Annotated in this window: 133 protein-coding genes, 1 tRNA gene, 3 pseudogenes and 1 riboswitch; of the genes and pseudogenes, 59 read left to right on the top strand and 78 right to left on the bottom strand. The window is 62.2% G+C overall.

Going from position 1 to position 166,559, the window contains the following annotated elements; all coding sequences use genetic code 11:
* Position 1: 1 nt before the first annotated feature.
* The 3 genes from Q8X51_RS22115 to Q8X51_RS22105 all read left to right on the top strand — a co-directional run bounded on the left by Q8X51_RS22115 (position 2) and on the right by Q8X51_RS22105 (position 2,825).
* Positions 2-88: transfer RNA gene (locus tag Q8X51_RS22115), tRNA-Leu, on the top strand.
* A gap of 146 nt (positions 89-234) precedes the next feature.
* Positions 235-1,260, top strand: a complete 1,026-nt coding sequence (locus Q8X51_RS22110; RefSeq protein ID WP_065925621.1) for an iron ABC transporter substrate-binding protein — start codon at positions 235-237, stop codon at positions 1,258-1,260.
* Complete coding sequence (locus Q8X51_RS22105) at positions 1,260-2,825, top strand: ABC transporter permease (RefSeq protein ID WP_407693588.1); 1,566 nt, start codon at positions 1,260-1,262, stop codon at positions 2,823-2,825. The genes Q8X51_RS22110 and Q8X51_RS22105 overlap by 1 nt, the downstream gene beginning before the upstream one ends.
* A 46-nt stretch (positions 2,826-2,871) precedes the next feature.
* On the opposite strand, the gene Q8X51_RS22100 is transcribed toward Q8X51_RS22105, so the two are convergent.
* The 12 genes from Q8X51_RS22100 to Q8X51_RS22045 form a co-directional block, all read right to left on the bottom strand.
* Entirely contained in the window at positions 2,872-4,806 is a 1,935-nt protein-coding gene (locus tag Q8X51_RS22100; RefSeq protein ID WP_407693587.1) for a methyl-accepting chemotaxis protein, read from the bottom strand.
* A 139-nt stretch (positions 4,807-4,945) separates the two neighbouring features.
* A complete protein-coding gene (locus Q8X51_RS22095) occupies positions 4,946-6,235 on the bottom strand; it encodes an adenylosuccinate synthase (protein WP_027604896.1) in 1,290 nt (429 codons plus the stop codon).
* Positions 6,236-6,289: 54 nt separating this feature from the next.
* Positions 6,290-7,477, bottom strand: a complete 1,188-nt coding sequence (locus tag Q8X51_RS22090; protein WP_065940876.1) for an ATP phosphoribosyltransferase regulatory subunit — start codon at positions 7,475-7,477, stop codon at positions 6,290-6,292.
* A gap of 293 nt (positions 7,478-7,770) precedes the next feature.
* Positions 7,771-8,637, bottom strand: a complete 867-nt coding sequence (hflC, locus tag Q8X51_RS22085; protein WP_010213607.1) for a protease modulator HflC — start codon at positions 8,635-8,637, stop codon at positions 7,771-7,773.
* Positions 8,637-9,812: an FtsH protease activity modulator HflK gene (hflK, locus tag Q8X51_RS22080; protein ID WP_065925625.1), complete on the bottom strand. Its 1,176-nt coding sequence runs from the start codon at positions 9,810-9,812 to the stop codon at positions 8,637-8,639. Before hflK ends, hflC begins: the two co-directional genes overlap by 1 nt.
* 96 nt (positions 9,813-9,908) lie before the next feature.
* A complete protein-coding gene (gene hflX, locus Q8X51_RS22075) occupies positions 9,909-11,210 on the bottom strand; it encodes a ribosome rescue GTPase HflX (RefSeq protein ID WP_027604899.1) in 1,302 nt (433 codons plus the stop codon).
* 12 nt (positions 11,211-11,222) lie between these two features.
* Positions 11,223-11,483 (bottom strand): RNA chaperone Hfq, encoded by a 261-nt coding sequence (hfq, locus tag Q8X51_RS22070; RefSeq protein ID WP_003171355.1) that lies wholly within the window; start codon positions 11,481-11,483, stop codon positions 11,223-11,225.
* 94 nt (positions 11,484-11,577) lie between these two features.
* The gene (gene miaA / locus Q8X51_RS22065) at positions 11,578-12,549 is read right to left on the bottom strand and encodes a tRNA (adenosine(37)-N6)-dimethylallyltransferase MiaA (RefSeq protein WP_074848585.1); all 972 of its coding nucleotides are present in this window, start codon (positions 12,547-12,549) and stop codon (positions 11,578-11,580) included.
* Positions 12,549-14,462 carry a DNA mismatch repair endonuclease MutL gene (gene mutL, locus Q8X51_RS22060; RefSeq protein ID WP_065925627.1) on the bottom strand — a complete coding sequence of 638 codons (1,914 nt, stop codon included), beginning with the start codon at positions 14,460-14,462 and terminating at the stop codon, positions 12,549-12,551. Before mutL ends, miaA begins: the two co-directional genes overlap by 1 nt.
* The gene (locus Q8X51_RS22055) at positions 14,462-15,883 is read right to left on the bottom strand and encodes an N-acetylmuramoyl-L-alanine amidase (RefSeq protein WP_027604902.1); all 1,422 of its coding nucleotides are present in this window, start codon (positions 15,881-15,883) and stop codon (positions 14,462-14,464) included. Before Q8X51_RS22055 ends, mutL begins: the two co-directional genes overlap by 1 nt.
* Positions 15,884-15,898: 15 nt before the next feature.
* Complete coding sequence (tsaE, locus tag Q8X51_RS22050) at positions 15,899-16,369, bottom strand: tRNA (adenosine(37)-N6)-threonylcarbamoyltransferase complex ATPase subunit type 1 TsaE (protein ID WP_407693586.1); 471 nt, start codon at positions 16,367-16,369, stop codon at positions 15,899-15,901.
* Complete coding sequence (locus Q8X51_RS22045) at positions 16,357-17,217, bottom strand: NAD(P)H-hydrate dehydratase (RefSeq protein WP_065925629.1); 861 nt, start codon at positions 17,215-17,217, stop codon at positions 16,357-16,359. Before Q8X51_RS22045 ends, tsaE begins: the two co-directional genes overlap by 13 nt.
* Positions 17,218-17,280: 63 nt before the next feature.
* On the opposite strand from Q8X51_RS22045, the gene queG reads away from it, so the two are divergent.
* Positions 17,281-18,345, top strand: coding sequence for a tRNA epoxyqueuosine(34) reductase QueG (gene queG / locus Q8X51_RS22040; RefSeq protein WP_065946607.1), 1,065 nt, complete (start codon positions 17,281-17,283; stop codon positions 18,343-18,345).
* Here the strand turns inward: queG and Q8X51_RS22035 are convergent.
* Positions 18,342-18,959 (bottom strand): trimeric intracellular cation channel family protein, encoded by a 618-nt coding sequence (locus Q8X51_RS22035; RefSeq protein ID WP_175403002.1) that lies wholly within the window; start codon positions 18,957-18,959, stop codon positions 18,342-18,344. The genes queG and Q8X51_RS22035 overlap by 4 nt on opposite strands.
* Before the next feature lie 172 nt (positions 18,960-19,131).
* Positions 19,132-19,674, bottom strand: a complete 543-nt coding sequence (gene orn / locus Q8X51_RS22030; RefSeq protein ID WP_010213620.1) for an oligoribonuclease — start codon at positions 19,672-19,674, stop codon at positions 19,132-19,134.
* A gap of 108 nt (positions 19,675-19,782) precedes the next feature.
* Here orn and rsgA point away from each other — a divergent pair, with 108 nt between their 5' ends.
* Positions 19,783-20,814 (top strand): small ribosomal subunit biogenesis GTPase RsgA, encoded by a 1,032-nt coding sequence (gene rsgA, locus Q8X51_RS22025; protein ID WP_065925631.1) that lies wholly within the window; start codon positions 19,783-19,785, stop codon positions 20,812-20,814.
* A 286-nt stretch (positions 20,815-21,100) separates the two neighbouring features.
* Entirely contained in the window at positions 21,101-21,496 is a 396-nt protein-coding gene (locus tag Q8X51_RS22020; protein ID WP_407693585.1) for a type II toxin-antitoxin system PemK/MazF family toxin, read from the top strand.
* Positions 21,497-21,558: 62 nt separating this feature from the next.
* On the opposite strand, the gene motB is transcribed toward Q8X51_RS22020, so the two are convergent.
* Positions 21,559-22,575: a flagellar motor protein MotB gene (motB, locus tag Q8X51_RS22015; RefSeq protein WP_407693584.1), complete on the bottom strand. Its 1,017-nt coding sequence runs from the start codon at positions 22,573-22,575 to the stop codon at positions 21,559-21,561.
* Positions 22,576-22,578: 3 nt separating this feature from the next.
* Positions 22,579-23,430, bottom strand: coding sequence for a flagellar motor stator protein MotA (gene motA, locus Q8X51_RS22010; protein WP_053139364.1), 852 nt, complete (start codon positions 23,428-23,430; stop codon positions 22,579-22,581).
* A 167-nt stretch (positions 23,431-23,597) separates the two neighbouring features.
* On the opposite strand from motA, the gene Q8X51_RS22005 reads away from it, so the two are divergent.
* Genes Q8X51_RS22005 through asd form a run of 3 tightly spaced genes read left to right on the top strand, consistent with a single transcriptional unit; the run spans position 23,598 to position 26,884 of the window.
* Entirely contained in the window at positions 23,598-25,133 is a 1,536-nt protein-coding gene (locus tag Q8X51_RS22005; RefSeq protein WP_407693583.1) for an HDOD domain-containing protein, read from the top strand.
* 58 nt (positions 25,134-25,191) lie between these two features.
* Entirely contained in the window at positions 25,192-26,007 is an 816-nt protein-coding gene (locus Q8X51_RS22000; RefSeq protein WP_065946609.1) for a rhodanese-like domain-containing protein, read from the top strand.
* Positions 26,008-26,023: 16 nt separating this feature from the next.
* Complete coding sequence (gene asd, locus Q8X51_RS21995; protein WP_003171334.1) at positions 26,024-26,884, top strand: archaetidylserine decarboxylase; 861 nt, start codon at positions 26,024-26,026, stop codon at positions 26,882-26,884.
* A 49-nt stretch (positions 26,885-26,933) separates the two neighbouring features.
* Here asd and serB read toward each other — a convergent pair whose 3' ends face one another.
* Positions 26,934-28,148 carry a phosphoserine phosphatase SerB gene (serB, locus tag Q8X51_RS21990; RefSeq protein ID WP_065925636.1) on the bottom strand — a complete coding sequence of 405 codons (1,215 nt, stop codon included), beginning with the start codon at positions 28,146-28,148 and terminating at the stop codon, positions 26,934-26,936.
* 133 nt (positions 28,149-28,281) lie between these two features.
* Between serB and Q8X51_RS21985 the strand changes: the two genes are divergently transcribed.
* A complete protein-coding gene (locus Q8X51_RS21985) occupies positions 28,282-29,814 on the top strand; it encodes an AhpA/YtjB family protein (protein WP_027604913.1) in 1,533 nt (510 codons plus the stop codon).
* A gap of 118 nt (positions 29,815-29,932) precedes the next feature.
* On the opposite strand, the gene Q8X51_RS21980 is transcribed toward Q8X51_RS21985, so the two are convergent.
* The 5 genes from Q8X51_RS21980 to Q8X51_RS21960 form a co-directional block, all read right to left on the bottom strand.
* On the bottom strand, positions 29,933-30,643 hold the full coding sequence (locus Q8X51_RS21980; RefSeq protein ID WP_027604914.1) for a PqiC family protein: 711 nt from the start codon (positions 30,641-30,643) through the stop codon (positions 29,933-29,935).
* A 173-nt stretch (positions 30,644-30,816) separates the two neighbouring features.
* Positions 30,817-33,081 (bottom strand): DNA topoisomerase IV subunit A, encoded by a 2,265-nt coding sequence (gene parC, locus Q8X51_RS21975; protein WP_065925637.1) that lies wholly within the window; start codon positions 33,079-33,081, stop codon positions 30,817-30,819.
* Between the two features lie 73 nt (positions 33,082-33,154).
* A complete protein-coding gene (locus tag Q8X51_RS21970) occupies positions 33,155-34,150 on the bottom strand; it encodes an esterase-like activity of phytase family protein (protein ID WP_407693582.1) in 996 nt (331 codons plus the stop codon).
* Positions 34,150-36,054, bottom strand: coding sequence for a DNA topoisomerase IV subunit B (gene parE / locus Q8X51_RS21965; protein WP_027604917.1), 1,905 nt, complete (start codon positions 36,052-36,054; stop codon positions 34,150-34,152). Before parE ends, Q8X51_RS21970 begins: the two co-directional genes overlap by 1 nt.
* 54 nt (positions 36,055-36,108) lie before the next feature.
* Positions 36,109-36,717, bottom strand: coding sequence for a YqiA/YcfP family alpha/beta fold hydrolase (locus Q8X51_RS21960; RefSeq protein WP_065925639.1), 609 nt, complete (start codon positions 36,715-36,717; stop codon positions 36,109-36,111).
* Positions 36,718-36,871: 154 nt separating this feature from the next.
* On the opposite strand from Q8X51_RS21960, the gene Q8X51_RS21955 reads away from it, so the two are divergent.
* The 3 genes from Q8X51_RS21955 to Q8X51_RS21945 all read left to right on the top strand — a co-directional run bounded on the left by Q8X51_RS21955 (position 36,872) and on the right by Q8X51_RS21945 (position 40,374).
* Positions 36,872-37,780 carry a LysR family transcriptional regulator gene (locus Q8X51_RS21955; RefSeq protein WP_065925844.1) on the top strand — a complete coding sequence of 303 codons (909 nt, stop codon included), beginning with the start codon at positions 36,872-36,874 and terminating at the stop codon, positions 37,778-37,780.
* 218 nt (positions 37,781-37,998) lie between these two features.
* On the top strand, positions 37,999-39,315 hold the full coding sequence (locus tag Q8X51_RS21950; protein ID WP_065946613.1) for an MFS transporter: 1,317 nt from the start codon (positions 37,999-38,001) through the stop codon (positions 39,313-39,315).
* A 75-nt stretch (positions 39,316-39,390) separates the two neighbouring features.
* Positions 39,391-40,374 carry a M14 family metallopeptidase gene (locus tag Q8X51_RS21945; protein WP_407693581.1) on the top strand — a complete coding sequence of 328 codons (984 nt, stop codon included), beginning with the start codon at positions 39,391-39,393 and terminating at the stop codon, positions 40,372-40,374.
* Positions 40,375-40,385: 11 nt separating this feature from the next.
* Here the strand turns inward: Q8X51_RS21945 and cpdA are convergent, their stop codons facing one another.
* From cpdA to Q8X51_RS21930, 3 genes are all read right to left on the bottom strand, one after another.
* Positions 40,386-41,198, bottom strand: a complete 813-nt coding sequence (gene cpdA, locus Q8X51_RS21940) for a 3',5'-cyclic-AMP phosphodiesterase (RefSeq protein WP_065925642.1) — start codon at positions 41,196-41,198, stop codon at positions 40,386-40,388.
* 97 nt (positions 41,199-41,295) lie between these two features.
* Positions 41,296-41,745, bottom strand: coding sequence for a DUF1249 domain-containing protein (locus tag Q8X51_RS21935; protein WP_017526444.1), 450 nt, complete (start codon positions 41,743-41,745; stop codon positions 41,296-41,298).
* A complete protein-coding gene (locus Q8X51_RS21930; protein ID WP_027604920.1) occupies positions 41,736-42,353 on the bottom strand; it encodes an NUDIX domain-containing protein in 618 nt (205 codons plus the stop codon). The genes Q8X51_RS21935 and Q8X51_RS21930 overlap by 10 nt, the downstream gene beginning before the upstream one ends.
* 193 nt (positions 42,354-42,546) lie before the next feature.
* Here Q8X51_RS21930 and Q8X51_RS21925 point away from each other — a divergent pair, with 193 nt between their 5' ends.
* Complete coding sequence (locus tag Q8X51_RS21925) at positions 42,547-43,293, top strand: RsiV family protein (RefSeq protein WP_027604921.1); 747 nt, start codon at positions 42,547-42,549, stop codon at positions 43,291-43,293.
* Here Q8X51_RS21925 and cytX read toward each other — a convergent pair.
* Both cytX and thiC read right to left on the bottom strand, forming a co-directional pair.
* Positions 43,262-44,539: a putative hydroxymethylpyrimidine transporter CytX gene (gene cytX / locus Q8X51_RS21920; protein WP_407693580.1), complete on the bottom strand. Its 1,278-nt coding sequence runs from the start codon at positions 44,537-44,539 to the stop codon at positions 43,262-43,264. The genes Q8X51_RS21925 and cytX overlap by 32 nt on opposite strands.
* 96 nt (positions 44,540-44,635) lie before the next feature.
* A complete protein-coding gene (gene thiC / locus Q8X51_RS21915; RefSeq protein WP_065925644.1) occupies positions 44,636-46,540 on the bottom strand; it encodes a phosphomethylpyrimidine synthase ThiC in 1,905 nt (634 codons plus the stop codon).
* A gap of 149 nt (positions 46,541-46,689) precedes the next feature.
* Positions 46,690-46,795, bottom strand: a riboswitch (TPP riboswitch).
* 196 nt (positions 46,796-46,991) lie between these two features.
* Between thiC and Q8X51_RS21910 the strand changes: the two genes are divergently transcribed.
* Positions 46,992-48,431, top strand: a complete 1,440-nt coding sequence (locus tag Q8X51_RS21910) for a TolC family outer membrane protein (RefSeq protein ID WP_407693579.1) — start codon at positions 46,992-46,994, stop codon at positions 48,429-48,431.
* 61 nt (positions 48,432-48,492) lie between these two features.
* Here Q8X51_RS21910 and waaA read toward each other — a convergent pair whose 3' ends face one another.
* Together waaA and Q8X51_RS21900 are read right to left on the bottom strand one after the other, a co-directional pair.
* Positions 48,493-49,770 (bottom strand): lipid IV(A) 3-deoxy-D-manno-octulosonic acid transferase, encoded by a 1,278-nt coding sequence (gene waaA / locus Q8X51_RS21905; protein WP_065925645.1) that lies wholly within the window; start codon positions 49,768-49,770, stop codon positions 48,493-48,495.
* A 23-nt stretch (positions 49,771-49,793) separates the two neighbouring features.
* Positions 49,794-50,684 carry a LysR family transcriptional regulator gene (locus Q8X51_RS21900; RefSeq protein ID WP_065925646.1) on the bottom strand — a complete coding sequence of 297 codons (891 nt, stop codon included), beginning with the start codon at positions 50,682-50,684 and terminating at the stop codon, positions 49,794-49,796.
* A gap of 102 nt (positions 50,685-50,786) precedes the next feature.
* Here Q8X51_RS21900 and Q8X51_RS21895 point away from each other — a divergent pair, with 102 nt between their 5' ends.
* The 4 genes from Q8X51_RS21895 to Q8X51_RS21880 all read left to right on the top strand — a co-directional run bounded on the left by Q8X51_RS21895 (position 50,787) and on the right by Q8X51_RS21880 (position 54,246).
* Entirely contained in the window at positions 50,787-51,122 is a 336-nt protein-coding gene (locus tag Q8X51_RS21895) for a DMT family transporter (RefSeq protein ID WP_027604927.1), read from the top strand.
* 135 nt (positions 51,123-51,257) lie between these two features.
* The gene (locus Q8X51_RS21890) at positions 51,258-52,427 is read left to right on the top strand and encodes an NAD(P)/FAD-dependent oxidoreductase (protein WP_323145863.1); all 1,170 of its coding nucleotides are present in this window, start codon (positions 51,258-51,260) and stop codon (positions 52,425-52,427) included.
* Positions 52,424-53,236 (top strand): aldo/keto reductase, encoded by an 813-nt coding sequence (locus Q8X51_RS21885; protein ID WP_065946617.1) that lies wholly within the window; start codon positions 52,424-52,426, stop codon positions 53,234-53,236. The genes Q8X51_RS21890 and Q8X51_RS21885 overlap by 4 nt, the downstream gene beginning before the upstream one ends.
* A 41-nt stretch (positions 53,237-53,277) precedes the next feature.
* Positions 53,278-54,246 carry a metal ABC transporter ATPase gene (locus Q8X51_RS21880; protein WP_074848564.1) on the top strand — a complete coding sequence of 323 codons (969 nt, stop codon included), beginning with the start codon at positions 53,278-53,280 and terminating at the stop codon, positions 54,244-54,246.
* Between the two features lie 126 nt (positions 54,247-54,372).
* On the opposite strand, the gene Q8X51_RS21875 is transcribed toward Q8X51_RS21880, so the two are convergent.
* The 6 genes from Q8X51_RS21875 to Q8X51_RS21850 form a co-directional block, all read right to left on the bottom strand.
* Entirely contained in the window at positions 54,373-55,308 is a 936-nt protein-coding gene (locus Q8X51_RS21875) for an NAD-dependent epimerase/dehydratase family protein (RefSeq protein WP_407693578.1), read from the bottom strand.
* Positions 55,301-56,725: a bifunctional D-glycero-beta-D-manno-heptose-7-phosphate kinase/D-glycero-beta-D-manno-heptose 1-phosphate adenylyltransferase HldE gene (gene hldE, locus Q8X51_RS21870; protein WP_065925651.1), complete on the bottom strand. Its 1,425-nt coding sequence runs from the start codon at positions 56,723-56,725 to the stop codon at positions 55,301-55,303. Before hldE ends, Q8X51_RS21875 begins: the two co-directional genes overlap by 8 nt.
* Before the next feature lie 103 nt (positions 56,726-56,828).
* Entirely contained in the window at positions 56,829-57,437 is a 609-nt protein-coding gene (cysC, locus tag Q8X51_RS21865) for an adenylyl-sulfate kinase (RefSeq protein ID WP_074848563.1), read from the bottom strand.
* Positions 57,430-58,134 carry a sulfotransferase family 2 domain-containing protein gene (locus Q8X51_RS21860; protein ID WP_065925653.1) on the bottom strand — a complete coding sequence of 235 codons (705 nt, stop codon included), beginning with the start codon at positions 58,132-58,134 and terminating at the stop codon, positions 57,430-57,432. The genes cysC and Q8X51_RS21860 overlap by 8 nt, the downstream gene beginning before the upstream one ends.
* A 153-nt stretch (positions 58,135-58,287) precedes the next feature.
* The gene (msbA, locus tag Q8X51_RS21855; protein ID WP_065925654.1) at positions 58,288-60,096 is read right to left on the bottom strand and encodes a lipid A export permease/ATP-binding protein MsbA; all 1,809 of its coding nucleotides are present in this window, start codon (positions 60,094-60,096) and stop codon (positions 58,288-58,290) included.
* A gap of 9 nt (positions 60,097-60,105) precedes the next feature.
* Positions 60,106-61,284, bottom strand: a complete 1,179-nt coding sequence (locus tag Q8X51_RS21850) for an O-antigen ligase family protein (protein WP_027604936.1) — start codon at positions 61,282-61,284, stop codon at positions 60,106-60,108.
* A 148-nt stretch (positions 61,285-61,432) separates the two neighbouring features.
* Between Q8X51_RS21850 and Q8X51_RS21845 the strand changes: the two genes are divergently transcribed.
* On the top strand, positions 61,433-61,999 hold the full coding sequence (locus Q8X51_RS21845; RefSeq protein WP_407693577.1) for a toluene tolerance protein: 567 nt from the start codon (positions 61,433-61,435) through the stop codon (positions 61,997-61,999).
* On the opposite strand, the gene Q8X51_RS21840 is transcribed toward Q8X51_RS21845, so the two are convergent.
* Genes Q8X51_RS21840 through Q8X51_RS21810 form a run of 7 tightly spaced genes read right to left on the bottom strand, consistent with a single transcriptional unit; the run spans position 61,988 to position 70,082 of the window.
* Positions 61,988-63,085: a glycosyltransferase gene (locus Q8X51_RS21840; protein WP_065925655.1), complete on the bottom strand. Its 1,098-nt coding sequence runs from the start codon at positions 63,083-63,085 to the stop codon at positions 61,988-61,990. The genes Q8X51_RS21845 and Q8X51_RS21840 overlap by 12 nt on opposite strands.
* Positions 63,086-63,124: 39 nt before the next feature.
* Entirely contained in the window at positions 63,125-63,889 is a 765-nt protein-coding gene (locus tag Q8X51_RS21835) for a glycosyltransferase family 2 protein (protein ID WP_407693576.1), read from the bottom strand.
* Positions 63,890-63,940: 51 nt separating this feature from the next.
* Positions 63,941-64,897 carry a glycosyltransferase family protein gene (locus Q8X51_RS21830; protein WP_065925656.1) on the bottom strand — a complete coding sequence of 319 codons (957 nt, stop codon included), beginning with the start codon at positions 64,895-64,897 and terminating at the stop codon, positions 63,941-63,943.
* Between the two features lie 23 nt (positions 64,898-64,920).
* A complete protein-coding gene (locus Q8X51_RS21825; RefSeq protein WP_407693575.1) occupies positions 64,921-66,318 on the bottom strand; it encodes a PIG-L deacetylase family protein in 1,398 nt (465 codons plus the stop codon).
* Positions 66,315-67,211 carry a GNAT family N-acetyltransferase gene (locus tag Q8X51_RS21820; RefSeq protein WP_065925658.1) on the bottom strand — a complete coding sequence of 299 codons (897 nt, stop codon included), beginning with the start codon at positions 67,209-67,211 and terminating at the stop codon, positions 66,315-66,317. Before Q8X51_RS21820 ends, Q8X51_RS21825 begins: the two co-directional genes overlap by 4 nt.
* Positions 67,211-68,341 (bottom strand): glycosyltransferase, encoded by a 1,131-nt coding sequence (locus Q8X51_RS21815; RefSeq protein WP_074848550.1) that lies wholly within the window; start codon positions 68,339-68,341, stop codon positions 67,211-67,213. The genes Q8X51_RS21820 and Q8X51_RS21815 overlap by 1 nt, the downstream gene beginning before the upstream one ends.
* Positions 68,325-70,082, bottom strand: coding sequence for a carbamoyltransferase family protein (locus Q8X51_RS21810; protein ID WP_027604944.1), 1,758 nt, complete (start codon positions 70,080-70,082; stop codon positions 68,325-68,327). Before Q8X51_RS21810 ends, Q8X51_RS21815 begins: the two co-directional genes overlap by 17 nt.
* Positions 70,083-70,359: 277 nt before the next feature.
* Here Q8X51_RS21810 and Q8X51_RS21805 point away from each other — a divergent pair, with 277 nt between their 5' ends.
* The gene (locus Q8X51_RS21805) at positions 70,360-72,459 is read left to right on the top strand and encodes a TonB-dependent receptor family protein (RefSeq protein WP_315871272.1); all 2,100 of its coding nucleotides are present in this window, start codon (positions 70,360-70,362) and stop codon (positions 72,457-72,459) included.
* Positions 72,460-72,742: 283 nt separating this feature from the next.
* Here Q8X51_RS21805 and Q8X51_RS21800 read toward each other — a convergent pair whose 3' ends face one another.
* The 12 genes from Q8X51_RS21800 to glnE all read right to left on the bottom strand — a co-directional run bounded on the left by Q8X51_RS21800 (position 72,743) and on the right by glnE (position 87,287).
* Positions 72,743-73,669: an ABC transporter permease gene (locus tag Q8X51_RS21800; RefSeq protein WP_330215460.1), complete on the bottom strand. Its 927-nt coding sequence runs from the start codon at positions 73,667-73,669 to the stop codon at positions 72,743-72,745.
* Positions 73,666-74,652, bottom strand: a complete 987-nt coding sequence (locus tag Q8X51_RS21795; RefSeq protein ID WP_407693574.1) for an ABC transporter permease — start codon at positions 74,650-74,652, stop codon at positions 73,666-73,668. The genes Q8X51_RS21800 and Q8X51_RS21795 overlap by 4 nt, the downstream gene beginning before the upstream one ends.
* On the bottom strand, positions 74,645-76,168 hold the full coding sequence (locus Q8X51_RS21790; protein WP_074848542.1) for a sugar ABC transporter ATP-binding protein: 1,524 nt from the start codon (positions 76,166-76,168) through the stop codon (positions 74,645-74,647). The genes Q8X51_RS21795 and Q8X51_RS21790 overlap by 8 nt, the downstream gene beginning before the upstream one ends.
* On the bottom strand, positions 76,168-77,154 hold the full coding sequence (locus tag Q8X51_RS21785; RefSeq protein ID WP_074848540.1) for a sugar ABC transporter substrate-binding protein: 987 nt from the start codon (positions 77,152-77,154) through the stop codon (positions 76,168-76,170). The genes Q8X51_RS21790 and Q8X51_RS21785 overlap by 1 nt, the downstream gene beginning before the upstream one ends.
* A 189-nt stretch (positions 77,155-77,343) precedes the next feature.
* Positions 77,344-78,786 (bottom strand): lipopolysaccharide kinase InaA family protein, encoded by a 1,443-nt coding sequence (locus Q8X51_RS21780; protein WP_407693573.1) that lies wholly within the window; start codon positions 78,784-78,786, stop codon positions 77,344-77,346.
* Positions 78,786-79,538 carry a lipopolysaccharide kinase InaA family protein gene (locus Q8X51_RS21775; RefSeq protein ID WP_065925666.1) on the bottom strand — a complete coding sequence of 251 codons (753 nt, stop codon included), beginning with the start codon at positions 79,536-79,538 and terminating at the stop codon, positions 78,786-78,788. The genes Q8X51_RS21780 and Q8X51_RS21775 overlap by 1 nt, the downstream gene beginning before the upstream one ends.
* Positions 79,535-80,269 carry a lipopolysaccharide kinase InaA family protein gene (locus Q8X51_RS21770; RefSeq protein WP_407693572.1) on the bottom strand — a complete coding sequence of 245 codons (735 nt, stop codon included), beginning with the start codon at positions 80,267-80,269 and terminating at the stop codon, positions 79,535-79,537. The genes Q8X51_RS21775 and Q8X51_RS21770 overlap by 4 nt, the downstream gene beginning before the upstream one ends.
* A complete protein-coding gene (rfaP, locus tag Q8X51_RS21765; protein WP_407693571.1) occupies positions 80,269-81,075 on the bottom strand; it encodes a lipopolysaccharide core heptose(I) kinase RfaP in 807 nt (268 codons plus the stop codon). The genes Q8X51_RS21770 and rfaP overlap by 1 nt, the downstream gene beginning before the upstream one ends.
* A complete protein-coding gene (locus Q8X51_RS21760) occupies positions 81,072-82,196 on the bottom strand; it encodes a glycosyltransferase family 4 protein (RefSeq protein WP_323145873.1) in 1,125 nt (374 codons plus the stop codon). The genes rfaP and Q8X51_RS21760 overlap by 4 nt, the downstream gene beginning before the upstream one ends.
* A complete protein-coding gene (waaC, locus tag Q8X51_RS21755; protein WP_027604955.1) occupies positions 82,196-83,257 on the bottom strand; it encodes a lipopolysaccharide heptosyltransferase I in 1,062 nt (353 codons plus the stop codon). Before waaC ends, Q8X51_RS21760 begins: the two co-directional genes overlap by 1 nt.
* Position 83,258: 1 nt before the next feature.
* On the bottom strand, positions 83,259-84,293 hold the full coding sequence (gene waaF, locus Q8X51_RS21750) for a lipopolysaccharide heptosyltransferase II (protein ID WP_407693570.1): 1,035 nt from the start codon (positions 84,291-84,293) through the stop codon (positions 83,259-83,261).
* Positions 84,294-84,347: 54 nt separating this feature from the next.
* The gene (gene glnE, locus Q8X51_RS21745) at positions 84,348-87,287 is read right to left on the bottom strand and encodes a bifunctional [glutamate--ammonia ligase]-adenylyl-L-tyrosine phosphorylase/[glutamate--ammonia-ligase] adenylyltransferase (RefSeq protein WP_065925671.1); all 2,940 of its coding nucleotides are present in this window, start codon (positions 87,285-87,287) and stop codon (positions 84,348-84,350) included.
* A 383-nt stretch (positions 87,288-87,670) separates the two neighbouring features.
* On the opposite strand from glnE, the gene aceE reads away from it, so the two are divergent.
* The 4 genes from aceE to msrA all read left to right on the top strand — a co-directional run bounded on the left by aceE (position 87,671) and on the right by msrA (position 95,694).
* Positions 87,671-90,316: a pyruvate dehydrogenase (acetyl-transferring), homodimeric type gene (aceE, locus tag Q8X51_RS21740; RefSeq protein ID WP_407693569.1), complete on the top strand. Its 2,646-nt coding sequence runs from the start codon at positions 87,671-87,673 to the stop codon at positions 90,314-90,316.
* Between the two features lie 11 nt (positions 90,317-90,327).
* Entirely contained in the window at positions 90,328-91,977 is a 1,650-nt protein-coding gene (aceF, locus tag Q8X51_RS21735; protein WP_407693568.1) for a dihydrolipoyllysine-residue acetyltransferase, read from the top strand.
* A gap of 303 nt (positions 91,978-92,280) precedes the next feature.
* Positions 92,281-94,974, top strand: coding sequence for a putative bifunctional diguanylate cyclase/phosphodiesterase (locus Q8X51_RS21730; RefSeq protein ID WP_065925674.1), 2,694 nt, complete (start codon positions 92,281-92,283; stop codon positions 94,972-94,974).
* A 72-nt stretch (positions 94,975-95,046) separates the two neighbouring features.
* Complete coding sequence (gene msrA / locus Q8X51_RS21725; RefSeq protein ID WP_065925675.1) at positions 95,047-95,694, top strand: peptide-methionine (S)-S-oxide reductase MsrA; 648 nt, start codon at positions 95,047-95,049, stop codon at positions 95,692-95,694.
* A gap of 90 nt (positions 95,695-95,784) precedes the next feature.
* Here msrA and Q8X51_RS21720 read toward each other — a convergent pair whose 3' ends face one another.
* Complete coding sequence (locus Q8X51_RS21720; RefSeq protein ID WP_074848530.1) at positions 95,785-96,621, bottom strand: 23S rRNA (adenine(2030)-N(6))-methyltransferase RlmJ; 837 nt, start codon at positions 96,619-96,621, stop codon at positions 95,785-95,787.
* A gap of 175 nt (positions 96,622-96,796) precedes the next feature.
* On the opposite strand from Q8X51_RS21720, the gene Q8X51_RS21715 reads away from it, so the two are divergent.
* Positions 96,797-98,074: an O-acetylhomoserine aminocarboxypropyltransferase/cysteine synthase family protein gene (locus Q8X51_RS21715; RefSeq protein WP_330215468.1), complete on the top strand. Its 1,278-nt coding sequence runs from the start codon at positions 96,797-96,799 to the stop codon at positions 98,072-98,074.
* On the opposite strand, the gene Q8X51_RS21710 is transcribed toward Q8X51_RS21715, so the two are convergent.
* The 3 genes from Q8X51_RS21710 to putP all read right to left on the bottom strand — a co-directional run bounded on the left by Q8X51_RS21710 (position 98,060) and on the right by putP (position 102,502).
* A complete protein-coding gene (locus Q8X51_RS21710) occupies positions 98,060-98,785 on the bottom strand; it encodes a DUF4123 domain-containing protein (RefSeq protein WP_407693567.1) in 726 nt (241 codons plus the stop codon). The genes Q8X51_RS21715 and Q8X51_RS21710 overlap by 15 nt on opposite strands.
* Positions 98,760-100,814 carry a type VI secretion system Vgr family protein gene (locus Q8X51_RS21705; RefSeq protein WP_407693566.1) on the bottom strand — a complete coding sequence of 685 codons (2,055 nt, stop codon included), beginning with the start codon at positions 100,812-100,814 and terminating at the stop codon, positions 98,760-98,762. Before Q8X51_RS21705 ends, Q8X51_RS21710 begins: the two co-directional genes overlap by 26 nt.
* A 203-nt stretch (positions 100,815-101,017) precedes the next feature.
* A complete protein-coding gene (putP, locus tag Q8X51_RS21700; protein WP_074848521.1) occupies positions 101,018-102,502 on the bottom strand; it encodes a sodium/proline symporter PutP in 1,485 nt (494 codons plus the stop codon).
* A 460-nt stretch (positions 102,503-102,962) separates the two neighbouring features.
* Here putP and putA point away from each other — a divergent pair, with 460 nt between their 5' ends.
* Both putA and Q8X51_RS21690 read left to right on the top strand, forming a co-directional pair.
* Entirely contained in the window at positions 102,963-106,916 is a 3,954-nt protein-coding gene (putA, locus tag Q8X51_RS21695) for a trifunctional transcriptional regulator/proline dehydrogenase/L-glutamate gamma-semialdehyde dehydrogenase (RefSeq protein ID WP_407693565.1), read from the top strand.
* Positions 106,917-107,068: 152 nt separating this feature from the next.
* Complete coding sequence (locus Q8X51_RS21690) at positions 107,069-108,871, top strand: acyl-CoA dehydrogenase (protein ID WP_065925682.1); 1,803 nt, start codon at positions 107,069-107,071, stop codon at positions 108,869-108,871.
* Here Q8X51_RS21690 and Q8X51_RS21685 read toward each other — a convergent pair.
* Both Q8X51_RS21685 and Q8X51_RS21680 read right to left on the bottom strand, forming a co-directional pair.
* Positions 108,868-109,158 (bottom strand): cell division protein ZapA, encoded by a 291-nt coding sequence (locus tag Q8X51_RS21685; RefSeq protein WP_017526490.1) that lies wholly within the window; start codon positions 109,156-109,158, stop codon positions 108,868-108,870. The genes Q8X51_RS21690 and Q8X51_RS21685 overlap by 4 nt on opposite strands.
* Positions 109,155-109,385: a hypothetical protein gene (locus Q8X51_RS21680; protein ID WP_003187970.1), complete on the bottom strand. Its 231-nt coding sequence runs from the start codon at positions 109,383-109,385 to the stop codon at positions 109,155-109,157. Before Q8X51_RS21680 ends, Q8X51_RS21685 begins: the two co-directional genes overlap by 4 nt.
* 276 nt (positions 109,386-109,661) lie before the next feature.
* Between Q8X51_RS21680 and Q8X51_RS21675 the strand changes: the two are divergent.
* The 5 genes and pseudogenes from Q8X51_RS21675 to selO form a co-directional block, all read left to right on the top strand.
* A pseudogene (locus Q8X51_RS21675) lies at positions 109,662-110,432 on the top strand (MCP four helix bundle domain-containing protein); the annotation flags it as partial.
* Entirely contained in the window at positions 110,415-111,287 is an 873-nt protein-coding gene (locus Q8X51_RS21670; RefSeq protein ID WP_371914633.1) for a methyl-accepting chemotaxis protein, read from the top strand. The pseudogene Q8X51_RS21675 and the gene Q8X51_RS21670, both read left to right, overlap by 18 nt.
* A 335-nt stretch (positions 111,288-111,622) precedes the next feature.
* Positions 111,623-113,365 (top strand): potassium/proton antiporter, encoded by a 1,743-nt coding sequence (locus Q8X51_RS21665; protein WP_027604969.1) that lies wholly within the window; start codon positions 111,623-111,625, stop codon positions 113,363-113,365.
* Positions 113,366-113,417: 52 nt separating this feature from the next.
* Entirely contained in the window at positions 113,418-116,801 is a 3,384-nt protein-coding gene (mscK, locus tag Q8X51_RS21660) for a mechanosensitive channel MscK (protein WP_065925684.1), read from the top strand.
* 48 nt (positions 116,802-116,849) lie between these two features.
* A complete protein-coding gene (gene selO, locus Q8X51_RS21655; RefSeq protein WP_074848513.1) occupies positions 116,850-118,313 on the top strand; it encodes a protein adenylyltransferase SelO in 1,464 nt (487 codons plus the stop codon).
* Between the two features lie 18 nt (positions 118,314-118,331).
* On the opposite strand, the gene Q8X51_RS21650 is transcribed toward selO, so the two are convergent.
* Both Q8X51_RS21650 and Q8X51_RS21645 read right to left on the bottom strand, forming a co-directional pair.
* Positions 118,332-118,733, bottom strand: coding sequence for a helix-turn-helix domain-containing protein (locus tag Q8X51_RS21650; RefSeq protein ID WP_074848511.1), 402 nt, complete (start codon positions 118,731-118,733; stop codon positions 118,332-118,334).
* 7 nt (positions 118,734-118,740) lie between these two features.
* The gene (locus tag Q8X51_RS21645) at positions 118,741-119,028 is read right to left on the bottom strand and encodes a type II toxin-antitoxin system HigB family toxin (RefSeq protein WP_065946640.1); all 288 of its coding nucleotides are present in this window, start codon (positions 119,026-119,028) and stop codon (positions 118,741-118,743) included.
* Between the two features lie 235 nt (positions 119,029-119,263).
* Between Q8X51_RS21645 and trxC the strand changes: the two genes are divergently transcribed.
* Positions 119,264-119,698, top strand: a complete 435-nt coding sequence (trxC, locus tag Q8X51_RS21640) for a thioredoxin TrxC (RefSeq protein WP_065925687.1) — start codon at positions 119,264-119,266, stop codon at positions 119,696-119,698.
* A gap of 58 nt (positions 119,699-119,756) precedes the next feature.
* On the opposite strand, the gene Q8X51_RS21635 is transcribed toward trxC, so the two are convergent.
* Positions 119,757-120,527 (bottom strand): ParA family protein, encoded by a 771-nt coding sequence (locus Q8X51_RS21635; protein ID WP_053139210.1) that lies wholly within the window; start codon positions 120,525-120,527, stop codon positions 119,757-119,759.
* A 337-nt stretch (positions 120,528-120,864) separates the two neighbouring features.
* On the opposite strand from Q8X51_RS21635, the gene Q8X51_RS21630 reads away from it, so the two are divergent.
* The 20 genes from Q8X51_RS21630 (at position 120,865) to Q8X51_RS21535 (ending at position 138,486) form a co-directional block, all read left to right on the top strand.
* Positions 120,865-121,584, top strand: coding sequence for a beta-ketoacyl synthase chain length factor (locus Q8X51_RS21630; RefSeq protein ID WP_065925688.1), 720 nt, complete (start codon positions 120,865-120,867; stop codon positions 121,582-121,584).
* Positions 121,560-122,372 carry a lysophospholipid acyltransferase family protein gene (locus Q8X51_RS21625; protein ID WP_074848508.1) on the top strand — a complete coding sequence of 271 codons (813 nt, stop codon included), beginning with the start codon at positions 121,560-121,562 and terminating at the stop codon, positions 122,370-122,372. Before Q8X51_RS21630 ends, Q8X51_RS21625 begins: the two co-directional genes overlap by 25 nt.
* The gene (locus Q8X51_RS21620; protein ID WP_027604978.1) at positions 122,350-122,619 is read left to right on the top strand and encodes a phosphopantetheine-binding protein; all 270 of its coding nucleotides are present in this window, start codon (positions 122,350-122,352) and stop codon (positions 122,617-122,619) included. Before Q8X51_RS21625 ends, Q8X51_RS21620 begins: the two co-directional genes overlap by 23 nt.
* Before the next feature lie 9 nt (positions 122,620-122,628).
* Positions 122,629-122,883, top strand: a complete 255-nt coding sequence (locus Q8X51_RS21615) for an acyl carrier protein (RefSeq protein ID WP_003187949.1) — start codon at positions 122,629-122,631, stop codon at positions 122,881-122,883.
* A complete protein-coding gene (locus Q8X51_RS21610) occupies positions 122,880-123,425 on the top strand; it encodes a hypothetical protein (protein ID WP_065925689.1) in 546 nt (181 codons plus the stop codon). The genes Q8X51_RS21615 and Q8X51_RS21610 overlap by 4 nt, the downstream gene beginning before the upstream one ends.
* Positions 123,422-125,092, top strand: a complete 1,671-nt coding sequence (locus Q8X51_RS21605; protein WP_407693564.1) for an ApeI family dehydratase — start codon at positions 123,422-123,424, stop codon at positions 125,090-125,092. The genes Q8X51_RS21610 and Q8X51_RS21605 overlap by 4 nt, the downstream gene beginning before the upstream one ends.
* Positions 125,093-125,349: 257 nt before the next feature.
* Positions 125,350-126,084, top strand: coding sequence for a glycosyltransferase family 2 protein (locus Q8X51_RS21600; protein WP_065925691.1), 735 nt, complete (start codon positions 125,350-125,352; stop codon positions 126,082-126,084).
* Positions 126,081-127,016: an LpxL/LpxP family acyltransferase gene (locus Q8X51_RS21595; protein WP_407693563.1), complete on the top strand. Its 936-nt coding sequence runs from the start codon at positions 126,081-126,083 to the stop codon at positions 127,014-127,016. The genes Q8X51_RS21600 and Q8X51_RS21595 overlap by 4 nt, the downstream gene beginning before the upstream one ends.
* A complete protein-coding gene (locus Q8X51_RS21590; RefSeq protein ID WP_065946644.1) occupies positions 127,000-128,541 on the top strand; it encodes an HAL/PAL/TAL family ammonia-lyase in 1,542 nt (513 codons plus the stop codon). Before Q8X51_RS21595 ends, Q8X51_RS21590 begins: the two co-directional genes overlap by 17 nt.
* Positions 128,534-128,962: an acyl-CoA thioesterase gene (locus Q8X51_RS21585; protein WP_065925694.1), complete on the top strand. Its 429-nt coding sequence runs from the start codon at positions 128,534-128,536 to the stop codon at positions 128,960-128,962. Before Q8X51_RS21590 ends, Q8X51_RS21585 begins: the two co-directional genes overlap by 8 nt.
* Positions 128,956-129,648 carry a LolA family protein gene (locus Q8X51_RS21580; RefSeq protein WP_407693562.1) on the top strand — a complete coding sequence of 231 codons (693 nt, stop codon included), beginning with the start codon at positions 128,956-128,958 and terminating at the stop codon, positions 129,646-129,648. Before Q8X51_RS21585 ends, Q8X51_RS21580 begins: the two co-directional genes overlap by 7 nt.
* Positions 129,638-131,950 carry an MMPL family transporter gene (locus tag Q8X51_RS21575; protein WP_407693561.1) on the top strand — a complete coding sequence of 771 codons (2,313 nt, stop codon included), beginning with the start codon at positions 129,638-129,640 and terminating at the stop codon, positions 131,948-131,950. The genes Q8X51_RS21580 and Q8X51_RS21575 overlap by 11 nt, the downstream gene beginning before the upstream one ends.
* 33 nt (positions 131,951-131,983) lie before the next feature.
* Positions 131,984-133,231, top strand: a complete 1,248-nt coding sequence (locus Q8X51_RS21570) for an NAD(P)/FAD-dependent oxidoreductase (protein WP_407693560.1) — start codon at positions 131,984-131,986, stop codon at positions 133,229-133,231.
* Positions 133,228-133,962 carry a class I SAM-dependent methyltransferase gene (locus tag Q8X51_RS21565; RefSeq protein ID WP_065925698.1) on the top strand — a complete coding sequence of 245 codons (735 nt, stop codon included), beginning with the start codon at positions 133,228-133,230 and terminating at the stop codon, positions 133,960-133,962. Before Q8X51_RS21570 ends, Q8X51_RS21565 begins: the two co-directional genes overlap by 4 nt.
* Positions 133,959-134,441, top strand: a complete 483-nt coding sequence (locus tag Q8X51_RS21560; RefSeq protein WP_407693559.1) for a hypothetical protein — start codon at positions 133,959-133,961, stop codon at positions 134,439-134,441. Before Q8X51_RS21565 ends, Q8X51_RS21560 begins: the two co-directional genes overlap by 4 nt.
* Positions 134,438-135,604, top strand: a complete 1,167-nt coding sequence (locus tag Q8X51_RS21555) for a beta-ketoacyl-[acyl-carrier-protein] synthase family protein (protein ID WP_407693558.1) — start codon at positions 134,438-134,440, stop codon at positions 135,602-135,604. The genes Q8X51_RS21560 and Q8X51_RS21555 overlap by 4 nt, the downstream gene beginning before the upstream one ends.
* Positions 135,601-136,062 (top strand): ApeP family dehydratase, encoded by a 462-nt coding sequence (locus tag Q8X51_RS21550; protein WP_065940800.1) that lies wholly within the window; start codon positions 135,601-135,603, stop codon positions 136,060-136,062. Before Q8X51_RS21555 ends, Q8X51_RS21550 begins: the two co-directional genes overlap by 4 nt.
* Positions 136,059-136,787: a 3-oxoacyl-ACP reductase FabG gene (gene fabG, locus Q8X51_RS21545; protein WP_065925701.1), complete on the top strand. Its 729-nt coding sequence runs from the start codon at positions 136,059-136,061 to the stop codon at positions 136,785-136,787. Before Q8X51_RS21550 ends, fabG begins: the two co-directional genes overlap by 4 nt.
* Positions 136,787-138,013, top strand: a complete 1,227-nt coding sequence (locus tag Q8X51_RS21540; RefSeq protein WP_065925702.1) for a beta-ketoacyl-ACP synthase — start codon at positions 136,787-136,789, stop codon at positions 138,011-138,013. The genes fabG and Q8X51_RS21540 overlap by 1 nt, the downstream gene beginning before the upstream one ends.
* A 26-nt stretch (positions 138,014-138,039) precedes the next feature.
* The gene (locus Q8X51_RS21535; protein ID WP_323145888.1) at positions 138,040-138,486 is read left to right on the top strand and encodes a hypothetical protein; all 447 of its coding nucleotides are present in this window, start codon (positions 138,040-138,042) and stop codon (positions 138,484-138,486) included.
* Positions 138,487-138,596: 110 nt separating this feature from the next.
* On the opposite strand, the gene Q8X51_RS21530 is transcribed toward Q8X51_RS21535, so the two are convergent.
* Positions 138,597-139,505, bottom strand: coding sequence for a LysR family transcriptional regulator (locus Q8X51_RS21530; protein ID WP_074848497.1), 909 nt, complete (start codon positions 139,503-139,505; stop codon positions 138,597-138,599).
* A gap of 172 nt (positions 139,506-139,677) precedes the next feature.
* Between Q8X51_RS21530 and Q8X51_RS21525 the strand changes: the two genes are divergently transcribed.
* A complete protein-coding gene (locus Q8X51_RS21525) occupies positions 139,678-140,898 on the top strand; it encodes an MFS transporter (RefSeq protein WP_370671259.1) in 1,221 nt (406 codons plus the stop codon).
* Positions 140,899-140,924: 26 nt separating this feature from the next.
* On the opposite strand, the pseudogene Q8X51_RS21520 reads toward Q8X51_RS21525, so the two are convergent.
* The 11 genes and pseudogenes from Q8X51_RS21520 to pilM all read right to left on the bottom strand — a co-directional run.
* Positions 140,925-141,419 (bottom strand): annotated as a pseudogene (locus Q8X51_RS21520) (cytochrome b/b6 domain-containing protein); the annotation flags it as partial.
* 195 nt (positions 141,420-141,614) lie between these two features.
* Positions 141,615-142,682: a uroporphyrinogen decarboxylase gene (hemE, locus tag Q8X51_RS21515; protein WP_065925707.1), complete on the bottom strand. Its 1,068-nt coding sequence runs from the start codon at positions 142,680-142,682 to the stop codon at positions 141,615-141,617.
* Between the two features lie 242 nt (positions 142,683-142,924).
* Positions 142,925-144,343, bottom strand: a complete 1,419-nt coding sequence (locus tag Q8X51_RS21510) for an FAD-dependent oxidoreductase (protein ID WP_053140574.1) — start codon at positions 144,341-144,343, stop codon at positions 142,925-142,927.
* Between the two features lie 32 nt (positions 144,344-144,375).
* Positions 144,376-148,821 (bottom strand): glutamate synthase large subunit, encoded by a 4,446-nt coding sequence (gene gltB, locus Q8X51_RS21505; protein ID WP_065946654.1) that lies wholly within the window; start codon positions 148,819-148,821, stop codon positions 144,376-144,378.
* Positions 148,822-149,172: 351 nt separating this feature from the next.
* Positions 149,173-150,717: an SPOR domain-containing protein gene (locus tag Q8X51_RS21500; protein ID WP_027605003.1), complete on the bottom strand. Its 1,545-nt coding sequence runs from the start codon at positions 150,715-150,717 to the stop codon at positions 149,173-149,175.
* Between the two features lie 10 nt (positions 150,718-150,727).
* The gene (gene aroB, locus Q8X51_RS21495; protein ID WP_407693557.1) at positions 150,728-151,828 is read right to left on the bottom strand and encodes a 3-dehydroquinate synthase; all 1,101 of its coding nucleotides are present in this window, start codon (positions 151,826-151,828) and stop codon (positions 150,728-150,730) included.
* Between the two features lie 125 nt (positions 151,829-151,953).
* Positions 151,954-152,472, bottom strand: a complete 519-nt coding sequence (gene aroK / locus Q8X51_RS21490; protein WP_003171222.1) for a shikimate kinase AroK — start codon at positions 152,470-152,472, stop codon at positions 151,954-151,956.
* 4 nt (positions 152,473-152,476) lie between these two features.
* Positions 152,477-153,733 (bottom strand): annotated as a pseudogene (locus Q8X51_RS21485) (type IV pilus secretin PilQ); the annotation flags it as partial.
* Between the two features lie 138 nt (positions 153,734-153,871).
* Entirely contained in the window at positions 153,872-154,843 is a 972-nt protein-coding gene (locus tag Q8X51_RS21480; RefSeq protein WP_065925711.1) for a pilus assembly protein PilP, read from the bottom strand.
* Complete coding sequence (locus tag Q8X51_RS21475; protein ID WP_407693556.1) at positions 154,840-155,391, bottom strand: PilN domain-containing protein; 552 nt, start codon at positions 155,389-155,391, stop codon at positions 154,840-154,842. The genes Q8X51_RS21480 and Q8X51_RS21475 overlap by 4 nt, the downstream gene beginning before the upstream one ends.
* Positions 155,388-156,044, bottom strand: coding sequence for a type IV pilus biogenesis protein PilM (gene pilM, locus Q8X51_RS21470; protein ID WP_065925845.1), 657 nt, complete (start codon positions 156,042-156,044; stop codon positions 155,388-155,390). Before pilM ends, Q8X51_RS21475 begins: the two co-directional genes overlap by 4 nt.
* 221 nt (positions 156,045-156,265) lie before the next feature.
* Here pilM and Q8X51_RS21465 point away from each other — a divergent pair, with 221 nt between their 5' ends.
* Entirely contained in the window at positions 156,266-158,725 is a 2,460-nt protein-coding gene (locus tag Q8X51_RS21465) for a penicillin-binding protein 1A (protein WP_370671260.1), read from the top strand.
* A 136-nt stretch (positions 158,726-158,861) separates the two neighbouring features.
* On the opposite strand, the gene Q8X51_RS21460 is transcribed toward Q8X51_RS21465, so the two are convergent.
* The 3 genes from Q8X51_RS21460 to rpmE form a co-directional block, all read right to left on the bottom strand.
* Positions 158,862-160,130 (bottom strand): malic enzyme-like NAD(P)-binding protein, encoded by a 1,269-nt coding sequence (locus Q8X51_RS21460; RefSeq protein ID WP_027605010.1) that lies wholly within the window; start codon positions 160,128-160,130, stop codon positions 158,862-158,864.
* 181 nt (positions 160,131-160,311) lie between these two features.
* Complete coding sequence (locus tag Q8X51_RS21455) at positions 160,312-161,118, bottom strand: thermonuclease family protein (protein ID WP_407693555.1); 807 nt, start codon at positions 161,116-161,118, stop codon at positions 160,312-160,314.
* A 14-nt stretch (positions 161,119-161,132) separates the two neighbouring features.
* Positions 161,133-161,366 carry a 50S ribosomal protein L31 gene (rpmE, locus tag Q8X51_RS21450; RefSeq protein WP_005784030.1) on the bottom strand — a complete coding sequence of 78 codons (234 nt, stop codon included), beginning with the start codon at positions 161,364-161,366 and terminating at the stop codon, positions 161,133-161,135.
* A gap of 230 nt (positions 161,367-161,596) precedes the next feature.
* Between rpmE and Q8X51_RS21445 the strand changes: the two genes are divergently transcribed.
* The 3 genes from Q8X51_RS21445 to Q8X51_RS21435 all read left to right on the top strand — a co-directional run bounded on the left by Q8X51_RS21445 (position 161,597) and on the right by Q8X51_RS21435 (position 166,366).
* The gene (locus Q8X51_RS21445) at positions 161,597-163,816 is read left to right on the top strand and encodes a primosomal protein N' (protein ID WP_407693554.1); all 2,220 of its coding nucleotides are present in this window, start codon (positions 161,597-161,599) and stop codon (positions 163,814-163,816) included.
* A gap of 110 nt (positions 163,817-163,926) precedes the next feature.
* The gene (argS, locus tag Q8X51_RS21440) at positions 163,927-165,663 is read left to right on the top strand and encodes an arginine--tRNA ligase (RefSeq protein ID WP_407693553.1); all 1,737 of its coding nucleotides are present in this window, start codon (positions 163,927-163,929) and stop codon (positions 165,661-165,663) included.
* Between the two features lies 1 nt (position 165,664).
* Positions 165,665-166,366, top strand: coding sequence for an SPOR domain-containing protein (locus Q8X51_RS21435; protein WP_027605014.1), 702 nt, complete (start codon positions 165,665-165,667; stop codon positions 166,364-166,366).
* The last annotated feature ends 193 nt before the right edge of the window (positions 166,367-166,559 follow it).

The raw sequence follows: 166,559 nt of genomic DNA, 5'->3' as shown, positions 1-166,559 counted from the left end.
TGCCCAGGTGGTGAAATTGGTAGACACGCCAGCTTCAGGTGCTGGTGATCGCAAGGTCGTGGAAGTTCGAGTCTTCTCCTGGGCACCAAATTCAGATCAAACCCGCGAAAGCGGGTTTTTTCGTTTCCGGGGTTTGAAAACCTCCACCAGCAATTTCCCCCCTTCGGCGCACTTGAGAAGTTTTATCGTTTATCCTTGCAATGATTTGTTGCACTCAAGTGAGGAAAACCCCGGATGATGATCCGCGATACCCGTCTCAAGACATCCCTTCTGCGTGGCCTGACCATCACTCTGCTCGGCCTGACCCTACTCTCCCCCGCCGCCTATTCCGCCGACAAGGTCTCCCTGACCCTGTACAACGGCCAACACAAAGAAGTCGGCGATGAACTCGCCAAGGCCTTCGAAGCCAGGACCGGTATTCACGTCAACGTACGCAAGGGCAGCAGCAACCAACTGGCCAGCCAAGTCGTGGAGGAAGGCGACCGCTCCCCTGCCGACGTGATCTACACCGAGGAATCGCCGCCACTGAACAAACTTGGCGAGCAAGGCCTGCTGGCCAAGATCGATGCAGGCACGCTCGACGTCCTGCCCAAGGATTACGTGGGCCGTAACGGCGACTGGATGGGCGTGACCGCACGCACCCGCGTCGTAGCCTTCAACCCCAAACTGATTGCCGAGAAAGACCTGCCCAAGTCGGTATTGGATTTCGCCGGCCCCGAGTGGCAAGGCAAGGTCGGTTTCGTACCTACCAGCGGCGCCTTCCAGGAACAGGCCGTGGCGATCATCAAGCTGCACGGCCGTGAAGCCGCCGAAGAATGGCTGACCGGCCTGCGTGCCTTCGGCAAGGTGTACAGCAACAACATGGTCGCCCTGAAGGCCGTGGAAAACGGCGAAGTAGCCACCGTTCTGGTGAACAACTACTACTGGTTTGCCCTGAAGAAAGAAAAAACCAACCTCGACTCCCAACTGCACTACTTCACCGATGGCGATGCCGGCGGCCTGATCACCGTGTCTTCGGCGGCCGCGCTGAAGTCCAGCAAGCATCCCAAAGAAGCCCAGCAACTGCTGGCGTTCATGGCCAGCGAAGAAGGCCAGCGCGTGATTACCACTACCTCGGCCGAGTACCCGCTGCGCAAAGGCATGGAATCCAACCGCGGCCTCAAGCCTTTCAGCGAACTGCAGCCGCCGAAAGTCACGCCTGCCGACCTCGGCAACGCAGAAGAGGCCCTGGACCTGGAACGTGAGGTTGGCTTGAACTGATGAACCCATCGCGACCCACCCCCGCCTTGCGCGGGGGGTTCAGCCCACGCCGCAAGCGCCCTTCGATCTGGCTACTGCTTCCCGTCCTGCTACTGGTTGGCCTGAGCCTGCTGCCGCTGGTGTACGTCGGGCTGAAGGCCTGGCAGGCGGGCTGGGCGCAGGCGGTGCATCTGCTCTGGCGACCCTATGTGTTCGGGCTGCTGCGCAACACCCTGGCGCTGATGGTCGGCGTGACGGTGGCGTGCGGCGTGATCGGCCTGTCCCTGGCCTGGCTGCTGGAACGCAGCAATCTGCCAGGGCGCCGCCTCTGGGGCGTGGTCCTGTGCCTGCCGTTCGCGGTGCCGGCGTTTGTCAGCAGCTTCACCTGGGTATCCCTGAGCGCCCACTTCGAAGGGCTCGGCGGCGCGATCCTGGTGATGACCCTGTCCAAATACCCGCTGGTGTTTTTGCCAGTGGCCGCAACCTTGCGCAACCTGGACCCTTCCCTTGAAGAATCGGCCCGCACCCTGGGGCAGAATCGCTGGGGCGTATTCCTGCGCATCACCCTGCCCTTGCTGTGGCCGTCGCTGCTGGCTGGGGCACTGCTGATTGCCCTGCATATGCTGGTCGAGTTCGGCGCGCTGTCGATCATCGGCCTGCAAACCTTCACCACCGCGATCTACCAGCAATTCGAACTGGAGTTCAGCAATGCCAATGCCGCGATGCTTTCGGCGGTATTGCTGGTGATGTGCCTGACCCTGCTGTGGCTGGAACTGCGCGTGCGCGGCAAGGGCCGGCACGTGCGCATCGGCCAGGGCGCGGCGCGGCATGGGGAGCAGGTGCGACTGGGCAAGTGGGCGCCACTGGGCCAGGTGTATTGCCTGACGCTGGCGATCATCGGCAGCGGCATCCCCTTGGGCATGCTCGGCTATTGGCTGGCGGTAGGTTCATCGGCGGCATTTCCAATGGCCGAGATTGGTGAGGCATTGCTGTCCTCCCTGATGCTATCGCTGGGTGGCGCGGCGCTGTGCCTGGCGCTGGCCGTACCGCTGGGGCTGCTGGTGGTGCGCTACAAGGGCCGACTGGCAATCTGGGCCGAGCGCCTGCCGTACCTGTTGCACGCCCTGCCCGGCCTGGTGATTGCGTTGACACTGGTGTATTTCGCCCTGCATTACGTGCCGGCGCTGTACCAGACGTCGGCGTTGCTGCTGATCGCCTATGGGTTGTTGTTTCTTCCATTGGCCCAGGCGCCGATCCGTACAGCCTTGAACAAGGCGGCGCCGCAGCTGGAAGAGGCTGCGCGCACGCTGGGGGCATCGTCGTTCAGTGCGTTTTGCCGAGTGACACTGCCAATTATTTTTCCGGCATTGGGTGCGGCATTTGCGCTGGTGTTCCTGGACGCCATGAAGGAATTGACGGCGACGTTGCTGCTCAGCCCCACCGGGCTGAATACCTTGGCGACTGCCGTGTGGGCGCACACCTCGAATGTGGAGTTTGCGGCGGCGGCGCCTTATGCAGCGTTGTTGATAGTGGTGTCGGGGTTGCCGGTCTATCTGCTGACAACTCGGATGTACTTGAGCCGCTGAGATCGCTATCGGGGGCAAGTCCCCGATGAGGCCAGAACGGACGACGCTAAGCCCGGAACTGCCCCAGACTCGCCTTCAACTGCACCGCCAACCCATCCAGCACCTTGCCACTGGCGGTAGTCTCCACCACCGCCTGCGCCGCACGCTCGGCCTGGGCATGGATCACCTCGACCCGGCCTCGTACCGCATGGGCGCCCTGGGCCTGGTGCTCGGCGGCGCGGGTAGCCAGGCCAATCGCTGCATGCACCTGCTCCACCGAGGCCTGCACCGTCTGCTGCAAGCGCACGCTGTCGCGCAGCACCAGCAAACCTTCGTTGGCCTGGCGCCCGGCCTTGCCGATGGTTTCCACCGCCTCCCGCGCGCCCTGCTGCAACGCGACGATATGGGCCTGGATATCGCCGGTAGAGCTTTGGGTCTTGCTGGCCAACGCACGCACTTCGTCCGCCACCACCGCAAAGCCCCGCCCGGTCTCGCCCGCACGCGCGGCTTCAATGGCCGCGTTGAGCGCCAACAGGTTGGTCTGCTCGGCGATACCATGGATGACCGTCAGCACCACTTCGATCTGCTCGCTTTGCTGGGCCAGGCGCTCGATGACCTGGGACCCGGCCTGGACTTGCCCCGCCAGTGCCTCGATCAAACTGCCGACTTCGGCCGACGTGCGCGAGTTCTCGTCCGTCGCCTGACGAATATCCACCACCTGCTGCAACGCCGCCTGCATGGCGTGGCTTTCGGCCTGGGCCTCGTCGGCCATTTGCGACAGTGCGCGCAAACTCTCCGCCACCTCATCACGCTGCAAGCCAGCGGCCGCATCGGCGCCGGCATTGCGCAAGGTCATGGCGCCGATTTCCACGCCGGTACGCTGGGCCACATCGCCCGCCTCGCGCACGATGGGTTGCAACTTATCCACAAAGCGATTGACCGCCGAGGCCATGTCGCCGATTTCGTCCTTGCTGTTGATCTGCACGCGCTTGGTGAGGTCGCCCTCGCCTGCTGCCAGGTCATCCATGGCCGCGATAAGCAGTTTCAGGCGATTGACCACACGGCGGCCGAGAACCACGGCGATCAGCAGCAATACGCCGAAACCGACCACCGCCAGCCCCATGCCGATGCGCCAACGCAAGGTGCCGGCAGCCTCCTGCACGGCGTCGGTGGTGTTGACGGTCATCTGGGTCGCAGTGGCTTGTGCCGACTGCAGGCGAGCGCCCATGGCCGCCGCGCTATCCGCCGCGGCACCTTTGAGGCTGTCGCCGACCAACTGATCACCGCTGGCTATCAGTGCGGCAAAACGCTTGTCCAGCGCTTGCAGATCGGCCTCGACCGACGCGGTCGACACCCCCATGAGCACCTTGCCAATCTCCACGCCGTTAGGGCTGATGGACGCCTCGACGTAGAACACCGAAGGATCGTTCTTCGCGGCGTTCAGGACTTTGTCCAGGGCGCGATCGCCCTGGCCTTTTTCCAGCAACGCCTTGTTGATCGGATTTTCGCGATTCAGATAACGAGTCAGGTGCTCACCCGCCGCGTCGTCATAAACCACGAACAGCACGTTGGGATTGCGCTGGGCGCGTCGGGCAAACTCGGACAGCGTTGGCACATCGCTGTCCCACATGGCGCGGGGCGCCACCGAGGCCAGCAGTTGCGCCATATCGTTGGCGGAGTCTTGCAGGTCTTTTTCCAGGGTCGCACGCAACTGTTTCTGCTCTGCCTGCAGGCGCTCGGAAAGCCCGGCGGTCAGGCGCTGACGGGTACTGGTGGACAAGCTGTCCAGGCTCGACGTGACTTCCTTGCCGGCCTGGGCCAGTTCACCGGACAGCTTCTGGCTGTCGACGCCCAGGCGACTGCCCAAATCGGCCTCCAGCGCCGTGACCGTGCTCCGGGTGAGAGCGACCGCCACCAGCACTTGCACCAAAAGAGCGATACCTAGGGTAACGAACACCGGCCGCAACAGACGGCTTTGTAACAATGAGAGAACGGCAGACATCGGGAATCCCTCCACCACGGGTGCCATTAATTTGATAGCACCGCGAAAGAGAGAAACATAGCAAGGGTCGTGCCGCTTGGCATGCAGATACGACAAAGGGCTCCCGAAGGAGCCCTTTGCTTTTTACATCAATAGCTTATTAAGCGAACGGGTGACGCAGAACGATGGTCTCGTTGCGATCCGGGCCCGTCGAAATAATGTCAATCGGCGCACCGATCAGCTCTTCAACGCGCTTGATGTAGGCACGGGCATTGGCTGGCAACTCTTCCAGGGTCTTGGCACCCACGGTCGACTCGCTCCAGCCCGGCACTTCTTCGTACACAGGCTGCAGGCCCACGTAGCTGTCGGCGTCAACCGGGGCAACGTCCTTGCCTTCGGCATCTTTGTAGCCGACGCAGATGTTGATGGTTTCCAGACCGTCGAGTACATCCAGCTTGGTGAAGCAGATGCCCGAGATGCTGTTCACATCGATCGCGCGACGCAGGATAACGGCGTCGAACCAGCCACAGCGACGAGCACGGCCGGTGGTCGCGCCGAATTCGTGACCTTGCTTGGCCAGGTGCGCACCGACTTCGTCGAACAGTTCAGTCGGGAACGGGCCCGAACCTACACGGGTGGTGTAGGCCTTGGTGATGCCGAGGATGTAGTCCAGGAACATAGGACCAACGCCCGAACCGGTAGCGACGCCGCCAGCAGTGGTGTTGGAGCTGGTCACGTACGGGTAGGTACCGTGATCGATGTCCAGCAACGAACCCTGGGCGCCTTCGAACATGATGTCCTTGCCGGCGCGACGCAGGTCGTGCAGCTCGGCGGTCACATCCAGCATCAGCGGCTTGAGCAGCTCAGCGTATTCCTTGCACTCGGCCAGGGTCTTGTCGAATTCGATGGCTGGCTCTTTGTAGTAACCCACCAGCATGAAGTTGTGGTAATCCACCAGTTCACGCAGCTTGTCTTCAAAGCGCGGCATGTTGAGCAGGTCGCCCACACGCAGGCCACGACGCGCGACCTTGTCTTCGTAGGCCGGGCCGATGCCGCGACCGGTGGTGCCGATCTTCAGCTCGCCACGGGCCTTTTCACGGGCCTGGTCCAGCGCAACGTGGAAGGACAGGATCAGCGGGCAGGACGGGCTGATACGCAGGCGCTCGCGCACCGGTACGCCTTTCTCTTCCAGCTTGGTGATCTCGCGCAGCAGGGCATCCGGTGCAACCACGACGCCGTTACCGATCAGGCACTGCACGCCTTCGCGCAGGACGCCCGACGGGATCAGGTGCAAGACGGTTTTTTCGCCGTCGATGACCAGGGTGTGGCCAGCGTTGTGACCGCCTTGGTAGCGCACTACGGCGGCAGCATGTTCGGTCAGCAGATCAACGATCTTGCCTTTGCCCTCATCACCCCATTGGGTGCCCAGGACTACGACATTCTTACCCATAACACTTGTCCTCATTCGCGCAAACTTGGTGCCGGCGATGGCCGGCAGGAAAACTCAAGAAGCCAGTGGCGATACTTGCCAAAGCCCGTTCTGCAGAATCAATTGCCGGTCGCAGTCCGCTTCACGGGCGGCGGCCAATGGCTGCCCAGGCAATGCCTGGACAACACGCTGACCCTCACTGCGCAACTGGCAAACCTGCTGCCAGAGTGCTGCGTCCGTACTGTCGGGCATCCAGATGCCACCAGACGGCAGCTCGACCTCAGCACGCCCCAGGGTCACCAGGGTTTTCAAATCGGTGGAAAAGCCGGTGGCCGGACGCGCACGACCGAAGTCGGCGCCGATGTCGTCGTAACGTCCACCTTGGGCGATGGCCTGGCCAACACCCGGTACAAACACCGCGAACACCACACCGGTGTGGTAGTGGTAACCGCGCAACTCGCCCAGATCAAAATACAGCGGCAACTGCGGGAACCGCGCCGACAACCGCTCAGCAATCGCCAGCACGTCATCCAGTGCAGCCAATACCGGCGCCGGCGCCTTGGCCAGGCGTTCACGTGCAGCCACCAGCACTTCACGGCCACCACACAGGTTGACCAGTGCACGCAGCATCTCGGCCAGATCCGCAGGCACGCCAGCGGTCAAGGCGATGACTTCATCGATCGCCTTGCGCTGCAGGGCATCGAACAGCTGTTGCTCGGCCTCACCGGACAAACCGGCCGCACGGGCCAGGCCACGGTAGATACCCACGTGACCGAGGTCCATGTGGACATCTGGTACATCAGCCAGTTGCAGCATGGCCAGCATCAGGCTGATCACTTCAACGTCGCTGCTCGGGCTGGCATCACCGTACAACTCCGCGCCCAACTGGATCGGGCTGCGGGAAGACGACAAGGCACGCGGTTGAGCATGCAGCACGCTGCCGGCGTAGCACAGGCGGCTCGGGCCTTCGCGGCGCAGGGTGTGCGCATCGATGCGCGCCACTTGCGGCGTGATGTCGGCACGGAACCCCATTTGCCGGCCCGATTGCGGGTCGATGACCTTGAAGGTGCGCAGATCCAGGTCCTGGCCCGCGCCGGTCAGCAGGGATTCCAGGTACTCGATATGGGGGGTCACGACAAACTCGTAACCCCAGCTCTGGAACAGATCCAACACCTGGCGACGCGCTACTTCAATGCGCGCAGCTTCTGGTGGCAGTACTTCTTCGATGCCATCTGGCAGCAGCCAGCGGTCTACCGTTGCCATTACGCCATTCCCCTATGATCCGGGCGGCCAGCCCTCGGCCGAGCCTTGAGTGAAGCAGAAAATACCCGCCCCCTGCATAAACCACGCGCAAGAGCGACGTGACGAACGACCTGTTAACGGCCTCGTCGGGCACTTTCCTCGAAAAACCTGTCACGCCTGCCGAATCAAACATGCAGACGCAAAAAAGCCGGGAATTTCCCGGCTGCCGCATCATACACCCGTTTTCTGAAAGGATCACCCCGCCAGGCGTTTTAGCCGCCCGACGGAGTGCGCCCTACAAAATCACGGGCTGGTTACTTGGACTTTTCCAGGTAGCGGAAGAAGTCGCTGCTTGGGTCCAGCACCATGACGTCGGTTTTGTTCGCGAAGCTTTCACGGTAGGCACGCAGGCTACGGTAGAACGCGTAGAACTCCTGGTCCTGTCCGTAAGCCTTGGCGTAGATCGCCGCGGCTTGAGCATCACCATCACCACGGGCCTCTTCAGACTCGCGATAGGCTTCTGCCAGCAGTACACGGCGCTGACGGTCGGCATCCGCACGGATACCTTCAGCCAGCTCGTTACCCTTGGCACGGTGCTCACGAGCCTCACGCTCACGCTCGGTGCTCATGCGCTCGAACACGCTGCGGTTCACTTCCTTCGGCAAATCGATGGCCTTGACCCGAACATCGACAACTTCGATGCCCAGTTCTTTTTCCGCCATCGTATTCAACGAACGGGTGATATCCGCCATCAGCGCATCACGTTCACCGGACACCACCTCGTGCAGGGTGCGCTTACCAAACTGGTCACGCAGGCCCGACTCCAGACGGCGCGACAAACGCTCGTCGGCAATCTGCTTGAGGCCGGAGGTCGCAGTGTAGAAGCGCTCGGCATCCTTGACGCGCCACTTGGCGTAGGCGTCAACCATCACGGCTTTCTTTTCCAGGGTCAGGAAGCGCTGTGTCGGTGCATCCAGGGTCATCAGGCGGGCGTCGAACTTGCGCACCTGGTTGACGTAAGGGACTTTCACATGCAGGCCCGGCTGGACATCCGCCTGGACCACGCGACCGAATTGCAGCAGCACCGCTCGCTCGGTCTGAGCCACGATGTAGAAGCAGTTCCAGGCAGCGATGACCACGACGACGCCCACAATCAGGGCGGTCAGCGATTTATTGCTCATCAACGACTCTCCCTGGTACGTGTTTGCTGTTGCAGCAAGTCAGCGGCCGCACGGGCGCTCGCTTCATTGGCAGCGGCATTGGAACCGGTGGACGGTGCACTGGAGCTGCTGCGACCACCTTCGATCATCTTGTCCAGCGGCAGGTACAGCAGGTTGTTCTGCCCACCCTTGCTGCCAGTCACGAGGACCTTGCTGGTATTGCTGAAGACTTCCTGCATGGTGTCCAGGTACAGACGCTCACGCGTCACTTCAGGCGCCTTGCGATACTCGGCGACCAGCTTGGTAAAGCGATCCGCTTCACCCTTGGCACGGGAGACCACTTCGTCACGGTAACCGTTGGCATCCTCAAGGATACGCTGGGCCTGGCCACGGGCTTCCGGCACGACGCCGTTGGCGTAGGTTTCAGCCTGGTTGCGCGAACGCTGTTCGTCTTCACGGGCGCGGATCACGTCGTCGAACGCTTCCTGCACTTCACGCGGTGCCGCTGCGCTCTGTACGTTCACCTGGGTGACGGTGATACCGGTGCGATAGGTATCGAGGAACCGTTGCAGGCGCTCCTTGATTTCGCTGGCCATCAGTTCACGGCCTTCGGTCAGCACCTGGTCCATGGCGGTGGAACCCACCACGTGGCGCAGGGCGCTTTCGGTTGCGTGTTGCAGGCTGATTTCCGGCTGATCGACATTCAGCACGAAGTCCTGCAGGTTGCTGATCTTGTACTGCACGGTCAGCGGCACTTCGACGATATTCTCGTCTTCGGTCAGCATCTGGCCCTGCTTGGTGTAGGCACGCTCACGCGTGACGTTCTCCATGTACTTCTTGTCGATCGGCGGGAAATAGATATTCAGGCCAGGACCGACAGTCTCGTAGTACTTGCCGAAGCGCAGCACCACGGCTTGCTCCTGCTCGTCCACGACGTATACGGCGCTGTACAGCCATACGGCCGCCAGCACGACAAGACCCAGGCCCAGCAGGCCGTAGCCGCCGCCCTTGCTGGTGCGACCACCTTCATCACCACCCCGTTTTTTTCCACCACCGAACAACCCATTCAGGCTTTCCTGCAGCTTTCGGAAGGCCTCGTCGAGATCTGGTGGCCCCTTGCGGTCGCCATTATTGCGGCGCTTACCACCCCAAGGATCCTGATTATTCGAGTTGCCACCCGGCTCATTCCAAGCCATAGCGCTCTCCATCTGATAAAGCAAAGACGCACCCACGGCGCGCCGACCAATGCTACAGAATGCCTGCTACTGCGGCACAACCGCTTTCTGAGGCTTTTATTGCAAAGTGTGTTGTTCGATGAACTCTGTCGGTACTACGCCTTCACGGCTGACCAGCCGATTGAGCTCCGAGCGCGGCAATCGAACGGCCAGCAAGCTGACACCTTCTTCGTCGTGTTCTTCTTTCTGTACCGCGCCCAGCTCGAAAAACTGTGCACGCAGTCGAGCAAAACGCTGAGGCAAGCGCAAGGTGCCGACGAACAAATCGCTGCCGAGCAATTCGGCAATGGCTTGTTCAAGCAGCTCCAAACCACTGCCATCGCGCGCCGACAGCCAGACCCGCTGGGGCTTGCCGTTCTCGTCGCGCTGGATTTGTGGCTCAACGCCTTCAAGCAAATCGAGTTTGTTATAGACCTCGAGGATCGGCAAGTCCTGGGCACCAATCTCACCCAGCACGACCATCACCTGTTCAATCTGCAACATGCGATCCGGTTCGGCCGCATCGATCACGTGCAACAACAGGTCGGAATTGCTCGACTCTTCGAGCGTAGACCGAAATGCCTCGACCAGCTTGTGGGGCAGGTGCCGAATGAAACCCACGGTGTCGGCCAGGACAATCGGCCCCAGGTCGTCAATATCCAGACGGCGCAAGGTCGGGTCGAGGGTAGCGAACAGTTGGTCAGCCGCGTACACGTCCGATTTGGTCACGTTGTTGAACAGCGTGGACTTGCCGGCGTTGGTGTAGCCCACCAGCGATACGGTAGGGATATCGGCACGCGAACGGCCACGTCGCGATTGCTCGCGCTGGCTGCGCACCTTCTCCAGTCGGCCCTTGATCTGACGCAGGCGAACCCGCAGCAGGCGTCGGTCGGTTTCCAGCTGGGTTTCACCCGGGCCCCGCATGCCGATACCGCCACCCTGACGCTCAAGGTGAGTCCAACCGCGAACCAGCCGGGTGCTCATGTGGTCAAGCTGGGCCAGTTCTACCTGGAGCTTGCCCTCATGGGTACGGGCGCGCTGGGCGAAAATATCGAGAATCAGGCCGGTGCGGTCGATCACGCGACACTCGAATACACGTTCGAGGTTACGTTCCTGACTGGGCGTGAGGGTGTGATTGAAGATCACCAGATCGGCTTCTTCGGCATGGACCAGGTCGCGCAATTCCTCGACCTTGCCGCTGCCAATCAGGAATTTGGCGGTTGGCCGATGACGCGGCACGTTAAAAAACGCAACGGTCTCGGCGCCGGCCGAATTTGCCAACTCCTGAAACTCCTGCGGATCTTCGCGCGCCTCAGGGTCCTGTCCATCCAAGTGAACGAGGATGACTCGCTCACCACCACCGTGGCGCTCAAAGAACAAAGGAGACTCCTATCAGGCGTTACCTGGCTCAGCGTCAGCTGCATCATCACCGGCGGCGCTAGGCAGACGGATTGGACGAACTGGAACCACTGTCGAGATAGCGTGCTTGTAGACCATCTGGCTGACGGTGTTTTTCAGCAGGATCACGAACTGGTCGAACGACTCGATCGTGCCTTGCAGCTTGATACCGTTGACCAGATAGATGGAAACCCCCACTTTCTCTTTACGTAAAGTATTCAAGTAAGGGTCTTGTAGCGAATGCCCTTTTGACATGTGCCGCACTCCTTTAAGGATCAATAATAAAAAATCGGAAAATAGATAGCTTATGGCCGTCACACCCCCAAGGATAGACGGCAATTGCAAGGACTCAGCTCAATATGGAGACCGTTCCCAAGTATTTCAAGGCGCGTGACAGATTGTCGCTGTCCAGGCTGTCCAACCAGTGCAAATCGCTCCAGCTGCGCAGCCAGGTGAACTGGCGCTTCGCTAATTGGCGCGTGGCAATGATGCCGCGCTCCTGCATTTCGGCTGACGTCAGCTTGCCATCCAGATGATCCCAGACTTGGCGGTAGCCTACAGCACGTATCGAAGGTAACCCTGGATGCAGGTCACCTCTTGACCGCAGTGCTACGACCTCGTCCACAAACCCCTGTTCCAACATAATTGTGAATCTTTGTGCAATTCGTTCATGCAGCACCTGGCGATTTGCCGGAGCGATGGCCAGATTCGCCACAGTATAGGGCAATTGTGACTGTCCAGATGCGCCTGCATCAGCACTTTGCGCAGTTTGTTTCAGCCGCAGTTCAGTCATGGTCTGCCCGCTGACCCGCCAGACTTCCAGAGCGCGGCTGAGGCGCTGGGGATCATTGGGGTGAATACGCGCGGCAGATACCGGATCAACCACTGCCAACTGGTCGTGCAGGGCTTGCCAGCCAAGGCGTGCAGCCTCTTCTTCGAGTTCAGCGCGCACCTGGGCATCGGCGGGCGGCATGTCGGCCAGCCCTTCCTGCAAAGCCTTGTAGTAGAGCATCGTGCCGCCCACCAGCAAGGGGATGTTGCCCCGCGCGGTGATTTGCGCCATGGCGGCCAGGGCGTCAGTGCGGAAATCCGCTGCGGAATAGCTCTCGGCCGGGTCGATGATGTCGATCAACCGGTGCGGATGCTGCGCCAGCAGCGCTTTGGAAGGCTTGGCGGTGCCGATGTCCATGTCCCGGTAAACCAGGGCTGAGTCGACACTGATGAGCTCGCACGGCAGCACCTTGGTGAGCTCGATGGCCAGGTCGGTCTTGCCGGCGGCCGTGGGGCCCATCAGGAAGATTGCGGGGGGCAAGGCACTCATCAACGGCCGCGCAAGAACAGTTTGTCCAGATCGTCCAGGCCCATCTGGGTCCAGGTCGGACGGCCATGGTTGCACTGGCCGCTGCGTTCGGTGTTTTCCATGTCGCGCAGCAGGCCGTTCATTTCCGGCAAGGCCAGGCGGCGATTGGCGCGGATGGCGCCGTGGCAGGCCATGGTGCCGAGCAGTTCGTTGATGTGTGCCTGGATACGGTCACTGGTGCCGTACTCCATCAGGTCAGCCAATACATCGGCCACCAGCCGGTTGGCTTCGGCCTGCTTGAGCAGCGCGGGAATCTGGCGAATCGCCAGGGTCTCAGGGCCCAGGCGCTGCAACTCGAAGCCCAGTTTCTGGAACACACCATGATGTTCTTCAGCGCAATCGGCCTCACGCTGGCTGACGGCCAGGGATTCCGGCACCAGCAACGGCTGGCCACTCAGGCCTTCGCTGGCCATGGCGATCTTCAGGCGCTCGTACATGATCCGCTCGTGAGCGGCATGCATGTCCACCAGCACCAGGCCATGGGCATTTTCCGCGAGGATGTAGATGCCCTTGAGCTGCGCCAACGCGTAGCCCAGGGGTGGGATATCACCGCCACCTTCCGGCAAGGCCACGGCGCCCGGCTCGGCACCTGGCAGCGGCGCAAAGAACTCACGATAGGCAGCCTGCGCTTCGGCGACCGGCACGGCCGATTGCGGACGCGGTGTGTATTGGTACTGATAACCCGCTCCCGAGCCAGAGCCCGGCGCCGTATAGCTCGGCTGGGGTTGCGGCGATTGCAGCAGGTTTGCCGCCAGGCTCATTTCGCCCTGAGGGCCAAACTCGCCCGCTTCGGGGCCGCTCGGCCGCACCACCGCCGTCACGATGGGCGCAGACAACTGGTCATCCGGGCGCACATCGCCCAGGGCACGGTGCAAGGTGCCATAGAGGAAGTCATGCACCATGCGCCCGTCACGGAAGCGCACTTCGTGCTTGGTCGGGTGCACATTGACGTCGACCACTGAAGGGTCGACCTCGAAAAACAGCACAAAGGTCGGATGCCGACCGTTGAACAACACATCGCGATAAGCCTGGCGCACCGCGTGGGCCACCAGCTTGTCGCGTACCGCCCGGCCATTTACAAAGAAATACTGCAAGTCCGCCTGGCTTCGGGAAAACGTCGGCAAACCGACCCAACCCCACAGCCGCAGGCCATTGCGTTCGACTTCAATCGGCAGCGCCTGCTCCAGGAACCCCGCACCGCACACTGCCGCGACACGGCGAGCACGCGCGGCGTCGTCGTTGGCTTCGTGCAGGCTGAGGATGGTCTTGCCGTTGTGGCGCAGGTGAAACGCCACATCGAAACGCGCCAGGGCCAGGCGCTTGATGACTTCTTGCAGGTGATCGAATTCGGTTTTTTCGGCCTTGAGGAATTTGCGCCGCGCCGGGGTGTTGAAGAACAAGTCGCGCACTTCCACAGAGGTGCCCACCGGGTGGGCAGCCGGCTGGACCCGAGGCGCCATGTCGCGGCCTTCGGTCTCCACCTGCCAGGCTTGCTCGGCATCACGGGTGCGCGACGTCAGGGTCAGACGGGCCACGGAACTGATGGAAGCCAATGCCTCACCGCGAAAGCCCAGGCTCATCACCCGCTCCAGGTCTTCCAGGTCGCGGATCTTGCTGGTGGCGTGACGGGCCAGGGCCAGCGGCAGGTCATCGGAGGAGATCCCGCTGCCATCGTCGCGGACACGCAGCAGCTTGACGCCGCCCTGCTCCACATCGACATCGATGCGTCGGGCGCCGGAGTCGATGCTGTTCTCCAGCAATTCCTTGATCACCGATGCCGGCCGCTCAACGACCTCGCCCGCCGCAATCTGGTTGGCGAGGCGCGGGCTGAGCAATTCAATGCGCGACCCGCTGTTCAAGACTGATTCGCTCATTACTGTGCCGCCAATTCAGTGCCGGGGATGGTCAATACCTGGCCGATTTTCAACTCATCGCTCTTCAGGTTGTTGGCGCTGCGCAGGGACGCGGCCGAGACCTGGAAACGCACGGCCAGCATGGCCACGGTGTCGCCGGGCTGCACGCGATGGTCGCGCGGGCCCTGGGCGATTTTGCCGGAGTCGCGCAGCCAGGCAATGTAGGTGCCCGGCGGCGGGTTCTGCTGGAAGAACTGGCGCACGCCAGCACTGATGGAGCGCGCCAAGGCCTGCTGGTGGCTGGCACTGGCCAGCTTCGAGGCTTCGTTGGCGTTGGAGATAAACCCGGTTTCCACCAGGATCGATGGGATGTCCGGCGATTTCAACACCATGAACCCGGCCTGCTCCACGCGCTGCTTATGCAACGAGGTCACCCGGCCGATGTTGCTCAACACCTTCTGGCCGACGTTCAAGCTGGAGGTCAGCGAGGCCGTCATCGACAGGTCAAGCAGTACCCCGGCGAGCATCTTGTCCTTGTCATCGAGGGACACGTTGCCGGCCCCGCCGATCAAGTCGGATCGGTTTTCACTGTCGGCCAGCCAGCGCGCGGTCTCGGACGTGGCGCCGCGATCCGACAGGGCAAACACCGAGGCACCGAAGGCCGCCGTCGAAGGCGCGGCGTCCGCATGGATCGAGACGAACAGGTCGGCGCCCTTCTTACGGGCGATTTCGGTACGGCCGCGCAACGGAATGAAGTAGTCGCCGGTACGGGTCAGTTCGGCGCGGTAGCCTTTCATGCCGTTGACCTGGCGCTGCAGCTCACGGGCGATGGCCAGCACCACGTCTTTCTCATGCTGGCCGCGCGAACCGGAGGCGCCCGGGTCTTCACCGCCGTGGCCGGCATCGATCACCACGATAATGTCGCGCTTGCCGGCCGGCGCTGGCGGCGGCGGTGGCAGCTTGACCTGGGGTTGGGACGGGTTGACCGGTACGGCCGGCACTGTCGCCACGGCCGGGGTTGGCGCCGGCGGCGGCGCGGCATCGGCGGCGTTGTCGAACAGATCGACCACCAGCCGGTTGCCGTATTGGGCGTTTGGCGCCAGGGAGAAGCTTTTCGGGGTCACGACCTTTTTCAGGTCGATTACCACCCGCAGGTCGGTCGGCGTGCGCTGCGCCGAGCGCATGGCGGTAATCGGCGTGTTGGCGGTGGACACGTTCAACGGCGCGGCCAGGGTCGCACCATTGATGTCGATCACCAGGCGATCGGGCGCCGTGAGGGTAAAGACACTGTGCTGGACCGGGCCAGACAGGTCGAACACCAGTCGCGTGTTATCCGGCGCTCGCCACAGGCGAACACTCTTCACCTGTGAAGCAGCCAGAGCATTGACAGTCATTGCCGCAAGCAACACCCCTACGACAGCAACCAACGCGCGAAAGCGCATACCTAACCCCACCAATTATTTGAATTCCAAAGCCAGAGCGGCGCACCACGACTCACCGCGCGCGCCCTGGGGCAACAACTTCAGCTGACGTCCGTGATCATGCGGCGTAATGGTAATGGTCAGGTCCGGCTTTGGCAAAAAGCCTGTGCCTTTATCTGGCCACTCAATCAGGCACAGCGCGGCTTCATCGAAGTAATCACGGATGCCCATGAATTCGAGTTCTTCGGGATCCACCAGGCGGTAGAGGTCGAAATGGAAAGCCCGCACTGCGCCGATCTCGTAGGGTTCAACCAGGGTGAACGTGGGACTCTTGACCGCCCCGGTGTGGCCCAACCCGCGAATGATCCCCCGGGACAGCGTGGTCTTGCCCGCCCCCAGGTCGCCTTCAAGAAAGATCAGCCCTGACCCGGCCGTGACCTGGGCAATACGCTGACCTAACGCCACCGTGGCGTCTTCATCGGCCAGGAAAAGAATTACTTCAGACACGGCGACTGTTCCTCCAGCAATTGACGAATGGCGGGTATCAGGTCGCTGGCGGCCAGCCCGCGACCAAAGCTGCCCTGGCGATCCCCTGCCGTGGCGTGCAACCAGACGGCCAGGCAGCTGGCTTCATAAGCCGGCATGCCCTGGGCCAGCAGCGCACCTACCAGGCCGGCCAAAACGTCACCGAGGCCCGCCGTCGCCATCGCCGGATGGCCTTGGTCACAGCGTGAAACGCGCCCGTCCGGGCTGGCAATCAAACTGCCAGCACCCTTGAGGATAGCCACTGCATTGAATTTCTGGCTCAACGCGCGCGCCACCTTAAGACGATCGGCCTGAACCTCGGCTGTCGAAATACCCAACAAGCGCGCCGCCTCCCCAGGATGCGGAGTGATCACGCAATGGGCCGGCAGGCTCACACTGCCAGTCGCCAGTTGATTGAGTGCATCGGCATCCCAGACCTGCGGCTGCCGTGCATTGGCTGCAACAGACAACAGGCTTTTACCCCAGGCGGCTTCGCCCAGGCCGGGGCCAATGACGATTACCGAGATTTTTTCCAGCAAGCCCATCAACTGGTTGGCCGAACTCACGCCGACGCTCATGACTTCCGGCAAACGGGCCAGCGCGGCCGGCACATGCTCAAGTCGAGTGGCCAGGGACACCATGCCCGCGCCACTGCGCAGGGCACTTTCGGCACTCAACAGCGCGGCACCGCCAAAGCCCCGGTCGCCGCCAATCATCAACAGGTGGCCGAACTGGCCTTTATGGGCGTCCGGGGAACGCGCAGCCAGTTGCGGCAAATGGCCGTGCAACAAAGGCTGAACGTCGGTTATTTCGTGTTTTGTCTGCGGCATGCGTCTTCAAGCTCCGATGTCTGGCAGAATTATACGCATCTAACCTGTGGTTTCCCGTGTCTCATGCCCGCTATTACCTCCGATCTGCCCGCCCTCGCCCAATCGATCAAGGACTGGGGCCGCGAGCTGGGCTTTCAACAAGTCGGCATCAGCGGCCTGGACCTGGCCGAGCATGAACAACATCTGCAACGCTGGCTCGACGCGGGCTACCACGGCGAGATGGACTACATGGGCGCCCATGGCAGCAAACGCTCGCACCCGGACGAACTGGTGCCGGGTACCCTGCGCGTGGTGTCGCTGCGCATGGATTACCTGCCCGGCGATACGCAGATGGCGCAACTGCTGGCAAAACCGGAAAAAGCCTACATCTCGCGCTATGCCCTGGGCCGCGACTACCACAAGCTGATCCGCAAGCGCGTGCAGCAGTTGGCCGACCGCATCCAGGCGCAGATCGGCCCTTTCGGCTTTCGCGCCTTTGTCGACAGCGCGCCCGTGCTGGAAAAGGCCATTGCCGAACAAGCCGGCCTTGGCTGGATCGGTAAAAACACCCTGGTGCTCAATCGCAAGGCCGGCAGTTATTTCTTCCTCAGCGAACTGTTTGTCGATTTGCCGCTGCCCGTGGATCCACCCCACGCCACGGAGCACTGCGGCCGCTGCACCGCCTGCCTGGATATCTGCCCCACCAACGCGTTTGTCGGCCCCTATGTGCTGGACGCCCGGCGCTGCATTTCCTACCTGACCATCGAACTCAAGAGCGCCATCCCTGAAGACCTGCGCCCGCTGATCGGCAATCGGGTATTCGGCTGCGATGACTGTCAGATCGTTTGTCCGTGGAATCGTTTCGCGCGACCCACTGCCGAGAGCGATTTCACGCCACGGCACAACCTGGATAACGCAGAACTGGCGGAGCTGTTCATGTGGGATGAGGATAAATTCCTCAGCAGTACCGAAGGCTCACCGTTGCGCCGTGCCGGTTACGAGCGCTGGCTGCGCAACCTGGCGGTGGGCCTGGGCAATGCGCCGTCGAGCATTCCGGTGCTGGAAGCCTTGAAGGCACGCCGGGATTACCCGTCGGAGCTGGTGCGCGAGCATGTGGAATGGGCGCTGAACCAGCACGCATCGCGCTAGTGCACGTCGTCGTTGTAGACGAACTTGGGCATTTCCCAGTGAAACCGGATCGCCAGCAGGCGCAATAGAAAGCCGCTGAACAGGGTCAGTAGAATCGCCTGCTCGCTGGGCAGTTCCAGGTAGAGGCACAGCAGGTAAAACCAGGCGGCGAGGAATGACACGCTGGCGTACAGTTCACGGCGGAAGATCAGCGGAATGTCGTTGCAGAAGATATCCCGCAGAATGCCGCCGAAGACGCCGGTGATCACCCCGCTGACCGAGGCCACCAGCATGCCGTGGCCCATTTCCAGGGCGGTCATGCAGCCGATCAAGGTGAAAGCAACCAGGCCCACGGCATCCAGCGCGAGGAACAGCGAGCGCAGGCGACGCATCAAGGGTGCGATAAAGATCGTCACCAGCGCCGCGATGGAGGTCAGCACCAGGTATTCCGGATGCTTGACCCACGTCAGCGGGTAGTGGCCGAGCAATACATCACGTACCGAGCCGCCGCCCAACGCCGTCACGCAGGCGATCAGCACCACACCAAACCAGTCCATGCCGCGCCGGCCGGCGGACAACGCGCCGGTCATGGCTTCGGCGGTGATGGCGATGAGGTAGAGCATCAGCAGCATGATGGCGATCCTTGTAGTGAGCGGGCTTGCCCCGCGCTGGGCTGCGCAGCAGCCCCAAATACTTGGCGATGATATCTATAGGGAGAAATGCGGCAACGGCAGTGGGGCCGCTACGCAGCCCAGCGCGGGGCAAGCCCGCTCACCACAGGAAGCCCGGACACGGTAAGAAACCGTTTCAAGCCTTGATGAAATGCTTGCGGTAATGCTGCAGCTCGGCGATCGACTCGCGAATATCATCCAGCGCCAAGTGCGTGCTGCCTTTATGGAAGCTGTCCTTGACCTCCGGCGCCCAGCGCGCAGCCAGTTCCTTGAGCGTGGACACATCCAGGTTGCGGTAGTGGAAGTAGCTTTCCAGCGCTTTCATATGGGTATAAAGGAAGCGACGGTCCTGACAGATGCTGTTGCCGCAGATCGGCGACTTGCCCTTGGGCACCCACTTCTCCAGGAAGGCAATGGTTTCGGCTTCGGCTTCGGCCATGCTGATGCGGCTGTCACGCACACGCTGGGTCAGGCCGGAGTTGCCGTGGGTGCGGGTGTTCCACTCGTCCATGGTGGCAAGCACGGCGTCGCTGTGGTGGATGGCGATCACCGGACCTTCGGCCAAGGTGTTGAGGTTGCTGTCGGTGACAATGGTCGCCATCTCGATGATGACGTCGGTGTCAGGGTTCAGACCGGTCATTTCCAGATCGATCCAAATCAGGTTCTGTGGGTTTTGCATGGCTTGATTCTCTTGGCACCTTGGCGTAGCTGCGCAGTTTAGCAGGCGGGGCCGTGCTAGACTCGCGACCGTTTTACCCAACCTTTGCATTATCGACACGGAACACCAATGGCCAAACGCCAGCTCAATCGTCGCCAAAACTGGCGCATCGAAAAGATTCAAGGTGAACGCGCCGCCCGCGCCGCCAAACGTGAATCCTCCGCCGTGGAAGCGCTCGAGGGCGGCGACCTGGGCCCCGAACAGACGGGCCTGGTAATTGCGCACTTCGGTGTGCAGGTCGAAGTCGAGGCGCTGGAAGGCGAACTCGCGGGCCTGGTGTTCCGCTGCCACTTGCGCGCCAACCTGCCTGCGCTGGTCACCGGCGACAAGGTGGTATGGCGCGCCGGCAACCAGGGCATCGGCGTGATCGTCGCCCAACTGCCGCGCAGCACCGAACTGCGCCGCCCCGACAGCCGTGGCCAGCTCAAGCCGGTAGCGGCCAACGTCGACATGATCGTGATCGTGTTTGCACCACTGCCCGAGCCCCATGCCAACCTGATCGACCGCTACCTGGTGGCAGCCGAGCATGCCGGCATTCGCCCGTTGTTGCTGCTGAACAAATTCGACCTGATCGACGAGCAGAATGCCCCCGCGCTCAACGCGCTGCTGGCGGTCTACCGCACCCTGGGCTACCCGGTGCTGGAAGTCTCGGCCCATCACGGCAATGGCATGGAACAGCTGCAACAGCAGTTGGACGGACGTATCAGCGTCTTTGTCGGCCAGTCGGGCGTGGGCAAATCCTCGCTGGTCAATAGCCTGCTGCCGGAAGTCGATACCCGCGTGGGCCCGCTGTCGGAGCTGTCCGGCCAGGGCACCCACACCACTACCACGGCGCGGCTGTTCCACTTCCCGGGCGGCGGTGAGTTGATCGACTCCCCGGGCATCCGTGAATTCGGCCTCGGCCACGTCAGCCGCAGCGACGTGGAAGCTGGCTTTATCGAATTCAACGACCTGATCGGCACCTGCCGCTTCCGCGATTGCAAACACGATCGCGAGCCGGGCTGCGCCCTGCTCAAGGCCCTGGAAGACGGCCGCGTGCAGCAGCAGCGGATGAACAGCTATCGGTCGATTATTGCGAGCTTGCCGGAAAGCAGTTATTGAGCAGGCATTTCCTGATACATATAAATGGAGACGTAAAGCACCCTGCTCCATTGATTTAGCGGGAGCTGGCATCAAGAATTCGGCACAACTGGGTGGCTCACCGACGCAAGCCAGCTTGAATTCGACATTCCTGATGCCCATAATCGCTCCGTCACCAGCGCAGGCTGGCAGGAGTCTGGATCCTTTTCGGGGTTGATCCAGCGGCGCAGAAGGGGCGATGCAAGCTCCACTGCGTGTCGAATGAAGCCGCCTTCGGGCGGCTTTGCTTTTTGTGGGGAATTGACGATTGACTCTCTACTATCATCCCAAACAAGGCGATGTGCTGCTTTGTGACTTCACCCGCGGCTTTGTGGCCCCGGAGATGCTCAAGATCCGCAAGGTGGTGGTGATATCCCCTACAGCCACCCACAAGCGCAAACTCTGTACCGTTGTACCGATCGCCTCTACCGCGCCGGAGATCCAGTACGACTGGCATCACCTGCTTCGTACAAATCCACTTCAATCCGATGGCTACAAAGAGCTGTGGGTGAAGTGCGACATGATTTATACCGTCAGCTTCGAGCGCCTCGACAAGCTGCATAGAAAGATCCGATCCAAAGGACGAGAATACTTCGTGCCACGCTTGGGCACCGACGACATGCAAGGCGTGATCAGCGGGGTCAAGGCCTATCTACCACTCTGAGTAGAAATGAAAACGCCCCGATCAGTCGGGGCGTTTTCATTGGTAGACACGCTGTATATGGCTTAGGACCCCGTCGCCGGCGCCGTAGGGTCTTTCACGCCGCCATCATCAAACAGGTTCAGCTTCTGCCGCAGCTCATGGGCCGGCAATGGCTCCTGGCCGGGCGGGATGGCATGTGGGGCGGCCGGCACTTCACCCGGCGCACCTGCTCCCGGGGTCGGTTGTGGTGGCGGCTGATCGCCTTCAATCGCACGCTGGGCCTTTTTGGTCAGCACCACGATATCGATGCGGCGGTTGATCGGGTTGAACGGATCCTTCGCATCAAACAGTTGCGAGGACGCAAACCCCACCACCCGCGCCACTTGCGGGTCGGGATAGCTGCCGGCCACCAGCGCACGACGCGCGGCGTTGGCACGGTTGGCGGAAAGCTCCCAATTGCCGAAGTCACCCTGGCCCGCGTAAGGCTTGGCGTCGGTGTGGCCGCTGATGCTGATCTTGTTCGGCACCGCCTTGATAGTGTCGGCCATGGCCAGCAGGATGTCTTCAAAGTACGGTTTCAAGCGTGCGCTGCCAGAGTCGAACATCGGCCGGTTGGCGGCGTCGGTGATCTGGATACGCAAGCCATCCGGGGTGATCTCGAACGAAATCTGATCCTTGAACTTCAGCAGTTGCGGGTTTTCCTCCACCTTGTTCTGCAACTCTTGCAGCAACAGCTCAAGACGTTCCTGCTCGACCTGCTCGGCCATGGCTTCGACGGTATCGCGCTCGATCGGGATTTTTTCCTGCGGTGCTTCGGTCTTGACTTCCGGGTTGATGGTGCGCTCAGGCGCCAATTGCGGCGAACCGCCCAGGTCGATCACAAAGGGCGTGCCGCTTTCCGAGAAGCCAATCGGGTCTTTGAAGTAGCCGGCAATGGCGATCTTCTGTTCGGGCGTGGCGGTGGACATCAGCCACAGCACCAGGAAGAACGCCATCATCGCCGTGGCAAAGTCGGCGAAAGCGATTTTCCAGGCGCCGCCATGGTGCCCCGCAGCGAAGCGCTTGACGCGCTTGATGATTATCGGCTGGTTGTTTTCCATGGCTTAGCGACCGCGAACCGCTTGTTCCAGCTCGGCGAAGCTTGGGCGATGCTTCGGGTACAGCACCTTGCGACCGAACTCCACCGCCAACGAAGGCGGCATGCCGGAAGCGGACGCCACCAGGCTGGCCTTGATCGATTCGTACAGGTTGATTTCTTCCTTGGCATCGTGGGCCAGGGAGGTCGCCAGCGGGCCGAAGAAGCCGTAGGCCGCGAGAATACCGAAGAAGGTACCCACCAGCGCCGCACCTACGTGCATGCCGATAGCCGCCTGGTCACCTTCCCCCAGGGAAGCCATGGTTACCACGATACCCAGTACCGCCGCGACGATACCGAAGCCGGGCATGCCGTCGGCTACACCGGTCACGGCATGGGAAGGATGCTCCAATTCTTCCTTGAGGCTGAACAATTCCATGTCGAACAGGCCCTCAAGCTCATGGGGAGCCATGTTGCCGGAGGACATGATGCGCAGGTAGTCACAGATGTAGGCGGTCATGCGCTCATCTTTGAGCACGGCCGGGTACTTGGCGAAAATCGGGCTGGCCGCGGCGTCCTCGATGTCGGCCTCGATGGCCATCATGCCTTCGCGGCGGCTCTTGTTGAGGATCTCGTAAACCAGGCCCAACACTTCCAGATAGAACGTGTGGGTGAAACGCGAACCGAACATGCCCAGCGACTTCTTGATCACGTGCATGGTCATGTAGCCGGGGTTCGCCTGCAGGAAGGCACCCAGTGCCGCACCACCGATAATCATCACCTCGAAAGGCTGGATCAGTGCCGCAATTTTACCGTGGGACAGGACGTAGCCGCCGAGCACGCTCGCGAAGACGACGATAATGCCGATAATTTTAGCCATAGGAGATGAGTACTTGCGCCGTCGGGTTCATGGACATATTTGGGGGAACTGGAAAACTCTTGTTCTACTTATCGGCAAAACTGCGCCAGACTATAGCCCGTTAAGGCGAAAAGCCAGTTCGGCCCGCTCCGGGTGTGTTGACCGCAAGTGATGATCGCGCCCCAATCATGGCTAATGAAACGACAGTCCCAACTGCAAAACCTGCTTCTCTAGCCGCTTGGATCAAGCGCCTGGACGAAGTGCTGCTGCCTGTTCCACAGGCCAGCCATGACCGCGTGTGCAAAGCCATCCGCGATAGCCGCAGTTCGTTGCGAGATATTGCCGAGCTGATGCAAAACAGCCCGGCCCTCGTACTCAGCGTCATGCGCGAGGCCAACAGCCACACCCATGGCAGCCTGACGGCGCCGGCGGAAAACCTCGAAGTGGCGCTTAACCGCCTGGGCCTCAAACGCGCCGAGGAACTGCTGGCACGCCTGCCGTCAGTGCCGGCCCATGAAATTCCCGTAGCGCTGCGCCAGTTGCTGCTGGTCAGCCAGCACGCCTCGCAACAAGCCAATGGATTGTTCGGCAGTCGCCTGGCGCGGCTGTGGCAGGACATTCATTGGGGCAGCCTGCTGTTTCTTTCACCGCTGTGGCCGATGGCCGTTGCCTACCCCAAGCTCCTGGAAGAATGGGAACTGCGGGTCATCCACAAGGGCGAGTCGGCACGCAAGGTCGAACAGGCATTGTTCGGCGTGCGCCTGCTGGACCTGTGCCTCGGCCTGACCGAGACCTGGCACCTGCCAATCTGGGTGTCCCAGGGGTATACCTTGCTGCGGACCGAGCAGCGCTTGCTGGTCAAGGCCCTGCACATCGCCCGCGAAGACGACCCTCTTCGTCACCAGCAATTGCTCGACGCCGATCCCAACCTGCGCCGCTGGTTGAATCAGCCGGCCAATACGGTACTGCTGGCCAACGGCCTGGCGATGTCGGCCCAGGAGTCCTGGACCTGCCCGCACACCCAGCGCTGGCAATACCTCACCGCGTTGTACCTGCAACAGCCCCTGGGCGAAGTGCAGCAACAGGTCCACCAGCAAGCCGTCACCAGTGCCCGCGACACCTTGATGCCCGATCTCTGGCACCCGGCGCTGTCGCTGATCTGGCCGTGGCATGTACACAAGATTCATCGCGGCCTGTTACCGGCACCACCGCCCACCGCCGAAGCCCTGGCCGTCTGGCGCAAGCGTTGTACCGAACTGCTGGTGGAGCCGAGCCGTTTTGCCAACGCCATGCATTTGACCACGTGCGCCAAGGAAGCCCTGGTGGCCAGCGGCATGCAGCGCGTCCTGTTATTTATGGCCGATCGAGCCCTGAGCACCTTGCGTGTGCATCAGGCCGACGGCCTGCCGAAGGACGCCGCCAACCTGAGCCTGGATGTGGTCAACAGCACGCTGCTGCAGCGCCTGCTGGAAAAGTCCGCCCAGGTGCGCCTCACACCGGAAAACCACGCCCAGTTCTCGGCACTGCTGCCGCCGATCCTGCGCCGCCTGTTCACCGGCGAGCACCTGTTGTTGCGGTCCATGAGCTGCAACGGGCGCGTGGTGATGGTGATGATCGCCGACCAGGGCGGCGGGCCGTTCTCGGAAACCACCGTGCAGGCCTTCGGTAAAACTGCCCAATGCATCGAGAAAGCCCTGCACAGCTTTACCAACCGCAGCGCTTGATGCTTGCGCTACAATCGCCGTCCTTTAATCGCCAACATTTGTGCCCAGGAGACCTCACATGCCTGACTTCTCTGGCTTGCCGCTGGTGATCGAGTCCAGTGACCTGCTCGCTCAACTGGATGCCGAACACCTGATTCTGGTGGACCTCACCAGTGCCGCCCGCTACGCCGAAGGGCACATCCCCGGCGCGCATTTCGTTGACCCCAAGCGCACCCAGCTGGGCCAGGCGCCGGCACCCGGCCTGCTGCCCGGCAAGGCCGAGCTTGAGAAACTGTTCGGCGAACTGGGCCACACGCCCGACGCCACCTACGTGGTCTATGACGACGAAGGCGGTGGCTGGGCCGGGCGTTTCATCTGGATGCTCGATGTGATCGGCCACCAGAAATACCACTACCTGGATGGCGGCCTGCTGGCGTGGCTGGAGGGCAAGCACCCGCTCTCCACCGACGTGCCCGTCCCGGCCGGCGGCCCGGTCAGTCTTACGCTGCACGATGGCCCCACCGCCACCCGCGAATACCTGCAAAGCCGTCTTGGGGCTGCCGACCTGGGCATCTGGGATGCGCGTGGCCCGCTGGAATACTCCGGCGAGAAAGTCCTCGCGGCCAAAGGCGGCCACATCCCCGGCGCGGTGAATTTCGAGTGGACTGCCGGCATGGACAAGGCGCGCAACCTGCGCATTCGCCGCGACATGCCGCAGATCCTCGAAGACCTCGGGCTGACCAAAGACAAAGAAATCATCACCCACTGCCAGACTCATCATCGCTCTGGCTTCACCTACCTGGTGGCCAAGGCGCTCGGTTATCCGCGAGTCAAAGGTTATGCCGGTTCCTGGGGCGAATGGGGCAACCACCCCGACACCCCCGTCGAGATTTAAGGTTTAAGGACAGTCAATGAAAAAGCAGTTGTTTATCCTCAGCCAGTACCTGCTGCCGCACCACCTGCTGTCGCGGTTGGCCGGCTGCATTGCCGAGTGCCGCGTGCGCTGGTTCAAGAATGCCTTCACCACGTGGTTCGCCAAGCGCTATCAAGTGGACATGTCCCAGGCCCTGGTAGAAGACGTGACCGCTTACGAGCACTTCAACGCCTTCTTCACCCGCGCCCTGAAAGACGGTGCTCGCCCACTGGACCAGACCCCTGGCGCAGTATTGAGCCCAGCCGATGGCGCAGTCAGCCAGCTTGGCCCCATCGAGCACGGTCGTGTGTTCCAGGCCAAAGGCCACAGCTTCAGCGTGCTGGAACTGTTGGGCGGCGATGCAGCGGTCGCTGCGCCGTTCATGGGCGGCGATTTCGCCACCATCTACCTGTCGCCGAAGGACTACCACCGGGTGCATATGCCACTGGCCGGCACCCTGCGTGAAATGGTCTACGTGCCTGGGCGGATTTTCTCGGTGAACCAGACCACCGCCGAAAACGTGCCGGAGTTGTTCGCGCGTAACGAGCGTGTTGTCTGCCTGTTCGACACCGAACGCGGCCCGATGGCCGTGGTATTGGTCGGTGCGATGATTGTGGCGTCAATTGAAACCGTATGGGCCGGCCTGGTGACTCCGCCGAAGCGCGAGCTGAAAACCTTCCGCTATGACGAAGCTGCCCGCGCGCCGATTCACCTGGAGAAGGGTGCGGAACTGGGTCGCTTCAAGTTGGGCTCCACTGCGATCGTGCTGTTCGGGCCGGATCAGGTGAAGTGGGCTGAAGAACTGGTGGCGGGTTCGCCGGTGCAGATGGGCCAAGGCATCGCCTTACCTAAAGCCTGACGCCGAACCCAATGTGGGAGGGGGTTTGCCCCCTCCCACATTTAGTCAGTTACAACTGACCGTCGCGGTCGCGAAAACCCAGCAGATACAGCACGCCATCCAACCCCAGGGTAGAAATCGCCTGCTTGGCCGATTGCTTGACCAATGGCTTGGCGCGGAATGCCACACCCAAACCGGCAATTGCCAGCATCGGCAGGTCGTTGGCGCCGTCACCGACCGCAATGGTCTGCTCCAGACGCAAACCTTCCTTGTGGGCCAATTCCTTCAGCAGGTCCGCCTTGCGCTGCGCATCGACAATCGGCTCGACCGCGACGCCGGTCACTTTGCCATCCACCACTTCCAATTCGTTGGCGAACACATAGTCGATGCCCAGCTTGGCCTGCAATTGCTTGGCGAAGTAGGTGAAGCCACCCGACAGGATTGCCGTCTTGTAGCCCAGGCGCTTGAGTTCGGCAAACAGGGTTTCGGCGCCTTCGGTCAGGCGCAGCGACGCGCCGATGGAGTCCAGCACGTTCACGTCCAGGCCCTTGAGCAAAGCCAGGCGCTCCTTGAAGCTGGCGCGGAAATCCAATTCCCCGGCCATGGCGCGCTCGGTGATTTCGGAAACCTGCTCACCCACGCCGGCCGCCTTGGCCAACTCGTCGATAACTTCGGCTTCGATCAGCGTGGAGTCCATGTCGAACACCGCCAGGCGGCGATTGCGACGGAAGAGAGAGTCTTCCTGGAAGGCGATATCGACATTCAGCTCCTGGGCCACGCTGAGGAATTCGGCGCGCAGGGCTTGCGGGTCGGCAGGCTCACCGCGCACGGAGAACTCGATGCAGCCCTTGCCCTTGTCGGCCGGGGTGTCCAATGGCATGCGCCCCGACAGACGGTCGATATGGTCGATGTTCAAACCATACTGCGCGGTAATAGAGCTGACGCGCTGCAGCTGTTCGGCGGTGACCTTGCGGGTCAGCAGCGTCACGATATGGCGCTTCTTGCCCTGGCCGGCCACCCACTGCTGGTAATCCGCTTCGGACACCGGGGTGAAACGCACCTGCTGATCGAGCTTATACGCCGTAAACAGGATGTCCTTGAGCACCGATGAGGCCTGCTCGGTGCTGGGGATTTCCACCAGGATGCCGAACGACAGCGTGTCGTGGATCACCGCCTGGCCGATGTCGAGAATGTTCACACCACCCTGGGCCAGAACGCCGGTAATGGCTGCGGTAAGACCTGGGCGGTCTTCACCAGTGATGTTAATCAGGACAATTTCGCGCAAGGCGCACCCCCAGGCTGGAAAAAAACCGCATTCTACCCACTTTCAGTGACCATCGGGCACAGCCAGCGCTTTGCCGGTCTTGGGCCTGTCGCTATACTGCGCGTCAACTTCACGGACCAAGAGCCGAGCTCAAGTGAACCGGCCCACGCCAGTAAAAACCGACAACTTCTTCCTGCTGATCTTCCGGGCACTGCGCCACCGCCGTGTACCGATCGCATTACGCATCGCCAGCCATAACGTGATCCTGGTCGCATTGGCCCTGGTGATCTACGCCTGCGTGATGGGTTTGCAATTCAAGCAGGCCATGCACGAGCAGGCCGACGCCCTGGGCGAGAGCCTGACCACGCAGACCGCCACTTCGGCGACTGAGCTGCTGGTGTCCAACGACATCCTCAGCCTCAACGTGCTGCTCAACAACCTGACCAAGAACCCGCTGGTGGCCCATGCTGCCATCTACAGCGTGGACAACCGCATCATGGCCGAAGCCGGGCAGCGCCCGAAAAACGGCCTGTTGGGCGAAGCCGAAGGCCTGTACCAGAGCAATATCACGTTTCAGGATGTGAAGGCCGGCCAACTGCGTATCAGCCTCGACATGCAGCAGTTCCAGCAGCCGATGACCATCAGCCTGCAAAGCATGGGCATCCTCAGCGCCATCCTGCTGGCATTGGCCCTGGCCCTGAGCCTGCGCCTGGGGCGGCATATCTCCACGCCGCTCATGCAACTGCGCATCTGGCTGCGGGACATCGACGAGCACACCCCGGCAACCGACCGCCAGGATGAAATCGGCGACCTTGCCCGCCAGCTGCACGCCAGCTTCGCCCCGGAACCGGTGGTGCCCGAGGTCGAGCCAGAGCCTGAATACGACGACACCGATTACGACGAAGAGCCCGAGTTCGAAGTGCGCAACCTGCGTGACCCGGGCTTCGACGAGCGTCCGCCGGTGGCGGGCCTCAAGCCGGCACCGCGCCATGCCTTCAAGGCCGAAGAAGACGAGCTGGACGATGAAGACCCCTTCGCCGACCTGCGCGATACGTCAGCCGACAGCCCCGCAATCGCCCCCAAGGCGGCGCCGGTACGCAGCAGCGAGCCGCAGTACAGCGCTGTGCTCGCCGTGCAATTGGGTGCCCAGGACCAATTGCGTCGCCTGCCCCGCGCACGCCTGACCGAACTGCTGGAGCGCTACCGCGACTGCCTCGACCAGGCCGCCTCGCTGTACCAGAGCGAACTGCACACCCTGAACGACGGCAGCACGCTGATGCTGTTCCACAGCGAAGACAGCGGCGAAGATTACCTGACCAATGCGATTTGCTGCGGTGAGTTGCTGCGCGCCCTGGGCCATGAATTGCAGATCGAAGTCGCCGACAGCGGGATCACCCTGCAACTGCAACTGGGCCTCACCGTGGGCGACGACCTGTTCGGCATGAGCCAGATCGACCTGCTGCTGACTGAAAACGCCCAGGACGCACTGGCCTTGTCCCAACACAGCCGCAACCTGCTGCTGGTGGAGCGCAAGATCAGTGAAGACACGCTGATCCGCCAGCGCGCGCGTATCCGCCCGATTGCCAGCCCTGAGGGGGCAAGCTGCGTGGAGCGGTTGATGGAGCCGTATCCATCGATGCTGGAGCGGCAGTTGGCACGGATGCATGAGACCCGCTCCAAGCCCTGAAGTAATGTGGGAGGGGGTTGCCCCCTCCCATATTTGGATCTCCACAAACCTCAAGTAAATCGCACACAAACAAAAGGCCCGCTGATTCAGCGGGCCTTTTGTTTGTGTGGCATTCAGATCAGAACCTGAACACTTCCATATCCGTACGGATCGGCGTAGCCATCGGCATCTTCGGCTTTTGCGGCTCTGCCGGCTTGGCCTGTACCGGGGCCGACTTACGGGGCGCCTCGGCGATGGGGGGCTGGTTGGCCAGGGGCTTGAGGGCCACCGACAACTGCTGCGCCAATTGCTGCAGCAGCACGCCCTGGGCCTGAACCTGGGACGCGGTGGTGCCGGCATGTTCTTCCTGCAGGTGCACGATGCGGTTATCACGCACCTGGCCGCGACGGTCGATCAAGCGCCATTGCGCATCGAGGATCGCCGGTTGCGATTTACCGGAGTCGAGCCGGGTAATGGTCAGCAAGACCTGCACATCCGGGCTGAAGCCGGTTGGTGCGGGCGCCAGGACCACACGCTGGCTGTCCAACTGACCGGCCACCTGACGCAACATCAACTGGTTGATGTCAGACGATAAACTGCCTGCCCAACGACCATCGGTGGAACCTTGCAGGCTTCCATCGTTCTGACGTTGCAGCAGGGTTTCGCGTTGCAGGTAGTCGGCGACGACCACCGGCCCGAGCAAAACGGCCATGCCAGCGGTCTGGGCTGGCTGAGCTGGACTTCCGCTGTCCAGCTGGTACAGCGACACAGGCTGGTGTGTGCTGCAACCCGCCAACCCCAAAAGGCCAGCGAGCATCAAAAATAGAGGAACGCGTGGAGCAGTCATCATCCCATCCAGGTGGCTGCCACAAGGCGAACCACAATGTAATACTAAAAATAACCTAAACACGCTCGGCCACGCCGGCGCTGGAAAGGCCATATCATCCGTGAATATGCGCCATGACTCCAGCGCCAAAGCGTCGATCTACGCTTTAAATCGTAGATCGAGGGCTCTAATACGCCTTAAACCGGCGTTTCCACCAGCAAAGCATCCACACGCTGGAAGCCGCGAGGCAGTTTATTACCGCGACGACCACGCTCGCCCTTGTAGTGTTCGAGGTCGTCGGGGCGCAATGACAACGTGCGCTTGCCGGCCTGGAGCACCAGGGTGGCACCTTCCGGGATCACCGCGATGTCGGTCACGTACTCTTCGCGACTGGCCACCCGCTCGCCGGGAATACCAATAATCTTGTTGCCCTTGCCTTTGCCCAACTGCGGCAGATCGCTGATCTTGAACACCAGCAAGCGCCCTTCGGTGGTCACCGACGCCAGCCAGTTGCCTTCGCGGTCTTCCACCGGACGCGGCAGGATGACCTTGGCGTTGTTCGGCAGGCTCAACAACGCCTTGCCCGCCTTGTTCTTGGCCTGCAGGTCTTCACCCTTGACCACGAACCCGTAACCCGCGTCGGAAGCGATCACATACAGAGAATCGTCATCCGGCAGCAGCACACATTCAAAATTCGCCCCAGGTGGCGGCGTCAGGCGACCGGTCAACGGCTCGCCCTGCCCCCGCGCCGATGGCAAGGTATGGGCCGGCACCGAATAACTGCGCCCGGTGGAGTCAATAAACACCGCAAACTGGTTGGAGCGCCCGGCGGCGGCAGTCTTGAAGCCATCACCGGCCTTGTACGACAAGCCAGTGGCGTCAATATCATGCCCTTTGGCTGAGCGAACCCAACCCTTTTCCGACAGAACGACGGTAATTTTCTCGTTCGGCAGCAGTTCGGTCTCTGTCAGCGCCTTGGCTTCGGCACGTTGCACGATTGGCGAACGGCGGTCGTCGCCATAGGTTTCGGCGTCCTTGATCAACTCGCTGCGCACCAGCTTCTTCAGCTTGGCTTCGCTGCCCAGCAGGGCTTGCAGCTTGGCTTGCTCCTTGAGCAGCGCGTCCTGTTCGTCGCGCAGCTTCATCTCTTCCAGGCGTGCCAACTGACGCAAGCGGGTGTCGAGGATGTAGTCGGCCTGGATCTCGCTCAGCTCGAAGCGCGCGATCAGCTCAGCTTTCGGGTGCTCCGCGGTACGGATGATGTGGATCACTTCATCCAGGTTGAGGTAGGCAATCAGCAAGCCGTCCAACAGGTGCAGGCGCCGTTCGACCTTGTCGAGGCGGAACTGCAGGCGGCGGCGTACGGTTTGTATCCGGAACTCCAGCCACTCGACCAGCAGGTTGCGCAGGTTTTTCAACTGCGGCTTGCCGTCCAGGCCGATGATATTGACGTTGACCCGGTAGCTGGACTCCAGCTCAGTGCTGGCAAACAGATGCTGCATCAGCACTTCGTGGTCGACCCGGCTGTTGGTCGGGATGATCACAATACGGCATGGGTTTTCGTGGTCGGACTCGTCACGCAAGTCAGCGACCTGGGGCAATTTCGACGGTTTGGCCTGCATCAGCGCGGCAATCTGTTCCAGCACCTTGGCACCGGACACCTGGTGCGGCAGGGCGGTGACGATAATGTCGCCGTCTTCGATGTGATACACGGCGCGCATGCGCACCGAGCCCTTGCCGGTTTCGTACATCTTCAGCAGGTCGGCGCGCGGCGTGATGATTTCCGCTTCGGTCGGGTAATCCGGGCCCTGGATATGCTCGCACAGCTGCTCGACCGTGGCCTTGGGCTCATCCAGCAAGCGTACGCAGGCGGTGGCGACTTCGCGCAGGTTATGCGGCGGTACGTCGGTGGCCATGCCGACCGCGATACCGGTGGTGCCATTGAGCAGGATATTCGGCAAACGTGCGGGCAACACCAGGGGTTCGTCGAGAGTACCGTCAAAGTTCGGTCCCCAGTTCGCGGTACCCTGGCCCAGTTCGCTGAGCAACACTTCCGAATAGCGCGACAGGCGCGCCTCGGTGTAACGCATGGCCGCGAAGGACTTGGGATCATCCGGCGCACCCCAGTTACCCTGGCCGTCGACGAGGGTGTAGCGGTAGCTGAACGGCTGGGCCATCAGCACCATGGCTTCGTAGCACGCCGAATCGCCGTGGGGGTGGAACTTACCGAGCACGTCACCGACGGTACGCGCCGACTTCTTGTGCTTGGAATCGGCGTCCAGGCCCAACTCACTCATGGCGTAGATGATGCGCCGCTGTACGGGCTTGAGGCCGTCGCCGATATGCGGCAATGCACGGTCCATGATCACGTACATGGAGTAGTTGAGGTAGGCATTTTCGGTGAAGTCAGCCAGCGACCGGCGTTCTACGCCATCTAAGCTGTCTGCGAGGATGTCACTCATGCGGGCCTCATCATTGTTTGGTAAGGCGCAGCGGAAATGCCGCCGCGCCGGATCGATTCAAAAAAGTAGCGGCTCATGGCTGGGCGCTCCAGCCGCCAGCGGGGGCGGCAAAACGATAGACCATGGGGCGTTTTTCACCATCGGCGCGGGGGCCGAAATTATTGTCGATGCCCAGCCAGGCACCGTCTGCGTCCACCACCAGGGCTTCGGCCAGGCCATAGGGCTGGGCGTAACGCCGCTCGGGCGTCAGGGTTTCGTCGGCGAACGACCAGCACAGCTCGACCTTGGCCGTGACCGTATCGCGCCGGCAGATCTGGAACGCATTGCGCTCCAGGGTAAACAGCTTGCCGTTGAACAGTGACAGATCGGCGAAATCCTTGGACACCGCCTTGGCACCGACGAACTTGGCCGGCTGCATCTCCTGGCCGGCCTCGCTCAGCAACACGCAAGGGCCGTCGCAATCCCACAGGCTTTGCGGGCGCTTGATGGAGATGAGGCCGCGCCGCTCACGCTCCGCAGCCAGCCAGATCTGATTGCCCTCGGGGTTGATTGCCAGGCCTTCGAACAACGCATTGAAGTGCAGCAACATGCCACTGGCCCGGGCTTCACGCACCATGCCCGGGGCGATCTTCAACCATTCAGGCGCACCGCTCACCGGTACTTGCAGCACCGCCGCATGGGCTTCGCTGACAATGTAGCGATTGCCGGCGGCATCGCAGGTGATGCCTTCGAAATCCAGGTCGCCGCCGCGAATGAACGACGCAGCCTTGGTGCGCGAACGCAGCCCCCAGGGCAGCCCGGATTCCGGCACCGGCGGCACATCGATGCTTACCGCTTCGGCTTGCCAGGTCGGCGCACGGGTATCGAGACGGTAGATCTGGTCGTCATCACGATCGGAAACCGTCCACAGCTCCTTGCCACACAGCGCCAGGCCCGACAGGTTCCCGCCGCGCATGCCGTCCACCGGGTGTTCGGACACCAGCTTGAGCTCAGCCACGGGCGCGGCAACTACCGAAGTGGCCACCAGCCCGCTGAACATCAGGATCGCCAGGGCGACACCTGTGCGCATCAGCCCAGGACCTCAGCCAGGTTGCCCTTGGATTCCAGCCAGGACTTGCGGTCCGGCGCGCGTTTCTTCGCCAGCAGCATGTCCATCATTTCCGAGGTGGCGGCGAAGTCTTCCAGGGTCAACTGCACCAGGCGCCGGGTGTTGGGGTCCATGGTGGTCTCACGCAGTTGCGGCGGGTTCATTTCACCCAGGCCCTTGAATCGGGTGACCTGCGGCTTGCCACGCTTCTTCTCGGCCACCAGGCGGTCGAGAATGCCATCGCGCTCGGCTTCGTCCAGGGCGTAGAAAATCTCCTTTCCCAGGTCGATCCGGTACAGCGGCGGCATGGCGACGTAGACGTGACCGGCATCCACCAACGGACGGAAGTGCTGCACGAACAACGCGCACAGCAGGGTCGCGATGTGCAGGCCGTCGGAGTCGGCGTCGGCGAGGATGCAGATCTTGCCGTAGCGCAGCTGGCTCATGTCGGCTGCGCCTGGGTCGACGCCGATGGCCACGGCAATGTTGTGCACTTCCTGGCTGGCAAGGACTTCGCTGCCATCGACTTCCCAGGTATTGAGGATCTTGCCGCGCAACGGCAGGATCGCCTGGAATTCCTTGTCCCGCGCTTGCTTGGCGGAACCACCGGCGGAGTCACCTTCGACCAGGAACAGCTCGGAGCGCATCGGGTCCTGCCCGGCGCAATCGGCCAACTTACCCGGCAATGCCGGGCCCTGGGTAATGCGCTTGCGCTCGACCTTCTTGCTGGCCTTGAGGCGACGGCCGGCGTTGTTGATCGCCAGTTCCGCCAGGGCCAGGCCCAGTTCCGGGTGCTCGTTGAGCCACAGGCTGAAAGCATCCTTGACCACACCGGAGACAAACGCCGCCGCTTCGCGGGACGACAGGCGTTCCTTGGTCTGGCCGGAGAACTGCGGCTCTTGCATTTTCATCGACAGCACGAACGCAATGCGCTCCCACACGTCTTCCGGCGCCAGCTTCACGCCACGCGGCAGCAGGCTGCGGTATTCGCAGAATTCGCGCATGGCATCCAGCAGGCCCTGGCGCAGGCCGTTGACGTGGGTGCCGCCCTGGGCGGTGGGGATCAGGTTGACATAGCTTTCCTGCACGCTGTCGCCGCCTTCGGGCAGCCACAGCAGCGCCCAGTCGACGGCTTCCTTGTTGCCGGCCAGGCTGCCGCAGAACGGCTCGTTGGGCAGGCGTTCGAAATCACTGACGGAGTCTTCCAGGTAGGAACGCAGGCCGTCTTCGTAGTGCCACTCGACTTTCTCGCCAGTGCCTTTGTCTTCAAAGGTCACCAGCAGGCCCGGGCACAATACGGCCTTGGCCTTGAGCACGTGCTTGAGGCGGCTGATGGAGAATTTCGGCGAATCGAAGTACTTAGGGTCCGGCGCGAAGTACACGCTGGTGCCGGTATTGCGCTTGCCGACGGTACCGATGACCTGCAGGTCGGTGGCTTTGTAGCCATCGGCGAAGGTCATCTCGTACTCGTTGCCGTCGCGCTTGACCTTGACCCGCACCAACGTGGACAGGGCGTTGACCACGGAAATACCCACACCGTGCAAGCCACCGGAGAACTGGTAGTTCTTGTTGGAGAACTTGCCGCCGGCGTGCAGCTTGGTAAGGATCAGCTCGACGCCCGACACACCCTCTTCCGGGTGAATGTCCACCGGCATGCCGCGACCATCGTCGGACACTTCCAGGGAGTGGTCGGCGTGAAGAATGACGTGCACCGACTTGGCGTGCCCGGCCAAGGCTTCGTCGACGCTGTTGTCGATGACTTCCTGGGCAAGGTGGTTCGGCCGGCTGGTGTCGGTGTACATGCCGGGGCGTTTGCGCACCGGGTCGAGGCCCGAGAGGACTTCGATGGCGTCGGCGTTATAAGAGCTAGCGCTGGGAGTGGCCATGGGGTCTCGTCGTGAGTCGTTCGATTAAAAAGTAACCTGCAATTTCCAAGGCAATTACAGTGCCGAGAAATCGAAGGATTGATACTGATCTGCGCCAATGCCGGCAAAACTCAACAATGCCGGTAATTGCCGGGCAAACCCCTGGTAACCATGGTCGCCACCGGCCTGGATGCGCAAGGCACAGGCCCGGTAATACTGCTGGGCGAGGCGATAATCCAGTGTTTCATCGCCGGTCTGCAACCACACCTGGTAACGCGCGGCGTCCTGGGGCGCCGGTACTTCCAGCTCGGCCAGCGCCGTGACATGGTCGTGGGTCAGTTCCCAGGTTTCATCGGTGTAGAGGTTCTTCTGGGTCCCCAGGTAACCGTCGAACATCCGATGGGGGCTGACCGCCGGGTTGACCAGGAGTGCCTTGAGGCCATGGCGCTCGGCAAGATGGGTTGCATAGTAGCCGCCGAGCGAGCTGCCGACCAGCAGCGGCCGCCCCAGCTGGGCAATGGCTTCCTCCAATTGAGGAATTGCCTGACGGGGATGGTGATGCAGGGCCGGCACGCGCAATTGATCAGCCAGGCCCAGGGTGTCCATCACGGTAACCAGCTGGCAGGCCTTGTTGGACGCGGGCGCACTGTTGAAACCGTGGATATACAGGATCGAAGCGGACATGCCGGGGCCTCGCTGGGGCTGCCAAAGAGGCGCAGTTTACAGGGAACAGGGGGCTTGTGGGTGCAGCCGATCGCCGCTGACGGTACTATCTACGGCCCGGGAACCCGGATATATGGCCGGAGGCCAGTGGCCCGACTTCAAGCGGGGAAACACCATGCAACTTGAATGGCTTGAGGATTTTGTCGAACTGGCGCGCACTCGCAGCCTGTCGCGTGCCGCCGAAAATCGCTGTGTCACGCATCCAGCGTTCGGTCGACGTATCCGGGCGCTGGAAGAATGGGTCGGCACGCCATTGATCGAGCGCAAGCAACCCCTGTCACTGACACCCTGCGGCCTGCTGTTCCTTGATGCCGCCACTCAATCGCTGGAATTGCTGGGCACTGTCAGAGCGCAGTTCAAAAATGACACCCTCAGCCGCGACGAACCGGTGCGCATCGCCACCGGCCGGACCCTGGCCTGTGACTTTTTCCCCGATTGGTACGAGTCATTGCACCCGAAACTGGGCAGCTTTGCGGTGTCATTGCTCACCAGCGGTGCGCAAGAAGCGATCAGCCGGTTGTCCGCCGGCGAGGTTGATCTGCTGCTGAGTTTTTCCAGCCCGCTGACCCAGACGCTGTTGGACCCGGAGCATTTCGACTCCCGAGTACTGGCCAAGGAGGAACTGCTACCGGTCAGCGCCCCGAGCGCCCCTGGGCAGCCGCAACTGCAGATACTCGCCGACAGCAACGCCCTGCCCATCCCTTGGCTGGCCTTCTCACCCACTCTGACACTGCGCAGCGTACTGGCCCGGCATTTGGATCGACTGCCGCAGCGCCTGGCGCTGCGAATGGTTTACCAAGCGGACTCCTATGACGCCATTCTGGAAATGGCCAAGCGTGGCCGGGGGCTGGCGTGGTTGCCGCGCATGGTCGTCAACGACGCGCTGGCATCGGGCGAGCTGCTGATGGCGGGGGGCGCCGAATTTTGCGTCAGTTTCGACGTTTCGCTGCATCGCCTGCGCGCCAACCGGAGCGAGATGGTGATGAGGATATGGACAGCCTTGACCCCCTCCACCACCCAGTAGCCGGATTTACGCGCTCTATCACCGCTGCCGGCAACAACCTGCCGGGTCGTGCCGAAACAGCTCAAATCTGTGCCGAAAGAGCAATTGCCGTTCTGCCGCCTTTGGTTCACTTTCATCCGGGCTTTCACCCATAACAATTAACGCCTTCGATGTCGCCAGGCCGCGCTGCGGTTCGGAGAGTCCGTAGGCCAACAGTGAAACAAACCCGGTGCACACTCATGACAACTCAATCATCCGCCTTATCATCGGCCCAAGCTCCCACCCGGCGCGGCCCATGGAAAGAGATCATCGCTGCCAGCGTCGGCAACGCGCTGGAGTTCTATGACTTACTGATCTATGGCTATTTTGCAGTCGTCATCGGCAAACAGTTTTTTCCGTCCGATAACGAAACCACCTCATTGCTGCTGGCCGTAGGCTCGTTCGGCATTTCCTTTTTGATGCGCCCGCTGGGCGCCATTGTGCTCGGTTCATACACCGACAGAGCCGGACGAAAGGCGTCATTGACGCTGTCGATCATGATCATGCTGGTCGGCACCGCAATGATTACGTTCGCCCCGACCTACGAGCAGATCGGCCTGGCGGCGCCGCTGCTGATCATCGTTGCCCGCATGCTCCAGGGGTTTTCCACGGGCGGCGAATTTGGCGCGGCGACCGCGTTCATGGTCGAACACGCCGACGCCGGGCGACGGGGTTTCTTTGCCAGCTGGCAATTGTCTACCCAGGGGCTGGCAACTGTGCTGGCGGCGGGTGTCAGTGCGATCCTCAGCTATGCGCTGTCGGATGTGCAGTTGAACGATTGGGGCTGGCGTGTAGCCTTCGGCTTCGGCCTGCTGATCGGGCCGGTAGGCTTTTACATTCGCAGACAAATCGATGAAACGCCGGACTTCAAGAAAAACGTAGCCAACGTAGCGGTCAAGACCCCACTGCGGGATGTCCTGATCAAAGGGCACGTCAGCCTGTTGCTGGCTATCGGCGTGGTGGCGGGCGCGACCGCATTCAATTACGTGCATAAGCTGTACATGCCGATCTACGCCTTTAAACAACTGAGCATCACTGCCACGTCGTCCTACCTGGGGGCCCTGATGACCGGCATTACGTTGATGCTCATGGCCCCGATTTTCGGTGGGCTTTCCGATCGCCACGGGCGATTCCGAGTGTTGACCATCGCCTTGTCGATTACCGGACTGTCGTCTTATCCGATGTTCCTGCTGCTCAATATCTTCCCCAGTTTCTCCACGCTGCTGGTCGTGCAAGCGCTTGTCGGCGTATTGATTGCGGCCTGCCTGGGGCCAATCCCGGCAATGCTTGCCGACATCTTCCCAACCAGCATTCGCGGTACTGGGCTGGCGCTGAGCTACAACTTTTCCGTGACCCTGTTTGGTGGTTTCGCCCCGTTGATCGTGACCTGGATGATCGAGGCAAGCGGCAGCAAACTGGCGCCGAGCTTTTATGTGATGGCAACCATTTTGATCAGCGTACTGGCGATCGCCTGCCTGGGCCGGCGCATGCGCAGCGCCCATCCCTGCGCCAGTTAAGGGCCGCGAGTCCCCCCTGCTTGTCGCGGCTCGCCCCCGCGACAAGGTACCCACCTTGAGCCCTCGGAGGCAGACATGAAAACCCTTGAGCAGGTTCGTGCATCACTGACACCGTACCCTGTGGAAGTCGAGTTCCCCGATCTCAGCCAATGGAAAGCCGGCAACTGCGGGATCGACTATGTCCACAGTTTTGACAGCGGCACGCCTGGGCCACATGTGCTGGTCATGGCACTGACCCATGGCAATGAAGTCAGCGGAGCAATCGCAGTAGACGCCTTGCTGCGCAGCGGCGTGCGCCCTCGCAAAGGCCGTTTGTCACTGGCGTTCGGCAATATCGAGGCCTATCACCGCTTCGACCCACACGACATTGACGCCACCCGTTTTGTCGACGAGGACATGAACCGTGTCTGGCTACCATCAACACTGGACGGCGACCGAGACTCCGTGGAACTGCGTCGCGCACGTGAGCTGCGACCGCTGATCGACAGTGTCGACTTGCTGCTCGATATCCATTCGATGCACGAAGAATCCCCACCACTGATGATGTGTGGGGCCTGCGCCAAAGGCCTGAAATTCGCAAAATCGTTAGGCGTACCGGCAACCGTGGTGGTCGACGCCGGCCACGCCAATGGCCGGCGTATGCGTGACTATGGTGGGTTTGGCGATCCCGCCAGCCAAAAAAACGCACTGCTGATCGAGACCGGCCAACATTTTTCTAAAAAAAGCCAACACGTCGCCCTTGATATTGCCGCACGCTTCCTGATGGCGACTGATGCAGTCGCCGAGGCCGACGTCTTGAAGCTCCTGAGCCAGGAAAAGCCGGGGCCCCAGCAATGCCTGCAAGTCACTGAACCGGTGATCGCCCACGGCATGGACTTCCGTTTTACCGATGACTTCCGCGGCCTTGAGCGCATAGCCCAGGCTGGAACAGTGATCGCTCGGGACGACCGGCGCGAGATCGTCACACCCCATGACGACTGCGTGTTGATCCAGCCCTCGCTGCGGCAGTTGGGTCCAGGGGTTACGGTAGTGAGGCTGGCGAAGGTTCTGGATATTTAGCCGCCGAGACGTCAATAGCCGTCACTGCCGTAGTCCACCTGGAAGGCGAAGCCTTCGACCCGCTCCACCCCGGTCTCCAACCGTCCGTCGGCATACAGGCGCAACCAACGATAACCCGGCGCTTGCTCGCTGACCTTGAAATCCTCGCTGCCCGGCGCGAACTGGATGCAGGTGGACGGCGAAGCCAGCAGGCGCACGCCGTTGCGCTCGCGGTCGATCTCCTGGTGCACGTGGCCCCAGAGCACTGCCCTCACCTGCGGAAAACGGTCCAGCACGGCAAACAACGCATCGGGGTTGCGCAAGCCGATAGGTTCCATCCACGCACAGCCGATGGGCACCGGGTGATGGTGGAAACACACCAGATGATGGCGGTTCGGGGCTTCGCTCAAGGCTTGAGCCAGCAATTGCAGCTGCGAATCCTGCAGGTAGCCCGGGACCGAGCCCGGCACGGCGGAGTCGAGCAGGGTGATACGCCAGTTGCCGACGTCCACTACGGGCTCCAGCAGGTCACTGTGCGCGGCGGCGTGCACCATAATCTGCGGTTCGTCGTGATTACCGGGAATCCAGCGCGCCGGGGCCTTGATCTGCTGAGTCAGGTCACGAAATGCCTGGTAAGACGCCAGCGTACCGTCCTGGGACAAGTCCCCCGTGGCCACTACCAGGTCGATGTGCGGCTGTTGCTGGCGCACCAATCCAATCACCCGCTGCAGGCTCTCACGGGTGTTCATGCCCAACAGCAGGCTGTCGGCCTCGGCAAACAGGTGGCTGTCGGACAGCTGCACCAGCAGCGCAGCATCGGGGTTCAAGGTGGATACGCTCGGCAAGGCGCTCTCCCAAGGCAATCACAGGAATATAGAGTTGGAGCGATTATGCTGGGGCAGGACGCAAAGAGGAAACCCAGGAAGCAGACGCAGTTCACATCTACCGCACGACTTCGAACTCGTGGCCCAGGGCCAGGCAGTGGCTCAACCATTCACCGAGGAACACATTGAGCTGTGCTTTCTCATCGGGCTGGTGCATGAACACATTCGGGTAAGGATAAATGCTGCGAAAGCGCCGCGCATGTTCGGCGCTGATCACTTCGGCCATCCGCGCATCGTGGTACACCTGCACTTCCAGCTGCGGCACCGGCAGCCACGGCAGGCTGTGTTCCTGGCGCACCCGCAGGGTGGTGGTGTACGGGCAATTGACGATGACTTCCAGGGCCAGCACGCCCAGCATCTGGTCGCCATGGGTCACGCCGATGCGGCGCGCCTCCGGGGTGTGGCGCATGTCGGGCAACAGACGCATCAGCCGCGCATAGTTGGCCTCGCAGGCGGCTTGCAGCCCGATCAGGTCGACTCGATAACGTTCCCGTGCCTTTACTGCCATAACCCCCTCACTTCCGCGCGATTAAGCGCAAGCCATTGCAGGGCGATAATGCTGGCTGCGTTGGAAATCCTGCCGTCGCGCACGGCTTGCAGGGCGTCTTCAAAAGCCCAGACCGTGACGCGGATGTCTTCTGCCTCTTCTTCCAGTCCATGGACACCACCGGCCCCCGAGCTGTCGCAGCGACCCAGGTACAAGTGGACAAATTCGGTACTGCCACCGGGCGACGGGAAATACTTGGTGATCGGCCACAGTGCGGAGAACGTCAGCCCAGCTTCCTCCTCGGCCTCGCGGTGTGCAACCTCCTCCGGCTGCTCATCCCTGTCGATCAGGCCGGCGACCATCTCGATCAACCATGGATTGTCGGTACGGCCCATGGCACCCACGCGAAACTGCTCGTTGAGCACCACTTCATCACGCTGCGGATCGTAGGGCAGAACACACACGGCGTCGTGACGGACGAAGACTTCGCGATTGATCACTCGGCTCATGCCGCCAGCGAATTTTTCGTGGCGCAATTGCACGCGATCGAGCTGGTAGAAGCCCTTGTAGGCATTGTCGCGCTGAACAATCTCGATCGTGCTCGGCGTCGATTTCGCAATGTCTGTCATACCCTTCCTCATCATGTCCCGTGCAATTCGCGCCATCCTAACGCGCTCGTGCCCCTTGGTGCAGCCCCTTTGCGGTTGCCGGGCCAGACGGAGGAGGTCAAACTCACGCTCAATCAGCTTAGTGGCGAACTGACTGCCTTGCTGGTAGTCGAAGCTGCACAATTTCGCTCTTATCGATAGACGAAGGACATCCATGTCGCTTTTAAAAATCGCCTCCGTGGCCTGCATCGCCCTGACCCTCGGCGCCTGCCAAAGCCTGTTCCAACCCAGCTATCGCACACCGCTGGAAGCCACCCGCGACGCCAGCGAGCAGAGCAAGCCGGGCTGCGCCGCCAGCGATTGCCCGCTGGTGAATATCGACACCGTGCACTTTGCCAAGGAACCCAAGCTGGATGCCTTGATCGAGCAACGCCTGCTGGAAATGACCCGTACCAACGCGGGCGACCCGCTGCCGTCGAGCCTGGAGTCCTATCGCGAGCAATTCCTCGGCACCGCCGCCCCACGCAACAGCATGTACTTGCAGGCCAAGGTACGGGAGCAGCATGACGGTTTGGTAATCATCGAGCTGTCCAGCTACCTGGACCAGGGCGCCACCCACGGCGAGCCTGGCCGCGCGTTCATCAACTATTCGCGTCAGCAGCAAAAGGCCCTGTGGCTGAGCGATATGCTGCTGCCAGGCAAGGAAGACGCGTTCTGGAAAGCCGCCCAGGTGGCCCACAACAGCTGGCTGATCAGCACCCGCCTGAGCCTGGAACCGGAGTTCGTGAAAACCTACCCGTTCCAGAAAACCCCGAACGTGGCGCTGACCTACGGGGGCGTGATCCTCAAGTACCCCACCAGCACCATCGCGCCGTACGCCCTGGGCCATGTCGAGTTGCAGATCCCCTACTCGCGCCTGGAAGGCATCCTCAAGCCTGAGCTGGTGCCCGCGCGCCGCTGAAGGCCCGTCCCAGGATGAACTGCAACAACCCTGCCAGCACCAGCGCCGGCAGGGTTGCCCCGATGTCCGGGTACAGGTTGGCCAACAGATGATACGTGCCGATGCCACCCAGCCAGGCCACCAGTGCCGGCCAACGCAGGCTGGCGAACGTGCCATGAGCACGACGGCGCAGGATGAAATGATCCACCAGCACCACGCCGAACAACGGCGCAAACACTGAGCCGATCAGCAACAGGAAGTTCTGGTATTGCGCCAACGGGGCAAAACAGGCGATCAGGGTGCAGATCACACCAATGGCCAGGGCCAGGTGCTCGACCTTCACGCGCAACAGCATCCCACTGGACACCGCCGCCGAGTGAATATCGGCAAAGGCGTTTTCCGACTCGTCCAACAGGATCAGCAACAGCGGAATCCCCAGGCCAGCCCCGGCCAGCGCCAGCAACAGCGCATTCACTTCACCACTGGGCGCAAACGCCAGGGTGTAGGCCACGCCCAGGCTCATCAGCCAGAAATTGCCGATAAAGAAGCCCAGCGCCGTGCCGCCAAACACACTCTTGGCGCGCTTGCCGAAGCGTGAGTAATCGGCAATCAGCGGCAACCACGACAGCGGCATGGCGATGGCGATATCAAAGCCGACGGCAAAGGGCATCGAACCGTCACCGGCCTGGGCCCAGAGTGCGGCGAGATCGGCCTTGGCGAACAGATTCCAGGTCAGCCACAGGCAGGCCGCCAGCAGCAGCCAGATCCCCCATTTGCGCAGGATCTGGCGTACGAACGTCAATGGCCCGCTGACCGCCAGCAAGGTCGCCAAACCACCGAAGAACAGTGTCCACAGCAACGGGCTGGCCAACAGGCTGCCGTCGCTGAACGTGCGTGTGCCCAACAGGCTGGCGGCATCGCGCATCACAATGATCTCGAACGAGCCCCAGCCAATCAGTTGCAACAGGTTCAGCAACGCCGGCAGGCTCGCGCCCTTGGTACCGAGGCTGAGCTTGAGGGCGGCCATGGCGGACAGGCCGGTGTCGCTGCCGATCACACCGACGGCAGCCAGCAACAGCACGCCGACCAGGGTGCCGAGGAAAATCGCCAGCAAGGAACCGGACAAGCCCAGGCCCGGCGCGAGCAAGGCGCCGGTTTGCAGGACCATCAGGCCGATGCCGAGGGAGAACCACAGGGAGAACAGGTCGCGGGCGCCGAAGACGCGCTTGTCTGAGGTGACCGCGACGTCAGGGGAATAAGTGTTCAAATCAGAAGTCTCAAGAGAACATGGTTACGAGCCGCAAGCCGCAAGAAAAAGCAGATTCAGCTTTTAACTTGTAGCTTGCCGCTTGCCGCTTGCCGCTTAAACTTTCTTGTACAACTGACTGCCTTCCTGCTTGAACCGCTCCGCCTGCTCCGCCAAGCCCTTGGCCACGTCCACATCCACCGCGTCAATGCGCTGGTTGGCCGCGTACTCGCGCACTTCCTGGGTGATTTTCATCGAGCAGAACTTCGGCCCGCACATGGAGCAGAAGTGCGCGACCTTGGCCGAGTCCTTCGGCAGGGTTTCGTCGTGGTACGAACGCGCGGTGTCCGGGTCCAGGCCGAGGTTGAACTGGTCTTCCCAGCGGAACTCGAAGCGTGCCTTGCTCAAGGCGTTATCGCGGATCTGCGCGCCCGGATGCCCCTTGGCCAAGTCCGCCGCATGGGCGGCGATCTTGTAGGTGATGATCCCGGTCTTCACGTCATCCTTGTTCGGCAGGCCCAGGTGTTCCTTGGGCGTGACGTAGCAGAGCATGGCGCAACCGAACCAGCCGATCATCGCCGCACCGATGCCGGAGGTGATGTGGTCATAGCCCGGCGCGATGTCGGTGGTCAGTGGGCCGAGGGTGTAGAACGGCGCTTCGTCGCAGCATTCGAGCTGCTTGTCCATGTTCTCCTTGATCAACTGCATCGGCACGTGGCCGGGGCCTTCGATCATGGTTTGCACGTCGTGCTTCCAGGCGATCTTGGTCAGCTCGCCAAGGGTTTCCAGTTCGCCGAACTGCGCGGCGTCGTTGGCGTCGGCAATCGAGCCTGGGCGCAGGCCGTCGCCGAGGGAGAAGCTGACGTCATAGGCCTTCATGATTTCGCAGATTTCGTCGAAATGCGTGTAGGTGAAGTTCTCTTTGTGGTGCGCCAGGCACCACTTGGCCATGATCGAACCGCCACGGGACACGATGCCGGTGACGCGCTTGGCGGTCAGCGGCACGTAGCGCAGCAGCACGCCCGCATGGATGGTGAAGTAATCGACGCCCTGCTCGGCCTGTTCGATCAGGGTGTCGCGGAACAGCTCCCAGGTCAGGTCTTCGGCCGCGCCGCCGACTTTTTCCAGGGCCTGGTAGATCGGCACGGTACCGATCGGCACCGGCGAGTTGCGGATGATCCACTCACGGGTTTCGTGGATGTGCTTGCCGGTGGACAGGTCCATCACGGTGTCCGAGCCCCAGCGAATGCCCCAGGTGAGTTTCGCCACTTCTTCTTCGATGGACGAACCCAGGGCGCTGTTGCCGATGTTGCCGTTGATCTTCACCAGGAAGTTACGGCCGATGATCATCGGTTCCAGTTCGGTGTGGTTGATGTTGGCCGGGATGATTGCGCGGCCACGGGCGATTTCTTCACGCACGAATTCAGGGGTGATGATTTTCGGCACGCTGGCGCCGAAGCTGTGGCCGGCGTGTTGCTGGTCGAGCAGGCCACTGGCACGGGCCTCTTCCAGCTTCATGTTTTCGCGGATGGCGACGTATTCCATCTCCGCAGTAATGATGCCTTTGCGCGCGTAGTGCATCTGCGTGACGTTGGCCCCGGCCTTGGCGCGGCGCGGGTTTTTCACGTGGGCGAAACGCAGCGCAGTCAGCTCCGCGTCGCTCAGGCGCTGTTGGCCAAAGTGCGAACTCAAGCCCGACAGGCGCTCGGTGTCGCCACGCGCTTCGATCCACGGCGAGCGCACATCGCCCAGGCCTTTGCGCACATCGATGATCACATTCGGGTCGGTGTACGGGCCGGAGGTGTCGTAGACCACCACGGGCGCATTAATTTCGCCGCCGAAGTCGGTGGGGGTCACGTCCAGGCTGACTTCGCGCATGGGTACGCGAATGTCCGGGCGAGTGCCCTGCACGTAGATTTTTTGCGAGCGGGTAAACGGCTGCACGGAGCCGGAGTCGACCTTGGCCGATTCACTCAAATGCACGGTGTTTTTCAGTTTTGTACTTTTTATTTCTGTGCTCATCACGGGCTCTCCAACTATCCAGGCGGTGGATTTTTTGCCGGAGCGAACCTGTGACGGACGGATGCACTGAAACCAGTGCTGTGCTTGGTGCACGAGGGTTGTTCGAAGGTCGAACAACATCCCGGACGAAGCACAAGAGGACTCGCCGGGGGACGAGAAATCTTGTTCCCTACGCAGGCGTTAACCTGATCAGGTTCAACGGGATCCGGTATTTACCGATCTCAGCCTTCCAACAAGGCACCCCGACAAGAACTCGGCCAGTCTAGACCATGCCGTGGGCAAATTGCCAATAGCGGTGCATTCAGCGTGATGAATGGCGTGATTGCGGGATTGTTGCGCCGAGTCAGCGCCACTACACTCGATTGCCGCCACAATGCTTGACGCCAGGAATGGCCCGTCTTAGCCTTGGGCGTTAAATTATCGCCGTAATATTCACACTAGGGATCGCCTCATGCTGCGCAAACTCTCACTGGCTCTCGCCGTGTCTTGTGCGACCAACGGAATGGTCTGGGCAGCTGAAGCGCCCTTGTCCGCCAAAACTGACCTGGTCAGCGTCTATCAGGAAGCGGTGGATAACAACGCCGACCTCGCTGCCGCCCGCGCCCAATACGGCGCGCAGAAAGAAGTCGTGCCCCAGGCCCGCGCGGGGTTGCTGCCGAACCTGTCGGGCGGTGCCGACATCAATAACGTGCGCACCCAGATCGACATACCCGCCGCCACGGCCAACCGCGACGCCCACTCCTGGCGCGCGACCCTGAGCCAGCCGCTGTTCCGCGCCGATCGCTGGTTCCAACTGCAAGCCGCCGAAGCCACCAACGAACAGGCGGCGCTGCAACTCTCGGCCACCGAACAGAACCTGATCCTGCAAAGCGCCGAGAGCTACTTCGCCGTGCTGCGCGCCCAGGACAACCTGGCCTCGACCAAAGCCGAGGAAAATGCCTTCAAGCGCCAGCTGGATCAATCCAACGAGCGCTTCGACGTGGGCCTGTCGGACAAGACCGATGTGCTGCAATCCCAGGCCAGCTATGACACTGCACGGGCCAACCGGATCCTGGCCCAGCGCCAGGTGGACGATGCCTTTGAAGCGCTGATTACCCTGACCAACCGCCAGTACAACTCGATCCAGGGCATTGTCCACACGCTGCCGGTGTTGCCACCGCTGCCCAACGACGCCAAGGCCTGGGTCGAGACCGCCGGTCGCCAGAACCTGAACCTGCTGGCCAGCAACTACGCCGTCACGGCCGCCGAAGAAACCCTCAAGCAGCGCAAGGCCGGCCACGCGCCGACCCTGGACGCCGTCGCACAGTATGAAAAAGGTGACAACGACGCCCTTGGCTTCAGCAACCCGAATGCCTTCGGCACGCCGTACCGTGGCGATGTGGAGCAGCGCACCATCGGCCTGCGCCTGAACATCCCGATCTACAGCGGCGGCCTGACCAGCTCGCAGGTGCGGGAGTCGTATTCGCGCCTGGGCCAGACCGAGCAGCAACGCGAAGGCCTGCGTCGCCAGGTGGTGGAAAACACGCGCAACCTGCACCGCGCGGTAAACACCGATGTGGAACAGGTCCAGGCGCGCCGCCAGTCGATCATCTCCAACCAGAGCGCAGTGGAAGCCACGGAAATCGGTTACCAGGTGGGTACGCGCAATATCGTCGATGTGCTGGACTCACAGCGCCAGCTCTACGCGTCGGTGCGCAACTACAACAACAGCCGCTACGACTACATCCTCGACAACCTGCGCTTGAAACAGGCGGCGGGCACCTTGAACCCAGGGGACCTGCAGGACCTGACGCGCTACCTCAAGGCCGACTACAACCCGGATCGCGACTTCCTGCCGCCGGACCTGGCCAAGGCCGCCGCCGAGCAGCTCAAGGCCCGCCCGGGCTACTGAGCACACCACAAAACCAATGTGGGAGGGTTCTACACCCTCCCACATTGGTAACGGTGTTAAGTCAGTGAGCTATCAGTCTATCCAAACCATCCAGCAAGCGCTTAAGCGCCCCCTGATTAGCCTGCATCACCTTGAGCCCCGCCTGCGCCATGCGGCGTGCATCCTGCGGCAGTTCGAACAGCTGGCGTACGGCCTCGGCCAGCCCTTCTGCGTCCTCCACCTCTCGCAACGCCCCCGCTTCGCGCATCATCGCGGTGATTTCGAGGAAGTTGAACACATGGGGGCCCATGATCACCGGCTTGGCCAGCGCCGCCGGTTCCAGCGGGTTGTGCCCGCCGGTCGCGACCAGGCTGCCACCGACAAAGGCGCTGTCGGCCAGGGCATAGAGAAACAACAGCTCGCCCATGGTATCGCCGAGCAGTACCGAGGTTTGCGCGGTCACCGGCTCGCCGCTGGAGCGACGCACCGTGGCAAACCCTTGTTGCGCGCACAACTCGAACATCGGGCCGAAGCGCTCCTGATGACGCGGCACCAGGATCAGCAGCGCGTTGGGATAGCTCTCGAGCAGTTGCCGGTGGGCCGCCAGCACCACGTCATCTTCGCCTTCGTGGGTACTGGCAGCGATCCACACCGGGCGCTCAGCGGCGCCCCATTGCTCGCGCAGGACGGCGGCACGCAGCGGCAGCTCGGGGTCGATGGTCAGGTCGAACTTGATCGAGCCGGTGACTTCGACGGTTTCCGGGCGTGCGCCCAGGCTCAGGAAACGCTGGGCCTCAGTCTCGGTCTGTACCGCGAACAGGCTCATTTCCGATAGCATCGGCGCCGTCAGCCTGGCAAAACGCGCATAGCCCTTGGCCGAACGCGCCGACAGCCGCGCATTGGCCAAGGCCACCGGAATACCGCGCCGGGCGCAGGCGTGGATATGGTTGGGCCACAACTCGGTCTCCATGATCACCGCCAGCCGGGGCTGTACACGATCGAGAAAACGCTTGGCTGCACAGGGCAAATCGTAAGGCAGGTAGCAATGCTGGATGCGCGGCTCGTTGGCGAACAACGCCTGGATGCGCTCGGAACCGGTGGGCGTCATGCAGGTGACGGTGACCGGCAGCTGTGGATAACGCGCCAACAAGCCGCGGATCATCGGCGCCGCGGCAATGCTTTCGCCCACCGACACCGCATGCACCCAGATCCCGCCCGGCTGCATCGCCGGCAAGCCATAGGAAAACCGCTCGCCGACGCGCCGGGCATAGGCCGGCGCCTTGCGTGCACGCAACCAGAGACGTAAGGCCACCAACGGCAGCGCCAGGTAAAACAGACAGCTGTAGAGAGTTCTATTCATGGCGGCGGAGTTTATCGGCTTTTTCAGTCGATCGCCTGCAAGCACTCGGCAAAACGTTTGGCGAGAAAGCGCGCGGCGGGGCCCAGGTGCTCGTCGCGCCGCCAGACCAGCTCCACCACCAGGGCCGGTGGCGTCCATTCGCTGTCCAATTCCACCATCTGCTGCTGATAGGTCGGGTATTGCACGATATGCCGTGGCAGCCACGCCCAGCCCAGGCCGCTCATCAGCCATTCGGCCAGTACGTAGAAACTGTCGGCACGCCACACCAGCGGGCTGGCCGCTTCGCTGCCGGGGTAGACACTGGTCTGGGTCGACATCAACAACTGGCGAAACTGGGCCAGGTGCTGGCACGTCACGTAGGGCTCCTTGGCCAACGGGTGGTTCACGCCGCACACCGTGACCATCTCCACGCTGCCTACCACCCGCCGCTCCAAGGCTTCGGGGATCTGGTCGTGATAGAACAGCAGGCCCAGGTCGGCCTGGCGCTCCACCAACTTGCGCGCCACATCGCCCTGGGCGGCGCTGGACAGTTGTACTTCCAGCAACGGGTATCGCCCCGCCAATGCCTCAAGGCTGTCGAGTACCGGCTGGAACAACATCGCTTCATCCTGGGCCAGGCGCAGGCAGGCTTCTTCACCGCGGGTCAGTGACAGTGCCCGGCCATTGAGGCGCTCACATTGGCGCAGCACTTCGCGGGCCTCCTCCAGCAACACACTGCCGGCTTCGGTGAGGCTGGGCTGGCGGCCGCTGCTACGCTCGAACAGGCTCACGCCAAGGTCGGTCTCCAGCATCGCAATCGCGTTGCTGACTGCCGATTGCGCCTTGCGCTGCCCACGCGCCACCGCTGAAAACGAACGCTGCTCGGCGACGCTGACAAACAAACGCATCTGCTCCAGGTTCCATTGCATGCTCATCCCACAACCCATCTTAATTTCGGATAGGTAATGACTTTACCCCATCTGATAAAACTCTAGAATGCCGGCCTTATCAGATTGCTTTACACCGAGGACTCACCCATGAACGCCGCCTACTGCTACCTGGCTATTGCCATCTGCTCGGAAGTGATCGCTACCGTTTCCATGAAAGCCATCAAGGGCTGGAGTACTCCCATCCCGCTGTTGCTGGTGATCGTCGGCTACGGCGTGGCGTTCTGGATGCTGACCCTGGTGGTGCGTACCGTGCCCGTCGGCGTGGCCTATGCGGTATGGGCCGGGATGGGCATCGTGATGGTGAGCATTGCCGCGCTGTTTATCTATGGGCAGAAGCTCGATGTGCCGGCGATGCTGGGGATGGGCCTGATTGTGCTGGGCGTGGTGGTCATCCAGCTGTTCTCGAAAACTGCAGGGCATTAAAAGCAGCAGTAAGTTGCGAGCGACAAGCGGCAAGAAAGAGCGCCGCGAATCGCTTCTAACTTGCCGCTTGCAGCCGATAACTTGTCGCTGCGCGCTATACTGCACGCCCTTTTCTATCCACGAGGTCTCGCGCGCATGCCTATTTCCACCGACGTCCTGATTGTCGGCGCCGGAGTTGCCGGCCTCTGGCTGAATGCGCGCCTACGCCGCCAGGGGTTTTCCACGGTGCTGGTGGAAAACGCCACATTAGGTGGCGGGCAAAGCGTGAAATCCCAGGGGATTATCCACGGCGGTGCCAAATACGCCCTGCACGGCGCCCTCACCGGCGCCTCCGAAGCGATTGCCGATATGCCGCGCCGCTGGCGTGAAGCCCTGGCCGGTGACGGCGAGCTGGACCTGTCCGGCGTGCGTGTGCTCTCGCAAGCCCATTACCTGTGGTCCCCAGGCACGATCGCCGGCAACCTCACCAGCTTTTTTGCCAGCAAAGCCGTGCGCGGCCGTGTCGATCAGGTCAAGGGCGACGACCTGCCGCCAGCCCTGCAAGACCGTGGCTTCAAGGGCAAGGTCTATCGCCTGGCCGAACTGGTGGTGGACGTACCCAGCGTGATCGAACGCCTGGCGCAACTGGCCGGTGACGGCTTGCTCGCCGGGCAGCATATCGCCCCCCTTTACGAAGGCGACACCTTGGTGGGCTTGAACGTCGATGGCCGCGAAATCCGCGCCCAGCGCATCGTCCTGAGCGCCGGTGGCGGTACCGCCGAACTGCTCGCCGCCCTGGGCCTGAGCCAGCCGGCCATGCAGAAACGCCCGTTGCATATGATCATCGCCAAGGGCCCAGGCCTGAAGCCGCTGTACGCCCACTGCCTGGGCGGCGGTACCAAGCCGCGCATCACTGTCACCACGCACCCGGCTGCCGATGGCCATTGGGTGTGGTACATGGGCGGCGACATTGCCGAGGCCGACGGCGTGGCACGCACACCCGAAGAACAGATCGCCACCGCCCGGAAAGAGCTGGCGCACCTGCTGCCCTGGATCGATATGAGCCAGACCCACTGGGCCACGCTACGGGTCGATCGCGCAGAACCCCTGCAATCGGGCCTGAGCCGGCCTGACAACGCCTTCGTCGCCGAAGAGGGCCGCCTGCTGGTGGGCTGGCCGACCAAGCTGGCGCTGGCGCCGGATTTCGCCGATCGCGTGATCAACAGCCTCGAACGCGACGGCATCCGCCCAAGCGCATCGGAGCCTTTGCCCGACCTGCCAAAACCCGCCATCGGCGTACCGGCCTGGGAGCAACTGTTGCCATGAGCCTGCCGACCCTGCACGACCTGCACCGCCCCTTGGGCAGCACCGGCCTGCTGGTGTCGCCGCTCGGCCTCGGCACCGTCAAGCTGGGCCGCGACCAGGGTGTGAAGTACCCCAGCGGCTTCACCATTCCCGATGACGACGAAGCACGGATGTTGCTGCGCCAGGCCCGCCAGCTGGGCATCAACCTGATCGATACCGCACCCGCCTACGGGCGTAGCGAAGAACGCCTGGGGCCACTGCTGCGCGGCCAGCGCCAGGACTGGGTGATTGTCAGCAAGGTCGGCGAAGAGTTCGAAGAAGGCCTGTCCCGCCATGATTTCAGCGCTGCTCATACACGGATGTCGATCGAACGCAGCTTGAAACGACTTGAAACGGATTTTATCGATCTGGTGCTGGTGCACTCCGATGGCAACGACCTGCACATCCTCAACGACTGTGAGGTGTACCAGACCCTCGCGCAGCTGAAACAAGAGGGCAAGATTCGCGGTTTCGGTTTCTCCGGCAAAACCGTCGAAGGTGGCGTGAAGGCTCTGGAACAAGGTGATTGCGCGATGGTCACCTACAATCTGAACGAACAGGCGGAAAAAGCCGTCATTGAGTATGCGGCGGCCCATGGCAAGGGCATCCTGGTCAAAAAGGCGCTGGCCAGCGGCCACGTCTGCCTGGAACCGGGAATGGATCCAATACACGCCAGTTTCATGCTGTTGTTTGCGCAAACGGGCGTCGCCAGTGCTATTGTCGGGACCATCAATCCGCTGCACCTGGCCCATAACGTGGCGACCGCTGCCAAGGTCATTCGTCAACTCTGATGCCGCCGACGCGGCCGACCCCGTCGCAAGAAGGAGCCGACATGCCGCGAACGCTCATAAGAAAAAACCCCAGCAACTTCAAGACACTGCCCCTGCACGTCGAAGCCACCCCCGAAGGCCTGATCTACCAGGGCGTGGGTATGCCGCTCAACTTCGCCCAGACCCTGCAACGGCGCAAGCCGGTAGAGGTGCCGGATGCCGAACGCTTCGCCCTGGAACTGGCCAACCTCGGCGTATCGGTGCGCCTGACCCTGCACTGGCAAAACAAGGATTACTGGGTGTTGGTGCGCCAGCGTCGCCAGGACCGTGGCGATGTGGTGCTCAAGCTGATCTCCGGCTACGTGCCCGCCCATGAACTGAACCTGCCGCTGCACACCGCCATCCAGGAGATTGCCGAGGAATGCCTGTTGGAGACCCCGGAAGGCTGGCTCGGCGGGCGCTTCAACGACACCTGGTTGCCGGCCCCCTACTCCGCCGCGCTGCATTACCGCGAAGCCTTGCCGTTTCGCCTGAGCCCTTTGTCAGGCGCCGCACGCCCGGTACGTTGCGCAACCACCCAACTGATCGAGCGCCCACGGGCCTATGTGCATGTGCCGACCGCGTCGCTGCAACTGATTTATGACTTGCGCCTGGAAGTGCCGAAGGAAGCCAAATCCCTGAGCCTGTTCCATGTGGATGAGCGGCTTGAAGGCGACCAGCTGGTGGCACGCCTGGACCGCCAGCGCCCGGACCTGTACCTGATGCCACTGAAAGACGGCCAACCGCTCGCTGAGCTCTACACCGTCAAGAAAGACCAGCTCTACCCCGCCAGCACCCGCGGTCTATACCTGGCGGAAAGCTTCGCCCAGCAGGAAGGTTGGCTGGTGCGCGACGAGCGCATTCGCTGGAAGGATTGGCTTCGCCAGCAAGGCCTGGCAGAGCCTGAGAAAGAATCGAAATTGAAGCGCCTGACCGGCAAGGCGCGCCAGATGCTGCGCAAGATCGTGCCAAAGAAAAAAACCAGCCGCTGAGGGCTGGCTTCGATAACTGTAGGAGCGAGCTTGCTCGCGAAAAACTCAAGGGCGCCGCTTTTAATCAGGATACCCGCGTTATCGTTGACGAGCTTCGCGAGCAAGCTCGCTCCTACAGGTGAACAGTCAGCCTCTGAGCAACCGCGCCAGGCCAACCGTCAGCGGGGTCGGCTCAGGTAGCTTGAAGCTGGCCAGCAAACGCTGGTTATTCGCCCGCGAATGCCGAATGTCTCCCGAGCGTGCCGGGCCGTAAGTCACGGCAGGCAACGTACCAATGGCCTCTTCCAGTGCCTGCAGCACCTGCTTGAGGGTAGTCGTGCGGTTCCAGCCGACGTTGATCGCCCCCAACGGCGCGTCCGGGGCTTCGATGGCCTGCACCAGCACGTCCACCAGGTCTTCCACGTACATGAAGTCGCGGGTCTGCTCGCCATCGCCGAACACGGCAATCGGCAGGCCTTGCTGAGCCCGTTCGCTGAAGATGCTGATCACGCCGGAGTACGGCGATGACGGATCCTGGCGCGGGCCGAAGATATTGAAGAAGCGGAAAATCACCGGCTCCAGGCCATGCTGGCGCCGGTAGAAGTCGAAGTAATGCTCGCCGGACAACTTGTCCGAGGCATAGGGCGTCAACGGCGCCTTGGTGGTCTCTTCGTCAATGGAAGCGCCTTCGCCGTTGTTGCCATACACCGCCGCGCTGGAAGCGAATACCACCCGCTTCACACCGGCTTTGCGCATGGCTTCGCAGACATTCAGGGTACCGACGAAATTGCTCTGGTGCGTGCTGACCGGGTCATCCACCGAAGCCTGCACCGAAGCTACCGCCGCCAGGTGCACCACCGCCGTCGCGCCGACAGCGGCACGCGCCACCAGCCCGGCATCGGCGACATCCCCCTCGAGCAGCTCGACGCGCGGGTTGTCCAGCGGCAGGTTGCTGCGTTTGCCCGTGGACAGGTTATCCAGCACACGCACTGCGTAGCCCTTGGCAAGCAGCGCATCGACCAGGTGCGAGCCAATGAAGCCCGCGCCACCGGTGATCAGGACCAACGGATCAGCCTTACTCATTGTTGCGAATCTTCTCGACAATGGCGGTGGTCGAGCTGTTCTCAACCAGGCCCAGCACTTTGACCTTGCCGCCGTAGGCACTGACGATGTCGGCACCGACCACCTGGTCGACGGAGTAGTCGCCGCCCTTGACCAGCACGTCCGGCTTGACCTGGGCCAGCAGGTTTTCCGGGGTGGCTTCAGGGAAGCTGATCACCCAATCCACCGCGCCCAACCCGGCCAATACCGCCATGCGTCGGTCGACGCTGTTGATCGGACGGCCAGGGCCTTTCAGGCGGCTGACCGACGCGTCATCGTTGACCGCGACGATCAGCCGATCACCTTGGGCGCGAGCCTGCTCCAGGTAGGTCACATGGCCGGCGTGCAGGATGTCGAAACAGCCATTGGTGAACACAATGCTTTCGTTGTGGGCGCGGGCATCGTCAATCGCCAGCAGCAATTGCTCGATGCTCAGCACACCACGTTCCGAACCTTCGGAGCGCTGGATCGCACGGCGCAGTTCAGGCGCGCTGATCGCGGCCGTCCCCAGCTTGCCGACTACAATGCCCGCCGCCAGGTTGGCCAGGGCCACGGCGTGGGGCAACTCTTCGCCGGCCGCAATGGAGGCCGCCAGGGTGGAAATCACGGTGTCACCGGCACCGGTGACGTCAAACACTTCACGGGCACGCGCCGGCAGGTGCATCGCCGGGTGACCGGGACGCAGCAGGGTCATGCCGTGCTCGCCACGGGTCACCAGCAAGGCGCCGAGGTCAAGGTCGGCCATGAGTGCCGCGCCTTTGCTCACCAGGTCGTGCTCATCGGCGCAACCGCCGACGATGGCTTCGAACTCGCTGAGGTTCGGTGTGATCAGGCTGGCACCTCGATAAATCGAGAAGTCCTTGCCCTTGGGATCGGCCAGTACCGGAATGTTCCGCGCCTTGGCGGCCTGGATCAGTTCCTGGTGGTTCTTCAGGGCGCCTTTGCCGTAGTCGGACAACACCAGCACCTTGATACCTTCGAGCAACGCGTCGACCTGGCCACTGAGAGCCAGGGCGTCGGTGGCGAAGGGTTCTTCGAAATCGATACGCAGCAATTGCTGGTGACGGCTCATCACCCTCAGCTTGACGATGGTCGGCTGATGGGCAATGCGCTGGAACAGCGCGCGCACGCCGGCGCCGCGCAGGCTGTTGGCCAGGCTGTCGGCGGCTTCGTCGTCGCCGGTCACACCGACCAGGGAGGCCGGGGCGCCGAGGGCGGCAATATTGAGGGCAACGTTGGCAGCGCCACCTGGACGGTCTTCGATTTGCTCGACCTTGACTACCGGTACCGGCGCCTCAGGGGAAATCCGTGAGGTACCGCCATGCCAGTAACGGTCGAGCATGACATCGCCGACCACCAAGACAGGGGCTTGATCGAATCGCGGCATGGACAACTTCATGGAGCAACCCACATACAAAATGAACAGGGGCGCGATATTAGCACAGGGTGAGCGCCGCCTAGTTCGAGAGCTTTATCCGCGATGCATCAGGCACTGAAACTGATCACTTTTTAAACAGTGCCGCCAGGATCTGCTCCACGGCTTCGGCCAACTCGACCTCATCGGTATTGATTTCGCAGTCGGCCGCAAGCGGTGCCTCATAGGGGCTGTCCAACCCGGTGAAGGCCTTGATGCGCCCCTCCAGTGCGGCGCGGTACAAGCCCTTGGGATCGCGCCGGGCACATACGTCAAAGGGCGTGCTGACATAAATCTCAAAGAACTGCTCCGGCCCGAACAGCGCCCTGGCCCGCGCCCGATCGACGCTGAACGGCGAGATCGCCGACACAATGACAATCAAGCCGGCGTCCACCATCAGGCGCGCCACTTCGCCGATACGCCGGATATTTTCCTTGCGCGCCGCGTCGCTCATGCCCAGGTCATTGCACAGCCCCGCGCGCAAGTTATCGCCATCAAGCACGAAGGTGTGCCGCCCCTGCTCGTTGAGTTGCACCTCCAGGGCATTGGCCAGGGTCGACTTGCCGGACCCGGACAGCCCCGTCAGCCATACGCAGCAGGGCTGCTGATGCTTGAGCGCCGCCCGTGCGGCCACGGACAGCGATAGGGAAAAGGGACGGATGGCAGCGCCACCGCCGGTCAGCAACTGGCTATTCATAACCCAACACCTCGTAGTCACGTTGATAGGCACGCCTGACCAATCGGCGCGTGCGCGAGGAGCAAAAGTCCCTGACCGCCTCGTGGCGACGCCCCAGGGAAACATTCAGATGTGGCAGGGATGAGTCCACGCCGAGGCGTTCGCACAGGTGCAGGAAGTCTTGCTGCAAAGACTCCTGGCGCCCGAGGAAGTCCATGGCCATCTGGCCCATGTGATCGACCAGGAAGTCGGTCTGGGGAGCAAAGTGCAATTGACGTCGCAGGTTATCCGGGTGCAGCCAGCCGGCAATGAAATGGTCGAAGTCGCGGTAGCTGGAAACGAGCGACTGGGCTTGCAGGTCGCGAGCGCCCATAGGGTTGCCGCGCAAGTAGGTATAGGCCGAGTAAGCGCGCTCCAGCGGGTCGCGTACGAAAGCGAATTTGAAGCTGCGCTCGCAGTGTTGGGGAAATTGCTGCTCATACCAGTAATACGGCAGATGCCCCGGCCAGCGCCCCTCGAGAAGTGCCGAGCACACGCTGCTGCCGGCGCATTTGGGCACATGGATAAACACGCACTGGTGTCGTTCGAAAGCCGGGTTAAGCGTTGCTACCCCAGACAGGGATTTGTTCACCGCCTGGCGATCCACCACCGACAAACGCCCCAGCAGAAACACCCTCTGGTGTTTGGGAAGCAGCTTCCACAGTAGACGTTGCAACATTCCAATACCCACGCAAGAAGGTTAGCCCTCTCGTTCGTCATTCGAATCGAGAAGGCCAACATAACAAACGACAAGCGCTGGATTATTTGGCTTTGGTCAAGCCCTGTAACGGGCCTGATACAAACACCGGGGCGCATTGCGCGCCCCGGCTGGTCAGGTGATGTTTGCCGTGGCCGGCTCGTCCAGCCCCATGGCGTGCAGGCGCGAGTAATAGCCGCCCATGGCCAGCAGTTCGAGATGTGTCCCGCGCTCGACAATTTCGCCGTGGTCCATCACCAGAATCAGGTCGGCTTTCTCGATGGTGGACAAACGGTGCGCAATCACCAGGGTGGTGCGACCTTTCATGACCTTGTCCAGTGCAGCCTGGATATGCCGCTCGGACTCGGTATCCAGGGCCGAAGTGGCCTCATCGAGGATCAGCAGCGGGGCATTTTTCAGCAGGGCCCGGGCGATCGCCAGGCGCTGACGTTGACCACCGGAAAGCAGCACGCCATTTTCACCGACTTCGGTGTCCAGGCCTTTTGGCAGCTCGGAGATGAAGTCCATGGCGTAGGCGTCGGCGGCGGCTTTCTCGATGTCGGCACGGGGTGCATCGGCCAGGTCGCCGTAGGCGATGTTGTTGGCCACGGTGTCGTTGAACAAGGTCACATGCTGGGTCACCTGGGCCACGTGACGACGCAGGTTACGCAGGCGGTAGTCTTCGATCTCGACCTCGTCCAGCAGGATTTCCCCGGTTTCATGATGGTAGAAACGCGGGATCAGGCTGGCCAGGGTCGACTTGCCGCTGCCCGAGCGGCCGACCAGGGCGATCATCTGCCCAGGGGCTGCGCTGAAGCTGATGTTCTTGAGCACCTCACGCTCCGTACCCGGGTAGGTGAAACTCAGGTTGCGCACGTCCAGGCGACCGCTGACGCGATCACGCTCCACAGTGCCGCTGTCGACTTCGGGCTCTTCATCCAGTTGTTCGAAGATGCTCTCGGCACCGGCCACGCCTTTCTGGATCGTCGAGCTGACTTCCGACAGCTGGCGAATCGGCTTGGGCAGCAGGCCCGCCGCAGTAATGTAGGCCACCAGGTCACCCGCCGTGGCTTCACCGCGCAACAGCAGCACCAGGAACATCAACGCGGCCATGGCCGTGTAGATCACCAGTTGCAGCATCGGCGTATAGACCGCACCGGTCTTGTTCATGCGCAGCTGCTTGTCGGTATTGCCCTGGCTGGCGGCGGCAAAGCGACGCTCCTCGTAGCTTTCGCCACCGAAGCTGCGCACCACGCGGTAACCCTGGATGGTTTCCGAAGCGACGTGCGTCACATCGCCCATTGCCACCTGGATCTTCTTGCTCTGCTTGCGGAATTTCTTGCTGGTGCTGCCGACCATGATCGCGATCAGCGGCAGGATCGCCAGCATCACGAGGGTCAGCTTCCAGTTCATCCACAGCAGGTAGCCGAACAGGAACACCACCGTCAGGCCTTCGCGGATCACCACCTTGATTGCATCGGTGGCCGCACCGGTGACCATGGTCACGTTGAAGGTGATACGGGAAATCAGGTGCCCGGAGTTGTGGGTATCGAAATAGCGGTTAGGCAACACCAGCAGCTTGTTGAACAACTGGACCCGCAGGTCATGCACCAGCCCCAGGGAAACCTTGGCCAGGTAGTAGTTGCCCAGGAACGACCCCAGCCCCTGCCACGCGGCGATCAGGATGATCAGCAGCGGCACGGCCATCAGCAACTTCAGGTCCTTGAACAACGGGATATTGGGCAGGAACACCACATCGGGGTTGCTCAAGCCATCGACGAAGTACTTGAGAATCCCGGCGAGCATTGGCTGGGTCGAAGCGAAGATCACGAAGCCCACGATACTCAGCAGGAACATGCCGAGGTACGGTTTCACATAGCCCAGCAGCCGGAAATAGATTTTCAGGCTGGATTCCTGGTCCGCTTTGGGCGGTGCGTCACTCATGTGTCGAGCTCACTGATTGGGTAGGACGCGAACTTTATCACACGCGTCGGGTTTGGCCCGAGCCCAGACCAAAACACTGGCCAGGGCAATCGGCAGCCAGGAGATAAACCACTCGGCCCGCGGCGTGCCGGTCAGGCTGGCGGCATCGAATTGCATGGCCAGGAACGAAAACACCCACATGCCGATGATGCCCTTGCCATAGAGCGTGTCGCGGGCCTTCCAGGCCTGCCACAGCACACCGAACCACAGGCCGCACCACAGCAGCAGGCCGGGCAGGCCCAACTCGATGCTCACGTGGGTGAACAGGTTGTGGGAGTGATCGAAAAAGAGGTTATCGGCAAATACCTTGTAGTCCCCGCCCAGCCCCAGGCCGGTCCACGGGCGCTCGCTGATCATCTGCACGGCGGCCATGAAGATCTGCGGTCGGTAAGACACACCCCGGGCCAGCACCAGGGACTGCATGGCGAAGAACACCGCCAGCGCCGCGATGACCGCACCAATGGCAATCACCGTGCTACGGCGGTCACGGCACCAGGCCGGCATTGCCACGACAGTCAGCAACAACGCCAGTGCGGCGCCGCGGCTTTGACTCAGCACTACGAACAACCCAAGCAACGCGATGGACACTGCCCATGCCACCTGCATCCAGCGACCGCGCGGCAGCCAGTGCAGCAACCACACGGCGGCCAGGCCGATCACATAGGCACCCAGGATCGGATGGCTCAACTGGCCCAGGCCTTCGAGGCGCGCATACCAGTCGTTATGCTCAAAGCCATAAAATTTGATGATCGCCAGGAGCGACGACAGGGCCAGGCCGAAACCACCCCATTGCATCACGCGGATCACCTGCTCGGTCCGGCCACAGGCGAGTACCGGGAAAAACAGCAGGAACACGCCGATGTACAGCAGACGCTTGGCTTCGCGCGAAGGGTCCTCGGCATTGGTCCACGTCAGGCTGATCGCCCCCCAAGCTGCCAGCAACCCGACCATCACGCAGAGCCAGCGCTGTTCGCGCCAGACCTCCATGAGACGCTCACGGGCCGACCAGGCAAACACCATCGCCGGCAACCACAGGAACAGCGTCAAACCCTGTTGATAAATCTTATTGGTCGGGGCAAAAGCAATCGCCAGCAAAAACCAAAGTAACCCGAAAATCATCCATACCTGCGCCCAACGACTTGCTTGCATCACCCGCTCCTGAATACGTTCAACCCGCCAACCCGGCATGGTTAAAACCCAAAACTTTCGGCATTATTACCGATCACTGTGCCCGCGACTCCCACAAGGCTTTCCGACGATGCAATGTTCAAGGCTTTCCCAAGCCGATTTAACCGCGATGATTGAAGGTGCCAGAATCCTGGAACAGGACAGCTACGGCCCCAAAGTCTACCTGCTGACCGACGGGAACATCCTCAAGCTGTTTCGCCGCAAGCGCCTGCTGTCGTCCGCGCTGTTCCGCCCGTACTCCAAGCGTTTCATCGACAACGTGGCGCAGTTGCAACAACGGGGCATCCCGACCCTGACCGTGCTCGCGTTCTTTCAACTGACGGCGCCCGGCATGACCGCCGTACTCTACCGCCCCTTGCCGGGCGAAACGCTGCGCCAGATTTCCAACCGTGAAGGCTTTGACTGGCACACCAACCTCGACCCGCTGGTGGCCCTTATTCGCCGCCTGCATGGCGCGGGCATCTACTTCCGTTCGTTGCACCTGGGCAATATTGTCGTGACACCGGACAATGAAATGGGCCTGATCGACGTGGCCGACATGCGTTTCCTGCGCTCGCCCCTGAACCCGGAACTGGCGAGGCGCAACCTGCAACACTTCGCCCGCTATATTGCGCGCGAGAAGCTGAACGAACACTTTCCAATGCAAGCACTGGAGCAAGCGCTGCTAGCGGCATGAGAACAGCCGCCGGGTGGTTTCAGTGAAATCGTTCCAGGCCTGCTCCGGCGCCAACGCCCGCGATTGAGCCTCGACAACCTGCACGCCGGAACTCACGAACGCGCGTGCCAGGAGTTGCCCCCAGGACGTGGCGCTGTCTACGGGCGCGTACCAGCCGGCATCACCCAGTTGTTCGCGGAACACTGCCAGCTCGCTGGTCAGTACAGGCACGCCGGCCATCACCGCCTCTTGCAGGATCAACCCCAGGCCCTCTTCCGTCGACGGAATGGCGACCCAGTCAAACGCCCGATAAAGGGTCGCCGCCTCAGGAAGATGCCCCGGCAGGTACACCTTGTCGCGCAAGCCAAGCGCCTCGATACGCGCCTCAAGCCTGGGCCTCGCCGGCCCCTCGCCGATGATCACCAGGCGCGCATCCGGCCGATCGGCCGTCGCACTGGCAAAGGCCTCCAGCAAACAGCCAAACCCCTTGCCGTCGACCAGTCGACCTACCGCCCCCACTGCCGGCGAGCCATCCAACGGCAGCCCCAGGCGGGATCGAGCCGGCTCACGGGCAAGCGCGGCGGCACGAAACACCGCAGGATCGAAGGCACTGCGCAGCACCGCCACGGGCCGTTGCAGGTAACGCTCAAGGGAGCCGGCGAGGGTTTGCGACACGGCCGCCAGCGTCAGTTGCGACGCCGGGAGTTGCTCGAAGAGCTTGCGATCAGCTTTGCGCAAGCGCGTGACGCCATGAAAAATCACCACGGCCCGCACCTGCGGCAGGTGCTTGAGCACCGGTAAAAGCACTCGCGCGACACCGATGCCATCTAGCAGTACAACCTGCACATCCTCAGGCAGGGCCTTCTGGAAGCGCGCACGCATCCAGGGCATCAGCCACTTCCACAGGTGCCGCCCCTTGAGCCTGGCGGATGAGAGGTTCCACTCGACGGCCTGTTCGACCAGGCCATCGCTGCCAGCGGCGCTGCCCTGAAGCAACCAGGTGTGCACCGGTACATCGCTGTCGGCCTGGGCCAGTATTTGCTGATGAACCTTCTGCACCGAAGCGAATGCAGAGCCACCAGCCCACATGATGTTGAGAATACTCATCGAAAAAACCTTATGCGGCGTTGGTGTGGCTCGTCGTATTTACTGGCGGATCAACCAACCGATGCCGACCCCCAGGATCAGCATGAGCACCAGCTTGACCCGCTCTCGCCGCTTGCGCCGCGCCTTGGTCAAGCGCTCTTCCGCCGTCGCCACATGCAAACCGAAACCGGCGTGCAAGACCGCATCGCCCTCCAGGGTGACGGCGCCCAGGTTCAGCTGCGCGTAACGCCTGGAAAGCCCTTTCTCACCCTCGAACCCGGCATAGGGCGCACATAACCGGTATTCCTTGATACGTCGCAGCCCCGGGTTCAGCGAGAACCCTTGCCACTCAGGCTTGTCGGACAGCAAGGAATAACAAGGTACCCCGCCAATCACCTCGCGCGGCCCCAGATGAATATAGGGGCTGTGCACCTGCAAGTCGTAAACGTAATTGCGCAACCAGACTTGGAGAATATCGGGACGCTGCTCCAGCACTGTCTTCGAATCCTCGACAAAACCGGGTCGATAAAACGCCCAGTCATCTTCGCAATGGAATATGTACGGGGTCTTGACCGACCCGTAGGCCAAGTCGATGGATGCCAATTGCCCCAGCTTCGGGCGGTTGATCAGGAACGTGCAATGGCCGAGCCAATGCTCGGGAATCGCCAGGCGTACCGCGTCATCGCCAGAGTCTTCGGTAATGAAGACTTCGCGGATGGCCGCTGTATTGAACAGATCGAAGCTCGCGAGCGTGCGCTTCAGCAAATCGAAGCGACCACAACTGGTCACGACGAGCGTTATATCGCTTTGAGCGGAGAATTGCATTCAAGCCTCGATAATATCATAAGGCCACCAAGCGCGGCCACCTGGCAGATATCAAACGCCTAGTTTCAAGCGCAGCGTTTCCAGCAAACTCAACGGTGCCCGGGGCCGCAGCGGCGGCTTCAGCGCCTCGACAATGCGCTGGCCGATGCGCGCAAAGCTGAACTGGCTGACCGCGAGGTCCTGCCCGTTGCGCGCAATCTCGGCCGCCAGTTGAGGATTGGATCGCAATGCAGCGAGTTTTTCCTGCAACTGGGGAATGTCTTTATAGAACACCACATTGACCATGTCCTTGAAGCCAAGGGCCTGGTTTTCCCCGGCACCCTGGTCAAACGCCAGCAGCACACAACCACAGGCCATGGCTTCGAAGTTCTTGATCATATACTCGCCCATGCCCACGTCGGCACTGACGAAAAAACGAATCCGGTTGAGGGTTGCGCAGTATTCCTCACCGGATTTGGTGCGCGTAACCACCAAAGGTTCAACGCGGGCCAACTCATCGAGCAATGCCTTGCGACCACTGTAGGCCACGCTGTTGGTGCTGCCGACAAATGCCAGCTCAATGTCGCGCTCCAATCCCTGGGCCTGCAACAGCGCCTGATCGTAGCCCTTGGGCACGAACACCGCATCGAAGCCTTCGGCGCGCAGGCGCTCGGTCACCATATGCCCCGAACTGATGACCCGCACCCACGGCAAGCGACGGTAATGGGCACTGAACTTGCCCGTGTACTTGCAGGGAATGTAGTTCTGGTAGGCATCGTGTTCGAGGATCACCAGGTTCGGGATCGTACGGATAAAGCCGGCCTGGCGAATCTCCTGCTTGAACCGCAGGAAGAACACGATGCGGTCATAACGGCTCACGTCGACTTCACGCTTGAAGTAACCGCGCAGGTTGCGCTGCTCAGCACTGCTCAGCCAGCGGGTATCACATTCGCAGTGCTCGGCAATGCCTTCGTACAGGCGATCGAGAATCGCGCGCTGTTCTTTCTGTACCAGAAACAAAACTTTCATGACCTTCCCTTTCACAACTGCCGTCACAAACGCCAGAACAACTCATGCCGTCGTACGGCCTTGCGGAAAAACTCGTTCTCACCATAAGGCGACCGCGCCCGTCCCGCCAAGACCCGTTGCAGCCAGCGCCGCACACGACGCTTGAACGGCGGGGCGGGTTGCAGGTCATGCATCATGCCCAGCGCCATGGCCTTGTCGCGCTGCCGGGCCGGCGACAGCGACAGGCTGCACGGCCACAGTTCCAGCGCGTCATCGAACAGCGGCGGCAAGGCAATACCGGTGCCCGCGTCGCCCATGGGCCAGCGGTCGTTGTCATGCAGGTGGTTGGCGTAGCCGAGCACGGTGGTCGGCTGCCACTCCAAACCTTGCAAGGCTTCGATCACCGCTTGCTGCGCACAGATGTGGTCCGGATGAGGATCCAGGACCGGATGGGGCAAGACGATCACTTCAGGGCGTGCGGTCAGCAGCAACTGACGCAGATCGGCGAGCAGGTTTTGCCAGGTCGGCAGGCCATCGGCATCCGCCGGCAACGGGAAAGGGTTGAATTGGCGGAACAGGCGGGTATCCGACAGGTCGGCCTCGCGCGAAGCGATCGGCTGATCAGGCGCAGCGCGCATCGCCGGCAGTTGCAGGCAGAAGTAACCCAGCTGCACACAGTGTGCCTGTGGTACGCCGGCCCAAAGCGGCACGGCAATGCTGTCCCAGGCACGCAGGCGCCCTTTGGTCCGCGCGGCCTCGACCGGATCCAGGCCCATGCGTTGATAGTGCTCGGCTTCGATTTCACCGGCGGTAAGGGTCACGATCCACGGCTTTTCGGCCTGGCTGTAAAGGCCGAAGGCAGCCAATTCGGCATCGTCGGCATGAGGCGCGATAACCATGACCCGCTGCGCCGAATAATCCGGCGTACCCCAGGCCCACAGCCGAGGAGCGCCCTGCAGGCTGCAAAAGCGCCCGCGTAAACGCAACTCACCGGACATCAGGGCCGGCGCCCAGCCACTGAGGTTCAGGTAGCGAACGCCATTCACCCCTCGCTCGAAGGCCTGTCGGTCAGTGCTCCCGCCGCCCAGAATCTCAATGGCCGGATCCAGGAAACGTCCCAACCAACCACTCTTGACCTTGATAGCCAATACCAGGGTCGCCTCGGCTTGCAGCGGCGAATCCACCCGCAGCCGGTCACCGTCGAAGCGAACCCCGGCCACCTCGGCATCCGTCGAAAACCGGTATCGGTAGTCTTCGTTGGGCGCATAAAACAGATGGTCGGCAAACCATGCCTCGTGGGCGATCCAGGCCAGCACACCGAGCGCCAACGGCAGCCACCACGCCACCCAGATACCAATCACCACCAGCAGCAGCAAGCCGATCAGCAAGCCGACCCGTTTGTTGCGCCGATGGCGCTTGAGCAATTGCTGTTTGCGGCTCATACGGTCAGCACCGGCACAGGGTTGCACCAACGGTCCTTGTACTCGCGGTCGGCACGCCCGAAGGAGAAACGCAGCGGCTTGCCGACTTCACGTGCCTGTTCCCAGGCGCCCTGGGTATTGAGGAAGCTCAGGACACTCCCCGGGCTGAACGCCCGGGTTTCAGGGTCGACGCCACCGTTGACGTACTCCACGCTGATCCACTCCGGCGACTCGACCCGGTACACCAACTGGACCGCGATGGGCGCATCATTGAGGAAGATCACCGAACCGATCAGCCATTCGCGCAGCAGCTCGATCACCTCGGCCATGCGTTCGGCGCCGGTGGCGACAAAGCCCCAGCGACGCAGGAACAGGTCGCAGTAGATCGCCGCCAGCTCCTCGCTGGAAAACTCGCTCACCGGTCGCACCACCCCACCGGCCTCTTCGAGCAAGCGCAGTTCGCGACGCTGGTTGTAGCGAAATTTCTTCGACAGTTCTTCCGGGGTGCGGGCCATGGCCAACTGTTCGGCCTGGGGCTTGAGGCCGCTGAAACGGCCTTCATTCAGGGCCGACAAATAGCGTGCACGGTGCCGCAAGGGCGCCTGGGCTGCAGGCGCGGCGGGCAGGATCAACTCGGCGTTGCCCAGGTCGAACAGGCCTTTTTTGCCGCGCTGCTTGAGCACATCCTTGGACAAGGCCAGGTCGCGCCCCCAGGTCGCGATGCAGGCTTGAAGCTCGCCGCCCTGCTCCCAGGCCAGGTAACGCACCGGGATGTCGGCCAGCCCGGCCAGACGTTCGATCACTTGTGGGTGGGTCGCGACACTGCCGCCAAAACGCTGCCAGGCATCGCTGTAGACCGGCGCATCGACGACGGACCAGCCACGCTCGCGCCAGCCTTGGAATCGATTGAGCATCAAGCCCCCGCGGTCAGTTCAATAACGTGTGGCAATTGCCAGAAGGTATCGCGTACCGCCTGATCCGAGAAACGCTCGCGCAGGCGCTCCAGCATCATTTCGGCGCACTGCCGTTGCTGGTGTTGATCCATTGCTGCCAGATGCCGCAGCCCCTGGGCAAGGTGTTCGGCATCGCCGAAGGGAAACAGGATACCCACGCCCTCGACCACCTCCTTCGCACCGCCACAGGCCGTGGCCAGCAACGGGACGCCGGCCGCCATGGCTTCCAGCAGCACCATGCCAAAGGGTTCATGGTCGGAGCTCAGGGCAAACACATCGAATGCCCGGAAGTACCGACGCGCATCCGGCACCTGGCCGAGGAACAGCACCTTGTCGGCAATGCCCAGCTCCCGTGCGAGGGCCTTGAGGTCCTGCTCCAGGCGCCCGCTGCCGAGGATCGCCAGGCGGCTTTCGGCCGGCAAGTGCGCCAGCGCCTGGGCAAAGCCCTTGAGCAGTGTGGCCTGGTCCTTGTCCGGGTGCAGGCGGCCGACATTGCCGACCACCCATTCGTCCGGCGACAACCCCAACGCGTCGCGCGCCTCATGTGCAGGCACCTGTGTGGCCTGCAAGGCGTCGACGTCGATGCGGTTGTACAACGTCTGGATGCGTGCCGCCGGCCAGGTCGGCAGGCAACGGCGCATATCGTCACGCACCGCGTCGGAAACCCCCAGCAGGCTCAGGCGCTTGCGGAAGATCCCGGCAAACAGCCTGCGACTGCGACGCTGGTAATCCCCAAAGGCGTGATGCACGCCAATCACCGGCAGCCGTGTGCCGAGCAAGGCGATGTAGATCGGCTTGAAACGGTGCGCGATACAAAAACTGAAGTTGCGCGACGCGGCGATCTTGCGCAGTTCACGAATGGCACCCAGCTTCAGGCCACGAATGGCCTTGGAGCTGAATTCCATGAACAACACTTCATCGGACGCACAACCGGCGGCCACGTGCGGGTCGGCGACCCCCGTGAGAAACACCGTGGTCACCTTGTAGCCGGAGCCTGCGAACAAACTGGCGTACTGCCGCGCGCAGTCCAGGAATGGCCCGTCATAGCCATGGCAGAACTGCAGGACGTGGCGTTCAGCCGAGCGCGTCATAAGGGTCCACGCCGTCCTTGACGACCAGGATGTCTTCCATGATCAGGTACTGCAGGTCAGAGCCGAAGAACATGTTCAGCGCGTCGGTCGGCGAGCAGATCATCGCTTCGCCACGACGGTTGAGCGAGGTGTTCAGGGACACGCCGTTGCCGGTCAGTACTTCCAGCTCTTTCATCATGTCGTAGTAGCGCGGGTTGTATTCGCGCTTGAGCACCTGGGCGCGGGAGGTGCCGTCTTCATGCACCACTTCCGGCACGCGGGTCTTCCACTCTTCCGACACTTCAAAGGTGAAGGTCATGAACGGCGCCGGGTGATCGACCTTGATCATCTGCGGGGCCACGGTGTCGAGCATCGACGGGCAGAAAGGCCTCCAGCGCTCGCGGAACTTGATCTGGTGGTTGATACGGTCGGCCACGCCGGTCGCACTTGGGCAACCGATGATCGAACGACCGCCCAAGGCACGCGGGCCAAACTCCATGCGGCCCTGGAACCAGGCCACCGGGTTGCCGTCGACCATGATCTTGGCAATGCGCTTGGGCATGTTCTCGATCCTGCGCCAGTTCGGCTTGCTCTCGTGCTTGGCGCAGGCGGCGATCACGTCTTCGTTGCTGTAGGACGGGCCGAGGTAGACGTGTTCCATCTTCTCCACCGGTACACCACGGGCGTGGGACACGTAGGCGGCGGCACCGACGGCGGTGCCGGCATCGCCGGACGCCGGCTGCACGAACAGCTCTTTCACGTCGTCACGGGCAATGATCTTCTGGTTCAGCTTGACGTTCAGCGCGCAGCCGCCGGCGAAGGCCAGCTTGCCGGTGTCCTTGAGGATATCGCCCAGGTAATGGTCGATCATCTGCAAGGCCAGCTTTTCAAACAGCGCCTGCATGCTGGCGGCGTAGTGAATGTACGGCTCGTCGGCGATGTCGCCTTCGCGCTTGGGGCCCAGCCACTCGATCAGTTTCGGCGAGAAGTAGAAGCCCTTGCCCTTCTCTTTATAACGGCGCAGGCCAATGACGTTGGCGTAGTCGGTGTTGATCACCAGCTCGCCGTTTTCAAACGAGGCCAGGCGCGAGAAGTCGTACTTGCTGGCATCGCCGTACGGCGCCATGCCCATGACCTTGAACTCGCCGTCGAGCATCTCGAAACCGAGGAACTCGGTGATCGCGCCGTACAGGCCGCCGAGGGAGTCCGGATCGTAGAATTCCTTGATCTTGTGGATCTTGCCGTTTTCGCCGTAGCCGAAGAACGTGGTGGCGTACTCACCCTTGCCGTCGATGCCGAGGATCGCGGTCTTCTCCTGGAAGCCGGAGCAGTGGTAGGCGCTGGACGCGTGGGCCAGGTGGTGTTCAACCGGTTCGATCTTGATTTTCTTCGGGTCGAAGCCCAGTTGCTCCAGGCACCAGACGATCTTGTTGCGATAGCGCTTGTAGCGACGGTTGCCCATCAGGATCGCGTCAAGTGCGCGGTCCGGGGCGTACCAGTAACGCTTGGCGTAGTGCCAGCGCGCCTCGCCGAACAGGCTGATCGGGGCGAACGGGATCGCCACCACATCAACGTCGGAAGGCTTGATGCCGGCCTGTTCCAGGCAGAACTTCGCCGACTCGTAGGGCATGCGGTTCTTTGCATGTTTGTCGCGTACGAAGCGCTCTTCTTCGGCGGCCGCGATCAGCTTGCCGTCGATATACAAGGCTGCGGAAGGATCATGGCTAAGGGCGCCGGACAGGCCAAGAATCGTCAATGCCACAGGGGTCTAGCCTCTTTTAGTCTGCATGCAGGCGGGTTGCGCCTGAAAAAAGTGTGCTTCCCGCCTGGGCAGGAAACAGCTAAAGGGCGGGATTATAGCTCAAAAGCAGTGGGAAGCTGTTAGCGGCAAGAGTCGCCTGCACCATCGCCGTGTGTGCAGTGCGAGCGCGCTGATGGGTCGCGTAGCCGAATTCCTGAATGATAAAAATCTTCCCAGTCACTAAACTCGCGCCCTTTTGCGCGTTTACACCCTAAGCGCCACGGATTCCGGCTGACTCATGACCCCTCTCGCTCGCTTCAACCTGTTGCTGCCCGGCCTGCTCGCCCTGTGCGGCGTCGCCCAGGCTGATGACCCCGCGCTGATCCTCGACCCCAGCGTCGTCACCGGCTCGCGCAGCGCCAGCCCGACCTTCGACCTGCCCTACTCGGTGGACGGCATCAGTCGCGAGCAGATCAGCGACGGCCAATTGGGCATCAACGCCTCCGAAGCCCTGGCCCGCGTGCCCGGCCTGGTGGTGCAGAACCGCCAGAACTATGCCCAGGACCTGCAGATTTCCTCCCGTGGCTTCGGCGCCCGCTCGGCCTTCGGTGTGCGCGGCATCAAGCTGATCGCCGACGGCATCCCCGCCAGCACCCCGGACGGCCAGGGCCAGGCCGCCACGTTCAACCTCGACACCGCCGAGCGTATCGAAGTGCTGCGCGGCCCGGCCGCCACCCTGTATGGCAGCAATGCCGGCGGCGTGATCCAGATGTTTTCCCGCGATGGCGAAGGCCCGCCACGCATCGGCGCCGAAACCCTGGTGGGCAGCGACGGCCTGAACAAGAACCACCTGAGCGCCGAAGGCGCGGCGAACGGCGCAGGCTTTGTACTCGACGCCTCGCGCATGGATACCAACGGCTACCGCGACCACAGCAGCGCCCGTCGCGACCAGACCTTCGCCAAGCTCAATGTCCAACCGGATGACGACAGCAAGCTGGCGCTGATCTACAGCAACCTGGAGCAGAACGGTACCCAGGATCCACTGGGGCAAACCTGGGACGCCTACAAGGCCGACCCGCGTTCGGTGAGCAGCAATGCGCTGACGTACAACACGCGCAAAAGTATCGATCATCAGCAATTGGGCATGAATTATGAACGGTACTTCGGCGATGCGACGCTGCAGGTGAACGGGTATACCGGGCGGCGTAGTGTGGTTCAGTATCTGTCGATCCCGGACAGGTTCGGCAGTGGCGCCGCCAATCCGGCTAACGCTCGCGGCGGTGTGGTAGCTTTCGACCGCAAGTTCTATGGCGGCTCCCTCCATTGGTTGCAACCTATCACCAGCGCACCCGGCGAGCTGACCCTGATCACCGGCCTCGACTACGACCGCAGCCAGGATGATCGCCAAGGTTATTCCAACACCGTCAATGGGGTGCATGGTGTCAAAGGGGCCTTGGGCCGCGATGAAATCGATACCGCCACCAGCCTCGACCCGTTCGTGCAAGCCAACTGGCTGCTGGGTGACTGGACCCTGCAAGCCGGCCTGCGCCACAGCACCATGGAAATGGACGTAGACGATCACTTCCTCAGCGACGGCAACGACAGCGGCAGCAAGACCTACCAGAAGAACACGCCGTCGATCAGCGTCATGTACGCCTTCACACCTGACTTGCACGGTTATGTAAGCGCGGGCAAAGGTTTCGAAACCCCAACCCAGGCCGAGTCCGCGTATTCCAGCACGGCGAACGGCTTCAACTTTGCGCTCAAGCCATCGGTCAGCCAACAGTATGAAGTTGGCCTGAAAGCTCGCATTGGCCAGGACACCCGCGTGAATGCGGCCCTCTTTCAGATCACCACCGAGGACGAACTGGTAGTGCAGCAATCCAGCGGAGGGCGCACCACTTACCAAAACGCCGGCCGCACCCTGCGTCGCGGCTTCGAACTGGGCATCGAAAGCCAACTCGCCGAACACTGGAGCACTAACCTCGCCTACACGCGCCTGCAAGCCACCTATGACAGCGACTTCACCAGCGGCACAACTGCCGTCGACAAAGGCAACTACCTCCCCGGAGTGCCGCAAACCACGCTGTTCGCCGAGCTGAACTGGAAACCCCGGGACTGGGTCAGTACCGCAGTCGAAGGCCTGTACCGCAGCAAGGTCTACGTCGAAGACACCAACAGCCAACACGCCGCGCCGGGCTACAGCGTGTTCAACTGGCGCGCACGGTTCGAGCAGAAGGTCGAACACTGGACCTTCCACCAGACCCTGCGCCTGGATAACCTGCTGGACCGCCAGTACGTCGGTTCGGTGATCGTCGGCGACGGCAATGGCCGCTACTACGAAGCGGCGCCTGGGCGCTCCTGGTATGCCGGGGCGGGTGCCGAGTATCAATTCTGAACGCACCACACCTTCAATGTGGGAGGCCCCGCGCTGTCGCGCAGCAAACCGGAACCCCTGTGGCGAGCGGGCTTGTCCCGCGTCGGGCTGCGCAGCAGCCCCAAAACCGGGCGCAGAGGAGTACCTGATACCCCGCATTCGTCTTCATCAGGGGGCGCTTCGCACCCGACGCGGGACAAGCCCGCTCACCACCGGAATGCGGTCGCCTGAAATTGTTTATGCCCTAAGGGGAGTTTGCTCATGCCCCCAAGCGTCGGATGGAGTCCAGCTTTGGGGTGCAACACTAGACGCGCTCCAGCATCCGCCGACTGGCGAAACTGAAGCTCAGCACGATAAAGATCAGCACCCCGGTCGCCACCTGCTGCCAGTAGAAATTCCAGCCGATCAGCAGCAGCCCGTTGGCGATCACGTTGATAAACAACACGCCCAGCAGGGTCCCCGGAACATTCGCCCGTCCCTGTCGACTCAAGGTGGTGCCGATAAACACCGCGCCAATCGCATTGAGCAAAAACGCGTTACCGGACAGCGGCACATAGGCGCTGACTGTCGAGCTGAGCAACACGCCGGCCACCCCACAGGCCAGGGCGGTTGCCAGGGCCACGATGGTGACGATGCGCCGCACCGATAACCCCGAGTAATACGCCAGCAGCGGCTGGGTGCCCTGGGCCAGCAACTCACGGCCCAGGCGTCCGCGCGCCAGGGCCAGGCCGTAGAACAGCGCCAGCCCCACTACCACCAGCAGCGGTGTCAGCCCCATGAGTTCAGGCTTCAAGCCTTGGCTGATATAGATCGGCTGGCCGCCGTCCGAGAGCAGTTGCTGGGCGCTGGTGCCGATAAACAACGTGCCAAGGGTGGCCAGGAACGGACTGATGCGCAGCCCGGCAATCAGGCCGGCATTGACCAGCCCCACCAGCAGCGCCGCCGCCAGCGCGCCCGTGGCCGCCACCGCCCAGCCATGGCCGCCATTGAGCAGCACCACAAAGCTGAAACTGGCAAAGTCCAGCGCCGTGCCCACCGACAGGTCGATGCCACCGGCCGCCACCGCGTAGGTCATGCCGATGGCGACAATCGCCAGCAGCACGAAGTTGTTCAGCACCAGGCTTTGCAGGTTGCCAGCACTGAGGAAGCCCGGCGCTTGCAGCGCAAACACCACGACAATCAGGGTGAACACCAGTGGCAATGTCAGCGGCAATACTGCGCGTGCGTTCATGCCGTCGCCCCTTGGTTCACTGCACTGGAGGCTGCGACGACCAGCAGGATCAACACGCCCTGCACACCATTGACCCAGAAGCTGGAGAGGTTAAGCAGTTGAAAGCCATTGATCAGAAAACCGATCAACAGCGCTGCCAGCAAAGTCCCCGGAATGCTCGCCACCAACCGGCGGGAAAACACCACACCGAGAAAGGCGATCGCCACCACCGACAGCAGCATGTCGCCGGAGCCGGTGGTGCTGCCGCTGAAGAATGCCGCCGAACACAGCGCAGCCACCGCGGCACATAGACCGGACAGCAGATAGCTCGACAACACGTAGACGGGCACTCCAATGCCCGCCGCTTCGGCCGCCTGGGGGTATTCGCCCACCGCATGCAGGCGCAGCCCATAGGCCGAGTGCTGAATCAGCAGCGTCAGCACGCCCGCCGTCACCAGCAGCACCCAGGCCAGGGCCGGTACGCCCAACCAGGCGCCGCCACTGAGCAGGTCCAACAGCGGCGAGTCCGTGGAGACCACCGTGTTCTCCGTCAGCACCAACTCCAGCCCGGCCAGTACATTCATGCTCGCCAGGGTCGCCAGCAACGGCGGCAAACGCAGCACCACCACGGCCAGCCCATTCAGCAAGCCGACCGCCGAACCGCAGCCCAGGGTCAGCAGCAACGTCAACCCGAGATCCAGGCCGGCATTATTGAGGCGGCTGAATACCGCCGCGCACAAGCCCAGGTTGGCCGCCAGCGACAGGTCCAGCCCTCCAGCCACCACGTTCGAACCGCCGCCGATAATCACGCAGGTGAGCCCGAAGGCCAGCACGCCGAGGATCGCCGACTGGCTGAACACATTGGCCAGATTACCCACCGACAGAAAATTCGGCGCAGCCACGGCAAACCCCAGCAGGATCGCCACAAAAACCCCCACCGACCCACGGCGCAGCACCAGCACCCACAATCGCTGCGATAACCCAGGCGTCGCCGCTTCAAGCATGTTCCACCTCTCGAGCGCTTAAAGCCGCCGCAGCCACGGCTCCCGTCGCACAGGCCAGCAACTGATCGCTGTCCGCCTCCCCGGCACGGAATTCACCGGCGATCTCACCCCGATGCAGCACCAGGATTCGGTCACTGATCCCCAACAACTCCGGCAAATCCGACGACAACACCAGCACCGCCGCGCCCTCTTCCACCAAGCGTCCGATCAAGCGATATATCTCTACTTTGGCACCCACATCCACGCCCACACAGGGCTCATCCAACAGGTACACCGCCGAGCGGCGGCTCAGCCATTTCCCCAGGGCGACCTTCTGCTGGTTGCCACCACTGAGCTGGCTGACCGCCACTTGGGGCCCAGGCGCCTTGATCGCCAATTCGTCGATCAGCCGCAGGCTTTCCGCCTGCTCCTTGCGGCGGCTCAACAAGCCCCAGCGGCTGAACCGCCCGAGCCCCGCCAGCGTCAGGTTTTCCAGCACCGAAAGCACTGGCGAAATCCCCTGGCTGCGCCGCTCTTCCGGCACCAGCGCAATGCCCTCGGCAATCGCCTGGGCCGGCGAACGCAGGCGCAGCAAACGCCCGTCCAGATGCACACTGCCGCTGTCGGCGCGCTCGACACCGAAGAGTGTCTTGAACAACTCCTTGGCTCCCGAGCCGACCAGCCCGGTCAGGCCGACGATTTCTCCGCGCCGCACGTCCAGATCGATCTGCCGATAGCGCCGCGCCAGGCTCAACCCGCGTACCTGCAACAGCGGCGCTCCCAGTGCAACCTTGGCCTTGGGGTACATCTCCTGCACCTCGCGATTGACCATCAGCCGCGCAATCTCGGCGCTGGACGTATGCCGGGGCTGCACCACCGCCACGTCCCGACCATTGCGCAGCACCGTGACTTCATCGCACAGACTGTCGATTTCCTGCAGGTAATGGGAGATGTACAGGATGGATAAACCCTGGTCGCGCAGGCGCTTGACGATGCGCAGCAACTGGTCGACCTCGCGCTTGACCAACGCCACGCTGGGCTCGTCGAACACCAGGATCTTCGGCTGGCGAATCAACGCCCGGGTGATTTGCAGCACCTGGCGTTCGGCGCTGTTCAGCTCGCTCACCAGCGCACCGGCGGGCAATTGCAGATCAAAATATTCCGCCAGCAAGCGCTCGGCTTCACGTTGCTGCCGACGTCGATCCACAAAGGGCCCGCGCCGCAATTCATGCCCGAAAAACAGCGCCTCGCCCACGGTAAAACTGGCGGGCAACAGACGCTCCTGATGGATGAACTGCACGCCCAGCGCATCCACCTGACGCGGTGACAAGGCGGCGTACGACTGGCCATCGATACTCACCTGCCCCGCGTCCGCCTTGTGGATGCCGGCCAGGATCTTGATCAAGGTCGACTTGCCCGCACCGTTCTCCCCCACCAGGCCGTGGATGCTGCCGCGTTCGACTTTAAGGCTTGCGTCATCCAGCGCCAGGGTGGCGCCAAAGCGTTTATGCAAGTGTTGCAGGTGCAATGCCGGCATCAGTCACCCCGCAGTTGCTGAACCTGGTCCAGGTTGGCCGCGGTGGTCAGCAGCGTGGCCACATGGGTTTCCTTGGGCAGGTCTCGTTGCCCTGCAAGGTAGCGCGCCACGTTCTGCACAGCGGTCTTGCCGATCAACGCCGGTTGCTGCGCCACCACCGCCCCCACCGGCGAATTTGCCTGGCCGAGCAGCGCCAGCACTTCCGGCGTACCGTCGACGCCGTAAGTCTTGATCTCGGTGCGCCTGGCATCGATCAGCGCCTTGCTCGCGCCCAACTGCGGAATGTCCCACGCCGACCAGATCGCCGAGACGCTGCCCGCCGGGTACTTGTTGAGCAGCGCCGAGACTTGGGAATAAGCATCCTGCACGGTGTTGGGGATCACGTCGCGAAGCTCCGGCTGGATGATTTCCAGCTGGGGGTAATCCTTGAGCGCCAGCTTCAACTGGTCATAACGGATCGCACACACCGGCACGCCGTAGAAACCGTTGAACACCAGGATCTTGCCTTTGCCGCCGGCGTCCTTGATCAATTGATCGGCCAACGCCTTGCCGGTGGCGACGTTGTCGGAGGTGGTGTTGTTGAGGCTGTACTGGGACGGTGCATCGATGGTGAAGAGCGGGATGCCAGCCTTGCTGATGCGCTTGAGCCAGGGATCGATCACGCTGAGGGTGCCCAGGGTCTGGATCACGGCGTCGGGTTTCTGGGTGACCACGGTTTGCAGCTGGGTCACCAGGTTCTTGTCATTACGCCCGGCATCGAGGGTGATCGGCGTGCCGCCCAGGCGCTTGATCTCATCGACCTGGGCCTGGAACGCCTTGATATCGAAATAGTGACTGGTGCCGGTCATGCTCACGGCAATGCGCTTGCCGGCCAGGGACGGCACAGCCTCATCGCCCTCGGCGGCCTGGACACTGACGACATGGCCCAGCAACAGCACGGCGCCAAGGCAGATCAAACGGGAAAGCGAGGAAAGGCTGGAAGGCATACAGGGCTCCGCTGCGACCGGTGAAAGGGTTCACCAGGAGGCATTGCAGAGCCCGTGCCAGGATTTTATTGCATTAAATCAAGGGGGTAACGTTTGCGGGTTAAGGCGGGCTGTCGTTCTGGGCCAACAACTGTCTGATAACTGTTGCTCAGGCAACAGCTCTTGATCGGTCACCCTGCGCGGGAACGGTCAGGTCGGTTGCTTCGGCAAACGCTGATCAATCAGCTGATACAACGCACTACTCTCAGGCCAGTTCCGCATAAACCGCGCACGGTCCCTGGCATACGCCGGGGCGAAGCTGGCGGCAGAGCTGTGTTGGCACATCGCGTCGAGGTCGATCAGCGACCAGCGATCCTTATCCCAGAACAGGTTATGGCCCTTGAAGTCGCCATGGCTGATGCGCTCGCGAATCAGCTCGGCGAACAACTGGTCCAGCGCCAACAGTTCGTTTTCCGGCGCGTCACCGTGTTCGATATAGGGCGCGAACCGCTCGATGATGTCCGGGCCCGGCAGGTATTCGGTGACCAGGTAAGCGCGGCTGCGCAGCCAGAAAAAACGCTTTTCCAGGACGGCCAGCGGCTTGGGCGTGGCGATGCCGAGGAAGGCCAGGCGATTGCCTTCGCGCCAGGAATGCCAGGCGCGGCTCGGGCGCCAGAAGCGCTTGAGCCAATGGGCAACGCCCTTGATGTTGTAGCGCTTGATCACCAAGGGCCGGCCGGCTACGTCGACCTTGGCCACGCTGGCCGCACCACCGGTCTTGTACAGGTGGCCCTGGTCGAGCAACGCATCCGCCTGCTCCAGCACCGGCAGCATCGCCGGTTCTTCCTCGCGACGGATCGCACGCAAGGCAAAGGCGCCACGCACCACACTGAACAGCGTGCAGTCGCGGCCCACCTTGTTCAACAAGTCCTTCAGGCGCCAGGCGCTGACCTTGCGCACCTGTTTTTCCAGGGCTTGCAGGGGCAAGGCGTGCTCGCCGTTGCTCAGCAGGTAGTACACCAGCAGTTCTTCGGTAAACGGCTCGAGGTTTTTCGGCAACTGGGCGAAAAACACCCCGAGGTTTTCCAGCACGCGGTTGCGCGACAGTGGCTTGCCCGCCTCCTCCACACGAATGCCGGCGCCATCGATCAAGTACAGCTTGCCGTCCTGGCGCAGCAGGTTGTCCAGGTGCAGGTCTTCCTGCCACAGGCCCTTGGCATGCATCTGGCCGATCGCACCCAGGGCCTCGGCCAGCACGGCGGTTTGCTCCTCGGCCAGTGGCGGTAGCGCTTCAACGGCGTGCCAGGCATCGGCCAGGCTCTCGGCACCTTCGATAAACTCGAACAGCAGCCAGCCGCCCTCGCCGTCCTGCAAGCCATCGGCGAGCAACAGCGGGGTGGTCAGGCCTTGCTCGGCCAGCAGGCGTACGCCGCTGAGTTCACGCTGGAAATGCCGTGCGGCCTTGCCGCCCACCAATAACTTGGCCAGCACCGGACGCCCGCGCCATACCGCCGCGCCCACGTAACGCTCACCCGGCAATACCCGCAACAGGCTCAGCAGTTGCAGTTGGCCCGGGCCGGCGGCATCCGCCAGGTCGATGGTGAGGGGCAGGCTCGGCCTGCGACCGGCGCTTTTCAACTCGGACAGGCGCATCAGCGGTTCTCCTTGTGGCTACGCCGCTTCGTCAGGCGTTGCAGCCAGGTGGTGACGAGTGCGCTGCCTTCGGGCTGATCGAGGTAAGCCGCCAGCAGTTGACGCACCTGGGCGTCGGACCACTGTGGCGCACGGCGCAACAACGGTTCCAGGTCCTTGACCCGGTCACGCCAGCCGAACAGCAGCGGGCGGGTTTTCTCCAGGTCGATCAACTGCGCGGCGTAGCCGTCACCGGTGGCCTGCAGGAAAATATGCTTGGGGTAGAAACAGCCATGCACCTGGCCGACGCTGTGCAGGCGGCGCGCCAGTTGACCGCAGGCCAGCAGGATCGCGCAGTGCTGGGCATCGCTGAGTTGCGCCCATTGCTCCAGCAATGAATCCAGGTCATTCCAGCCGTCCAGGGCACGGGTCAGCAGCATCGCGCGGTGCTCACCGGCGACTTTGCGCTCGCCGTAGAACGCCGCCTGCAGCGCCGGGATCCCGAGCTTGCGGTAACGGCTGATATTGCGGAACTCGCGGGAGAAACTGGGCTCGCCCAAAGGCCGGTGCAAGCTGCGCGTGAGGTAGTTGCTCTGGCGCTTGAGGTAATAGCCGTGGCCGTCGAGCTCCAGGCGAAACACGCTGCTCCAGCCGCCACGGCTGGTGTTCGGCTCGTCCACCGCGTCCAGTTGCCGGGCCCACAGGGCGTCGAATGTCGCGAGGCCGTGGCGCTCCAGCAGGGCGCGATCTTCAGCCGCCAGGAAATCACTCATTCACGTCCCTCGAAAAACTTCACTACGTGGCGAATCCGCCGTTTGTCCGACTCACTCAGGTGCCGACACCCACGGTACTGCATGTAGAAGCGCAGGCGCTGAGTGGCCGACAAGTGATACTTGGCCACCTTGTCCAGGCAGGCCAGGTCCTTGGTGATGCGGTACTTGAGCCAGAAACCGCGCCAGAAATCACCGTTGGGGCAATCGATCAGGTACAGGGTGGCCTGGTCGTCGATCAGCAGGTTGCGCCACTTCAAGTCGTTATGGGTAAAGCGATGATCGTGCATGGTGCGCGTGTATTCGGCGAGCTGGCGGCTGACCGCGCTGACCCACTTGGGGTCGCGCAGGCGCGCATCCTTACGTTCGGCCAGGACCGAGAGGTCTTCGGTCCTCGGCAACTCGCGGGTGATCATTGCGCCACGATCATAGGCCAGGCCGCTGCGCGCCAGGCCCCAGGCGACCACATCGGCGGTGGGAATGCCCCACTTGGCGAAGCGCTTGAGGTTCTGCCATTCGGACTTGACCCGCGGCTTGCCCAGGTAGCGCCGCAGGCCCTTGCCGGCACCGGTATAGCGCTTGACGTAGTAATTGACCCCGCCACGCTCCACCCGGATCACTTCCGACAGCGGGTCGCGGGTCAGCCGCTCGCCTTGCAGGGCAAATACCGCTTCGAGGCTTCCAAAATCATCCGCCAGGGCGGCGTAGGCAGGCTCCAGGTTCCAACCCGCCATCAGATCGCATCCCCATAACGTTGCTTGCGCGCGTAGAGCTTGTCGGCCTTGCGCTGCATCAGGCCCAGGGACGCCGACTGCTCGGCCAGGACCTGGCGCAATGGCTGGCGGAAGTAGCCCTTGAGGAAGCGCAATTTATCGCGCCGGGTCAGGCCGATGTCCAACGCCGAGTAATACAGCGCGGAGAGGTCCTTGTCGCGCCAGCGCAGCGGCAGACGGGCGCGCATTTGCGCCCGGTGCAGGTCGATCACCGAGAGCTTGATGTTGCGTGGGTCGATCGGCCTGGACGTGTCCAGCAGGAAGTGGCACAGGTAGCAGTCGCGGTGATTCACGCCGCCCCGGTGCATGTCGCCGACCATGCGCGCCAGTTCGGCCGTGAGTGCATGGCGCAGTGCAGGTGTGGGCGGTTCGGCGACCCAGTTGACGGCCAGGTCTTCAAGGCTGATGGTCGGCGCCAGCTCTTCGGTGATGATGAACGAGTGCTGGTCCGCCGGGTTGCTGCCCTTTTCGCCAAAGGCCACGCCGGTCATGGTCGGTACGCCGATCGCCTGCAAGCGGTGAATGGCATCCCATTCCAGGCCTGCGCCGAGCACCGGCAGCTTGGCGGTGATCAGGTTCTTGAAGATTTCCGCCCAGCCGATGCCGCGGTGGATTTTGACGAAATACGGGCGGCCATCCACCTCGGTGCGCAGCGTGCGACGCGCCGCCAGTTCACGGAATACCTGGCCTTGCAGTTTCTCGACTTCGGCGAAGGCATCACGCCCGGCCCATAACGTCTTGAACGGTTCGGCAAGAATCAACTTCATCGTTTTGGCTCCGCCAGAATCACATCCGCAGCGTGCTGCGGCATGCTGTAGAGGTCGGCCGTCTCGGCGAAGGCCAACCCATTGCGGCCCCAGGCCGCGCGCTGTGCAGAATCGGTCAACATCTGCGCCAGGTACCGGTTCAACTGAGCCTGTTCAAACGGCTCGTCCAGCACCAGGCCGCTGTCGGCTTCGGCGATGTAATGGGCATAACCACACACGGCCGAGACCAGCACCGGCAACCCGGCCACCAGGGCTTCGAGCAACACGGTGCCGGTGTTTTCGTTGTACGCCGGGTGGATCAACAGGTCGGCGCCCAGCAGGAAGCGCGGAATATCGCTGCGCCCCTTGAGGAACTGCACGTTATCGCCCAGCCCGAGGGTGGCGCTTTGCAGTTGGAATACCTTGGGGTCGTCCTGGCCGATTACAAACAGGCGCGTGCGTTTTTTCAGCTCAGCCGGCAATGCGGCCAGCGCTTTCAGGCTGCGATCGACGCCCTTGGTCTTGAAGCCGGAACCGATTTGCACCAGCAGCAGGTCGTCATCGCCCAGGCTGAACTCCTTGCGGAACCCCTCACGAATCTCGGCCGCATTCGGCGGCGCGCGGCGGTCCTGGGCAATGCCCGGTGGCAGCAGGTGGAAGCGCTCCAGCGGCGTGTCGTAATGCTTGATGAACAGCGGCTGCTGCACTTCGGAAATCATCAAGACTTCGGTCTTGGCGTCCTTGGCAAACACCGCGCGCTCGTACTCGGCAAAGTGGCGATAGCGGCCAAAACTGCGGTACAGCGAATGACGCAGGTTTTGTGCCTTGTCTTCAAAGCAGCCGTCGGCGGCGTAGTACACGTCCAGGCCGGGCATCTTGTTGAAGCCGATCAGGCGGTCCACCGGGCGCTTGGCCAGGTCGGCCTCCATCCAGGCGCTGAGCTTCTCGTTGCGCCGATGGTTGAAGAACGCCTTGACCGGCGCCACCAGCACTTCGAAGCCGGGCGGAATGTCGCCCTCCCAGATCAGCGTGTAGACACGAATCTGATGGCCGCGCCGCTGGCACTCCAGGGCGATGCGCATGAAGTCGCGCTGCAGGCCGCCGAAGGGGAAATATTTGTACAGAACAAAAGCCAGTTGCATCAGTGCAGCTCCTCAGCCAGTAACAACGTGCTCAGCCGGGTTGCCACACGCTCAGGGTTCAAGCGCGTGAAACACAGGGGCGACTCGCGCTTGATGTCGAACCGACGCAGGTCGTCGGCCGTCGGTTGATAGGTACATTGTTTTTGCAGGCACGGCGCACAGGCAAAGTCGCTGGCCAGGTGAATCTGGCCCTTGCCGTAGGCGCCGGTCAGGCCGGGGTTGGTGGGGCCGAACAGGGAAATGGTCGGCACATCCAGCGCCGCCGCCAAATGCCCCAGCCCGGTGTCCACCGCCACACAGGCGCGGGCGCCGGCCAATACCCGGGCCACGCCGGCCAGGTTCAGCTTGGGCAGCACTTCGGCGTTGTTCAGGCCTTGGGCCAGGCGCTCCGCACGGGCCTTTTCGGCGGCGTTGCCCCAGGGCAACTTCACGTCCACGCCCAGGCGGCCCATACGTTCAGCCAACTCGCGCCAGTAGGCCTCGGGCCAATGCTTGGTGTCCCAGGTAGTACCGTGCAGCAGCAGGACGAAGGGCTTTTTCGGCGGCAGGCCGAGCAGTTTTTCGGTGCTGAGGCCGTAGTCGCCCAGGCCTTTGGGCAAGTCATAGCCGAGGGCCACGGCGAACAGTTGGCGCAAACGCTCCACCGCATGCTGCCCACGGGCCACGGCCAGGCGCCGCGAGTAGAAGCGCGCCGCAATCGGCTCACGGGCCGAGTGTTTGTCGAATCCGGCCACCGGAGCCCGCACGTAGCGGGTCAGCCAGGCGCTTTTGAACAGGCCCTGGGCATCGATCACCAGATCGTACTTGGTCGACTGGACTTGCTGCTTGAAGCGCCGCCACTCGCCGCTCTTGAAGGTTTGCCAGAGGTTCTTGCGCCAGCGGCGGATCGCCACCGGGATGACCTTGTCCACCGCCGGGTGCCAGGTGGGGATTTCAGCAAAGCCTTCTTCCACCACCCAGTCGAAGCGAATGCCGGGGATCGCCCGTGCCGCGTCAGTCAGTGCCGGCAAGGCATGGATCACGTCGCCCAGGGATGAGGTCTTGATTACCAGTACCCGCAACTCAGTGAACCTCGACCACGTCGCCCTGCAATCGCTGCAAGGCATCGGTTACCGGCTGCGGCAGCAATTGGCGCAGGCAGTTGTAATGGCCGAAGCGGCAGGTGCGATCAAAGCACGGGCTGCACTCCAGCCCCAGACGCACCACTTCGACCTGGTCGGCCAGCGGCGGGGTAAAGCCCGGCGAGGTGGAGCCGTACACCGCCACCAACGGACGGTTCAGCGCAGCGGCCACATGCATCAGGCCGGAGTCGTTGGACACCACGGCGTCAGCACAGGAGAGCAAGTCGATGGCCTCGGCCAGGGACGTGTCGCCACTGAGGTTGACGGCCTCTTCGCGCAGGCCCGGGATCAGGCGCTGGCGAATGTCTTCACCCACCGAGTGATCGTTTTTCGAACCGAACAACCACACCTGCCAGCCTTCGCGAATCTTCATCTCGGCGACTTTGGCGTAGTGGTCCGACGGCCAGCGCTTGGACTCGCCAAACTCCGCACCGGGGCACAGGGCCAACACCGGACGATCCAGGACCAGGCCGAACTTGGCGAGTGCCGCATCGCGGGTGACCGGGTCGATCTGCAGGCTGGGCCGCGGGTACGGCTTGGGCAACTCGACGCCCGGCGCATAGGCCAGGGCCATGAAGCGTTCGATCATCAGCGGGTAACGCGCCTTGTCCAGCGTGCGTACATCATTAAGCAGCACATAACGAAACTCGCCGCGCCAGCCGCTGCGCTTGGGGATACCGGCAAAATACGGCACCAGCGCCGACTTCAGCGAGTTGGGCAGCAGGATCGCCTGGTCGTACTGGCCCGCCAGGGATTTGCCGATGCGGCGGCGGGTCGCCAGTTCCAGGGCACCGTGGCCGAGCGGAAAGCTCAAGGCCTTGCGCACTTCGGGCATGCGCTCGAGGATCGGCCGGCTCCACTCGGGGGCAAGCACGTCGATCTGGCAGTCCGGGTAGCGCATACGCAGGCTCTGGAACAGAGTCTGCGCCATCACCATGTCACCGACCCAACTGGGCCCAACGATCAGAATATTCATGTAGTTTCCACAAACGATGCGGGGAGGCTTATGCCTCCCCGCCCTAATAGTGTTTCAACCCAACCCCAGCGCCTGCCAGATTCGCATCACCTGGCGCCGTTCGTCAGCGAACTGATCACCGGGTACCGTACCGGCCTCGTTCTGCAAGGCCTGGCGATGCGCGGCGGAACGGTAGGCCTTATACACCTCGCGCAGCAGATGGGCATCGGCGGCGGGCATCAAACCCACCTGCTCCAGGCCTTCCAGAATGCGGATATTGTCGGTATAGCGCAGCAACGACGGATGTTGCGCAGACCACGCCAAAGCCGCGTATTGCACCATAAATTCAATATCGACGATACCTCCGGCGTCCTGCTTGAGGTCGAACAGCACCGTGGCGTCGAAGGCATTGGCGCCGGTGCCGGCCGCCGTGGCCTTGGTACCCAGGTTGTCACGCATCTTGGCGCGCATCTCGCTGACCTCCTGGCGCAACTTCGCCAAGTCGCGCTCACGCCCCAGCACCTTAGCCCGTACCCGCTCGAATGCCTGGCCCACATCCTGGCTGCCCACCAGCACCCGCGCGCGGATCAGGGCCTGATGTTCCCAGGTCCATGCTTCATTTTGTTGATAGCGGTCAAACGCCCCCAGGGAACTGACCAGCAACCCGGATGCGCCGGATGGGCGCAGGCGCATGTCCACTTCATACAACTGGCCGGAGTTGGTCTGGGTGGTCAGTAGATGAATGATCCGCTGGCCCAGGCGCGTGAAGAACTGCGCGCCGTCGATCGGCTTGGCGCCGTCGGTCTCGGCCTGCGGGTCGCCATCGTGGATAAACACCAGGTCCAGGTCCGAACCATGCCCCAGTTCGATGCCGCCGACTTTCCCATAACCGACAATGATGAACCCAGGATCGCACAAGGTGCCGTCCAAACGCTGCGGCGAGCCGTGGCGGGCCACCGTCTGGCGCCAGGCCAGGGCCAGCACTTGTTCGAGGATGGCTTCGGCGAGCCAGGTCAGGTAGTCGCTGACTTTCATCAACGGCAGGCTGCCGGCGATTTCCGAAGCGGCCACGCGCAGGCGGTGGGCCAGCTTGAAGTGCCGCAGGGCTTCCATCTGCTGTTCAAGATCATCCTCGGGGATGCGCGTAAGGCGCTCGCGCAACTCGGCGGCAAGTTCCGGCGCCAGCGGTGGCTTGAACAGGCGGCCTTCGTTGAGCAACTCATCCAGCAGCAGCGGGAAGCGCGTGATCTGCTCGGCGATCCACGGGCTGGCGGCGCACAGGGTCAGCAGGCGGCGCAGGGCGTCGGGATTTTCCGTCAGCAGCACCAGATAGGCGGAACGCCGGGCGACGGCCTCCACCAGCGGCAGTACACGCTCCAGCACCAGGTCCGGGTTGGCGTGCTCGACGGCCTGGGCCAGCAAGCGCGGGATAAAGGCATCCAGGCGTTCACGCCCCAGGCGCTGCATGGCCCGCAGTTGCGGGCTGTTGCGCAGGCTGGCCAAGGCTTTAAGGGCCTTGGTGGCGTCGGTGAAGCCGCCTTCAGCCAATTGACGGCAGGCGGCCTCTTCATCCTGGGACTCTTCCCACAGCGGCAGCCATTCTCCGCCCACGACCAACTCGCTTTCCGCCCCTTCTTCTTCATCAGGATCCGCAATCACCTGGCGGAAGTGCCAGTCCACACGGCCACGCCAATGCATCAGGCGCTCATGAAAGGCCGCCCAGTCGGCAAACCCGAGCATAAAGGCAATGCGCGCCTGGTCTTCAGGGCTGTCCGGAAGCATTTGGGTCTGGCGGTCGGCAATCGCCTGGATCGCATGTTCGGTGTAACGCAGGAATTCATAGCCATTACGCAACTCGGCGATCACCGCCGGCGGCAGGTAGCCCTGGCCTTCCAGGGTGCCGAGCACCTTGAGCAGCGGCCGCTGCTGCAGGCTGAGGTCGCGGCCGCCATGGATCAGCTGGAACGCCTGGGCGATAAATTCCACTTCGCGGATGCCGCCCGAGCCCAGCTTGATATTGTCGGCCATGCCTTTGCGTCGGACTTCCTGCTGGATCAGCTGCTTCATGGTGCGCAGCGCCTCGATGGCGGAAAAGTCCAGGTAACGGCGGTACACGAACGGCCGCAGCATATCGAGCAGCTGCGCACCGGCCATTTGGTCACCGGCGACCACGCGCGCCTTGATCATGGCATAGCGTTCCCAGTCGCGACCCTGGTCCTGGTAGTACTGCTCCAGCGCGTTGAAGCTGAGCACCAGGGCGCCGGCCGAACCGTAGGGACGCAGGCGCATGTCGACACGGAACACAAAGCCGTCGACGGTCATCGGGTCGAGGGCCTTGATCAATTTTTGACCAAGACGAATAAAGAACTCCTGGTTATCCAGGGAGCGCTTCACGCCCACGGTTTCCCCGCCCTCGGGGTAGGCGAAGATCAGGTCTATATCCGACGACAGGTTCAGCTCCACCGCACCGAGCTTGCCCATGCCGAGGATGACCATATGCTGCGGCTCGCCGCTGCGCCGCCCGGTCGGTGTGCCGAACTGCACGCAGTGGCGCTGGTACAGCCATTGGTAGGCCTGGTCGATGCTGGCGTCGGCCATGTCGGAGAGGTCACGACAGGTTTGCACCAAGTCGGCCTGACGGGTCAGGTCGCGCCAGATGATGCGCACTTGCTGGCGCGTACGCTGACGACGCAGTACGCGGCCCAGCTCATCTTCTGTTTCGGCCTGTTGCACGGCACCGGCAATCTGCCCGCACAGCTCGCCCGGCGCAAAGCCGCGGTCCAGCTCGCCCCAGGCCGCCAGCTCGAGCAACATCAAAGGGTCACGAACACTCTGTTCAATGACGAAATCACTGGCGGCGCACACCCGGGCGAAGTCGGCCCACCGTTGCGGCGTCCACGAAGAAAGGCCATGATCGTCGTCCAGCGCGGCCACGGCGTCACGAAATGACTGCTCGGCCCGCTGGGCCTTTGGCAACAGAATGGCCGGCAGTTCGGCCAGCGTTGGAAGGCTCATGGTCTATCCTTGGTCGGCGTGTAAATGGCTTGCTGCTGTGAAGGCAAGCACCGCGCTCGATGAAGGACTGTCGAACAAAGGTGATAAATAGCTGAAAATATGTAATTTTTGGCAGGCAACATTAAACTTCTACCTTTTCTTGTTCGCAAAAGATCAACAATAACGATTATGCTCACCAGCCAGACCGAGCAATCCGCTCGGTCTTGTGTAGTTTTACTACTCGTATATACATTCGAAAGGCTGAAATGGCCGACGATTTGTAGTAAAACTACAGGACGCCGAAGCAACCTTCGGCCATCCAAGAATTTATGTCGTCTGCCCACAAGGCCAGTCGCAAACTTCAGGCAACCGATTCTGGTAGCCTTTCCGCCCTGGAGCAAGCCATGCAAGACCTCGATCCCGTCGAAACCCAGGAATGGCTGGACGCCCTGGAATCGGTTCTCGACAAAGAAGGCGAAGACCGTGCTCACTACCTGATGACCCGTATGGGCGAACTCGCGACCCGCAGCGGCTCGCAACTGCCCTACGCCATCACCACGCCATACCGCAACACCATCCCCGTCACCCACGAAGCACGCATGCCTGGCGACCTGTTCATGGAACGCCGCATTCGCTCGCTGGTACGTTGGAACGCCATGGCGATGGTAATGCGCACGAACTTGAAAGATTCTGACCTGGGCGGTCACATCTCCAGCTTCGCTTCCAGCGCAACCCTGTATGACATCGGCTTCAACTACTTCTTCCAGGCCCCGACCGAAGAACACGGCGGCGACCTGATCTACTTCCAGGGCCACACCTCGCCAGGCGTCTACGCCCGTGCGTTCATGGAAGGTCGCATCAGCGAAGAGCAAATGAACAACTTCCGCCAGGAAGTCGACGGCCAAGGCCTGTCGTCCTACCCGCACCCTTGGCTGATGCCTGATTTCTGGCAGTTCCCGACGGTATCCATGGGCCTGGGCCCGATCCAGGCGATCTACCAGGCACGCTTCATGAAGTACCTGGAAGCCCGTGGCTTCATCCCGGAAGGCAAGCAGAAAGTCTGGTGCTTCCTGGGCGACGGCGAGTGCGACGAGCCGGAATCCCTGGGTGCCATCTCCCTGGCCGGCCGCGAGAAGCTGGACAACCTGATCTTCGTCATCAACTGCAACCTGCAGCGCCTCGACGGCCCGGTTCGCGGCAACGGCAAGATCATCCAGGAACTCGAAGGCGTGTTCCGCGGTGCCCAGTGGAACGTGACCAAGGTCATCTGGGGCCGTTTCTGGGACCCACTGCTGGCCAAGGACGTCGACGGTATCCTGCAACGTCGCATGGACGAAGTCATCGACGGCGAGTACCAGAACTACAAGGCCAAAGACGGCGCGTTCGTACGTGAACATTTCTTCAACACGCCTGAACTCAAGGCGATGGTTGCCGACCTGTCCGACGACGAGATCTGGAAACTCAACCGTGGCGGCCACGACCCGTACAAGGTCTATGCGGCGTACCACGAAGCGGTCAACCACAAAGAACAACCGACCGTCATCCTGGCCAAGACCATCAAGGGTTATGGCACCGGTGCCGGCGAAGCGAAAAACACTGCGCACAACACCAAGAAGGTTGATGTTGAAAGCCTGAAGCTGTTCCGCGACCGCTTCGACATCCCGGTCAAGGACGAAGAGCTGCAGAACCTGCCGTTCTTCAAGCCGGAGCCGAACAGCGCCGAAGCCCGCTACCTGAGCGAGCGTCGTACCGCACTGGGCGGTTTCGTGCCACAGCGCCGCGCCAAGAGCTTCAACATCCCTACACCTCCGCTGGATACCCTCAAGGCAATCCTGGACGGCTCGGGCGACCGTGAAATCTCCACCACCATGGCCTTCGTGCGGATCCTCGCGCAGCTGGTCAAGGACAAGGAAATCGGCTCGCGTATCGTCCCGATCATCCCGGACGAAGCCCGTACCTTCGGTATGGAAGGCATGTTCCGCCAGTTGGGCATCTACTCCTCCGTCGGCCAGCTCTACGAGCCAGTCGATAAAGACCAGGTGATGTTCTACAAGGAAGACAAGAAGGGCCAGATCCTCGAAGAAGGCATCAACGAAGCGGGCGCCATGAGCTCCTTCATCGCTGCCGGTACTTCGTACTCCAGCCACAACCAGCCGATGCTGCCGTTCTACATCTTCTACTCGATGTTCGGCTTCCAGCGTATCGGCGACCTGGCTTGGGCAGCGGGCGACAGCCGTACCCGTGGTTTCCTGATCGGCGGTACCGCCGGCCGTACCACACTGAACGGCGAAGGCCTGCAACACGAAGACGGTCACAGCCACATCCTGGCTGCCACCATCCCGAACTGCCGCACCTTTGATCCAACCTACGGCTATGAGCTGGCGGTGATCATCCAGGACGGCATGAAGAAGATGACCGAAGAGCAGCAGGACGTTTTCTACTACATCACCGTGATGAACGAGTCCTACCAGCAGCCAGCCATGCCGGCCGGCGTGGAAGAAGGCATCATCAAGGGCATGTACCTGCTCGAAGAAGACACCAAGGAAGCGGCGCACCACGTGCAACTGATGGGCTCCGGCACCATCCTGCGTGAAGTCCGTGAAGCGGCGAAGATCCTGCGTGAAGAGTTCAACGTCGGCGCCGACGTCTGGAGCGTTACCAGCTTCAACGAACTGCGTCGCGACGGCCTGGCCGTAGAGCGCAACAACCGCCTGCACCCGGGCCAGAAGCCTGCGCAGAGCTATGTCGAAGAGTGCCTGGCCGGCCGTAAAGGTCCAGTCATTGCCTCTACCGACTACATGAAACTGTTTGCTGAACAAATTCGCCAGTGGGTCCCGTCCAAGGAATTCAAAGTCCTGGGCACCGACGGTTTCGGTCGCAGTGACAGCCGCAAGAAGCTGCGTCACTTCTTCGAAGTCGACCGTCACTTCGTGGTGTTGGCAGCCCTGGAAGCCTTGGCTGACCGCGGTGAGATCGAACCCAAGGTGGTAGCTGACGCTATCGTCAAGTTCGGGATCAACCCGGAAAAACGCAACCCACTGGACTGCTGAGGAGATTTTTTGTGAGCGAACTCATTCGCGTACCTGACATCGGCAGCGGTGAAGGTGAAGTAATCGAGCTGTTTGTGAAGGTCGGCGACACCGTCGAAGCCGACCAGAGCATCCTGACCCTGGAATCGGACAAGGCGAGCATGGAAATCCCTGCTCCCAAGGCCGGCGTGGTCAAGAGCCTGAAAGTAAAGCTGGGCGACCGCCTGAAAGAAGGCGACGAACTGCTGGAACTGGAAATCGAAGGTGCCGCTGATGCGGCCCCTGCGGCGGCACCTGCTGCCGCTGCTGCACCGGCGCCTGCCGCGGAAAAACCTGCCGCTGCTGCCGAGGCTCCTGCAGCCCCGGCGGCTGCTCCAGCCGCAGCGACTGTCCAGGACATTCATGTTCCGGACATCGGTTCGTCGGGCAAGGCCAAGATCATCGAGCTGCTGGTCAAGGTCGGCGACACCGTCGAAGCCGACCAGTCGCTGATCACCCTGGAGTCCGACAAGGCCTCCATGGAAATCCCATCGCCGGCTGCCGGCATTGTGGAAAGCATCGCGGTCAAGCTGGAAGACGAAGTCGGCACTGGCGACTTCATCCTCAAGCTGAAAGTACAAGGCGCTGCACCGGCTGCCGCTCCAGCCCCTGCGGCCGCTCCGGCTGCGGCAAAGGCTGAAGCTGCACCGGCCGCTGCCGCACCTGCGCCTGCTGCAAAAGCCGAGGCCGCTCCGGCCCTTGCTGCTGCACCTGCGCCAAGCGGTGCCAAGGTTCACGCAGGCCCGGCGGTTCGCCAACTGGCGCGTGAATTCGGCGTCGAGCTGAACGCTGTGTCGGCCACTGGCCCACACGGTCGCGTGCTGAAGGAAGACGTGCAGGTCTACGTCAAAGCCATGATGCACAAAGCCAAGGAAGCTCCGGCTGCCGGCACTGCTACTGGCGGCGCGGGCATTCCACCGATCCCGGTGGTGGACTTCAGCCGCTTCGGCGAGACCGAAGAAGTGCCGATGACCCGCCTGATGCAAATCGGCGCGTCGAGCCTGCATCGCAGCTGGCTGAACATTCCGCACGTGACCCAGTTCGACCAGGCCGACATCACCGACCTGGAAGCTTTCCGCGTTGCGCAGAAAGCCGTGGCCGAGAAGGCCGGCGTGAAACTGACCGTGCTGCCGCTGCTGCTCAAGGCCTGTGCGCACCTGCTCAAGGAGCTGCCGGACTTCAACAGTTCGCTGGCGCCAAGCGGCAAGGCGATCATTCGCAAGAAGTACGTGCACATTGGTTTTGCCGTCGACACGCCGGATGGCCTGCTGGTACCGGTCATCAAGAACGTCGACCAGAAGAGCCTGCTGCAACTCGCTGCCGAAGCGGCTGCACTGGCTGCCAAGGCCCGTGACAAGAAGCTCACCGCAGACGACATGCAAGGCGCGTGCTTCACCATCTCCAGCCTCGGTCACATTGGCGGTACGGGCTTCACGCCAATCGTCAACGCGCCGGAAGTGGCGATCCTGGGTGTTTCCAAGGCCACCATCCAGCCAGTCTGGGACGGTAAAGCGTTCCAGCCGAAGCTGATGCTGCCACTGTCGTTGTCCTATGATCACCGTGTGATCAACGGCGCGGCTGCTGCACGCTTCACCCAGCGCCTGAGCCAGTTGCTGAACGACATCCGCACCATCCTGCTGTAAGCCACAGCGGCCTCCCTTTCATCGGGGAGGCCTGGTTGCAACGATTTCCGAGCGCCACGCTCGTACCTCAACCCCGTCAATTTGGCGGGGCTTTTTTTGCTTTTCTCTACAGACAGAACAGGGTTGTACACCTTCTGTCATCCTGACTGAAGAATTCCTCCGCCTGGCCGATAACCCCCTTATAGCACTTAGCCTTCATCCTCTCTTGTCAGCCCGCGCCGCATGATGCAACCTTGCCGCAGGCAACAGTAAAGAGGGCGTGAGCCCGGCGCCGTGCGCGTTATTTGAAGTGAGTTCCCCCCCATGAAAAGCCAACCCGATGTCGCCCGTATGGCGGCCGAGGTAGTGACGCAGTTACCGGTGCCTTCGCGCCTCGGTATGCTGCGTTTCGAGCGGCTTAATGAGGCAAGCTGGGCCCTTCTGTACCTCGACCCTAACTGCGAGCGCCAATTCGGCCTGTCGGCGGTCGAGCTGTGTGCGCTGCTCGGCACCCCCTTCGCCAGCCTGATGGAGCCTCAGGCGCGCTATCAACTGCACGACACCATCCAACAGCAACTGAGCGACAGCCCTCACTATCTGGTGCGCTACACCCTGCACACCAACGATGGCCCCCTGAGCCTGCTGGAAATGGGCGAAGCCTACAAACAACACAATCGCCATCTGCTGCGCGGCTACCTGATGGTGGTCGACGGCCTGTTCAACGAAGTCTCCCTGCCCGCTCCGACGGAGGACCTGGAAAGCCAGAACAGCCGCCTGCAGATCGCCCTGGAGCTCAACCAGCGCGCCCAGCAGGAACAACTGCAGCACCTGGAGCGGGTGCGCGCCCAGCAGGAGCTGATCCTGTTGCTGGCCCGCCAGCGCTACACCGCCAACAATTCGCTGCAGGAAGCCGCAGAGCTGATCACCCGCAGCGCCTGTGACATCTACCAGATCGACTGCGCAAGCATCTGGAACCTCGAAGGCCAGCGCCTGGTACCGATCTCGGCCTACCACCGCGATGACCAGCAGCACCACCTGCCTGAGCCCATCGACGCCAGTTGCTTTCCGGATTACCTGGAAGCCCTGCACACCAGCCGGGCAATCGACGCAACCAACGCGATGCGCGACCCGCGCACCCGGGAAATGGTCGAAAACCTGCGCGCCAGGGACGTCCACGCCATGCTCGATGCGAGTATCCGCGTCGACGGACAGGTGGTGGGCGTATTGTGCCTGGAACAGGGAGGCAGCCCGCGTGCCTGGCAGGCCGATGAGATTGCCTTTGCCGGCGAACTGGCCGACCAGTTCGCGCAAGTGATCAACAACCACAACCGCCGTACCGCCACCAGCGCCCTGCACCTGTTCCAGCGTGCCGTGGAGCAAAGTGCCAATGCCTTTTTGCTGGTCAACTGCGACGGCGTGGTGGAGTACGTCAACCCAAGCTTTACCGCGATTACCCAATACAGCGCCGAAGAAGTCCACGGCCACCGCCTGGCCCAGCTGCCGGCCCTGGAAAACCTCAGCGAACTGCTGTTCGACGCACCGTCGAGCCTGGCCAAGAGCAACAGCTGGCAGGGCGAGTTCAAGAGCCGACGTAAAAACCTCGAGCCCTACTGGGGCCAGCTGTCGATTTCCAAGGTATATGGCGACAACCGTGAGCTGACCCACTACATCGGCATCTACGAAGACATCACCCAGAACAAGCTGGCCCAGCAGCGCATCGAACGCCTGGCCTACACCGATAACCTGACCAACCTGGGCAACCGTCCGGCATTTATCCGCAACCTTGATGAGCGCTTTGCCCGCGACAGCGACAGCCCGATCAGCCTGTTGCTGGTGGACATCGACAACTTCAAGCGCATCAACGACAGCCTCGGCCACCAGACCGGCGACAAGCTGCTGATCAGCCTGGCCCGCCGCCTGCGCAACAGCCTGAGTGCCGGCGGCAGCCTGGCGCGTTTTGCCAGTAACGAATTCGCGGTGCTGCTGGACGACACTGACCTGGAAAGCGGCCAACAGGTGGCCAGCCAATTGCTGGCGACCCTCGACAAACCGATGTTCGTCGACAACCAACTGATCAGCGTCACCGGCTCCGTGGGCCTGGCCTGTGCACCGCTGCATGGCCGTGACCCGCAGACCCTGATGCGCAACGCCGGCTTGGCCCTGCACAAGGCCAAGGCCAACGGCAAACACCAGGTACAGGTGTTCACCGAAGCCTTGAACGCCGAGGCCAGCTACAAGCTGTTCGTGGAGAACAACCTGCGTCGTGCCCTGACCCAGAACGAACTGGACGTGTTCTACCAGCCCAAGCTGTGCCTGCGCAGCGGCCGCTTGCTGGGCATGGAAGCGCTGCTGCGCTGGAACCATCCGGAAAAGGGCATGATCCGCCCCGATCAGTTCATCAGCGTCGCCGAAGAGACCGGTTTGATCATCCCGATCGGCAAATGGATCGCGCGCCAGGCCTGCCGCATGAGCAGGCAACTGAGCGCCGCTGGCATGGGCAATTTGCAGGTAGCAATCAACCTGTCGCCCAAACAGTTTTCCGACCCGGACCTGGTCGCCTCGATCGCCACGATCCTCAAGGAAGAACAGCTGCCGGCCAACCTGCTGGAACTGGAGCTGACCGAAGGCCTGCTGCTGGAAGCGACCGAAGACACGCGCCTGCAACTGGACCAGCTCAAGAGCTTCGGCCTGACCCTGGCCATGGACGACTTCGGCACCGGTTACTCGTCGCTGAGCTACCTGAAAAAATTTCCCATCGACATCATCAAGATCGACCGCAGCTTTATCCACGAAATCCCGGACAACCAGGACGACATGGAAATCACCTCGGCCGTGATCGCCATGGCCCACAACCTCAAGCTCAAGGTAGTGGCCGAAGGCATCGAGACCCCCGAGCAACTGGCGTTCCTGCGTCGGCACCGTTGCGACGTTGGCCAGGGCTACCTGTTCGACCGGCCGATCCCCGGTGCAGAGCTGCTCGAGAAGCTTAGACGCTATCCGCGCGGGCCAATCGCCTGACAGCGCTGTAACACTCGGGCACACTGGCTGTCTGAAATTTACCGCTAACTCAACCTGACGAGAGGACTGCTCATGGTCTTGCGCTCGGAAATTCTGGTGAACAAAAACGTGCTGCCTACTCAAGAACAAGCGTTGCCTGGTCGTGAAACCCCGATGAACCTGCCGCAGACGCACTTCGTCAACGGCAACCCGCTGCTGGGCCCATTCGTCGACGACGTCGGCTTCGCGATCTTCGGCCTGGGTTGTTTCTGGGGCGCCGAGCGCAAGTTCTGGCAGCGCGATGGCGTGGTCAGCACCGTGGTCGGCTATGCCGGTGGTTTCACGCCGAACCCGACGTATGAAGAAGTCTGCTCGGGCCTGACCGGCCACAGCGAAGTGGTGCTGGTGGTGTATGACCAAGCCAAGGTGAACTACGAAGACCTGCTGAAGATGTTCTGGGAACTGCACAACCCGACCCAGGGCATGCGCCAGGGCAACGACATCGGCACCCAGTACCGCTCGGTGATCTATGCGACCACGCCTGAGCAACTGGCGGCGGCAAAGGCCAGTGCCGATGCCTATCAAGCAGAATTGACCAAGGCCGGCCTGGGCACCATCACCACCGAAATCGAAGAGGCGCCGACGGTGTACTTCGCCGAGGCGTATCACCAGCAGTACCTGGCGAAGAACCCGCAGGGCTACTGTGGGATCGGCGGTACCGGCGTGACTTGCCCGATCTGAAGATCGGAGCTGCAAGTTTCAAGCTGCAAGCTGCAAGTGGTGTTTTCTGCTCTCACTTGCAGCTTGAAGCTTGAAGCTTGCAACTTACAACTACTCAGCTATGAGCCAATCCATCTGCCACCCACCCTGGGTCTGGCCAAGCTTCTTGGACAGCCACGGCAGCAGCTCACGCAACTCCTCTTCCAGGCCCCACGGCGGGTTGGCAATCGCCAGGCCCGAGCCGGTCAGGGTGTTGGGCGTGTCCAGCGGATGCACCAGCAATTCCACGCGCAGCAACTTCGGCGCACCGGTGCCGGCCAGGTCCTGGTAGAAGCGACGCAGCATGCGCTGGTCCTTCACCGGGTACCAGATCGCCGCGACGGTCTGGCGCATACGGCTGACGGCTTCCTTGAGGGCGGCGGCGCAGCGCTGCATTTCGTCGAGCTGTTCAAACGGCGGATCAATCAGCATCAACGCACGTTTTTCCGGCACCGGTAACAGGGCGCGCGGCACATGCCAGCCTTCGCCCAAATGAACCTTGACCCGACGATCGCCCTTCATGTTGTCCTTGAGCAACACGCCGTCTTCCGGGTGTTTTTCATTGAGCAGCACGCGGTCCTGGGGGCGCGTCAGGCGGCGCGCCAGCTCCGGCGAGCCTGGGTAGTAGCGCAACTGGCCATCCGGGTTCATCTCATGCAGCACACGCATGTAATCGGCGCTCAGCGGCGGTAGATCGTCGGCGCCCCACAAACGCGCGATACCTTCCAGGTACTCACCCGTGCGATTGGCCTGATCACCTTGCAGGTCGTACAGACCAATCCCGGCATGGGTGTCGAGGTAGGCGAACGGCTGCTCCTTGCGCGACATCAGGGCGATGAGGCGGGTCAAGGTCAGGTGTTTGAAGACATCGGCGTGGTTGCCGGCGTGAAAGGCGTGACGATAATTCATGGTTGCTCCTGCGCAGGGGGCGAAGTTTACCTTCTAAGGGCGCAAAGGTGCAGGGCCGCATGCCGGGCGGTGCTTATGCCGCAAACGCAGGCAGCCCGTTGAAAAAAATCTAAATGCCGACGGCAAGGCGGATTTATTGTGGCCTTCCACCACTCCAGGGAGGTCAATAACAATCATGAAAGACGCCACCATCGCGCTGCACCACGGTTTCAAGTCGGACCCGACCACCAAGGCCGTCGCCGTGCCGATCTACCAGAACGTCGCCTTCGAATTCGATAACGCCCAACACGGCGCCGACCTGTTCAACCTGGACGTACCCGGCAATATCTACACGCGCATCATGAACCCCACCAACGATGTGCTGGAGCAGCGCATCGCCGCCCTTGAAGGCGGTATCGCAGCGCTGGCAGTCTCGGCCGGCAGCGCGGCGATCCACTACGCAATCCAGACCTTGACCCGTGCGGGTGACAATATCGTCACCACTCCGCAGCTTTATGGTGGCACCTACACCCTCTTCGCCCACCTGCTGCCGAGCTTTGGCGTGGAGGTGCGTTTCGCCCGGGACGATTCCGCTGCAGCCATCGCCGAACTGATCGATGACAACACCAAGCTGGTGTACTGCGAAAGTATCGGCAACCCCGCGGGCAATATCATCGACATCGAAGCCCTGGCCGACGTTGCCCATGCCCGTGGCGTGCCGCTGGTGGTGGACAACACCGTGGCCACGCCGATCCTGTGCAAGCCGATCCAGTTCGGCGCCGACATCGTGGTGCACTCGGTGACCAAATACGTCGGCGGCCATGGCAACTCCCTGGGCGGTGTAATTGTCGACAGTGGGACGTTCCCGTGGACGAAATACGCGGATAAATTCCCCGGCCTCAACCAGCCCGAGCCGGCCTATCACGGCGTGGTCTATACCGAAAAATTCGGCCCCGCCGCCTTCATCGCCCGTGCTCGTACCGTGCCACTGCGCAACACCGGTGCAGCGTTGGCGCCGATGAATGCCTTCCTGTTGCTTCAAGGTCTGGAAACACTGGCATTGCGCATGGAGCGCCACACCGAAAACGCCCTGAAAATCGCGCAATTCCTGCAAGGCCATGCCCAGGTGGAATGGGTCAGCTACGCCGGCCTGCCGGACCACCCGCACCACGCATTGGCGCAGAAATACATGCAGGGCAAACCATCGGCGATCCTGTCCTTCGGCTTGAAGGGCGGCTTTGATGCCGGTGTGCGCTTCTACGACGCCCTGCAAATCTTCAAGCGCCTGGTCAACATCGGCGACGCCAAGTCCCTGGCCTGCCACCCGGCTTCCACCACTCACCGACAGATGAACGAGCAGGAACAGGCCAAGGCCGGCGTAAAGCCGGAAATGATTCGCCTGTCGGTGGGTATCGAAGCGGTCGAAGACCTGATCGACGACCTGCAACAGGCGCTGGCCTCAACTCAACTCTGAGTCCAGGTAGCCCGCCAGCGCTTCAGCGCTGATGTCCGTACTGCGCGCGAAGTAGGCGACCTTGTGCTGCAAGGTCGCCGGTGTGAACGCGGCATACAGGTCGGGGCGCTGCTCTTCAAGCCACTGCAGCAGGTTGTCGATCAGGGTCTGTGGCGACTGCGCGGCCAGGTGTTCCAATAACGATTCAGGCACTCGCCACCAGGGACTGGCTTTGGCCGCCGTTACCGACGCCGTCGCAACGCCCAGCGACTGGCCATTGATCAGGTACCGCTGGAACACCGGCAACACCGCGCCGATTTCATCGCCCAGCTTCTGCACGATCGGCAGGAACTGAGCGCCATCCCAGAAGCGCAGGAACACACTCCGCTCATCGGGAAGCAGTATCTTGGTCAGGCTTTGCAGGTGGGCGACTACGGCTTCCAACGGACTGGACGAAACCGCCAGCCAACCCCAGTCCGAGGCTTCAGTGGTTGCGATCCAATCGAGGAAGGCACTGTCGGGCTCGACAACCCCTGCGTAGGGCATCACCTCATCCCACCCGGCATAGGCCGTACCTGCCCAGAGCGCTTGAGGCAACATCCCGCCGGTCGAGACTTGCCACGCAGCCAGCGGCTTCGCGTCGCTGGCACTGCTCAGTACCACGTAAAGCCGCTCATTGGGGAGTAGAGGGCATTGTGCCAGCCAGTCATCGGGGCTCAAGGGTTGGGACATCAGGGTAAATTCCTTTTAAGGTTGAATGGAATGGGAGAGCGCACTGCCCGTCACTGCAGTGTTGGCACTCTTCACAAAACGGCGCGCTCCGTTTCAGGCTGGCGACCTGTATCCGGCTCAGCGGTGCAGGTATAACCGCCAGCAACGCCGCTTTCACCCCAGGCATCAATGGCGACGCCGCCGGAGCAGGCGCGCCTCCCAGTTGAATGGGCGTGCTGCTGAAAATCCCCTCTGCCGACAGCGTGATCGACTGCCCACCGGCCTGGATTGTCACGCTCGCGCCCGCATCAATGACAACACTCTGTCCGGCGCCCATCCGGATGGCCCGCCCGGCCCGCATCTGCTGCGAACCACCGACCACCAGATGATCGTCCTGCTTGAGTTCGGTCAAACGATTGCCATGGGTGATGCGCTGCTCTTCGCCATGCAGTTCATGGTGCGACTCACCGCCCACCCTGATGCGGCATTGATTGTCGATCTGCACCTGCTGGTCGTGCAGCACATGTTGGGTCCAGTCCCGCTGGGCGCGCAGGTAGATCTCCTCGGCGCCCTTGCGGTCTTCGATGCGCAGTTCGTTGTAGCCACCGCCACCGGGGCTGCTTTGGCTACGGAAGATGCTGCGGGTCTTGTCTGCCGGCAGGTCGAGGGGAACCGGCGTCGCCGCGTTGGGCAGGCAGCCCATCACCAGCGGCATGTCCATATCTCCATTGACGAACCCCACCAGCACTTCCATGCCCACGCGCGGGATAAGCACCGAACCATAGCGGTCATGGGCCCAACCGCTGGCCACCCGCAGCCAGCAACTGGAATGATCGTTATGCTCGCCAACGCGATCCCAGGCCAGTTGCACCTTGACCCGGCCGTATTCGTCGCAATGGATTTCACTGTCGACGGGGCCGGTGACCACGGCGTTCTGGTAACCCGACAAAGTCGGCCTCGAGTGCTCAGGTGAGGGCGGGCGGAAGATCACGTCCCACGGAGTCGCCACACATTCATTGCGATACCCCTGAAGAAAATCTCCACCGCCAACCTCGGTGACAGCCTCCTCCAGAACCTGGGGCTGCCTGCCTTCGTGGGTAACTTGCGTCACCAGCCACACGTCATTCCATTCGTCCCGCGGATGCCCAGTCAACTTGAGGAACCGGCCGCTGCTCAATGCAGGGTCATCGCCGCTGGCACGAGCTATTCGATAGTCGCTACGGTGCCGCTCCAGGCCACGTTGCGCGAGGTATTTGCCGTGGGGGCGATCGGAAAAATGACCGGGGTAGGCCTGCGCCTCAAACCGTGGAAGCTGTTCGCCGACCACGCCACTCTCCAGCACCAGGCTCGGCTTGAGAAAGTCGTAGTCACGCAGGTTGACCGCGGTGGTGCGGGTTTCCAACCGCAGCGCAAAGCGCTTGATGGCCGGCGTATCCGCCACCATCCCGGAGCCCGGCATGTAGGGCGTAGGCTGATCAGGCGGGGCGAAAACGGTCTGGTCATCGCCAAACACCAGCAGGTGTCCTTCGGGCGAATGCTGGAAGTGATAGTGAATCCCCTGTTCGGCACACAGGCGCTGAATGAAGGCCAGGTCGCTCTCGCCAAACTGCACGCAATACTCGCGCTCGGGATAGGCGCCACTGAGGTGAAATTCGAATTGGTCGGCATGGAGCTGCTGCTCCGCCAGCACCTGCGCAATGATCTGCGGCACCGTCTTGTGCTGGAAGATCCGCTGGTGACTGCTGTGCGCGAGATAGGCCAACTGCGGCACAAGGCTGATCTGGTAACGCGTCAGCCGCCGCCCGGAATCGCCCTGCGCCACCCGATAAACCAGGCCGTGGACGCCATGACCGTGAGCGTCGAAGCCCAGGTATGCCGGACGATGCAGCAGGCTTTCCAGGTCCAGGTCGGGCTGTTCGCTGATCAGTTCAAGATCAAAACGATACGGCTGGCTGATGGCTTCGCGGCCCTGGAACTCAAACACCTTGAGTTCACTCGACACACCGTCGAGGGTCAGGGTAAAGGCACTCTGATTGGCAGGAGCGAACATCCAGTGTTTCTCTGCGAGGGGTAGGCGGGAGATTCTGCACCACTGCCTCACCCTGCCGGGCACAGCCCAAATAAATCAGTAAAACCCTACATGTGTACGTAGGAGTCCTACTCAGTCCAGCTCGAATCGCACGCAAAAAAAGACCCGCCATCCGTAGGACGCGGGCCTTCTTTTAATTCATCGAGCGCTCAGCGCCCGGCGAATCACTTATTGAGGTTGTAGTCTTTTTCCGCCGCATCAAAGCGCTCGACCATACCGGCTGTCGGTGCGCCCAGCTTGCTTACGAAATAGATGGCCAGGCTGGCGAAGATGAAGCCAGGGATGATTTCGTAAAGGCCCAGCAGTTCGAAGTGCTTCCACACGATCACGGTGGTCGCGCCGACCAGGATGCCGGCCAGTGCGCCGTTGCGGGTCATGTTTTTCCAGATCACCGAGATCAGCACCACAGGGCCGAACGCAGCGCCGAAACCGGCCCAGGCGTAGCTCACCAGCCCCAGGACGCGGTTGTTCGGGTTGGCGGCCATGGCGATGGCGATCAGGGCAACCACCAGCACCATCACGCGACCGATCCACACCAGCTCAAGCTGGGAGGCGTTCTTGCGCAGGAACGCTTTGTAGAAATCTTCGGTCAGGGCGCTGGAGCACACCAGTAGTTGGCAGCTCAAGGTGCTCATCACGGCGGCGAGGATGGCCGACAGCAGGACACCGGCAACCCATGGGTTGAACAGGATTTTTGCCAGTTCGATGAACACACGCTCAGGGTTTTCGGTGACGGGACCGGCGACCTCAGGGTGCGCCGAGAAGTAAGCGATACCGAAGAAGCCCACCGCCACGGTACCGGCCAGGCACAGGATCATCCAGGTCATGGAGATGCGACGCGCCTTGGCGATCGACTTCACCGAATCCGCCGCCATGAAGCGCGCGAGGATGTGCGGTTGACCGAAGTAACCCAGGCCCCAGCCCATCAACGAGATAACACCGATGAAAGTGGTGTTTTTCAGCATGTCGAAACTGGTCGGGTCCTTGGCTTCAATCGCCAGGAACGTAGTGTCCACACCGCCGGTGGCCAGCAGCACAATGATCGGCGTCAGGATCAGCGCGAAGATCATCAGCGTGGCTTGCACGGTATCGGTCCAGCTCACGGCCAGGAAACCACCGATAAAGGTGTAGGCAATAGTCGCTGCAGCACCGGCCCACAGCGCGGTCTCGTAGGACATGCCGAAGGTGCTTTCGAACAGACGGGCACCGGCCACGATGCCGGAAGCGCAGTAGATGGTGAAGAACACCAGGATCACCACCGCAGAGATGATCCGCAGCAGGCCGCTTTTATCTTCGAAACGGCTGGAGAAGTAATCCGGCAGCGTCAGGGCGTCACCGTTGTGCTCGGTCTGTACCCGCAGGCGACCGGCCACGAACAGCCAGTTGAGGTAGGCACCGACGATCAGGCCGATGGCGATCCAGCTTTCCGACAGGCCGGACATGTAGATCGCGCCCGGCAAACCCATCAACAACCAGCCGCTCATGTCGGAAGCACCGGCGGACAAGGCTGTCACCACGCTACCGAGGCTGCGACCGCCCAGGATGTAATCGGAAAGGTTGTTGGTGGAGCGATAGGCCATCAGGCCGATCAGCACCATTGCTGCGATGTAGATCACGAATGTGATCAGGGTTGGATTACTTACGCTCATATGAGTGACGCCCTGGCTTTGTTTTTATGTAGCGGCGGTCTGTCAGACGGCCACCCACTGGTCAGTGAGTAAACGTACCTGCGTGCCGCGCATTTATGACTGACGTTTCCCCAGGAAAGCCGCCAGCCGATGAACCAAACCCTAAAGTCGGTTGCACCTTGGGCGCGAATGCTATTCAACAAAGTAAATAAGGTGCAACCAGTTTCTTGGGAATAAGTTGCACCCAGGTGTAAAACACAAAAAACACTGGTTTTTTGCTCCTTTTCGGAGCAAGAACAGCCGATCTCAGAAGCAAATGCACCAATCCGAAGCAGATTCCGTCGACGGCCGATTTTTTCCGATCATGCGTCGAAAAATTCATCAACAAAATGGGTTGCACCCGGTTGCACCTCTCCCTGAGCAAAGCTAATCTTGCCGCCAGCTGATGCCACTCGGTAGTGGCACCCATGAGGATAAGAAAATGGCTACGACCACCCTTGGGGTCAAACTCGACGACCCGACCCGCGAACGCCTCAAGGCGGCCGCGACCTCCATTGATCGCACGCCGCACTGGCTGATCAAGCAGGCGATTTTCAATTACCTGGAGAAACTCGAGGGTGGTGCAACCCTGACCGAGCTCAACGGCTTGAGCAGCAAGGACGCTGACGACGCAGGCGAAGTCCAGAGCGACCACGCCCACCAGTGCTTCCTTGAGTTCGCCGAGAGCATCCTGCCGCAATCCGTACTGCGCGCTTCGATCACCGCCGCTTACCGTCGCCCCGAGCCGGAAGTGGTGCCGATGCTGATCGAACAGGCCCGCCTGCCGGTGCAAATGGCCGAAGCCACCAACAAGCTCGCCGCTTCGATTGCGGAAAAACTGCGCAATCAGAAGAGTGCCGGCGGCCGTGCCGGGATTGTTCAGGGCCTGCTGCAGGAATTCTCGCTGTCGTCCCAAGAAGGCGTAGCCCTGATGTGCCTGGCCGAAGCACTGCTGCGGATCCCGGACAAAGGCACCCGCGACGCGCTGATCCGCGACAAGATCAGCACCGGCAACTGGCATCCGCACCTGGGCAACAGCCCGTCGCTGTTCGTCAACGCCGCCACCTGGGGCCTGCTGCTGACCGGCAAGCTGGTCGCCACCCATAACGAAGCCGGCCTCACCTCATCCCTGAGCCGCATCATCGGCAAGAGCGGCGAGCCGATGATCCGCAAGGGCGTCGACATGGCCATGCGCCTGATGGGCGAGCAGTTCGTGACCGGCGAAACCATCGCCGAAGCCCTGGCCAACGCGAGCAAATTCGAAGCCAAGGGTTTCCGCTATTCCTACGACATGCTTGGTGAAGCCGCCCTCACCGAACACGACGCGCAGAAATACCTGGCCTCGTACGAACAAGCCATTCACTCCATCGGCAAAGCCTCCCACGGCCGTGGGATTTATGAAGGCCCGGGTATCTCCATCAAGCTGTCGGCCCTGCACCCGCGTTACAGCCGTGCGCAGTACGAGCGCGTGATGGATGAGCTGTACCCGCGCCTGCTGTCCCTGACCCTGCTGGCCAAGCAATACGACATCGGCCTGAACATCGACGCCGAAGAAGCCGACCGCCTGGAGCTGTCGCTGGATCTGCTCGAGCGCCTGTGCTTCGAACCGCAGCTGACCGGCTGGAACGGCATTGGCTTCGTGATCCAGGCCTACCAGAAGCGTTGCCCGTATGTGATCGACTACGTCATCGACCTGGCACGCCGCAGCCGCCATCGCCTGATGATCCGCCTGGTAAAAGGCGCGTACTGGGACAGCGAGATCAAACGCGCCCAGGTCGAAGGCCTGGAAGGCTATCCGGTGTATACCCGCAAGGTGTACACCGATGTTTCCTACATTGCCTGTGCACGCAAGCTGCTGTCGGTACCGGAAGTCATCTACCCGCAGTTCGCTACGCACAACGCCCATACCTTGTCGGCGATTTACCATATCGCCGGTCAGAACTATTACCCCGGCCAGTACGAGTTCCAATGCCTGCACGGCATGGGTGAACCGTTGTACGAGCAGGTAGTAGGCAAGGTTTCCGAAGGCAAGCTGAACCGTCCGTGCCGCGTGTACGCACCGGTCGGCACTCACGAAACACTGCTGGCCTACCTGGTGCGTCGGCTGCTGGAAAACGGCGCCAACACCTCGTTCGTCAACCGCATCGCCGACCAGTCCATCTCGATCCAGGAGCTGGTGGCCGATCCAGTGGCCAGCATCGAGCAGATGGCGACGCTGGAAGGCGGCTTCGGCCTGCCGCACCCGCGTATCCCGCTGCCCCGTGACCTGTACGGCAGCGACCGTGCCAACTCGGCCGGTATCGACCTGGCCAACGAACACCGCCTGGCATCGCTGTCCTGCGCCCTGCTGGCCACTGCCCACAACAACTGGAAGGCCGCGCCGATGCTCGGTTGCGCCGCCAGCGATCAAGCGGCGGCACCGGTATTGAATCCGTCCGACCTGCGTGACGTGGTCGGTCACGTGCAAGAAGCCACCGTCGAAGACGTCGACAACGCGATCCAGTGCGCCATCAGCGCCGGCCCGATCTGGCAGGCCACCCCGCCCGCCGAACGCGCCGCGATCCTGGAACGTGCCGCCGACCTGATGGAAGGCGAGATCCAGCCGCTGATGGGCCTGCTGGCCCGCGAAGCCGGCAAGACCTTCGCCAACGCCATCGCCGAAGTGCGTGAGGCCGTGGACTTCCTGCGCTACTACGCGGTACAGGCTCGCAACGACTTCACCAATGACGCCCACCGCCCATTGGGCCCAGTGGTGTGCATCAGCCCGTGGAACTTCCCGCTGGCGATTTTCAGTGGGCAAGTGGCTGCCGCACTGGCCGCCGGTAACCCGGTCTTGGCCAAGCCAGCCGAACAAACCCCGCTGGTGGCTGCACAAGCCGTGCGCATCCTGCTCGAAGCCGGTATTCCCCAAGGCGTACTGCAATTGCTGCCGGGCCAGGGTGAAAGCGTCGGTGCGCGCCTGGTGGGTGATGATCGCGTCAAGGGCGTGATGTTCACCGGTTCCACCGAAGTCGCGCGCCTGCTGCAACGCAATGTCGCCGGGCGCCTGGATGCCCAGGGCCGTCCGATCCCGCTGATCGCCGAGACCGGCGGCCAGAACGCGATGATCGTCGATTCCTCGGCGCTCACCGAGCAGGTGGTCATCGACGTGGTGTCCTCGGCCTTCGACAGCGCCGGTCAACGTTGCTCGGCCCTGCGCGTGTTGTGCCTGCAGGAAGATTCGGCAGACCGCGTGATCGAAATGCTCAAGGGCGCCATGGCTGAATGCCGCCTGGGCAACCCGGAACGCCTGTCGGTGGACATCGGCCCGGTGATCGACGCCGAAGCCAAGGCCGGCATCGAGAAACACATCCAGGCCATGCGCGACAAAGGCCGCAATGTGTACCAGGTGGCGATTGCCGACGGTGAAGAAATCAAGCGCGGCACCTTCGTGATGCCCACCCTGATCGAGCTGGAAAGCTTCGACGAACTGCAACGGGAGATCTTCGGCCCGGTGCTGCACGTGGTGCGCTACAAGCGCAAGGAGATCGACCAGCTTATCGGCCAGATCAACGCGTCCGGCTATGGCCTGACCCTGGGCGTACACACTCGTATCGACGAGACCATCGCCAAGGTGATCGACAACGTCAATGCCGGTAACGTCTATGTAAACCGCAACATCGTCGGTGCCGTGGTCGGCGTGCAGCCGTTCGGCGGCGAAGGCCTGTCGGGCACAGGCCCGAAAGCCGGTGGTCCGCTGTACCTGTACCGCTTGCTGTCAACCCGTCCTACCGATGCGATCGAGCAATCCTTCGTACGTGGCGACAAGCTGGCGGCACCGGATGTACGCCTGCGCGACGCCTTGAGCCAACCGCTGACCGCCCTGAAAACCTGGGCCGACAGCAATAAGTTCAGCGAGCTGAGTGCGCTGTGCAGCCAGTTCGCCGCGCAGTCCCAAAGCGGTATCACCCGTCAATTGGCCGGCCCGACCGGCGAGCGCAACAGCTACGCCATCCTGCCTCGCGAGCACGTACTGTGCCTGGCGGACGTGGAAGGCGATCTGTTGACTCAACTGGCGGCGGTATTGGCGGTCGGCGGTTCGGCGGTATGGCCGGAAACCGACTTGACCAAGGCCGTGTTCCCACGGTTGCCGAAGGAGATTCAGGCGAAAATCAAGCGCGTGGCCGACTGGAGCAAGGACGAGGAGGTGTTTGACGCCGTCCTGCACCACGGCGATTCCGACCAACTGCGTGGGGTGTGCCAGCAAGTGGCGCAGCGTGGCGGGGCGATTGTTGGGGTACATGGTTTGTCTCAGGGCGAGACCACGATTGCCTTGGAGCGCCTGGTGATCGAACGTGCGTTGAGCGTTAACACCGCTGCTGCCGGCGGTAATGCCAGCCTGATGACCATCGGCTAACTGAATGTGGGAGGGGGCTTGCCCTCTCCCACATTTGATCGCATTTCAATTCCCCTCCCCGCGTTCTGCCTCTTCATCACCCAGATCAATCTTGCTATCCAGTCTTTATTCGCGCACTTAGACTCAGGCCAATTCCCCAAAGGTAATCCGCCATGTCCGAGACGCTGCTCAGTTCCCGCAATCTGGCTTTCGAGCTGTACGAAGTCCTCGATGCCGAGGGCCTGACCCAGCGCGAGCGGTTTGCCGAGCACAACCGCGAAACCTTCGATGCGGCCATCAGCACGGCCCGCAACATTGCCGAGAAGTACTTCGCGCCACACAACCGCAAGAACGACGAGAACGAACCGCGTTTTGAGGACGGCAAGGCGATTCTGATTCCGGAAGTGAAACCGGCGGTGGATGCGTTCCTTGAAGCCGGTTTCCTCAATGCGGCCCGCAGCTTCGAAGCCGGTGGCATGCAGTTGCCGACCCTGCTGTCCCAGGCCTGCTTCGCTCACTTCCAATCCGCCAACGCGGCCTCGACGTCCTACCCGTTCCTGACCATGGGCGCCGCCAACCTGATCGAAAGCTTCGGCACCGAGGAGCAAAAACAGCGCTTCCTGCAACCAATGATCGAAGGCCGTTTCTTCGGCACCATGGCCCTGACCGAGCCCCACGCCGGCTCATCGCTGTCGGATATTCGTACCCGCGCCGAGCCCGCGGCTGACGGCAGCTATCGCCTCAAAGGCAACAAGATCTTCATCTCCGGCGGCGACCACCCGCTGTCGGAAAACATCGTGCACATGGTGCTGGCCAAGCTGCCGGACGCGCCCGCCGGGGTGAAGGGCATTTCGCTGTTTATCGTGCCCAAATTCCTGGTCAACGACGACGGCAGCCTCGGCGCGCGCAACGACGTGCTGCTGGCCGGGCTGTTTCATAAGATGGGCTGGCGTGGCACCACGTCCACGGCACTGAATTTCGGCGATAACGGCAACTGCGTCGGCTATCTGGTGGGTAAACCGCACCAAGGCCTGAGCTGCATGTTCCAGATGATGAACGAGGCGCGCATCGGTGTCGGCATGGGCGCGGTGATGCTCGGTTACGCCGGTTATCTCTATTCGCTGGAATACGCCCGCGAACGCCCGCAAGGCCGCTTGCCCGACAGCAAGGACCCAGGCACCGCGCCGGTCTCGATCATCCAGCACGCCGATATCAAGCGCATGCTGCTGACGCAAAAAGCCTACGTCGAAGGTGCCTTTGACCTGGGCCTGTACGCCGCGCGGCTGTTCGATGACACCACCACACTGGAGACCGAGGCCGAACGCAAACAGGCCCATGAACTGCTGGACCTGCTCACCCCCATCGTCAAATCCTGGCCATCGGAGTTCTGCCTCAAGGCCAACGAACTGGCGATCCAGATCCTCGGCGGCCATGGTTATACCCGCGAATACCCGGTGGAGCAGTACTACCGCGACAACCGCCTGAACCCGATCCACGAGGGCACCCATGGCATCCAGTCCCTGGACCTGCTGGGGCGCAAGCTGGCGCAGAACGGCGGCGCGGGCCTGAAGCAACTGATCCGGCTGATCGCCGACACGGGCGCGCGGGCACAGGAATATCCAGGCCTGACGGCATTGAGAGAGCCGCTGGAGCACCTGGTCAGCCGCCTGCAAAGCGTGACCATCGGCCTGCTGACGGATCTCGCCCAGGGCAAGGTCAACAGCAGCCTGGCGAACTCGGCGCTGTACCTGAAGGTATTCGGGCATACGGTGATTGGCTGGCGCTGGCTGGAACAGGCGATTCGCGCCGAAGAAGGGCTGGCCAAGGGCAATGTGGCCGATGTCGCCTTCTATCAAGGCAAGCTCCAGGCCGCCCGGTACTTCCTGACTTGGGAGATTCCGGGCTGCCATCATGAACTGGTGATTCTGGAGGCACGGGATGATACGTGCCTGGGGATGCAGGATGAGTGGTTCTAGGGCTGGATCGCCTTGGAAATCACCTCGACCGTGGCGCTGACTTGCTCTTGGTAACGGTCGAGTTCCTGCTGGTGAGCCTGCTGCATTTCGATCTGCTCGGCGCACAGGTTCAGCGCCGCCAGCACCAGTAGCTTGTCACCGATCAGGGTCGGGTACTTTTTCTTGGTGGTGGCCAGGGAGGCCTTGAGCATGGTCACGGCGTGCATCAGGGTTTTATCTTCCCCCGCCGGGGCCTTGATCGAGTAATCCTCTCCGAGAATCGAAACGACCTTTATCCCTTCATTCATGCGCTGACAGGGCCTGCGCTCACGCGCTCAACCAGCGCCTGGATACGTGCTGCGGTGGCGCCGTGCTTTTCTTCCTGCTCCATCAGGTTCAGTTGCAGGCTGTCGTTCTCATCCTTGGCGCGAGCCAGTTCGGCCTTGAGGGATTCGTTGCTGCCCAGTAGCTCCTGATTCTGCTGTACCAGGTCGCTGACCAGTTGTTCCAGTTGGCTGAGGGATGCTTCTAACATTTTGATTTCTCGGGCTTTTTCAAAGGGCGGTGACGATAAAGAAAATTCACCTCGGATGCCAGGGTTATCCCTGGCGCGCAGCCCGTTTTTTAAGGGCCGGACCACGCTTTCGAGCCTTAGTGACTGCATTTCCCCCATCTGGTTCCTGAATCCGCGCAACCCCTCGTCAGATGCGACAAAAACGCACAGCCCCCTTTAGACTTTAGTCGTATGCCCGATAGAGAGGCACACCCCGTCTCATGACCGCACGGATTGCGCCTCTCCCAGGATTTCCGCATGTCGCTTCGTAATATGAATATCGCTCCGAGGGCCTTCCTCGGCTTCGCGTTTATTGGCGCGTTGATGTTGTTTCTAGGCGTGTTCGCCCTGAACCAGATGAGCAAGATCCGTGGCGCCACTGAAGACATTACCTTGTCCAGCGTGCCAAGCATCCGCGCCCTGGACGAGTTCACCCAACTGACCCTGCGCCTGCGCGTGCTGTCTTACCGCTTGCTGACCAACCGCGAGCCGGATGTGCAGCAAAAGACCCTGGAAGCCTTCGAACTGCGCAACCAGCAGATCCGCACCGCCCAGGGCGTCTACGAGAAACTGATTGAAAGCAGCGAAGAACGTAGCACCTACAACGAATATGTAAGCCTGCTGGGCCAGTACCATCAGATTGAAGAGCGCATGAAGAGCCTGTCACGGGCCAACCAGATGGATGAGCTGCGCAGCCTGCTTAACACCGAATTGCTGAGCAACTCCGAGCAGGTCAACGCCGTGCTGACGCGCCTGCTGGACCTCAATAACAAGATGGCCCTGGCCACCAATCAGGAGGCCGAAGACCAATACAACACGGCCTTCAACCTGGTCGTGGGCCTGCTGGTGATCGCCACGCTGCTGACCCTGCTGTTTGCCTGGCTGCTGACCCGCAGCATCACCCTGCCGATTTCACAGGCACTGGAAGCGGCGGAAGAAGTCGCCGAAGGCAACCTGACACGGCCGATCAAAGTCGACGGCAACGATGAGGCCGGGCGCCTGCTCGCCGCCATGGCCAAGATGCAGGACAAACTGCGCGACACCCTGCAACGCATCGCCGGCTCCGCCACCCAACTGGCTTCCGCCGCCGAGGAACTGAACGCCGTCACCGACGAAAGTGCCCGTGGCCTGACCCGGCAAAACAACGAAATCGAGCAAGCCGCCACCGCCGTCAACGAGATGACCAGCGCCGTTGAAGAAGTCGCACGCAATGCGGTGAGCACCTCGGAAGCCTCGCGCAACGCCACCACGTCTGCTGGCGACGGCCGCGACCTGGTGCAGGAAACCGTCAGCGCCATCGAGCGCATGAGCGGCGATGTGCAAGCAACCGCCACCCTGATCGGCGAACTGGCCAATGAGTCGCGCGATATCGGCAAAGTGCTGGACGTGATTCGCGGCCTGGCCGACCAGACCAATTTGCTGGCCCTGAACGCGGCGATTGAAGCCGCGCGCGCCGGTGAAGCCGGTCGCGGGTTCGCGGTGGTCGCCGATGAAGTGCGGGCCCTGGCCCATCGTACCCAGCAGTCCACCAGCGAGATCGAGCGGATGATCGGCAGTATCCAGGCCGGTACCGAGCACGCGGTGGACTCGATGCGCAACAGCACCGAGCGGGCGGAGTCGACGCTGAACATCGCCAAAGGCGCAGGGATGTCGCTGGACACCATCAACACGGCGATTGTCGAGATCAACGAGCGCAACCTGGTGATCGCCAGCGCTGCGGAAGAACAGGCGCAGGTGGCGCGGGAAGTGGACCGCAACCTGGTGAACATTCGTGATCTGTCGGTGCAATCCGCTACGGGCGCCAGCCAGACCAGCGCCGCGAGCAGCGAATTGTCACGCCTGGCGGTAGACCTGAACGGGATGGTAGGCCGCTTCCGCCTCTAACACCCTGCACTGGCTGAAATGTGGGAGGGGCCTTGCCCTAATGCCGGTCAGTTAAGGCTTTTTGTAGGAGCGAGCTTGCTCGCGAAAAACGCCCAGGCAACGCGTTCATTCTCGATAAGCGCGGTGGCCCTGAGTTCTTCGCGAGCAAGCTCGCTCCTACAGTGAATCACTTTCGCTTAACTGAACGGCATTAGGGCTTGCCCCTCCCAAATTTAGTTATGCGTGAATCAGAAAAAGCTTTTTGACAGCACCGCAATTCAACAGGTTAGAATCCCTGGCACGCAGACTGCATGGTCAGTTTGCGTCCCGTCTTATTTGCCCATGGAGTACTGCCTTTGAATGCGACGACCATCAACAGCCTGTTCTTGATCGGCGCGTTGCTGGTGAGTGCGAGCATTCTGGTGAGTTCTCTTTCCTCGCGCCTGGGCATCCCGATCCTGGTGATCATCCTGGCCGTGGGCATGGTCGCCGGCGTCGACGGCGGCGGCATCATCTTCGACAACTACCCCACCGCCTACCTGGTGGGCAACCTCGCGCTGGCCGTGATCCTGCTCGACGGCGGTTTGCGTACGCGGGTAGCGAGTTTCCGCGTGGCACTCTGGCCAGCATTGTCCCTGGCCACGGTGGGGGTGTTGATTACCACCGGCCTCACCGGCATGGCGGCGGCCTGGCTGTTTGATCTGAATATTATCCAGGGCCTGCTGATCGGTGCGATTGTCGGCTCGACCGACGCCGCAGCGGTGTTCTCGCTGCTGGGCGGCAAGGGCCTGAACGAACGGGTGACCGCCAGCCTCGAGATCGAATCCGGCAGTAACGACCCGATGGCGGTGTTCCTCACCGTCACCCTGATCGACATGCTCGCCAGCGGCCAGACCGGCCTGCACTGGAGCCTGCTGACCCACCTGGTGCGCGAGTTCGGCATCGGTGGCATCGTCGGCCTCGGCGGCGGCTGGCTGATGCTGCAAATGGTCAACCGCATCAACCTGGCCACCGGCCTGTACCCGATCCTGGTGATCGCCGGCGGCCTGTTCGTGTTCGCCCTCACCAACGCCTTCCATGGCAGCGGCTTCCTCGCCGTGTACCTGTGCGGCCTGGTGATCGGCAATCGCCCGGTGCGTAGCCGCCATGGCATTTTGCATATGCTCGACGGCATGGCCTGGCTCGCGCAGATCGGTATGTTCCTGGTGCTGGGCCTGCTGGTCACGCCCCATGATTTGCTGCCGATTGCCCTGCCGGCCCTGGGCCTGGCGCTGTGGATGATCCTGTTTGCGCGGCCGCTGTCGGTGATGGTCGGCCTGCTGCCGTTCAAAGCCTTCCATGGCCGTGAAAAAGCTTTTATCGCCTGGGTCGGCCTGCGCGGCGCGGTGCCGATCATCCTGGCGGTGTTCCCGTTGATGGCCGGCCTGCCCCATGCGCAGCTGTACTTCAACCTGGCGTTCTTTATCGTGCTGGTGTCGCTGCTGGTACAGGGCACCAGCCTGCCGTGGGTGGCCAAGCTGCTCAAAGTGACCGTTCCGCCGGACCCGGCGCCGATCTCCCGCGCCGCCCTGGAAGTGCACGTCACCAGCGAGTGGGAGCTGTTCGTCTACCGCCTGGGCGCAGAAAAATGGTGCATCGGCGCGGCCCTGCGCGAGCTGAAAATGCCCGAAGGCACGCGCATCGCGGCCCTGTTCCGTGGCCAGCAACTGCTCCATCCGTCGGGTAGTACGGTGCTGGAAGTCGGCGATCTGCTCTGTGTGATCGGCCATGAACACAACCTGCCGGCCCTGGGCAAACTGTTCAGCCAGGCACCGCAACGCGGCCTCGATTTGCGCTTCTTCGGCGACTTCGTCCTCGAAGGCGACGCCCAGCTGGGCGCGGTTTCAGCGCTGTATGGCCTCAAGCTCGAAGGGATCGACCCGGACATGCCGCTGAGCCGCTTCATCACCCAGAAAGTCGGCGGCGCGCCGGTAGTGGGCGACCAGGTGGAGTGGAACAACACCATCTGGACCGTCGCGGTCATGGACGGGAACAAGATTGGCAAAGTCGGCGTCAGATTCCCCGAAGGAAGTCGCCCGGGCCCCGGACTCTTCCTCTAAACTGCGGGGCGACAGCACGCCCCCGATTCTTCACCTTGCTCGATCGGTCTCTATGCCAACCCTGCGCACTTTTCTCGCCACTGCCCTGCTGGGCCTGACCCTTTGTGTCGGCAGCGTCTACGCCGCCGACCCGCCCAGCGCCGACGCCATCCAGCAAACCCTGGACAAGCTGCCTGATCGCAAACTGCCCGACGCCGACATGAAGGCGCTGCAGTCGATCCTGCAACAGACCCTGACCTACCTGGACAACAAGCAGGATTACGAGCAGCGCCTGGTCGACCTCAAGCGCCAGCTGGAAGACGCGCCGCGCCAGACCAGCGAGAACCAGCGCGAACTGACCCGGCTCAAGGCCACCAAGGTCATTCCGGTAGCCCAACGCTACGCCACCCTGCCGGTGCCGCAGCTTGAGCAATTGCTGGTGCAGCGCAGCACCCAGCAAGGCGACCTGCAAAAGGAACTGGCCGACGCCAACAGCCTGACCATCGCCGCCCAGACCCGTCCCGAGCGCGCCCAGACCGAAATCAGCAGCAGCCAGACGCGCATCCAGCAGATCAATGCCACCCTCAAGGCCGGCAAGGACAATGGCAAAGCCCTCAGCAGCGACCAGCGCAACCAACTGAATGCCGAACTGGCCTCCCTGAATGCCCTGATCCCCCTGCGTCGCCAGGAACTGGCCGGCAATAGCCAGCTGCAGGACCTGGGCAACAGCCAGCACGACTTGATCCAGGAAAAAACCGCGCGCCTGGAACAAGAGATCCAGGACCTGCAAACCCTGATCAACCAGAAACGCCTGGCCCAGTCCCAGCAGACCGTCACCCAACAGTCCATCGAAGCGCAAAAGGCCGGCGGCAGCAGCCTGCTGGCCACGGAAAGCGCGGCCAACCTGAAGCTGTCCGACTACCTGCTCAAGAGTACCGACCGCCTCAACGACCTGACCCAGAAGAACCTGCAGACCAAGCAACAGCTGGACACCGTGACCCAGAGCGATTCGGCCCTGGACGAGCAGATCAATGTGCTCAAGGGCAGCCTGCTCCTCTCGAAGATTCTGTATAAGCAGAAACAAGCGTTGCCCCGCCTGACGGTGGACCGCGACCTGGCGGACGATATCGCCAACATTCGCCTGTACCAGTTCGAGGTCAACCAACAGCGCGAGCTGATCAGCTCCCCCAGCACCTATGTGGATAACCTGCTGGCCAACCAGCCGCCGGCCGACGTCACCCCGCAACTGCGGCGCACCCTGCTGGAACTGGCGATCACCCGCAGCGACTTGCTGGAGCGCCTGAGCCGCGAGCTGAGCGCGCTGCTCAACGAATCCATCACCCTGCAACTGAACCAGAAACAACTGCTCAGCACCGCCACCACCCTGCGCGCGACGCTCGATGAACAGATGTTCTGGATCCCCAGCAACAAGCCGCTGGACACCGAGTGGCTGGAAACCGTGCCGGCGCACCTGAGCAAGCAGGTCACCACCCTGCCCTGGGCCTCCAGCGTCAGCGAGCTGTACGACGGCCTGACCCAGCGTCCGCTGCTGTTTTTGCCGTTGCTGCTGTTGATCGGTGCCCTGTTGTGGCGCCGCAACGCGTTGTACGCGCGCCTGAAAAGAGTCCACCTTGACATCGGCCACTTCAAACGCGACAGCCAATGGCACACGCCCCAGGCGATCCTGGTAAATATCCTGTTGGCGATGCCGGTAGCACTGGGCCTGGCGCTGTGCGGCTACGCGCTGCAGATCGACGCACGTGGGCAGAACGCCAACCTGGGTGCAGCGCTGTTGCAGATCGCCCAGGCATGGCTGGTGTTCTACACCGCCTACCGCATCCTGGCGCCGGGCGGCGTGGCCGAGTTGCACTTCCGCTGGGAAAAGCCCCAGGTCGAATTCCTCCAGGGCTGGGTACGCAAGCTCGGGCTGGTGGTGCTGGCCCTGGTGGCCGTGGTGGCGATTGCCGAGCATCAACCGGCGGCGCTGGCCGACGACGTGCTGGGCATTGGTGTGGTCCTGACCTGCTACGCCCTGATGGCCTGGCTGCTGGGACGCCTGCTGCTGCACAGCCCGACCCACGAAAAAGCCTCGCTGTTCCGCAAAGCCGTGGGCCTGCTGTTTACCGCCCTGCCTGTCGCGCTGTTCATTGCCGTGTGCTTTGGCTACTACTACACCGCACTCAAGCTCAGCGACCGGCTGATCAACACCCTGTACCTGCTGATGTTCTGGCTGGTCATCGAAGCCACCTTCGTCCGCGGCCTGGGCGTTGCCGCCCGACGCCTGGCCTATTCCCGCGCCCTGGCCAAACGCCAGGCCGCCAAGGAAGCCGGCGAAGGCGAAGCGGTGATCGAAGAGCCGACCCTGGATATCGAACAGGTCAACGAACAATCGATGCGCCTGATCCGCCTGGCGCTGCTCGGCGGCTTTATCGCGGCGCTGTACTGGGTATGGTCGGACCTGATCTCGGTATTTTCCTACCTGGACAACGTCACCCTGTACGAATACACCAGCGGCACCGGTGCCAATATCAGCATGGTGCCGATCAGCATCGGCGACCTGCTCGGCGCGCTGATCATCATCGGCATCACCTTCGCCCTGGCGCGCAACCTGCCCGGCCTGCTGGAAGTGCTGGTGCTGTCCAAGCTGGACCTGGCCCAGGGCAGTGCCTACGCCACGACCACCTTGCTGTCCTACATCATTGCCGGCGTGGGCTTTGTCTCGACCCTGTCCACCCTCGGCGTGAGCTGGGACAAGTTGCAATGGCTGGTGGCCGCGCTGTCGGTGGGGTTGGGCTTCGGCATGCAGGAGATCTTCGCCAACTTTATCTCCGGCATCATGATCCTGTTCGAGCGCCCGGTGCGCATCGGCGACACCATCACCATCGGCAACCTGTCGGGCACGGTGAGCAAGATCCGCATCCGCGCCACCACCATCACCGACTTCGACCGCAAGGACATCATTGTCCCGAACAAGACGTTCATTACCGGGCAACTGATCAACTGGTCGCTGACCGACACCATCACCCGTGTGACCCTCAAGCTGGGCGTTGACTACGGCTCCGACCTGGACCTGGTGAAGGAATTGTTACTCAAGGCTGCGCGAGAAAACCCAAGGGTGTTGAAGGAACCGGAACCCCATGTGTACTTCCTCAACTTCGGCGAAAGCACCCTCGACCACGAACTGCGCATGCACGTGCGCGACCTCGGCGACCGCAACCCGGTGATCGACGAAGTGAACCGCTTTATCAACCGCGAGTTCAAGAACCACCACATCAACATCTCGTTCCGGCAGATGGAGGTGTACCTGAAAAACCTCCACGGCCAGGAGTACAAGCTGGTGCCGGTGGAAGACGAGAAGAGAACCATCGTCGGACCGGCCGACGCGCAAGATGTGCCGGAGCCGCCGGACGGCAAAGTGGCGGATGCACCCGAGCCACCGCCCAGCAAACTCGACTAAACGCCCTATCCCCAGCAGAATGCTCGGACATTCTGCTGGAGATGGCCGGTGAAAGCCCTCGACGAACTGACCTTCGACAACCGCTTCGCACGCCTGGGCGACGCGTTCTCAACCCACGTATTGCCCGAGCCCCTCGACGAACCGCGCCTGGTGGTGGCAAGCAATGCCGCCATGGCCCTGCTCGACCTCGACCCGACAGTGGCCGAAACACCGGTGTTTGCCGAGCTGTTCAGCGGCCACAAGTTGTGGGCCGAGGCCGAGCCGCGGGCGATGGTCTACTCCGGGCACCAGTTTGGCGGCTACACCCCACAACTGGGCGATGGTCGCGGGTTGCTGCTGGGCGAGGTGTACAACGAGGCCGGCGAACATTGGGACCTGCACCTCAAGGGTGCCGGGATGACGCCCTACTCGCGCATGGGCGATGGCCGCGCGGTGCTGCGCTCGTCGATTAGGGAGTTCCTGGCCTCCGAAGCGCTGCATGCACTGGGCATCCCCAGCAGCCGCGCGTTATGCGTGATCGGCTCCAGCACCCCGGTCTGGCGTGAGAAGCAGGAACGTGGGGCGATGGTGCTGCGCCTGGCGCCGAGCCATATCCGCTTCGGGCATTTCGAATATTTCTACTACACCAAGAAACCAGAGCAGCAGGCGGAACTGGCCGAGCACGTGCTTTCACTGCACTACCCCGAGTGCAAGGAACAGCCTGAACCTTACCTCGCTATGTTCCGCGAAATCGTCGAACGCAATGCCGAGATGATCGCCAAATGGCAGGCCTATGGTTTCTGCCACGGGGTGATGAACACCGACAACATGTCGATCCTCGGCATTACCTTCGACTTCGGGCCGTTTGCGTTTCTGGATGACTTTGATGCGCACTTCATCTGCAACCATTCGGACCATGAAGGACGTTACTCCTTCAGCAACCAGGTGCCCATCGGCCAGTGGAATCTCAGCGCGCTGGCCCAGGCGCTCACGCCGTTTATCAGCGTCGATGCCTTGAAAGAAGCCCTTGGCCTGTACCTGCCGCTGTACCAGGCGCACTACCTGGACCTGATGCGCCGTCGACTGGGGCTGACCACCGCCGAAGACGACGACCAGAAGCTGGTGGAGCGGTTGCTGAAGCTGATGCAGAACAGCGGCGTGGATTACACCTTGTTCTTCCGGCGACTTGGGGATGAATCGGCAGCGATGGCGGTGGCGAAGCTGCGCGATGATTTTGTCGACCTCGCCGGGTTTGATGCCTGGGCAGAACTGTACAAGGCTCGTGTTGAGCGGGACGGGAATTACAACGAGAAACAACGCCGTGAGCGGATGCACGCAGTGAACCCGCTGTACATCCTGCGCAACTACCTCGCACAGAACGCTATCGCTGCCGCCGAATCAGGCGACTACAGCGAAGTGCAGCGACTGCACGAGGTGCTTTCCAAGCCGTTCGAGGAGCAGGCGGGGATGGAACAGTACGCGCAACGACCGCCGGATTGGGGCAAGCATTTGGAGATCAGTTGTTCGTCGTGATACACGCCATGCTCGCGATTAGATGAACAGGTCGACCGGCACCTTGAAAAAATCCGCCAGCCAACGAATCTGTCGCACGTTCAGCTGGCGTTTTCCACTGAGGATTTCCGAGACCACCGATTGAGCACCCACACCCGGCAAATCACTCTGAGTCAGGCCATGCTCCTGCATCATTGATCGCAATACGTCGACACCGCTCGCCTCAGGCATTGGCCAATGCTCCAGGTCATAAGCCTCGACCCAGTCACCGATGATATCGACCACGCCCATCAACGGATGGGCTTCGTCCTCCCCTACGATATCCAGCAATTCGTCGAGCGCCTCCACCAGCACATCGTAGTCAGCCTCGGTTTTCGGCTTGCGCAACAGCGGTGATACGAATTGCCAGTGCTCGGCGACTTGCTCGATCAATACACTCATTTTCCAGTCACTCCTTCCATTTACCCTTGTCGTATTCCCGATGGTCCAGCACATGTCGAATATAGAGCCGCTGCATTCGGTAGCGCACAATCGCGATGAGTCGTAGTTTGTTACCACCGATGTTGAAGACGTGTAACGCCCCCACTTTATCCACGGTAGGAAAAATCGATTTCAACGCCGCGAAGTCCTCAGGATTGAGAACTTTGACTTTCCGATACCACTCATCCAAAGCGCTGGCTGAATGAGGCCACTTCAACTTGGCATTTCGGATTTGTTTCGCACTGATTACACGCATGCAACATCCCTATCGCATATTGCTATGAAGGTTAAACCCGAACGCCGACTATCGCAATTTGCTATGGCGTCGAACGGACCGGCGGTGCTATTTCGAACAAGCACTTCCAGCCTAGATAGGCATGCGTCAATCGACATTCGCGAATCTGTTAGCACATGCGTCGTCGCCCCCGAGCTTGATAAAGCTGATACCCGACTCCAGATAGGATGCATTGGCCACATCCACGGAGCCCACCATGTCCGACCCTCTCGTTATCCCCTGCCCCCATTGCAACGGCCTCAACCGCATCCCCGGAGAGCGGCTGGGAGATACGCCCAAGTGCGGGCGCTGCAAGCAACCGGTTCTACTGAGCAAGCCTTTCGAGCTGAAGCAAGGCGACTACGCCAGCCAGATCAAGGGCGATTTGCCGTTATTGGTCGACGTGTGGGCCGATTGGTGTGGGCCGTGCAAGTCGTTTGCGCCGGTGTTTGAACAGGCGGCCGGCCAGTTGGAGGGCAAGTGCAGGCTGGCCAAGCTGGACAGCGAGGCCAATCAGCAGCTGTCGGCGCAACTGGGGATTCGTTCGATCCCCAGTTTGATTCTGTTCAAGAACGGCCGCGAAGTGGCGCGCCAGAGTGGGGCGTTTCCGTTGCCGCAACTGATGAGCTGGTTGCGTAGCCAGGGGGTGTAACCGGACCTTGAGGACAATGCAATTCAAATGTGGGAGGGGGCAAGCCCGCTCCCACAGGTCAGGCATTTTCCAGCAGGTTATGCAGCTCCACAAATTGCAGAGTGAGCTTGTGCCGTGGGTCCAGGTGGATCAGCGGCTTGTTCTCCTGGTGCGATTCGCGCATGCGCACCGAGCTGGCCAGGTACACCGGCAGCACCGGTAAGCCCTCGGCAATCAACTCATCGAGCATCTGCTGCGGCAGGCTCGCCCGCGCTTGGAACTGGTTGACCACGATGCCTTCCACTTCCAGGCCTTCGTTGTGGTCTTCCTTCAATTCTTCGATTTCAGCCAGTAGCCCGTACAGAGCCTGGCGCGAGAAGCTGTCGCAATCGAAGGGGATCAATACACGATCAGCGGCAATCAGCGCAGAAACCGCATAAAAGTTCAGGGCTGGCGGGGTATCCAGGTAGATCCGGTCGTAATCTTCGCTCAGTTCATCGAGCAGCTTTCGCAGCTTGTTGATCTTGTGCTTGGCCTCCAGCTTGGGCTGCAGGTCCGCGAGTTCGGCGGTGGCGGTGATGACGTGCAGATTATCGAAGGGGGTTTCGTAGATATCGACCTTGTTCTTCTTCGAAAACGGCCCGGAAGACAGGGTTTGCTTGAAAAAGTCCGCTATCCCCATGGGGATGTCGTCGCCAGTCAGCCCGGTCAGGTATTGGGTTGAATTGGCCTGTGCATCGAGGTCCACCAACAGGGTTCGATAGCCTTCGCTGGCGCTGACCGCCGCCAGGTTGCAGGCGATGCTCGACTTGCCAACACCGCCTTTTTGATTGAACACCACGCGCCGCATGGAAAAACCTCCGTGTATCAATGAATGTCCGAGTGTAGAGGGCAAAAGCGCCTGTTAGCTACCTCGTTCATCGATGCATTGCTGCATTGCATCGGGTCTGTCATAGGTCACGTACAAATGAAAAGGAAGTGTCCGACGATCCAAGTTACCCCTCGTTGAAGGACAATCTGTAAACCTTCCCGTCTTATTTGTAATCGGCCTTGCACAATTCTTTACCAAAGTTTGCTAGAACCCCGCAGCACCGGGATAATGCGCGCCACTCGGCGATTGCTCCTTGTCCCGGTATTCGGGGCCAAAAGCCGCACATGGAAGCCCGCAGGGGCGGGATAACTTCTCAGTGATCAACTTCAACATCGCCCAATGGCGCGCCTGGGCCCCCGGCTTGGAAAGCGCGGACGACTGGCACGCCTGGTGCCAGGCCCCGGTGTTGCTGCCTGCCAGCGCTGCCTCGCCCGACGTGTCGTTCCTGCCGGCCATGCAGCGCCGCCGCCTGAGCCGCCTGGCGCGCATGGCGTTCAGCGTAGGCTGGCCGCTGGCCGACGGCCTGCAAGACTTGCCGCTGGTGTTTATTTCCCGGCATGGCGAAACCCCGCGCACCCTCGACATCCTCAGCGACCTGGCCAACGACCAGCCGCTGTCGCCGACCCAATTCAGCCTGTCGGTGCACAACGCGGTGATTGGCCTGTGGTCGATCCTGCGCAATGAAACCAGCGAAATGACAGCCCTCGCCGCCGCCGGCGATGGCCTGGAGCACGGCATGCTCGAAGCCGCGGCCCTGCTCAACGAAGGCGCTCCGGCGGTATTGCTGGTCATCACCGAAGAACAGCCGCCCGAGGCCTACGCCAGTTGGATCGTTGACGTGCCGTTTCCCTACGCCCTCGGCCTGCTGCTGACACCAGGCGACGAGTGGCAACTGGAACTCAGCGCCGGCACTGTCCAACCCACTCAAACCCAGTGGCCCCACGCCCTGAACCTGCTGCGCACCCTGCTTACCGAACAGGGCGCCTGCCAACATGCCTGGAAGAACCGTGTATGGAACTGGCAACGCAAGTCGTGAACGATAAGCCACGGGATGCCTACTACTGGCGCCTGTTCGCCACTGCCGCGAGCTTCTTCGTGTTCGGCGTCGGCGGGTTGTGCCTGCGCTTGCTGGTCTTTCCCCTGCTCAGCTGCCTGCCGGGCAACGTAGAAAGGCACCAGCGCCGCGCCCGCCATACCATCAGCAAGCTGTTCTGGTTCTTTATCCGCCTGATGCAGCGCGCCGGCGTGCTGACCTACAGCGTCGCAGGCGCCGAACGGCTCGGCCAGCCAGGCCAGATGATCATCGCCAACCATCCGTCGTTGATCGACGTGGTGTTCCTGATCGGCCTGATGCGCCAGACCAATTGCGTGATCAAGCAGAGCCTGTTTCAAAACCCGTTCACCCGTGGCCCGGTGCGCGACGCGGGTTACATAAGCAACGACGGCAGCGCAGACATGCTCGACGCCGCCGCTGACGCCCTGCGCAACGGCCAGACGCTGATCATCTTTCCCGAAGGCACCCGCACCACACCCGGCGTGGCGCCCGCCTTTCATCGCGGGGCCGCCGCCATTGCCCTGCGCGGTGCGACAATCATCACCCCGGTAGTGATCAAGGTCAGCCCCACCACCCTGACCAAGGCCGAACCCTGGTATCGCATCCCTAAATGCCGTTTTCACTTCAGTTTGCGCGTGGGGGCCGATATAGAACCACAGGCGTTCGCAACACTGGGGCCCGCGCCCCAGGCCTCACGCAAGCTCAACGATTACCTGCACCACTATTTCATTAAGGAGCTCGCCGAAGATGAGCGACCAACACCGCCTTGAGCACGACATAAAGCTGTTGATCATCGAGGCCCTGGGCCTGGAAGACATCAGCGCCGACGACATCGGCAGCGACCAAACCCTGTTCGGCGAAGGCCTGGGCCTGGATTCGGTAGACGCCCTGGAATTGGGCCTGGCGATCCAGAAAACGTACGGCATCAAGATCGATGCCGACGCCAAGGACACCCGCAATCACTTCACCAACGTGGCCAGCCTTGCGGCGTTCGTCACGGCCAGACAGGCAGCTTGAGACCGGACCATGCAAACTCGTGACGATATTTTCAACACCCTGCGCGATGCCTTGGTGGAACTGTTTGAACTGCCCCCGGAGCGCGTCACCCTCGACGCCAACCTGTATCAGGACCTGGAGATCGACAGCATCGATGCCGTGGACCTGATCGACCATATCAAGCGCCAGACCGGCAAGAAGATCGCCGCCGAAGAGTTCAAGGCCGTGCGCACCGTCAACGACGTGGTTGAGGCGGTGTACCGTCTGGTCCAGCCTGCCGCATGAGCCGGCTGATCGGCCTTGGCCTGTTATTGGCGGGGCTGCTGTACCCGTTTGCGGTGTATTACGGCACCGAGCACTTTGCGCCCTGGCAATTCGGCCTGCTGCTGGGCAGCCTGTGGCTGCTGCGCGCGGTCACGGGTGCGGCGCGCCCCGGCAGCCGCTGGATGGCGTTGGCGGTGATCGTGTTTTGCCTGGCCCTGGCCTGGTTCGACAACCCGCACCTGTTGCGCTGGTACCCGAGCCTGGTCAGTGCGTTCATGTTGGCGCTGTTCGGCCTGAGCCTGAAATACGGCCCGCCGATGGTGGAGCGTCTGGCGCGCATGACCGACCCGGTGCTGCCGCCTCACGCGATTGTGTATACGCGCCAGGTCACCGTGGTGTGGTGCGTATTTTTTCTGTGTAATGGCCTGCTCGCCGCCGCCCTCACCCTATGGGCGCCGTTGAGCTGGTGGACGTTGTACAACGGCTTGATCGCCTACGGGCTGATGGGGCTGTTGTTTGCCGTGGAATGGCTGGTACGACAAAGGGTTCGAGGCCGCGTATGAATGGGTTGAATCTTGAGCATCTGTTGCTCGAGCCGCTGGAACAGCGTTTGGTGACTACCGAACCTGCGATGAATCACGCCCAGCTGTGGGAACACTCCCTGAGCCTGGCCGCCGGGTTGCAAGCCCGTGGCATACAGCGCCTGGCCCTGCACCTGGAAGACGCCGGCCTGCTGGCGATTGCACTGCTGGGCGCCTGGCGCGCCGGGACCAGCGTGCTGCTGCCCGCCGATCTGCAACCCCAGACCCGCCAACGCTGGGACGCGGTTGTCGACGCCTGGCTGACTGAAGCGGCAGACCTGGACGCGTTGTATCAAGCACCGTTGAGCCCGGCCGCCCTCGACCTGGACACCTGCCAACTGAGCCTGTGCACCTCCGGCTCCAGCGGCGAACCCAAGCGTATCGACAAGACCCTGCGCCAGCTCGCCAATGAAGTCCAGGCCCTGGAAGCCCTGTGGGGCGCCGACCTGAAAGACGCCTGCATCATCGGCAGTGTCGCCACCCAGCACATCTACGGTTTGCTGTTCCGTGTGCTGTGGCCACTGTGCGCCGGTCGCAGCTTTGTGCGCCGCCAGCTGGCGTTTCCGGAAGACATGCAACGCGCCAGCCGCGAACACCCGCAATTCGCCTGGGTCGCCAGCCCGGCGCTGCTCAAGCGCATGGGCGACAACCTCGATTGGCCGGCGCTGAGCCAGGTATCGCGGGTATTTTCGTCGGGTGGCGCCCTGCCCATCGAGGCGGCCGGCAGTCTTTACGAGCGCTTGCAGCAATGGCCGACCGAGATCCTCGGCAGCTCGGAAACCGGCGGCATCGCCTGGCGCCAGGGTGCGCAACCCTGGCAGCCGTTCGCCGATGTACACCTGAGCCAGGACGCCGACGGTGCCCTGCGCATCGCCTCGCCGTACTTGCCCGTCGGGCACATAGAACAAACCGCTGACGCGGCGCGCATCCATGCCGATGGTCGCTTCGAGCTGCTCGGGCGCCTGGACCGTATCGTCAAGCTGGAAGAAAAACGCATCTCCCTGCCCATGCTCGAGCAGGCGCTGATAGCCCACCCGTGGGTCGCCGAAACGCGCCTGGGGGTGGTGCAGGAAAACCGCGCATCACTCGGCGCGCTGGTGGTGCTCAGTGCCGACGGCCTGCACGCCTTGCGCAACCAGGGCCGACGGACTGTCACCCAGACCCTGCGCCACCATTTGAGCCAGCATTGCGAAGCCCTGGCGCTGCCACGTCGCTGGCGGCTGCTGCGCCAGCTGCCGCTGAATGCCCAGGGCAAACTGCCCCAGGCCGATGTGGCCGCGCTGCTGCTGGCGCCCCGGCCCAAGGCGCCGGAAGTGCTGGAGCAAGTCGAAGTCGATGGCGAATGGACCTTGCAACTGAGCGTGCCGCCGGACCTGGCCTATTTCAGCGGCCACTTCCCGGTCACTCCGGTATTGCCCGGGGTGGTCCAGGTGGAGTGGGCGTTCAACCTCGGCCAACAACTGCTCGATCTGCCGTCGACCTTTGCCGGCATGGAAGTGCTCAAGTTCCAGCAACTGGTGCGCCCCGGCGACCGTATCGAACTGCACCTGCGCTTCGACCAGGAACGCGGCAAGTTGTATTTCGCCTACCGCAACGGCGTCGCGGCCTGTTCCAGCGGCCGCATCCAATTGGAAGCCGCCCATGCATAAGCTTCTGTGGCGAGCGGGCTTGGTATGGTTAACGGGCATCCTGTGGCGAGCGGGTTTGCCCCGCGTTGGGCCGCGTAGCGGCCCCAAAACCTGCGCCGGAGGCCTGTCTGACACGCCTCGGTTACCTTACTGGGGCCGCTCCGCGGCCCAACGCGGGGCAAGCCCGCTCACCACAACAAGCCCGCTCACCACGACAAGCCGGCTCACTACAACAAGCCGGCTCGCCACAGGTTATTTACCAGACGGTGAGGGACACCATGCATAACCCCTGCGCCCTGATCCCGGTCTACAACCACGAAGCCGCCGTGCCCGCCGTGGTCCACAGCCTGTTGAACAGTGGCCTGCCGTGCCTGTTGGTGGACGATGGCAGCAGCCCGGCCTGCGCAGCGGTGTTGGCGCAACTGGCGCGGCTGGACAATGTCACCCTGCTCACCCTGCCGACCAATCAGGGCAAGGGCGGCGCAGTGATGGCAGGCTTTCGCGAAGCGGCGCGCCTGGGCTTCAGCCACGCCTTGCAGGTCGACGCCGACGGCCAGCACGACCTGCGCGAAGTCGAGACGTTTATCGACGCGTCCCGCAGGCAGCCCAACGCAATCATCTGCGGCTATCCCGAATACGACGAAAGCGTGCCCAAGGGCCGTTTGTATGCGCGTTACCTGACCCACGTGTGGGTGTGGATCAACACCCTGTCGCTGCAGATCCGCGACTCGATGTGCGGCTTTCGCGTGTACCCGCTGGCACCGGTGCTGGCGCTGATGGACTCGGCCTATATCGGCACGCACATGGACTTCGACTCCGACATCCTGGTGCGCCTGGCCTGGCGCAACCAGCCGATGCGCTGGCTGCCGACCCAGGTGCATTACCCCGCCGACGGCCTGTCGCACTTCCGCCTGTTCCGCGACAACGTGCGCATCAGCGCCATGCACACCCGCCTGTTCTTCGGCATGTTGGTGCGTGCACCGCTGATCCTGTGGCGACGGTGGCAGGCATGAGCGACAGCACCAAGCATTGGGCTGACCGCGAAGAGCGCGGCAGCTACTGGCTGATGAAATTCACCGCCATCGCCGCCAAGGTCCTCGGCCGCCGCCTGCTGAGCCCGGTGCTGTACGGCATCGTGTTGTACTTCTTCCTGTTCGGCCGCACCGCGCGCCAGAGCGCCTGGCAATACCAGCAGCGCCTGGCCGACTGGAGCGGGCGCGATGAACTGCGCCCCAGCCAGCGCAGAGTCTTCGCCCAGTTCATGGCCTTTGCCGATGCCCTGCTCGACAAACTCGACGTGTGGAACGGCAAGCTGCGCCTGGAACAGATCGAGATCAACGACCCGGCGAAACTGCGCGGGCAACTGCGTGGTGGGCGCGGGCAGATGCTGGTGGGCGCCCACCTGGGCAACCTCGAAGTGTGCCGCGCGCTGGCGGAAATCGGCGAACAGGTCACCATGAACGTGCTGGTGCACACCAAGCACGCCGAACGTTTCAACCGTCTGCTGGGCGAAGCCGGTGCCACCCACTTGCGCCTGATCCAGATCAGCGAGCTGGACCCGGCCACCATGCTGCTGCTCAGCCAGCGCCTGGACGACGGCGAGTGGCTGGCGATTGCCGGCGACCGCGTGCCCTTGCATGGCGGGCGCACGGTGCGCGTGGACTTCCTCGGCCATGACGCTGCCTTCCCCCAAGGCCCGTGGCTGCTGGCGGGCCTGCTGAAATGCCCGGTCAACCTGCTGATGTGCCTGAAACACCAGGGCCGCTATCGCCTGAGCATCGAGCCCTTCGCGCAATTGATCGAATGGAAACGCAGCACCCGCGAGCAGGTCATCGCCCTGTGGACCGCGCGCTACGCCGCACGCCTGGGCCAGTTCTGCCTGGAAGCGCCCCAACAATGGTTCAACTTTTACCCTTTCTGGAAGACCGATGACGACGCATCTTGAGCCGGTAACCTTTGGCGAATGCCCCCTGCGCATCGAAGACGTGCTGGCCCTGGCCAACCGTCAGGTGCCTACCCAGCTGCAAGGCGATGCCGCCTATCGCCAACGCATTGCCAAGGGCGCGCAGTTCCTCGACTCGCTGCTGGACAAGGAAGGCGTGATCTACGGCGTAACCACCGGCTACGGTGACTCCTGCGTGGTCGCGGTGCCGTTGCAACACGTCGAGGCCCTGCCCCGTCACCTGTACACCTTCCACGGTTGCGGCCTGGGCAAGTTGCTCGACGCCCAAGCCACCCGTGCGGTGCTGGCGGCGCGCTTGCAGTCGCTGTGCCACGGTGTCTCCGGGGTGCGCGTGGAACTGCTGGAGCGCCTGCATGGGTTCCTCGAACACGACGTGCTGCCACTGATCCCGGAAGAAGGCTCGGTGGGCGCCAGCGGTGACCTGACGCCGCTGTCCTACGTGGCCGCGACCCTGTCCGGCGAGCGCGAAGTGCTGTTCCGTGGCGAGCGTCGCCAGGCAGCCGACGTGCACCGCGAACTCGGCTGGGAGCCGCTGGTCCTGCGCCCCAAAGAGGCCCTGGCGCTGATGAACGGCACCGCGGTGATGACCGGCATCGCTTGCCTGGCCTTCGCCCGTGCCGACTACCTGCTGCAACTGGCCACGCGCATCACGGCGCTGAACGTGGTGGCGCTGCAAGGCAACCCGGAACACTTCGACGAGCGTCTGTTCGCCGCCAAGCCACATCCGGGGCAGATGCAAGTCGCCGCCTGGCTGCGCGAGGACCTGGCGATCGACGCGCCGACCGCGCCACTGCATCGCCTGCAGGATCGCTACTCGCTGCGCTGCGCGCCCCATGTCCTCGGCGTGCTCGCGGACAGCCTGAACTGGCTGCGTTCGTTTATCGAGATCGAGCTGAACAGCGCCAACGACAACCCGATCATCGACGCCGAAGAAGAACGCGTGCTGCACGGCGGACATTTCTACGGTGGGCATATCGCCTTTGCCATGGACAGCCTCAAGACCCTGGTGGCCAACGTCGCCGACCTGCTCGACCGCCAGCTCGCCCTGCTGGTGGACGTGCGCTACAACCACGGCCTGCCGAGCAACCTGTCCGGTGCACCGGCGGACCGCGCGATGATCAACCACGGCTTCAAGGCGGTGCAGATCGGCACCAGCGCCTGGACCGCCGAAGCACTGAAAAACACCATGCCGGCCAGCGTGTTCTCGCGCTCCACCGAGTGCCACAACCAGGACAAGGTGAGCATGGGCACCATCGCCGCCCGCGATGCGATCCGCGTGCTGGAGCTGACCGAACAGGTCGCCGCCGCCACCCTGCTCGCCGCCAACCAGGGCGTGTGGCTGCGCGCCCAGGCCGACGACGCACGCCCGTTGCCCCCGGCGCTGGCGGCCATGCATGCAGAGCTGGCCCAGGACTTCCCGCCGGTCATCGAAGACCGTGCCCTCGAAGGCGAACTGCGCCTGTGCCTGCAACGCATCGCCGAGCAACACTGGAGGCTGCATGCGTAGCCCTGGCGTACTGCACAGCGACACCGAAATCCTGGTGCCGTTTTTTGACGTCGACACGATGAACGTCGTCTGGCACGGGCATTACGTGAAGTACCTGGAAATCGCACGCTGCGCGCTGCTGGACAAGATCGGCCACAACTACACGGCCATGCTCGAAGCCGGCTACGCCTGGCCGGTGATCGACATGCAACTGCGCTATGTGCGCGGTGCGGTGTTCGGCCAGACGATCAACGTGCGCGCCAGCCTGGTGGAATGGGAGAACCGCTTGAAGGTCAATTACCTGATCACCGACCTGGCCAGCGGCGAGCGCCTGACCCGCGCCAGCACCGTGCAGGTGGCGGTGGAAATCGCCAGCCGCGAGATGCAGCTGGCCTCGCCCAAAGTATTCACCGACGCCGTCGAAAGGGCCCTGAAATGCTGACCCCGTTCTCTGTAGGAGCGAGCTTGCTCGCGAAGATCGTCAACGATAACGCGGGTTTCCTGATACCCCGCGGCGCTCTCGGGTTTTTCGCGAGCAAGCTCGCTCCTACAGTGTTGGTGTTGTTTGGTTTTTCTGGGGCGGCACACGCCTTCGACCTGCAACAACTCAGCGACCAGTTGGCCAAACCCTCAGTGATCCACGGCAGCTTCACCCAGGAAAAACACCTGCGTGCGCTGCCGCAGCCATTGGTCAGCAAGGGCACCTTCGTCCTGGCCAAGGACCACGGCCTGCTGTGGCTGCTGAAAACCCCGCTGCAACAGGACTACCGCATCAGCGCCCAGGGCATCGCCCGGCGTGACGCCAACGGCTGGCAACTGCTGCCGAACAAGAGCGCCGGTGCCGAACAGAACCGTCTGTTCCTCGCCGTGCTCCAGGGCGACAGCAGCGGCTTGCAGCGCGACTTCGAGCTGCAACTGCAAGGCCAAGCCCGGCAATGGAAGCTCACGCTGCTCCCGCGTTCACTGCTGCTCAATCAGGTATTCACCCAGATCAATATCGATGGTGGTGAGTTGGTGCAGAAGATCGAACTGCTGGAAACCCAGGGCGACAGCACCGTGCTGCGCATGCAGGACAGCAGCGCCGGCCAGCCATTGAGCGACGCGGAGCAACACGACTTTGCCCAGTGAGCGCCTGCTGCCCCGCCTCTTCCTGATCCTGCTGGTGGCCGTGCTGGCCCTGGCCGGCTGGCAGTGGCGCCACGGCGCACCGCTGTCGGCCAACCTGATGGAGCTGGTGCCGGGCAGTACGCCGGACGCCCTGGAACTGCAAGCCGAACAGCGCATGCAGGAGCCGCTCAACCGCGAAATGCTGGTGTTGGTGGGACACGCCGATCGCCAGCAAGCGGTGGCCGTGGCCCAGCAATTGGGCGAGCGCTGGCAGGCCAGCGGCTTGTTCGAGAAGGTGCAATGGAACCTGCAAGCCGACCTGCCGGCACTGCGTGAACAGTTGCTGCGCGGACGCCTGGCGATGCTCTCGGCCAAGGACCGCGAACAGCTGATCGACCACCCCGACGCGTTCATCCAGCAACGGGTGCAGTCGCTGTTCGACCCCTTCACCGGCTTCAGCCTGGTGCCGAGCCAGGACGACTGGCTGGGCCTGACCGGGCGCATCCAGAACAGCCAGCCGCAGCACGGCTCGGTGCAACTGGACATCGGCAGCGGCGCCTTGATCGCCGATGCCGACGGCAAAAGCTGGGTGCTGCTGCGCGCACGCACCACCGGCAATGCCTTCGACATGAAACTGCCGCTGCAGGTGGCGGATCTGCTCCAGGCCAGCCGCACGCAGGCCGGCGAACACGGCGCGCAATTGCTCGCCGCCAGCGGTTTGCTTTACGCCGCCAATGGCCAGCAACAGGCCACGCGGGAAATCACCTGGGTCGGCGGCGGCGCCACCGTCGGCATTCTGCTGTTGCTGTTGCTGGCGTTCCGCCGCGGGCGAGTACTGCTGGCGTTTGTACCGGTGCTGGTGGGCATGCTGTTTGGTGCCGTCGCTTGTGTGGCGCTGTTCGGGCATATGCATGTGATGACCCTGGTGCTCGGCTCCAGCCTGATCGGCGTCGCGGTGGATTACCCGCTGCACTACCTGTCGAAAAGCTGGAGCATGAACCCCTGGCGCAGTTGGCCGGCATTGCGCCTGACGCTGCCAGGGCTGAGCCTGAGCCTGGCCACCAGTTGCATCGGCTACCTGGCGCTGGCCTGGACGCCCTTCCCGGCCTTGACGCAAATCGCGGTGTTCTCCGCCGCGGGCCTGGTCGGCGCCTACCTGTCAGCGGTGTGCCTGCTGCCGGCACTGCTCAAGGGTGTCGAACTGCGCCCGGCACAATGGCCGCTGCGCGTCGCCGAATGCCTGTGGCAGGTGCGGGCCGCCTTGCTCAAGCGTGTGCCCAGTCCGGTGCTGCTGGTGTGGGTGCTGCTGTTCTGCGCCGGCGGCCTTTGGCAGCTGAACAGCAAAAACGATATCCGCCAGTGGATCGGCGCGCCGCCGCAGTTGCTGCAAGAGGCACAGGCCGTGGCGCGCATTACCGGTTTCCAGCCCACCAGCCAGTTTTTCCTGATACGGGCCGACAACCAGCCGCAGTTGCTGGAGCGCCAAGCCGCCCTGGGCCAACGCCTGGACCAGTTGGTGAATATGGACAAGCTCCAGGGTTACCTGGCGCTCAACCAACTGGTCAGCCTGCCCGCCGAACAGCAGCAACTGCGCGATGCCCTGAGCACACTCCCACAACACTGGCAGCCTCTGTTGGACCTCGGCGTGCCCGCCAGCGCCCTGCACGCCGAAATCGCGCAACTGCAAGCGCTGCCCACCGAAGACATCGACGCTGCGCTGGTGGGCCCCTTGGCCGAACCCTGGCGCACGCTGTGGCTGGGCCCGGTGGACGGCGGCGTGGCGGCCATGGTCAGCCTGCAGGGCTTGAACAACCCGGCGCTGCTGCGGGTGCAGGCCGTGGACTTGCCCGGCGTGCAGTTGGTGGATCGTCTCGGGGATTTGAACCGTGTATTCGCCGACACGCAGATCAGCGCCGCCGAATTGAAGTTGATGTCGTGCGTGCTGATCGTGCTGTTACTGATCCTGCCGTTCGGCTTCAGCGGGGCCTTGCGCATCGTCGCCCTGCCGTTGCTGGCTGCACTGTGCAGCCTGGCCAGCCTGGGTTGGCTGGGCCAGCCGTTGACCCTGTTCAGCCTGTTCGGGTTGCTGCTGGTCACGGCCATCAGTGTCGACTATGCGATTTTGATGCGCGAACAGATCGGCGGCCCCGCGGTCAGCCTTTTAGGGACGCTGCTGGCAGCGCTGACGACCTGGTTGTCGTTCGGCCTGCTGGCGGTGTCCAGTACCCCGGCAGTGAGTAATTTCGGCCTGTCGGTCAGCCTGGGCCTGGCATTCAGCTTTATGCTGGCCCCCTGGGCCGGCCAACGGAAACACGCCTCATGAATGTAGTTATCGCCAAAGCGGCAAGGAGCCCTCGTGCCCATAGTTGAAATGGAACGTCGCCAGGTCGTGGTGATTGGTGCCGGGCCATCCGGCGCGATTGCCGCCGCACTGCTCAAACGCAAAGGGCATGATGTATTGATCATCGAGCGCCAGCATTTCCCGCGCTTCTCGATCGGCGAAAGCCTGCTGTCGCACTGCATCGATTTTATCGAGGAAGCCGGCATGCTCGACGCCGTGCAGGCGGCGGGATTCCAGGTAAAAACCGGTGCCGCGTTTGCCTGGGGCGAGCGTTACAGCGCGTTCGATTTCGGTGACACCTTCAGCAACGGCAAGCCCACCACCTTCCAGGTGCAGCGCGGCGAGTTCGACAAGTTGCTGGCCGATCAGGCCGCCCAGCAAGGCGTCGACATCCGCTACGGCGAAACCATCGTCGGCGTGGATTTCTCCGGTGAGTGCCGCTACCTGCATGTGCGCCGTGAGAACGGCAGCGAGTACCACATCAAGGCTAAGTTCGTGCTTGATGCCAGCGGCTACGGCCGCGTGCTGCCGCGCCTGCTCGACCTGGAGGCGCCGTCGCATTTCCCGCTGCGCCAGGCGGTGTTCACCCACGTTGAAGACCGCATCGAACACCCAGGCTTCGATCGCACCAAGATCCTGGTCACCACGCACCCTACGAAACGCGACATCTGGTTCTGGACCATCCCGTTCAGCAACGGTCGCTGCTCGGTGGGCGTGGTCGCGGCCAAGGAGCATTTCGACGGCCGCGACAGCGATCTCGACGCTTGCCTGCAGGGTTTTATCGATGAAACCCCAAGCCTGTCCGGTGTACTGCGTCACGCTGTGTGGGATACCCCCGCGCGCACCATCGGCGGCTACTCGGCCAACGTCAAAACCCTGCACGGCCCCGGCTTTGCGCTGCTGGGCAATGCGGCGGAATTCCTCGACCCGGTGTTCTCCTCCGGCGTGACCATCGCCATGCGCTCGGCGAGCATGGCCGCCGGCGTGCTGCATCGTCAGCTCAAAGGCGAGACCGTGGACTGGCAAACCGAGTTTGCCGAGCCGCTCAAGCGCGGTGTCGACACCTTCCGCTGCTACGTCGAGGGCTGGTATGCAGGCACCTTCCAGGATGTGATTTTCCACCCCGGCAGCTCACCGGACATTCGCCGGATGATCAGTTCGATCCTCGCAGGTTACGCGTGGGACGAACGCAACCCGTTTGTCAGCGAGCCCAAGCGGCGCTTGCGGATGTTGTCGGAAATTTGTGCGAGTGAACCGGTATGACGTCTCAATACCTGAGTAAAAACTACGTCGAAGAAACCCGCTTCGGCTTCTGGTTCCTGCGCAGCCATACCTGGCAGCACCATGTATTGCGCGTGGCAATCAACGACCTGCGCAGCCTGTTCACCGACCCGTTGCCCGAGGCGCCGGTGCTGCTGGACGCCGGTTGCGGCCAGGGCAAGTCATTCCAGTACTTGCAGCAGGTGTTTGCCCCCGCGCGCCTGATCGGCCTGGATGCCGACCCCCACAGCCTGGAACTGAGCAAGGCCGAAGCCGCGCGCCAGGGCTTGGCCATCGAATTGATCGGCAGTGACTGCGCCACCCTCGATGTGCCGGACGCCAGCGTCGACATCCTGTTCTGCCACCAGACCTTCCATCACTTGGTTGAACAGCATCGCGCACTCAAGGAGTTCTACCGGGTGCTCAAGCCGGGCGGTTACTTGCTGTTTGCCGAATCCACCGAAGCCTATATCGACACCTGGGTCATTCGCTGGCTGTTCCGCCATCCCATGCATGTGCAGAAAAGCGCCGAAGAGTACCTGCAGATGCTCCGCGAGCAGGGCTTTGAGTTCGACCCGCAGAACGTTTCGTACCCCTACCTGTGGTGGAGCCGTTCCCGCGACTTCGGCCTGCTGGAGCGCTGGGGCCTGCGTAACCCGCCGCCGGTGGGCCAGCGTGAGGAAACCCTGGTCAACTGCGTGGCGCGCAAACCCCTGGCGAGCGCCGCACCATGATGCGCAGCCTATTGATCGGTTGCCTGTTGCTGCTGAGCGCCTGCGCCAGCCAGCCGCCGCTGCCTGAAAAAACCCCGGCCTTGGCCTTGCCGCTACAGCTGCATGTGCAGCGCCTGGCAGACGGCCAGAACCAGGACTGGCTGCTGGTGATCCAACGCGAAGGCGGCGCACTCCGCTGGTCGATGATGGACCCCCTGGGCATTCCCCAGGCCCGGCAAAAACTGATCGATGGCCAGTGGCAGGCCGACGGTCTGCTGCCGCCCAATCCCCAGGCACGCGAGCTGTTTGCCGCACTGTTGTTTGCCTTGGCCTCGGCCGATGACGTGCGCGCTCTCTACCCTGGCGCCCAGGCGATGGACCTCACGCGCACCCTGCCGGGCCATTGGCAGATCGTCTACCAATCGTCAGAAGTCTTCAGTGTGAACATGAGCGGCCAGCCCTTGAGCTACCGCATCACGCCGCTCGGTGCCGCCCGATGAGCGCCTACCTCAATGCCCTCGGCGTGATTTGCGCCCTCGGCCGTGGCCAGGCCGCCGTCAGTCGCAGCCTGTTTGCCGGCGACTGCTCGGGGATGCGTGCCGAAAGCGGCTGGGTGCCGGAGCGCACGCTGCCGGTAGGCAGTGTGCACGGCGAGCTGGCGACCATTCCGACGGAACTCGGCCAGCAAAGCAGCCGCAATAACCAACTGCTGCTGGAGGCGGCGCTGCAGATCGAGGGCGAGATTCGCCAGGCGATCCACCGCTATGGCGCCTCGCGGGTCGGGGTGGTGCTCGGCACCAGCACCTCGGGCATCGACGAAGCCAGCCGCGGTATCGCCCAGTACCTGCGCGATCAGCACTTCCCCAGCGACTATGACTACCAGCAACAGGAACTCAGCGCCCCGGCGAATTTTCTCGCCGACTGGCTGCAACTGAGCGGCCCGGCCTATGTGATTTCCACCGCCTGCACCTCCAGCGCCCGGGCCTTGATGAGCGCACAACGCCTGCTCGACCTGGGAGTGTGCGACGCGGTGCTCTGCGGCGGCGTCGACAGCCTGTGCAAGCTGACCCTCAATGGGTTCGGCGCGTTGGAAGCGGTGTCCAACGAACGCTGCAACCCGTTTTCGGTGAACCGCAACGGCATCAATATCGGCGAAGCGGCGGTGCTGTTCCTGATGACTAAAGCGCCTGCGGCGATCGCCCTGCTGGGCAGCGGTGCGAGTTGCGATGCGCACCATATCTCCGCGCCGGAACCCACCGGCAAAGGCGCGTTGCAGGCGATGCGCAAGGCCCTGGCCAGTGCGAACGTGCAGCCCGGGCAGATCGGCTACCTGAACCTGCACGGCACCGCCACCCAACACAACGACGCCATGGAAAGCCTGGCCGTCGCCAGCCTGTTCCCCGACGGCGTGGCCTGCTCGTCGACCAAACCCATGAGCGGCCACACCCTGGGCGCGGCCGGCGCGCTGGAAGCAGCGTTCTGCTGGCTGAGCCTGGCCCACGGCCGTGTGCCGCCCCATGTGTGGGACGGCCAGGCCGACCCCGCGCTGCCCGCCCTGCAATGGGCGCAGGCGGGGGACACCTTGGAAAAACCCCGACTGATGAGCAACTCGTTTGCCTTCGGCGGCAACAATGTCAGCCTGATAATCGGAGAGGCCCCATGACCGATTGGCCACTCGCCGAACTGCTGCCCCACGCGGGCGACATGATCCTGATCGACCAGGTACTGTCGTTCGATGAAGAGCAGATTCACACCCGCCTCACCGTCAAGCCCGGCGGCCTGTTCAACCGCCCTGACGGCAGCCTGCCGGCCTGGGTCGGCATCGAGTTGATGGCGCAGAGCGTCGCCGCCTACGCCGGCTGCCGCGCCCGTCAAAAGGGTGAAGCGGTGGAACTGGGCTTCCTGCTCGGCACACGCAAGTTCGAGTGCAACGTGGAACACTTCCCGGCCGGCGCCGAGTTGAACATCCACGGCCTGCGTTCCCTGGAAGACGACAACGGCATGGGTGTGTTCGAATGCCACCTCACCGGTAGCGGTATCCAGGCCAGCGCCCGCTTGAATGTATTTCGACCGCCCCAGGCGGCCAACTATTTAGATGAATCGAAGGACGAAACGCCATGACTGAACCCGTACTGGTCACCGGCTCCAGCCGTGGCATCGGCCGCGCCATTGCCCTGCGCCTGGCCCAGGCCGGGCATGACATCGTGCTGCATTGCCGCAGCGGTCGGGCCGAAGCCTGCGCGGTACAGGTCGAGATCGAGGCCCTGGGCCGCCAGGCGCGGGTGCTGCAATTCGATGTGGCGGACCGCGCCGCGTGCAAGCAGATCCTTGAAGCCGATGTTGAGCAACACGGTGCTTATTACGGCGTGGTGCTCAACGCCGGCCTGACCCGCGACGGCGCCTTCCCGGCCCTGTCCGAAGACGATTGGGACGTGGTGATGCGCACCAACCTGGATGGTTTCTACAACGTGCTGCACCCGGTGATGATGCCGATGATTCGTCGTCGCGCAGCCGGGCGTATCGTGTGCATCACCTCGGTGTCGGGGTTGATCGGCAACCGTGGCCAGGTCAACTACAGCGCCTCCAAGGCCGGCCTGATCGGTGCGGCCAAGGCCCTCGCCATCGAACTGGGCAAGCGCAGGATCACCGTCAACTGCGTCGCCCCCGGCCTGATCGACACCGCCATGCTGGATGAAAACGTACCGGTGGAAGAGCTGATGAAGATGATCCCGGCGCAACGCATGGGCACCCCGGAAGAAGTCGCCGGTGCAGTGAATTTCCTCATGTCGGCTGAAGCCGGCTATATCACGCGCCAGGTCCTGGCCGTGAATGGAGGCCTGTGCTGATGAAACGCGTCGTCGTCACCGGCATGGCCGGCGTGACCTCCCTGGGCAGCGACTGGGACACCATCGCCGCCAACTTCCGCGCCAACCGCAGCGGCATCCGACGCATGGACGAGTGGGAGCGTTTTACCGAATTGAACACGCGCCTGGCCGGGCCGGTCGATGATTTCGTCGTGCCCGCCCATTGGACGCGCAAGCAGCTGCGCAGCATGGGCCGCGTCTCGCGCCTGGCGGTGTGGGCCGCGGAACAGGCGTTGCAGGACGCGGGCTTGCTCGGTGACGAGTCGATCAAGGACGGGCGCATGGGCGTGGCCTGTGGCTCGTCCACCGGCAGTACCGATGAGATCAAGGCCTTCGGCAATATGTTGCTGAACTCGGTGGCCGAGGGGCTGAACGCCAACTCCTACGTGCGCATGATGCCCCACACCACGGCGGCGAATATCAGCATCTTCTTTGGCCTCACCGGGCGGCTGATCCCCACGTCCAGCGCGTGCACCAGCGGCAGCCAGGGCATCGGCTATGCCTATGAAGCGATCAAGTTCGGCCGCCTGCCGTTGATGCTCGCCGGCGGCGCCGAGGAGCTGTGCCCCACCGAAGCCATGGTGTTCGACGCGCTGTATGCCACCAGCCTGAAGAACGATGCGCCGCAGACCAGCCCACGTCCCTACGACAGCGGCCGCGACGGCCTGGTGATCGGCGAAGGCGGCGGCATGCTGGTGCTCGAAGAACTGGAACACGCACTGGCGCGGGGTGCGCATATCCATGCCGAGATCGTCGGCTTCGGCAGCAATGCCGACGGCCAGCACACCACGCGCCCGGAACAGAAAACCATGCGCCGCGCCATGGAGCTGGCCCTGGAAGATGCGGGCCTGGAGCCTGCCGCCATCGGCTACGTCAACGGCCACGGCACCGCCACCGACCAGGGCGACATCGCCGAGACCCAGGCCACCAGCAGCCTGTTCGGCAGCCGCATGCCCATCAGCTCGCAGAAAAGCTTCCTCGGCCACACCTTGGGCGCCTGCGGTGCGCTGGAATCGTGGTTCAGCATCGAGATGATGAACCGCGACCAATACGTGCACACCTTCAACCTGGACTCCGTCGACCCGCACTGCGGCGAGCTGGATTACCTGCAGGGTGAATTTCGCGAGATGCATCACGACTACGTGATGAACAACAACTTTGCCTTTGGCGGCGTCAATACGTCGCTGATCTTCCGCCGCTGGTCCTGACTTTTTAATCGATTGGAGAATACGGAATGTCTTCCTTGCTACGCGCTACGCTGATCACCCTGGCCCTGCTGACCGCCGCCGGCTGTACCAGCAAACCGATCCTCAACACCCAGCACGACCTGCCGGCCGACGCCCAGCTCAGTGAAGAGAAAATGAAAACGGTGATCGTCAACGCCCTGCAAAAACGCGAATGGACGGTGCAACGCCTGAGCCCGCAGCTGGTGCAGGCCGAGATCACCGTGCGCAACCAGTACTATGCGGCCATCGACATCCGCTACACCCGCAGCAGCTACGCCATCACCTACCGCGACAGCCGCCAACTGGGCTACAAGGACGGCAAGATCCATCGCAACTACAACCGTTGGGTGAACAACCTGGACAGCGACATCATGGCGGGATTGCGCAGCAATGGCGTGAGTGGTGAGGCAGGGTCGGCAGCGCAGTTGTTTGAGCAGACGGGAACGTCGAAGTAAAACCAAGGCCGGGCACAACCTCTGTGGCGAGCGGGCTTGTCGAATCGTCGCACCGCCAGCGTTGGGCTGCGTAGCAGCCCCATTAAGATCACCGCGTTTTTTCAGGCAGATCACAGCGTCAGATTTGGGGCTAGCCCGGTCACCACCAACAACTCCACAAACGCCTTCGCCATCGGCGTTTGTGCGCCTTTGCGCTGCACCAGCCATACCGCCGTCACCGCCTCCTGATCCAGCAAGGTGCGATAGACCACGCCATCGATGCGTATCCGTTGGTACGACGCCGGCAGCACCGACACGCCCAAGCCCGCCGCCACCAACCCGATGATGGTCATCGCCTCCCCCGCTTCCTGGGCGAAGTGCGGGCTGAAGCCGGCATCACGGGCCAGGTTGAGCAGTTGGGCGTACAGGCCACTGCCGTAGGTGCGAGGGAAAAATACAAACGGTTCCTCCGCCAGTTGCGCAAGGTACAGGCCACGCTCACTGCCCTCCACTAAGGGGTGGTCAGCGTTTAATACGGCAACCAGCGGTTCGCGCATCAGCTCGATCACACTCAATGAGTCCGGCAGCGGCAGCGGACGCATCAGCCCAACCTGGATCGACTCATCCACCAGCGACTCGGCCACTTCGGTGCTGCTCATTTCCTGCAGGTTCAGGTGCACCGCCGGGAAGGCTTGGCGAAACGCGAAGATCGCCTGCGGAATCGTGGAGTTGAACGGCGCCGACGAGGTGAAGCCAATCTTCAATTCGCCCAGTTCCCCCAACTGCGCACGGCGGGCCACGTCCGCCGCCTTGTCGACCTGGGCCAGCACCAGCCGCGCCTCGTGCAGGAACAGGCGTCCGGCCTCGCTCAGTTCGACCCGACGATTGGTCCGCTCGAATAACCGAGCCCCCACCTCCTGCTCCAGCGCCTGGATCTGCTGGCTCAACGGCGGTTGCGAGATGCCCAGCACCTGCGCCGCGCGACCAAAGTGCAGCTCCTCGGCGACAGCGATGAAGTACCGCAGGTGACGTAATTCCATGCCAGCCTCATTAGGTCGTAAAAGCTATCAAACGGGTCGAACAATATATTGGAAAGAATCATTAGCCAGCTATATTCTTTTTTGCATTGCCAGTCTTGGCAGGCTTTTCCTCCCCGAGGTCTCCGTGAAATCTGCTGTCGCTCCATTCGCCCAAGAAGTCCCGCCCACCGCCCTGGATGAGGTGGTGGCGCAGCTCAATGACGCGTACATCGAAAAAGGCACGCCGATGTTCATGCGCACGGTGCTGGCGCTGTTCTCCGGCGGCTTCGCCACGTTCGCCCTGCTGTATTGCGTGCAGCCGATGATGCCGGCGCTGTCCCACGAGTTCTCCATCAATGCGGCACAAAGCAGTCTGATCCTCTCAGTGGCGACGGCGATGCTGGCGCTGGGCTTGCTGATTACCGGGCCGATTTCCGACACCCTGGGCCGCAAGCCGGTGATGGTCGCCGCGTTGTTTTGCGCAGCGCTGGCGACCATCGCCAGCGGCTTGATGCCGTCCTGGGAAGGGATTTTGCTGATGCGTGCGCTGGTGGGCCTGTCCTTGAGCGGCCTGGCTGCCGTGGCGATGACGTACCTGAGCGAAGAGATCCACCCCCAGCACATCGGCCTGGCCATGGGCCTGTACATCGGCGGCAATGCCATCGGGGGCATGAGCGGACGCCTGATCATCGGTGTACTGATCGACTTCGTCAGCTGGCACACCGCAATGCTGATCATCGGCGCCCTGGCGTTGATTGCCGCCACGGTGTTCTGGAAGATTCTCCCCGAATCGCGCAACTTCCGCGCCAGCAGCCTCAAGCCCCGCAGCCTGGTGGATGGCTTCGTCATGCATTTCAAGGATGCCGGCCTGCCGTGGCTGTTCCTTGAAGCCTTCCTGCTGATGGGCGCGTTCGTGACGATGTTCAACTACATCGGCTATCGCCTGCTGGCCGACCCGTATGACCTGAGCCAGGCCGTGGTGGGCCTGCTGTCGCTGGTGTACCTCTCGGGCATCTACAGCTCGGCGAAAATCGGCTCCCTGGCCGACCGCCTCGGCCGCCGCCGCGTGCTCTGGGCCACCATCGTGCTGATGCTCGCCGGCATGGCCCTGACCCTGTTCACCCCACTGTGGCTGGTGGTGCCGGGCATGCTGATCTTCACCTTCGGCTTCTTTGGCGCCCACTCGGTGGCCAGCAGCTGGATCGGGCGCCGCGCGGTGAAAGCCAAGGGGCAGGCGTCGTCGCTGTATCTGTTTTGCTATTACGTAGGCTCAAGCATCGCCGGGACAGCGGGCGGATTCTTCTGGCACTTCGGCGGATGGAACGGCATCGGCGCGTTTATCGTGGCGCTATTGATGGGTGCGTTGCTGGTGGCGTTGAAGTTGGCGAAGTTGCCGCCGCTGACCGCCCCTTGAACAACCGGCGCCTTGAACAACATCCGCGCCATCACCCGCTTGCCTCGGCGCTCATGCATGACCACGGCGCCGATATGCAGGACCAGCATCAGCAGCAACCCCACACACGAGAGCACATGCACACGGGTATACAGGGCGATGCGGGCCGGGTCGTTGTCGAGAGGGGCGATGGAGAGCAGGTTAAAGATATTGATCGGGCGATCCATCATCAGCACGCCGGTCGCCAACACCACGGCGAGCACCAGGTACATGGCCTTGTGAACCAGCAACGCCAGGTATTCCTGCAGTGTTCGCTTGACGGAAAAGTCCAGGCCGTGGGCAAAGGAACAATAAACCCGCAAGACAAACACCGGAATATAGACAGTGGTCAGCGACACATTGAAGAACGCCACCCACGCCTTGACCGAGGCGGGCACGCTGAATACCGCCACGAAAAAACCCGACAATAACGCCCACACAATAATGACAGCCGAAACCCAATGCAGCAGTTTCTGGCTCGTTGAATACGCTGAAGTGTTCATCCTGATATCACCTGACAATAAACGCCATGCACTGGCGAGAGGAAGAGTCGGGTAGGATTTTTACCGAGGCAAGTTACCGGAGGCTGTAGGAGAAATCCCAAAGCACCCACACTACCAAGGCAGGACTTAACGAACGCTGAAACGCAACGAATCCCCCTTCGCCAGGCAAAGGGGGATCCGATTCAGGCGGGAATATTACGGGTGGTATTGCGCTGACAGCTCGTGCACGGCCTGCAGGAACGCACCCGCATGGTCCGGGTTCACTTCCGGAGTGATGCCATGGCCGAGGTTGAACACGTGGCCGCTGCCTGTGCCGTAGCTGGCCAGGATGCGACCGACTTCGGTGCGGATTGCTTCCGGCTTGGCGTACAGCACGGTCGGGTCCATGTTGCCTTGCAGCGCGACCTTGTCACCTACACGACGACGGGCATCGCCGATATCGCAGGTCCAATCCAGGCCAAGTGCATCCGCGCCAGCGTCGGCGATGCTCTCAAGCCACAGGCCACCGCCCTTGGTGAACAGGATGACCGGCACTTTGCGGCCTTCGTGTTCACGGATCAGGCCGCTGACGATCTTGCGCATGTAGGCCAGGGAGAATTCCTGGTACGCCGCCGCGGACAGGTTGCCGCCCCAGGTATCGAAGATCTGCACGGCTTGCGCACCGGCCATGATCTGGCCGTTGAGGTAGGAGGTGACCGACTGGGCCAGCTTGTCCAGCAGCAGGTGCATGGCTTGCGGGTTGTCGTAGAGCATGGCCTTGGTCTTGCGGAAGTCTTTCGACGAGCCGCCTTCGACCATATAGGTGGCCAGGGTCCATGGGCTGCCGGAGAAGCCGATCAGCGGCACGCGGCCGTTCAGCTCGCGGCGGATGGTGCTGACGGCGTCCATCACGTAGCCAAGGTCTTTGTGCGGGTCGGGGATCGGCAGGGCTTCGATATCGGCCAGGGTGCTGATGACTTTCTTGAAACGCGGGCCTTCGCCGGTCTCGAAGTACAGGCCTTGGCCCATGGCGTCAGGGATGGTGAGGATGTCGGAGAAGAGGATGGCCGCGTCCAGTTGCGGGTAGCGATCCAGTGGCTGCAGCGTGACTTCGCAGGCGAACTCCGGGTTCATGCACAGGCTCATGAAGTCGCCGGCGTGGGCGCGACTGGCGCGGTATTCCGGCAGGTAGCGACCGGCCTGGCGCATCATCCACACAGGGGTGACGTCCACGGGTTGCTTGAGCAGGGCACGAAGGAAACGGTCGTTCTTGAGGGCAGTCATGTCGGCATCCGCAAAAAAAGTGCGGGCATTTTCTCAGAGCGCGACGCAAAAGGCACGGCAAGAGCGGTGCCTTTTGTCTATCGGGTCAATTTGTCGCGGTAGCTAGCTGTGGTGAGGGGGCTTGCCCCCGTCGGGTTCACCGCAGATCAAAGGGGCTGCTTCGCAGCCCGGCGCGGGACAAGCCCGCTCACCACAGCAAGCCCCCTCCCACATTTTGATCGCATTTCAACCTGGGATCAGGGTCAGACTTGCAGGTAGTCCAGGATCCCTTCGGCGGCATTGCGGCCTTCGAAGATCGCCGTCACTACCAGGTCAGAGCCGCGCACCATGTCGCCACCGGCGAAGATTTTCGGGTTGCTGGTCTGGTGCTTGTACTGGCCTTGTTCCGGGGCGACAACGCGGCCCTGGCTGTCGGTCTGGATCTCGAACTGCTCGAACCACGGCGCCGGGCTTGGGCGGAAACCGAAAGCGATGACCACGGCGTCGGCCGGGATGATCTCTTCGGAGCCCGGGATCGGCTCGGGGCTGCGGCGGCCACGGGCGTCCGGTTCGCCGAGACGGGTCTCGACCACCTTCACGCCTTCGACGCGGTCTTCACCGACGATGGCGATCGGCTGGCGGTTGTAGAGGAATTTCACGCCTTCTTCCTTGGCGTTCTTCACCTCTTTGCGCGAGCCGGGCATGTTGGCTTCGTCACGGCGATACGCACAGGTCACCGACTTGGCGCCCTGGCGGATCGAGGTACGGTTGCAGTCCATCGCGGTGTCGCCGCCGCCGAGGACCACGACCTTCTTGCCTTTCATGTCGACGAAATCTTCCGGCGACTTTTCAAAGCCCAGGTTGCGGTTGACGTTGGCGATCAGGAAGTCCAACGCGTCGTAAACGCCCGGCAGGTCCTCACCGGCAAAGCCGCCCTTCATGTAGGTGTAGGTGCCCATGCCCATGAACACCGCATCGTATTCTTCGAGCAGTTGCTCCATGGTCACGTCTTTGCCGATCTCCGTGTTCAGGCGGAACTCGATGCCCATGCCGGTGAAGACTTCGCGGCGATTGCTCAACACGGTCTTTTCCAGCTTGAACTCGGGGATGCCGAAGGTCAGCAGGCCGCCGATTTCCGGGTTCTTGTCGAACACCACCGGGGTCACGCCGCCGCGCACCAGCACGTCGGCACAGCCCAGGCCCGCCGGGCCCGCACCGATGATCGCGACACGCTTGCCGGTCGGCTTTACCTTGGACATGTCCGGACGCCAGCCCATGGCGAACGCGGTATCGGTGATGTACTTCTCCACCGAACCGATGGTCACCGCGCCGAAGCCGTCGTTCAGGGTGCAGGCACCCTCGCACAGGCGGTCCTGCGGGCACACCCGGCCGCAAACTTCCGGCAGGGTGTTGGTCTGGTGGGACAGCTCGGCGGCGGCGAGGATGTTGCCCTCGGCCACCAGCTTGAGCCAGTTGGGAATGAAGTTGTGCACCGGGCACTTCCATTCGCAATACGGGTTACCGCAACCCAGGCAGCGGTGGGCCTGATCGGCCGAATGCTGGGGTTTGAAGGGCTCGTAGATTTCCACGAACTCTTTCTTGCGTTGACGCAACAGTTTCTTCTTCGGATCTTTGCGCCCGACATCGATGAACTGGAAGTCGTTATTCAGACGTTCAGCCATGTTAAAACCTCATCAAACTCTTCAGGCGCATATCACTGCGGGTTGGCACGGATGCTGGAAAGCAACGATTTCAGGTTGGCAGCCTTGGGCTTGACCAGCCAGAAACGACGCAGGTAATCATCGAGGTTTTCGGCGAGGTTACGCCCCCATTCGCTGCCGGTCTCCTCGACGTACTCGTCCAGCACGTGCTGCAAGTGGTTCCGGTAGGATTCCATGGCTTCGCCGCTGATCCGCTGGATCTCGACCAACTCGTGGTTGACCTTGTCGACGAAGGTGTTGTCCTGGTCGAGCACGTAGGCGAAACCGCCGGTCATGCCCGAACCGAAGTTGTAACCGGTCTTGCCCAATACCGCGACAAAGCCCCCGGTCATGTACTCGCAGCAGTGATCGCCAGTGCCTTCGACCACGGTGTGGGCACCGGAGTTACGCACGGCGAAACGCTCACCGGCCGTACCGGCGGCGAACAGCTTGCCACCGGTGGCACCGTACAGGCAGGTGTTGCCGATGATGGCACTGTCCTGGGTCTTGTAGACGCTACCTTTGGGCGGAACGATGACCAGCTTGCCGCCGGTCATGCCCTTGCCTACGTAGTCGTTGGCGTCGCCTTCCAGGTACATGTGCAGGCCGCCGGCGTTCCAGACGCCGAAGCTCTGGCCCGCAGTGCCCTTGAAGCGGAAGGTGATTGGCGCTTTCGCCATGCCCTGGTTGCCATGCTTGCGTGCGATTTCGCCGGAGATGCGTGCGCCGATGGAACGGTCGCAGTTGCAGATATCCAGGGCGAATTCGCCACCACTGGCGTCGTTGATCGAGGAACCGGCCATTTCGACCATCTTCTCGGCCAGCAGGCCCTTGTCGAACGGCGGGTTGCGATCCACCTGGCAGAATTGTGGCTTGTCTGCCGGGATGTGATCGCTGCCCAACAACGGCGTCAGGTCCAGGTGCTGTTGCTTGGCGGTCTGGCCTTCGAGGATGTCCAGCAGATCGGTGCGCCCGATCAGCTCTTCCAGGGAACGTACGCCGAGCTTGGCCAGCCACTCACGGGTCTCTTCGGCGACGTAGGTGAAGAAGTTCACCACCATGTCGACGGTGCCGATGTAGTGATCCTTGCGCAGCTTTTCGTTCTGAGTGGCGACGCCGGTGGCGCAGTTGTTCAGGTGGCAGATGCGCAGGTATTTGCAGCCCAGGGCGATCATCGGCGCGGTGCCGAAACCGAAGCTCTCGGCGCCGAGGATGGCGGCCTTGATCACGTCGAGGCCGGTCTTCAGGCCGCCGTCGGTCTGCACCCGCACTTTGCCGCGCAGGTCGTTGCCGCGCAGGGTCTGGTGGGTTTCCGCCAGGCCGAGTTCCCACGGTGCGCCGGCGTACTTGATCGAGGTCAGCGGCGATGCGCCGGTGCCGCCGTCGTAGCCGGAGATGGTGATCAGGTCGGCATAGGCCTTGGCCACGCCGGCGGCGATGGTACCGACGCCCGCTTCTGCGACCAGTTTCACCGAGACCAGGGCCTGCGGATTGACTTGTTTCAGGTCGAAAATCAGCTGCGACAAGTCTTCAATCGAGTAGATGTCGTGGTGCGGCGGTGGCGAGATCAGGGTCACGCCCGGTACCGCATAACGCAGCTTGGCGATCAGGCCATTGACCTTGCCGCCCGGCAGTTGGCCGCCCTCACCGGGCTTGGCGCCCTGGGCCACCTTGATCTGCAGCACTTCGGCGTTGACCAGGTATTCCGGGGTCACACCGAAACGGCCAGTGGCAACCTGCTTGATTTTCGAGCTCTTGATGGTGCCGTAGCGCGCCGGGTCTTCACCGCCTTCACCGGAGTTGGAACGCGCGCCCAGGCGGTTCATGGCTTCGGCCAGGGCTTCGTGGGCCTCAGGCGACAAGGCGCCCAGGGAAATACCGGCAGAGTCGAAGCGCTTGAGGATCGATTCCAGCGGTTCGATTTCGCTGATGGCCAGCGGCGTATCCAGGGTCTTCACCTTGAACAGGTCGCGGATCATCGACACCGGGCGGTTATCCACCAACGCGGTGTATTCCTTGAACTTGGCGTAGTCGCCCTGCTGCACGGCGGCTTGCAGGGTACTCACCACGTCCGGGTTGTAGGCGTGGTATTCGCCACCGTGCACGAACTTGAGCAGGCCACCTTGCTGGATCGGCTTGCGCGCGCTCCAGGCTTCGGCGGCCAGGGCTTTCTGTTCTGCTTCGATGTCGACGAAACGCGCACCCTTGATGCGGCTCGGCACGCCACGGAAGCTCAGCTCGCAAACTTCTTCCGACAGGCCGATGGCTTCGAACAGCTGCGCGCCACGGTAGGAGGTGACGGTGGAGATGCCCATCTTCGACAGGATCTTCAGCAGGCCCTTGGTGATGCCCTTGCGGTAGTTCTTGAACACCTCGTAGAGGTCGCCCAGTACTTCACCGGTACGGATCAGGTCACCCAGCACTTCATAAGCGAGGAAAGGGTACACCGCCGAGGCGCCGAAGCCGATCAACACCGCAAAGTGGTGCGGGTCGCGGGCGGTGGCGGTTTCCACGAGGATGTTGGAGTCGCAGCGCAGGCCTTTTTCGGTCAGGCGGTGGTGCACCGCGCCGGTGGCCAGAGACGCGTGGATCGGCAATTTGCCTGGAGCGATATGACGGTCGGTCAGCACGATCTGGGTACGCCCGGCGCGCACGGCTTCTTCGGCCTGGTCGGCGACGTTGCGCACAGCGGCTTCAAGGCCGAGGCTCTCGTCGTAGTTCAGGTCGATGATCTGGCGGTCGAAACCCGGCCGCTCCAGGGTCATCAGCGAACGCCACTTGGCCGGGGAAACGACCGGCGAGCTGAGGATCACGCGGGAGGCGTGCTCAGGCGACTCCTGGAAGATGTTGCGCTCGGCACCGAGGCACACTTCCAGGGACATCACGATGGCTTCGCGCAGCGGGTCGATCGGTGGGTTGGTCACCTGGGCGAACTGCTGGCGGAAATAGTCATACGGCGTGCGCACGCGCTGGGACAGCACGGCCATCGGCGTGTCATCGCCCATGGAGCCGACCGCCTCGTAGCCCTGCTCGCCGAGCGGGCGCAGGACCTGGTCGCGCTCTTCGAACGTGACCTGGTACATCTTCATGTACTGCTTGAGCTGGTCGATGTCGTAGAACGCCGAACCGTGGTCGTTGTCTTCCATGGTCGCCTGGATGCGCAGGGCGTTCTTGCGCAGCCATTGCTTGTACGGGTGACGGGACTTCAAGCGGTTGTCGATGGCATCGGTGTCGAGGATCTGGCCGGTTTCGGTGTCCACGGCGAGGATCTGGCCAGGGCCTACACGGCCCTTGGCGATAACGTCTTGCGGCTTGTAGTTCCACACGCCGATTTCCGACGCCAGGGTGATGAAACCGTTGGTGGTCGTGACCCAGCGGGCCGGGCGCAGACCGTTACGGTCGAGCAGGCACACCGCGTAGCGACCGTCGGTCATGACCACGCCGGCCGGGCCGTCCCACGGCTCCATGTGCATCGAGTTGTACTCGTAGAATGCACGCAGATCCGGGTCCATGGTCTCGACGTTCTGCCACGCAGGCGGAATGATCATGCGCACGCCACGGAACAGGTCGATGCCGCCGGTGACCATCAGCTCGAGCATGTTGTCCATGCTGGAGGAGTCGGAGCCCACGCGGTTGACCAGTGGGCCGAGCTCTTCCAGGTCCATCAAATCGTTGGCGAACTTGGTGCGACGGGCCACGGCCCAGTTGCGGTTGCCGGTGATGGTGTTGATCTCGCCGTTGTGGGCGAGGAAGCGGAATGGCTGGGCCAGCGGCCATTTCGGCAGGGTGTTGGTGGAGAAGCGCTGGTGGAACACGCAAATGGCGGTTTGCAGGCGCTCATCGCTCAGGTCTGGATAGAAGGCGGTCAAGTCCGCCGGCATCATCAGGCCTTTATAAATGATGGTCTTGTGGGAAAAGCTGCAGATGTAGTGGTCGACATCGGCGGCGTTGGCCACGGACGAGCGACGACGGGAGGTGAACAGCTTGATCGCCATATCCTGGTCGCTCAGGCCGTCGCCTGCGATGAACACTTGTTCGATCTGCGGCAGGCGCTCCAGGGCCAGGCGGCCGAGCACGCTGGTGTCGATCGGCACTTTACGCCAGCCCACCAGCTGCAGGCCGGCAGCGATGATCTCGCGGTTCATGTTCTCGCGAGCGGCTTCGGCTTTGACCGGGTCCTGGTTGAAAAATACCATGCCCACGGCGTACTGCTTGGGCAGGTCGACCGCGAAATGCTCCTTGGCGACCGCGCGCAGGAACTGGTCGGGCTTTTGAATCAGCAAGCCGCAACCGTCACCGGTCTTGCCGTCGGCGTTGATCCCACCGCGGTGGGTCATGCAGGTCAGGGCCTCGATGGCCGTTTGCAAAAGGGTATGACTGGGCTCGCCCTGCATATGGGCTATCAGGCCGAAACCGCAGTTATCCTTGAATTCATCGGGTTGGTACAGACCTGCTTTCATAGACACTTTCTCACCAGGCTGCCTCTTATATCGAGGCAAATTTCTTTTCAATTCAACCGGTTACCTTCCACGCCGAACGTACGCCGGCTTAGCGGGGGCAAAAGGGAGGTCATTGTACACACCGACACAGACGCTCACAAATTTAGCGACGAAATGTCGCAAATCTATGTCGCATTTATGAAAGGTTTAAAGCGATATGCTGTGCTAGTCAAAACTTTTTTAATTCTGACCGCTACGACTCAAAAGCTACTGTAACGCAGACACCACAAAGCGCGCGGCCTGGAGGGGCTGCACGCCTTGCGATCTTTTTTGAGGTGCCGGGAGGGCGGCCTGGGTAAGGCCGCCGGATCTTCAGCGAGTTGCTGCCAGTTCTTGTTGAACGCTGGCGACAGTGCGAGGCCAAGGTTTACCAGCCTGAACCTTCGCTGGCAAGGCTTTGATGGCGGAATCAGCTGCGGCACGGCTTGGGAAACTGCCGTAGGTGATCACGTAGAGAGGCTTGCCGTTGAGCACTTTCTTGAAATAACGGTATTCGCCGCCCTGCTCTTTCACGAACGCCTGGGCGTTCGCTTCGGAGCTGGTGCCGAGGATCTGCACGACGAAGTTGCCGGTGGGCTGGCTGCTGTACCAACTGCTGCCGGCCTTGGCGACGGTGGCTGCCGGCTTTTCAGCCGGTTTGGCGGCTGGCGCCGGAGCCGGCTTCGCCACTGGCGCCGCGGGCTTGGCAGTGGCAACGGTCGGTGCCGGGGTCGGCTTGGCGGCTGGCGCCACAGGGGTCGCTGGCGTACCTGCGGGAACGCCCGCAGGTGGCGCAGTAGTGGTCACGGTCGGCGGTGTGGCGCTGGAGCCTTCCACCGGCACACCGTCGTCGCCTTCGGAGATACCACCGGCTTCTTCCGCGAGCGGGCCACGCATCACCGGCTGGCCCACCATCGGCAGGTTGGTCGGCTGACCGGAATTGGCGAACTCGACATTCGGCGTGGGCTTGCCCAGTGGCAACTGCGCCTGTTCGGTTGGCGCACCGGCGGTGGTCGGCGCCTTGCTGCGACCCGGAATCAACCAGGCGGCGGCAACAGCAACCACGACAACGGCGGAAATTGCCAATACGTGCTTCTTAGGCATAGTGAACCCCATCTTTGGACGCTTGACCGCAGAGCGGCTGGCAATCATGGCTTCGATCATGGCATCGCGGGCGACCTGGTTGATGGTGCCAGGCCAGCCGTCGGAGCTTTCGTGAATATCAGAGATCTGCGCAGCGGAGAAAAGTTCGATGCCCTGCCCTGCGCCTTCGAGGCGTTGAGCCAGGTATTCCCGGGTTTCGTCCTCTTCGTACGGTTGCAGTTCGATAACGTGGAACAGCTCCTGATCACCGCTGATCTGCTCCAGATCGGCGATCAACGACGATTCACCGAACAGGAACACATGGGGGCGACCTTCCGGCGTGCCCGCCGCCAGCGCCAACAGCGCTTCCAGGGCGGACTCGTCGAGCTGCTCGGCGTCATCCACCAGCAGGTAGACTTCCTGGCCGGTCAGACCCAGTTGCACCACCTGCTTGAGGATCGCATTCGGCTCGGCAGTGGCCACATCCAGCGCCTGGGCTACCTGACGCAGCACGCCCGCCGCATCACCGGCGCCACGGGCAGACACCACCACGCTCTGTACGGACTGTTTGTTGGTACTGGCCACCAGGGCCTGGCGCAGCAAGGTCTTGCCGCTGCCCAACGGGCCCGTGACAACCAGCAGCAACTGGCTGTAGCGCGCGAGATGGTGCAGTTGCCCCAGCACCGGCTTGCGCTGGGCCGGGAAAAATTTGAAACCAGGCACCCGTGGAGCAAAAGGGTCGTGGCTTAACTGGTAATGGCCGAGGAACGCCTCGTCGGCATGCAAACTAGTCATCGGGATCTTATTAACCTTTCAGCTGAGCCAGGGCGCGGTAATCCGCTCCCAGCGTGGCCTGTAAAATCTCTTTCGGATAATCGTCGGTCACTACCGCTTCGCCCATATGGCGCAACAGCACCAGTCGCAGGCGACCGTCGATCACTTTCTTGTCTATCGCCATATGTTCGAGGAAGTCCGCCTCAGTCATCTCTTCCGGCGGGATAACCGGCAAACCGGCACGCAGGAACAGGCGGATGCCGCGATCCCGCTCCTGGGCGCTGATCCAGCCCAGACGTTGCGACATTTCCAATGCCATCACTGTGCCAGCCGCTACGGCCTCCCCATGCAACCACACACCATAGCCCATGTGCGTTTCGATCGCATGGCCGAAGGTGTGGCCCAGGTTCAAGGTGGCCCGCACACCGGACTCCCGCTCGTCGGCATTCACCACCAGCGCCTTGGCGGCGCAGGAGCGGGAAATCGCCTCGGTGAGCGCAACCTGGTCGAGTGCGCGCAGGGCGTCCACATGTTCTTCCAGCCAGGCCAGGAAGGGTTCGTCGCAGATCAACCCGTACTTGATGACTTCCGCCAGGCCCGCCGACAGTTCCCGCGGTGGCAAGGTGTTGAGGGTCGCGGTGTCGATCAGCACGGCCTGGGGTTGGTAGAACGCGCCAACCATATTTTTGCCCAGGGGGTGGTTGATACCGGTCTTGCCGCCCACCGACGAATCGACCTGGGACAACAGGGTGGTCGGCACCTGGATAAAGTCCACGCCGCGCTGGTAGCAGGCCGCCGCAAAGCCGGCCATGTCGCCGATCACACCGCCGCCCAGGGCAATCACGGTGGTTCGGCGGTCATGGCGTGCGGTCAGCAGGCCATCAAAGATCAGTTGCAGGGTTTCCCAGTTCTTGTGGGCTTCGCCATCGGGCAGAATCACGGAGATCACTGAGTACGCCGCCAGGCTGCGGCTCAGACGCTCAAGATACAGCGGCGCGACCGTCTCGTTGGAGATGATTGCCACCTGCCGCCCGGCAATGTGCGGGGCCAGCAATTCGGGCTGGTCCAGCAGACCTTCGCCAATATGGATCGGGTAGCTGCGCTCGCCTAGATCGACCTTAAGTGTCTGCATGTGTCCCCGCGTTGAAGATGTATTGACGACCGGTAACGTCGAGATCTGACGCTGCTTGATGGCTCTACGCCACATCCCGCAGGGTGATAGCGCGCCGCCGAGAATAGCGCATTTCGGGCCTGGCTTTAACGGGGTGGCAGCCGTTGCAGGCGCTCGAGAATGTCGAGAACCACCATCCTAGGCGGCCGCTCATCGGTTTCCACCACCAGATCGGCGATTTCCCGATACAGCGGATCGCGCAGCGCGAGCAGGTCGCGCAAGGTTTTTTCCGGGTTCGCCGTGCGCAGCAAAGGACGATTGCGATCACGGGCGGTACGCCCCACCTGCTGCTCGACCGACGCATGCAGATAGACCACCCGACCACCGGCATGCAGCGCCCGCCGATTTTCATCGCGCATCACCGCGCCGCCGCCGGTGGCCAATACCACGCCATCGCAGCCGCACAGCTCGGCAATCATCGCCTGCTCGCGGTCGCGAAAACCCAGCTCGCCTTCCTTATCGAAGATCCATGGGATATTGGCACCCGTGCGCAATTCAATTTCCTTGTCGGAATCTTTGAATGGCAGGCGCAGCTCTTTGGCCAGCAATCGGCCGATGGTGCTTTTTCCAGCCCCCATCGGTCCTACAAGAATCAAATTTCGCACAGAATCAACGACTCACAGCAATCGCCTGGTTATTCATAATACGCGGAGTCAGGAATACCAGCAGCTCGGATTTTTTCTCCGCCAGCACATCGCGCCGGAAAAGGCGGCCAAGATACGGCACATCGCCCAAAAATGGCACTTTATCTACCACTTTGCTTTGGGTATTGGAGAAAACCCCGCCGATGACGATGGTCTCGCCATCCTTGACCAGCACCTTGGCATTCACCTCGTTTTTCTTGATCGGCGGTACGTCGTTGAGTTTGTTGAGATAGTCGGGCTCATCCTTGGTGACCTTGACCACCATGATCACATGGTCATCGGGGGTGATCTGCGGCGTGACCTCCAACGACAGGGACGCCTCCTTGAACGACACCGAGGTAGCACCTTGAGAGGTGGATTCCTGATAGGGAATTTCGGTGCCCTTCAGAATGCGCGCGGTTTCCTTGTCGGAAGTGACCACCTTGGGCTGCGAGACGATTTCGCCATTGCCGGTTTTCTCCATGGCGGTCAGTTCCAGGTCCAGCAGGAGGTTATCGGTGATAAAGGCGATGCCCAGGCCCGAGGTACCCGTGAGTGAACCCAGGTCGACAAATGGCGAGCCGGGCACGTTTTCCGGCGCCTGGGCACCGTCCGGCAAAGGCTTCTGGATCCCCCCGGCAGCCCAATTCCCGCGATTGAGCCGCCCACCCCAGCGCGCGCCCAGGCTTTTGTCGTAGTCGACATTGGCCTCGACAATACGCGCTTCGATCATCACCTGGCGCACCGGCACATCCAGTTGCGCCACGATCCGCCGCAACTCTTCCAGGCGCTCGCCGGTCTGGAAGGCAATGATGTTATTGGTGCGGTCATCCACTGCCACTGAACCACGCTCATCGGTCGTGCCTTCAAAGCCGCTCACCGACTGAAACAGCTTGGCCAGGTCTGCCGCCTTGGCGTGGTTGACTTGCAGTAGCTCACGGCGCAGCGGCGCCAGGTCAGCCATCTGCTTGCGCGATTCCAGCGCCAGCAGTTCCCGTGCAGCCAACTCCTCGGCCGGCGCCACCAGCAGGACACCAGCCTTTATCCGTTTATCCAAGCCTTTGGTTTGCAGCACCAGGTCCAGCGCCTGATCCCAGGGCACGCCTTTGAGCCGCAGGGTGATAGAGCCCTGTACGTCATCGCCGACCACCAGATTGAGGCCCGCCACGTCGGCGATTTGCTGCAAGGCAGCACGTAATCCGATGTCCTGGAAGTTGAGGTTCAGCTTTTCACCGCTATAGGCGCCCGAACCCGCGCTGCCGGGAGGCGGTAGCTGGATCAGGTCCACACGATTGGGCACAGCAGCAGCCATCGGTGCCGTGAACGCTATCCATAGCGCCACACCGAAGGACGAGAAAGTCCTTTTCATTGTTTGATTCCGTTATGAGTTGACGTTTAGCACGAGGGTCCGCGGACGCTCCAGCCATCCCCCCTGTTCATCGGGAAATAACTCGACCAGTTCGATATGGCCGTCATGAATCGCTGTAACTCGACCATGGTCCGGACCCAGATAGTCGCCGACTGCCAGGCGGTGCACGGTTGAGGCCTGGCGCAGCAAGGCGAAGGTCTGCGCCCCACGGGACAACGTGCCGACCATCTCGAACTGATCCACTGGGTGGCCTTCCAAGGCTTCCCGCGGGCGAGCGAGGTCCGGCGCAGCGGCCGTCCGCCCTGGCGCGCGGTCGACTTGCAGGGCAATGGGCTGGAACGGATCGCGAATACCAGAAGCACCGTATACAAAGGGTTGCCTTTGCATGACAGCCGCGTCCCGCTTGATGCCTTGTCGCTCATGCCAATAAGTCTTGGCCAGCAGATCAAGGTGCAGCAGTTTGCCGTCACGTCGCATGGCAATATCGTGCGCCGTGGCGATTCGCGAAAGGCCGCCCAGGGCACTCACAAACGTCGCCAGGTCGTGATAGGTACCGGTGGCGCCGATGCGAACGGGCTGTTCGTGATAGAACGGCCTAGACAGCTTATCCAGCGGAGTGACGCTCTCAATCACCAAACCGTTGGCCAGCGCCATCCTGGCGATGTCCTCAAGAAAGCCGGGCATTTCGGACTCTTCGGGCATTTGCTGCAAAAGCCTGCCGACCTTCTCCTGCATAAGCTGGACCTGGCGAGCCCGCTCTTCAAGATCGGCAGCCAGGACGGCCTTTTCCGCGAGTTGCTGCTGCAAGCCCACTTCCTGCACCTCGACCTCGCGCAAGCGCTCCCGCGACGGGCTGAGGTACACAAGGTCGCCCAACAGCATCACTACGCCGGCCAGCGCGCAGCCCAGCAAGATCCTGCCAGGTAAGGGCCATTTGGCAGCATTGTGAGTCAGCGCGGAAAATTCGAGCCAGGACCGGCTCATGGCTGGGCCTCGGAAGACTCTCCCTGGCCCACCATCAACTGGAATTCAGTGTTGCCGCGAGCGCCTTCGGTTCGTACATGCTGCAGGCGAGTGGCGTGAGCGCCTTCGGATGCCTCCAGGCGACGCATCAGTTGGGCAATATCCTGGCTGGATTCAGCACTGCCGCTGATACTCACCGTATCGCCTTTCGCCACGACCTCATGCAAATGCACACCGTCGGGCACCGCACGGGCCAACTGATCCAGCAGCTGTGCACCGGCGGAGCGATTATCGTGCAGGTCCTGCACGACTTTCATCCGCTCTGCCAGTTGCTGGCTTTGCACCTGGAGGTCATCAATGGTCTCGATACGCGAGTCCAGGACGCCGACGTCCTTGCGCACATGATCGTTTCGCGTCACCTGCCGGTCGATCGCGTGGTCGATCACCTGGTCCGCCAGCCACACCGTCGCGAGCGCCACACAGGCAAACGCCACCAGCAGTATCAGGAAATATTTACGCCGCCGCTCAACCAGCGCCTGGCGCCAAGGCAAAAGATTGATTCGTGTCATCCAGCGAAACTCCTCAGGGCCAACCCGCAAGCGACTCCCATCCCAGGGGCATCCACGATCCACTGGGCACCATCGACTCGATGACCCGGCGTGAAGCTGGCGAAATCCTGACGGCAAGCGCGCGCCAATGCAAACCCTTCGACATCCACCACCCTGGGCACCAGCCCCGCCAGGGCCAACACGGCTTCACGAACCTCGACGTGCTCCTTCAGACACGCCGCCAGCAACACCTCGACCTGCGCGGAATCCTGCGTCGACGGCCCCTGGACCTGAAAGTCCAGCGCCACCTCGTCCAGTGGGTAGGGAATGTATTGCTCTGCCTCCACCTGGATCCTCCGGGCCATTTCGTCGTCGCCAAGCCCCGCCTGCATTTCGATGACCCGTGTAATGACCGAAGGACCGGAAACGGCGACTGCCGCCTGCCTGGCTGACGTGCGCAGCCGGGAGAGCGCCATGTACAGCGCATGGCCTATGCCTTCCAGGTCCAGCCAGACGCCGTCGACTACCGCCTGGGCCGGCAGCGCCTGTGTGGCGTAGCCCTGCACGGTGTAACGGTTGGCTGAACAGCTCAGCTCTACCAACTTGATCCCTGCCTCATTGATGTCGACGCCAAGGACGGTGTCGACTTTGCGCCTGAAAAATCCCTTTCCCATAAAACTCCCCAAAGCTTTGCCTGTCTTAACGCCTGATTGCCGCCGGAAGCCCTGCATTCGGTCGACTTGTTGAGCCGGCGCGAATGACGCCCCAAGGCGAAAAATGCTTTAATGCCCAGCGTTTTTCCCCGCTTTTTATCTGCAGCTCGGGTCGATCCATCGTTTGCCATGCATGCCCCGACGCGTAACCCATTCTTTTCTCTGGAAATCCAAAAGCCTTGATCCGTCTGCTGAAGTTTTTCGGGTACTCCATTGTCGCGATCGTCTGCGGGCTGCTGCTCGTACTCAGCGGGGCCTACCTCTACCTTAGTCCGGGTTTACCCTCCGTAGAGGCCCTCAGAAGTATCCAGTTGCAGATTCCTTTGCGGGTCTACAGCAGCGATGAAAAGCTGATCGCGGAGTTCGGCGAAATGCGCCGCACACCGATCCGTTTTGCCGACATTCCACCTAATTTCATCAGCGCATTGCTGTCGGCCGAAGACGATAATTTTGCCAACCACTATGGCGTCGACCCCAGCAGCCTGGTGCGTGCGGCCACACAACTGGTAAAAAGCGGACACATTCAATCCGGCGGCAGCACCATCACCATGCAGGTGGCGAAGAACTTCTTCCTCACCAGCGAGCGCAGTTTTTCGCGCAAAGCCACTGAAATCCTGCTGGCATTGCAGATCGAACGTCAGCTGACCAAGGACGAGATCCTCGAGCTGTACGTCAACAAGATCTACCTGGGCAACCGTGCCTACGGGATCGAGGCGGCCTCGCAGGTCTACTACGGCAAGTCGATTCGTGACGCCAGCCTGGCGCAGATGGCCATGATTGCCGGCCTGCCCAAGGCCCCTTCGCGCTTCAACCCCCTGGCCAACCCGGCGCGCAGCAAAGAGCGCCGCGACTGGATCCTGGGGCGCATGTACAAGCTGGGCAAGATCGACCAGGCCGCCTATGAAAGTGCGGTGGCCGAGCCGTTGAACGCCAGCTACCACGTGCCGACGCCGGAGGTGAATGCCCCGTATATCGCTGAAATGGCGCGTGCGGAGATGGTCGGTCGTTACGGCAGCGAGGCCTACACCGAAGGCTTCCGCGTGACCACGACGGTTCCGAGCGACTTGCAGGACATCGCCAATGACTCCGTGCATTCCGGCCTGATCACCTACGACCAGCGCCACGGCTACCGAGGCCCTGAGTCGCGCCTGCCAGGCAAGACCCTGAGCGCCTGGACGGCCGAGCTGGGCAAACAGCGTGCGATCAGCGGCCTGGAACCGGCCATCGTCACCCAGGTGAAGAAAGATGGCGTGCAGGTACTGACCCGCACCGGCGAAGCCCACGTGGCCTGGGACAGCATGAAATGGGCACGCCCGTTCCTGAACACCAACAGCATGGGCCCGATGCCGAAGCAACCGTCGGATGTCGCGCAAGTGGGTGACCTGATCCGCGTGCAACGCCAGAAGGACGACAGCCTGAAATTCAGCCAGGTGCCGCTGGCCCAGGGCGCACTGGTATCGCTGGACCCGCAGAACGGTGCAATCCGCGCCCTGGTGGGTGGCTTCGCGTTCGAGCAGAGCAACTACAACCGGGCCACCCAGGCCAAGCGCCAGCCAGGCTCGAGCTTCAAGCCGTTCATCTACAGCGCCGCCCTGGATAACGGCTACACCGCCGCCAGCCTGGTCAACGATGCACCCATCGTGTTCGTCGACGAGTACCTGGACAAAGTCTGGCGCCCCAAGAACGACACCAACACCTTCCTCGGCCCGATCCGTATCCGCGAGGCGCTGTACAAGTCGCGCAACCTGGTGTCGATCCGCTTGCTTCAGGCGATGGGTGTAGGCAAGACCATCGACTACATCACGCGCTTTGGCTTCAACAAGTCGGACCTGCCGCCGAACCTGTCCCTGGCCTTGGGTACCGCGACCCTCACGCCGATGGAAATCGCCACTGGCTGGAGCACCTTTGCCAACGGCGGCTACAAGATCGCGCCGTACCTGATCGACAAGATCGAAAGCCGCAACGGCGACACCCTGTTCACCGCCAACCCACCACGTGTGCCGGGTGATGTGGTCAACGGCATCGCTGCGACGGATGGCCTGGCGGCGCCAGGCAATGGCGGCATCACCATCGAGCCGACCCCAGGAACCGCGCCAGCCACCACCCCCGCTGCAACCGAACCGCAGGCACCCGCCGTGGCCGAGCGCATTGTGGATGGCCGTACCACCTATATCCTCAACAGCATCCTCGAAGACGTAATCAAGAAGGGTACCGGCCGTCGCGCCCTGGCCTTGGGCCGCGCAGATATCGCGGGCAAGACTGGTACCACCAACGAATCCAAGGACGCCTGGTTCTCCGGCTATAACGCCGACTACGTGACCACCGTGTGGACCGGCTACGACCAGCCGGAAAGCCTTGGCCGCCGCGAGTTCGGCGGCACCGTCGCGCTGCCGATCTGGATGAGCTACATGGGCGCCGCCCTGAAAGACAAGCCGCTGCACACCCAACCGGAGCCGGAAGGCATCCTCAGCCTGCGGATCGACCCGATCAGTGGCCGTGCGGCCTCGCCGAGCACGCCGAATGCGTACTTCGAACTGTTCAAGAGCGAAGACACGCCGCCGTCGGTCAATGAGCTGGGCAACGGCATCGTACCGGGCAGCCCGCTGCCGGCGGATGAGGCGGCGCCGATCGATCTCTTTTAGAGAGCGGCAAGCTGTCAGCTACAAGCGGCAAGTTAAGAACTGCGATGTGCCGCTCTTGAACTTGCCGCTTGCAGCTTGAAACTTCCCCATAAAAAAACCCGGCGTTCTGAGCCGGGTTTTTTTATGGGTCTACGGCTTAGCCGTTGAACACATCATCCACGCTTTGCAGCGGGTAGTTTTTCGGATACGGCAGGGTGGCCACACCGGTCTCGATCGCGGCCTTGGCCACGGCATCGGAGATCAGGGTGATCAGGCGCTTATCCATTGGTTTCGGGATGATGTACTCACGACCGAATTCCAGCTTGGCGCCACCGTAGGCGTCGCACACATCCTGAGGCACCGGCAGCTTGGCCAGTTCACGCAGGGCGTTGGCGGCAGCCACTTTCATCTCTTCGTTGATGCGCTTGGCGCGAACGTCCAGGGCACCACGGAAGATGAACGGGAAGCCCAATACGTTGTTGACCTGGTTCGGGTAGTCCGAACGACCGGTGGCCATGATCACGTCGTCGCGGGTGGCGTGGGCCAGTTCCGGGGCGATTTCCGGATCAGGGTTGGAGCAGGCGAACACGATCGGGTTGGCCGCCATGGACTTCAGGCCTTCAGCGCTCAGCAGGTTCGGGCCGGACAGGCCGACGAACACGTCGGCACCGTTCAGGGCGTCAGCCAGGGTACGCTTGGAGGACGGGTGGGCAAACATCGCCTTGTACTGGTTCAGGTCGGTACGCTCGGACTGGATCACGCCCTTGCTGTCGACCATATAGATGTTTTCCAGCTTGGCGCCCATGCTGACGATCAGCTTCATGCAGGAGATGGCCGCAGCGCCGGCGCCCAGGCAGACGATCTTGGCGTCAGCCAGGGTCTTGCCGGCGATTTCCAGGGCGTTGATCATGCCGGCCGCGGTGACGATCGCGGTGCCGTGCTGGTCATCGTGGAATACCGGAATGTCGCACTGCTCGATCAGGGCCTTTTCGATCTCGAAGCACTCAGGTGCCTTGATGTCTTCCAGGTTGATGCCACCGAAGGTGATGGAGATGCGCTTGACCGTGTCGATGAAAGCCTGCGGGCTCTCGGAATCGACTTCGATATCGAAAACGTCGATGCCGGCGAAGCGCTTGAACAGCACGCCCTTACCTTCCATGACTGGCTTGGAGGCCAGTGGGCCGAGGTTACCCAGGCCGAGAATCGCGGTGCCATCGGAAATCACTGCAACCAGGTTGCCTTTGCCGGTGTACTTGTACGCCAGTTCGGGGTCGCGGGCGATTTCACGTACGGGCTCGGCCACGCCAGGGCTGTAGGCCAGCGAAAGGTCGCGGGCGGTGGCGGTGGCTTTGGTGAGCTCTACACTCAGCTTTCCTGGACGAGGATGGGCATGATATTCGAGAGCGGCAGTTTTCAAATCAGACATATCGGCATTCCGCTTTTACTGTTGGTCGACGGACCGCCGAGGATACTCGTGTCGTAAAGTCCCTACAAGACTGGGCAGTCACAGGTGTCAAGGGCCCTGCACTAAGACTTTCGGCCAAGAGCCACGGGATACAAGGGCTCAACTGTTCACAATCGACTTAAAAAATGTCTACAATTTTTTCTCAGTGCGTCGATTTGAGCATGCTTGGATCGGTCAACGGCAGAAGCCAGCGCGCCTGACCTTTTTTCAGCCCGCCACGTCGCGAGCGATCCTGTACCCAGCCCCGCGCCTCAACAGTGCGGCCTTGCAGACCATTGAGCCCGACAGCGTCGAATTGACTGACCAGAGCAGGCGAGACACGTAATACCAATGATCCCTGCATTTCAATCCAGATACCGCCGCGATTGCGCTTTACCTGGCTGACCCGGCCACTGACCACGGCAAACCCGGAGCGCTTGAGCTGCGCCACAGACTGTACCGGCGATTGGCGCCACAGGCCCAGGCGCGCGCTACGGGCGCTGTTTTCAGCCGCCTGCTGACAGGCGACGAGATCGACATTCGACGCCACGCCAACCTGGAACCCCAGGCCCTCGGCCAACAGTTGCGCCTCCAGGTTCTCGCCGTCGGCACCATAGAGGTGGGCCAGGGTGCGACCGTAATGATCCTTGCGCTCACGCCCCGGCACCAGGCCGACACGACCACCGCTGGCACCCACCAATGCCTGCAGGCGTTGACGCGCGGCGACCGCGAAAGGCTCGTCGGCGCGCCCCTTCTTGCCTGTTTCCGGGGCATTGATACCGATCATCCGCACACTGCGGCCATCCTTGAGGCGCACCGTGTCGCCATCCACCACCCGCTGCACTTCCACGCGGGCCAGGGCCGTCGGCGCCGGGCAGAATACCTCGGCCTGCACGGCCGTCACCCAAATTACAGGCACAAAAAAGGCGCCCGCAAGGGACGCCTTTTTCAACAGCTGGCAAAAGCCCATAAGGCTTTTGAGCCTTACTCTGCTGGAGTAGCAGCAGGCTTCTTGCCGAAAGCACCAAAGCGATCTGCGAAGCGCTGTACACGGCCGCCGGTGTCCAGAGTTTTCTGCTTACCGGTGTAGAACGGGTGGCACTCGTTGCATACGTCAGTACCCAGTGGCTTGCACAGGTTCGAGCGAGTTTCGAACTTGTTGCCGCAGCTGCAGGTCACTTCGATGGTTTCGTACGCTGGATGGATATCGGCTTTCATGGTGACTTCCTCGGGCTAGCGTGCCGCCACTCGACACTATTGTCGAATACCGCACGTAATTAGGCCGCGGATTCTACCAGACCTTTTTAAACGCGCAAGCGGCGACACCCATCGCGTGTCAACATAAAAGCACCTTTCATCAGAAAACTGGCGGCTACCCCAAGCCTCCCCCGGTCTGCTAGGCTCCCGCCCCTGCGCCACCGCCTGCCTTTATAGATGAGACCTCTCGCGTGCCCGACGCCATTTTGCGCCTAGCCCTGCCCTCGCCCCTGCGCCGCCTGTTCGACTACCGGGCCCCGGCCGGTGTGCTGCGTGCGCAGTTGCAGCCGGGCATGCGCGTGCGCGTGCCGTTTGGCCGTCGAGAGATGATCGGCATCCTGGTGGAAGTCGCCGACCACAGTGAAGTGCCGGCCGAGAAGCTCAAGCCGGCCATCGCCATGCTCGATGCCACGCCGCCGTTGCCGCCCGCGCTGTTCAAGCTGTGCCTGTGGACCGCCCAGTATTACCAGCACAGCCTCGGTGACACGTTGAGCTGGGCACTGCCGGTGCTGTTGCGCCAGGGTGAACTGGCCGAAACGCGCCAGGAACGCTTCTGGTCGACGGTGCCCGGCGCACGCCTCGACGACCCACGCATCGCCCGCGCCCCGCGCCAGCGTGAAGCTCTGGCAACCCTGGCCCAGCACCCCCATGGCGTCGCCCATCAGCTATTGAGCAAGCTGATGCTGAGCAAGGACAGCCTCGACCTGTTGCTGGCCAAGGGCTTGGTGCAGGTGGAAATCCGCAGGCACGCCCCCGACCCGCGCCACGAACACTGGCTGGCCCAGCCCGAACTGCCGCTGAACCCTGAACAACGCGCCGCCTATGAAGCGATTCGCGCAGGTTTCGACAGCTTCCATGCGTTCCTGCTGGCGGGCGTCACCGGCAGCGGCAAGACCGAAGTCTATTTGCAGCTGATCCGCGAAACCCTGCAGGCCGGCAAACAGGCACTGGTGCTGATCCCCGAGATCAACCTGGGCCCGCAGACCCTGGCGCGCTTCGAACAGCGTTTCAATGCGCGCATCGCCCTGGTGCACTCGGCGGTCAATGACCGTGAGCGCCTGGAGTCGTGGCTGGCGGCGCGGGATGGCGAAGCCGACATTATTATCGGCACCCGCTCGGCGCTGTTCACGCCGATGAAAAACCCCGGGCTGATCATCATCGACGAGGAACACGACGGCTCCTATAAGCAACAGGAAGGCCTGCGCTACCACGCCCGCGACCTGGCGCTGGTGCGCGCACGCCAGGAAGACATCCCGATTGTGCTGGGCTCGGCCACACCCTCCCTGGAAAGCCTGCACAATGCCTATACCGGTCGTTACGGGCTGCTGCGCCTGAACGAGCGCGCCGGCGGCGCCAAGCAACCCCGTTTCCTGCGCCTGGACGTAAAAAGCCGGCCGCTGGACAGCGGCATTTCCGGGCCGATGCAACAAGCCATCGGCCAGACCCTGGCGGCCGGCCAGCAGGTCTTGGTGTTTCTCAACCGCCGAGGCTTTGCACCGACGCTGCTGTGCCATGACTGCGGCTGGATGTCCGAGTGCGAGCGTTGCGATGCGCGCATGACCGTGCACCAGCGCCATGGCGAACTACGTTGCCACCATTGCGGCCATGTGGAACGTGTACCGCGCCATTGCCCGCAGTGCGGCAAGGTCGACCTGCGCCCGGTGGGTGCAGGCACCGAGCGCGCCGAGGAGCGCCTGGGGATTCTGTTCCCGGACTACCCGGTTTTGCGGGTCGACCGCGACAGCACCTCGCGCAAGGACGCGATGAACCAACTGTTCGCCACCATCCAGAAGGGCCAGCCGTGCATCCTCGTGGGTACACAGATGCTCGCCAAAGGGCACCACTTCCCACGGGTGACCCTGGTGTCGATCCTGGATGCCGACGGCGGCCTGTTCTCCGGCGACTTCCGCGCCAGCGAGCGCATGGCGCAGTTGATCGTGCAGGTCGCCGGCCGCGCCGGGCGTGCCGAAGAGCCGGGCAAGGTGATTATCCAGACCCACCTGGCCGACCATCCGCTGCTGATTCAACTGACCGAACAAGGCTACTTTGCCTTCGCCGAACAGGCGCTGAGCGAACGTCGCTCCGCCGGCCTGCCGCCCTTTGCGCACCTGGCGCTGTTGCGCGCCGAAGCCCATAAACCAGGGCAGGCCGAGGGTTTTCTGGATGAAGCCTGCAGCGCCGCCGAACGCTTGCTCGGCGAGCTGGGGCTGAGCGGCATCGAACTGCTCGGACCGGTACCCGCGCCCATGGAGCGTCGTGCCGGGCGTTATCGTGCCCAGCTACTCTTGCAGGCCACGTCCCGCGCACCGCTGCATCGGCTATTAAGTAGCTGGTTACTTGCGCTGGAGCAAATGCCCAGTGGCCGCCAGGTGCGATGGTCGGTGGATGTAGACCCGGTAGATTTGTATTAAGCCTGGCCATAGGTCCTGCGAAGGTTGGCAAGCCCGCCCTCGCCACGGATAATGCCCAGTTTTTCCACCTGCGCATCGCGCGCCGCCGCTTGCGGTCGAAAGAGAACACCATGAAAGACACCATTCGCCAGCTGATCCAACAAGCCCTCACCCAACTCGTCAACGAAGGTGTGTTGCCTGAAGGCCTGACGCCGGCGATCCAGGTGGAAAACACCCGCGACAAGACCCACGGCGACTTCGCCAGCAACATCGCGATGATGCTGTCCAAGCCGGCCGGCATGAAACCGCGCGACCTGGCGGAAAAAATCATCGCCGCGCTGCCTGCCGACGAGAGCGTTACCAAGGCCGAAATCGCCGGCCCGGGCTTTATCAACTTCTTCCAGAACACCCAGGCCCTGGCTTCACGCCTGGATGCGGCACTGGCCGACGCCAGGATCGGCGTACGCAAGGCCGGCCCGGCTCAGCGCGTGGCCATCGACCTGTCGGCACCCAACCTGGCCAAGGAGATGCATGTCGGTCACCTGCGCTCAACCATCATCGGCGACGGCGTGGCCCGGGTACTGGAGTTTCTCGGCGACACCGTGATCCGCCAGAACCACGTGGGCGACTGGGGCACCCAGTTCGGCATGCTGATGGCCTACCTGCAGGAAAACCCGATCACCAGCGACGATCTGTCGGACCTGGAGAACTTCTACCGCGCCGCCAAGAAGCGTTTCGACGAATCCGAAGAGTTCGCCGACCGCGCGCGCGGCCTGGTGGTCAAGCTGCAAGCCGGCGACAAGGAATGCCTGGAACTGTGGGGCCGCTTCCGCGAGATCTCGCTGTCCCACTGCCAGGAAATCTACGAACTGCTCAACGTCAAGCTGACCATGGCCGATGTAATGGGCGAAAGCGCCTACAACGACGACCTGATCAACGTGGTCAACGACCTCAAGGCCAAGGGCCTGTTGGTGGAGAGCAACGGCGCGCAGTGCGTGTTCCTCGAAGAATTCAAGACTGCCGACGGCGAGCCGCTGCCGGTGATCATCGTCAAGGCCGATGGCGGCTACCTCTACGCCACCACCGACCTCGCGGCCGTGCGCTACCGTAGTGGCGTGCTCAAGGCCGACCGTGCGCTGTATTTCGTCGACCAGCGCCAGGCCCTGCACTTCCAACAGGTGTTCGAAGTGGCACGTCGCGCCGGTTTCGTCACCCATCCGATGCACATGGAGCACATGGGCTTCGGCACCATGAACGGCGCCGATGGCCGCCCATTCAAGACCCGCGACGGCGGCACCGTCAAGCTGATCGACCTGCTCAACGAAGCCCAGGACCGCGCCTACAACCTGGTGAAGGAAAAGAACCCGGAGTTGGCGGAGGCCGACCTGCGCAATATTGCCCGCGTGGTGGGTATTGGCGCGGTGAAATACGCCGACCTGTCCAAGCACCGCACCAGCGACTACAGCTTCAACTTCGAACTGATGCTCAACTTCGAGGGCAACACCGCGCCGTACCTGCTGTACGCCTACACCCGCGTGGCCGGTGTGTTCCGAAAGCTGGGCAAGGACTTCAGCGAAGTCGAAGGCCGGATCGTGCTGGACGCGCCCCATGAACAGGAGCTGGCCGCCAAGCTCGCGCAGTTCGGCGAAGTGCTGAACAGCGTCGGCGAGAAAGGCACGCCGCATATCCTGTGCACCTACCTGTACGAAGTCGCCGGGTTGTTCTCCAGCTTCTACGAGAACTGCCCGATCCTCACCGCCGACGACGAAGCCCAGAAGCAAAGTCGCCTGCGCCTCGCCGCACTGGCTGGACGGACCCTCAAGCAAGGCCTGGAACTGTTGGGCCTGGAAACTCTGGAGCGTATGTAAGTTGGCTGCCAAGAAAAAACCTGCACCCAAGCGCGGCGCCAGCCGCTACCAGGCCCCGGCGAAGAAGCCGATCCCGGGTTGGTTGTGGATGGCGATCGGCCTTACGGTCGGCGCGTTCATTGTGTTCCTGATGAAGCTGGACCCAGGCCAGGGCGATGACGTCAAACGGGTCAAGCAGGAACAGCAGAAGGCCACGAAAATGGCTGAAGCCAACAAGACTGCGCCGAGCCCGACGGCACCGGTAAAGCCGAAGTACGATTTCTATACGCTGCTGCCGGAATCGGAAGTCATCGTGCCGCCTGACGCCGTGCCGGAGAAAACCCTGCCGACGCCGCAAGTGCCGACCACCCCGGTAACCCCTGCGGAAGCGGCGAAAATCGACACGGCGCGGGCCCAGGCGGCGTTGGCCGGGATTACTCCGCCGCCAGCACCACCGGTTGCCGAAACCAAGGCCGCGCCGGTGACCAAGTTCTTCCTGCAGGCGGGCTCGTTCCCGAAGCAGGCGGATGCGGATCGCGTGCGTGCGCAGATCATTCTGCTGGGCCAGACGGTGACGGTGGAGTCCGGCACGGTGAAGGACGCAACCTGGTATCGCGTGCTGGTGGGGCCGTTCAGCAACCGCGAACAGCTGACCGTGGCGCAGAAGCAATTGGCCGGCGCCGGGTTTAGCAACCTGTTGTTACAACAGCGCCAGAGCCGCTGATTCAAACTCAACACCGATCAAAATGTGGGAGGGGGCTTGCCCCCGATAGCGGTGTATCAGTCACCGAAAATATTGACTGATCTACCGCCATCGGGAGCAAGCCCCCTCCCACATTTGGTTTTGCAGCGCCCTGAAATGTGTGTCAGACCGATAAACACCACTCGTCCGCCTTAAACCCCCACGGTTGAAATCC

This window comes from Pseudomonas sp. Yb2C2 (assembly GCF_052112325.1).
GTDB lineage: Bacteria > Pseudomonadota > Gammaproteobacteria > Pseudomonadales > Pseudomonadaceae > Aquipseudomonas > Aquipseudomonas marginalis.
The sequence above is the reverse complement of the archived record's forward strand: the minus strand, read 5'-3'. Positions and strand labels throughout refer to the sequence as shown.

Bases quoted from the DNA above. Each gene is read 5' to 3' on its own strand.
- Q8X51_RS22110 (WP_065925621.1), top strand. From the start codon at position 235: ATGATGATCCGCGATACCCGTCTCAAGACATCCCTTCTGCGTGGCCTG.
- Q8X51_RS22105 (WP_407693588.1), top strand. From the start codon at position 1,260: ATGAACCCATCGCGACCCACCCCCGCCTTGCGCGGGGGGTTCAGCCCA.
- Q8X51_RS22100 (WP_407693587.1), bottom strand. From the start codon at position 4,806: ATGTCTGCCGTTCTCTCATTGTTACAAAGCCGTCTGTTGCGGCCGGTG.
- Q8X51_RS22095 (WP_027604896.1), bottom strand. From the start codon at position 6,235: ATGGGTAAGAATGTCGTAGTCCTGGGCACCCAATGGGGTGATGAGGGC.
- Q8X51_RS22090 (WP_065940876.1), bottom strand. From the start codon at position 7,477: ATGGCAACGGTAGACCGCTGGCTGCTGCCAGATGGCATCGAAGAAGTA.
- hflC (WP_010213607.1), bottom strand. From the start codon at position 8,637: ATGAGCAATAAATCGCTGACCGCCCTGATTGTGGGCGTCGTCGTGGTC.
- hflK (WP_065925625.1), bottom strand. From the start codon at position 9,812: ATGGCTTGGAATGAGCCGGGTGGCAACTCGAATAATCAGGATCCTTGG.
- hfq (WP_003171355.1), bottom strand. From the start codon at position 11,483: ATGTCAAAAGGGCATTCGCTACAAGACCCTTACTTGAATACTTTACGT.
- miaA (WP_074848585.1), bottom strand. From the start codon at position 12,549: ATGAGTGCCTTGCCCCCCGCAATCTTCCTGATGGGCCCCACGGCCGCC.
- mutL (WP_065925627.1), bottom strand. From the start codon at position 14,462: ATGAGCGAATCAGTCTTGAACAGCGGGTCGCGCATTGAATTGCTCAGC.
- Q8X51_RS22055 (WP_027604902.1), bottom strand. From the start codon at position 15,883: ATGCGCTTTCGCGCGTTGGTTGCTGTCGTAGGGGTGTTGCTTGCGGCA.
- Q8X51_RS22045 (WP_065925629.1), bottom strand. From the start codon at position 17,217: ATGCCGCAGACAAAACACGAAATAACCGACGTTCAGCCTTTGTTGCAC.
- queG (WP_065946607.1), top strand. From the start codon at position 17,281: ATGCCCGCTATTACCTCCGATCTGCCCGCCCTCGCCCAATCGATCAAG.
- orn (WP_010213620.1), bottom strand. From the start codon at position 19,674: ATGCAAAACCCACAGAACCTGATTTGGATCGATCTGGAAATGACCGGT.
- rsgA (WP_065925631.1), top strand. From the start codon at position 19,783: ATGGCCAAACGCCAGCTCAATCGTCGCCAAAACTGGCGCATCGAAAAG.
- motB (WP_407693584.1), bottom strand. From the start codon at position 22,575: ATGGAAAACAACCAGCCGATAATCATCAAGCGCGTCAAGCGCTTCGCT.
- motA (WP_053139364.1), bottom strand. From the start codon at position 23,430: ATGGCTAAAATTATCGGCATTATCGTCGTCTTCGCGAGCGTGCTCGGC.
- Q8X51_RS22005 (WP_407693583.1), top strand. From the start codon at position 23,598: ATGGCTAATGAAACGACAGTCCCAACTGCAAAACCTGCTTCTCTAGCC.
- Q8X51_RS22000 (WP_065946609.1), top strand. From the start codon at position 25,192: ATGCCTGACTTCTCTGGCTTGCCGCTGGTGATCGAGTCCAGTGACCTG.
- asd (WP_003171334.1), top strand. From the start codon at position 26,024: ATGAAAAAGCAGTTGTTTATCCTCAGCCAGTACCTGCTGCCGCACCAC.
- Q8X51_RS21980 (WP_027604914.1), bottom strand. From the start codon at position 30,643: ATGATGACTGCTCCACGCGTTCCTCTATTTTTGATGCTCGCTGGCCTT.
- parC (WP_065925637.1), bottom strand. From the start codon at position 33,081: ATGAGTGACATCCTCGCAGACAGCTTAGATGGCGTAGAACGCCGGTCG.
- Q8X51_RS21970 (WP_407693582.1), bottom strand. From the start codon at position 34,150: ATGCGCACAGGTGTCGCCCTGGCGATCCTGATGTTCAGCGGGCTGGTG.
- parE (WP_027604917.1), bottom strand. From the start codon at position 36,054: ATGGCCACTCCCAGCGCTAGCTCTTATAACGCCGACGCCATCGAAGTC.
- Q8X51_RS21960 (WP_065925639.1), bottom strand. From the start codon at position 36,717: ATGTCCGCTTCGATCCTGTATATCCACGGTTTCAACAGTGCGCCCGCG.
- Q8X51_RS21955 (WP_065925844.1), top strand. From the start codon at position 36,872: ATGCAACTTGAATGGCTTGAGGATTTTGTCGAACTGGCGCGCACTCGC.
- Q8X51_RS21950 (WP_065946613.1), top strand. From the start codon at position 37,999: ATGACAACTCAATCATCCGCCTTATCATCGGCCCAAGCTCCCACCCGG.
- Q8X51_RS21945 (WP_407693581.1), top strand. From the start codon at position 39,391: ATGAAAACCCTTGAGCAGGTTCGTGCATCACTGACACCGTACCCTGTG.
- Q8X51_RS21935 (WP_017526444.1), bottom strand. From the start codon at position 41,745: ATGGCAGTAAAGGCACGGGAACGTTATCGAGTCGACCTGATCGGGCTG.
- Q8X51_RS21930 (WP_027604920.1), bottom strand. From the start codon at position 42,353: ATGACAGACATTGCGAAATCGACGCCGAGCACGATCGAGATTGTTCAG.
- Q8X51_RS21925 (WP_027604921.1), top strand. From the start codon at position 42,547: ATGTCGCTTTTAAAAATCGCCTCCGTGGCCTGCATCGCCCTGACCCTC.
- thiC (WP_065925644.1), bottom strand. From the start codon at position 46,540: ATGAGCACAGAAATAAAAAGTACAAAACTGAAAAACACCGTGCATTTG.
- Q8X51_RS21910 (WP_407693579.1), top strand. From the start codon at position 46,992: ATGCTGCGCAAACTCTCACTGGCTCTCGCCGTGTCTTGTGCGACCAAC.
- waaA (WP_065925645.1), bottom strand. From the start codon at position 49,770: ATGAATAGAACTCTCTACAGCTGTCTGTTTTACCTGGCGCTGCCGTTG.
- Q8X51_RS21900 (WP_065925646.1), bottom strand. From the start codon at position 50,684: ATGAGCATGCAATGGAACCTGGAGCAGATGCGTTTGTTTGTCAGCGTC.
- Q8X51_RS21895 (WP_027604927.1), top strand. From the start codon at position 50,787: ATGAACGCCGCCTACTGCTACCTGGCTATTGCCATCTGCTCGGAAGTG.
- Q8X51_RS21890 (WP_323145863.1), top strand. From the start codon at position 51,258: ATGCCTATTTCCACCGACGTCCTGATTGTCGGCGCCGGAGTTGCCGGC.
- Q8X51_RS21885 (WP_065946617.1), top strand. From the start codon at position 52,424: ATGAGCCTGCCGACCCTGCACGACCTGCACCGCCCCTTGGGCAGCACC.
- Q8X51_RS21880 (WP_074848564.1), top strand. From the start codon at position 53,278: ATGCCGCGAACGCTCATAAGAAAAAACCCCAGCAACTTCAAGACACTG.
- Q8X51_RS21875 (WP_407693578.1), bottom strand. From the start codon at position 55,308: ATGAGTAAGGCTGATCCGTTGGTCCTGATCACCGGTGGCGCGGGCTTC.
- hldE (WP_065925651.1), bottom strand. From the start codon at position 56,725: ATGAAGTTGTCCATGCCGCGATTCGATCAAGCCCCTGTCTTGGTGGTC.
- cysC (WP_074848563.1), bottom strand. From the start codon at position 57,437: ATGAATAGCCAGTTGCTGACCGGCGGTGGCGCTGCCATCCGTCCCTTT.
- Q8X51_RS21860 (WP_065925653.1), bottom strand. From the start codon at position 58,134: ATGTTGCAACGTCTACTGTGGAAGCTGCTTCCCAAACACCAGAGGGTG.
- msbA (WP_065925654.1), bottom strand. From the start codon at position 60,096: ATGAGTGACGCACCGCCCAAAGCGGACCAGGAATCCAGCCTGAAAATC.
- Q8X51_RS21850 (WP_027604936.1), bottom strand. From the start codon at position 61,284: ATGCAAGCAAGTCGTTGGGCGCAGGTATGGATGATTTTCGGGTTACTT.
- Q8X51_RS21845 (WP_407693577.1), top strand. From the start codon at position 61,433: ATGATTGAAGGTGCCAGAATCCTGGAACAGGACAGCTACGGCCCCAAA.
- Q8X51_RS21840 (WP_065925655.1), bottom strand. From the start codon at position 63,085: ATGAGTATTCTCAACATCATGTGGGCTGGTGGCTCTGCATTCGCTTCG.
- Q8X51_RS21835 (WP_407693576.1), bottom strand. From the start codon at position 63,889: ATGCAATTCTCCGCTCAAAGCGATATAACGCTCGTCGTGACCAGTTGT.
- Q8X51_RS21830 (WP_065925656.1), bottom strand. From the start codon at position 64,897: ATGAAAGTTTTGTTTCTGGTACAGAAAGAACAGCGCGCGATTCTCGAT.
- Q8X51_RS21825 (WP_407693575.1), bottom strand. From the start codon at position 66,318: ATGAGCCGCAAACAGCAATTGCTCAAGCGCCATCGGCGCAACAAACGG.
- Q8X51_RS21820 (WP_065925658.1), bottom strand. From the start codon at position 67,211: ATGCTCAATCGATTCCAAGGCTGGCGCGAGCGTGGCTGGTCCGTCGTC.
- Q8X51_RS21815 (WP_074848550.1), bottom strand. From the start codon at position 68,341: ATGACGCGCTCGGCTGAACGCCACGTCCTGCAGTTCTGCCATGGCTAT.
- Q8X51_RS21805 (WP_315871272.1), top strand. From the start codon at position 70,360: ATGACCCCTCTCGCTCGCTTCAACCTGTTGCTGCCCGGCCTGCTCGCC.
- Q8X51_RS21800 (WP_330215460.1), bottom strand. From the start codon at position 73,669: ATGAACGCACGCGCAGTATTGCCGCTGACATTGCCACTGGTGTTCACC.
- Q8X51_RS21795 (WP_407693574.1), bottom strand. From the start codon at position 74,652: ATGCTTGAAGCGGCGACGCCTGGGTTATCGCAGCGATTGTGGGTGCTG.
- Q8X51_RS21790 (WP_074848542.1), bottom strand. From the start codon at position 76,168: ATGCCGGCATTGCACCTGCAACACTTGCATAAACGCTTTGGCGCCACC.
- Q8X51_RS21785 (WP_074848540.1), bottom strand. From the start codon at position 77,154: ATGCCTTCCAGCCTTTCCTCGCTTTCCCGTTTGATCTGCCTTGGCGCC.
- Q8X51_RS21780 (WP_407693573.1), bottom strand. From the start codon at position 78,786: ATGCGCCTGTCCGAGTTGAAAAGCGCCGGTCGCAGGCCGAGCCTGCCC.
- Q8X51_RS21775 (WP_065925666.1), bottom strand. From the start codon at position 79,538: ATGAGTGATTTCCTGGCGGCTGAAGATCGCGCCCTGCTGGAGCGCCAC.
- Q8X51_RS21770 (WP_407693572.1), bottom strand. From the start codon at position 80,269: ATGGCGGGTTGGAACCTGGAGCCTGCCTACGCCGCCCTGGCGGATGAT.
- rfaP (WP_407693571.1), bottom strand. From the start codon at position 81,075: ATGAAGTTGATTCTTGCCGAACCGTTCAAGACGTTATGGGCCGGGCGT.
- Q8X51_RS21760 (WP_323145873.1), bottom strand. From the start codon at position 82,196: ATGCAACTGGCTTTTGTTCTGTACAAATATTTCCCCTTCGGCGGCCTG.
- waaF (WP_407693570.1), bottom strand. From the start codon at position 84,293: ATGAATATTCTGATCGTTGGGCCCAGTTGGGTCGGTGACATGGTGATG.
- glnE (WP_065925671.1), bottom strand. From the start codon at position 87,287: ATGAGCCTTCCAACGCTGGCCGAACTGCCGGCCATTCTGTTGCCAAAG.
- aceE (WP_407693569.1), top strand. From the start codon at position 87,671: ATGCAAGACCTCGATCCCGTCGAAACCCAGGAATGGCTGGACGCCCTG.
- Q8X51_RS21730 (WP_065925674.1), top strand. From the start codon at position 92,281: ATGAAAAGCCAACCCGATGTCGCCCGTATGGCGGCCGAGGTAGTGACG.
- msrA (WP_065925675.1), top strand. From the start codon at position 95,047: ATGGTCTTGCGCTCGGAAATTCTGGTGAACAAAAACGTGCTGCCTACT.
- Q8X51_RS21720 (WP_074848530.1), bottom strand. From the start codon at position 96,621: ATGAATTATCGTCACGCCTTTCACGCCGGCAACCACGCCGATGTCTTC.
- Q8X51_RS21715 (WP_330215468.1), top strand. From the start codon at position 96,797: ATGAAAGACGCCACCATCGCGCTGCACCACGGTTTCAAGTCGGACCCG.
- Q8X51_RS21710 (WP_407693567.1), bottom strand. From the start codon at position 98,785: ATGTCCCAACCCTTGAGCCCCGATGACTGGCTGGCACAATGCCCTCTA.
- Q8X51_RS21705 (WP_407693566.1), bottom strand. From the start codon at position 100,814: ATGTTCGCTCCTGCCAATCAGAGTGCCTTTACCCTGACCCTCGACGGT.
- putP (WP_074848521.1), bottom strand. From the start codon at position 102,502: ATGAGCGTAAGTAATCCAACCCTGATCACATTCGTGATCTACATCGCA.
- putA (WP_407693565.1), top strand. From the start codon at position 102,963: ATGGCTACGACCACCCTTGGGGTCAAACTCGACGACCCGACCCGCGAA.
- Q8X51_RS21690 (WP_065925682.1), top strand. From the start codon at position 107,069: ATGTCCGAGACGCTGCTCAGTTCCCGCAATCTGGCTTTCGAGCTGTAC.
- Q8X51_RS21685 (WP_017526490.1), bottom strand. From the start codon at position 109,158: ATGAATGAAGGGATAAAGGTCGTTTCGATTCTCGGAGAGGATTACTCG.
- Q8X51_RS21680 (WP_003187970.1), bottom strand. From the start codon at position 109,385: ATGTTAGAAGCATCCCTCAGCCAACTGGAACAACTGGTCAGCGACCTG.
- Q8X51_RS21670 (WP_371914633.1), top strand. From the start codon at position 110,415: ATGGCCAAGATGCAGGACAAACTGCGCGACACCCTGCAACGCATCGCC.
- mscK (WP_065925684.1), top strand. From the start codon at position 113,418: ATGCCAACCCTGCGCACTTTTCTCGCCACTGCCCTGCTGGGCCTGACC.
- Q8X51_RS21650 (WP_074848511.1), bottom strand. From the start codon at position 118,733: ATGAGTGTATTGATCGAGCAAGTCGCCGAGCACTGGCAATTCGTATCA.
- Q8X51_RS21645 (WP_065946640.1), bottom strand. From the start codon at position 119,028: ATGCGTGTAATCAGTGCGAAACAAATCCGAAATGCCAAGTTGAAGTGG.
- trxC (WP_065925687.1), top strand. From the start codon at position 119,264: ATGTCCGACCCTCTCGTTATCCCCTGCCCCCATTGCAACGGCCTCAAC.
- Q8X51_RS21635 (WP_053139210.1), bottom strand. From the start codon at position 120,527: ATGCGGCGCGTGGTGTTCAATCAAAAAGGCGGTGTTGGCAAGTCGAGC.
- Q8X51_RS21625 (WP_074848508.1), top strand. From the start codon at position 121,560: ATGGAACTGGCAACGCAAGTCGTGAACGATAAGCCACGGGATGCCTAC.
- Q8X51_RS21620 (WP_027604978.1), top strand. From the start codon at position 122,350: ATGAGCGACCAACACCGCCTTGAGCACGACATAAAGCTGTTGATCATC.
- Q8X51_RS21615 (WP_003187949.1), top strand. From the start codon at position 122,629: ATGCAAACTCGTGACGATATTTTCAACACCCTGCGCGATGCCTTGGTG.
- Q8X51_RS21610 (WP_065925689.1), top strand. From the start codon at position 122,880: ATGAGCCGGCTGATCGGCCTTGGCCTGTTATTGGCGGGGCTGCTGTAC.
- Q8X51_RS21605 (WP_407693564.1), top strand. From the start codon at position 123,422: ATGAATGGGTTGAATCTTGAGCATCTGTTGCTCGAGCCGCTGGAACAG.
- Q8X51_RS21600 (WP_065925691.1), top strand. From the start codon at position 125,350: ATGCATAACCCCTGCGCCCTGATCCCGGTCTACAACCACGAAGCCGCC.
- Q8X51_RS21595 (WP_407693563.1), top strand. From the start codon at position 126,081: ATGAGCGACAGCACCAAGCATTGGGCTGACCGCGAAGAGCGCGGCAGC.
- Q8X51_RS21590 (WP_065946644.1), top strand. From the start codon at position 127,000: ATGACGACGCATCTTGAGCCGGTAACCTTTGGCGAATGCCCCCTGCGC.
- Q8X51_RS21585 (WP_065925694.1), top strand. From the start codon at position 128,534: ATGCGTAGCCCTGGCGTACTGCACAGCGACACCGAAATCCTGGTGCCG.
- Q8X51_RS21580 (WP_407693562.1), top strand. From the start codon at position 128,956: ATGCTGACCCCGTTCTCTGTAGGAGCGAGCTTGCTCGCGAAGATCGTC.
- Q8X51_RS21565 (WP_065925698.1), top strand. From the start codon at position 133,228: ATGACGTCTCAATACCTGAGTAAAAACTACGTCGAAGAAACCCGCTTC.
- Q8X51_RS21560 (WP_407693559.1), top strand. From the start codon at position 133,959: ATGATGCGCAGCCTATTGATCGGTTGCCTGTTGCTGCTGAGCGCCTGC.
- Q8X51_RS21555 (WP_407693558.1), top strand. From the start codon at position 134,438: ATGAGCGCCTACCTCAATGCCCTCGGCGTGATTTGCGCCCTCGGCCGT.
- Q8X51_RS21550 (WP_065940800.1), top strand. From the start codon at position 135,601: ATGACCGATTGGCCACTCGCCGAACTGCTGCCCCACGCGGGCGACATG.
- fabG (WP_065925701.1), top strand. From the start codon at position 136,059: ATGACTGAACCCGTACTGGTCACCGGCTCCAGCCGTGGCATCGGCCGC.
- Q8X51_RS21540 (WP_065925702.1), top strand. From the start codon at position 136,787: ATGAAACGCGTCGTCGTCACCGGCATGGCCGGCGTGACCTCCCTGGGC.
- Q8X51_RS21535 (WP_323145888.1), top strand. From the start codon at position 138,040: ATGTCTTCCTTGCTACGCGCTACGCTGATCACCCTGGCCCTGCTGACC.
- Q8X51_RS21530 (WP_074848497.1), bottom strand. From the start codon at position 139,505: ATGGAATTACGTCACCTGCGGTACTTCATCGCTGTCGCCGAGGAGCTG.
- hemE (WP_065925707.1), bottom strand. From the start codon at position 142,682: ATGACTGCCCTCAAGAACGACCGTTTCCTTCGTGCCCTGCTCAAGCAA.
- Q8X51_RS21510 (WP_053140574.1), bottom strand. From the start codon at position 144,343: ATGGCTGAACGTCTGAATAACGACTTCCAGTTCATCGATGTCGGGCGC.
- gltB (WP_065946654.1), bottom strand. From the start codon at position 148,821: ATGAAAGCAGGTCTGTACCAACCCGATGAATTCAAGGATAACTGCGGT.
- Q8X51_RS21500 (WP_027605003.1), bottom strand. From the start codon at position 150,717: ATGACTAGTTTGCATGCCGACGAGGCGTTCCTCGGCCATTACCAGTTA.
- aroB (WP_407693557.1), bottom strand. From the start codon at position 151,828: ATGCAGACACTTAAGGTCGATCTAGGCGAGCGCAGCTACCCGATCCAT.
- Q8X51_RS21480 (WP_065925711.1), bottom strand. From the start codon at position 154,843: ATGAGCCGGTCCTGGCTCGAATTTTCCGCGCTGACTCACAATGCTGCC.
- Q8X51_RS21475 (WP_407693556.1), bottom strand. From the start codon at position 155,391: ATGACACGAATCAATCTTTTGCCTTGGCGCCAGGCGCTGGTTGAGCGG.
- pilM (WP_065925845.1), bottom strand. From the start codon at position 156,044: ATGGGAAAGGGATTTTTCAGGCGCAAAGTCGACACCGTCCTTGGCGTC.
- Q8X51_RS21460 (WP_027605010.1), bottom strand. From the start codon at position 160,130: ATGTCTGATTTGAAAACTGCCGCTCTCGAATATCATGCCCATCCTCGT.
- Q8X51_RS21455 (WP_407693555.1), bottom strand. From the start codon at position 161,118: ATGGGCTTTTGCCAGCTGTTGAAAAAGGCGTCCCTTGCGGGCGCCTTT.
- rpmE (WP_005784030.1), bottom strand. From the start codon at position 161,366: ATGAAAGCCGATATCCATCCAGCGTACGAAACCATCGAAGTGACCTGC.
- argS (WP_407693553.1), top strand. From the start codon at position 163,927: ATGAAAGACACCATTCGCCAGCTGATCCAACAAGCCCTCACCCAACTC.